Origin of the sequence: Coprococcus sp. OM04-5BH, from assembly GCF_003482105.1 — a bacterium.
In the GTDB taxonomy this organism is placed as follows: domain Bacteria; phylum Bacillota; class Clostridia; order Lachnospirales; family Lachnospiraceae; genus Coprococcus.
This window is the reverse complement of sequence record NZ_QULM01000002.1, coordinates 57,672-288,357: the sequence shown is the minus strand read 5'-3', so window position 1 is coordinate 288,357 and position 230,686 is coordinate 57,672. Positions and strand designations below refer to the sequence as shown.

General features: G+C 41.1%; 213 protein-coding genes, 2 tRNA genes, 1 pseudogene and 1 riboswitch (2 of these 217 only partly in view). Of the genes and pseudogenes, 189 read left to right on the top strand and 27 right to left on the bottom strand.

What is annotated here, in order from left to right; genetic code table 11:
* From buk to yihA, 7 genes are all read left to right on the top strand, one after another.
* Positions 1–925, top strand: partial view of a butyrate kinase gene (buk, locus tag DXB54_RS06815; RefSeq protein ID WP_118694661.1) — the 3' portion only. 143 nt of this gene lie to the left of the window's left edge; only the last 925 of its 1,068 coding nucleotides appear in the window; its start codon lies off the left edge, out of view; it ends in the stop codon at positions 923–925.
* Positions 926–1,054: 129 nt separating this feature from the next.
* Complete coding sequence (locus DXB54_RS06810; protein ID WP_021938994.1) at positions 1,055–1,258, top strand: alpha/beta-type small acid-soluble spore protein; 204 nt, start codon at positions 1,055–1,057, stop codon at positions 1,256–1,258.
* Between the two features lie 299 nt (positions 1,259–1,557).
* Positions 1,558–2,844, top strand: a complete 1,287-nt coding sequence (tig, locus tag DXB54_RS06805; protein WP_118694660.1) for a trigger factor — start codon at positions 1,558–1,560, stop codon at positions 2,842–2,844.
* Positions 2,845–2,885: 41 nt separating this feature from the next.
* Positions 2,886–3,467, top strand: coding sequence for an ATP-dependent Clp endopeptidase proteolytic subunit ClpP (gene clpP, locus DXB54_RS06800; protein WP_021938996.1), 582 nt, complete (start codon positions 2,886–2,888; stop codon positions 3,465–3,467).
* Positions 3,468–3,494: 27 nt separating this feature from the next.
* Positions 3,495–4,790, top strand: a complete 1,296-nt coding sequence (clpX, locus tag DXB54_RS06795) for an ATP-dependent Clp protease ATP-binding subunit ClpX (protein ID WP_118694659.1) — start codon at positions 3,495–3,497, stop codon at positions 4,788–4,790.
* 95 nt (positions 4,791–4,885) lie between these two features.
* Entirely contained in the window at positions 4,886–7,192 is a 2,307-nt protein-coding gene (gene lon, locus DXB54_RS06790) for an endopeptidase La (RefSeq protein WP_118694658.1), read from the top strand.
* Positions 7,193–7,303: 111 nt separating this feature from the next.
* A complete protein-coding gene (gene yihA / locus DXB54_RS06785; RefSeq protein ID WP_118694657.1) occupies positions 7,304–7,894 on the top strand; it encodes a ribosome biogenesis GTP-binding protein YihA/YsxC in 591 nt (196 codons plus the stop codon).
* 59 nt (positions 7,895–7,953) lie between these two features.
* Here yihA and DXB54_RS06780 read toward each other — a convergent pair whose 3' ends face one another.
* A complete protein-coding gene (locus DXB54_RS06780) occupies positions 7,954–8,475 on the bottom strand; it encodes a DUF4364 family protein (RefSeq protein WP_021939000.1) in 522 nt (173 codons plus the stop codon).
* A 221-nt stretch (positions 8,476–8,696) separates the two neighbouring features.
* Between DXB54_RS06780 and rho the strand changes: the two genes are divergently transcribed.
* From rho to DXB54_RS06710, 14 genes are all read left to right on the top strand, one after another.
* A complete protein-coding gene (gene rho / locus DXB54_RS06775) occupies positions 8,697–10,706 on the top strand; it encodes a transcription termination factor Rho (protein ID WP_118694656.1) in 2,010 nt (669 codons plus the stop codon).
* A 108-nt stretch (positions 10,707–10,814) separates the two neighbouring features.
* A complete protein-coding gene (gene rpmE / locus DXB54_RS06770; protein WP_021939002.1) occupies positions 10,815–11,024 on the top strand; it encodes a 50S ribosomal protein L31 in 210 nt (69 codons plus the stop codon).
* Between the two features lie 93 nt (positions 11,025–11,117).
* The gene (locus DXB54_RS06765; RefSeq protein ID WP_199708738.1) at positions 11,118–12,128 is read left to right on the top strand and encodes a DUF1385 domain-containing protein; all 1,011 of its coding nucleotides are present in this window, start codon (positions 11,118–11,120) and stop codon (positions 12,126–12,128) included.
* A gap of 8 nt (positions 12,129–12,136) precedes the next feature.
* A complete protein-coding gene (prmC, locus tag DXB54_RS06760) occupies positions 12,137–12,970 on the top strand; it encodes a peptide chain release factor N(5)-glutamine methyltransferase (RefSeq protein WP_118694655.1) in 834 nt (277 codons plus the stop codon).
* Positions 12,971–13,045: 75 nt separating this feature from the next.
* The gene (gene prfA, locus DXB54_RS06755) at positions 13,046–14,122 is read left to right on the top strand and encodes a peptide chain release factor 1 (RefSeq protein ID WP_118694654.1); all 1,077 of its coding nucleotides are present in this window, start codon (positions 13,046–13,048) and stop codon (positions 14,120–14,122) included.
* Between the two features lie 115 nt (positions 14,123–14,237).
* The gene (gene hisC / locus DXB54_RS06750) at positions 14,238–15,284 is read left to right on the top strand and encodes a histidinol-phosphate transaminase (protein ID WP_118694653.1); all 1,047 of its coding nucleotides are present in this window, start codon (positions 14,238–14,240) and stop codon (positions 15,282–15,284) included.
* Between the two features lie 325 nt (positions 15,285–15,609).
* Positions 15,610–16,533 carry a DUF5688 family protein gene (locus tag DXB54_RS06745; protein WP_118694652.1) on the top strand — a complete coding sequence of 308 codons (924 nt, stop codon included), beginning with the start codon at positions 15,610–15,612 and terminating at the stop codon, positions 16,531–16,533.
* 182 nt (positions 16,534–16,715) lie between these two features.
* On the top strand, positions 16,716–17,303 hold the full coding sequence (locus DXB54_RS06740; protein WP_118694651.1) for a TetR/AcrR family transcriptional regulator: 588 nt from the start codon (positions 16,716–16,718) through the stop codon (positions 17,301–17,303).
* Positions 17,304–17,357: 54 nt separating this feature from the next.
* Positions 17,358–17,750, top strand: coding sequence for a response regulator (locus DXB54_RS06735; protein ID WP_021939009.1), 393 nt, complete (start codon positions 17,358–17,360; stop codon positions 17,748–17,750).
* A 10-nt stretch (positions 17,751–17,760) separates the two neighbouring features.
* Entirely contained in the window at positions 17,761–19,077 is a 1,317-nt protein-coding gene (locus DXB54_RS06730) for a replication-associated recombination protein A (protein WP_118694728.1), read from the top strand.
* Positions 19,074–19,349 carry a hypothetical protein gene (locus DXB54_RS06725; RefSeq protein ID WP_147361017.1) on the top strand — a complete coding sequence of 92 codons (276 nt, stop codon included), beginning with the start codon at positions 19,074–19,076 and terminating at the stop codon, positions 19,347–19,349. Before DXB54_RS06730 ends, DXB54_RS06725 begins: the two co-directional genes overlap by 4 nt.
* A 169-nt stretch (positions 19,350–19,518) precedes the next feature.
* Positions 19,519–20,022 carry an SEC-C metal-binding domain-containing protein gene (locus DXB54_RS06720; RefSeq protein WP_118694650.1) on the top strand — a complete coding sequence of 168 codons (504 nt, stop codon included), beginning with the start codon at positions 19,519–19,521 and terminating at the stop codon, positions 20,020–20,022.
* A 196-nt stretch (positions 20,023–20,218) separates the two neighbouring features.
* Entirely contained in the window at positions 20,219–21,190 is a 972-nt protein-coding gene (locus tag DXB54_RS06715; protein ID WP_118694649.1) for a hypothetical protein, read from the top strand.
* A 281-nt stretch (positions 21,191–21,471) separates the two neighbouring features.
* Positions 21,472–23,469, top strand: coding sequence for an ATP-dependent helicase (locus tag DXB54_RS06710; protein WP_118694648.1), 1,998 nt, complete (start codon positions 21,472–21,474; stop codon positions 23,467–23,469).
* A 64-nt stretch (positions 23,470–23,533) separates the two neighbouring features.
* Here the strand turns inward: DXB54_RS06710 and DXB54_RS06705 are convergent, their stop codons facing one another.
* Positions 23,534–23,833, bottom strand: a complete 300-nt coding sequence (locus DXB54_RS06705) for a DUF1292 domain-containing protein (RefSeq protein ID WP_021939015.1) — start codon at positions 23,831–23,833, stop codon at positions 23,534–23,536.
* A 250-nt stretch (positions 23,834–24,083) separates the two neighbouring features.
* Between DXB54_RS06705 and glgA the strand changes: the two genes are divergently transcribed.
* The 15 genes from glgA to DXB54_RS06630 all read left to right on the top strand — a co-directional run bounded on the left by glgA (position 24,084) and on the right by DXB54_RS06630 (position 41,136).
* The gene (glgA, locus tag DXB54_RS06700) at positions 24,084–25,520 is read left to right on the top strand and encodes a glycogen synthase GlgA (RefSeq protein ID WP_118694647.1); all 1,437 of its coding nucleotides are present in this window, start codon (positions 24,084–24,086) and stop codon (positions 25,518–25,520) included.
* A 118-nt stretch (positions 25,521–25,638) separates the two neighbouring features.
* On the top strand, positions 25,639–27,381 hold the full coding sequence (locus DXB54_RS06695) for an Rqc2 family fibronectin-binding protein (protein ID WP_118694646.1): 1,743 nt from the start codon (positions 25,639–25,641) through the stop codon (positions 27,379–27,381).
* A 61-nt stretch (positions 27,382–27,442) separates the two neighbouring features.
* On the top strand, positions 27,443–28,321 hold the full coding sequence (locus DXB54_RS06690) for a YicC/YloC family endoribonuclease (RefSeq protein ID WP_021939019.1): 879 nt from the start codon (positions 27,443–27,445) through the stop codon (positions 28,319–28,321).
* A gap of 15 nt (positions 28,322–28,336) precedes the next feature.
* Positions 28,337–28,954 (top strand): guanylate kinase, encoded by a 618-nt coding sequence (gmk, locus tag DXB54_RS06685; RefSeq protein ID WP_021939020.1) that lies wholly within the window; start codon positions 28,337–28,339, stop codon positions 28,952–28,954.
* Positions 28,955–29,009: 55 nt separating this feature from the next.
* Positions 29,010–29,252 carry a DNA-directed RNA polymerase subunit omega gene (rpoZ, locus tag DXB54_RS06680; RefSeq protein ID WP_021939021.1) on the top strand — a complete coding sequence of 81 codons (243 nt, stop codon included), beginning with the start codon at positions 29,010–29,012 and terminating at the stop codon, positions 29,250–29,252.
* 160 nt (positions 29,253–29,412) lie between these two features.
* Positions 29,413–31,653, top strand: coding sequence for a replication restart helicase PriA (gene priA / locus DXB54_RS06675; protein WP_118694645.1), 2,241 nt, complete (start codon positions 29,413–29,415; stop codon positions 31,651–31,653).
* A gap of 145 nt (positions 31,654–31,798) precedes the next feature.
* A complete protein-coding gene (gene def, locus DXB54_RS06670) occupies positions 31,799–32,260 on the top strand; it encodes a peptide deformylase (protein ID WP_021939023.1) in 462 nt (153 codons plus the stop codon).
* 47 nt (positions 32,261–32,307) lie between these two features.
* Positions 32,308–33,252, top strand: a complete 945-nt coding sequence (gene fmt / locus DXB54_RS06665; protein WP_021939024.1) for a methionyl-tRNA formyltransferase — start codon at positions 32,308–32,310, stop codon at positions 33,250–33,252.
* A gap of 33 nt (positions 33,253–33,285) precedes the next feature.
* Complete coding sequence (rsmB, locus tag DXB54_RS06660; protein ID WP_118694644.1) at positions 33,286–34,632, top strand: 16S rRNA (cytosine(967)-C(5))-methyltransferase RsmB; 1,347 nt, start codon at positions 33,286–33,288, stop codon at positions 34,630–34,632.
* 121 nt (positions 34,633–34,753) lie between these two features.
* Positions 34,754–35,794, top strand: coding sequence for a 23S rRNA (adenine(2503)-C(2))-methyltransferase RlmN (rlmN, locus tag DXB54_RS06655; RefSeq protein ID WP_118694643.1), 1,041 nt, complete (start codon positions 34,754–34,756; stop codon positions 35,792–35,794).
* A gap of 75 nt (positions 35,795–35,869) precedes the next feature.
* A complete protein-coding gene (locus DXB54_RS06650) occupies positions 35,870–36,589 on the top strand; it encodes a Stp1/IreP family PP2C-type Ser/Thr phosphatase (RefSeq protein ID WP_118694642.1) in 720 nt (239 codons plus the stop codon).
* Positions 36,590–36,604: 15 nt separating this feature from the next.
* Positions 36,605–38,932 (top strand): Stk1 family PASTA domain-containing Ser/Thr kinase, encoded by a 2,328-nt coding sequence (pknB, locus tag DXB54_RS06645; RefSeq protein WP_118694641.1) that lies wholly within the window; start codon positions 36,605–36,607, stop codon positions 38,930–38,932.
* Between the two features lie 7 nt (positions 38,933–38,939).
* The gene (gene rsgA, locus DXB54_RS06640) at positions 38,940–39,818 is read left to right on the top strand and encodes a ribosome small subunit-dependent GTPase A (protein WP_118694640.1); all 879 of its coding nucleotides are present in this window, start codon (positions 38,940–38,942) and stop codon (positions 39,816–39,818) included.
* Between the two features lies 1 nt (position 39,819).
* On the top strand, positions 39,820–40,488 hold the full coding sequence (rpe, locus tag DXB54_RS06635) for a ribulose-phosphate 3-epimerase (protein WP_021939030.1): 669 nt from the start codon (positions 39,820–39,822) through the stop codon (positions 40,486–40,488).
* Positions 40,489–41,136, top strand: a complete 648-nt coding sequence (locus DXB54_RS06630; protein ID WP_118694639.1) for a thiamine diphosphokinase — start codon at positions 40,489–40,491, stop codon at positions 41,134–41,136.
* Positions 41,137–41,264: 128 nt separating this feature from the next.
* Here the strand turns inward: DXB54_RS06630 and DXB54_RS06625 are convergent, their stop codons facing one another.
* On the bottom strand, positions 41,265–43,280 hold the full coding sequence (locus DXB54_RS06625) for a Na/Pi cotransporter family protein (protein WP_243104769.1): 2,016 nt from the start codon (positions 43,278–43,280) through the stop codon (positions 41,265–41,267).
* A 192-nt stretch (positions 43,281–43,472) separates the two neighbouring features.
* Between DXB54_RS06625 and DXB54_RS06620 the strand changes: the two genes are divergently transcribed.
* From DXB54_RS06620 to DXB54_RS06560, 13 genes are all read left to right on the top strand, one after another.
* Complete coding sequence (locus DXB54_RS06620) at positions 43,473–44,924, top strand: sodium:solute symporter family transporter (RefSeq protein ID WP_118694638.1); 1,452 nt, start codon at positions 43,473–43,475, stop codon at positions 44,922–44,924.
* 75 nt (positions 44,925–44,999) lie between these two features.
* Positions 45,000–45,809, top strand: coding sequence for a Cof-type HAD-IIB family hydrolase (locus tag DXB54_RS06615; RefSeq protein ID WP_021939034.1), 810 nt, complete (start codon positions 45,000–45,002; stop codon positions 45,807–45,809).
* A 104-nt stretch (positions 45,810–45,913) separates the two neighbouring features.
* A complete protein-coding gene (locus tag DXB54_RS06610) occupies positions 45,914–47,368 on the top strand; it encodes an LCP family protein (protein ID WP_118694637.1) in 1,455 nt (484 codons plus the stop codon).
* Positions 47,369–47,636: 268 nt separating this feature from the next.
* Positions 47,637–48,332 carry a UMP kinase gene (gene pyrH / locus DXB54_RS06605; protein ID WP_334295014.1) on the top strand — a complete coding sequence of 232 codons (696 nt, stop codon included), beginning with the start codon at positions 47,637–47,639 and terminating at the stop codon, positions 48,330–48,332.
* 33 nt (positions 48,333–48,365) lie between these two features.
* Positions 48,366–48,911: a ribosome recycling factor gene (gene frr / locus DXB54_RS06600; protein WP_021939037.1), complete on the top strand. Its 546-nt coding sequence runs from the start codon at positions 48,366–48,368 to the stop codon at positions 48,909–48,911.
* Between the two features lie 11 nt (positions 48,912–48,922).
* Positions 48,923–49,651 (top strand): isoprenyl transferase, encoded by a 729-nt coding sequence (locus tag DXB54_RS06595; RefSeq protein ID WP_021939038.1) that lies wholly within the window; start codon positions 48,923–48,925, stop codon positions 49,649–49,651.
* 26 nt (positions 49,652–49,677) lie between these two features.
* Entirely contained in the window at positions 49,678–50,484 is an 807-nt protein-coding gene (locus DXB54_RS06590; protein ID WP_021939039.1) for a phosphatidate cytidylyltransferase, read from the top strand.
* A 94-nt stretch (positions 50,485–50,578) separates the two neighbouring features.
* Positions 50,579–51,724, top strand: a complete 1,146-nt coding sequence (locus tag DXB54_RS06585; protein WP_118694635.1) for a 1-deoxy-D-xylulose-5-phosphate reductoisomerase — start codon at positions 50,579–50,581, stop codon at positions 51,722–51,724.
* Entirely contained in the window at positions 51,725–52,819 is a 1,095-nt protein-coding gene (locus DXB54_RS06580) for a M50 family metallopeptidase (protein ID WP_021939041.1), read from the top strand.
* Between the two features lie 97 nt (positions 52,820–52,916).
* On the top strand, positions 52,917–53,978 hold the full coding sequence (gene ispG, locus DXB54_RS06575) for a flavodoxin-dependent (E)-4-hydroxy-3-methylbut-2-enyl-diphosphate synthase (protein ID WP_118694634.1): 1,062 nt from the start codon (positions 52,917–52,919) through the stop codon (positions 53,976–53,978).
* Complete coding sequence (locus tag DXB54_RS06570; RefSeq protein ID WP_118694633.1) at positions 53,975–58,495, top strand: PolC-type DNA polymerase III; 4,521 nt, start codon at positions 53,975–53,977, stop codon at positions 58,493–58,495. Before ispG ends, DXB54_RS06570 begins: the two co-directional genes overlap by 4 nt.
* Positions 58,496–58,804: 309 nt before the next feature.
* Positions 58,805–58,876 (top strand) — tRNA-Glu (locus DXB54_RS06565).
* Positions 58,877–59,044: 168 nt separating this feature from the next.
* Complete coding sequence (locus tag DXB54_RS06560) at positions 59,045–60,418, top strand: MATE family efflux transporter (RefSeq protein WP_118694632.1); 1,374 nt, start codon at positions 59,045–59,047, stop codon at positions 60,416–60,418.
* Here the strand turns inward: DXB54_RS06560 and DXB54_RS06555 are convergent.
* Positions 60,396–61,625, bottom strand: a complete 1,230-nt coding sequence (locus DXB54_RS06555; protein WP_118694631.1) for a peptidoglycan-binding domain-containing protein — start codon at positions 61,623–61,625, stop codon at positions 60,396–60,398. The genes DXB54_RS06560 and DXB54_RS06555 overlap by 23 nt on opposite strands.
* 150 nt (positions 61,626–61,775) lie before the next feature.
* Here DXB54_RS06555 and DXB54_RS06550 point away from each other — a divergent pair, with 150 nt between their 5' ends.
* The 19 genes from DXB54_RS06550 to DXB54_RS06460 all read left to right on the top strand — a co-directional run bounded on the left by DXB54_RS06550 (position 61,776) and on the right by DXB54_RS06460 (position 78,026).
* Entirely contained in the window at positions 61,776–62,411 is a 636-nt protein-coding gene (locus tag DXB54_RS06550) for a precorrin-2 dehydrogenase/sirohydrochlorin ferrochelatase family protein (RefSeq protein WP_118694630.1), read from the top strand.
* Positions 62,412–62,584: 173 nt separating this feature from the next.
* Entirely contained in the window at positions 62,585–63,067 is a 483-nt protein-coding gene (rimP, locus tag DXB54_RS06545) for a ribosome maturation factor RimP (RefSeq protein WP_118694629.1), read from the top strand.
* Between the two features lie 28 nt (positions 63,068–63,095).
* A complete protein-coding gene (gene nusA, locus DXB54_RS06540) occupies positions 63,096–64,268 on the top strand; it encodes a transcription termination factor NusA (protein ID WP_118694628.1) in 1,173 nt (390 codons plus the stop codon).
* Positions 64,269–64,330: 62 nt separating this feature from the next.
* Positions 64,331–64,600, top strand: a complete 270-nt coding sequence (gene rnpM / locus DXB54_RS06535; protein ID WP_021939049.1) for an RNase P modulator RnpM — start codon at positions 64,331–64,333, stop codon at positions 64,598–64,600.
* Positions 64,590–64,910: a L7Ae/L30e/S12e/Gadd45 family ribosomal protein gene (locus tag DXB54_RS06530; RefSeq protein ID WP_021939050.1), complete on the top strand. Its 321-nt coding sequence runs from the start codon at positions 64,590–64,592 to the stop codon at positions 64,908–64,910. The genes rnpM and DXB54_RS06530 overlap by 11 nt, the downstream gene beginning before the upstream one ends.
* Before the next feature lie 12 nt (positions 64,911–64,922).
* The gene (gene infB / locus DXB54_RS06525) at positions 64,923–67,970 is read left to right on the top strand and encodes a translation initiation factor IF-2 (protein ID WP_147361018.1); all 3,048 of its coding nucleotides are present in this window, start codon (positions 64,923–64,925) and stop codon (positions 67,968–67,970) included.
* A 1-nt stretch (position 67,971) separates the two neighbouring features.
* Positions 67,972–68,340 carry a 30S ribosome-binding factor RbfA gene (gene rbfA / locus DXB54_RS06520; RefSeq protein ID WP_118694626.1) on the top strand — a complete coding sequence of 123 codons (369 nt, stop codon included), beginning with the start codon at positions 67,972–67,974 and terminating at the stop codon, positions 68,338–68,340.
* Complete coding sequence (locus DXB54_RS06515; RefSeq protein WP_118694625.1) at positions 68,330–69,277, top strand: DHH family phosphoesterase; 948 nt, start codon at positions 68,330–68,332, stop codon at positions 69,275–69,277. The genes rbfA and DXB54_RS06515 overlap by 11 nt, the downstream gene beginning before the upstream one ends.
* Before the next feature lie 17 nt (positions 69,278–69,294).
* Positions 69,295–70,209 carry a tRNA pseudouridine(55) synthase TruB gene (truB, locus tag DXB54_RS06510; RefSeq protein WP_118694624.1) on the top strand — a complete coding sequence of 305 codons (915 nt, stop codon included), beginning with the start codon at positions 69,295–69,297 and terminating at the stop codon, positions 70,207–70,209.
* An 11-nt stretch (positions 70,210–70,220) separates the two neighbouring features.
* Positions 70,221–71,150 carry a bifunctional riboflavin kinase/FAD synthetase gene (locus DXB54_RS06505; RefSeq protein WP_243104767.1) on the top strand — a complete coding sequence of 310 codons (930 nt, stop codon included), beginning with the start codon at positions 70,221–70,223 and terminating at the stop codon, positions 71,148–71,150.
* Positions 71,151–71,201: 51 nt separating this feature from the next.
* Positions 71,202–71,558: a YlxM family DNA-binding protein gene (gene ylxM / locus DXB54_RS06500; RefSeq protein ID WP_118694622.1), complete on the top strand. Its 357-nt coding sequence runs from the start codon at positions 71,202–71,204 to the stop codon at positions 71,556–71,558.
* A gap of 11 nt (positions 71,559–71,569) precedes the next feature.
* On the top strand, positions 71,570–72,913 hold the full coding sequence (gene ffh, locus DXB54_RS06495) for a signal recognition particle protein (protein ID WP_021939058.1): 1,344 nt from the start codon (positions 71,570–71,572) through the stop codon (positions 72,911–72,913).
* 37 nt (positions 72,914–72,950) lie between these two features.
* Positions 72,951–73,196 carry a 30S ribosomal protein S16 gene (gene rpsP, locus DXB54_RS06490; RefSeq protein ID WP_021939059.1) on the top strand — a complete coding sequence of 82 codons (246 nt, stop codon included), beginning with the start codon at positions 72,951–72,953 and terminating at the stop codon, positions 73,194–73,196.
* A gap of 20 nt (positions 73,197–73,216) precedes the next feature.
* Positions 73,217–73,444: a KH domain-containing protein gene (locus tag DXB54_RS06485; protein ID WP_021939060.1), complete on the top strand. Its 228-nt coding sequence runs from the start codon at positions 73,217–73,219 to the stop codon at positions 73,442–73,444.
* 96 nt (positions 73,445–73,540) lie between these two features.
* Complete coding sequence (rimM, locus tag DXB54_RS06480; protein ID WP_021939061.1) at positions 73,541–74,047, top strand: ribosome maturation factor RimM; 507 nt, start codon at positions 73,541–73,543, stop codon at positions 74,045–74,047.
* A 13-nt stretch (positions 74,048–74,060) separates the two neighbouring features.
* Complete coding sequence (trmD, locus tag DXB54_RS06475) at positions 74,061–74,777, top strand: tRNA (guanosine(37)-N1)-methyltransferase TrmD (RefSeq protein WP_118694621.1); 717 nt, start codon at positions 74,061–74,063, stop codon at positions 74,775–74,777.
* Between the two features lie 166 nt (positions 74,778–74,943).
* Entirely contained in the window at positions 74,944–75,603 is a 660-nt protein-coding gene (locus DXB54_RS06470) for a hypothetical protein (protein WP_147361016.1), read from the top strand.
* Positions 75,604–75,757: 154 nt separating this feature from the next.
* Positions 75,758–76,492 (top strand): response regulator transcription factor, encoded by a 735-nt coding sequence (locus DXB54_RS06465; protein WP_118694619.1) that lies wholly within the window; start codon positions 75,758–75,760, stop codon positions 76,490–76,492.
* Positions 76,437–78,026, top strand: coding sequence for a HAMP domain-containing sensor histidine kinase (locus tag DXB54_RS06460; protein WP_118694618.1), 1,590 nt, complete (start codon positions 76,437–76,439; stop codon positions 78,024–78,026). Before DXB54_RS06465 ends, DXB54_RS06460 begins: the two co-directional genes overlap by 56 nt.
* Positions 78,027–78,116: 90 nt before the next feature.
* Here DXB54_RS06460 and DXB54_RS12315 read toward each other — a convergent pair whose 3' ends face one another.
* Positions 78,117–78,335 carry a helix-turn-helix domain-containing protein gene (locus DXB54_RS12315; protein ID WP_021939066.1) on the bottom strand — a complete coding sequence of 73 codons (219 nt, stop codon included), beginning with the start codon at positions 78,333–78,335 and terminating at the stop codon, positions 78,117–78,119.
* Between the two features lie 142 nt (positions 78,336–78,477).
* On the opposite strand from DXB54_RS12315, the gene DXB54_RS06450 reads away from it, so the two are divergent.
* From DXB54_RS06450 to hisF, 5 genes are all read left to right on the top strand, one after another.
* The gene (locus DXB54_RS06450; protein ID WP_021939067.1) at positions 78,478–79,383 is read left to right on the top strand and encodes a zinc ribbon domain-containing protein; all 906 of its coding nucleotides are present in this window, start codon (positions 78,478–78,480) and stop codon (positions 79,381–79,383) included.
* A 23-nt stretch (positions 79,384–79,406) separates the two neighbouring features.
* Complete coding sequence (locus DXB54_RS06445) at positions 79,407–79,895, top strand: zinc-ribbon domain-containing protein (RefSeq protein ID WP_021939068.1); 489 nt, start codon at positions 79,407–79,409, stop codon at positions 79,893–79,895.
* Positions 79,873–80,631: an Ltp family lipoprotein gene (locus DXB54_RS12070; protein WP_021939069.1), complete on the top strand. Its 759-nt coding sequence runs from the start codon at positions 79,873–79,875 to the stop codon at positions 80,629–80,631. The genes DXB54_RS06445 and DXB54_RS12070 overlap by 23 nt, the downstream gene beginning before the upstream one ends.
* A gap of 453 nt (positions 80,632–81,084) precedes the next feature.
* Positions 81,085–81,702: an imidazole glycerol phosphate synthase subunit HisH gene (gene hisH, locus DXB54_RS06435; protein WP_118694617.1), complete on the top strand. Its 618-nt coding sequence runs from the start codon at positions 81,085–81,087 to the stop codon at positions 81,700–81,702.
* Positions 81,702–82,463, top strand: coding sequence for an imidazole glycerol phosphate synthase subunit HisF (gene hisF / locus DXB54_RS06430; protein WP_021939071.1), 762 nt, complete (start codon positions 81,702–81,704; stop codon positions 82,461–82,463). The genes hisH and hisF overlap by 1 nt, the downstream gene beginning before the upstream one ends.
* Positions 82,464–82,527: 64 nt before the next feature.
* Here the strand turns inward: hisF and DXB54_RS06425 are convergent, their stop codons facing one another.
* Positions 82,528–86,745 (bottom strand): 2-hydroxyacyl-CoA dehydratase, encoded by a 4,218-nt coding sequence (locus DXB54_RS06425; protein ID WP_118694616.1) that lies wholly within the window; start codon positions 86,743–86,745, stop codon positions 82,528–82,530.
* A 154-nt stretch (positions 86,746–86,899) separates the two neighbouring features.
* Between DXB54_RS06425 and DXB54_RS06420 the strand changes: the two genes are divergently transcribed.
* From DXB54_RS06420 to DXB54_RS06395, 6 genes are all read left to right on the top strand, one after another.
* Positions 86,900–87,244 (top strand): LysM peptidoglycan-binding domain-containing protein, encoded by a 345-nt coding sequence (locus tag DXB54_RS06420; RefSeq protein WP_021939073.1) that lies wholly within the window; start codon positions 86,900–86,902, stop codon positions 87,242–87,244.
* Positions 87,245–87,370: 126 nt separating this feature from the next.
* Positions 87,371–88,210 (top strand): hypothetical protein, encoded by an 840-nt coding sequence (locus DXB54_RS06415; RefSeq protein WP_118694615.1) that lies wholly within the window; start codon positions 87,371–87,373, stop codon positions 88,208–88,210.
* A 17-nt stretch (positions 88,211–88,227) separates the two neighbouring features.
* A complete protein-coding gene (locus DXB54_RS06410; RefSeq protein ID WP_118694614.1) occupies positions 88,228–89,655 on the top strand; it encodes a hypothetical protein in 1,428 nt (475 codons plus the stop codon).
* Between the two features lie 27 nt (positions 89,656–89,682).
* Positions 89,683–90,048, top strand: a complete 366-nt coding sequence (locus tag DXB54_RS06405) for a hypothetical protein (RefSeq protein ID WP_021939076.1) — start codon at positions 89,683–89,685, stop codon at positions 90,046–90,048.
* Between the two features lie 3 nt (positions 90,049–90,051).
* Complete coding sequence (locus DXB54_RS06400) at positions 90,052–91,245, top strand: DUF2953 domain-containing protein (protein WP_118694613.1); 1,194 nt, start codon at positions 90,052–90,054, stop codon at positions 91,243–91,245.
* Positions 91,246–91,247: 2 nt separating this feature from the next.
* Positions 91,248–91,652: a GerW family sporulation protein gene (locus DXB54_RS06395; protein ID WP_021939078.1), complete on the top strand. Its 405-nt coding sequence runs from the start codon at positions 91,248–91,250 to the stop codon at positions 91,650–91,652.
* Positions 91,653–91,964: 312 nt separating this feature from the next.
* Here DXB54_RS06395 and rpmB read toward each other — a convergent pair whose 3' ends face one another.
* Positions 91,965–92,150 carry a 50S ribosomal protein L28 gene (gene rpmB, locus DXB54_RS06390; RefSeq protein ID WP_021939079.1) on the bottom strand — a complete coding sequence of 62 codons (186 nt, stop codon included), beginning with the start codon at positions 92,148–92,150 and terminating at the stop codon, positions 91,965–91,967.
* A 370-nt stretch (positions 92,151–92,520) separates the two neighbouring features.
* Here rpmB and DXB54_RS06385 point away from each other — a divergent pair, with 370 nt between their 5' ends.
* The 10 genes from DXB54_RS06385 (at position 92,521) to DXB54_RS06340 (ending at position 103,497) form a co-directional block, all read left to right on the top strand.
* Positions 92,521–92,880, top strand: a complete 360-nt coding sequence (locus DXB54_RS06385; protein ID WP_021939080.1) for an Asp23/Gls24 family envelope stress response protein — start codon at positions 92,521–92,523, stop codon at positions 92,878–92,880.
* Between the two features lie 41 nt (positions 92,881–92,921).
* Positions 92,922–94,577: a DAK2 domain-containing protein gene (locus DXB54_RS06380; RefSeq protein ID WP_118694612.1), complete on the top strand. Its 1,656-nt coding sequence runs from the start codon at positions 92,922–92,924 to the stop codon at positions 94,575–94,577.
* Between the two features lie 53 nt (positions 94,578–94,630).
* Positions 94,631–96,646 carry an ATP-dependent DNA helicase RecG gene (gene recG, locus DXB54_RS06375; protein ID WP_118694611.1) on the top strand — a complete coding sequence of 672 codons (2,016 nt, stop codon included), beginning with the start codon at positions 94,631–94,633 and terminating at the stop codon, positions 96,644–96,646.
* A gap of 16 nt (positions 96,647–96,662) precedes the next feature.
* Positions 96,663–97,616, top strand: a complete 954-nt coding sequence (locus DXB54_RS06370; protein WP_118694610.1) for an AAA family ATPase — start codon at positions 96,663–96,665, stop codon at positions 97,614–97,616.
* Positions 97,617–98,738 (top strand): DUF58 domain-containing protein, encoded by a 1,122-nt coding sequence (locus DXB54_RS06365; protein WP_118694609.1) that lies wholly within the window; start codon positions 97,617–97,619, stop codon positions 98,736–98,738.
* On the top strand, positions 98,728–99,957 hold the full coding sequence (locus DXB54_RS06360; RefSeq protein ID WP_021939084.1) for a hypothetical protein: 1,230 nt from the start codon (positions 98,728–98,730) through the stop codon (positions 99,955–99,957). Before DXB54_RS06365 ends, DXB54_RS06360 begins: the two co-directional genes overlap by 11 nt.
* Positions 99,958–100,045: 88 nt before the next feature.
* The gene (locus DXB54_RS06355; RefSeq protein ID WP_021939085.1) at positions 100,046–101,602 is read left to right on the top strand and encodes a cellulase family glycosylhydrolase; all 1,557 of its coding nucleotides are present in this window, start codon (positions 100,046–100,048) and stop codon (positions 101,600–101,602) included.
* Between the two features lie 111 nt (positions 101,603–101,713).
* On the top strand, positions 101,714–102,274 hold the full coding sequence (rsmD, locus tag DXB54_RS06350) for a 16S rRNA (guanine(966)-N(2))-methyltransferase RsmD (RefSeq protein ID WP_021939086.1): 561 nt from the start codon (positions 101,714–101,716) through the stop codon (positions 102,272–102,274).
* Positions 102,271–102,753: a pantetheine-phosphate adenylyltransferase gene (gene coaD, locus DXB54_RS06345; protein ID WP_021939087.1), complete on the top strand. Its 483-nt coding sequence runs from the start codon at positions 102,271–102,273 to the stop codon at positions 102,751–102,753. The genes rsmD and coaD overlap by 4 nt, the downstream gene beginning before the upstream one ends.
* A 36-nt stretch (positions 102,754–102,789) precedes the next feature.
* Entirely contained in the window at positions 102,790–103,497 is a 708-nt protein-coding gene (locus DXB54_RS06340) for a hypothetical protein (RefSeq protein ID WP_021939088.1), read from the top strand.
* Between the two features lie 16 nt (positions 103,498–103,513).
* Here DXB54_RS06340 and DXB54_RS06335 read toward each other — a convergent pair whose 3' ends face one another.
* Both DXB54_RS06335 and DXB54_RS06330 read right to left on the bottom strand, forming a co-directional pair.
* Positions 103,514–104,407 (bottom strand): hypothetical protein, encoded by an 894-nt coding sequence (locus DXB54_RS06335; protein WP_021939089.1) that lies wholly within the window; start codon positions 104,405–104,407, stop codon positions 103,514–103,516.
* A 59-nt stretch (positions 104,408–104,466) separates the two neighbouring features.
* Complete coding sequence (locus tag DXB54_RS06330; protein ID WP_021939090.1) at positions 104,467–105,747, bottom strand: tRNA(Met) cytidine acetate ligase; 1,281 nt, start codon at positions 105,745–105,747, stop codon at positions 104,467–104,469.
* Positions 105,748–105,946: 199 nt separating this feature from the next.
* Here DXB54_RS06330 and recA point away from each other — a divergent pair, with 199 nt between their 5' ends.
* From recA to DXB54_RS06295, 6 genes are all read left to right on the top strand, one after another.
* Positions 105,947–106,984, top strand: coding sequence for a recombinase RecA (recA, locus tag DXB54_RS06325; RefSeq protein WP_021939091.1), 1,038 nt, complete (start codon positions 105,947–105,949; stop codon positions 106,982–106,984).
* Positions 106,985–107,003: 19 nt separating this feature from the next.
* Positions 107,004–107,606, top strand: coding sequence for a regulatory protein RecX (locus tag DXB54_RS06320; RefSeq protein ID WP_021939092.1), 603 nt, complete (start codon positions 107,004–107,006; stop codon positions 107,604–107,606).
* A 125-nt stretch (positions 107,607–107,731) separates the two neighbouring features.
* Positions 107,732–109,276, top strand: coding sequence for a ribonuclease Y (gene rny, locus DXB54_RS06315; protein WP_021939093.1), 1,545 nt, complete (start codon positions 107,732–107,734; stop codon positions 109,274–109,276).
* Positions 109,277–109,380: 104 nt separating this feature from the next.
* The gene (locus DXB54_RS06310) at positions 109,381–109,929 is read left to right on the top strand and encodes an NUDIX hydrolase (protein ID WP_021939094.1); all 549 of its coding nucleotides are present in this window, start codon (positions 109,381–109,383) and stop codon (positions 109,927–109,929) included.
* An 813-nt stretch (positions 109,930–110,742) separates the two neighbouring features.
* The gene (gene xerD / locus DXB54_RS06300) at positions 110,743–111,621 is read left to right on the top strand and encodes a site-specific tyrosine recombinase XerD (protein ID WP_021939096.1); all 879 of its coding nucleotides are present in this window, start codon (positions 110,743–110,745) and stop codon (positions 111,619–111,621) included.
* A gap of 40 nt (positions 111,622–111,661) precedes the next feature.
* Entirely contained in the window at positions 111,662–112,519 is an 858-nt protein-coding gene (locus DXB54_RS06295) for a formate/nitrite transporter family protein (protein WP_021939097.1), read from the top strand.
* Positions 112,520–112,694: 175 nt separating this feature from the next.
* Here DXB54_RS06295 and aroC read toward each other — a convergent pair whose 3' ends face one another.
* Complete coding sequence (gene aroC / locus DXB54_RS06290) at positions 112,695–113,792, bottom strand: chorismate synthase (protein WP_118694724.1); 1,098 nt, start codon at positions 113,790–113,792, stop codon at positions 112,695–112,697.
* Positions 113,793–114,159: 367 nt separating this feature from the next.
* Here aroC and rpsO point away from each other — a divergent pair, with 367 nt between their 5' ends.
* The 18 genes from rpsO (at position 114,160) to DXB54_RS06200 (ending at position 138,181) form a co-directional block, all read left to right on the top strand.
* Entirely contained in the window at positions 114,160–114,426 is a 267-nt protein-coding gene (rpsO, locus tag DXB54_RS06285; RefSeq protein ID WP_021939099.1) for a 30S ribosomal protein S15, read from the top strand.
* Positions 114,427–114,659: 233 nt separating this feature from the next.
* Positions 114,660–116,777: a polyribonucleotide nucleotidyltransferase gene (locus DXB54_RS06280; protein ID WP_021939100.1), complete on the top strand. Its 2,118-nt coding sequence runs from the start codon at positions 114,660–114,662 to the stop codon at positions 116,775–116,777.
* A gap of 19 nt (positions 116,778–116,796) precedes the next feature.
* Positions 116,797–119,196, top strand: coding sequence for a GH36-type glycosyl hydrolase domain-containing protein (locus DXB54_RS06275; protein WP_118694607.1), 2,400 nt, complete (start codon positions 116,797–116,799; stop codon positions 119,194–119,196).
* A gap of 199 nt (positions 119,197–119,395) precedes the next feature.
* Entirely contained in the window at positions 119,396–120,010 is a 615-nt protein-coding gene (locus DXB54_RS06270; protein WP_118694606.1) for a ClpP family protease, read from the top strand.
* Positions 120,011–120,125: 115 nt separating this feature from the next.
* Positions 120,126–121,004, top strand: a complete 879-nt coding sequence (locus tag DXB54_RS06265; protein WP_118694605.1) for an undecaprenyl-diphosphate phosphatase — start codon at positions 120,126–120,128, stop codon at positions 121,002–121,004.
* Positions 121,005–121,033: 29 nt separating this feature from the next.
* Positions 121,034–123,886, top strand: coding sequence for an FtsK/SpoIIIE family DNA translocase (locus tag DXB54_RS06260; RefSeq protein WP_118694604.1), 2,853 nt, complete (start codon positions 121,034–121,036; stop codon positions 123,884–123,886).
* A gap of 101 nt (positions 123,887–123,987) precedes the next feature.
* Positions 123,988–125,658, top strand: a complete 1,671-nt coding sequence (locus tag DXB54_RS06255) for a formate--tetrahydrofolate ligase (protein ID WP_118694603.1) — start codon at positions 123,988–123,990, stop codon at positions 125,656–125,658.
* 39 nt (positions 125,659–125,697) lie between these two features.
* Positions 125,698–126,546: a bifunctional methylenetetrahydrofolate dehydrogenase/methenyltetrahydrofolate cyclohydrolase FolD gene (folD, locus tag DXB54_RS06250; protein WP_118694602.1), complete on the top strand. Its 849-nt coding sequence runs from the start codon at positions 125,698–125,700 to the stop codon at positions 126,544–126,546.
* 19 nt (positions 126,547–126,565) lie between these two features.
* Entirely contained in the window at positions 126,566–127,879 is a 1,314-nt protein-coding gene (gene rimO, locus DXB54_RS06245) for a 30S ribosomal protein S12 methylthiotransferase RimO (RefSeq protein ID WP_021939107.1), read from the top strand.
* Positions 127,876–128,406 (top strand): CDP-diacylglycerol--glycerol-3-phosphate 3-phosphatidyltransferase, encoded by a 531-nt coding sequence (gene pgsA / locus DXB54_RS06240; protein ID WP_118694601.1) that lies wholly within the window; start codon positions 127,876–127,878, stop codon positions 128,404–128,406. Before rimO ends, pgsA begins: the two co-directional genes overlap by 4 nt.
* Before the next feature lie 252 nt (positions 128,407–128,658).
* Entirely contained in the window at positions 128,659–130,074 is a 1,416-nt protein-coding gene (locus tag DXB54_RS06235; protein ID WP_021939109.1) for an acyl-CoA carboxylase subunit beta, read from the top strand.
* A 15-nt stretch (positions 130,075–130,089) separates the two neighbouring features.
* Entirely contained in the window at positions 130,090–131,013 is a 924-nt protein-coding gene (locus tag DXB54_RS06230) for an OadG family transporter subunit (RefSeq protein ID WP_118694600.1), read from the top strand.
* 18 nt (positions 131,014–131,031) lie between these two features.
* A complete protein-coding gene (locus tag DXB54_RS06225; RefSeq protein ID WP_118694599.1) occupies positions 131,032–131,409 on the top strand; it encodes a biotin/lipoyl-containing protein in 378 nt (125 codons plus the stop codon).
* Between the two features lie 38 nt (positions 131,410–131,447).
* A complete protein-coding gene (locus DXB54_RS06220; RefSeq protein WP_118694598.1) occupies positions 131,448–132,578 on the top strand; it encodes a sodium ion-translocating decarboxylase subunit beta in 1,131 nt (376 codons plus the stop codon).
* A gap of 88 nt (positions 132,579–132,666) precedes the next feature.
* Positions 132,667–134,073, top strand: a complete 1,407-nt coding sequence (locus DXB54_RS06215) for an oxaloacetate decarboxylase subunit alpha (protein WP_021939113.1) — start codon at positions 132,667–132,669, stop codon at positions 134,071–134,073.
* A gap of 101 nt (positions 134,074–134,174) precedes the next feature.
* A complete protein-coding gene (locus DXB54_RS06210) occupies positions 134,175–135,404 on the top strand; it encodes an NAD(P)/FAD-dependent oxidoreductase (RefSeq protein ID WP_118694597.1) in 1,230 nt (409 codons plus the stop codon).
* A gap of 22 nt (positions 135,405–135,426) precedes the next feature.
* Complete coding sequence (gene cmk / locus DXB54_RS06205; protein ID WP_118694596.1) at positions 135,427–136,086, top strand: (d)CMP kinase; 660 nt, start codon at positions 135,427–135,429, stop codon at positions 136,084–136,086.
* 166 nt (positions 136,087–136,252) lie between these two features.
* On the top strand, positions 136,253–138,181 hold the full coding sequence (locus DXB54_RS06200) for a bifunctional 4-hydroxy-3-methylbut-2-enyl diphosphate reductase/30S ribosomal protein S1 (protein ID WP_118694595.1): 1,929 nt from the start codon (positions 136,253–136,255) through the stop codon (positions 138,179–138,181).
* A 218-nt stretch (positions 138,182–138,399) separates the two neighbouring features.
* On the opposite strand, the gene DXB54_RS06195 is transcribed toward DXB54_RS06200, so the two are convergent.
* A complete protein-coding gene (locus DXB54_RS06195) occupies positions 138,400–139,551 on the bottom strand; it encodes a ribonuclease H-like domain-containing protein (RefSeq protein WP_118694594.1) in 1,152 nt (383 codons plus the stop codon).
* 101 nt (positions 139,552–139,652) lie between these two features.
* On the opposite strand from DXB54_RS06195, the gene ruvA reads away from it, so the two are divergent.
* The 9 genes from ruvA (at position 139,653) to DXB54_RS06150 (ending at position 148,795) form a co-directional block, all read left to right on the top strand.
* On the top strand, positions 139,653–140,255 hold the full coding sequence (gene ruvA, locus DXB54_RS06190) for a Holliday junction branch migration protein RuvA (protein WP_118694593.1): 603 nt from the start codon (positions 139,653–139,655) through the stop codon (positions 140,253–140,255).
* A 47-nt stretch (positions 140,256–140,302) separates the two neighbouring features.
* The gene (ruvB, locus tag DXB54_RS06185) at positions 140,303–141,298 is read left to right on the top strand and encodes a Holliday junction branch migration DNA helicase RuvB (protein ID WP_118694592.1); all 996 of its coding nucleotides are present in this window, start codon (positions 140,303–140,305) and stop codon (positions 141,296–141,298) included.
* 66 nt (positions 141,299–141,364) lie between these two features.
* Positions 141,365–141,766, top strand: a complete 402-nt coding sequence (locus DXB54_RS06180) for a cell division protein ZapA (RefSeq protein ID WP_021939120.1) — start codon at positions 141,365–141,367, stop codon at positions 141,764–141,766.
* Complete coding sequence (locus tag DXB54_RS06175) at positions 141,756–144,248, top strand: peptidase U32 family protein (RefSeq protein WP_118694591.1); 2,493 nt, start codon at positions 141,756–141,758, stop codon at positions 144,246–144,248. Before DXB54_RS06180 ends, DXB54_RS06175 begins: the two co-directional genes overlap by 11 nt.
* A 122-nt stretch (positions 144,249–144,370) precedes the next feature.
* Entirely contained in the window at positions 144,371–145,636 is a 1,266-nt protein-coding gene (locus DXB54_RS06170) for an FtsW/RodA/SpoVE family cell cycle protein (RefSeq protein ID WP_243104766.1), read from the top strand.
* Positions 145,596–147,071 (top strand): peptidoglycan D,D-transpeptidase FtsI family protein, encoded by a 1,476-nt coding sequence (locus tag DXB54_RS06165; protein ID WP_118694589.1) that lies wholly within the window; start codon positions 145,596–145,598, stop codon positions 147,069–147,071. Before DXB54_RS06170 ends, DXB54_RS06165 begins: the two co-directional genes overlap by 41 nt.
* A 70-nt stretch (positions 147,072–147,141) precedes the next feature.
* On the top strand, positions 147,142–147,594 hold the full coding sequence (locus DXB54_RS06160) for an NUDIX hydrolase (RefSeq protein ID WP_021939124.1): 453 nt from the start codon (positions 147,142–147,144) through the stop codon (positions 147,592–147,594).
* Positions 147,545–147,745 (top strand): hypothetical protein, encoded by a 201-nt coding sequence (locus tag DXB54_RS06155; RefSeq protein ID WP_118694588.1) that lies wholly within the window; start codon positions 147,545–147,547, stop codon positions 147,743–147,745. The genes DXB54_RS06160 and DXB54_RS06155 overlap by 50 nt, the downstream gene beginning before the upstream one ends.
* A gap of 72 nt (positions 147,746–147,817) precedes the next feature.
* Positions 147,818–148,795, top strand: coding sequence for a class B sortase (locus tag DXB54_RS06150; protein ID WP_243104765.1), 978 nt, complete (start codon positions 147,818–147,820; stop codon positions 148,793–148,795).
* A 106-nt stretch (positions 148,796–148,901) separates the two neighbouring features.
* Here the strand turns inward: DXB54_RS06150 and DXB54_RS06145 are convergent.
* A tRNA-Leu gene (locus DXB54_RS06145) sits at positions 148,902–148,985 on the bottom strand.
* A 78-nt stretch (positions 148,986–149,063) separates the two neighbouring features.
* Between DXB54_RS06145 and DXB54_RS06140 the strand changes: the two genes are divergently transcribed.
* A complete protein-coding gene (locus DXB54_RS06140) occupies positions 149,064–149,285 on the top strand; it encodes a hypothetical protein (protein WP_021939127.1) in 222 nt (73 codons plus the stop codon).
* Positions 149,286–149,292: 7 nt separating this feature from the next.
* Here the strand turns inward: DXB54_RS06140 and sigE are convergent, their stop codons facing one another.
* Positions 149,293–149,988 carry an RNA polymerase sporulation sigma factor SigE gene (gene sigE / locus DXB54_RS06135; protein ID WP_243104774.1) on the bottom strand — a complete coding sequence of 232 codons (696 nt, stop codon included), beginning with the start codon at positions 149,986–149,988 and terminating at the stop codon, positions 149,293–149,295.
* A gap of 120 nt (positions 149,989–150,108) precedes the next feature.
* On the bottom strand, positions 150,109–150,573 hold the full coding sequence (locus DXB54_RS06130) for a sigma-E processing peptidase SpoIIGA (protein WP_330426368.1): 465 nt from the start codon (positions 150,571–150,573) through the stop codon (positions 150,109–150,111).
* Between the two features lie 261 nt (positions 150,574–150,834).
* On the opposite strand from DXB54_RS06130, the gene DXB54_RS06125 reads away from it, so the two are divergent.
* Positions 150,835–152,436, top strand: a complete 1,602-nt coding sequence (locus DXB54_RS06125) for a S8 family peptidase (RefSeq protein WP_118694586.1) — start codon at positions 150,835–150,837, stop codon at positions 152,434–152,436.
* Positions 152,437–152,438: 2 nt separating this feature from the next.
* On the opposite strand, the gene DXB54_RS06120 is transcribed toward DXB54_RS06125, so the two are convergent.
* Positions 152,439–152,810, bottom strand: a complete 372-nt coding sequence (locus tag DXB54_RS06120) for a metal-dependent transcriptional regulator (protein WP_118694585.1) — start codon at positions 152,808–152,810, stop codon at positions 152,439–152,441.
* Between the two features lie 244 nt (positions 152,811–153,054).
* On the opposite strand from DXB54_RS06120, the gene DXB54_RS06115 reads away from it, so the two are divergent.
* The 65 genes and pseudogenes from DXB54_RS06115 to DXB54_RS05800 all read left to right on the top strand — a co-directional run bounded on the left by DXB54_RS06115 (position 153,055) and on the right by DXB54_RS05800 (position 219,192).
* Positions 153,055–153,270 carry a FeoA family protein gene (locus DXB54_RS06115; protein ID WP_021939132.1) on the top strand — a complete coding sequence of 72 codons (216 nt, stop codon included), beginning with the start codon at positions 153,055–153,057 and terminating at the stop codon, positions 153,268–153,270.
* A 17-nt stretch (positions 153,271–153,287) separates the two neighbouring features.
* Entirely contained in the window at positions 153,288–153,509 is a 222-nt protein-coding gene (locus DXB54_RS06110) for a FeoA family protein (protein WP_118694722.1), read from the top strand.
* 129 nt (positions 153,510–153,638) lie between these two features.
* On the top strand, positions 153,639–156,128 hold the full coding sequence (gene feoB, locus DXB54_RS06105) for a ferrous iron transporter B (protein ID WP_118694584.1): 2,490 nt from the start codon (positions 153,639–153,641) through the stop codon (positions 156,126–156,128).
* 31 nt (positions 156,129–156,159) lie between these two features.
* On the top strand, positions 156,160–156,315 hold the full coding sequence (locus DXB54_RS06100; protein ID WP_118694583.1) for a FeoB-associated Cys-rich membrane protein: 156 nt from the start codon (positions 156,160–156,162) through the stop codon (positions 156,313–156,315).
* A gap of 124 nt (positions 156,316–156,439) precedes the next feature.
* Positions 156,440–156,535: riboswitch (ZMP/ZTP riboswitch) on the top strand.
* A gap of 303 nt (positions 156,536–156,838) precedes the next feature.
* On the top strand, positions 156,839–157,552 hold the full coding sequence (locus tag DXB54_RS06095) for an IMP cyclohydrolase (protein ID WP_021939136.1): 714 nt from the start codon (positions 156,839–156,841) through the stop codon (positions 157,550–157,552).
* 88 nt (positions 157,553–157,640) lie between these two features.
* A complete protein-coding gene (locus DXB54_RS06090; RefSeq protein ID WP_118694582.1) occupies positions 157,641–158,819 on the top strand; it encodes a phosphoribosylaminoimidazolecarboxamide formyltransferase in 1,179 nt (392 codons plus the stop codon).
* A 128-nt stretch (positions 158,820–158,947) separates the two neighbouring features.
* Entirely contained in the window at positions 158,948–159,814 is an 867-nt protein-coding gene (locus DXB54_RS06085) for a tetratricopeptide repeat protein (protein WP_118694581.1), read from the top strand.
* Between the two features lie 5 nt (positions 159,815–159,819).
* Entirely contained in the window at positions 159,820–160,620 is an 801-nt protein-coding gene (locus tag DXB54_RS06080; protein ID WP_021939139.1) for a GTP pyrophosphokinase, read from the top strand.
* Between the two features lie 44 nt (positions 160,621–160,664).
* A complete protein-coding gene (locus DXB54_RS06075) occupies positions 160,665–162,053 on the top strand; it encodes an RsmF rRNA methyltransferase first C-terminal domain-containing protein (protein WP_118694580.1) in 1,389 nt (462 codons plus the stop codon).
* A 2-nt stretch (positions 162,054–162,055) separates the two neighbouring features.
* Positions 162,056–162,823, top strand: coding sequence for an SDR family NAD(P)-dependent oxidoreductase (locus DXB54_RS06070; RefSeq protein ID WP_021939141.1), 768 nt, complete (start codon positions 162,056–162,058; stop codon positions 162,821–162,823).
* Between the two features lie 14 nt (positions 162,824–162,837).
* On the top strand, positions 162,838–163,413 hold the full coding sequence (locus tag DXB54_RS06065; RefSeq protein ID WP_021939142.1) for a hypothetical protein: 576 nt from the start codon (positions 162,838–162,840) through the stop codon (positions 163,411–163,413).
* The gene (locus tag DXB54_RS06060; RefSeq protein ID WP_118694578.1) at positions 163,414–164,451 is read left to right on the top strand and encodes an RluA family pseudouridine synthase; all 1,038 of its coding nucleotides are present in this window, start codon (positions 163,414–163,416) and stop codon (positions 164,449–164,451) included. It begins immediately after the preceding gene.
* A complete protein-coding gene (locus DXB54_RS06055; RefSeq protein ID WP_021939144.1) occupies positions 164,451–164,981 on the top strand; it encodes a Holliday junction resolvase RecU in 531 nt (176 codons plus the stop codon). Before DXB54_RS06060 ends, DXB54_RS06055 begins: the two co-directional genes overlap by 1 nt.
* A gap of 123 nt (positions 164,982–165,104) precedes the next feature.
* Positions 165,105–166,331 carry an ATP phosphoribosyltransferase regulatory subunit gene (gene hisZ, locus DXB54_RS06050; RefSeq protein WP_021939145.1) on the top strand — a complete coding sequence of 409 codons (1,227 nt, stop codon included), beginning with the start codon at positions 165,105–165,107 and terminating at the stop codon, positions 166,329–166,331.
* A 34-nt stretch (positions 166,332–166,365) separates the two neighbouring features.
* On the top strand, positions 166,366–167,025 hold the full coding sequence (hisG, locus tag DXB54_RS06045; protein WP_021939146.1) for an ATP phosphoribosyltransferase: 660 nt from the start codon (positions 166,366–166,368) through the stop codon (positions 167,023–167,025).
* Positions 167,026–167,133: 108 nt separating this feature from the next.
* Positions 167,134–168,429 (top strand): histidinol dehydrogenase, encoded by a 1,296-nt coding sequence (hisD, locus tag DXB54_RS06040; RefSeq protein WP_118694577.1) that lies wholly within the window; start codon positions 167,134–167,136, stop codon positions 168,427–168,429.
* Positions 168,430–168,564: 135 nt separating this feature from the next.
* Positions 168,565–169,158 (top strand): imidazoleglycerol-phosphate dehydratase HisB, encoded by a 594-nt coding sequence (gene hisB / locus DXB54_RS06035; RefSeq protein ID WP_118694576.1) that lies wholly within the window; start codon positions 168,565–168,567, stop codon positions 169,156–169,158.
* 161 nt (positions 169,159–169,319) lie between these two features.
* Positions 169,320–170,582 (top strand): bifunctional phosphoribosyl-AMP cyclohydrolase/phosphoribosyl-ATP diphosphatase HisIE, encoded by a 1,263-nt coding sequence (gene hisIE / locus DXB54_RS06030; protein ID WP_118694575.1) that lies wholly within the window; start codon positions 169,320–169,322, stop codon positions 170,580–170,582.
* A 117-nt stretch (positions 170,583–170,699) separates the two neighbouring features.
* Positions 170,700–173,360 carry an alanine--tRNA ligase gene (alaS, locus tag DXB54_RS06025; RefSeq protein WP_118694574.1) on the top strand — a complete coding sequence of 887 codons (2,661 nt, stop codon included), beginning with the start codon at positions 170,700–170,702 and terminating at the stop codon, positions 173,358–173,360.
* A gap of 156 nt (positions 173,361–173,516) precedes the next feature.
* Positions 173,517–173,693 carry a 30S ribosomal protein S21 gene (gene rpsU, locus DXB54_RS06020; protein ID WP_021939151.1) on the top strand — a complete coding sequence of 59 codons (177 nt, stop codon included), beginning with the start codon at positions 173,517–173,519 and terminating at the stop codon, positions 173,691–173,693.
* Positions 173,694–173,930: 237 nt separating this feature from the next.
* Positions 173,931–174,197: a YabP/YqfC family sporulation protein gene (locus DXB54_RS06015; RefSeq protein WP_021939152.1), complete on the top strand. Its 267-nt coding sequence runs from the start codon at positions 173,931–173,933 to the stop codon at positions 174,195–174,197.
* 18 nt (positions 174,198–174,215) lie between these two features.
* Positions 174,216–175,475, top strand: a complete 1,260-nt coding sequence (locus DXB54_RS06010; RefSeq protein WP_118694572.1) for a sporulation protein YqfD — start codon at positions 174,216–174,218, stop codon at positions 175,473–175,475.
* 43 nt (positions 175,476–175,518) lie between these two features.
* Positions 175,519–176,565 (top strand): PhoH family protein, encoded by a 1,047-nt coding sequence (locus DXB54_RS06005; protein ID WP_243104764.1) that lies wholly within the window; start codon positions 175,519–175,521, stop codon positions 176,563–176,565.
* Positions 176,566–176,570: 5 nt separating this feature from the next.
* Positions 176,571–177,083, top strand: coding sequence for an rRNA maturation RNase YbeY (ybeY, locus tag DXB54_RS06000; protein ID WP_118694571.1), 513 nt, complete (start codon positions 176,571–176,573; stop codon positions 177,081–177,083).
* Complete coding sequence (locus tag DXB54_RS05995; RefSeq protein ID WP_021939156.1) at positions 177,070–178,158, top strand: DUF3048 domain-containing protein; 1,089 nt, start codon at positions 177,070–177,072, stop codon at positions 178,156–178,158. Before ybeY ends, DXB54_RS05995 begins: the two co-directional genes overlap by 14 nt.
* A 350-nt stretch (positions 178,159–178,508) precedes the next feature.
* Complete coding sequence (locus DXB54_RS05990) at positions 178,509–178,946, top strand: hypothetical protein (protein ID WP_118694570.1); 438 nt, start codon at positions 178,509–178,511, stop codon at positions 178,944–178,946.
* A gap of 127 nt (positions 178,947–179,073) precedes the next feature.
* Positions 179,074–180,345, top strand: a complete 1,272-nt coding sequence (locus DXB54_RS05985; protein ID WP_118694569.1) for an aminoacetone oxidase family FAD-binding enzyme — start codon at positions 179,074–179,076, stop codon at positions 180,343–180,345.
* Positions 180,297–181,949 (top strand): NAD(P)/FAD-dependent oxidoreductase, encoded by a 1,653-nt coding sequence (locus tag DXB54_RS05980; RefSeq protein ID WP_330426358.1) that lies wholly within the window; start codon positions 180,297–180,299, stop codon positions 181,947–181,949. Before DXB54_RS05985 ends, DXB54_RS05980 begins: the two co-directional genes overlap by 49 nt.
* Before the next feature lie 43 nt (positions 181,950–181,992).
* Positions 181,993–182,856, top strand: a complete 864-nt coding sequence (proB, locus tag DXB54_RS05975) for a glutamate 5-kinase (protein WP_118694720.1) — start codon at positions 181,993–181,995, stop codon at positions 182,854–182,856.
* A gap of 6 nt (positions 182,857–182,862) precedes the next feature.
* A complete protein-coding gene (locus DXB54_RS05970; protein WP_118694567.1) occupies positions 182,863–183,081 on the top strand; it encodes a DUF896 domain-containing protein in 219 nt (72 codons plus the stop codon).
* A 59-nt stretch (positions 183,082–183,140) separates the two neighbouring features.
* Entirely contained in the window at positions 183,141–183,701 is a 561-nt protein-coding gene (locus tag DXB54_RS05965; protein WP_118694566.1) for a 5-formyltetrahydrofolate cyclo-ligase, read from the top strand.
* 1 nt (position 183,702) lies between these two features.
* Positions 183,703–184,947 carry a glutamate-5-semialdehyde dehydrogenase gene (locus DXB54_RS05960; protein WP_118694565.1) on the top strand — a complete coding sequence of 415 codons (1,245 nt, stop codon included), beginning with the start codon at positions 183,703–183,705 and terminating at the stop codon, positions 184,945–184,947.
* Between the two features lie 69 nt (positions 184,948–185,016).
* Positions 185,017–186,015 carry a patatin-like phospholipase family protein gene (locus DXB54_RS05955; RefSeq protein WP_118694564.1) on the top strand — a complete coding sequence of 333 codons (999 nt, stop codon included), beginning with the start codon at positions 185,017–185,019 and terminating at the stop codon, positions 186,013–186,015.
* 35 nt (positions 186,016–186,050) lie between these two features.
* Positions 186,051–187,508, top strand: a complete 1,458-nt coding sequence (gene miaB, locus DXB54_RS05950; RefSeq protein WP_118694563.1) for a tRNA (N6-isopentenyl adenosine(37)-C2)-methylthiotransferase MiaB — start codon at positions 186,051–186,053, stop codon at positions 187,506–187,508.
* 32 nt (positions 187,509–187,540) lie between these two features.
* Complete coding sequence (gene mutS / locus DXB54_RS05945; protein WP_021939165.1) at positions 187,541–190,177, top strand: DNA mismatch repair protein MutS; 2,637 nt, start codon at positions 187,541–187,543, stop codon at positions 190,175–190,177.
* A complete protein-coding gene (gene mutL, locus DXB54_RS05940; protein ID WP_118694562.1) occupies positions 190,174–192,291 on the top strand; it encodes a DNA mismatch repair endonuclease MutL in 2,118 nt (705 codons plus the stop codon). Before mutS ends, mutL begins: the two co-directional genes overlap by 4 nt.
* 1 nt (position 192,292) lies before the next feature.
* Positions 192,293–193,243: a tRNA (adenosine(37)-N6)-dimethylallyltransferase MiaA gene (gene miaA, locus DXB54_RS05935; protein WP_021939167.1), complete on the top strand. Its 951-nt coding sequence runs from the start codon at positions 192,293–192,295 to the stop codon at positions 193,241–193,243.
* Positions 193,244–193,291: 48 nt separating this feature from the next.
* A complete protein-coding gene (locus DXB54_RS05930; protein WP_442872133.1) occupies positions 193,292–194,545 on the top strand; it encodes a methionine gamma-lyase family protein in 1,254 nt (417 codons plus the stop codon).
* Between the two features lie 61 nt (positions 194,546–194,606).
* On the top strand, positions 194,607–195,302 hold the full coding sequence (gene radC / locus DXB54_RS05925) for a RadC family protein (RefSeq protein ID WP_021939169.1): 696 nt from the start codon (positions 194,607–194,609) through the stop codon (positions 195,300–195,302).
* Positions 195,299–196,153 carry a rod shape-determining protein MreC gene (gene mreC, locus DXB54_RS05920; RefSeq protein WP_118694560.1) on the top strand — a complete coding sequence of 285 codons (855 nt, stop codon included), beginning with the start codon at positions 195,299–195,301 and terminating at the stop codon, positions 196,151–196,153. The genes radC and mreC overlap by 4 nt, the downstream gene beginning before the upstream one ends.
* Positions 196,154–196,181: 28 nt before the next feature.
* On the top strand, positions 196,182–196,688 hold the full coding sequence (gene mreD / locus DXB54_RS05915; RefSeq protein ID WP_021939171.1) for a rod shape-determining protein MreD: 507 nt from the start codon (positions 196,182–196,184) through the stop codon (positions 196,686–196,688).
* A 33-nt stretch (positions 196,689–196,721) separates the two neighbouring features.
* Complete coding sequence (locus DXB54_RS05910; RefSeq protein ID WP_021939172.1) at positions 196,722–199,562, top strand: penicillin-binding transpeptidase domain-containing protein; 2,841 nt, start codon at positions 196,722–196,724, stop codon at positions 199,560–199,562.
* Positions 199,563–199,638: 76 nt separating this feature from the next.
* Positions 199,639–200,301, top strand: coding sequence for a septum site-determining protein MinC (locus tag DXB54_RS05905; protein WP_118694559.1), 663 nt, complete (start codon positions 199,639–199,641; stop codon positions 200,299–200,301).
* 54 nt (positions 200,302–200,355) lie between these two features.
* Positions 200,356–201,150, top strand: coding sequence for a septum site-determining protein MinD (gene minD, locus DXB54_RS05900; RefSeq protein ID WP_118694558.1), 795 nt, complete (start codon positions 200,356–200,358; stop codon positions 201,148–201,150).
* Between the two features lie 2 nt (positions 201,151–201,152).
* Entirely contained in the window at positions 201,153–202,307 is a 1,155-nt protein-coding gene (locus tag DXB54_RS05895; RefSeq protein WP_243104763.1) for an FtsW/RodA/SpoVE family cell cycle protein, read from the top strand.
* A gap of 46 nt (positions 202,308–202,353) precedes the next feature.
* Positions 202,354–202,749: a methylglyoxal synthase gene (locus tag DXB54_RS05890; protein WP_021939176.1), complete on the top strand. Its 396-nt coding sequence runs from the start codon at positions 202,354–202,356 to the stop codon at positions 202,747–202,749.
* Between the two features lie 21 nt (positions 202,750–202,770).
* Positions 202,771–203,742 carry a D-alanyl-D-alanine carboxypeptidase family protein gene (locus DXB54_RS05885; RefSeq protein WP_118694557.1) on the top strand — a complete coding sequence of 324 codons (972 nt, stop codon included), beginning with the start codon at positions 202,771–202,773 and terminating at the stop codon, positions 203,740–203,742.
* Positions 203,743–203,766: 24 nt separating this feature from the next.
* Complete coding sequence (locus tag DXB54_RS05880) at positions 203,767–204,186, top strand: hypothetical protein (protein ID WP_021939178.1); 420 nt, start codon at positions 203,767–203,769, stop codon at positions 204,184–204,186.
* 47 nt (positions 204,187–204,233) lie between these two features.
* Positions 204,234–205,634, top strand: coding sequence for an HlyD family efflux transporter periplasmic adaptor subunit (locus DXB54_RS11875; protein WP_158578197.1), 1,401 nt, complete (start codon positions 204,234–204,236; stop codon positions 205,632–205,634).
* A gap of 45 nt (positions 205,635–205,679) precedes the next feature.
* On the top strand, positions 205,680–206,378 hold the full coding sequence (locus tag DXB54_RS05870; protein ID WP_021939180.1) for a YggS family pyridoxal phosphate-dependent enzyme: 699 nt from the start codon (positions 205,680–205,682) through the stop codon (positions 206,376–206,378).
* Between the two features lie 11 nt (positions 206,379–206,389).
* Entirely contained in the window at positions 206,390–207,007 is a 618-nt protein-coding gene (locus DXB54_RS05865) for a cell division protein SepF (protein ID WP_118694556.1), read from the top strand.
* A gap of 65 nt (positions 207,008–207,072) precedes the next feature.
* Positions 207,073–207,813: a DivIVA domain-containing protein gene (locus DXB54_RS05860; protein ID WP_118694555.1), complete on the top strand. Its 741-nt coding sequence runs from the start codon at positions 207,073–207,075 to the stop codon at positions 207,811–207,813.
* Between the two features lie 21 nt (positions 207,814–207,834).
* The gene (gene aroB, locus DXB54_RS05855) at positions 207,835–208,926 is read left to right on the top strand and encodes a 3-dehydroquinate synthase (RefSeq protein ID WP_118694554.1); all 1,092 of its coding nucleotides are present in this window, start codon (positions 207,835–207,837) and stop codon (positions 208,924–208,926) included.
* An 81-nt stretch (positions 208,927–209,007) separates the two neighbouring features.
* Complete coding sequence (lspA, locus tag DXB54_RS05850) at positions 209,008–209,577, top strand: signal peptidase II (RefSeq protein ID WP_243104762.1); 570 nt, start codon at positions 209,008–209,010, stop codon at positions 209,575–209,577.
* A 94-nt stretch (positions 209,578–209,671) separates the two neighbouring features.
* The gene (locus tag DXB54_RS05845; protein ID WP_118694553.1) at positions 209,672–210,598 is read left to right on the top strand and encodes an RluA family pseudouridine synthase; all 927 of its coding nucleotides are present in this window, start codon (positions 209,672–209,674) and stop codon (positions 210,596–210,598) included.
* A 319-nt stretch (positions 210,599–210,917) separates the two neighbouring features.
* Positions 210,918–211,532: a cytidylate kinase-like family protein gene (locus DXB54_RS05840; RefSeq protein ID WP_021939186.1), complete on the top strand. Its 615-nt coding sequence runs from the start codon at positions 210,918–210,920 to the stop codon at positions 211,530–211,532.
* 25 nt (positions 211,533–211,557) lie between these two features.
* The gene (locus DXB54_RS05835) at positions 211,558–211,995 is read left to right on the top strand and encodes a GatB/YqeY domain-containing protein (RefSeq protein WP_021939187.1); all 438 of its coding nucleotides are present in this window, start codon (positions 211,558–211,560) and stop codon (positions 211,993–211,995) included.
* Positions 211,996–212,199: 204 nt separating this feature from the next.
* Positions 212,200–212,607, top strand: a pseudogene (locus DXB54_RS05830) (DUF4143 domain-containing protein); the annotation flags it as partial.
* A gap of 38 nt (positions 212,608–212,645) precedes the next feature.
* Positions 212,646–213,197, top strand: a complete 552-nt coding sequence (locus DXB54_RS05825; protein ID WP_118694551.1) for a GNAT family N-acetyltransferase — start codon at positions 212,646–212,648, stop codon at positions 213,195–213,197.
* Positions 213,198–213,222: 25 nt separating this feature from the next.
* Positions 213,223–213,690 (top strand): hypothetical protein, encoded by a 468-nt coding sequence (locus tag DXB54_RS05820; RefSeq protein ID WP_118694550.1) that lies wholly within the window; start codon positions 213,223–213,225, stop codon positions 213,688–213,690.
* A 78-nt stretch (positions 213,691–213,768) separates the two neighbouring features.
* Entirely contained in the window at positions 213,769–213,945 is a 177-nt protein-coding gene (locus tag DXB54_RS11975; protein WP_199708736.1) for a DUF6019 family protein, read from the top strand.
* Between the two features lie 24 nt (positions 213,946–213,969).
* Positions 213,970–214,659: a response regulator transcription factor gene (locus tag DXB54_RS05815; protein WP_118531169.1), complete on the top strand. Its 690-nt coding sequence runs from the start codon at positions 213,970–213,972 to the stop codon at positions 214,657–214,659.
* A complete protein-coding gene (locus tag DXB54_RS05810) occupies positions 214,635–215,900 on the top strand; it encodes a sensor histidine kinase (protein WP_118694549.1) in 1,266 nt (421 codons plus the stop codon). The genes DXB54_RS05815 and DXB54_RS05810 overlap by 25 nt, the downstream gene beginning before the upstream one ends.
* Positions 215,901–216,076: 176 nt before the next feature.
* Entirely contained in the window at positions 216,077–216,751 is a 675-nt protein-coding gene (locus DXB54_RS05805; protein ID WP_006426335.1) for an ABC transporter ATP-binding protein, read from the top strand.
* The gene (locus tag DXB54_RS05800) at positions 216,748–219,192 is read left to right on the top strand and encodes an ABC transporter permease (protein WP_118694548.1); all 2,445 of its coding nucleotides are present in this window, start codon (positions 216,748–216,750) and stop codon (positions 219,190–219,192) included. The genes DXB54_RS05805 and DXB54_RS05800 overlap by 4 nt, the downstream gene beginning before the upstream one ends.
* A 266-nt stretch (positions 219,193–219,458) precedes the next feature.
* Here DXB54_RS05800 and DXB54_RS05795 read toward each other — a convergent pair whose 3' ends face one another.
* The 12 genes from DXB54_RS05795 to DXB54_RS05755 all read right to left on the bottom strand — a co-directional run.
* Positions 219,459–220,517 (bottom strand): tyrosine-type recombinase/integrase, encoded by a 1,059-nt coding sequence (locus tag DXB54_RS05795; RefSeq protein WP_021937728.1) that lies wholly within the window; start codon positions 220,515–220,517, stop codon positions 219,459–219,461.
* Between the two features lie 428 nt (positions 220,518–220,945).
* Positions 220,946–221,836, bottom strand: coding sequence for a hypothetical protein (locus tag DXB54_RS05790; RefSeq protein WP_118694547.1), 891 nt, complete (start codon positions 221,834–221,836; stop codon positions 220,946–220,948).
* Between the two features lie 346 nt (positions 221,837–222,182).
* Positions 222,183–223,055, bottom strand: a complete 873-nt coding sequence (locus DXB54_RS05785; RefSeq protein WP_118694546.1) for an AAA family ATPase — start codon at positions 223,053–223,055, stop codon at positions 222,183–222,185.
* Positions 223,052–223,183: a hypothetical protein gene (locus tag DXB54_RS12175; protein ID WP_279220716.1), complete on the bottom strand. Its 132-nt coding sequence runs from the start codon at positions 223,181–223,183 to the stop codon at positions 223,052–223,054. The genes DXB54_RS05785 and DXB54_RS12175 overlap by 4 nt, the downstream gene beginning before the upstream one ends.
* Before the next feature lie 11 nt (positions 223,184–223,194).
* The gene (locus DXB54_RS05780; protein WP_147361014.1) at positions 223,195–223,536 is read right to left on the bottom strand and encodes a hypothetical protein; all 342 of its coding nucleotides are present in this window, start codon (positions 223,534–223,536) and stop codon (positions 223,195–223,197) included.
* 104 nt (positions 223,537–223,640) lie between these two features.
* Positions 223,641–223,799: a hypothetical protein gene (locus tag DXB54_RS11870; protein WP_158578196.1), complete on the bottom strand. Its 159-nt coding sequence runs from the start codon at positions 223,797–223,799 to the stop codon at positions 223,641–223,643.
* 14 nt (positions 223,800–223,813) lie between these two features.
* On the bottom strand, positions 223,814–223,978 hold the full coding sequence (locus tag DXB54_RS11865) for a hypothetical protein (protein WP_158578195.1): 165 nt from the start codon (positions 223,976–223,978) through the stop codon (positions 223,814–223,816).
* 1 nt (position 223,979) lies between these two features.
* Entirely contained in the window at positions 223,980–225,533 is a 1,554-nt protein-coding gene (locus DXB54_RS05775; protein ID WP_118694544.1) for a hypothetical protein, read from the bottom strand.
* Positions 225,534–225,802: 269 nt separating this feature from the next.
* The gene (locus DXB54_RS11860; protein WP_158578194.1) at positions 225,803–225,967 is read right to left on the bottom strand and encodes a hypothetical protein; all 165 of its coding nucleotides are present in this window, start codon (positions 225,965–225,967) and stop codon (positions 225,803–225,805) included.
* Positions 225,968–226,009: 42 nt separating this feature from the next.
* On the bottom strand, positions 226,010–226,273 hold the full coding sequence (locus tag DXB54_RS05770; RefSeq protein WP_118694543.1) for a hypothetical protein: 264 nt from the start codon (positions 226,271–226,273) through the stop codon (positions 226,010–226,012).
* Positions 226,274–227,002: 729 nt separating this feature from the next.
* Positions 227,003–227,788, bottom strand: coding sequence for a sortase domain-containing protein (locus DXB54_RS05760; protein ID WP_158578192.1), 786 nt, complete (start codon positions 227,786–227,788; stop codon positions 227,003–227,005).
* A protein-coding gene (locus tag DXB54_RS05755; RefSeq protein ID WP_118694540.1) for a prealbumin-like fold domain-containing protein crosses the window boundary here: on the bottom strand, positions 227,775–230,686 show its 3' portion. It continues 1,732 nt past the right edge of the window; the window shows 2,912 of its 4,644 coding nt (coding positions 1,733–4,644); its start codon lies off the right edge, out of view; the stop codon is at positions 227,775–227,777. Before DXB54_RS05755 ends, DXB54_RS05760 begins: the two co-directional genes overlap by 14 nt.

The following is a 230,686-nucleotide window of genomic DNA, read 5'->3' as shown; positions in this document are numbered from 1 at the left end:
GGATTTCAGAAAGAAGGTTATTCTTGACATTCTTGCCGAGAAGAACTTTGACATACATACACTTGACGTATGCGTAGGTCGTGGCGGTATGCTTAAGCCTATCCCTGGCGGAACATATCCTGTAAGCGACGAGCTTTTAGAGGATTTAAAGATCGGTAAGCAGGGACAGCATGCTTCAAATTTAGGTGGTGTGCTTGCCCGTGAGATAGGTGATGAGATAGGTGTTCCATCATATATAGTAGATCCTGTTGTTGTTGATGAGTTAATGCCGTCATCAAGACTCTCCGGTGTTCCTGAGCTTCCGAGAAGAAGTGTATTCCATGCACTTAATCAGAAGGCTGTAGCTAAGAGATACGCTAGGGAGACAGGCAAGAAGTATGAGGATCTCAATCTTATTGTATGTCATATGGGTGGCGGTGTATCGGTCGGTGCCCATGATCATGGACGTATTGTAGATGTAAATAATGCCCTTGATGGTGAGGGCGCATTCTCACCTGAGAGAGCCGGTGGTGTTCCATCAGGCGATCTTGTTAAACTTTGTTTCTCAGGAGAGTACACACAGCAGGAAGTTATGAAGAAGCTTGTTGGTAAGGGCGGATTTAACGCATATATCGGAAGCAATGATGCAAGAGATCTTGAGAAGATGGTAAATGAAGGTGATGAGCATGCAAAGCTTGTTCAGGATGCGTTCTACCAGCAGGTTGCCAAGGATATAGGAGCAATGTCAACTGTATTAAGAGGTAAGGTAGACCAGATCATCCTTACAGGTGGTATTGCATATTCTGAACATACATGTAACGAGCTTAAGAAGAGGGCAGGCTTCATTGCAGACTTCACGGTATATCCTGGTGAGGATGAACTTCTTGCCCTTGCACAGGGTGCACTCAGAGTCATGAATGGTGAAGAGAAGCCGATGAAGTATTAATCCTTTGATTTTTAACTGGGTGATATCTGCGGTTGTGATTGTAAAAATTTGGCATCATAGTATTTGTGCATCTGCCAATAATATTATCAAGACATAAGTCTTAATAATATTTTTATGGAGGTCATTACAATGGCAAACACAAAGAATTCTGGTTCAGTACCAGAGGCAAAGAACGCTATGAACAAGTTTAAGATGGAGGTTGCCAAGGAGATTGGTGTAAACCTTAAGGAAGGTTATAACGGTGACTTAACATCGGCTGAGAGCGGATCAATCGGTGGCGAGATGGTTCGTCAGATGATTAAGAAGCAGGAGCAGCAGATGTCAGGCAGATAGTTATAAAATACTATTAGCTTTTGTCAATATGACAGGATCGGATGACAGTTTATGTATCTGTCATCCGATTTTTGCGTTGGTTAATCTGAATACCGGATAAAGTTTATACATATTTTATATGGAGTGGGGACATAAAACACAAAAGTTGAGGCGTTTAGGCTAGACATAATTGTTGGAGATATGGTATAATCGAGTGATTGATGCGGTTATATAGCCGTATATAAATACAAGAATATAAAAAATGAAGGCATAAAATATATAGAGAGCTTCATTTGTGATTTTAAGGAGGAAATAATAAGATGAGTTTATCAGTAGAAAAGCTTGAGCATAGTATGGCTAAACTTACTATTGAAGTACCAGCAGAAGAGTTTGAGAAGGCGTTGACAGAGGCTTACAAGAAGCAGAAGGGTAAGTTTAATGTGCCTGGTTTCCGTAAGGGAAAGGTTCCACAGTCATTTATCGAGAAGATGTACGGTCCTGAAGTATTTTACGAAGAGGCTGCAAATCATGTAATCAATGAGTTCTATCCAAAGGAAACAGCCGATATTGATATAGAGATCGCATCAAGACCTACTATTGATGTAACACAGATTGAAAAGGGAAAGAATTTTATATTTACAGCAGAGGTTGCAGTTAAGCCTGAGGTTACTCTTGGCGAGTACAAGGGTGTAGAGGTTCCTGCAGTAGCTGTTGAAGTAACAGACGATGATGTTATGGCTGAGATATTAAATGAGCAGAAGAAGAATGCCAGCAAGAAGAGCGTAACAGACAGAGCAGCACAGATGGATGATGAGATTACACTTGATTTCGAAGGATTTGTAGACGGCGAAGCTTTCGAGGGTGGTAAGGCTGAGAACTATAAGCTTGTACTTGGCTCACATTCATTTATCGACACATTTGAGGATCAGTTAGTAGGTAAGAATATCGGTGAGGAGTGCGAAGTAAACGTAACATTCCCTGAGGATTACCAGGCTAAGGATCTTGCAGGAAAGCCTGCAGTATTCAAGTGCAAGATCAACGATATATTCGAGAACGAGCTCCCTGCACTTGATGATGAGTTCGCTTCAGAGGTTTCAGGCTGTGATACACTTGATGCATACAAGGAAGAGGTAAAGCAGTCACTTCTTTCAAGAAAGCAGAAGGATGCAAGAAACCAGAAGGAAGAAGCAGTTATAACAAAGATTATCGAGAATGCAACAATGGATGTTGCTGATGCAATGATCTATGATATGCAGGAGAGAATGAAGGACGAGTTCGCACAGAGCCTTAAGTATCAGGGAATCGAGCTTTCACAGTACCTTCAGATCTGCAACGTAACTGAGGATGCTCTTATGGAGAGGATTAAGCCGGACGCTGAGAGAAGAATTAAGTCACGTCTTGTTCTTGAGGCTGTTGCAGCAGCAGAGGATATTCAGGTATCAGAGGAAGAGACAGATGAGGAGCTTACAAAGATGGCAGCACAGTATCAGATGAAGCTTGAGGATATCAAGGGATTCATGGGTGATGCAGAGCGCGCAAGCATTAACAAGGATATAGCAGTTAAGAAGGCTATCGACCTCGTTGTTGACGCTGCAAAGGAAGTCTAATAAAGCAGACGTGCTTTGTATAGTTGAAAGGAAGATGTTAAATGAGTTTAGTTCCATATGTCATTGAACAGACCAGCAGAGGTGAGCGTTCATATGATATTTATTCAAGATTACTTAAAGACAGAATTATATTCCTGGGCGAAGAAGTAAATGATGTGACAGCAAGTTTGATTATTGCACAGCTTTTGTTTTTGGAGTCAGAGGATCCTGGAAAGGATATTTCACTGTATATTAACAGTCCGGGAGGATCTGTTACAGCAGGTCTTGGAATATACGACACAATGCAGTATATAAAGTGTGATGTGTCAACAATCTGCTGCGGTATGGCGGCAAGCATGGGCGCGTTCCTTCTTGCGGGTGGTGCAAAGGGAAAGAGATATGCCCTTCCTAATTCCGAGATCATGATCCACCAGCCGCTTGGCGGTGCGCAGGGACAGGCAACAGAGATTGAGATTGCCGCAAAGCACATTCTGCGCACTAAGGAAAAGTTAAATAAGATGTTAAGCGAGAACACAGGAAAGCCATATGATGTTATTGCTGCTGATACAGAGAGAGACAACTGGATGTCTGCTGCTGAGGCATGTGAGTATGGCCTTATAGATAGTGTTATAGCTAATAGGTAATATTTAATAATCTAAAGGGGTATGGTAATGGCAGGTCGTAGTGACGAAAAGAAGCCTTTGAGATGTTCGTTTTGTAACAGACCACAGGAGCAGGTCCATAAGCTTATTGCAGGACCTAATGCATATATTTGCGATGAGTGTATCCGTATATGTAACGAGATAGTTGAAGAGGAGATGGAGGACACACATCTTTCGGATGATGTAAATCTCCTTAAACCAAAAGAGATAAAGAACTTCCTGGATCAGTACGTTATTGGACAGGAGGAGGCCAAGAAGGTCTTGGCTGTAGCAGTATATAACCATTATAAGAGAGTGTTTGGCGAGAAGGATTTTGATGTTGAGCTTCAAAAGAGCAACATCCTTATGGTAGGACCTACAGGTTCAGGTAAGACATATCTTGCCCAGACACTTGCGAAACTGCTTAATGTACCATTTGCAATAGCAGACGCAACAGCACTTACCGAAGCCGGTTATGTAGGCGAGGACGTTGAGAACATCCTTCTTAAGCTTATCCAGGCGGCGGATTATGACGTTGAGCGTGCAGAGCATGGTATCATCTATATTGATGAGATAGACAAGATCACTAAGAAGAGTGAGAACGTATCCATAACCAGGGATGTATCCGGTGAAGGAGTGCAGCAGGCGTTACTCAAGATTATTGAGGGTACAGTTGCGTCAGTTCCGCCTCAAGGGGGAAGAAAACATCCACATCAGGAGTTTATACAGATTGATACTTCTAACATTTTGTTTATATGTGGCGGAGCGTTTGATGGACTTGATAAGATCATCGAGAATCGTGTAGGCAAGAAATCCATGGGATTTAATGCCGATGTCATATCTCAGACAGAACAGGATATAGATACGCTGCTTAAGCAGGTTACACCACAGGATTTCGTTAAGTTTGGTCTTATTCCGGAGTTTGTGGGAAGAGTGCCTGTAGCGGTAACACTTGATCTGCTTGATGAGGAGGCACTTATAAGGATTCTTAAGGAGCCTAAGAGTGCTATCTGCAAGCAGTATAAGAAGTTGTTCAAGATGGATAATGTAGATCTGACCTTTGAGGATGATGCGTTGCGGGCTATTGCCAGAGAGGCAATGGAGAGAAAAACCGGTGCCCGTGGTTTAAGATCAATCATAGAGAAAGCAACTCTTGATCTTATGTATGAGATTCCATCAGAGGAGAATATAGTATCATGTGTCATAACCAAGGATGTTATTGAGAATGGAGCGGCACCTATAGTGACTTACTCAGACGATGCCTTAGATCAGCCGGTGCCTCTCAAGAAAAAGCATACCGAGAAGAAGTCTGACGAGACAGCATGATAGACAGATAGTTAAAAGCAAGGGCTGGGGTATTTTATATTCCCAGCCTTTAGTATAATATTATAATATTTTTGATTACTAAGGAGATAGGAAATTTGGATAAAGTAGTATGGAATATGCCGGTGATAATTCTTCACAATATTGTCATTATGCCTGATTCAAATTCTAATATAGATGTGGTAACTCCGGAATCCTGCAAAGCTGTGGAAAAAGCCATGGCTATGGACAACATAGTATTTCTTCTGAGTGTTGATTCCATGGATGAGCTGGATAAGGGAGACATAAAGAGGATCGGAGTGGTTGCCAAGATCAAGCAGATGCTCAAAATGCCGGATAAGACAATGCGCATCCTTCTTGAGACAACCTCAAGGGGTAATGTTGAACTGCTGAATAAGGATGATGATGCATATAACGGAGACGTGGAGCTGCTTGCGGATGAAGAGCCTGGCAGGGACGACAAGGAAGCAGAGGCTCTTAAGAGAATGCTTGAGAATAAAGTTAAGCAGGCCTATTCAAATGGTCTTGGGACAAATAAGATCATGTATGCACAGATTGTTAAGACAGTGGTATTATCTAAGATGTGCAACCGTGTGGCTGAGTTTGTACCCCTTCCGGTTGATAAGAAGAGAATTCTCATAGCCATGGATGATGTTAAGGAGAGAGCTGAGATTCTCATAGGCTATATTGATGATGAGCTGGAGATCCTTACCATTAGAAATGAGATACAGGAAAAGCTCAAGGAATGTGTAAATAAACATCAAAGAGAGTATGTTCTTAGGGAACAGCTTAAAGTCATCAAGAAGGAGCTGGGAGAGGATGACACGGACGAGATAGCGGACGAATATGATAAAGAGCTATCTGGGCTTGGAGCTCCGGAGGAAGTGACTGACAAGATTAAGAAGGAGATAGGACGTTTTAAGTCACTGCCATCCATGGCACCTGAGAGTGGTGTCCTGTCCAATTATATAGAGACACTTCTTGATTATCCGTGGAATAAAAGTTCACAGGAGAACGGAGATCTGAATAAAGCCATAAAGATACTTGAACGTGATCATTATGGTCTTGATGACGTCAAAGAGAGGATAATAGATTATCTTGCAGTCCGTATCCTTAACAAAAAGGGAAATATGCCGATCATCTGTCTGGTGGGTCCTCCGGGAACCGGTAAGACTTCCATAGCAAGATCCATTGCGGAAGCTACAGGCAAGGAATATATAAGATTGTCACTGGGCGGAGTAAGAGATGAGGCAGAGATCAGAGGCCACAGAAAGACCTATGTGGGAGCTATGCCGGGCAGGATAGTCCAATCCATAGCCAGAACGAAAACCAATAACCCGCTGGTATTACTGGATGAGATAGACAAGGTAAGCAGCGACTACAAGGGTGATGTGTCATCAGCGCTTCTTGAGGTCCTTGACAGTGAACAGAACAATAAGTTCATGGATCATTATTTCGAGGTGCCTGTGGACCTGAGTCAGGTGTTATTTATAGCCACAGCAAATGATGCTTCAACAATACCGGGCCCACTCCTTGACAGAATGGAGATTATAGAAATCTCGGGGTATACTGAAAATGAGAAGTACAATATTGCGAAGTTGTATCTTGTAAAGAAATGCATAGAGAGAAACGGACTTACCAAAAATCAGTTAAAAATCAATTCTGATGCCATAAGATATATTATCAGAAATTATACAAGAGAGGCCGGAGTGAGAAGCCTTGAGCGTAATATAGACAGGATATGCAGAAAGGCATGCCGTGAGATATTGTGCGATGAAGAAGGTTGTGTAAAGATAACTAAGAAGAATGTAAGTGCATATCTGGGAACAGAGAAATACGCGGAAGAAAAACAGCGTCTTAACAATAAGATAGGGGCTGTCAGAGGTCTGGCGTGGACGTCCGTGGGAGGCGTTACCCTTGATATAGAGGTAAATGTATTCCCGGGAAACGGACAACTTGAGCTTACAGGAAAGATGGGGGACGTTATGAAAGAGTCTGCTGTGGCGGGCTTAAGTTATGTGCGTTCTCTTAAGGAGTGTGAAAAGCTTGGAAATGATTTCTTTGAAACCCATGATATACATATCCATATTCCTGAGGGGGCTGTACCTAAGGATGGACCTTCAGCAGGTATAACCATGGCAACAGCACTGTATTCAGCTATATTTAAGAAGACTGTAAAGGGTAATCTTGCCATGACCGGAGAGATAACCATAAGAGGTGATGTGCTTCCTATCGGCGGCTTAAAGGAGAAAATGCTTGCTGCCAAGCTTATAGGGATAACAAATCTTATCATACCTGCAGGAAATAAGAGAGATCTTAACGATATAGCTTCAGATATAAAGGATGGATTAAATATAGTATTTGCGTCAGATATGTCGCAGGTGCTCGATAATGCGATAGTGTAGTATGAATAAGAGTGAAGCGAAGCAATAATTCAAAAGGTTATGAGTATATAATGATACAATAGTGTAGGAATTATATAATTGTACAGATGATTAAGAATTGAGAGGAAAACTATGGTTATAAAAAATGTGGAACTGGAAACAGTATGTGGTATTACCAGTAAGCTTCCGGATAATATTCTGCCGGAGATTGCATTTGCAGGAAAATCCAATGTGGGAAAGTCTTCCCTTATAAATGGATTGTTAAACCGAAAGTCTCTGGCAAGGACATCCTCACAGCCTGGCAAGACACAGACAATTAATTTCTATAATGTAAATAAACAGTTATATTTTGTTGATCTTCCGGGGTATGGTTATGCTGCTGTATCTCAGGAAATAAGAGCAAAATGGGGTAAGATGATAGAGAGATATCTCAACACCTCAAAGGTCATAAAGAAGGTGTTTCTTCTGATAGACATAAGACATGAGCCTTCGGAAAATGACTGTATCATGTATAACTGGATTGTGGAAAACGGATATGAGCCGGTGATAATTGCCACCAAGCTTGACAAGATAAAGAGAAGCCAGGTGCAGAAGCACATAAAGATGATAAAGCAGAAGATACGCCCTGTAGAGGGTACGACCATTATACCATTTTCTTCTCAAAGCAAGCAGGGAAGAGAAGAAATATGGCAGTTGATCGAAGATACGATCGCTACATCATAGGAGCTGACAGGGAAAACCATGACTATATTGCAATGATAGATCGGAAATATGGATGCTTTTTATAAGATGAGCAATTCGTTGACTATGTAATCATATACATCAGTACTTTTGCCACGCCAGTTATCGCAGATGGCAACAGCCTGGGATTTAAGGGGAACACACAGTTTAAGGTCTAACAGGGTCTCGTTTCGATCCTTAATGATACATGAAACTGTGTATTCCTTATTTTCATTTAAGGAATAATCTGAATAAATCTCTGCTTCGTTCTTAAGATTGATCTTCTGGTTTTCAAAGTATTCGAGGATATCCTCTTTTATATCGTGAGGAATCCTGTTCTCAAATAAACTGAGAGCTTCCTCTCCCTTGTCAGTTATTTTGTAATGAGATGAACTTCTTATTGTGGATACACTTACATAGCTACTGTCAATAAGGTCGTTTATGGACTCCTGAAGAGTGAAATAGTTGGTATATTTCTTGGTCAGGACAAATTCAGAAATCTGGGAATTTGTAAGGGGAAAGTCCACTCTGTCAAGCATATACAGTATTATTAATTTATATAAGACCATTGAATCGACGCTCATGTTATCCCTCCAGTAAAACATATATTTCGACAGGCGATACAATGACCATAATAACACTTGGAGTATGTAAAATCAATTATTAATATGCCTTTACAAATTAAATGTTTGTGGTATACTGGGTCTATCTTAGTTTCTAAATTTCAAATGTTACCCATGAAAAACTGTAATAGAGTATGAGAAATGTATATAAGATATAATGATATTTAAGAAAGAGGAAGCTTATGGATTTTAACAATGCATCCCTTGCTGAGTTGCGTCAGTATGTTAAGGCAAACGGCATAAAGGGCACTTCTGCAATGAAAAAGAAGGAGCTGGCAGAGTATCTCATTGAGAGAGAACAAAACAATGGGGATATCAAGTCCGCAACATCAGAGAAAACCAATAATAATCAAAAGAAAAAAGTTGGAAAAATAAGAAAAGAAAAAAATACGATTGAGAAAAATATGGAAATATCAGAAGCGTCAGAAGAGAAAAATATTGCTGGCGGCTATGTTGACGAGAGCTTCCGGACCGGAAGTGAACAGAATGTGACTTACAATGATATGACTTCCGTTACAGACAAGGGCGAGGCTTCCGATGGAACATTACATATAGATGTAGAGTCAGGAGATGGAAGATACAGACAGGATAACGGACGAAGACTTAGAAACACTGTGAGAAATTATCGTGGAAGGGTCGATAACCGTGGCGATAACCGATACGATAATCATGTGGAAGCAAGACGAGACGTATATAGAGCGGATCATAAGAATGATCCAAGAACCGATTACAGACAGGACAGGCGTACTGATTCAAGGAATGATAACCGGTACGATAACCGGAATGACAACCGGTACGATAACCGGAATGATAACCGGTACGATAACCGGAATGACAACCGGTACGATAACCGGAATGACAACCGGTACGATAACCGCTATGACAACAGGGCAGAGAGCCGTGTTGAGATAAAGTATGACAACCGCACGGATAGCCGTTGTGAGAACAGACAGGACAACCGTTATGATGGCAGAGCTGATAATCGTACAGACAGCCGGTATGACAATTCCGATATACAGCCACCTACTCCTGAGAATAATGAGGCACTGTACAACGAACTTGACAGTGGTAAGACGGCAAACGGTATACTCGAGGTTATGCCTGAGGGCTTTGGCTTTATAAGAAGTGCGAATTATATGCCGGGGGATCAGGACATATATGTATCTCCTGCCCAGATCAGGAGGCTTGGACTTAAGACAGGAGATATTATATCTGGAAGTATCAGAGTTAAGACCCAGGGAGAGAAATTCTCAGCCCTTTTATATGTTAATTCTGTAAATGATCTGTCGCCTGAGACTATAGCGGGAAGAAAAAGCTTTGAAGATCTTACACCTATATTCCCTAATGAACGTATTGTATTAGATGGAAATAATTCGCCGGTACCGATAAGGATGATTGATCTTCTTGCACCTATAGGTAAGGGACAGAGAGGAATGATCGTTTCTCCGCCTAAGACAGGTAAGACAACCCTTATTAAACAGATTGCAAAATGTATAAGCACAAAATATACAGATATGCATCTTCTCGTGCTTCTCATAGATGAGAGACCGGAAGAGGTTACGGATATCAGGGAATCCATAGAGGGACCTAATGTTGAAGTTATATACTCTACATTCGATGAACTGCCTGAACATCATAAGAGAGTGTCAGAAATGGTTATAGAGAGAGCGAAGCGACTGGTGGAACAGAAGAAGGATGTAGTCATACTCCTTGACAGCATCACAAGACTTGCCAGAGCCTACAATCTGACGGTACAGCCTAGTGGACGTACTCTTTCAGGCGGACTTGATCCGGCAGCTCTTCATATGCCTAAGAAGTTCTTCGGCGCAGCAAGGAATATGAGAGAGGGCGGAAGCCTTACAATACTCGCCACAGCCTTGGTTGAGACAGGAAGTAAGATGGATGACGTTGTATTCGAGGAGTTTAAGGGTACAGGTAATATGGAGCTTGTCCTTGATAGGAAACTGTCGGAAAAGAGGATATTCCCTGCCATTGATATAGCCAGATCGGGTACCAGAAGAGATGACCTTCTTCTTTCGAAAAAAGAGCAGGAGATCGTTACTGCCATACATAAGGCTTTACTTGGAAATAAATCCGAGGATGTGCTTGAGGACGTGCTTAAGCTTTTTGTCCGTACAAAGAATAACGAAGAATTTATGTACTATGTTGAGAAGAGTCTTTTGAGACATTAATATTGTACAATAAATTATGCGTAATAATAAAAAAAACGCTTGCTTTAATATTTTAGCTATGCTATACTGTGAAAGCTGTGTTTAATGGAGAAATGTGAGGTGAAAGAAATGAAAGAAGGAATACATCCAGATTATTATCAGGCAAAGGTTATTTGCAACTGTGGAAATGAGTTTGTTACAGGTTCAACAAAGCAGGAAATTCATGTTGAAATATGCTCAAAGTGTCATTCATTCTACACAGGTCAGCAGAAGGCTGCAAAAGCTCGTGGAAGAATTGATATGTTTAACCGTAAGTACGGCGTTACACAGGCTAACTAATAAAAAGTATGACAGGTTGAGTTTTACAAAAACTCAACCTGTTTTTTTACTTTAAAGGGAAGTCATTGACAGCTTTAAAGGAGAAACGGATCATTGAAGAGAGTAAGGATTGGCGGTCAGGCGGTAATTGAAGGTGTCATGATGAAAAATCGTGACAAATATGCGGTTGCGGTCAGAAAGCCGGATAATGATATAGAGATAAAGGTCAGCGAATACAGAGCATTTGGAGACAGATATCCGTTATTTAAGCTTCCTATAATAAGAGGCGTTGTTAATTTCATAGAATCCCTTGTGATAGGTGTTTCGACCCTTACATATTCTGCGTCATTTTTTGACGACGAGGAGCCGGAGAAAAAGACAGATACGGGTAAAAAGAACAAGGACGCTAAGAAGTTGGATGTTGATGATAAGGCTTCGTCAGGAAAGACGGAGAACATTGCTGATAAAGATAAAAAAGAAAAGAAGGATTCCGACAATTTGTGGGTATTTCTTTCTGTGGCAGTGTCAGTGGTATTTGCAGTGGCATTATTTATGATGCTGCCGGCATTTATTGTGGAGCTTATATCCAAGGTTGTCTCCAACCATGTGGCACTTTCATTGATAGAAGGGGTGATACGGCTTGCGATATTCCTGGGATATGTGGCAATCATTTCACTGATGAAGGATATCCAGAGGGTATTCATGTACCATGGAGCGGAGCATAAGAGTATCAACTGCCTTGAGGCAGGAGATCCCCTTACCCCGGAGAATGTGAAGAAGCATTCAAGATATCACAAGAGATGTGGAACCAGCTTCCTTTTTATGGTGATGATAATAAGTATTATTGTGTTTATGTTTATAAAGGCAAAGACCATGTGGTTCCGTATGCTGCTCAGACTGCTGCTGGTGCCTGTGGTTGCGGGAGTTTCCTACGAGTTTATAATGCTTACGGGCAAGAGTGACTCTAAGCTTGCATATTATCTGAGCGTTCCGGGTATGTGGGTACAGAGACTTACCACCAGGGAGCCGGATCTTGAGATGTGCGAGGTCGCCATTAAATCGGTGGAAGCAGTGCTTGACTGGAGAGCCTATGAGGAAGCAATGCATAAGGGAGAGCTTGAATAGGTGGAAGTATGACGGTCAGAGAGATAATTGAAAATGCCGAACATAAGATGGCAGAGGCGGGCATAGAGGAATCGTATTATGATTCCAGGGCTTTGTGGGAATATGCTACAGGGCAGGACAGGATTGCCATGCTTCTTAATATGAACGAACAGGTGGATGACGGTATATACAGCAGATATATGAACTTCGTGCATAGACGGTGTGACAGGACTCCTTTGCAGTATATTACAGGTATACAGAATTTTATGGGGCTTGATTTTTTGACTGCACCGGGGGTTCTTATACCAAGGTATGATACGGAAACTGTTGTAAGCTCCGCTATAGATATAATAAAGAAGAAGAAATATACATCGGTGCTTGATATGTGCTGTGGCTCCGGCTGCATAGGACTGACCATAGGACATGAATGTAATATTAACAGGCTGGTGCTTGGGGATATATCAGGGCAGGCAGTTTCCCTGACAGAGAAGAATGCTGACAGGCTTGATATAGTCTGTAATATTGTTGAGACGGATATGTTTTCTGGGATAGATGGCAGATTTGACCTGATCATTTCCAACCCTCCGTACATTAGAAGTGATGTTATACCTACACTTATGCCAGAGGTTAAGGATCATGAGCCGAAGCTTGCTCTTGACGGAAGTGCTGATGGACTGGTATTCTACAGGAGGATTTCTGCTGATGCGGCAGATTATCTTAATGCCGGCGGTTATCTTGTGTACGAGATTGGAAATGACCAGGGAGATGAAGTTTCTGCTATAATGAGGAAAAATGGTTTCAGTGATGTAACAGTTTTAAAGGATCTCAATAACAACGACAGGGCTGTTACGGGACACCTGTAGCTGTGGTGCAAAAGCATCGGTAATACAGTAATATTGATATTAAATAAATTTTGTGTTCGATAGATGGAGGACAATATGTTTGAGAAATTAGAGGACCTGGTAGACAGGATAGACACCATAAATAACATGCTTACAGACCCGGATGTTGTGTCTGACCAGAACAAGTTCAGAAAGCTTATGAAGGAGCAGAGCGACCTTACTCCTATAGTTGAGAAGTATAAGGAGTACAAGGACACAAAGCAGACTATAGACGACAGTCTCCAGATGCTTGAGGAGGAAAGTGACGAAGAACTCAGAGAGATGGCGAAAGAAGAGCTTAATGATGCCAAGAGCCGTCTTGAGATTATTGAGGGAGAGCTTAAGATACTTCTTCTTCCAAAGGATCCTAACGATTCCAAGAATGTAGTAGTGGAGATCCGTGCCGGTGCCGGTGGTGATGAGGCTGCTTTATTTGCATATGAAGTATTTCGTATGTATCAGAAGTACGTTGAGAAGTTCAGATGGAAGGTTGAACTGGTATCTGTGAATGAAAATGGTATCGGAGGCTTCAAGGAAGCGGTATTTATGATAAATGGTGAGGGTGCGTACTCAAAGATGAAGTACGAAAGCGGTGTTCATCGTGTTCAGCGTATTCCAAAGACCGAGTCGGGCGGAAGGATACATACATCTACCATCACTGTTGCGGTTATGCCTGAGGCAGAAGATGTGGATGTTGAGATAAATGAGAATGATATCAGAATAGATGTAATGAGAGCTTCGGGAAATGGTGGACAGTGTGTCAATACCACAGACTCAGCAGTACGTCTTACACATATTCCGACAGGAATAGTTATATATAGCCAGACAGAGAAGTCACAGCTTCAGAATAAGGCAAAGGCATTTGCACTTCTTCGTTCAAAGCTCTATGACCTGGAGCTTCAGAAGCAGCACGACGCTGAGGCTGCAGAGAGAAAGAGCCAGGTAGGTACAGGTGACAGATCTGAGAAGATCAGAACCTATAACTTCCCTGAGGGAAGAGTTACAGACCACAGAATCAAGCTTACACTGTATAAGCTTGACCAGATAATGAACGGTGATCTTGATGAGATCATTGACAGTCTTATTGCAGCAGACCAGGCTGCAAAGCTTTCTAACATGCAGGATGAAGAATAAATATAAAAACATGTATGTATATTATGCCGTAAAATACTGAAATTTTCGTATTTTTAACAAAAATAGTACATTGTGTATAAAATTATACAATTATACGCAGGGAGGATGAATAAACATGGAAGCATGGAGAGACAATATCCGCAAGGTTGTACCATATACACCGGGGGAACAGCCTAAGGATTTAGACGTAATAAAGCTAAATACAAATGAAAATCCTTACGGACCATCAAAGAAGGTGGAGAGCGTGGTCTCAGACCCGGACAGCCTCAGGCTTTATCCGGATCCTGCTGCCAGTGATCTAGTTACTGCCATTGCAGAGTACCACGGAGTAGACCCTGCCCAGGTATTTGTAGGAGTAGGCTCAGATGATGTGCTTGCCATGTCCTTCATGACATTTTTCAATTCAAATAAGCCGATACTTTTCCCGGATATAACATATTCATTTTATGATGTGTGGGCAGATCTGTTCAGAATACCTTATGAGACACCTGCTCTTACAAAGGACTTCAGGATAGATCCGGCTGATTATAGGAGACCAAACGGTGGAATAGTGTTCCCTAATCCTAATGCCCCTACCGGAATATGCGAAAGCGTTGAATTTGTTGAGGATATAGTAAAGGACAATCCGGACTCCATCGTAATAATTGATGAGGCATATATTGATTTTGGCGGGGAGACTGTACTTCCTCTTATTGATAAGTATGATAATCTTGTGGTCACAAGGACATTTTCAAAGTCCAGAGCAATGGCTGGTCTCAGAATAGGCTATGCCATAAGCAACAAGACACTTATCAAGGCACTTAATGATGTGAAGTATTCATTTAATTCGTATACAATGAACCGTCCATCCATAATGCTTGGAATTGAGTCCATAAAGGATGATGAATATTTCAAAGAGACTATCGGCAAGATTATTAACACAAGAGAAAGATTTGTTAATGAGATAGAGAAGCTTGGCTTCACATGCCCGAAGTCTTCAGCCAATTTTGTATTCGCAACCCACAAGTCAATTCCTGCAAAGGAGATATTCGACGAGGCGAGAAAAAATAATATCTATTTCAGATATTTTAACAAGCCAAGAATAGACAATTACTTAAGGATCAGCATTGGAACTGATGATGAAATGGATAAGTGCATTGAGTTTTTAAAGAGCCTTGTATAGCGTTGCCGGAAATCTTGTATGATCCTATGAAGATTATGATGTGACTTTCTGTATGAGTATTACAAATTGTATATATAAAGAGTAAAAAACCTGGAAACAACCTGAATTGCATTAAGTAATGTGATGGAAAATGGCTGTTTCCGGGATTTTTTTTTGACGTTAACTATGTGGTGCGCAGATGACTTTCACATAGTCATCCGGGCTATTGACTATTTGCATGAATACTAATATCATGCAGATGAAATTGATTTCAAAAAGGATTCCCGGGAGTCCGGTCAAATGAATATATGGAAAGGAGTATGCAATAATTATTGTAAATGATCGGATGGAGTTTGACATATTTGTAGAGAAGGTAAGAACACTGGTAGAAAAAATTGCGAAGGAAAGAAATATGGAGGTAAGGGTAAATGCTGAGACTGTAGTTAAAAATAACGGGTGTAGATTAAAGTGCCTGAGTATTTTTGCTCGTGGGAGTAATGTGAGTCCCAGTGTGTATATGGAAAGATATTACGAACAGTATAATAACGGCAGGATGCTGCAGGATATAGTAGAGGAGATTGTGGATAGTTACGGAGACAGAAGGGAGCAGGGCAGACTGGATATAAGTAAATTCACGGATTATGATAGTGTGAGGGATTTTATTATAATGATGCTGGTGAACAGGGAACTTAACAGCGAGATGCTTACGAATGCGCCCTATATACCATTTGAGGACCTTGCCATAGTTTTTCGCTGGCTGGCTGTGAAATCTCCTGAGAGCATAGGTACATCCCTTGTGACAAACAGGGATATAAGAAGGTGGGGTGTCAATGTCAGGGAGCTTTATGATATTGCATCGGAGAATACCAGGAGACTGTTTCCTGAACATGTGGAAAATCTGGTATCTCTACTTATGAGACAGTATGGGATTGACGTTAAGAAAGATGGAATGGCAGAAAATAATCCGGAAAAGGATCCGGAAAAAGACATGTATATAATCACAAACTCCTATTATACGAATGGGGCTGCGGCTATGTTATATCCCGGAGTACTGGCTAGGTGTGCAGATATGTTGGATGGTGATATTTATATCATTCCATCAAGTATACACGAGGTGCTGTTTGTTAAAGCGGGCAATGAAGTTGATGCAAAAGATATAATAGAGTGTATAATTCTTGCAAATAAAAATATTGTGAAGAAGTCAGAGAAGCTTTCGGATAACCTCTACATATACAGGAGGAGAGAAGATAAAGTAGAGATATTAAAATAACCATGATTCGGAAAACAAATATAGAATTTATACAAAAAAAATTCTGATAGTATACAAAAGATACAAAAAAATTGCAATTATGTAAACTAAAAGCAGGTTTGTACATTGACAAAAAAAGTCTCATGAAATACAATTAACTAGATATGTATTAGAACAACACAGGTGCGTTAGGGGGATTGGTTTTGGCAGATAATTATATTTCAAGAAGAGATAAAATAATAGCATCTGCAATAGATCTTATAGGAGATGCGGGGCTTCATGCGCTGTCTACCAAGAATCTTGCCCTTAGGGAGAATGTATCAGAGACTCTGGTATACAAGTATTTTGGTGGGATAGATGAGGTTCTTGTGGAGGTTGTGAAGCAATATGTGGCGTTTGATGATAATATTCAGAAAACGGCGCTGAAGATAGACGGAACCTATATGGACAAGATTAATTATTATGCAGACATTTATGCTACGTACTATGATAATTATCTTGGAATGGGGGCAATAATCCTTCATTATGAAGAGCTGCTTCACAGACCTGAGACCAGGGATATTATTTCAGAATGTATGATAAAGAGAAATAGTTTTGTCAATAAGCTTTGGTCCGGAGCATTGGCGAATAAGGAATTGAGACCTTTGTTCACGCCGGAACAGCTTACATTTATATTTAACGGAATGTTTACTGAGGGTATCCTTCAGAGAAGAACGGAATATTCAAGAAAAAGCTTTAAAGTAACCATAAAGGAAATGCTTGAGAATATACAGAAAAGTCTTAAGTATTAGCATAAGCCATGAAGTGATTATCAGAATCGTATATTACAGGAGGTTAGTAGAATTATGAGAATATTGATCGCAGAGGATGATTTAGCAAATGCAAAGTTTTTGTCAAAATATCTGGGAAAGTTTGGAGAGGTAGTTGTAACAAAGGATGGTATTGAGGCAGTTGATGCATTTGTCAATGCTTTGGAGTACGGAGAACCTTTCGAATTGTGCTGTTTGGACATAATGATGCCTAAGATTGACGGATACAAGGCTCTTTCATCCATAAGAAGCGCAGAGCGTAAGCATGGAGTATCAAGAATGTTAAGGACAAAGGTTATAATGACCAGTGCCCTTGATGAGGCAAGCTTCGACAGCTCTGTAGCCAGTGACGATTATGACGACTATATCTGCAAGCCTATTGATATAATGAAATTTAACGAAATACTTAAGAATCTGGACATAATATAAGATGGAAGATATGGATTTATTCAGTTATATGAGAGAGAACAGCCATGATGACGATTCTCCTCTTGCCAAGAGACTGAGACCAGAGACCCTGGACGAGGTGGTGGGGCAGGAGCACATCATAGGAAAAGACAAGCTTTTGTATCGCGCAATCAAAGCGGATAAGATAAGCTCTCTTATATTCTACGGACCTCCGGGAACAGGTAAGACGACACTTGCCATGGTCATAGCCCACGGTACAAAGGCTGAGTTTAAGCAGATAAATGCCACTACAGCCGGTAAGAAGGATATGGAGGCTATAATAAATGAAGCCAAGGACGACAGGGGCATGTATGGTAAGAAGACCATATTATTTGTTGACGAGATCCACAGATTTAATAAAAGCCAGCAGGATTATCTGTTACCCTTCGTTGAGGATGGTACGGTTATCCTTATTGGAGCAACCACAGAGAACCCTTATTTTGAAGTAAATGGGGCTCTTTTATCAAGGTCTAATATTTTTGAGCTTAAGCCCCTGTCAAAGGATAACATAAAGCAGCTTGTACTTAAGGCGGTATATGATCCAAAGGGTATGCAGGCATTTAACGCATGTATAGATGATGAGGCGGCGGAGTTCTTAAGCGATATGGCAGGGGGAGACGCCAGAAGTGCTCTTAATGCCGTGGAGCTTGGAATATTGTCAACGGAGAGGTCTGAGGATGGCAAGATCCATATAACTCTTCCTGTGGCAGAGGAATGTATACAGAAAAGAGCCATAAGATATGACAAAGACGGAGATAATCACTACGATATCATATCGGCATTTATAAAGAGCATGCGTGGCTCGGATCCGGACGCGGCAGTATTTTATCTTGCCAAAATGTTGTATGGCGGCGAGAGTGTCACATTTATAGCAAGAAGGATAATGATATGTGCCAGCGAGGACGTGGGAAATGCAGACCCTAATGCAATAGTAGTTGCTACGGCATGTGCTCAGGCGGTTGAGAGAGTGGGTATGCCGGAGGCACAGATAATACTTGCCCATGCGGCCATATATGTTGCCTGTGCACCGAAGAGTAATTCCGTGGTGAATGCGATATTTGCAGCGGCAGACATCGTTAAGAACCGGGAGACGGGAGAGGTTCCTCCTTATCTCAAAGATGCTCATTATGGTGGGGCGAAGAAGCTTGGACATTCAGGATATAAATATGCACATGATTATCCTAATCACTATGTTAAGCAGCAGTACCTTCCTGATAAGGTGGCCGATGAAAGGTTCTATGAACCGTCAGACAACGGATATGAGAAGGATATCAAGAAGTATTTTGAATTTATAAAGAAGGAGCAGTGATTATGAAGAGAGTACTGGCATGGATAGCCATAGTGGTCATGTGTGCGGTTGTGGTAATTACATGCATTACCGGCGTTACGGGAAGTAAGTACTTCTTCGGTATGCTGTTCATGTGCATGATAGTGCCCGTGCTTCTGTGGGCGATGATGTTTTTCGCTGGACTCTTTAAGAGGCGTGGCGAGGAGCTGGCGGAGGAGCAGAAGAAGGATACCATTCACGGGACAGAGGATGAGATCAAAGAGAATGCTGCATCTGACGAAAAGAAAGATTAGATCAGGAAAAATGATATGTCTGATAAAATAGAAACCGAATCAAGGAAAATGATGTGTCTGACGAAACAGAAGACCGGATAAGAGAAAAATGTTGAAATGTCAGAAATAATTTGATATACTCTAAAAAGTTTGTAAAATTAATACTAAATTTTGAGATGAGGTAGAAAAAATGAGCTTATTAACAGAATGGCGTGATTATGCATACGGCTTAGACGACAGAACACCTGAAGGAAAAGAGTTCTGGCTTAATTATTTCCAGGCAGAGAAGGGTATATATGAGAAGATTCTTGCAACACCTGGAGCAGATCCTGTAAAGGGTATTGTTAAGGAACTTGCAGAGAAGTATGGTGTAAGCCTCCAGACTATGGTTGGTTTCCTTGATGGAATTGATGACAGTCTTTTTACTTCAAACAATCTTGATGATATTACAGAGGACTCAGAGGTTACTCTTGACATTGACTACGAGAAGCTTTACATGAACATGGTTGGTTGTAATGCTGAGTGGTTATATACACTTCCAATGTGGGATGCTATCTTTACAAAGGAGAAGAGAGACCAGCTCTACAAGCAGGAGAAGACAAGTCATACGGTAGTAAAGCCACCTAAGGTTGGAAGAAATGATCCATGTCCTTGCGGAAGTGGCAAGAAGTATAAGAAGTGCTGTGGCAGATAATATCGGCTGGTATCGGTTAAATGGTATATCTGTCTAATAAACAGAAAATTGATTGGTGAAAGTATACAAAATACATTGTATGCTTTTGACAGAGCAAAAAGCGCAGACGGGTGTTGACTGTCTGCGTTTTTAGGTTGTATAATCAAAGACGGAAATTATTGTTTTGTTCCAAGAGTATTTCGGGAGGTCAACAAATATGAAGAAAAGAACTATTTCAAAGCTCATAGCAGGCGCGGCTATGGCTGCTGCATTATTTATCGGTTCAGCAGGAACTGCTGTGGCTACTGTTTCAGCAGCAGAGGACGCAGGACAGGCAACAACAGTTGAGACAACAGATGACAGCACATCAGTAAAGGCGAATTACCATAATACGATCAAACTTGTATCATTAAATGGTTCAAGCAAGGTTGCCAATTCCAACGTGGAAGTTGGTCAGGATATGGTATTTATGTTTGATCTGAGAGCATACGGCAAGTTTTATCTTGAGAAGTACACTATCCAGATCATTGATTCAAAGGGGAAAGTTTGCGCAAACTACTCAAACTACTTCAGCTCAAGCAACTCGATCACACATCTTAAGTACACAGTACAGACTGATAAAGCAGATGTAGGAAGATATTTCGTAAGATATAAAGCATCAGGAATATCAGGACAGACTACCATCGGCTTTAATATGGTTCCGGGTAAGAACTGGGAGATGACCAAGGGAACAAATGATGGTGTTTTAGGCTGGTGGCTCGTTGATGGCAATGGATACATAAGATCAGACTACACAGGTATGTGGAAGTACAACGGCAGCTACTACTACATCAAGGCCGGAAAAATGCAGTCAGGATACACAGGCTTATGCAAGAACTCATCAGGTGTATGGTATTACGTTAAGAACGGTAAGATGGATACATCTTATGTAGGACTTGTTAAGAATGGCGGCTCATGGTTCTATGTTAAGTCAGGTAAGATGCAGTCAACATACACAGGACTTGTTAAGCACAGTGGCTCATGGTTCTATGTTAAGTCAGGTAAGATGCAGTCAAGCTACACAGGACTTGTTAAGTACAGTGGTTCATGGTACTACATCAAGGCCGGTAAGTGGCAGTCAGGCTACACAGGAACAATTAAGTACAACGGAAGGAATTACAAGATCGTAAATGGTAGGGTTAGATTTTAATCGCCTTGACATATCGGTCATACAAAACATATAAAATGATCATTAAGGGTACCGGTAATGTTCTGGTACCCTTTTTATTGTAACGATGTCCGTGGACATCGTTACGCTGCAGCAACCCTTGCCGTAGGAAGCACCAAGTGTCGAAGACACATTTAGAATGGTGCTGACGACTTGCCGCCGAGTGTAAACGAGGGGGCGTTACCTATAATATGAGGGGGGCAATACCAAACAGGCAATTTCTAATGGTTGCTGCTCTAATTTATTATGGTAGAGGAGAATGTATGTCGCAGTTCAGCGAAGAACAGAAGAAAGCAATAGAACATAAAGATGGACCGCTTATGGTGCTTGCAGGTCCCGGCTCAGGAAAGACAACGGTCATTACCTACAGGGTAAAGACTCTAATTGAAGTCTATGGGGTTAGACCGGAGAATATACTTGTTATAACTTATACTAAAGCTGCAGCAACAGAAATGCAGCAGCGTTTTAATCATATAACCGGAAATACATACAGGACTATATTCGGAACTTTTCATTCTGTGTTTTTCTGGATATTGAAGAATGCCTATGGCTATACCACACAGAATATAATTGATGAGTCATCCAAGTATACAATGCTTCGGGAGAGAATCCATGAAAGAGAGCTGGGGTATGATCCTTCTGATGAATTTTTAAGGAATATCATATCAGAGATAAGCTATGTTAAGAGTGAAATGCTTGATATAGGGGCATACAGCTCAGCGAATATGAAGCCTGAGGATTTCAGGGCGATTTTTAGTGACTATCAGAAACTTCTTACAGATAACGGAAAGATTGATTTTGATGATATGCTGGTATATGCTTATGAGCTTTTTTGTGCCAGAAAGGATATACTTAAAAGCTGGCAGAGGATGTTTAAGTATATCCTGGTGGATGAGTTTCAGGATATCAACAGCATCCAGTATAAGATATTGTGTATGCTCGCTGCACCGGATAATAACTTATTTGTGGTAGGGGACGATGATCAGTCGGTATATAGCTTCAGAGGGGCAAGCCCGGATATAATGCTTGGATTTCCTGATGACTTTAAGGATTCCGGTATTGTCAGGCTTTCTGTGAACTACAGATGCAGCAAATGTATAACTGAGGCGGCAGGAAGACTTATTGCAAATAATAAAAACAGGTATGAAAAGAACATAGTATCAGCTTATGAGGGAGACGGTTTAAAAAGGATAAAGATAAAAACCGTCAAGGACGTCAGGGAACAGAATGATACCATAATAGATGATATAAGACGGCTGACCCAGGCAGGTATCCCTTATGGCAACATGGCTGTAATATCAAGGACCAACACAGAGGTTCACAGTCTGGCAACAAAGCTTATGCTGTATAACATTCCGTTTAAGATGAAGGAAAGTATGCCGGATATATACAATCATTTTATTGCTGATAATATAATGGCGTATGTGAAGATTGCCATGGGAGATAACAGCAGGAGAAATTATCTTAAGATAATAAACAGACCTAACAGATACATAAGCAGGGACAGACTGTCGGATGACACAATAGATCTGTCGGGGCTTATGAATGAATACAGTGGTAATTACAGAATAGTCCGGAATTTAGTAGTGCTTGAGAATGATCTTAAGCGTATAAAAGATATGTCCCCATGGGCAGGTATTAACTATATACGTCGTGGAGTGGGATACAATGAGTATATAAGAGAGTATTGCCGGTACAGGGACATAGAGACTCAGGAATTTGAGGATATAATGGATGAGATCCAGGACATGGCAAAGGGCTTTGGAAGCTACGACGAGTGGTTTGATTTCATAGAAGAATATAAAAATGAACTTACAGAGATCAATAGAAGCAGAAATGACCAGCCTGATGCCATAACCATAGCTACCATGCACGGCTCCAAGGGGCTGGAATTTGATCATGTATTTATCATTGATGCAGTTGAGGATATAACACCCCATAAGAAATCCAAGGATCCCGGACAGCTTGAGGAAGAACGTAGGATGTTCTACGTAGCTGTCACCAGAGCCAGGTATGGACTTAATATTTATGTGCCCCGGTATATAAGAGGCAGAAAAGCGGAAGAGTCCCGGTTTGTGGATGAAATGATATGCCCGGGGGCTGATCTTAAGGTGGGGGTCAGGGTTTCCCATAAGAAATACGGAGTGGGGATTATAACATTTGCAGATGATCAGAATGTGATTGTGGCCTTTGACAGCGGAGAGTCAAAGAAATTAAATAAGGAATATATAGCAAAAAACAGGCTCATTACCATCCTGTAAAGGTGGCAGTGAGCCTGTTTGCTCATCAGTTTTTTAAATTGATACGGCTTTGATGATAGTGAAATCAGTCCATGTCGTTAAATTCCATCTCGTCAAGAAGCTCGTCAAAGGCGTCGGCAGCCTTCTCGAATTCATCGTCATCCTCTATGGACAGCAGCTCGTAATCGTCGCCGTTTTCCACATAACGGTAGATGAGTGCCTCGTCACTTTCATATCCTTCAGGAGGATTGGTTGGGAGGAGGGCGATATAATCGTTTCCTGCTGCAGGGAATACTGCAAGTATCTCACATTCAAGCTCTGAACCGTCATCTAAATACAGAGTCATTAATTCGATTTCTTCATCCTGGTCTTTATTCTGTGCCATTAAAATTCTCCTTATCTGTTACAAATATTGATATGATACATATCATGGGATAAATATACATTAAATCCTGTCCGGAATCAAGAATATAGCCACTAAAAACAGTTAAACATTATTTGGGGTTTTATTGAAATAATCATTGGATTATGGTATAGTGAATATGTCTGTGAGATAACAGACATATGTTCATTTATGCAGGATAAAATTACCGCCAAGGCAATTTTGCGTGCTGAATCGTGGGAGGGTATTATTTATGAAAAAGGTAGCTTATATTGCTTCAGAATGTGTTCCTTTTATTAAGACAGGTGGACTTGCGGACGTTGTGGGAACACTGCCTAAGATTTTTGATAAAAATGAGTATGACGTAAGAGTCATCATTCCTAATTATCTCTGTATACCAAACAAGTACAGAGAGAAGATGCAGTATCTTACAAGCTTTTACATGGACATCGGTTACAAGAATGAGTATGTGGGTGTAATGTATCTTGAGTACGAGGGTGTTAAGGTATATTTTATTGACAACGAATATTACTTTAACGGCTTTACTCCTTACGGAGATGTTAAGTGGGATATAGAGAAGTTCTGTTACTTCTCAAAGGCAGCATTGTGTATACTGCCGACTATCGGCTTCCAGCCTGATATTGTACACTGCCATGACTGGCAGGCAGGACTTGTGCCGGTATATCTTAAGACATTATTTGCAGGGAATCCATTCTACAGCGGAATGAAATCGGTTATGACCATACATAATCTCCAGTTCCAGGGAAAATGGGATATAGAGACCATACAAGGATATTCGGGACTTCCTGATTATGTATTTACCCCTGACAAGCTTGAGATAAGCAAGGACGCATCAATGCTCAAGGGCGGTCTTGTTTATGCTGATAAGATCACAACAGTCAGCAATACCTATGCCAAGGAGATACAGACACCTTATTACGGTGAGGGTCTTGACGGACTTCTGTCAGCAAGATGGCAGTCTCTGTGGGGCATTGTAAACGGTATTGATTACGATGTATGGAATCCTGAGACAGATCCTCAGGTATATAAGAACTATAATATCCATAATTTCAGAGAGCTTAAGAAGATAAACAAGCTTGAACTCCAGAAGGAATGTGGACTTCCTCAGGATGAGAACCAGTTTGTTATCGGAATCATCTCACGTCTTACAGACCAGAAAGGACTTGATCTTGTGGACAGGATAATGAACGATATCTGCTGTGATGGTGTACAGTTCATAGTACTCGGAACCGGCGACAGAAGATATGAGGATATGTTCAGATACTATCAGGGAATACATCCTGCAAAGGTTTCAGCCAATATCTACTATTCAGATGAGAGATCACACAAGATGTATGCAGGCTGTGATGTAATGCTTGTTCCATCAAGATTTGAGCCATGCGGACTTACACAGCTTATGGCACTGAGATATGGAACTGTTCCTGTAGTGCGTGAGACAGGTGGTCTTGCCGATACAGTATTCCCATATAACGAGTATGAGAATAAAGGTACAGGCTTCTCATTTGCAAATTATGACGCATATGAATTGCTTGGAGCGATCAATTACGCAAAGGAAGTATATTACAATCATAAGGATAACTGGTATGGTATCATTGAGCGTGGCATGAGCATGGATTACTCGTGGTACAGTTCAGCCAAGATCTACAATGATCTGTATAATTCTTTATAAGAGTTTGAATATAAATTAAGAAGGATATATTGGGCAGGGATATTAGTTTCTGCCCAATATTTTTGAGCATATCGGTGGCTTAGATTCCCGGAAACTGTGCTGTTATAGGAGGTGCAAGATGGCATTCGACGGAGTTGTAATTTCAAATATAGTCTATGATCTGAGGGAGAAGCTTACAGGTGGCAGGATATACAAAATATATCAGCCTGAGAATGATGAGCTTAATATAGTTATAAAGAATAACAAGGATAGCTACAGGCTTATGCTGTCGGCGGACGCCAGCCTGCCTCTTATCTATATACTGGGACTGTCAAAGGAAAATCCCATGTCGGCGCCGAATTTCTGTATGCTTTTGAGAAAGCACATAGGTAACGGCAGGATAATAGATGTGATGCAGCCGGGATTTGAGAGGATTGTCGAATTTACCATAGAACATCTTGACGAGATGGGCGATGTGTGCAGGAAGAAGCTTATCATAGAGATAATGGGTAAGCACAGCAATATAATATTTACAGATCATAAGGGAATGATAATTGACAGTATAAAGCATGTGTCACATCTTGTAAGCTCGGTCAGGGAGGTTCTGCCGGGAAGACGGTATGAGTATCCGCCTGACGGAGGAAAGATAAACCCGATGGAGCTTGACAGAGGACTCTTTGACAGCACTGTAATGACGAAGACCGCAGATGCGTGCAAGGCGATATATACATCACTGACCGGTTTCAGTCCGGTTGTTGCAAATGAAATATGCTACAGGGCAGACATAGACCCAAGAACCTCAGTGGCAGAGCTTGGTGAGGGGGCAGACAGGTTATATAAGTGCACAATGGATATTGTGGATCAGATAAAGAGGTGTGACTATGATCCTGTGATAGTTTTTGATGGCTATAAGCCTGTGGAGTTCTCGTCGGTAATGCTTACCATGTACAGTGACAAGCAGATAGAGCACAGAAACAGCATATCAGAGCTTCTTGATGAGTACTATTACAGGAAAGCCCTTGTTACCAGAATGAGACAGAAGTCCACGGACTTAAGAAGGATAGTCCAGACAGCAATAGAGCGTACCAGCAGAAAGTATGACCTGCAGATGAAGCAGCTTAAGGACACGGAGAACAGGGAGAAATACAAGGTGTACGGTGAGCTGATCAATACCTATGGATATAGTGTGAAGCAGGGAGAGAAGAGCTTTAAGGCGCTTAATTACTATACAAATGAGGAGATCATCATACCCCTTGACAGCCAGATACCGGTTATGGATAATGCCAAGAGATATTTTGCCAAGTACAATAAGCAGAAGAGAACCTGCGAGGCTCTCACAAAGCTCACGGTTGAAACAAGGGAAGAGTTGGAGCACCTGCAGTCGGTACAGGCATTTCTTGATATGGCAGTTGATGAGGCTGCACTGGCAGAGGTTAAAGAAGAGCTTACCATGTGCGGATATATCAGAGGACATTACGGAAGCAAAAACAACAAAAAGAAGGTTAAGAGCAAGCCTTATCACTATGTTTCTTCCGATGGCTTCCATATGTATGTGGGAAAGAACAATCTCCAGAATGATGAGCTTACTTTTAAATTCGCAAATGGTAAGGATATGTGGTTCCATGCCAAGAAAATGCCCGGCTCCCATGTTATAGTGAAGCTTATGGAAGCGGATGAGCTGCCGGATCAGACCTACGAGGAGGCGGCAAGGCTTGCGGCCTATTATTCCTCAGGAAGGACGAACCCTAAGGTGGAGATCGACTACACCGAGAGGAAGAACCTTAAGAAGCCTGCGGGGGCCAAGCCGGGCTTCGTAATATACCACACAAATTATTCCATGGTTGCCGAGCCGGATATCTCAGGTATACAGGAATTGACTTGATATTTTCCGGGATAGGGATTATAATAATATATCTGAAAAATCATATATTGGAGAACAAAAGATGATAAAAAGTATGACCGGTTTTGGTCGAAGTGAAATAGTGGAAAACGACAGAAAATTTGCCGTTGAGATAAAGTCAGTAAATCACAGATTCTGTGATATGAGTATAAAGCTTCCAAAGAAGATCAGTTTTCTTGAGACCAACATAAGAACTTATCTTAAGAAATATGTGGAGCGTGGAAAGGTGGATGTCTTCATTACATATGAGGATTATTCATCAGACAATGCCAATATCAGATATAACGATGATGTTGCCAGAGTGTACATGAATTATTTCAAGAGAATGTCCGAGGAGTTTGAGATCCCTATGGATATCAAGCTTACAGATCTTGGAAATTATCCTGAGATATTTACCATTGAGGAAGAGAACGTTGATCCTGACGAGCTGTGGAAGCAGCTTGTGGTTCCTCTTGATGAGGCATGCAGGAGATTTGTGGAGTCAAGGGAGAAGGAAGGCGAGAACCTTAAGAAGGATCTCGTGGATAAGCTTGATTCCATGAAGAGGAACGTGGAACGTATAGAAGAGATATCACCAAAGCTGGTGGCTGATTACCGGGAGAAGCTTACGGAAAAGGTAAGAGAGCTTCTTGGCACAGCCAGTGTGGATGAGTCAAGGATAGCCACAGAGGTGGTCATATATGCTGACAAGATATGTGTGGATGAGGAGATAGTAAGACTTATAAGCCATATCGACAGTACAAAGGATATTCTTCTTGCAGGCGGCAGTGTGGGCAGAAAGTTAGACTTCATTGCCCAGGAGATGAACAGAGAATCAAATACCATATTGTCAAAGGTTAATTCTCTGGAGATATCGGATATCGCCATTTCTCTAAAGACGAATATTGAGAAGGTAAGAGAACAGATACAGAATTTAGAGTAAGGGACTGGTACAGATATGAAGAACAAGGGATCATTAATAGTTATTTCGGGCTTCTCCGGTGTTGGAAAGGGAACAGTTGTTAAGAGACTTATATCCCAATACGGATATGATCTTTCCATATCAGCCACAACGCGTTCACCAAGAGAGGGTGAGGAGAACGGAAGAGAATATTTCTTTATGAGCAGGTCGGAATTTGAAAATCTCATAGATTACGGCGGATTCATAGAGTGGACTCAGTATGTTGAGAATTACTACGGTACACCTAAGAAATATGTTGAGCAGAGTCTTAACGAGGGGAAGAACATAATCCTTGAGATAGAGGTTATGGGTGCCATGAAGATAAAGGAGCAGTACCCTGACGCACTGCTCATATTCATAGCTGCACCAAGTATAAGCAGCCTTAAGGCAAGACTTGCCGGCCGAGGTACAGAGAATGAAGCAACTATAGTGAAGAGACTTAAGAAAGCCACAGAGGAAGCTTCCGACATGGATAAGTACGACTATATAGTTGTAAATGATGATCTCGACAAGTGTGTTGAGGTGGTAAATTCCGTTATTGTAAGCTACGGCTGCAGACAGGCAAACAATGTTGACTTTATTAACGGAATTAGAGATGAACTGAATTGCATATAATTGCAAATTATGTTATAAAAGAAACAATGATTGAAAATCGGAAAGGGGATATATTATGATACATCCATCATATACTGATTTAATGGCAGTAGTAAATTCAGAGGTAGAGCCGGGTGAACATCCTGTAGTAAACAGCAGATATTCAATAGTACTTGCTACAGCAAAGAGAGCCCGTGAGATAATTGCCGGCGAGGAGCCGCTTGTTAAGTCAGACAGTAACAAGCCTTTGTCAATAGCAGTTGATGAGCTCTATAAAGGTAAGATTAAGATTGTCGGAGATGACGAAGACGAGGAATAATTAATTCATATAGAGGCTGTGTAGGATTCGCAGCCTCTTAGTTTTTATTTATTGTAATGATGTCTGTGACATCGTTACGTCGCAGCAACCCCATTGCCACAGGCAATTTCCAATGGTTGCTGCTCGATATCGGGATTTATATTTTCGGATTTTATACTATATGGAAAGATTGTATGCAGATGTGATCATAGACATTTCCCATGAAGCTATAGACAGAAGCTTCCAGTATATAATACCTGAGAGCCTTATGGACAGGGTTGTCATAGGCAGTCAGGTGATAATCCCCTTCGGCAGGGGAAATACCAGAAGAAAGGGATATGTCATAGGGATCGGTGATAAAACTGAATATGATACAGAGCGTCTTAAGTCTATCCTTGAGGTTGATGATAAGGCTGTGGAGATTGACAGCCAGCTTATAAGGCTTGCAGGCTTTATAAAGGAACGGTATGGTTCCACCATGATAAATGCACTGAAGACAGTTATGCCGGTAAAGAACAAGGTGAAACCTGTGGTGAAGAAGTATATCTGTATAAATTTGGACGATAACGGGATAGAAAAAGCGGCCTACAGATATACGAAGAAAAATGCCGTGGCAAGATTAAGACTTTTGTATACTCTAAAGGAGATTAATACCATCACCATGGAGTATGCCACATCAGTTCTCAATATATCCTCTTCAACTCTTAAGGGTATGGCGGATGAGGGCGTGATAAATATTGTCAGTGAACAGCAGTATAGGGATGTGACTGCCGGAATGACAAGGGATATACCGGAGCTTATACTTAACGAAGAACAGCAGACTATAGTTGATGAGTTTGACCGGGATATTGATCAGGGGGTGAACAGGACATATCTGCTTCACGGAGTTACAGGAAGTGGTAAGACCCAGGTGTATGTCCAGGCAATAAGAAAGGTTATAGAACAGGGAAGACAGGCAATAGTCCTCATACCGGAGATATCTCTTACATATCAGATAGTTGGATATTTTGCCAGGTATTTTGGAGACCGGGTGACGGTTATCAATTCAAGATTGTCTGCCGGGGAGAAATACGATCAGTTTAAGAGAGCCGAGAGAGGCGAGGTTGATGTGGTGATCGGACCGCGGTCGGCGTTATTTGCTCCTTTTAAAAGGCTGGGATTGATAATAATAGACGAGGAACATGAGAACAGCTACAAGAGTGACTATCCTCCAAAGTACCATGCAAGGGAGGTTGCCATAGAGCGTGCCGGAATGTGCGGATGCCCTGTGATACTTGGATCTGCGACACCATCGGTTGAAAGCTACAGAAAAGCTGTGTCGGGAGATTACAGGCTTTGGACCATGACAAGGAGAGCAAGGAACAATCCTATGCCGGAATGTCATATCGTGGATCTAAGGGATGAGCTGAGACGGGGCAACAGATCCATAATCAGCGGCGAGCTTTTAAATGCCATAGCAGACAGGCTTGAGAAGCATGAACAGATCATGTTATTTATGAACAAAAGGGGATATAATAGTTTTGTGTCCTGCAGAAGCTGCGGTGAGCCTGTGAAATGTCCCCACTGTGACGTATCCCTTACAAGGCATTACGACAACAGACTGACCTGCCACTATTGTGGATATACCACCAATATGCCTGACAGATGTCCGGGGTGTAAGTCAAAGCTTATAGGCGGTTACGGAACGGGTACGGAGAAGATCGAGGAAGAGATTAAGAAGTTATTCCCATCTGCCTCGGTGCTTAGGATGGACAGGGACACAACCTCCGGGAAGAATTCCCATCAGGAGATAATAAAGAAATTCGCAGACAGGGAAGCAGATATCCTTATCGGAACCCAGATGATAGTCAAGGGACATGACTTTGAAAATGTCACTCTGGTGGGCATAATACTTGCGGATCTGACCTTATTTGACAGTGATTACAGGGCGGCAGAGAGGACCTTTGACCTTCTTGTGCAGGCAGCAGGCAGAGCCGGCAGGGGAGACAAGCCGGGAGATGTGATCATACAGACCTATAAGCCGGATAATTATGCCATAGTAAATGCGGCGAAGCAGGATTATGAAAGCTTCTATCATAATGAAGAGGCATACAGGAGCCTTCTCAGATATCCGCCGGTGTGGAATATGCTGGTTATCATCATGGTGTCAGATAACGAGAAGCGGCTTGAAGAGGAAGCCGGAGTCATAGTGGATATAGTGAATGGCAATCGGAATGAGGACAGCAGGATGATCCTTATAGGACCGGCTGTTCCTGTAATATCCAAGATAAGAGATATGCACAGACGTGTTATATATATAAAGGACTGCGACTACAATGAGCTTATACACTTCAAGGACGCAGTTGAGGAATATGTGAATACAAGGGATAATGGATACGGAGTGAACATACAGTTTGACTTCAACCCTATGAATTTGTATTAAACAGACGAGAACGGATGTAAAAGATCAAATATATGAAATTAAATATATGAGATCAAATACAAGAACTCACATATTGGAAGTCACATATAAAAACAAATAAAGGTAAATATAAGAAATCACATATTAAAAAGGGAGAAGCGAGAAAATGGCAATAAGAAATATAAGATATGACGGAGATGAAATATTAAGGAAGGTATGCAAGCCTGTTAAGGAGATGAATGAGAGAACTCTTACACTTATTGACGATATGTTTGATACAATGTATGAGGCCAACGGCGTAGGCCTCGCAGCACCACAGGTTGGCGTATTAAAGAGAATCGTTGTTATAGATATAGGAAATGATGAGCCGTTATGTCTTATTAATCCTGTTATAGTTGAAACGGAAGGAGAACAGACCGGTGATGAGGGATGCCTCAGTCTTCCGGGCAAGATCGGTACTGTAACAAGACCTATGAAGGTTGTATGTAAGGCTTTCAATGAGAACATGGAGGAGATAACCATAACCGGTGAGGGACTCCTTGCAAGAGCTATATGTCACGAGACAGATCATCTTGACGGAATTCTTTATAAGGACAAGACTGTAGACGGAATATTTGATGTTGAATAGAAATATCTGAAAATATCAAATTATAGTTCAAGATAGGGGGAATTTGTATGAATATAGTATATATGGGTACACCTGAATTTGCAGTAAATGCACTGGATGCCATAGTGGCTGACGGACATAACGTGATGGCATGCTTTACGCAGCCGGACAAGCCAAAGGGCAGAGGCAAGAACCTGGCAAAATCGCCGGTTAAGATTGCCTGTGAAAGGTATGACATACAGGTCTATCAGCCTGTTAAGCTCAGGGAACCTGAGAATATTGAGATAATAAGGGAGCTTGCTCCTGACTGCATAGTTGTCGCAGCCTACGGACAGATACTTCCTGAGAGCATACTGAATATACCAAAGTACGGATGTATCAATATCCATGCGTCACTGCTTCCAAAATACAGAGGAGCTGCACCTATAGAGTGGTCCATCATAGACGGATGCGACAGGACGGGAGTCACCACCATGTATATGTCAAAGGGACTTGACAAGGGGGACATGATCCTTAAGTCAGAAGTGGAGATCAGCGACAGCGAAACAGGAGAAGAATTAAGAGGCAGGCTTGCAGTTGTTGGGGCAGAGCTTATAGTAAAAACCCTTCATCAGCTTGAAGACGGAACAGCCGTAAGGATACCTCAGAATGACGAGGAGTCAAGCTATGCAAGTATGTTAAATAAAGAGATGGGAAGGCTTGATTTCACCATGTCTGCACATAAGATAAACTGCCTTATAAGGGGTTTGCAGCCGTGGCCTTGCGTCTACACAAGGGTCGCCGGTAAGGGGGTTAAGATATACGAGGCAGAGGTCTGTGATACAGATGAAAGCCTTGGAGCTGATGTGGTGCCCGGCATGATAACAGCTGTTACCAAGAAGAGCTTCACTATCGCCTGTGGCGAGGGTACACTTAAGATAAAGAGACTCCAGCCTGAAGGCAAGAAGGTTATGGATGCAGCAGCATTTCTTGCGGGTAACAAGTTAAATCCCGGAGATATGGCAGGAGAATAAGACATATTTTGATGTTTGTGAGGAAATAAGATAATGGAGAAAAATCCCAGAGAGATAGCACTGGATATACTGCTTGACATAGAGAAAAATAAAATATTTTCAAATACTGCATTAAACACAGGACTCAGGTCAAATCAGTTTATGAGTAAGCAGGAGAGGGCATTTATCACAAGGCTTGTGGAAGGAGTTGTGGAGACCAGGATAAGACTTGACTATATAATCAATTCATTTTCCAATACGAAGGTGAACAAATGCAAGCCACTTATCAGGTGTATATTGAGAATGGGAACATACCAGATATTTTATATGGAGAAGGTTCCTGACGAGGCAGCCTGCAATGAATGTGTCAAGCTGGCAGAAAAAAGAGGCTTCCGTAATCTCAAGGGCTTTGTAAATGGCGTCTTAAGGAACATAAGCAGAAACAAGGACAATATAAAATATCCAGACAAAGCAAACGAACACAGAAAATATATATCCGTAATGTATTCTGTACCGGAAGAGGTAATAGATATACTGGAAGAGGACTACAGCCCTGAGGATGTGGAAAGCATAGTTGGTGCGGCATTTGCAGACAGGAGCACCACCATAAGGGTGAATAGGGACAGGATATCTGTGGATGAGTTCAAAAAGGAGCTTGAAAGTAATGGAATATCCGTCAGAAGGGGAAATTACACAGACAATACACTTCTGATAGATGACTATGATTATATAAGAAAGGTCCCGGGATTTCATCAGGGGTACTTTAATGTTACGGATGAAAGCTCGGTCATGGCAGTTGACTGTGCCGGTATAAATAAGGGAGATCTGGTGCTTGATATGTGTGCGGCACCGGGCGGAAAGACCATGTATGCGGCAGAGCTTACAGGTCCTACAGGAACGGTGGTCTCAAGAGATGTGTCAGATAACAAGGTGGAGCTCATTGAAGAGAACATAGAGAGACTTGGATATGAGAATGTTAAACCCCAGGTATTTGACGCCTGTGTCTATGACGAGACCATGGAAGGCAAGGCAGATGTTGTGCTGTGTGACGTGCCATGCTCAGGTCTTGGCATAATGGGAAGAAAGAACGACATTAAATACAATATAGATAAGGCGGGGGTTATCAGTCTTTCCGGGCTTTCAAAGCAGATCCTTTCAAATGCCTGCAGGTATGTGAAGCCCGGAGGAACATTGCTGTTTTCCACATGTACCATTACCGGACTTGAAAATGAAGATACGGTAAAGTGGATCCGGGAGAACACGGATCTGGTGCCTGAAACGCTTGCGGATCATCTGCCGGAGAGCCTTAAGGACAGAGGAAACAGGGGATATATGACATTGTTGCAGGGAAAGGATAGCTGTGACGGATTTTTCATGGCAAGATTTGTCAGGAAACGATAGGCGTAAATTAAAAAAATAGCAAGAAATAGGCAGCAAGAAACAAACAGATAGAATTGCCTCAGAAGATTGATAGAAATATCAGTTGAAAACAGGATTTAATGAAGATTAAGGTGGAAGTGTAATGAAAGATATAAAGTCAATGACTCTTTCAGAGCTGACAGACTACATAAAGGAACAGAAGGAGCCGGCATTCCGTGCAGCTCAGATATATAAGTGGATACATCAGGATATGGTGGAGCACCCTTCGCAGATGACTAATGTACCTAAGAAGCTTATACAGAAGATAGAGGAAATGGGATTTACAGAGCTTACAGTGGTCACAAGACTTGTCTCAAAACAGGATGGCACCAACAAGTTCTTATTTAGGTTACAGGATGGAAATGTCATAGAGAGTGTGTTTATGAAGTATAAGCATGGTAATTCTGTGTGTATATCCTCCCAGGTGGGATGTCGTATGGGCTGCAGGTTCTGTGCGTCAACATTGTCGGGACTGGTGAGAAATCTTACTGTGTCGGAAATGCTTGAGCAGATATATAGCATGGAGAGGATTACAGGGGAGAAGGTCTCCAATGTGGTTGTAATGGGAACAGGAGAACCTCTTGACAACTTTGACAATCTTGTGGATTTTATTACCATACTTACATCTAAGGAAGGAAGAAATCTCAGCCAGAGAAATATCACAGTATCAAGCTGCGGTCTTGTTCCTGAGATAAAGAAGCTGGCTGATCTTAAGCTTTCCATAACATTTGCCCTGTCCTTACACGGAACTACGGGGGAAGAGAGAAGGAAGCTTATGCCTATAGCCAATAAGTACAGTATAGATGAGGTTATAGACGCCTGCAGGTATTACTTCGACCGGACAGGAAGAAGAGTTACATTTGAGTATGCTCTTGTGAAGGATGAAAATGACAGCGTAGCACATGCAAAGAGGCTGGCAGATCTTATAAGGGGCATGAACTGTCATGTGAACCTTATTCCGGTAAATCCCATAAAAGAACGTGATTATGCCCGCTCAGAGGCTGATTCCATTGAAAAGTTCAAATACACACTTGAAAAAAATAAAATAAATGTTACTATAAGAAGGAGTATGGGCAGCGATATAGACGCAGCTTGTGGACAGCTCCGCAGGAAGTATGAGTCTGATGCGGCAGCAGGAAAATAGAGTTGCCACAGTTATATCTGCCCCATGTGTATACAGGGAGCGGCGAGACTGATGGTAAAGGAATGGAGGCTTTGTATGAAATCCGCCGGACTTACAGACGTTGGCATGAAGAGACAGCAGAATCAGGATTATCTGTTTTATTCTGATGACAAGGTGGGAGCTCTTCCTAATCTGTACATTGTTGCAGATGGCATGGGAGGACATAATGCAGGAGATATTGCTTCCAAGACGGCTGTTGAGAGCACAATAGAATACATAAAGGACAGTGGTCTGAAGAATCCGGTTACTATTCTGAGGAGAGCTATAATATATGCTAATGCGCAGGTGCTCAAGCTTGCCAGAGGAAACAGGGCATACAGTGGAATGGGTACTACATTTGTTGCCGCAGTTGTGGACGAGGATACATTATATGTAGCCAATATCGGTGACAGCAGACTGTATACCATAAAGGATGACATAGAGCAGGTGACAATGGATCACTCACTGGTTGAGGAATTGATCCGGTCAGGAAGGCTTGACAGGAACAAAGGAAGAAATCATCCGGAGAAGAATATAATAACTAAGGCACTTGGAATTGACGAAGAGGTGGAGCCTGATTTCTTTGAGGTCAGACTGAAGCCGGGAGATAAGATTCTTATGTGCTCGGACGGATTATCCAATATGATCGAGGATGACGAGATAAAGGACATAGTTGATAACAGCGAAGATATAAGTAAGGCATGCAGTGTGCTGATAGATCAGGCAAATTATTATGGTGGCAGGGATAATATATCTGTCATTATTGCCGTTAGATAAGTGTGAGGTGTGGACATGTTAAATGCAGGAATGATACTCAGCAATCGATATGAAATAATTGAACTGGTAGGTTCTGGCGGTATGTCAGAGGTGTATAAGGCAAAGTGCCATGTGCTTAACAGATATGTTGCCATAAAGGTACTTAAGCCTGAATTCAGCCAGGATGTTAATTTTGTAACAAAGTTCAGGATTGAAGCCCAGTCGGCAGCAGGGCTTTCACATCCTAATATTGTGAATGTATATGATGTAGGTGAGGATAACGGTATTTATTATATTGTTATGGAGCTGGTTGAAGGAATAACCCTTAAGGAATACATAGAGAAAAAGGGAAGACTTATGCCGGACGAGGCTATAAAGTTTGCTATAGAGATCGCCCAGGGACTCCAGGCTGCTCATGAACATCACACAATACACAGAGATATAAAACCACAGAATATAATAGTCGCCAAGAACGGAGCCATAAAGGTTACAGACTTTGGAATAGCGAGGGCAGCCTCAAGCAATACCATGACATCCAATGCTATGGGAAGCGTACATTATATATCACCTGAGCAGGCAAGAGGCGGTTACAGTGATGAGAGAAGTGATATTTATTCCCTCGGTATAACCCTTTTTGAAATGCTTACAGGTCATGTGCCGTTTGAGGGAGACAATAATGTATCAATAGCATTACAGCATATCCAGGGAGAGATACCTTCACCAAGAAGCTATTATGAGGATATCCCTACAAGCCTGGAGAAGATAATAGCAAAGGCCACACAGAAGAAGCCTGAGAGGAGATATCTTACAGCAAGTGCATTTATTGCAGACCTTAAGAGAGTTCAGGAGAATCCTAATATAGATTGCGTCGTAGTACCACCTGTTGTACCAAGCTCGCCAACTGTCCAGATGACCAAGGAAGAGCTTGAGGCTATAAAGAATGGCAGGGTAATGGGTGAAGAGGATGCAGTTGACGGTCAGGCGGCACCTGCAGATGATCAGTATGGCTATGATTATGATGACGATTATGGTGACAATGCAGTAAACGATACCGGTGATACATATGGGACAAATGGAAGATCTGCACGTTCATCAAGACCTCAGGCAACTGTACCGGAGGTGGCACCGTCAAAGTTTGATGAGCTTTTTGATGATGATTACGATGATTATGATGACGGATACGATGATGATGACAGCCGGGCAGGTGTCACATCAGCCAGAAACGTCGGGGCATCCTCAAGAGGTACAGCCAGAACCGGCATCCCTGATGATGAGGTGGATCCGGGGCTTAAGAAGGTTATAGTTATTGCTGCGGTTGCTGCGGCACTTATAGTCATAATACTTATAGTTGTCCTTATAGGAGAGATTGCAGGCTGGAACCTGTTTTCCAGCAGCAAGGATAAGGATAAGAATGATGTGCTTATAACATCGGAGGCAACAAGTGAAGATGAGCTTCTTGTTATGGATGATGTTGTAGGTCTCTATAAGAATGCGGCAGAGGAAACTCTTAAGAAGATTGGTTTCACTAACATAAAGTTTGAAGAAGTATCAGATGACGATCCTGATAAGGTGGGTTATGTACTCAGACAGAGTGTTAATAAGGGTGAGAAGATACCTAAGGACGAAGAGATAATCCTTTATATTTCAAAGGGACCGGAGGATGTAAAGGTTCCTTACGTAGTTGGTATGGATAAGGATGAAGCAGAGAAAACTCTTACTAAGGCAGGCTTTAAGGTGACAAAGGCATATGAGTTTGATGACAAGGTAGAGAAGGATCAGGTTATATCCACAGATCCTGAAGCCGGTACAAAGGCTGCCAGCGGATCCACCATAAAGATTGTTATAAGCAATGGTGCTGAGGAGACTCTTACAACAGTTCCTAAACTTGTAGGAAAGTCTGAGACAGAAGCAACATCACTTCTCTCAAGTGCCAAGTTATACGGAAGCCCATCATATGAGTTCAGTGATACTGTTCCGGCAGGACAGGTTATAAGCCAGGGTACTCCGGCAGGTTCAGAGATCGCAGAGGGCACAACCATCACTTACGTTGTAAGTAAAGGTAAGGAGTCAAGCACATACAAGGTTACATTCTCAGGAAGTATATCCAACAATGTATATGACTTTGATACACTCGGAACAGTAAGTGTGACAATAACATACACTGTTGATGGTAATACCCACACACTGTATTCAGGAGCTGCAACAGACAGTTCATTCCCACTTAGCATCGACAGTGCAGCACCTATCACAGGACTTACAAGCAATTCAGGTACATTTGGCGTAACTATTGTTGATTCAAGTAATAATGACGTAACAGCAATGTTTAACACAAGCGGACTCGTTGCGTCCTTCAGTGAAGAATAGGATGGCTATGCAGGGAAAGATAATAAAAGGAATAGGCGGCTTCTACTATGTATTCTGTGAAGACGGAACAGAGTATGAATGTAAGGCTAAGGGAATATTCCGGAACAAAAAGATTAAGCCTCTTGTAGGCGATAATGTAAATATAGAGATCCTTGACAGAACAAAAAATCTAGGCAATATTATTGAGATATTGCCTAGATTTAATTCTTTAATAAGACCGGCAGTTGCCAATGTGGATCAGACCATAATAATTTTTTCGGGAGCTTATCCTGAGCCTAACTTTAATCTTCTGGACAGGTTTCTGGTGAACATGGAGATGGCGGGAGTTGAGACCGTAATATGCTTTAATAAGACTGATCTTAATGAGTTTGAGATCTATAGAGATAAATGTCAATCCTATGAGAAGTCGGGATACAAAATCATGTATATAAGTGCTAAGAATGGTGACGGTCTTGATGAACTCCACAGCCTTATTAAGAATAAGACCACGGTATTCGCCGGTCCTTCCGGAGTAGGCAAGTCCTCAACCCTTAATACCATCAAGCCGGAGGCAGAGGTGAAGACCGGAGAATTAAGCGAGAAGATACAGAGGGGAAAGCACACCACCAGACATTCTGAGCTTATACACATTGAGGATGAAACCTATATCATGGATACGCCGGGATTCAGCTCTCTGTACATTGAAGGTATAGAAGAAGGGGAGCTTAAGGAGTATTTCCCGGATATAGCAGAGTATACAGGAGCCTGCAGGTTCAATATGTGCAATCATATAAGCGAGCCGGACTGCAGGGTTAAGGAAGCCGTTGAGGACGGCAGGGTAAGCAGGATAAGATACGATAATTATGTTGCACTGTACAATGAATTAAAAGAAAAGAGGAAATGGTAGTATGATGATTTTATCACCTTCACTGTTGTCAGTTGATTTCGGACACATAGCAGACGGAATAGAAATGATAGATAAGGCAGGAGCACAGTATGTCCATCTTGATGTTATGGATGGAGCATTTGTTCCTAACATATCCTTTGGAGCACCTGTCATAAAGGGTATAAGAAATACAACAGACAGAGTATTTGATGTGCATTTGATGATAGAAGAGCCGGCAAGATATCTCAATGACTTCAAGGATGCCGGAGCAGATATAGTTACTGTTCATGCAGAGAGCTGCCGCCATCTTCACAGTACCATAATGCAGATCAAGGCTCTTGGCATGAAAGCCGGTGTGGCTCTTAATCCGGCAACACCTGTTTCTGTGCTTGATTATATACTTCAGGACATTGATATGGTGCTGGTTATGAGTGTTAATCCGGGCTTTGGCGGCCAGTCATTTATTCCGTCATCCCTTGACAAGATAAGAGAGGTTAAGAAGCTTATTGATGACAGAGAACTTAATGTGGATATAGAGGTTGACGGCGGTGTGAAGCTTGAGAACTTAAAGGAGGTTCTTGCTGCCGGTGCCAATGTCATTGTTGCGGGATCTGCTATATTCAAGGGAGATATCACAAAGAATGTGGAGGATTTTCTTGAAGTATTTAAGGACTGTGAGGTTGAAGGATAATTGAGCAGTGTACTTATAGTTACAGGCGGTACGGTTGATCATGTAATACTTGAGAGGCTGTATAAGGAGAAATGTCCTGATGAGGTTATTGCTGCAGACAGAGGTCTGTGTGCCTGTGATACCTGTGGTATAATGCCGGATATAGTGGTGGGAGATTTTGATTCTGCAGATGACACAATGGTAAAGAGCTACAGAGGACGTACAGAGTTTGTGGATCTTGATACACATAAGGATTTCACAGATACACATAAGGCTCTTGCCTATGCCCTTGAAAAGGGATATGCCCCCATATATCTAGTTGGAGCCACAGGCACCAGGATGGATCATACCATGGCCAATATGGGACTTTTAAAGCAATGTGCTGACAGGGGTACAGAAGCCTTTATAATAGACGGACACTGCAGGATAAGGATGATATCCGGGGATGCAGTCTATAAGGTGGCAAAGGACAATGAGTATCCTTTCATATCCCTGATTCCTTATGGCGGTGAAGCAGTAGTAAGAAGCCTTAAGGGCTTTGAATATTACGGGGAGAGTATTGTTTTCAAGCCCGGGGACAGCCTTGGAGTAAGTAACAGTATTGTTAAAGAAAATGGTATTATAGACCTTGAGAGTGGATACCTTCTTGTTATGGAGAGCCACGACTGATATTAAAGACATTATAGACATTGTTAAAGAAGCCGGAGCACGATTCGTGTTCCGGCTTCTTTGTTATATTCAAAATATTATATTTTTTTGATCTTCCTCTATTGATCATGGGGAGATTAAATATATCATCATTTCTTCTTATTCTTTGACTTCTGCTTGTCTGATTTCTTTTTGTTCTTCACCTCTGAGGCAAGCTTACGCACCGGAGTATCTTTACGGTCAGATGTCTTTTTGCGATCGGAAGAATCTTTATGTTCAGAACCTTCTTTGCTGTCAGATGAAGACTTGTGGTCTGGGATATCCTCTGCAACAGCCTTTCTCTCAATAGTATCATTGCTGAATTTGTTCTCATATCTCGATGTGATAGGAGAAGAGTACAGTGATACATAGTAGCAGTACAGAGCCTTGTATTCCTCTGAGGTCTTGTAACCTACAGTGTATATATGACCATGCATTTCATCGATATTTTCCGAGCTGATCTTCTTGGCAATGTGAAGACCGATATTCGAACAGTGGCTTCCGATACGGTCAAGACCTGTAAGGATATCCACGAGGGCGAAGCCACCGGCTATTCCGCACTCTCCGGTCTGGAGACGGATTACATGGTGCTCCTTGATGATCTCCTTAACCTCGCTTATGGTCTGGGCGAGAGGCTCAATTCTTGCTATGGCAGTAAGATCATCATCCTTGAAGGCGTTGAATGTAGTGGTGATGATGTTCTCGGTTGCGGCAAGGATTGTGAAGAGCTCTTCAGATCCATCCTCAGAGAAGGTTATCTTCTGTTCTTCGATACTCTTGGCTGTCACCATAAGGTTCTCGCAGTAATCACCGATACGTTCAAGGTCACTTACACTGTTTAACAGCTCTGATGCCTGCCGTCTGTCATGCTTTGTCAGGTTCTTGGAGGTGACCTTCAACAGATATTCGTTTAAGGCACTTTCACATCTATCTATAAATTCCTCATTTTCCAGGAGAATATCAGCCTGCTTCTGATCGTACTTCTTAATGAGATCACAACCTATATGGAAGTTCTCTGATACAGCGTCCATCATGGAGTGCATAACATTCTTACACTGGGTTATAGCAACGTTAGGAGTGGTAAGAAGCATAGGATCAAGACTTCTGAGCTCCTTGTCGATTTTTGATTCCTCATCATCACCAATGAGCTTTCCTGTAATGTCAGCCATCTTACTGGTTAACGGAAGAAGCATCAAGCTTGTAAGGAAGTTAAATAGAAAATGCACATTCGCAATTCCGCCACGATTTATGACATTATCCATAAACGGCATTTTGATAAATAGCTGGAGACCATATATCACTATAGTAAAGAATACGGCACCGAAGAGGTTGAATAAAAGGTAAGACAGTGATACACGCTTTGCCTTTTTGTTGGCACCGATACTTCCAAGGATAATGGTCATACATTTTCCGATATTCTGACCTATGATGATAGGAATAGCTGTTCCATAGGTTACCACTCCGGTTGAAGATATTGCCTGGAGTATGCCGACAGAAGCTGATGAGCTCTGGATTATGGCAGTGAGCACAAGACCGATCAATATACCAAGTAATGGGTTGTTAAAGGATGTGAACAGCTCCTGGAATTTTTCTGATTCTTTAAGTGGCGCGAATACACCCTCCATGGTGGTCATACCGAAGAACAGTACACCAAGACCTACCAGGATACCGGCAATGTCTTTGTTTCTTTTCTTTTTGGAGAAGAGTATTATAAATGCTCCTATACATATGAGCATCGGTGCAAATGATGAGGGCTTAAATAACTTTATAAATACGTTGTTCTCACCAAGATCACCAAGTCGTAAGATCTGTGCAGTTGCGGTACTACCTATATTTGCTCCGAACACGACGGGTATAGCCTGACCAAGTTTCATGATCCCGGCATTTACGAAGCCTATGAGCATTATGGTTGTTGCTGCGGAGCTCTGTATGATGGCTGTCACTCCGGTTCCCAGACCAAAGCCCTTTATTGCACCGGTCGCTTTGTTTTTTCCTGTTGTTAATTTCTCAAGTACTTTCTGGAGACTGCCTCCTGCAAGGTTCTTAAGTGAGGCTCCCATAAGGTTCATTCCGTACAGGAAGAGACCTACACCACCCAGCAGTGTTAAAATAGAAAAGATATCCAAGTGTAAAATCCTCCTAAAAAAATGTAAAAAATTGGTCAAATAACTACTAGATTATATCACATTAATAATTGTTAATCTATCAATAAGTAATAAAAATATATTTTATGGAATGTGGTACAAATTTGTGATATATTATGTACGAATCTATGGTTAAATTACAGAAAATAAATTTCAGTGTTGAGGTGTCGGAGTATGTATGATATCAAGCATAATGGAATATTGAACAGACGCAGCAGACATATAGGGGGAGTGGTAACGGCGGCAGGGCTTTCCGCAAATGATATGATACTGTGGTCCTTTATAGTTCTTCCCATAAGCATAATAACTTACGGAGCGGGACAGTGCTTCGTGGCGGTGGGACTGTTTGTGGGAAATGTATTTAACTGGCTGTTCCTTGCCAGAAGGATAAAGGCTTATCAGGAATTATCCAAGAAAGAAATATATAATGCTTCGGATTTCATGAGTGTCAGATACGGAGCCAGGGGACTCAACTATATACTTGCGATCTCCTGGATGATAATACTTATGTTCATCCTGTATCTTGTGCTGACCTATGTGGCGAAGATCATAGGGGGACACACCAACAAGGACAGTATCATATATATATTCATCATACTGGTGGCTCTTGTTGCCATAATAAGTGTTGCGGACGGTAAGTTCTTCCTTATAGGTAAGGCGGTAACATACATCACAATACTTGGGATAGTTATAGCACTTATAGTGCTTATATTCGTTCATTTTTCACCTACAGGTATATTGGATATATATAGGAAGTGTAATCTTCCGGGAGGCACCAGGACATATCTTGACATTATGTATCATGACGGAAAGGCGATTCAGGTAACAGATATAATCTCCATGGTGTCCGCCGCACTTGGAAGCATAGGATTTCCGTTTTTCTTTGGTGGCATATTAAGGTGCCGGGACAGTAAGGAAGTGGACAAGAGCAGGGTACTTGGCATGCTTATATCAGGAATATCGGTTATTACGGTGAGCTTTTTTGCACTGCTTTCAATAGTTACTTTTTACCCGGTAAAGGCAAAGAGTATAAAAAATTCCTATGAGGTGTTTAATAAAGCCATAAATGCCCTGTCGGCAGATTATAAATATGGTGTGCTGATAAAGGATATAAGCATAGGAGTATATCTTCTGGCACTTATATTCTTTGCGGGCTCACTGCTTTTAATGATAGCGGAGCTGCTTCGTGGCATAATCCCAAGCGTAAGGATAGGAAGGATTCACGTACACCGGGTGTATGTGGACATACTTATCATATCCATAGTGGTAAGTATCGTGCTTTTGATGTATCTCTATTCGGATCTTGACGCCATAAGCATAATAGTCAGGGACTGGGATGTGTGCGGAGGCGTATTTGCAGCACCGCTTATATGTGGCATATTGTATGACAAGTCCACCAAAACAGGCATATATTCGGGATTTTTTGCCGGGGCGCTGACTTATGGGCTGATTTCATATATACCGGTTGTTACAGGACTTACTATTCCCTATGTGTCAGATATAAATGAAGGTGTGTTTGCATTTGCAGTTAACATGATAGTTATTCTTGTGGTGAGCAGATTTACAAAGAAGCCGGACTCCAAGCAGCTGAGACTGTTGGAACAGGTAAAGATAAGCCAGAGATAATAGTTGGCAAAATAATCAGTGCCGAATCCTAAAACAACATAAGAAAGAGAAAACAAGAAAAGAGAAAGGTAAAATATGATGGAGAGAAAAATACTTGCACTTGATATTGACGGAACACTTACTAACAGTAATAAGGAAGTGACACCTCTTACTCTTAAGAAGATAAAGGAGATACAGGGGCTGGGACATATTGTTGCCATAGCTTCGGGGCGTCCTCTTCCGGGGATAAGGAAGATAGCGGATACCCTGGAACTTGAGAAGTATGGTGGGTATGTTCTTGCCTTTAATGGGGGAAGGATAGTCAATTACAAGACCGGTGAGGTAGTATATCAGGCACAGGTACCCCATAATGTGATCATGGATATCTATGACTATATAAAGGACAAGGACGCCAGCTATGTGACATATGAGAATGACACGGTAATAACGGGCACAGGGATAAATGAATATACAGAATTTGAGGCGAGACTTAATTTTATGCCGTTAAAAAAGGTAGACAACTTTAAAAAATATGTTGATTTTCCTGTGAATAAATGCCTTATAGGTGCTCAGGATGAGACTGCTGCGGTTATAGAAAAGGAGCTTAATGAGAAGTTCGGTGACAGGGTGACGATATTCAGATCCGAACCGTTTTTCGTTGAGATAATGCCTAAGGATGTACACAAGGCAACCTCTCTTGAGAAGCTTTTAGGTATACTTAAGATGGACAGAAAGGATCTCATAGCCTGCGGTGACGGTTATAATGATCTAACAATGATAGAATATGCCGGCGTGGGAGTTGCCATGGCCAACGCCCAGCAGGTGGTAAAGGATCATGCAGATTATATAACCAGGTCAAATGAAGAAGACGGTATCGCTGATGTAATTGACAAATTCATACTTTGACATCTGGTTTTATGAAAAAAACTAATAATTTAATTGAATTTACAATTCTTATGATGTAGAATACAGTTTGTTAATCACAGACATATACTTTTAGGAGAAAAAATATGGCAAGCGACAACAATAGAGAAAGAAGACAGGGGAGCACAGGCTCCGCTTCCAATAGAGACAGAAACAGAAATTCTTCCGGCAGGACTGGTGGACAGAGTAAGAACGGCGGTTCTCAGAATAGAAACAGCCAGAGTAGAAACGGCAGTCCGCAGAACAGAAACAGCCGGAACAGAAGTAATGGCGGTTCAGGAAAACAGGGAGCTTCAAGAAGCGGCAGTCAGCCGGCAAGACGCACTGCCCCATCAGGAAAGCCTAAGCAGAATATGGACGCAAGAAGCAGACGTTCATATAATGAGGATTACTCAGGAAAGACAGGTATAGTCGTGGAAGAACCGAAGCAGAAGAAGCACAAAAACCTTCCGTGGGTCATTGCTCTTGTGCTTGAGTTGGTACTTGTGCTTGTACTTGTGGGAGCATTTGCGTATGAGTGGGCTGATTCAAGGCTGGACAGAATTAAGAAGGTGGATCTTAACGAGACAAAGACTAATGAGGATATGAAGGAAGAGACAGTACAGAAGATGACGGGAACCCAGACCTTTGTGCTGTACGGACTGGATACCAGAGACCTTGATCTTGACAAGAGCTCGTCAAGATCAGACTGCATGATAATCTGTGTTATAAACAATGATACCAAGAAGGTTAAGCTTGTGTCAGTATACAGAGACACAATCCTTGATATGGGAGATGATACCCACGGCTTCCAGAAGGCAGCCCATGCATATGCCTATGGTGGTGTGCAGCAGTCCATAAATATGCTTAATACGAACCTGGATCTGAACATTCAGGATTTTGTAACAGTCAATTTCACAGCCCTTGAGAAGGCAATAGACGCCATGGGCGGACTTGATATAGAGGTTAAGGAAAGTGAGCTTAAGAAGCTCAATGACAGTATAAGAGAGCAGATGTACTATGATCCATCCATGAACTCTTCTCTTATAGACCAGACAGGTCTCATTCATATGGATGGTGTACAGGCTACTGCCTGGGCAAGAGTAAGAGCCACAGACCAGGGTGATATCACAAGAACCTGGAGACAGAGAACCGTTATCTCGAAGATGATCGAAAAGGCAAAGCAGTCAGATCTTGACACACTCCTTGCCACCATAGATTCAGTTGTTGATTATGTCAGCACAAGCCTTTCAAAGGATGAGATAATGAGTCTTGCCAAGAACTTTATAACAGAGGGCTATGAGCTTGATGTTACGACAGGTTTCCCATTCACATGGAACACCATGAATCATGACACTCTCGGAAGCATACTTATTCCGTGTGACCTTGAGACGAATGTTAAAATGCTTCACAAGTTCCTGTATGGAAATGATACCTATGAGGCGTCTGACACAGTTAAGAACACAAGTCAGGAAATTGTCAATATGACAGGTTTCACCAATACTCTGGATATTGATACCTTCCGTATCGAGGATGACCCGGATTCCATTGCCAATAAATAGCACGGCACAAAACATATCAGCCGACAGATATTATGGAATAGGTTCTATTGGCAGATATGTACCATGGCATAGATATCACGATGAATATAAACCGCACTGACAGAAGCAGGAATTGTTCCGTCAGTGCGGTATTTTTATTTATTTACTTATTTTCAACAGTATACAATTATGCTATAATGAGTCAGAATATGGTTATAAGAAATAAAAAATATGTAAGATAAATCCGAAGGGATGTGTCCCCAGGAAGAAAGAGGATGAAGTAATGAAGATGGATAAGGTTTTATTAAAGCTCAGTGGAGAGGCCCTTGCCGGCGACAAGAAGCATGGCTTTGATGAGAAGACCGTTGCCGATGTGTCCAGACAGGTTAAGCAGGTATTGGACAAGGGTATAAAGGTGTGTGTAGTTATCGGTGGGGGTAACTTCTGGAGAGGAAGGACCTCAGAGAATATGGACAGAGTAAAGGCTGATTCTATAGGAATGTTAGCAACAGTCATGAACTGTATATATGCAGCAGACAGCTTTAGGAACCAGGGAATAAAGACTCACATAATGACACCGTTTATATGCGGCAACATGACAGAGTTGTTTAACAAGGATAAGGCTATAGAGTATATGGACGCCGGAGAAGTTGTATTCTTCGCAGGAGGTATCGGACATCCTTACTTCTCAACAGATATGGCTACTGTCCTCATGGCTGTTGAGGTAGGCGTGGATGTTATCCTGTCAGCCAAGGCTATAGACGGTGTATATGACAGTGATCCTAAGGTTAATCCTAATGCCATAAAGTATGACTCAATGCAGATGAGCGATATCGTAGACAAGAAGCTTGGAGTTGTTGATCTGGCGTCTGCGGTACTTGCCATGGAGAACAAAATGCCTATGATGCTCTTCGGACTGAATGGGGAGGACAGTATCGTAAAGGCTGTAACCGGCGGATTTACAGGAACCTATGTGAACGTATAATATCAATAATAAATATATTTGGAGGAAGAATAAATGCTTACACAGTTTGAAGACAAAATGACAAAGACCCTGGAGAATCTTGAGAGTGAATACACATCAATAAGAGCAGGACGTGCCAATCCTAACATTCTTAATAAGATCAAGGTTGAGTATTACGGTGTGCCTACACCTATGCAGCAGCTTGCGAATATAACAGTTCCTGAGGCAAGAACACTTATGATCGCACCATGGGAGCCATCACTTGTTAAGGCTATCGAGAAAGCCATACTTAATTCTGATCTTGGAATCACTCCAAACAACGATGGTAAGAATATTATTCTTAACTTCCCTGAGCTTACAGAGGACAGAAGAAAGGAACTTGTTAAGGACATCAAGAAGAAGGGTGAGCAGGCTAAGGTCGCCATCAGAAATATCAGACGTGACGCAAATGACGGATTCAAGAAACAGCTTAAGGCAAATGAGATCTCAGAGGATGAGCAGAAGGATAATGAAGATAAGATCCAGAAGCTTACAGACAAGTATGTAGGTCTTATTGACAAGGCAGTGGAAGCAAAGTCAAATGAAATCATGACTGTATAGTAAAGGGAATTATGGAAAAAACTATAAATGGTGAAGTGCTCAATATACCTGAGCATGTAGCGGTAATAATGGATGGAAACGGCAGATGGGCGAAGAAACGTCTTATGCCAAGGACATATGGACACTCAGTCGGAGCAAAGGCTATTGAGGCAGCCTGTGAGAACTGTGATGAGATAGGCATAAAGTATCTTACAGTGTATGCTTTTTCCACAGAAAACTGGAAGCGCTCCGTGGAAGAGGTTTCTACCATAATGAATATCTTCAGAAAGTACCTGGTGGACAGTATAGAGCGTTCCAACAGGAACAACATGCGCGTCAGAATCATAGGAAAGAGAGAAGGGCTTCCTGAGGATATAGTAAAGAAGATAGAAGATCTGGAGAAAGCAACGGCAGGCAACACCGGATTACAGTTTACGGTGGCTATCAATTACGGCGGCAGGGATGAACTGGTAAGAGCGGCAAAGAATATTGCAAAGGATTACAAGGATGGTATCATCACAGAGGCTGATATAACCGAAGACCTTATGTCACGGTATCTCGACACCAGGGAGATAACAGATCCCGATCTGCTTATCAGAACCAGCGGAGAGCTCAGAACCTCGAATTTTCTTCCATGGCAGATTGCATATTCCGAATTTTATTTTACTGACTGTATGTGGCCGGACTTTGATATGAATGAGCTGGTTAAGGCGGTCAGATATTACACAGGACGTGACAGGAGATATGGTGGCGTCAAGTAAGAGATGAAGAAAAAGAGGTTTCTAATATGTTTATAACAAGAACTATCAGCGGATTTATTTTGGTGGTCATAGTAGCCCTTGCATTTTATCTGGGACCGTTGGCAACCAATATACTTATGTGCTTTGTGTCACTGGTGGGTGTCATGGAGCTGCTACGTGTATATAAGCTGAATAAGAGAGTTATAGGATGGATAAATTATATATTTACTATCGGATATTATGCTTTATTGTACTTTATGGATGACAGGTTCACATTGCCTTTGATAGTGCTTTATGTACTTATCATCATGGCGCTGTTTGTTCTCACATATCCAAAGTATACAGACAAGGAGATACTGGAGGGCTTCCTTCCTTTCTTCTATGTTGCCATGATGCTTTCGTTTGTATACAGGATAAGAGGACTTGAACATGGGGGAATACTTGTCATACTTATATTTGTAAGCTCTTGGGGCAATGACACCTGTGCATATCTGGTGGGAAGAGCCATAGGAAAGCATAAGATGTCCCCTAAGCTCAGTCCTAAGAAGAGCGTTGAGGGGCTTATAGGCGGTATAGTGGGAGCTGCGCTTCTTGGTGCATTATTCGGATTTTTATTTAACAGATATGTTGATACTCTTGCCATGGCACCTGTGATATTCGCTGTTATAGGTGGTATCGGTGCATTGCCTGCTGTTGTAGGTGATCTGGCAGCGTCAGCTATCAAGAGAAATAACGATATTAAGGATTACGGAAAGCTTATACCGGGACATGGTGGTGTGATGGACAGGTTTGACAGTATAATATTTACTGCACCTATCGTCTATTACCTGCTTATATTTATGTTCGTAAAATAAATATCATGAGTATGGTGAAACCGGGCTCCAATGTAAAGCAGTGTTTGTCACAACACTGCTTTCTTTAGTAGGTGTTCAATGAAAGGATAGAGTTATGAGGAATGTAGCAATAATCGGATCCACAGGTTCCATAGGAACCCAGACTCTTGAGATAGCAAGAGATAACAGAGATATAAATATTTGTGCTTTATCAGCAGGAAGTAACATAGATTTATTAGAGAAGCAGACAAGAGAATTCAAGCCGGAGCTTATATGCATAGGTACATATGAGCTGGCAGAGGAGCTTAAGCTAAGACTCAAGGACGTTGACGTCAGGATAACCTATGGAATGGACGGACTGATAGAGGTGGCATGTATAGAAAGCTCAGACATACTGGTTACTGCAATAGTCGGAATGATAGGTATAAAGCCTACTGTTGCCGCCATAAACGCAGGTAAGGATATAGCCCTGGCAAATAAGGAGACATTGGTTACGGCGGGACATATCATCATGTCCCTGGCAAAGGAGAAGCATGTGTCCATACTTCCCGTTGACAGTGAACACTCAGCCATATTCCAGGCTCTTCAGGGAAATACCCACGGAGATATTGCAAAGATACATCTTACAGCATCGGGAGGTCCCTTCAGAGGAAGAACCAGAGAGGAGCTTAAGCATGTTACAGTTGGCGATGCATTAAAGCACCCGAACTGGTCCATGGGAAAGAAGATAACCATTGACTCTGCTTCCATGGTGAACAAAGGCCTTGAGGTTATAGAAGCAAGATGGCTGTTTGACGTGAACCCTGATGATATCAATGTGGTAGTGCAGCCCCAGAGCATAATACACTCAATGGTGGAGTACAGGGACGGAGCAGTTATAGCACAGCTTGGAACTGCGGATATGCGTCTTCCTATACAGTATGCGCTGTTTTATCCTGAGAGAAGATATCTTAGGGGAGACAGGTTGGACTTTAGTAAACTGTCAGAGATAAAGCTTGAGAAGCCGGACATGGATACATTTCTTGGACTGAAATATGCTTACGAGGCCATAAAGACCGGAGGACTTATGCCTACAGTATTAAACGCTGCAAATGAAAAAGCAGTAGCCCTGTTCTTACAGGAGAAGATACAGTTTCTTGATATATATACACTTATAAGAGAATCCATGGATAACTGTGTGAACATGGAAAATCCACAATTAGGTGATATATTTGATATGGAACAGTGGGTTTATAATTTTATAGAAAGCAGGTGCAGGTAGTTGAATATTATTTTGATAATACTTGTCTTCGGCGTTATCATATTCTTCCATGAAATGGGACATTTTGCTGTGGCGAAGCTCAATCATATAACCGTAAGAGAGTTCTCCATGGGATTCGGACCTAAGCTTTTTTCTTTTAAGAAGAAGGAGACACAGTATACCTTAAGGCTTATTCCATTAGGCGGATACTGTATGATGCTCAGCGAGGATGAAGAGGAAAATGAAAGGGATGAGAATTCCTTCGACAAGAAATCTGTATGGGCAAGGATGGCAACCATACTGGCAGGTCCTTTTATGAACTTTGTCATTGCGTTTTTATTCTCAATGGTGATAATCCATTTCTGCGGAAGCGATCCGGCAGAGATCGGTGGAGTATACGACAGCAGCAACATACAGGAATATACCCAGGATGGTACAGATCCCTTTAATGGCACATATCCGGCGGCAGACGCAGGTATACAGGCAGGGGATACAGTACTTAAGATCAACGGAAGCACCATAAAGAATTTCAGGGAGCTTCAGATATATCTTGAGATATATAATTCCAGTGACCCCATAGAGCTTACCCTTGAAAGGGAAGACGGAACAGTCTACGATACAACGGTTTACCCGGCAGAGGTAGGAGGATCCTATAAGATAGGAATAATGAGTATCGGCAGAGTACTTCCCGAAAGCTTTGGAGAGCTCTGCAGATATTCCCTTTATGAAACAAGATACTGGGTTAAGGCAACCTTCTTAAGCCTTAAGCTTATATTTACAAGACAGGTAAGCTCAGATGAGATATCAGGACCTATAGGCGTGGCTTCCAGCATGAACCAGACCTTTAATGAGGCGGCAAAGAGCAGTACCATTGACCTTATCCTTAACTGGATGAATTATATAGTACTTCTTTCGGCGAACCTTGGTGTCATGAATCTTCTGCCTATTCCGGGGCTTGACGGAGGAAGATTCCTCTTTCTGCTCATAGAGGCAGTAACAAGAAAGAAGGTCCCTAAGGACAAGGAAAACCTTGTTACGATGATAGGATTCGTGCTTGTTATGCTTTTGATGGTGGTTATATTATTTAACGATATCAAGAACGTATTTTTCGGTTGATCGCAGTGATGAACCATAGTTGTTATTTTTTATTTGTTTGCGGTGAAAAACATAGTTGTTATGATCGATCACAGTATGGATATAAGAGGAAGATAGTATGTACAGAGATAATACAAAGGTAATAAAGATCGGTGACAGGGTAATAGGCGGAGGAAATCCCATATTGATCCAGTCCATGACGAATACAAAGACCGGTGACGTAGAAGCCACTGTGGCTCAGATACTTGAGCTTGAGAAGGCAGGCTGTGACATAATCAGATGTACTGTAAATGACGAGGCTGCCGCCAGGGCTATCCCAGAGATAAAGAAAAGGATCCACATTCCTTTTGTGGCAGATATACATTTTGATTACAGACTTGCCATCATGGCTATAATGAACGGTGCAGATAAGATAAGGATAAATCCCGGAAACATAGGAGGAAGGGAGAAGCTTACCAAGGTGGTGGAAGTGGCGAAGCAGTATAATGTGCCTATCCGTGTAGGGGTCAATTCCGGTTCCCTTGAGAAGGATCTTCTTGAGAAGTACGGTGGTGTTACCGCTGAGGCAATAGTTGAAAGTGCCCTTGACAAGGTTCATATGATAGAGGACTGCGGATATGACAATATCGTCATCAGCATAAAGTCATCTGATGTAATGATGTGTGTCAAGGCTCACGAGCTTATAGCAGATAAAACAGTATACCCTCTTCATGTGGGCATTACAGAGGCGGGAACAGTTACTCTTGGCAATATCAAGTCATCAGTAGGTCTTGGTATAATCCTTAATGAAGGAATAGGAGATACCATAAGGGTTTCCCTCACAGGAGATCCCGTAAATGAAATATTTACCGCCAAGACCATACTTAAGACCCTGGGACTAAAAAAGGGCGGCGTTGAGCTGGTGTCCTGTCCTACCTGTGGACGTACGGAGATAGACCTTATAACCCTTGCAGATAAGGTCGAGAAGCTTATACAGGATTATGACGATCTTGACATAAAGGTTGCGGTTATGGGCTGCATAGTAAACGGCCCCGGAGAAGCGAGAGAGGCAGACCTGGGTATTGCCGGAGGTAAGGGCTGTGCCGTTCTTATAAAGAAGGGCGCGATCGTTAAGAAAGTAGACGAAAAAGATATCCTTCAGGTGTTGAAGGAAGAGCTTGATGAAATGCGTGGTGAATGATATTGGATAATAAACAGGCTTTCTTTGTGGTTTTTCCGGAGTTTTCCATGTCGGAGGAACTAAATGAGCTGTTCAGAGATACATATATATTAAAAATTACGAATATTACTGCTGACAAGAAGCTTGTTATTGACCTTAACTCGTCACACCTTATAAGCAGGCAGAAGATCGATCTGGCTGCGGAAAATCTGAAGAAATATATATTCGGCACCAGGAAATACGAGGTTATCATAAGGGATCACTATACACTGTCGAAGCAGTATACTCTGGCTGCCCTTATAGAGCTTTATAAGCCAAGTCTGGTATACGAGATCAGAAAGACCAGTCACATAATATCCAGAATGATAGAAAAGTCTGAGCTGTATGCGGATGAGAATGTCCTTACATTGGCGGTGGAGGATTCCAGACTTGCCAAGATACAGGCGGAAAATCTAAAAAATTATCTGGTTGATACATTTCTTGACAGGTTCAATATGGAGATAAAGGTAGGCTTTGATTACACAGAGGTTGACAAGGAAGCCTTAAGAAGGGCAAATGAGCAGAAAATGCAGCTTGAGGTAGAGGCAATCCTTAACAACATAGGCGAGACACCGGAGGTGAAGATCGACGGCAAGGTTGTAAGTAAGGATAAAGCAGGGGACGGTGAAGACACAACCTTCAGGGCAAAGAAGACTGAGGAGCAGCCTAAGAAGCCGGAGCCTGTCCAGGCAAGGAAGAAGAACAGATCCATGGATCCGGACTGCTTCTACGGACGTGAATGTGAGGGTGAGCTGGTGGGCATAGCCTCTATTATAGAGGGCATGGGTGAGATCTGTATCCATGGCCAGCTTATAAATCTTGAAACCAAGGAGCTGAGAAACGGCAAGATCATATTTGCAGGGTATATAACTGACTTTAACGATACCATAGGCTTTAAGATATTCTCATCGGCAGATGACGCACCGATATACTCGGATGAACTTAAGGTAGGAAGCTTCTATAGAGTTAAGGGAGTACCTTTATACGATATGTATGCCAAGGAGGTAAGTATATCCTCTGTTAAGGGAATAAAGCATATTCCTGATTTCAGGGAGGTGAGAAAGGATACCTCTATTGAGAAGCGTGTGGAGCTTCATCTGCACACGGTTATGAGCGAGATGGACAGTGTTGTGGATATACAGAAGGTTGTCAAGCTGGCAAATGACTGGGGACACAGGGCTGTAGCCATAACTGACCATGGTGTTGTACAGGCGTTCCCTGTAGCCAATCACACCGGGGGCTTAAGGGATGACTTCAAGATCATATACGGTCTTGAGGGATATTTTGTTGATGACCTTAAGGATCTCATTACAGATTCAAGGAACCAGCCAATAGATTCGGAATTTGTAATATTTGATATTGAGACCACAGGCTTAAGTGTAAAGCATAATAAGATCATAGAGATAGGTGCCGTTAAGGTGAAGGATGGAGAGGTAATAGACAGATTTTCCGAGTTTATCAATCCTGAGGTACCTATTCCATACAATATAGAGCAGCTTACATCCATAAATGACAGTATGGTAATGGACGCTCCTACTGTGAATGTTATACTGCCGAAATTTATTGAGTTCTGCGGAGACGATATAGTGGTAGCCCACAATGCTTCATTTGATACGGGCTTTATAAAAAAGAATGCCAAGGATATGGGATTAAGCTTCACCAACACCATAATGGATACCATGACCCTGAGCCATATACTTATACCGGAGCTTGGAAAATACACTCTGGACAGATTGTGTAAGCATTTCAATGTCAAGAACAATCACCATCACAGAGCCATAGATGATGCAGAGGCAACATCACTTATATTCTTTAAGTTGATGGATATGGTTAAGGAGCATGATGTACAGACCCTTGATCAGTTAAATGAGATTGCGGCGGTTTCGCCGGATACCATAAAGAAGGGAAGAACTTACCACGGTATCATACTTGCCAAGAATGAGATTGGAAGGATAAACCTGTACAGACTCGTATCAGAGTCCCATATCAATTATTTTGCAAGAAGACCAAGAATCCCTATGAGTATGATCAATAAATATCGTGAGGGACTTATCCTGGGTTCTGCCTGTGTAGACGGAGAACTGTATCAGGCAATATTAAATGATGCCAGTGATGAGGAGATTGCCAGGATAGTGAAGTTCTTCGATTACCTTGAGATACAGCCATTGGGAAATAATGAGTTCCTTACCAGAAAGAAGGAAAATCCATGTACCTGGGAGGATCTTAAGGACCATAACAGAAAGATCGTCAAGCTTGGTGAGATATACGGCAAGCCGGTGGTGGCAACCTGTGATGTACATTTCCTCAATCCTGAGGACAGCATATACAGAGCCATAATCATGTCAAGCAAGGGCTTTGATGATGCAAGACAGCAGCCACCCCTTTATTTCAGGACCACTGAGGAAATGCTGGCTGAGTTCGAATATCTGGGAAGCGATAAGGCGAAGGAGGTTGTTATAACCAATACTAACATGATCGCCGATATGATAGAGAAGATAGAGCCGGTAAGACCTGATAAGGCACCGCCTATAATCGACAAGTCCGATGAGACCCTAACGGAGATATGCTATACGAAGGCTCATCAGATATATGGTCCGGATCTTCCGCCGGTGGTAGAGGAGAGACTCCAGAGAGAGCTTAACTCCATCATATCAAACGGATTTGCGGTTATGTACATAATAGCCCAGAAGCTGGTGTGGGATTCCAATGACCACGGATATCTGGTAGGCTCAAGAGGTTCCGTAGGATCATCATTTGTAGCTACAATGTCAGGTATCACAGAGGTTAATCCATTGTCAGCCCACTATATATGTCCGAAGTGCCACTACGTTGATTTTGATTCGGATCTGGTTAAATCCTATGTGGGATTTTCAGGCTGTGATATGCCGGATATGGATTGCCCTAATTGTCATATTCCGCTTGTGAAAGAGGGACATGACATACCGTTTGAGACCTTCTTAGGTTTCAAGGGAGACAAGGAGCCGGATATTGACCTTAATTTCTCCGGTGAGTATCAGTCCTGTGCCCATCATTATACAGAGGTGCTGTTCGGAAAGGGGAAGGCGTTCAGAGCGGGAACCATAGGTTCTGTTGCGGAGAAGACCGCCTACGGATATGTATACAATTACTTTAAGGATGAGATAAAGGACAAGTTAAGGGCGGAAGCCATGAGCAGCGGCATGAGCCCTAAGGAGACAGAGAAGTATGTGGAAGAGCATGCGGTTGTCACCAAGAGAAACTGCGAGATAGAAAGACTTGCAAAGGGCTGTACCGGGGTCAAGAGAACAACGGGACAGCACCCGGGAGGTATGATAGTTCTTCCGAGACATGAGGAGATATATACATTTACCCCTATACAGAAGCCTGCAAATGACATGACTACGGATATAATCACATCCCATTTCGAATATCATTCTATAGACCACAATCTATTAAAGCTTGATATTCTCGGACATGATGATCCTACCATGATAAGACGTCTTGAGGATCTCACGGGACTTGACGCCAAGAAGATCAAACTTGATGATGCAGCTGTAATGAGCCTGTTCCACGGAACAGAGGCACTGGGGATCACTCCGGAGGATATAAACGGTATTCCGTTAGGAAGTCTTGGTATACCTGAGTTTGGTACAGAATTCGCAATGCAGATGCTTATTGACGCCAATCCGCAGAATTTCTCGGATCTGGTGCGTATATCAGGTCTTTCGCACGGTACTGATGTATGGCTTGGTAATGCCCAGGTACTGATCCAGGAGGGCAAATGTGTGCTTTCATCTGCCATATGTTGTCGAGATGATATCATGATATATCTTATAAGCATGGGACTGGACAAAGGAAAGGCATTCACAATCATGGAGAGTGTTCGAAAGGGTAAAGGTCTTAAACAGGAATGGATAGATGATATGCTTGCCCATAACGTGCCTGACTGGTATATATGGTCCTGTAAGAAGATAAAGTATATGTTCCCTAAGGCACATGCGGTTGCTTACGTTATGATGGCATGGCGTATAGCCTGGTTTAAGGTAAATAAGCCTAAGGAATATTATACTGCATTCTTCAGTATCAGAGCGTCAGCCTTCTCCTACGAGATGATGTGCTTTGGTAAGGAAAGAGTTCTCTTCCATATAAATGAGATATCAAAGATAGACAAGAATAAGCGTTCAGCCAAGGATGATGATAAACTTAGAGACTTAAAGATAGTCCTTGAGATGTACGCAAGAGGTATAGAATTTGCTCCTATTGATATATATAAGGCGGAGGATGACAGATTTATCATAACCGATGACGGTAAGATCATGGCTTCCCTGGCATCCATAGAAGGTCTTGGTGGCAAGGCTGCCAAGCAGATAAGAGACGCTGCAAGACAGGGAGAGTTTATATCAAAGGAAGATCTTATGAGTAAGGCGAAGATAGGAAAGAGTGCCGTGGAGAAGATGACGGAGCTGGGAATCCTTGCAGATATGCCGGATACCAACCAGCTTACATTTGATTTTATCTGAGATTGTATCAGAATCAGATGCGATATAGTTTGATATGGGCTGGTCCTGCAGGGATGGTTTTGTGCTGAAGGCTTGATATAAGTATGTTAAGTGTGCTTTGGTGCGGTTGAAAAAAATTTTTTACTGCGCCGGGGTACACCTGTACATATAAAAGTAACCGAAATATAGCAGAAGGTATGTTTCTTGGAGAGCAGAAAGATCAGGAAAAAACAGCTCCCAAAAACATAAAATAAAAAAATTACGAAAAAATAAAAAAAGTGCTTGCATTTTGTTTTGACATGTGGTAAATTAAACAAGTCGCGAGGACATGGTTCGTTGGTCAAGCGGTTAAGACGTCGCCCTCTCACGGCGAAAACAGGGGTTCGATTCCCCTACGAACTGCTAAAAGGTCGGATAATATTATCCGACCTTTTTCTTATGTAATAAGGAAAGTGCCATATGCAAACATGTCGCATTTGGCGACTACTAATCAGCGGATAAAACTTGCAAAGCATGTTTTATTTCTGCTTGATGAGTTTAATTTGGTTGGATAGTAAGAAGGATAAGATTATGAGTAAGAAATATGAACTTGATATGTGTAACGGCCCCATCCTTTCCAAGCTGTTAAGGTTTACCGTGCCGCTTATGTTCTCCAGTATATTGCAGCTCCTGTTTAATGCTGCCGATATAGTTGTAGTGGGAAATTGGTGCGGAGATAATGCGCTGGCTGCCGTTGGCTCCAATACAGCCCTTATAAATCTGCTGGTTAATTTCTTTGTGGGACTGTCTGTAGGTGCAAATGTAGTATGTGCCCATAATATAGGCTCAAAGAACGATGAAAATGTAAGCAGGACAGTTCACACAGCTATGGCATTAAGTATTGTCAGCGGAATCATAATAACAGCTATAGGCTGTATATTTACAAGGCAGATACTTGAGTGGATGAGCACACCGGAGAAGGTGCTGCCCCTTGCCGCCACATATCTGAGAATCTATTTCGTGGGAATGACCAGTACCATGATATATAACTTTGGAAGTGCAATACTTAGAGCAGTGGGGGACACCAAAAGACCTCTTTACTTTCTTCTGGCTGCCGGTGTCATAAATGTACTGCTGAACCTTTTATTTGTAATATGCTTTGATCTTGGAGTGGCAGGTGTTGCATATGCCACCATAATATCCCAGACCATATCTGCGGTACTTATTGTGATATGTCTTGTAAGGTCTGAGGGATCCATAAGATTAAAGATAAAGGCTATAGGTATAAACTGGAATATATTCTCTAAGATACTTAAGGTGGGACTTCCCGCCAGCTTTCAGGGGGTTATATTCTCAATTTCAAATGTAATAATCCAGTCCTCAGTCAATTCATTTGGAGAGACAGTGCTGGCAGGAAGCTCTGCCGCAGCCAATATAGAGGGCTTTGTATATATGTCCATGAATGCCTTCCATCAGGCAACGGTGTCATTTACAGGGCAGAATATGGGAGCTGCTAAGTTTGACAGGATAAGAAAGATACTTATAACAGCGGAGATCTGTGTTACTGTTACAGGAATTATTATGGGAAATGCAGCTTATCTGCTTGGCGATAAATTATTGTACATATACACTGACAGTAGTGCTGTGGCAGCTGCCGGAATGGACAGACTGGGAGTCATATCGAGAACTTATGCACTGTGCGGAATGATGGATGTGCTGGTGGGATCCTTAAGAGGCATGGGATACGCCATACTTCCAACCATAGTTTCCCTTGTGGGAATATGCGGCGTAAGACTTCTGTGGATATTCACCTTCTTCAGGCAGCCACAATTCCACACAGTGATTTCTCTGTACTTAACATATACTGTAAGCTGGATAATTGTAATAATAGCTCTCGCCATTTGTTATATATGTGCCATGAGGCATGTCAGAAAGAAATATGCTAGAAGGTCTCTGCAATCTTAGTGACGCCCACATATACCTGTGAGACTTTGTACCAGGTGGCGTAATCGGTTATTCCTGTTACAGGAAGGTCGAATATGCGCTGGAAGGAGCTTACGGCATTCTCTGTGGCAGGACCATATATGCCGTCGGCAGTAAGAGCGGGCAGAGCCGGATAATTCTGTCGTATCCTTATAAGCTGACGTTGCAGCTCAGTGACCTTTTCACCTCTTGAACCGTTGCTTAAGGGAGAACCGGGATAGGAATAAGGTATTCCCGATATCTGCTCTGTGCTGTTTATATAGATCTCATTGCCGTAGTAGTATCTGAGGATTTCTATGGCACTTAAGCCCCGGACAGCCAGATCCCTTGAACCCCACTGGGACATCCAGTTAGGACAGTTCACCCTCTTGCCGTCGCAGTACTGGGTGAAGAGGGGTTGCTTTACGTTTGGCTTTGAGAGGTAATTTGAAAATATAGAATCCACAATATTTGATATATTGGTATAGATGGTCTTGCCGTATATCCATTTCTGGTCATAGGCGGTGTTGCTGGTTATGGTGAAATCATAGCCGCGGCTTCTGTACCACTCAGTATATACCCTGTTTAAGGTAAATGACATTATGGCAAGGATATTTGCAGTTATGGCAGCCTCCGGCCAGGTGGAGTAGATCTCGTTTGAAGCAACATTCTTAATATAGGTTTTATAGGGAACATAATAATTTTGGGCAGTATTGTCTGTAGGTGCACCATCATGGACCACAATGGTCTCGGGAATGACTACACGGCTCAATACGATCTCTCCGGTCTCACTTATATCCTTTACTTCATTTTCAGCAATCTTTGGTGGATACTGCTTCCAGAGAGTATGGGCGTCGATGACCACAGGGGCGGGAGTATCGGTTCCGTCCGAGGGGATCATGGGAACCTGTTGGATAGCCTTCACATTGGAAAACATCTGTACTCCTGATATAATAAAGGTTACATATCCATCCGCGGTGACTTCCAGATTATAGAGAGAGTAGGGCTGTTTATCTGATGGAGCTTCACTTAAGCTCTTGTCCGGGGTTGGAATATCAGATACCTCGGCAACACCATTTTCATCGGTGGTGGTTTCAAATAAAAGATTATCAGTGCCTGATACGTCATATATCTTTATGATGGCATCTGACACCGGGACGTAGAGGGTCTGGTCTAAAAGCTCAATCCTTAATGTTGAAGATTCATTCATATAATATTCACCAATATGTATTATCTATGTATTATATGTTATAATGAAGAATATGATACCGAAGAATGTGCAGGGCTTATATGAAAAACTGACATTTTAACGGTACAGACGCTTAATATAAACGAAAAATAACTGCAGGAGGAATTTATAATGCCTTTTTTTCCCATGTTTGTAAATATTGAAGACGAGAAGATAATAGTCCTTGGCGGCGGCAATACTGCCCTTAAAAAGGTATATTCCCTTATTAACTTCGGATGCAGGATAGCGGTCATTGCCCCAAGGGTATGTGATGAGCTTAAGGCCATCAGGGGAATAAGTGTTCATGAGATGAACCTTACACTGGATGTACTTGATAATGCCTATATGGTTGTGGCAGCCACTAACAGACCGGAGGTAAATGACAAGATAGGAAGGTACTGCCTTGATAGGAACATACCTGTAAATGTGGCGGATAATCCGGCATTGAGCAGCTTTCTCTTTCCGGGAGTCATATACAGGGACGAGCTGGTTCTGGGCATAACCACCGGAGGCTGCAGTCCAAGTGTGTCCAAGGAGGTAAAAAAGCTGGTGGAGCGTGCTATCCCACAGGAGTTCGGCCCCCTCACAAGAAAGATGGCGTACATGAAAGAACAGGCAGACTACTACATCAGTGATCGTACCTTAAGAGAGATGGCACTGGATGATATGGTGAAGAGTGCGGTGGAGAACAGATATGTCCTTGATGATAAGCATGCAAATAAGATTCTTGAACGTTATATAAAAGAGGATAAGAGAAGAAAGAGATAAGAAGGGATATAAAAGCAGAAAATGCCCAAAAAAAGGGCAAATATCCGTAAAATAAGGAAATAACTGAAAAAACTGTCTTGCAATTATATTTTTAAGTGCTATAATGTTTCGTGACAGTTGAATAAGATACTATTAAAGAGTGAACCGTCGGTTCACTCTTTTCATTATATTATATAGTTAAGAAAGGTGGTTTTACTACGAAGAAGGCAGATATTGAAGCTAAGACCTGTGAGCTTGTTACACCGATCATCGAGAAGAATAATCTGGAGCTTGTTGACGTTGAGTACGTCAAGGAGGGAAGTGATTATTATCTGAGGATCTATGCTGACAAGGAAGGCGGAATAACAATAGGAGACTGTGAGATCGTCAACAGAGCCATGAGCGATATCCTTGATGTAGAGGATTACATTGATGATGCATATATACTTGAGGTAAGTTCTCCGGGACTTACAAGACCTTTAAAAAAGGAAAAGGATTTCGCCAGAAGCATTGGTAAGCTGGTGGAGGTCAAGACATTTGTCAAAATTAATGGTTTTAAAGAATTTGAAGGTATTCTTACAGCATATGATGAAGAGAGTATAACCATAACCATTGATGACGAAGATATAGTTATTGCAAGAAAAGATATATCTATGATCAGATTAGCATTTGTATAATTTACATATTAAACAGGAGGAAAGAAAAGTGTCAGAAATTATTGAAGCTTTAAATCAATTGGAAAAGGAGAAAAATGTCAGCAAGGAGAGTCTGTTGGACGCTATTGAAAGATCCCTTAAGGTAGCATGCAAGAAGGACTTTGGTGCTGATGAGAATATTGATGTTGTTATGGATAGGGAAACAGGAGAGTTTCATGTCTATGCCAAGAAAGAGGTTGTAGCGGATGTAGAGGACTTCGCAACCCAGATTTCCATTGAGCAGGCTAAGCTTATAGATCCTTCTTATGATCTTGGTGATGTAGTTACCAAGGAGATAACAACAAAGGCATTCGGAAGAATAGCTGCCCAGAGAGCAAGAAATGTAATCGTACAGGCCATCAACGAGGGAGAGAGAGATGCCATATATGACCACTTCCAGACAAAGGAGAAGGACATAGTAACAGGTATTGTACAGAGATATATTGGTAATAACATAAATGTAAGCCTTGATGATAAGACTGAGGCAATATTAAAGGATACTGAGATGGTTCCCGGTGAGACTTACGAGAGAGGTGACAGGATCAAGTTATATGTAACAGAGGTAAGAAAGAGCTCAAGAGGACCTAAGATATCAGTTTCAAGAACTCATCCTGATCTTGTTAAGAGACTGTTTGAGAAGGAAGTTTCAGAGCTTGCGGATGGAACAGTTGTTATTAAGAATTCATGCCGTGAGGCAGGTTCAAGATCAAAGATCGCCGTATGGTCAAAGGATCCTAATGTTGATCCTGTAGGAGCATGTGTAGGTGTGAACGGAAGCAGAGTAAACAATGTAGTTGAAGACTTAAATGGTGAGAAGATCGACATCATCTGTTGGGACGAGAATCCTGCAATATTTATAAAGAATGCATTAAGCCCATCAGAGGTTATATCTGTAGATGTTGATCTTGAGGAGAAGAGTGCATTTGTAGTTGTTCCTGATTTCCAGCTTTCACTGGCCATAGGTAAAAAGGGACAGAATGCAAGACTTGCAGCCAAGCTTACAGGCTATAAGATAGATATAAAGAGTGAGTCACAGGCAGAGGAGATGGGATATTTCTCAGATGATGATAATGATGAGAGATACGACGAAGAGACTGCTTCTGACAATGAAGATGCTTATGAAGAGACAGAGCCGGTTTATGATGACGCTGTTTCAGAGGAGACTGCTTCTGAAGAGGAGTAGGACAGATCTGAGATACTCATAAGCTGTGATTGACTGTATATGTTAAAGAAGGAAGTGATCGTATGGCAAAAAAAATACCTCTCAGGCAATGTCTTGGATGTGGCGAAATGGCTCCGAAGAACCTGCTTATCAGGATTGTGAAGGATAATAAGGACAACTTCACCATAGACGCTACAGGAAGACTGAACGGAAGAGGCGCATATATTTGCAGAAAAGCTGACTGCCTTAAGAAGGCTATCAGGAATAATGGTCTTTCGAGATCCTTTAAAATGGCAATTCCTGAAGAAGTATATGACAAATTGAATAAGGAGTTGATAGAGCTTGAAGGATAGAGTTTATTCGCTGCTTTCTCTGTGTGCCAAGGCGGGAAGACTCACCAGCGGGAATTTCAGTGTAGAGAGTGCAGTGAAGGACAACAAGGCATATATAGTTATCGTAGCTAAGGATGCTTCAAAAAATACAAAGAAACTATTTGATCAGAAATGTAATTATTATAATATCCCATACTACGAATATGGCGATAAAGACAGTCTGGGCAGGTTTATCGGTAAGGAGATGAGAACCTCAGTGGCAGTCCTTGACAAGGGATTTGCAGATCAGATCATCAATTACATTAGCATAAATGAGAATATGGAGGCGTAACTTTTGGCAAAAATGAGAGTACATGAACTGGCTAAGGAATTAAATATTTCAAATAACGATATAAAAGAAACCCTTGCAAGAAGAGGAATAAACGTGAAAAGTCATATGTCAGCAGTAGATGATGATATGATTGCATATGTTAAGAAGTTCTATGGAAAGTCTGATCCTGCACCAAAGCAGGAGACAGCACCAAAGGCAGAGACTGATAAAAAGACGGAAGTGAAGGACAACAGGGTAGTGAAGGATACAAAAGAGACAGTAAAGCCTGCCAGGGATACAAAGGAAGCAGAGAAGCCACGTTTTAACAATAAGGCTGATGGACATACAAAGTTTGTAAGTGATGATAAGGCAAGAAGCATGGACAGACAGAAGTCAGGAGAAAGAGTAAGATTTGTGAATAATGACAGATCAAACGGTGACAGACCAAGATATAACAATGACAGATCAAACGGTGACAGATCAAACGGCGACAGACCAAGATATAATAACGGTGACAGGTCAAACGGCGACAGACCAAGATATAATAACGGTGACAGACCGAACGGCGACAGACCAAGATATAATAACGGTGACAGACCAAACGGCGACAGACCAAGATATAATAATGGTGACAGACCAAACGGTGACAGGCCAAGATATAACAATGACAGATCAAATGGTGACAGACCGAACGGTGACAGACCAAGATATAATAACGGTGACAGACCAAACGGCGACAGACCAAGATATAATAATGGTGACAGACCAAACGGTGACAGTCCAAGATATAACAATGACAGATCAAATGGTGACAGACCGAACGGTGACAGACCAAGATATAATAACGGTGACAGACCAAACGGCGACAGACCAAGATATAATAATAACGGTGACAGACCAAACGGCGACAGACCAAGATATAACAATGGTGACAGACCAAACGGTGACAGAAGATATAATAACGGTGACGGCAGTGACAGGAACAGGTTCGGAGGTTCAAGAGACAATCGTTTCTCCAACAACAATTACGGAAGAAACGGTGGCATGAGTCCTGCCTTCGGCAAGGATGATGACGATCAGCCAACACCACAGAGAAGAAAGTTTAAGGGCAATGACAGAAAGGATTTCGATGCCAAGGAGGTTCCGGGCAGAGATCTTAAGAGCCAGAACAGAGATAACTATAACAGAGATAAGAATAAGCCTAGAAAGGGCAACAGAAAGAGCGAGCTTGAGGTGGAGGCTGATATCAGCAGACTTGCCAAGAATGTAAAGAATAAGCCTGTTAAGCATGAACCTGTTAAGGAACCGGTGGAGGCTGAGGATACCATCAGATCCATCACACTTCCTGAGGTGGTTACCATCAAGGAGCTGGCGGATGCACTTAAAACTCCTGTAAATGCTCTTATAAAGAAGCTGTTTCTTGCAGGAAAGATGGTTAATGTTAATTCTGAGCTTGATTTCGACTCAGCTTCAGAGATCGCTCTTGAGTATAACTGTATAGCAGAGGAAGAAGAGAAGGTTGACGTTATCGAGGAGCTTCTTAAGGAGGACGAGGAAGACGAGAAGGATATGGTTCCAAGACCACCTGTTGTATGTGTTATGGGTCATGTAGATCATGGTAAGACATCACTTCTTGACGCCATCAGAGAGACAAATGTTACAAGGAGTGAGGCAGGCGGAATCACCCAGGCTATCGGTGCTTCGGTAGTTAATATCAACGGACAGACCATCACCTTCCTTGATACACCGGGACATGAAGCCTTCACTGCCATGAGAATGAGAGGTGCCCAGAGTACTGATATAGCAATCCTTGTGGTAGCTGCCGATGACGGTGTAATGCCACAGACAGTAGAGGCTATAAACCATGCAAAGGCTGCCGGTATCGAGATAATCGTTGCCATCAACAAGATAGATAAGGAAAGTGCCAATATCGAGAGAGTAAAACAGGAGCTTACAGAGTATGAGCTTATCCCTGAGGACTGGGGCGGATCAACAATATTCTGTCCTGTATCAGCACATACTAAGGAAGGTATCGACAATCTCCTTGAGATGATCCTTCTTACAGCAGAGGTTCTTGAGCTTAAGGCTAACCCTGACAGAAAGGCAAGAGGTATTGTTATCGAGGCTGAGCTGGACAAGGGAAGAGGTCCTGTTGCCACAATGCTCGTACAGAAGGGTACACTTCATGTAGGTGATTACCTTGCAGTAGGTTCATCCCATGGTAAGGTACGTGCCATGATCAACTCAGTAGGTGAGAGAGTTACAAAGGCAACTCCATCAACACCTGTACAGATACTTGGACTTGATACAGTTCCTGAGGCAGGCGAGATATTCATGGCAGTTGACAACGAGAAGGAAGCAAGACAGATATCTGAGACGTATATATCACAGGGAAGAGTTAAGATGCTTGCGGATACAAAGGCAAGAATGTCTCTTGATGATCTCTACAGCCAGATACAGGCAGGAAACATCAAGGAACTCAATATCATCATCAAGGCTGATGTACAGGGTTCTGTTGAGGCAGTTAAGCAGAGTCTTCTTAAGCTTTCAAATGAAGAAGTTGCAGTTAAGTGTATACATGCAGGTGTAGGTGCCATAAATGAGTCCGATATAATTCTTGCGTCAGCTTCAAATGCCATCGTTATAGGATTTAACGTAAGACCTGATGCCAGAGCCAAGGATATGGCTGAGACTGAGGGTGTTGATGTAAGACTCTACAGAGTAATCTACAATGCTATAGAGGATATTGAGTCTGCAATGAAGGGTATGCTGGATCCTGTATATGAGGAGAAGGTAATAGGTCATGCAGAGGTAAGACAGACATATAAGGCTTCAAATGTAGGTATCATCGCCGGTTCATATGTCCTTGACGGAAATATTACAAGAAATGCCAGTGTAAGGATAACCAGAGAAGGAAACCTTATATTTGAAGGAAAGATCGCGTCCCTTAAGAGATTTAAGGATGATGTAAAGGAAGTAAAGGCAGGCTTCGAGTGCGGTATCGTACTGGAGAACTTTAACGATATTGCAGAAGAAGACCAGATTGAAGCATATATTATGGTTGAGGTGCCAAGAAAGTAGAATGAGAAAGAACAGCGTTAAAAATAACAGGATAAATGAGCAGGTTATGAGAGAACTCAGCAGGATCATAAGCCGTGAGATCAAGGATCCAAGGATCAATCCTATGACATCAGTGGTGGATGTTGAGGTTACTCCTGACCTGAAGTATTGTAAGGCATATATCAGTGTACTTGGTAATGCCGATTCGGTGAAGAGCACATATGAAGGTCTGATATCGGCAACATCCTATATCAGACGTGAGCTGGCTCATTCAGTTAATCTGAGAAATACACCGGAGATAACATTTATTATGGATCAGTCAATAGAATATGGCGTAACAATGTCTAAGAAGATTGATGATGTTAATAAGGATATAGAGAATGAAGAATGATTTTCTTAGGGAGATAGAAGAAGCAGGGACAATAGCTATACTTGGACATATAAATCCTGACGGAGACTGTATCGGTTCAACCCTTGGATTGTATAATTATATCATTGCAAATTATGACAAGAAGGTTCAGGTATATCTAGAGTCACTGCCACACAATTTCAGATTTTTAAACGGTGCTGACAAGGTAAGGTTTCAGCCAGATGACAGCCATTACGATCTGTGTATCGTATGTGACTGTGGCAGTCTTGACAGGACAGGCATGTTCCAGAAGTATTATGATGAGTCACCAAGAACCATGTGCGTGGATCATCATATTTCAAATGCCGGATTTGCTGATGTGTGCTATGTGGATGACGAGGCATGTTCAGCTTCAGAGGCTCTTTACAAGCTTATGGAGCCGGACAAGATCAATTATTATGGGGCTGAGTGCCTGTATCTGGGTATCGTTCATGATACAGGTGTGTTTAAGCACAGCAACACCACAAAGCATGCCATGACAGTAGCAGGAGATCTTATAGAGAAGGGGGCAAGACCATATTATGTCATTGATGAAACCTTCTATAAGAAGACATTTGCCCAGAATAAGCTGTTAGGAGTTGCCCTTGGCAATGCAATACAGTATGCAGACGGAAAGATAACACTTTCGGTTCTGTCAAAGGAAGACTTTAAAAAGACAGGAACAACAAAGGCTGATACGGATGGTATAGTAGACCAGTTAAGGATCACCGAGGGCACAGAAACAGCAGTGTTTATGTACCAGCTTGATGACGGATATAAGGTCAGTCTCCGTTCAAACAGCATAGTGGACGTAAGCCGTATAGCCGTGTCCCATGGAGGCGGCGGACATATCAGAGCCGCGGGATTTTCCATGATGGGAGATATCCGGGAGATAGTTTCACTGATCGTATCTGAGATATGTATGCAGCTTGGTGTTTAATTTTAAATGGTGAAAAAATGATAGATGGATTTATTAATGTTTATAAGGAACAGGGTTTCACTTCATTAGATGTGGTTGCCAAGCTCCGGGGAATACTTAAACAGAAAAAAATCGGTCATACAGGCACACTGGATCCAATGGCTGAAGGTGTGCTTTTAGTATGTCTGGGCAGGGCGACAAAGCTCAGTGAAATGCTCACTGACAAGGATAAGAAATACAGGTGTACAATGAAGCTTGGGATACGTTCTGATACAGAGGACATAACAGGGAGCCTTACATATAGTGACGAGCCTGTTCCCGATGAAGCGGAGATAAGGAGTGCCGTAAAGTTCTATGAGGGAGAGTATGATCAGATACCGCCCATGTATTCGGCGATCAAGGTCAACGGCAAGAAGCTTTATGAGCTGGCAAGAAACGGACAGGTCATAGAGAGGCAGCCAAGGCGTGTGCATATATATTCCATTGATAACATAAAGGTGGATGGAACTGAGGTAATGTTTGATGTACACTGCTCCAAGGGAACATATATCAGGAGCCTGTGCAGGGATATAGGAGACAAGCTTGGATGTGGAGCCGTTATGGAGGCCTTAGTAAGAACCTCCGTAAGAGAATTTGATATAAAAGACAGCGTTACCCTTGGAGAGATAGAGTGCCTAAGGGACAGGGGAGAGCTTGACTCCCATGTGTACGGACTGGATTATTTCTTAAATGAGTATGCTTCTCTTACAGTGAACAGTAAAGGACAGCGTTTCCTGGCAAATGGCAATAAGCTGTCACCTGATATGTTCACGGATATAGTGGCTGCCCGGAACGGATTAGAGATTTCCGGCAGTATTGTAAGGATATATGATGGCTCAGGAGAATTTACAGCATTATATACCGCTGATACTGAACAGGAGTGTTACAGAGCCTACAAAATGTTTTTGACATAGAGGATAAGAGATTGAAGATTATAAGTGAAAAAGGTGGATTCAGACTGAAAGATACAGCCGTTGCACTGGGAAAGTTCGATGGTATACACAGGGGGCATAAGCTTTTGATAGATGAGATACTGTCACATACCGGTGAAGGTGTAAGCAGTGTTGTGTTCACATTTGACATGAGAGAAAATAAAATATTCGATATATCATCCTTAAGGAACATTTATACAAAGGAAGAAAAAAGAGAGGTTTTAAACTCTATGGGGGTGGACTATCTCATAGAATATCCCTTTGATGATGAATTCGCTGATATGGAGCCTGAGGATTTCGTGAAGGATGTACTGGTTGACAGGCTTGCACCGAGATATCTGGTGGTTGGTGAGGACTTTCATTTTGGAAGAAATCGTCTTGGAGATGTGGACATGCTTAATGCCATGGGCAGTGAGTATGGCTTTAAGGTCATAAGCATAAGTAAGGCGGCTGACCACGGAGACGTTATAAGTGCCACAAGGATAAGGGAAGAGATAAAGCTTGGAAATGTAGATACAGCTGCGGATTATCTGGGACATCCTTATTTTATAAGGGGTGAGGTGGTCCACGGCAGGGAGCTTGGAAGAACCATAGGTATACCTACAGCCAATCTGCTTCCTGAAGCAGGAAAGCTTTATCCTGAAACCGGAGTTTATGCTGTGAAGGTTGAGCTGCAGGATCACAGCTCATATACAGGTATCACCAATATCGGCAGCAATCCCACAGTGAATTCTGGTGGTAATGTAACCATAGAGACCAATATATTTGAGTTTTACAGGATGATATATGGGGAAGAGATCCATGTTTATTTCCTTGAGAGAGTGAGAGGCGAGGTGAAATTCTCCTCACTTGAGGCACTTAGGGAGCAGATGGACAAAGATATACAGTATGTAAAGGAAAAGTACTTGACAGATACGGAATAAAGGTGTATCATCACTTTCGGTAAAGGAAAAATACTTTACAGGTGGTATGCTATGGAGAAGATAGTACGACAGTCAATGCTGTATGACTTCTATGGTGAATTATTGAACGAACATCAGAAGAGTGTGTATGAGGATGTGGTCAACAATGACCTGTCATATTCGGAGATAGCCAAGATCAATAATATCAGCAGACAGGGCGTGTATGACATAATAAAGAGATGTGATAAGATCCTGGAGGAATACGAAGATAAGCTTCATCTTGTTGAGAAGTTTTCTGTTGCATCTGCAAGACTTACAGAGGTTATGGCTTGTATTGATGAGCTGAAAGAGATGAACACAGATGAGAGACTGGATTCAAAGATAGAAGAGATAGTTAAATTATCAGGTAGTATCATAGATGAGTTTTAAGAGGAGTAAGCATGGCTTTTGACAGTTTAAGTGAGAAACTACAAAATGTATTTAAAAAGCTCAGAAGCAAAGGTGTACTGACCGAGAATGATGTTAAGGAAGCCATGAAGGAAGTAAAAAGAGCTTTGCTTGAGGCGGACGTTAACTTCAAGGTAGTCAAGTCCTTTGTGAAGACTGTAAGTGAACGTGCAGTTGGTGAGGAGGTTCTTAAGGGACTGAATCCCGGTCACATGGTAATAAAGATCGTAAAGGAAGAGATGGATGCTCTTATGGGCTCTGAGGTTACAGAGCTTAAGCTTAAGCCTTCCAACGAGATTACTGTGATCATGATGTGCGGCCTTCAGGGTGCAGGTAAGACAACAACCGTTGCCAAGCTGGCAGGCCAGTATAAGAACAAGGGCAAGAAGCCATTGTTGGTTGCCTGTGACGTGTACAGACCGGCTGCTATCAAACAGCTCCAGGTCAATGGTGAGAAGGTTGGAGTTCCTGTGTTCTCCATGGGAGATGGCAACAAGCCCCTGGATATTGCCAAGGCAGCCATAGCTCATGCAGCCAAGAATGGTAACAATCTTGTGTTCCTTGATACAGCGGGACGTCTTCATGTGGATGAAGATATGATGGCTGAGTTACAGGGGATAAAAGAGAATATAGATATAACATATACAATACTTACAGTTGACTCCATGACGGGTCAGGACGCTGTAAATGTTGCATTGTCGTTTAATGAAAAGATTGGTATTGACGGTGTCATCCTTACTAAGTTAGACGGTGATACCAGAGGTGGTGCAGCCCTTTCCATAAAAGCTGTAACCGGTAAGCCTATCCTGTACTGTGGTATGGGTGAGAAGCTTACAGACCTTGAACCGTTTTATCCGGACAGAATGGCCAGCAGGATCCTTGGGATGGGAGATGTTGAGTCTCTTATCGAGAAGGCTCAGGCGGCTATTGATGAGGATAAAGCAAGAGAGATGGAACAAAAGTTCCGTAAAGCAACCTTTGATTTCAATGATTTTCTTGATCAGATGGCTCAGCTCGAGAATATGGGCGGTATACAGGATCTGCTGGCTATGATGCCGGGGATGGCCAGCCAGATGAAGAATGTTGAAATAGATGAAAACGCCGCGAAGATGCCTAAGGCTATCATTCAGTCAATGACACCTAGAGAGAGAGCTCTTCAGGATCCTATCAATCCTTCAAGAAAGAAGAGGATCGCAGATGGTGCAGGTGTTGCCATTGCCGATGTGAACAGATTTCTGAAGCAGTTTGAGCAGTCCAAGAAGATGATGAAGCAGATGTCGGGAATGATGGGTGGCAAGAAGCGTGGAGGTTTTAAATTGCCTTTTGGCTTAAGATAACATTATTTTAATTTATTTTTTAGGAGGAACATTAAAAATGGCAGTAAAGATCAGATTAAGAAGAATGGGTTATAAGAAGCATCCTTTTTACAGAGTAGTAGTAGCAGATTCAAGATCACCAAGAGATGGTAGATTTATCGAGGAGATCGGAACATATGATCCTAACCAGGAGCCAAGTGTAGTAAAGATTGATGAGGAAGCTGCTAAGAAGTGGTTACAGACTGGTGCTCAGCCAACAGATACAGTAGCTAAGTTACTTAAGCAGGCAGGTATTGAAAAATAAATTTGCTTGGGAGGTATAACGTGAAAGATTTAGTAGAAATCATTGCAAAATCCCTGGTAGATCATCCTGATCAGATCACAGTAACTGAAACCTGTGATGATGATGTAATAAAAGTTGAGCTTAACGTTGCACCTGAAGATATGGGCAAGGTTATAGGAAAGCAAGGAAGAATTGCAAAGTCCATCCGTACAGTTGTTAAAGCAGCAGCTTCAAAGGGTGACAAGAAGGTTATTGTAGACATAAAATAATTTATTTGGTTGTCTCTTTTAACATGGATAACGATAATACAGAGGGAGAGCTTTTGCTCTCCCTTTAATAATATTATGCAACAAAAAGAGGTATGAATGGATAATAGATTAAGAGTTGGTGTGATAACAACAACACACGGCATAAAGGGTGAGGTTAAAGTATTCCCCACAACAGATGATGTGAACAGGTTTAAAGAGCTTAAGGGATGTTTTCTTGTGAAGGATGGCAGGGAGATCCCTGTTACCTGTGAGTCCTGTAAATTCTTTAAGAATATGGTCATATTAAAGTTTAAGGAATTTGACAATATAAACCAGGTTGAGGGTTATAGGAATTACGATATACTGGTTGACAGGGAGAACGCCGTGGAGCTTTCCGAGGATGAATTTTTCCTGTGCGATATTATGGACGCAGATGTATATGACCAGGATAACCGTCAGGTGGGAAAGCTTACGGATATACTTGAGACCCCTGCTTCACATATACTTGTTATAAAGGACAAGCATGGTAAAGAACTGCTGGTGCCATTAGTCAGGGAATGGGTGACTGAGGTAGATACAGACAATAAGATAGTAAGGATCGTCAGACATGCTGATGTTCCATAAAAGAGGTAACAGGATGAATTTTCATATTATGACTTTATTTCCTGAGATGGTAATGGATGGGCTTAATACCAGCATAACAGGAAGAGCCTGCAAGCAGGGACTTATAAATATAGAAGCAGTGAATATACGTGATTTCACAGATGAGAAGCATGGACATGTGGATGATTATCCCTATGGCGGTGGTGCCGGCATGGTCATGCAGCCAATGCCCATATACAAGTGTTACAATCATATTGTAGAGAAGATAGGCAATCCGGATAAAAAGCCGAAGGTTGTATATATGACCCCACAAGGCAGAACATTCAACCAGGAGATCGCAAAGGAATACTCCACAGAAGATGACCTCATTATATTATGCGGACATTACGAGGGCGTGGACGAGAGAATACTGGAGATGATCGTGGACGATAATATCTCCATAGGAGATTTTGTTCTGACAGGCGGGGAGCTTCCTGCCATGGTAGTGGTGGACGCCATATCAAGACTGGTTCCCGGAGTACTTAATAATGACGTGAGTGCCCAGACGGAATCCTTTGAGGATGGACTTCTTGAATACCCACAGTATACAAGACCTGTGGAATTTATGGGGAAGCGGGTTCCTGATGTGCTTTTGTCCGGCCATCATAAGAATATAGAAGCATACAGACTGGAGGAGGCCGTAAAACGTACAAAAGAACGACGCCCGGACATGTATGAGAAATATATTGAAACCAAAGAAAAGAGATCATAAGAGAATACTTAGAGCCGGAATTATACAAATATTTACAGAAAAATCTCTGTAAATATCATTAAGAGATATTACTTCATTGATAAAAGTGGTATAATATATCTGCTGTATTTAAATGATACAGCGGAATAATATCATACTTAAGATAATGACTGGAGGACAGGTGCAGATGAAGAAGAAATTATTAAGGGGAATCATAGTAGCAGTAATGGGAGTCATGTTATGTGCATGTGGTAACAATGGTTCGAATACAACCACGGAGGCAGAGGCGTCACCTGTGGTAAGTGATTTCGTAGAATTTATGAATACGGAGCTTCCGCCTGTAGTAGCCAAGGAAACAGAGGCGATGGCAGCCTATAACAAATATTTCACCGGAGAAACAGTGGATACGGCAGCATTGCTTAAGGAGATGAATAATACGGTCATACCGGATTATAATGAATTTCTCTCAGACCTTGAGGCTATCACAGTTGAGACTGATGAAGTAAAGAAGATATATGACGCTTACAGCGAGGCTATGAAGCTTCAGTATGACGGACTGTGCAAGATGGAGCAGGCACTCAGAAACAGTGATACAGATATGCAGACAGAAGCAGTAGGACTGTTTAATGATGCAAGGAACAAGTATTCAACATATCAGATACTGGTTAAAGAGCTTGCGGATAAATATGGTATAAAGTTAAACGGTGAGTTCGCCGATGTTGCAACCAACAGTGTGAATTCATCTGATGCTTCCACAGAGGCATCATCAGATGAGGCGACATCAGAAGAAACAACATCGGAGGAGATAACATCAGAGGAAACTACAGATACATCTTCTCAGGAATAGGAATGAAATAATTAAGAACCGATACAGTGGTTTAGGTCATGTGTACCGGTTCTTTTTGGATACAAAATAAACATTGACTTGAGAAAATTCACAGTTATTACATAATTTGCTGGTATCTTTAATATCAGTTGGAATAATTTGTATGGAGGATGTTATGGACAAGTTAAAGATATTAGTGGTTGATGATGAAAGCAGAATGAGAAAGCTTGTTAAGGATTTCCTTGTTAAGGCAGGATATGAGATTCTTGAGGCGGGAGACGGCGAACAGGCTATAGATATATTCATGGCGAACAAGGATATTGCATTGATACTTCTTGATGTCATGATGCCTAAGATGGACGGATTTGAAACCTGTAAGGAGATAAGAAAGTACTCGGATGTCCCTATAATAATGCTTACGGCAAAGTCTGATGAAAGAGATGAGCTGGCAGGCTTCGGACTGGGTGTTGACGAGTACATTACCAAGCCATTCAGCCCCAAGATCCTTGTGGCAAGAGTTGAGGCTGTGCTCCGCAGAAGCGGTGATGTAAGTCAGGAGAGTATTCTTGAGGTTGGAGATATAAAGATGGATCTGTCTGCACATATAGTCCAGATAAAGGGCAATAATATAGATCTGAGCTTCAAGGAATTTGAGCTTCTTAATTACTTTATAGTAAACAAGGGAGTGGCACTTTCCCGAGAGAAGATACTTAACAATGTATGGAACTATGATTATTATGGTGATGCCAGAACCATAGATACCCATGTCAAGAAGTTACGTAGCAAGCTTGGAGAGTGCGGAGATTATATAAAGACCATATGGGGAATGGGATATAAGTTCGAGGTGAGTGAGGATGAAGGCAGCAAAAACGAAGAAGCCAAGAAGAGCGAAGAGATCAACCAGGATTAAGTATTCTATCAGGATCAAGATATCCCTTTGCCTTACAGCTATCCTTACTGTCATAATCCTTATGTCTGCATTGTTATCAGTGGTTTTTATTAAGAGATACTTTTATTCCCAGACGAAAAACCAGATGATCAGCACATATGAATCATATGACAGGAAATTCTCCAAATCTGATAATATTGATTTCAGAACATTTAATGATAACACTGTAAATGACGCAGGGGCGTATGTGTATATCCTGGATGTATCCCACATGCTCATATACACAACAGTAAATAAGGAAAATAAGGTCTATGATAAGCTTACTGAGCTGGCAGGGGTTCTTCTGTACAATGAAGATGACATGCCTGACAATATAAAGGTTGAGGACAAGACCATATATTCACACTATAGCATACAGCTCAGTACTGATACTGACAGCGGATATAAGTATTTTGATCTTATGGGTTATCTGTCAGATGGCAGCCCTATAATAGTAAGGGTTCCGGCGGCAAGGGTAAATAATACCATAAAGACCATAACAATGTTTTTCTGTTACGTGCTTATTGTGGTAGCGGCAATAGGATGTATACTTATGTATTTCTTCAGTAATGTATTTGCCATACCTATAAAGCGTCTTACAGCCGTTGCCAAGAAGATGACCGACATGGATTTTGACGCCAGGATAGAAAATCCATCTAATGATGAGATAGGCGAGCTGGCTATATGTATGAATGAGCTGGCTGACCGGCTGAGCACCACCTTAAATGAGCTGCAGGAGGCTAACAGTAAGCTCCAGACTGATATTGAAGAAAAGATTGCCATAGATGACATGAGAAAGGAATTCCTGTCTCATGTATCCCATGAGCTCAAGACCCCTATAGCACTGGTTCTTGGCTATGCCGAGGGACTGAAGGATAATATAAATGATGATGAAGAAAGCAGGAATTTCTATTGTGAAGTAATAATGGATGAAGCTGAGAAGATGAACAAGCTTGTGAAGCAATTACTGGAACTTAACGAGATAGAATTCGGACAGAACCGGGTCACAAGGGAGGATTTCCTTATAAATGACCTTATTAAGAATGTAATAGCTTCGTCATCCATATTGGTCGAACAGAAAAAGGCGGTGGTCGTGGATGAGGTTCCGGCGGACATAAATGTATATGCTGATGAGTTCATGATCGAGCAGGTATTTACCAATTATCTTACAAATGCCATACATTATTGCAATGAAGAAGGAAATGTAAGGATATACTCAGAGACCAGATACTATGATGAAAATGATAAGGAATACGGAAGAGTAGTTGATGGCAAGCTCATAAGGGGTAATCTGAGGATATTCGTATATGACCAGGGACCTCAGATACCGGATGAAGATATAGATAAGGTCTTCATAAAATTCTACAAGGTAGATAAAGCAAGGACAAGGGAATATGGAGGCTCCGGAATAGGACTATCCATAGTTGCAGCCACAATGGATGCCCATGGAAAGGCATATGGCGTATATAATACAGATGATGGTGTAGTGTTCTACTTTGATCTGGATATAATTTAATTAAGAATAAAGAAGATATTTTTATAAAAGACATTGAATTAGACAAGTCGAAAAAGACTTTAATCAATTTAATGTCTTTTTTATTTGACATTACAAGACCTGATCTGTATCGGATGGAATGTATCTAACTATATCGCAGATGTCACATTTAAGAATTCTACACAAATCGTTTAGAGTCTTGGTTGATACATCCATATTATGTTTTAATCTGTGGAGAGTGCTGTGTGACATATGATATTTGTTTGTAAGTGTATACCAGTTCTCGCTTGACTTTTCAAGAGTATTCCAGAATGGGGAATAATCGATCATCACAGTACCTCCATTTCTAATAGTTTATGAAATAAGTGTACTGTGTATACTTTTACTTGAATATCTTCGTTATAACGAATATAATAATATCGTGTAGTTTTAGAACTATAAAATAAAAACCCAAAGAAGAGAGGTACAAAATATGGCTATGATTAAGTGTCCAGAATGTGGACAAGAGATTTCAGACAAAGCAAAAAAATGTGTACATTGTGGAAAGATATTGATTGAAGAGAAGCCGGCTACTAAAGTATGTAGCGACTGTGGAAAGGAAAATTCGATTGATGCTACAGAATGTGTACATTGTGGATGTCCATTTGAGGAAGAAACTACTGTGGAGACACCAGTACAAACAACAATAGCAGAAAAACCAAAGAAAAATCTGAAAAAGATTATAATTCCTGTTGTTGCAGCAGTTGTTGTAATTGTTGTAGGTTTGATTATTTATAATGTTAAAGTGGTTAAGCCTAAGAATACATATAATGAGGCTATGACACTTTTGGAAAAAGGTAAATATGAAGAAGCTGATAAGATGTTAGATTCTATTGGTGGATATAAGGATGTGGATACAATTCGGGAACAGTTGAAATACGAATCCTATGCATATTCAACTATAAACGATTTGAAGAGTTATCTTAAAAATCCAGATTCTTTTCAACCATATGATATAACATTTTATGCTTCAATGGGTGGAGAAAAAGATTCAGAAAATACAGAACAATCAGATAATACGGAAGAAGAAGTATCTGACAAACACCCAGCTTGTATTATACATTATGGTGCGCAAAATGGATTTGGTGGCAATACTACAGGATATGTGTTAGGATATTATAATACAGACGATAAGGTATATAAGATTTTGGGAACATGTAATTCATTAGATGAAGATGATTATGATTCTGACGATGAAGACGATATGTATAAACTGTTAATTTGTGAGTTGATAAATCTGTATGTAGATGGCAATGATAAAGTTGGAGATGTTGATTTGCCACGCTTAAAAACAGTCCTTAAAAATGATGCTTATTCAACGATCAAGATTATCGAATAGATAATGATAGATGGGGGGATTTTATGAAATGTCCTGAATGTGGAACTGAGGTGGCTGATAATGTAAATGTATGTCCAAGTTGTGGATATGAAGTTGTTCAATCTGAAACTGAAGCAGTAGAAGATAACACAAATACAACAGCGACAGTGCCGGTATATAAGAATAAAAAATATATTGGAATTACCCTTTGCGTGGTAGCGTGTATCATGCTGATTGTTGCCTTTACTAGAATTAACAATGATACATATTCTTTCTATAAACAGCACTATGAAGAGTGTATGGAAGGATATGCAGAAAATAGTGCGAATGCAAGAAATTCTGGATCATGGTTTAGTGGTACATATAGATATATTGCATCTGAATATGAGGATATGGCAAAAGACGATAATAAGAAAATATGGGAATATCGCATACAAGCTATTGTATTATGTTTAGGTGGCATTGCCTGTGGAGTTATAGGTTGCAAGTTTATCAAAGTGGAGAAAGCGAATGGCATTAGTAAAGTGTCCTGAATGTGGTAGAGAAAATGTATCAAGTACAGCTAAGTCTTGCCCTGGATGTGGCTATAATATAAAAGCATATTATGAAGCAGAACAGCAGAAAGAATTTGTTTCAAATACTGCTGCACCGGCAAATAAAATCAATGTAAAAGCTATTATCGGTGTGGCTGTAGCGAGTATTCTAATATTCTGCATATATCACTTTTCTACCAGATGTGCATTTGATGGTTGTACAGAAAAGAGAACAGAAAATAGCAAATATTGTGTGTATCATTCCTTAGCATACTCATATGATTCAAATTATGACTATGTGCCAAAGACAGGTAATGCTGGAGCAAAAGCAAAAGCGGAATCATATCTTAATAGTTCTGCATTTTCCTATACCGGATTGATACATCAATTAGAATATGAAGGATTTTCTACATCTGAAGCAACGTATGGTGCGGATAATTGTGGTGCTAATTGGAAAGAACAGGCATTGAAAAAGGCTAAGTCATATTTGAATAGCTCTGCATTCTCATATAGTGGATTACAACATCAACTTGAATATGAAGGGTTCACAGAAGATGAAGCTCAATATGGAGTAGATAATTGTAATGCAGATTGGAACGATCAAGCGTATAAAAAAGCAAAGTCTTATTTAAATTCTTCTCCAGATATGGGAAAAGATAGACTGCTCCACCAGTTGCAGCATGAAGGATTTAGCTATGAACAGGCAGTATATGGGGTTGATCAAGCTGGTTTGTAGTATAGTTTTACAGCACCCCGGGTATATGCTATTATTCTTTGTGAAAATAAGTGATTTTGAGGGCAAATTGACTTTGTAAGTGCGTAGCTGATTAAGTTTACCTATGATGTGTTTTGAAGCGAAATTGGTGCGATTTTGATTGATTTTCTCTAAAGATATGATAGTTTTTCTTGTGAGAGGGTGAAAACAAAAGATGGGCTGATTATTATGATTATTTGGTGGAACTTATTATATATAAATCAAGATTATTGGAAAAAAGAATATTAAATCAATAAAGAGTGTGGTGATATATGTTGGTTTGAAATCCCAACATATGGAGAATAGAACATAATAAGATCAAGGTTTGCTGAAATTAAGGAAATAGACAGCGTATCCCAAGTATGCTATAATGCAATGCGGAATGTATTAAAAAATCCATAGCCGAAAAGGCTTAATTTGAAAGGATTTGAGACTATGATATCAATAATCGATTATGATGCCGGTAATATTAAAAGCGTTGAAAAGGCAATAAAGTACCTTGGGGAAGAGGCTGTGATCACCAGAGACAGAGATGTTATCCTTGCCAGTGATAAGGTTATCCTTCCGGGGGTTGGCTGTTTCAAGGATGCCATGGACAAGATCAGGGAATATGGTCTTGATAAGGTTATATATGATGTGGTGGACGCTGATAAGCCATTCTTAGGCATATGCCTGGGACTTCAGCTTTTGTTTAAATCCAGTGAAGAGAGCCCGGGGGCTACGGGGCTTGGAATACTTGATGGCGAGATACTCCGTATACCTGATAAGGAGGGTCTCAAGATCCCGCAGATCGGATGGAACACTCTGGATATAAACAGAGAAAAGAGGATATTTAAAGGACTTCCGGATAATCCATATGTATATTTTGTTCATTCCTATTATCTTAAGGCTGCAAATGAAGAGGATGTGGCTGCTTCCACTGAGTATTCGGTACATATCCATGCAGCAGTAGAGCACGGAAATGTGTTTGCATGCCAGTTCCATCCTGAGAAGAGTTCAGAGGTTGGATTAAAGATACTGAAGAATTTCATAGAAATGGAGGACAACAGATAATGCATACTAAAAGGATCATTCCATGTCTTGATGTAAAAAACGGAAGAGTAGTAAAAGGTATAAATTTTGTGAATCTTGTGGATGCAGGAGATCCGGTCCAGGTCGGTATGGCTTATGATAAGGCAGGGGCTGATGAGCTTGTATTTCTTGATATCACAGCATCCTCAGACCAGAGGAATATTGTGGTGGATATGGTAAGGCGTGTTGCAGAGAACATATTTATTCCATTTACCGTTGGCGGCGGCATAAGAACAGTTGATGATTTCAAGGCGATATTAAGGGAGGGAGCAGATAAGATATCTGTGAACTCCGCGGCTATAGATAATCCATATCTTATTTCAGAGGCTGCCGACAAGTTCGGAAGCCAGTGTGTGGTTCTTGCCATAGACGCCAAGAGACGTGAAGACGGAAGCGGCTGGAATATATATAAGCATGGCGGAAGGATAGACTGCGGTATAGACGCTGTTGAGTGGGCTATGAAGGCTGCCGGGCTTGGTGCCGGAGAGATACTCCTTACCAGCATGGATTGTGACGGCACAAAGGCAGGCTATGATATTGAGCTTACAAGAACCATATCAGAAAATGTAAATGTCCCGGTTATCGCGTCCGGCGGTGCAGGAACAAAGGAGCATTTCTATGAGGCACTTACAGAGGGTAAAGCAGAAGCCGCCCTTGCAGCTTCATTGTTCCATTACAAGGAACTGGAAATATCCGAAGTGAAAGAATATCTTAAGTCAAAAAATGTACCGGTAAGGTTATAAATAAAAAAGCATGTAAATGTGAATTTTCATTCACATTTACATGCTTTTATTATTATTTTTTTTGCTACTTTATCTTCTTATTAGCTGCTGCCAACATAAGCTTGATCCTGTTGATCTGGTTTACTTCAGAAGCTCCCGGATCGTAGTCTACGGCAACAATGTTGGCGTCAGGATATGCCTCTCTTAATTTCTTTATAACACCCTTTCCTACAATGTGATTAGGCAGACATGCAAATGGCTGTGCACATACAATATTTGAAGCACCGCTGTTTATAAGCTCTATCATTTCGCCTGTAAGGAACCATCCCTCACCGGTCTGGTTTCCTATGGATACGATAGGTCTTGCATATTCGGCAAGCTTACTTATATGTGTAGGTGGCTCAAATCGTTTGCTGGCAGCCAGGGCGTCCTTGGCAGGCTTTCTGAAACGCTCAAGGAGAGCTATTCCTGCATTGCCCACGATGGCACTCTTCTTTGTCTTACCTAAGAACTCGAACTTGTAGTTGTTGTTGTAGAAGCAGTACATGAAGAAGTCAAGCAGGTCAGGCATTACAGCCTCGGCACCCTCAGCCTCTAAGAGGTCTACAAGGTGATTGTTGGCTGATGGAAGGAACTTAACAAGGATCTCACCTACGATACCTACCCTTGGCTTCTTGATATCAAGAAGTGGGAGATTGTCGAAGTCCTTAACTATTCCCTGACAGTTCTTCTTAAATCTTGCAGTGCTTCCTGTTTCTCTTAATGTATCTATGCAGATCTTCTTCCATTTCTCATGTAAAGCATTTGCAGAACCCTTTTCCTTCTCATATGGTCTTGTCTTATAGAGGCATCTCATAAAGAGATCACCATATATGATAGCCTGCATGGCTCTCTTAAGTACCTTGTAGGAGATCTGGAAGCCTGAGTTCTTCTCAAAGCCCTGGGCGGAGAGGGCGATAACAGGTATCTGTCCGTAACCTGCCTTTGACAGTGCTCGTCTTATGAAGCCTACATAGTTTGTGGCACGACATCCACCGCCTGTCTGGCTCATGATAACCGCAAGCTTATTCACGTCATATTTGCCGGAAGTTATTGCCTGCATCATCTGGCCAACTACGATAAGAGAAGGATAACATGCGTCGTTATTTACATATTTAAGTCCTGTATCAATGGTCTCCTTGGTTGCGTCAGGAAGGATCTTCACATGGATTCCCATACACTCAAAAGCAGGTGCCAGCATATCGAAGTGGATAGGAGACATCTGTGGTGCAAGGACGGTATAATCCTTCATCATATCCTTGGTGAACTCTATTCTGTTTATGGCACTTGATGACGGACATGTCTTATAATGCTGTTCCTTTCTTGAATTTACTGCACTTATAAGAGATCTTATTCTTATTCTGGCGGCACCGAGATTACTTACTTCATCGATCTTAAGGACAGTATATATCTTTCCTGATTTTGTCAGGATGTCATTTACACAGTCTGTTGTTACGGCATCAAGACCACATCCAAATGAATTAAGCTGTATAAGTTCAAGATTGTCACAGGTCTTCACGTAGCTTGCAGCCTTATAGAGTCTTGAGTGGTACATCCATTGGTCGGATACTATAAGAGGACGCTCAACTGTTCCCAGATGGGCTATTGAATCCTCTGTGAGGACTGCGATCTTGTATGAGTTGATAAGCTCAGGCAGACCGTGATTTATCTCAGGGTCAATATGATATGGTCTTCCTGCAAGGACGATACCAAGGATATCATTGTTGTTTATGTATCTGAGGGTTTCCTCACCCTTTTCCCTGATGTCTGCTTTGACTTTTTCTGCTTCCGCATAGGCAGCCTTAACAGCCTCTTTTATTTCGTGTTCGGTAACATCATAGTGCTTCTTCATCTCCCTGTAGAGTCTTGCCACGAGAGCAGCTTCGTTATCCAGAGCCACAAATGGTCTTATGAAGAGGATAGAGTCATCCTTTAATTCCTCCATATTATTCTTGATGTTCTCTGCATAGGATGTAACGATAGGGCAGTTATAGTGGTTATTTGCCCCGGTAGTCTCGTTCATTTCATAAGGTACACAAGGATAGAAGATCTGCTTAAGCCCGTTCTTGATAAGCCACATAACGTGACCGTGGGATATCTTGGCAGGATAACACTCGGACTCTGATGGTATTGATTCTATACCGAGACTGTATATATCCCTTGATGACTTAGGTGAAAGTACTACCGAGAATCCGAGCTTTGTAAGGAATGTGAACCAGAATGGGTAGTTCTCATACATGTTGAGTACTCGTGGTACACCGATCCTTCCTCTTGTGGCTTCTTCCTCTGTAAGAGGGGTGTAATCGAACATCTTCTTTAATTTGTATTCAAAAAGGTTAGGTATATTGTCAGCGTTCTTCTTGTGACCTACACCTTTTTCACATCTGTTTCCTGTTATGAAACGTCTGCCGTTATTGAATTTATTTATGGTGAGAAGGCAGCTGTTTGTACAGCCCTTACATCTTGTCATTGAAGTTTCGTATGTAAGGCTGCTGATCTCATCAATGGACAGCATAGATGTCTTGCTGCCTTCTTTATATTTGTTCATGGCAATAAGGGCTGCACCGAAGGCCCCCATTATACCTGAGATATCAGGACGTACGGCACTTCTTCCGGATACGATCTCGAAGCTCTTAAGGACGGCGTCGTTGTAGAATGTACCACCCTGTACAACGATGTGCTCGCCGAGATCCTTAGGATCAGTAAGCTTTATAACCTTGAGAAGGGCATTCTTAATAACTGAATATGCAAGACCTGCAGAGATATCAGCTACAGAGGCACCTTCCTTCTGTGCCTGTTTAACCTTTGAGTTCATGAATACGGTACATCTTGAACCAAGATCTATAGGATTTTTTGCTGAGATGGCTATCTTTGCGAAATCGGCGATCTCGTAGTTCAAGGACTTTGCAAATGTCTCTATGAAGGAACCACATCCTGATGAACATGCCTCATTTAACATTACGCTGTCTACCACCTTGTTCTTTATCTTGATACACTTCATGTCCTGACCACCGATATCAAGGATACAGTCAACCTCAGGATCAAAGAATGCAGCGGCAGTGTAGTGGGCGATGGTCTCAACCTCACCGTGATCAAGGGACAGAGCCTGCTTGATAAGGGCTTCGCCGTAACCTGTTGAGCAGGAGCCTGCTATGTATGCACCCTCCGGAAGGAGAGAGTAGATTTCCTTTATGGATCTTATGGTGGTATTGAGAGGACTTCCGTTATTACTGCTGTAGAAGTCGTACAGAAGATCGCCGGTATTGCTTACCAGAGCAACCTTGGTGGTTGTTGAACCGGCGTCAATACCTATGAAGCATGGTCCCTTGTACTCTGCAAGATTTCCTCTCTTTACAGAATGTCTGTTGTGTTCTTTCTTAAATTCCTCGTATTCCTCATCACTGTTAAACAGTGGAGCGAGACGGTCAACACCTGATGAAAGCTTAAGCTCACCGCTTAATTTCTCTGACAGGCCATTCAGTGAAACATATATATCTTCCTTTGAGTTAAGTCCGGCACCTACAGCTGCGAAGAGATGTGAGTGACCGGGATCTATGATCTCGTCATCCTTAAGCTCAAGAGTTCTTATGAAGGCTGCCTTAAGCTGGTCAAGGAAGTGGAGAGGTCCACCCAGGAATGCAACATTTCCACGGATAGGCTTACCACAGGCAAGACCTGATATGGTCTGGTTTACCACAGCCTGGAATATGGAGGCAGCAAGGTTTGGCTTGGTCGCACCCTCATTGATAAGCGGTTGTATATCTGTCTTGGCAAATACACCACATCTTGCAGCAATAGGATATATGGTGTCATAATCCTTTGCATATTCATTTAATCCTGAGGCGTCGGTCTGAAGGAGAGTAGCCATCTGATCGATAAATGAGCCTGTTCCTCCGGCACATACACCATTCATACGCTGTTCGATACCATTTGTGAAATATATGATCTTGGCGTCCTCACCGCCCAGCTCTATAGCCACGTCTGTCTTAGGGGCGTAGTCCTGGAGTGCTTCAGATACACATACAACCTCCTGGGTAAATGGGATATTTATAAGAGTTGCCAGAGCCAGTCCGCCTGAACCTGTGATAGAAGGAGTTACCTCTATATTGCCAAGGCTCTCAGCTGCTTCGTCAACCAAATCCTTTAATGTTTCCTTAATATTGGCAAAATGTCTTTTGTAATCAGAAAATACAATATTGTGCTGTTCATCCAATACTGCTATTTTTACTGTTGTTGAGCCAATATCAATACCTAACTTGTACATTCTATAAAACCTTCCATTCTTAAAAAACTTTAAAATTTGTCTGATTATGTCTTAAGTCACCTTATTATAGTAAATAGAGAAGTAAAAAACAACATTTTTATAAAAGTTTAACTATTGCCAGTATTTGACATATCATAACAAAAAGGGCTTTTTTATGAAAGAACAGAAAAAATGCGATGGGTTGATTCATGTTGTTAAAAAGGGGGATACTCTTTACAAGATATCTAAAATGCACAATGTGAAGGTGGGAGATATCATCTCTGCAAATCCCTATGTGAATATCTATAATCTCACCATAGGAGATGAGCTGTGCATACCGGTCATTGACATAGTATGTGTAACAGATTATGAAACTGTGGAGGGTGATACGGTAGGAACACTGTGTAGCAGGTTCGGACTTACTTTAAATGAGCTTTTTGACCACAATGACAAGCTTTATGATATGGAGATAAAACCGGGAACTGTGCTTGATATCTCCGGCGGTACATGTGAAAAATAATAAAGTTAGAAAAACTTCATTATTATTTTATTGTAAAGAAGAGTAGGTTGTAATATAATTTTGAGAAAATGGATGTGGCTGCCCGGAAATATCCGGGCGCCCACCTGGAAAAGGAAGATCTTATATATGAAAATTTTATCTAAGCTTGAGAGAAAAGTTGGAAGATATTCAGTGAAGAACCTTACCGCTTATATGATAGCAGCTATGGTCATAGGTTACGTGATGAGCTATCTTGCACCGCAGGTTCTGTTTAATCTTATGCTCATTCCGTCACTGGTTATGAGAGGACAGGTCTGGAGACTTATTACCTGGGTCATTACCCCTCAGGGTGGACAACCTCTGGTATTTATCATTATGCTGTTCTTCTATTACAGCATAGGTAATCTTCTGGAACGCACCATTGGCACGTTCCTGTACAATGTATATATATTTGGCGGAGTCCTTGTTACTACCATAGGAACCATGCTGGTGCATATATTCTGCAACTATGTGCTTAATGTACCTAATGCCGGCAATGCTGACTGCATAGTTTCTACCTATTATATTCTGCTTTCAATATTCCTGGCTGTGGCTGTATGCTACCCGGATATGACAGTGCTCTATGCATTTATAATCCCACTTAAGATGAAGTGGCTTTCAGTGCTTTACCTGATATTTGTAGCTTATTCGTTTGCAGGGGAAAGCTTCTACGGAAGGGTCAACATAGTTCTGTCACTGCTTAACTTTGTTGTATTCTATCTGAGCACCAAGAACTTCCGGAGGTTCTCGCCGAAGCAGATGAAGCGTAAAAGGGATTATACCAAGCAGGTAAAGGTTAAGAATGCGGAAAATGTTGGGCATAAATGTGCAGTTTGTGGTATAACAGATAAGGATGCTCCGGATATGCAGTTCAGATACTGCAGTAAGTGTAAGGGTAACAGAGAGTATTGCCAGAACCATTTATTTACCCATACACATATACAATAAATTGTGAGGGACGAGAGATGTACAACGAAGAGAAAAAGATAATTACAGATATAGGAAGAAAGAAGAATTTAGAGGAAAATCTGCCAAAGTATGTTTCCTGCATGAAGAGTGCAGACTATGAATATGCGGTGTCCAAGTTTGCTCTTAACTTCTTTACTGTCAAGGAAATGCTTGAGGACAAGAAGGAAAAGATCGAACCGGAGATCGTAAGCTTTATAATGGGTATCAACAAGCTGGTGAATACCTATGTGGCTGGAAAGTGCGGCGAGGTTGATCCTAAGGATATGCTTCTTGTGAGCGATATGCGTAACAAAGTCACTGCCAGAATGAAGGTGCTTACAGCTTATACGGATGCTTTTGAGCTGTATGAATATATCCTTAACAGAAAGGAATTTGGATTTGAGGAGAATGTCACCGAAGAGGTGGAGAAGATGTTTTCTGAATATGACGTGGACGCTTTCTCTCAGGAGATATATAATTTTATATTTGCGGATAAGGATAAGATGGCTGTTAATTCCAAGATACAGTCACTGATCGGACAGTTACCTTTAAGAATGACCAAGAATAAGTTCTACGATATAATTGGACAGACTCTTTCCATATATAATGGATCGGAGATAGGAAGTCTTAATGAATTCTGTGATATGGTATGTGATACGGTGCTTATAAATAAGCCGGAGGGCTTTGAGGAGTTCTACCCTGAGCTTTTTAAGGCATACACAGAGCTTAAGGAATATGATTACACAGACTTGTCCCTTGAGGATTACAGAAGACTTGCCGCAGTTCTTGACAGTGCTGCCACCTATATCAATGATACGGTGTCTGATTACATGATGCTCATTGAGCTTATAAATGATACGTATACAATGCTCCTTGTAAATGACGCAAGGGATTCTATTGGCGATGATTACAAAAAAGCTATTGATGTCATTGCTTCTATAGCAGCCTCAGTTGAGAAGGACACTGCCATGGATGATGATACATATGAGCTTTTGTCAGGGCTTGTTGGCCTTCAGGAGCAGGCGGGAGAGCATAAGATGTTGCCTGAGGCTTCTTTTTATGATATTGTAACAGGGAACAGTGTTCAGATAGAGCAGTGCGGACTTGGTTCTGATTTTAAGGATCTTGAAGCAATCAATAAGCTTCTGTCAGGAAGTTTATTTGCTGATATAGATAATGTATCAGGATACAATACAATGCCTGCCGACACAGAGACTATCGTGGCATTTAAGGACAAGCTCTGTGAGGGATTTGCAGGTCTTTTTGAAGAGAACAAGATGATAGTCAACAGGGCTATCATGGCAAAGGCACTGTCTAATATACCGGTTTTCTTTAACACCACTGAGGAGATAAAGGAATATATTGAACATTCTCTTGCCCATTGCAGCAACAGGGGTGAGCAGATTGCCTGTTATTCAGTGATAAGGGGAATAATGGAAGATTAATGACGGTGCGTTAGTAGGAGATGCGTAATGGTTATAGATAAACATTTGTACGTCGGCAGGATGCCGGGTATCAATGTGATCAAGACAATTAAAAATATACAGAAGTTTAAGCTGTGTCCGGGAGTGGTGCTCATCACCCTGCCGTTATCGGGAGAAGGACTTCTTGAGGTGTATCACCAGCCGGAGCTTACCCAGCCCCATTATAAGCAGAGAAGCAATGATATACATATCGTCGGGATCGCAAGCTCGAAGATCCAGGCATACTCACTGGTGAGAGCTATAATAGATGATGTGTATACTGCTACAGGGGGTTTTGATTGTGTATCTTATTTTAGGAACTATGAAAAGCTGAAACTGGGCAAGACAGACAGAAAAGACGAAACAGAGGGGTAGATAATGTTACATATTACATTGCTGATATTGAAGATCCTGTTATTTACAGTGCTTATTCTTCTTGGACTGGCTATAGTTCTTCTGTTACTTCTTCTACTGGTGCCTTTCAGATATAAGGTATACGCAGACAAGCATGAGAAGTTTGTGGCGAAGCTTAAGGTGTCATATATGGGATTTGTTCTGTGCCTGAAAGCGGATTACAATGAAGATGGCTTGTATTACAGGCTTAAGACCTTCGGCGGAACGCTTATGGACAACAGACATAAGATGACTCCGGAGGAGGCTCGTGAGGCTGAGAAGCGTAAGCAGGAAAAGGAAGCTAAGAAACAGGCCAAGAAGGATCTTAAGGAAACAAAGAAAAAAGAAAAACAGGAAATAAAGGAAATAAGAAAGCAGGCAAAGCTTGCAAGAAAGAATGGCATGTCTGTTCAGAATCCTGAAACCGGCGAAGCAGAGGTAAAAGCAGATAAGCCTGAGGCAGCTTCTGATGTGAAGAAGCAGGATGTGGCTTGGAGCAGTGAAGCTTCTTCCGATAAGGAAAAAATTCTTCATGAGAATATTTTCGGCAAGGGAGAAAATTCAGATACAGATAATGTTTCTGACAAGGAAACTGCTTACGGTGAAGAGAATATCACTGGCAGAGAAAAAACATCCAATGAAGATGACAGCCTTAAGGCAGACGCTATCAGATTTATAAAGAATGACGCTGATCTCTATGATATTGCATGCGGCATAAAGAAGCTCATAGGTGGTTTCATAGATAAGGTAGCAGGTAAGATATACAGGATAATAGCAAACGGTATTGAGAAGTTCAGATCCCTTAAGGACATGAAGGATTCTTATATGGGATTTATAAGAAAGGAAAATACCAGACTGGCACTTACGGTTGTGAAGTTCAATCTCATAAGCCTTCTTAAGACCATAGGACCTAAGAAGCTTACAGGTGAGCTGGTGTACGGAACAGGAGATCCGGCAACCACCGGTGAACACCTGGGACTGATGAGTGTGGCGTATCCGTTGTATTATGACAAGATAGATGTGACACCGGATTTCTCAAAGAAGATTCTTGAAGGAAATCTGTATGCCAAGGGACGTATAAGATTAGGAAAAATACTTGTTGTAGCAGTGAGGGTTATGTTTAATAAGAACTGCAGAGCTGCTTTAAGTGACTTTAAACGTATTTCAGGGAGGAAATAGTAATGGCAAATATTAATATTGAGAACACAATGAAAACACTTTTCAGTGGAATGGATGGATTTGTTTCATCAAAGTCTGTTGTCGGAGATCCTATTAAGGTTGGAGATACAATAATCATACCGCTCCTTGATGTTAATTTCGGAATGGCAGCGGGAGCATTTAACAAGGAGAAGGGAAGCAATGCTGCAGGCGGTATCGGAGCTAAGCTGTCACCTTCAGCAGTTCTCGTTATATCTGAGGGCAAGACCAGACTTGTAAATATCAAGAATCAGGATGCTGTTACAAAGGCTATGGATATGGCTCCTGAGATCGTAGATAAGATCTGTGCACTTTTTAAGAAGAACAAGAGTGAGGAAGAAATCGAAGTGGAACAGGTTGTCAAGGATGTTTCCAAAAAAGAAGAATAATAACCGCACTTAAATAAAACCACTGTCATATACTTTTAATATACTGTATAGGGCGGTGGTTTTTATTTTGTCAAAAATAATCGGTTTCGCTTTGTTCTGTGTTGCAGTAGGGATGTTGATAGCCTATCTTGTTGAAGGCTTTATAGAATTTCTGGTAATAACCATCTTATTACTTTTATCATATATATTCTTCTGCAGAAGATAGAAGCGTATAGTACTTATGGGATAACTGCAGCGTAACGATGTCCCAGACGTCATTACAATAAAAAAAGACTGAGTCATCAGTCTTTTTTTTCTCGTCTTTATTCAGAATTAAGCACGTTCTACCTTGCCTGCTCTTAAGCACTTTGTGCAAACGTAAATTCTCTTTGGTGTTCCGTCAACAATCGCCTTAACTGACTTTACGTTTGACTTCCACATTCTGTTTGATCTTCTATGAGAATGGCTCACCTTAATTCCAAAATGAGCAGCCTTATCACAAACTGAGCATTTTGCCATGATAGCACCTCCTTAATTAGTTATCCGTTTGTTCACAACAGAACTCATTCTAACAGATAATGTCAGCATATGCAAGCATAAATTTAAAAAGTTTTTATTTATTTTTTCCTATGGTGTGATATAATAAAGCATAATGCGTTTTAATGCGTCTGTTACGATGCATTTACAGTTATGTAATGATGACTATGACATCGATACGTTGCAGCAACCCTTGTCGGAGGAAGCACCAAGTGTCGAAGACACATTTAGAATGGCGCTGACTAAATGCTACCCAGTGTAAACGAGGTGGCGTTACACATAATATGAGGTGACGATACCAAACAGACAATTTCAATGGTTGCTGCTCGATGTTTTGAAATTGGAGGCTTTTATGAAAGAATATATTGATGGTGATATCGGGACCGTAAGTCTTGATGAGAATGTGGTAGCGCAGGTGGCAGGGCTTACTGCTCTTGATTGTTTCGGAATAGTCGGAATGGGAATAGTCAGTCTTAAGGATGGTCTCGTAAAACAGTTGAAGAGAGACAATATCAGTAAGGGTGTCAGCGTTAAGTTTGATGAGAACGGTGATATAGTTATAGATTTTCATATAGTTGTTGCTTATGGTGTCAGTATCAAGGCAGTTACAGATAACCTTATGCAGTCTGTTAAGTATAAGGTGGAAGATTTTACTTCTCTTAAGGTCAGCCAGATAAATGTATATGTGGAAGACGTTAAGGTATTGGATTAGTTGGAGGATAGTTAGCAGTGAATAATACGATTAACGCAGCAATGCTTAAGAAAGCATTTGTTGCCGGTGCATTAAATCTTGATAAGAATAAGGAATACATTAATGAACTGAATGTCTTTCCGGTTCCTGACGGAGATACCGGAACTAATATGACCCTTACCATACTTTCAGCCAAGAGAGAGGTTGAGGCAGTGTCAGATTCTGATATGCCTGGCATAGCAAGAGCCATGTCTACAGGATCATTAAGAGGTGCCAGAGGTAATTCGGGTGTTATATTATCCCAGCTGCTTCGTGGCTTCAGCAAGAAGATAGCTGACGAGAAGGAACTGGATGTCCATGTGATAGCTGATGCATTCCAGAAGGCAGTTGAGACTGCATACAAGGCGGTTATGAAGCCTAAGGAGGGAACTATCCTTACCGTTGCCAAGGGCGTTGCAACCAAGGCAAGAGAGTGCGCCGATGCTGATGTGTCCCTTGAGCAGTTCTGTGAAGATGTTATTGCCCATGGTAATGAGGTCCTTGACAGGACTCCCGAGATGCTTCCTGTACTTAAGGAGGCGGGTGTTGTGGATTCCGGTGGAAAGGGACTTATGGTTGTCCTTCAGGGAGCCGTTGATGCCCTTACAGGAAAGGTTGTTGTGGATGAGACCATGACTGCACCGGTGGTTAAGAAGACTGTGACAGGAGCGTCAAGCAACGATATATCCACAGCAGATATTAAATTCGGATATTGTACAGAGTTTATAATAAATCTTGAGAAGCCCTTTGACGAGGATGAGGAGGATAAGCTTAAAGCTTACCTTGAGTCTATTGGTGATTCAATAGTATGTGTTGCCTTTGATGGTATCGTTAAGATACATGTTCATACAAATCATCCTGGTCAGGCATTTGAGAAGGGTCTTACCTACGGATACCTCTCTAATATGAAGGTCGATAATATGAGGCTTGAGCATAATGAGAGACTTATGACCTCAGCGGACAAGGAAGAAGCAGAGAAACAGGAAGAGATTAGACGTAAGAAGCAGGAGAAGCCTTCCAAGGAATGTGGTTTCATAGCCGTATCAATGGGTGATGGTCTCAAGGATCTCTTTGTGGAGCTTGGGGTTGATTATGTTATAGAAGGTGGTCAGACCATGAACCCAAGTACTGAGGATATGCTCAATGCCATTGACAAGGTTAATGCAAAGAATGTATTTATCTTTCCTAATAATAAGAATGTTGTGCTTGCTGCCAACCAGGCTGCCGATCTCTGTGAGGACAAGAATGTCATAGTAATGGCTACCGCCAATGCTCCACAGGGCATAAGTGCGATGATAGCTTATGATTCGACCATCAGTCTTGAGGACAATAAGACGAATATGCTTGAGGCTATCGAGAATGTCAAGAGCGGACAGGTGACATATGCAGTAAGGGATACAAGCATAGACGGCAAGACTATAAAGCAGGGAGACATAATGGGTCTTTCCGACAAGGGACTTCTTGCAGTGGGAAGTGATATTGCGGATGTGGCATTTGATGTTATTTCAGAGTGCTATGACGAGGACAAGGAGATAATCAGTATATATTACGGCAGTGATGTAACGAAAGAGGATGCAGAGAAATTGTCAGAGAGAGTATCGGAAGAGTTTCCTGACTGTGATGTATCACTTTATTTCGGAGGCCAGCCTATATACTATTATATAGTATCAGTTGAGTAATACCGGTGTTGCTGCCGGATTGTCACTGATGGTTTATAACAGGGAGAACAGAGATGGTAATTGGTGATAGTGTTACAGCAGTAAAGGGTGTTGGAGAGAAGACCGCAGAGTCTTTTTCAAGGCTTGGGATTTTTACTGTGGAAGACCTTGTTAATTACTATCCAAGATCATATGTTAATTACAGCAGCCCTAAGGACATAGCTGACGTTTCATGCGGAGCAAGAGAGGCGGTATTTGCAGTTATAAATTCAAGGGTTGAGGTTAAGAAGGTGCGCAATATGACATTGTGCTCCGTTTATGCCAAAGATTTTACAGGGACAATTAAACTTACATGGTTTAATTGTCCTTTTCTGCGTAATTTTTTTCATATTGGTGAGAGCTATGTATTCGTGGGGGATGTGACCAGGAAGAATGGCATGCTTACGATGACCCAGCCTGAATACTATGTGAAGAATAAATATATGGAGCTGCTGTCTGTGTGGCAGCCGGTATATTCCTGTGTCAAGGGCGTGACCAGCAAGACCATACAGAAGGCTGTAAAAAACAGTGAGGCAGTGATAAAGCGTATGAAGGATTTCCTGCCGGAGGATATCAGAAAGAGAAATCATCTGATGAGTATGAGTGACGCTCTTATGAACATACATTATCCGGCAAATGAGGAGTCTCTGGTTGCGGCCATAAAGCGTATTGCCTTTAACGAGTTTATTGGTTTTCTCTACAATATGGACAGGAACAAAGAGAGCAACTCTGTAAATGAAAATCATTATGTGGTAAATAAGGATGTTCAGGTGGCAGAATTTATAGAGTCACTTCCCTATAAGCTCACCGGGGGACAGAAAAATGCGGTGGATGATGTGCTTTCAGACATGGCGTCAGACAGGATCATGAACAGGCTCATAGAGGGTGATGTAGGGTCGGGAAAGACAATAGTTGCAGCCATAGCATTATATGCCATGGCATTGTCGGGAAGACAGGGAGTCCTCATGGCACCTACGGAGGTGCTGGCAACCCAGCATTATAACGACCTTGTTAAGTTATTTGAACCTTATGATATAAAAGTTGTCCTGTTGTGCGGTTCTATGACGGCAAAGGAAAAAAGGCTTGTGTGCAGCGATATAAGTGAACACAGGGCAGACATAATAATAGGAACCCATGCCCTGATCCAGGAGAAGGTTACATATGATGAGCTGGGGCTTGTTATAACAGATGAGCAGCACAGATTTGGAGTGAGACAAAGAGAAAACCTGGCACTTAAGGGCTATAATCCCCATGTTATGGTCATGAGTGCCACACCGATACCCAGAACCCTTGCCATAATAATGTATGGTGATCTGGACATTTCGGTGATAAATGAGCTTCCTGCAGGAAGGATACCTATAAAGAACTGCGTGGTTGATTACAACTACAGGGAGACTGCCCACAAGTTTATCGGAAGTGAGGTGAAGAAGGGCCATCAGGCCTATATCGTGTGTCCTATGGTGAACCAGAATGAGGATATGGACGACGTGGCAAATGTAATTGATTACGCCGATGACCTGAAGAAATATTATGGAAATGAAGTGTCAGTAGCTTATCTACACGGAAAGATGTCCGGTGAGGAGAAGAGGCAGATACTTCAGGATTTCTATGATGGAACCATAGACGTACTGGTATCCACCACGGTTATAGAGGTTGGTATAAATAATCCTAATGCCACAGTCATGATGGTGGAGAATTCCGAGCGTTTCGGTCTTGCCGCCCTTCATCAGCTCAGAGGCCGCGTGGGAAGGGGCAGTAACCAGTCCTACTGTATATTCTTAAGTGGAAGCAAGAAGGAAGAGATAATGGACAGGCTTAACGTACTGGCAGAGTCCAATGATGGCTTCTACATTGCAAATGAAGATCTTAAGCGCAGAGGTCCCGGGGATTTCTTCGGAATAAGGCAGAGTGGTGAGTTTATGTTTAAGGTGGGTGATATCTATAACCACGCAGATATGCTTAGACTTGCCCAGGATGTATACCGGGAATATAAAGATAAACTGGATGTTGGCAGGATGGGAAATGCTATGACTGCCCAGACTGTATTATGATGTATTGGGAGAAGATATGGAGATCAAAGAAATTGCATCAAAGATAAAGCTTATAAAGGATAATATAAGTCGTGTAATAGTGGGTAAGGACAAAGCTATTGAGCTTATGCTGGTGTCTCTTCTTGCTGACGGACATGTGTTGCTTGAGGACAGACCGGGAACAGGAAAGACCACCATGGCAAGATGCCTTGCGGAAAGTATATCTGGTGTATTCAAGCGTGTTCAGTTTACCCCTGACCTGCTGCCGTCGGATATAACCGGAATTAATATATTTAATAGAAGCACCTCTGAGTTTGAGTTTGTGCCGGGACCGGTATTTGCCAATATATTGCTGGCTGATGAGATAAACCGTGCCACTCCGAGAACCCAGTCGGCACTTCTTGAGGCAATGGGTGAGAGGCAGGTAAGTACAGACGGAGTTACCAGAGCTTTGACAGAGCCTTTTTTTGTTATTGCAACAGAAAACTCCATTGAAAATGCAGGCACATATCCGCTTCCTGAGGCAGAGCTTGACAGATTCTCCATGAAGATAAGCATGGAGGACACAGACAGTAATGAGGAGCTTGCCATAATAAACAGATTTATCGCAGGAGAAAAGGAGATAAAGATAGAAAGTGTTGTGGATATTTCTGATATTATGGAAATGAAGAAAAGCATCAAGGGTGTATTTGTCCATGAATGTGTAAAGAAATATATAGTTGACATAATTATGGGAACCAGGAAAAATCCTCATATTTCATGTGGCGCCAGCTCCAGAGGAACGCTGATGTTAGCCGGGTGCAGTCAGGCATATGCTGCCATGAGGGGGCGTGGATATGTTGAACCGGATGATGTGAGAGCTGTTGCACCTTATGTGCTGGGACACAGGATCATAGCCGTCAATTCCATGGGAGATACGAGAAATTCCTACAGACTGATTGAGAATATTGTAGGGGAGATACAGGTTCCTGTTGAAAGTTGGGAAAGATAAATGGTACTTGTTGTTTCGGCTGTTATATGTATATGTATATATTATGCTCAGCAAAAAATATTTAAAAAGAACTGGGACAGGCGGCTGGATGTTGACGTTTCCTTTTCGGTTCCCCATATGGAGATCGGTGAGAAGGCATACATATCAGAACGGATAAATAATGCCAAGGTGCTACCGCTTACAGTACTTCATGTTAAATTCGCCGTGTCCAGATATCTTGAGTTCTGTGACAGGGTGAATACTGATGTTACGGATATGAATTACAGGAATGACGGATTTTCTGTAATGAGCAATGAAAAGATAACCAGAAATATAGATTTTGTTGCAAGAAAACGTGGATTTTATTCCATAAGCTCTGTAAGCATTATTGCCAGGGATTATTTTATGGTGAAGCAGTATGCCAGATATCTTAAGCTTGATGCCGGTGTGTATGTATTCCCTTTGGCGTATCCATATGACAGGATAGAGGACAGCATGAATGATATCCTTGGGGAGATAGAGGTCAGGAGACGGCTTATGCCCGACCCATTTGCCTATGCAGGTATAAGGGAGTATGTGTACGGAGACAGCATGAGAAGTATCAACTGGAAGGCATCCGCCATGAATGACAGGCTTATGGTGAACAAGCATAACAGTGTGTGCAGCGGAGTCGTAAGGATACTTCTTAATCTGGAGCCTCATTCCATGATCAGGCCGGAGAAGCTTCAGGAGGTAAGCATAAGTCTGGTGAGGACTGTGGCTGAAAGCCTGGTTGGCAGGAAACAGGATATTGAATTTTATTCAAATGGCAGGGATATCCTTGAAACTAAGGAGAATTGTATGTTTAAGGGCAACGGATCCGAGGCTCTTAAATCTGTAAATAAATGCCTGGCCAGGATAAACGGCAACAGCGGTATTCAGGATTTTTATGAGGTGCTGGACAGGGAAGTGAGAAATGTGGATCCTGATATATATTATGTGGTGATTTCCCCTTATTATAAGGCTGATCTGTTACAGAAGCTTGATCATATGTGGGCAAATGGCGTAGGTATAAGTATGCTGGTGCCATATTATGATATAAACGGCTTTGAGTCTGTTCGGGGATATATGAAGGGAGTGGAGATAGGGTATAATGAAACATAAGCTGTATGCAGGCAGAAGGATACTTGCATGTATATATGATGTTCTGTATTCTGTTCTACTGTACTTTTTCTTCTGTGTCATATGTGTGAAACAGGAACCGAGGACATGGGATATGGTATATATTGCAGGGATATTTGCTTTGTCCTGGGTTATCAGGGAAATGGTACCTTACTATTTCCTTATGGAAGCACTGCATTTGATTCTTGTTGTCCCCTTGTTTTTTCCGGTATTCACAGTTGGATACAGGATATTTTTCGGACTGCTCATATTTCACAATGCAGGTGAGTCAGTCATATACAACAGACGCGGAATGAACCTGAAGAAGGTGGATGATGTGCCATGGGTCATGTTCTTAACCTGTCTCATCATATACATATACGGAGTATATGTGGGAAGCGGTCTTTTAAAGAATGTGGCATTTGCGTTCCTGCTGGTGCTGCTTCTTTGTTATCTTCTTAGCATGTATGCGGAAGGAATAGATAAGTATATCGGTTGTACCGCTGATACAGAAATGATACCATTCAGAAACATAATAAGGATAAATTCCGGCTTTGTTATCACCTTTCTTTTGATATTTTCCCTGTGCTTCTTTGTATCCAGGGTTGATATGGTTGAGAGGATCTTTAACAGGATGCTTGATATGATAGTTACCGTGGTGAAGTACATAGGCGCTGCCATATATCTGGCATATCATTTCCTGTACAGCTTCGTGTCGTATACGGGACAGGCGTCTTCGGGAGCTGATACGGTGCAAAACGAAAGAAGCCGGCAGGCGTCGGGGTATGTGGGAGAAAACTTTGATGTGCTGTTATACTTCGTAATGACCGTGCTTGCACTGTATTTAATGTACAGACTGATCAGGTGGATGTTAAAAAGGGTAATGGCAAGACGTGTCCGGACTGACATAGTAGAAAAGGCTGATATGAGTGTGGACTATGATGTGGAGAAAAAGAATGTGTTCCAAAGGATAAAGGAGCAGTTAAGCCTTGAGGAGAGGTTCAGAAAGATCTACAGATATGCGGTTATGAACTACAGGTATGATATAACACTTAAGGCTCAGATGACCACCAGGGACATAGATACTGCCATAGAGCAGACCACAGATGAAGATTTCAGTCATGTGTCAGATGTGTACCGCAGGGTAAGGTACGGAAGAGGACGAGCCGGTGTAAAGGAAATGTCGGAGTTAAACAGAGCCATAAGAAAAATAAAGCGTTAAGTGATATAGAGCATGACAAATATTGTATAAAAACTTGCTATGTAGCCGAAGACAAATTTTAAATAGGCTGAAGTTCAAGGAGGAGAGAATGATGAAGGATAAGAAAAGTAAGATAATGCTTGGGGTGATAATCGGACTTGTACTTGTTATAGGGGTACTTACAGCGGTTATTATTTCATTATCAGGAAAAAAGGATGACAAAACAGGTAATGACGATACGGTTCCTTATGTATCTACAGAGGCAGCTACGGAAAGCGCAAAGGATGAGGGGGAAGATACTTCATCAGAGGAGAGCACGGAAGCGGCTTCGAAGGATGTGGAGATGTTGTATTATGCCAGCATTTCGGACAATTCTTCATGGCAGGAAAACGGTAAGAACGCCGCAACCAAGAATGTGATCATTTACAATAAGGACAAGAAGGATGTTACTGGCTGGAAGATCGAGCTGGTATTTGCATCGGAGCCTGAGCTTGCGGATATATGGGGCGGCAAGGCAGAGGTAAACGGCGATACCATTACAGTAGTGGGATATGATTATACTGCTGAACTTAAGGCAGGTGGAAATGTTAATTTTGGCTTCAATGTGAAGGCTGATGATGTTACAGTGAAGGACTACAGGCTGTATATAAATGGCGAGTTATATACAGGTACAGAGAAGAAAGAGACCGAAACTGAGGAAGCGGAGGCAGAGGCTGAAAGTAAAAAGAAGCCCGAACCGGAGAGTGGCACACCTGTTGAAAATCATGGAAAGCTCAGCGTAAAGGGCACTGATCTTGTGGACAAAAACGGCGATAAGTACCAGCTTAAGGGATTAAGTACTCATGGAATGACATGGTTCCCACAGTATGTAAGTGAAGAAACATTCAAAACCTTAAGGGACGACTGGGGGGCAAATCTCATCCGACTTGCCATGTATACCGATACAGGCGACTCCTATGGTTATTGCAGCGGAGGAGACAAGGCTGAGATAAAGAAGCTTCTTGATGACGGAGTTGGCTATGCATCAGATCTTGGTATGTATGTGATAATCGACTGGCACATATTAAATGACAATAATCCTAATAATCATATTGAGGACGCTAAGGATTTCTTTAATACGGTTTCAAAGGAATACGCAGAGTATGACAACGTGCTTTACGAGATATGTAATGAACCTAACGGCGGAACCACATGGACCGATGTTAAGAGCTATGCGGAGACTATAATACCGGTTATAAGGGCAAATGACAAGGATGCCATCATCATAGTTGGCACACCTACCTGGTCACAGGATGTGGATATTGCGTCAGAGAATCCTGTAACAGGATATGACAATATAATGTATGCTGCCCACTTCTATGCGGCAACTCACAAGCAGGAGCTGAGGGATAAGATAAGCAAGGCTATAGACAACGGTCTTCCTGTATTTATAAGTGAGTTCAGTATATGTGATGCATCGGGAAACGGAGCCATAGATTATAATGAGGCTGATGCCTGGTTTGAATTTATCGATAAATATAATTTGAGCTATGCATCCTGGAGCCTGTCTAACAAGGCGGAGACTGCTTCCCTGTTCTCATCGTCTTCAACGACGGTATCAGATTTCAGTGAATCGGACATATCCGACACAGGAAAATATATAAGAGATAAAATACTTGGTAATTAGTTATGTAAATTAATGGTTGACAAAATCCAACATTTATATAAAATATACATTGTGTTTGGCTTGGAATTTGGTCAGACATAGCAGAGTATAAGGGTAGAATAAGACAGACATATGAGAGTGATATCAGGAACAGCAAGAAGTTTAAAATTAGAAACTATTGATTCGCTGGATACAAGACCCACAACAGACAGGATAAAGGAAACCTTGTTTAACATGATAAATGTACTTATGCCTGGATGTAGGTTCCTTGATCTTTTTGCAGGAAGCGGAGCCATAGGTATTGAGGCTCTGAGCCGTGGTGCAGCCGGTGCTTGTTTTGTTGAAAACAGCAGAAAGGCAGTGGCGTGTATAGAGAGAAATCTTGAATTTACCAATCTTGGCGAGAATGCTGTTGTGTACAAGAGAGACGCGGTGGGAGTGATCGATCTTCTTGAAAGCAAGGGACTTGTGTTTGATGTTATCTTCATGGATCCGCCTTATGGTAAGTTACTTGAGAAGAGAGTTCTGTTGAGGCTGTCAGCTTCCGGTATCGTTGACGTTGATACGGTTGTGATCGTAGAGTCTGATATTGATACAGAGTTTGATTATTTGTATGATGCTGGTTTTGAGGTGTACAAATCAAAAGTGTACAAGACAAACAAGCATACATTTATCCGCAGGAGACTGATATGAGCAGAGCAATATATCCGGGAAGCTTCGACCCGGTTACTTTAGGACATCTGGATATTATAAAGCGTTCGGCAGATATATTTGACGAGGTGATAGTGGGGGTTTTGAACAATACTCAAAAAACGCCGTTGTTTTCCGTGACTGAACGTGTTAATATGTTGAATGAGGCTGTGGCGGGTATCCCGAATGTTACAGTAAAAAATTTTGACGGACTATTGATAGATTTTGCAAGAGACAATGATATTAATGTTCTGGTGAGGGGACTTCGTGCCGTTACAGACTTTGAATATGAGCTCCAGATAGCCCAGAGCAACAGAAAGGTTGCTCCGGATATTGACACAGTATTTCTTACAACAAGCATTGAGTATGCGTATCTGAGTTCAAGTATAGTAAAGGAATATGCCAGATACGGTGTTTGCGTTGATGGTTTTGTTCCTGAGTGTGTTTTGCAGAAGCTTAAAGAGAAATATACAATAGAGTAGCAGTGTGTACAGTTAATTATTAGGAGGATAAGAAAAATGGGTAAGAAGAGCATTGAAGATATGATTGGTGAGATTGAGATATTTATTGAGAACTGTAAATTCCAGCCATTATCTTCCAGCAAGATCGTTGTTCCAAAGGAAGATCTGCTCCAGATGTTGGATGAATTAAAGATGAAGCTCCCTGGGGAGATAGATAGATGTAAGAAGATCATGAGAAACAAGGAAGCTATCCTTGCTGATGCCAGAACTCGTGCTGATTCTGTTGTTACAGAGTCTATCGCTCAGGCTAACAAGCTTGTTGAGCAGAGCCAGATAGTTGAGCTTGCCAACATTCGTGCGAATGAGATCGTTGAGACAGCAAGGGCACAGGCTGACCAGATCATGTCAGAGGCGAATGCCCAGGCTAACGAAGTAAGACTTGGTTCAATGTATTACTCAAAGGATCAGGTTGTGGGTATACAGAATTTCCTTGCTGCTACTCTTGAGGCAGAAAAGGCAAATTATGAGAACCTTATTGCGTCACTTCAGTCAGAGCTTGATACAGTTACAGGAAATGTTGCAGAGCTTAACACAAGCATTGCATCTATGAATGGTGATACAAAGCTTGTGCCTGAGGAGGATGAGAGTGCCGCAACAGCTGCTCCTGAGGAGAAGTTTAATGTGTACGGCGATGCAGGTTACTCGGATGATGTTGATTTTGATGAGGATGATGAAGATTACGATGAGGATTTCCTTGACGAGTAATCAGATCGACGAGTGATTATATCATGGTAAGCAACAGGTGCAGTGCGACTGACGCTATGGCACATGTTATTTTAGATGTTGTATAGAATAATAAAGACAGTCCGGATTTTCTTAGGAAATGTCCTGCCTGGAGGATGGCACATACTCCTCCGAAGGATGTTAAGAAGATGATCAGGGCTGTTTTTATTTTGTCTGCAATTATAAGGCCTTCAAGAAGGAGACTTCCCTTTGTGATCTCAAGCATAGGAAGTACAAAGTTTACATAACTATTACTGTGACTTATATATTCTATGATATTAGACAGTATGGAGAAAATGATTATGTATATGCCGATCATGGTTATTGCCTTTATTGATGACATAAGAGGATCCTCAGGTGATTTCCTGCAGGGAATCACTGCTTCATTTTTTTGCATGTGGGAGATAGTGGCAGCAGATTCGTTTGTTCTTTCATTATGTGTCTGATGGAGCACCAGGTATGCGAGACAGAATAACAACTCCGGCGCATACAGACATATAAGCATGTGGGGCAGGCTTGCTCCCAGAGGACTTATAATGGGATATATGTATCCAAATAAAAACATGGGACTTATGTTGTTGCACAGGGGCATAAGGGCATATACTGTTTTTTTGTCGGTCTGATGACTTCCTAACAGGTTACAGCAGGTCAATGCTCCTGTTGGGAAGCCGCAGAACAATCCTGTTATGAGCATTGTTAAGATGGATCTTTTTTGGGATATGTTTTTTAAGGACAGATAGGATGTGTAAAGGGACGTAAGCAGAAGGAAGGGCAGTATCACAGGAAGAGCAGAGTCATACCATACCAGCAGACCTTCACGACATCCTTCAATAATGACTTTGTTGTTTATACAGGAAAATAAAACACATATGATAAATATAACTGAGATCATGATGATGGATACTCTTTTTTATTTATTATATGTGCTTTTTGCCTGTTATATTATTCGTGTTAATATATTGGTATATTTGCAGTGAAATCGTTCGGAAGTATCTCTCCGAACTTGTTGTAGATCATATTGTTGTATATATTTGTAGCCATCAGGTCATATTTCATCTGAAGGGAGCCTATGATTTCAGGGGCGGTATCCGCCATTTTGGTGATGACAGGAACAGTGGCCTTGCTTTTGATTTCCTTTAACATAGCTCCTGAGTCTTTTCTGAAGGACAGGAGCCTTGCATATCTTATATAGCCGTCTGCCTTTTCTCTTTGAAATTCCTCACCGGTAACTCCGAATATATAGTGAACAAGAGCCCTGCATACTCTGGTGTAAGTATAGTTCCTGGTCTTAAGGGCTCCGGCAACATTACTTATAGTGTCGTTTACCGGCAGCTTTTTCAGACGGTTTTCAATCTCTGTGGACATGTCATATATTTCTGTACCTGTATATTTGCCGTTCGGATTTATGTTGCCATATTTTTTGCCATTCGGGTTGCCATTCGGATCTGCTGTATTTGAAAACAATCTTTTGTGCTGCAGCAATTGTGACATGTCATCGTGATATACCGGCAGCCTTCTGTTGAAGTTGTCTGCAATAAAACTATAGACAGCCTCCGGCACATTGCCCTTGATATTGCTGTAGCTTCCGGAGTCATATATTGCCCGGTTAATGGCGCTGGCGGAGGACACGGCAGGATTAAGCTCTGTGCTGTTGTAATCGGAATATTTTCTTGTTATTATCACCGGCTTGATATGGGAGCCGGTTTTCTTAAGGGCTGTACAGTATTCTATGGCAAGAATGTTGTTAGGTTTGTTTATTATAGCCGCACAGGTATCACCAAATACCTCCGACAGGGCAGCTGCTCTGGCTGAGGCGAAGGAATGACCGCTCTTTAACAGGCTTTTAAGGCGTAGGCTGTATTCCTCAGGTTCTTCTGTCATCAGTTGGGATATCTCATCAAAAAGCTCCGGCGCGTTGTCCTCGGCTCCGAAGGCTACATAGTCCACTGCACCAAGGCTGTTGAGCAATGATATTCCTGCTGCTGCAAATTCCCCTGCACCGGATACTGCGTATATGAAGGGAAGCTCGAACACAGCGTCAAGCCCACAGGATACGGCGAGAAAGGCACGGCTGTACTTGTCGCAGAAGGCAGGAAGTCCTCTCTGGAGAAAATTTCCGCTCATTACGGACAGGGCATGGTCTGCACCGGTAAGCTCTTTGGCTCTGTTTAAATGCAGCATATGACCGTTGTGGAAGGGATTGTATTCTGCGATTATACCTACTGTGGACATTTGGTTCCTCCGTTTTCTAAATAATTTATGATCAGTTTATTATATATTAATTATATCCTGTTGTAAAATGTAGTATAATCAAAAAGCGTTATGATCTGGATTTTTTATTATTTACAGTTGAAAAAGTATTGACAAAGTAACCGTAGTTGTATAATATGTAGTTAAATCGAACAGATGTTCATAGGAGGAGAATTGTATTATGGCAGTAAATAATGAAGAGAGAATAAAGGCACTTGACGCCGCACTGGCACATATAGAGAAGCAGTATGGTAAGGGATCGGTTATGAAGCTTGGGGATTCAGCTTCCAACATGAATATTGAGGTTATTCCTACCGGATCTTTAAGTCTTGATATAGCACTTGGACTTGGCGGTATCCCAAGAGGAAGGATAATCGAGATCTTCGGACCTGAGTCATCAGGTAAGACAACTGTTGCCCTTCATGTGGTTGCAGAGATACAGAAGCGTGGCGGAATTGCAGGATTTATTGATGCAGAGCATGCCCTTGATCCTACATATGCCAAGAATATAGGCGTTGATATCGACAATTTGTATATTTCACAGCCTGATTGCGGAGAGCAGGCACTTGAGATAACAGAGACAATGGTAAGATCGGGAGCTGTTGATGTGGTGATCGTTGACTCGGTTGCAGCCCTTGTTCCAAAGGCAGAGATAGATGGTGAGATGGGAGATTCCCATATGGGTCTCCATGCAAGACTTATGTCACAGGCATTAAGAAAGCTTACAGCTGTTGTCAGCAAAACAAACTGTGTGGTTATCTTCATCAACCAGTTAAGAGAGAAGGTTGGTGTAGTGTTCGGTAATCCTGAGGTTACCACCGGTGGACGTGCGTTAAAGTTTTACGCTTCCGTAAGAATGGATGTAAGAAGAATAGATACACTTCGCGTAAGCGGCGAGATAGTTGGTAACAGAACAAGAGTTAAGGTTGTTAAGAATAAGGTGGCTCCACCATTTAAGGAGGCTGAGTTTGATATTATGTTCGGTAAAGGTATATCAAAGACGGGAGATATACTTGATCTGGCAGTAGAACATAATATCGTGAACAAGGCAGGCGCATGGTATGCATATAAGGGTGATAAGATAGGCCAGGGACGTGAGAATGCAAAGCTGTACCTTTCTGAGCATGAGGATGTATGCAATGAGATAGAGGCACTTGTACTGGAGAAGGTTGGTATAGGTAATACTGATTCTAAGCAGGAAGAGAATAAAGAGGAATAAAGAGGACTAAATTTTATCCATGCAGGTTACTGAATTAAAGAAGCTTTCAGAGGGCAAGTATGTTCTGTACACAGACTATGAGCCTTATTCCGTGGTATATACTTCGGATATAAGGCGGCTTAAGCTGATTGTGGGAGAGGAAGTGGATACTGCCGTTCTGGATAACTTCAGGAAAGAATACCTTTATAAGAGAGCCATGAACAGAGCTGTTGGATGTATAAAATGCGCCGACAAGTGTGAGGCAGAACTGAGAAAGAAGCTGAAAGAGTATTATTGCGACCAGGATATAATCGATGCCACCATGAATAAATTAAAGGAATACGGTTATATTGATGACCTTAGGTATAGCAGAGCATATATTAGGAGCCGCATTAATAAAAAGGGCATTAATGTCATAAGCTATGAGCTTATAGCAAAGGGAGTACCGGGAGATATCATAGATGAGGCCATATCCCAGTCAGATATTCCGGATGAGAAAGGAACCATTATGAGGGTGCTTGAAAGACGGTATGATGTTCATGACTGTCTTGAAAAAAGGGACAGGATCATTGCTTTTTTTCTGCGAAAAGGTTTTAAGTACAGAGATATAAAATTATGCATAGATGAGTATACAGGTGTGTAATTCCTTTGCTTATTTGGTTAAAGTATACATAAAAGATTAGATTTTACTTGACATAATTCACAAAAAATAATAAAATATCAATGTTGTATTCTTGTACAATGAAAACTAAATAAGGAGGTGCTCCTGTGGGATATTATATAATCGAAGGCGTTATTGCCCTTGTCCTTATTGTTGTTGCCTGGTTTGTTGCCATAGCATATCGTAAGAATATTGCAGAGGCTAAGATCGGTACAGCAGAAGAGCAGGCTAAGGAGATTATAAATGAAGCTCAGAAGACCGCCGAAGCTAAGAAGCGTGAAGCAATGCTTGAAGCCAAAGAAGATGCTCTCAAGACACGTAATGAACTTGAAAAAGAAGTAAAGGACAGACGTGGCGAGTTATCCCGTATGGAAAAGAGAATACTTGCCAGGGAAGAGAACATCGACCGTAAGGCAGAGGCTGTTGAAAAGAAAGAAAACAGTCTTGCGCAGAAGGAAAACGCTATTGAGAAGCAGAAGGCAAAGATCGATGAGCTACAGGCAAAGAAACTACAGGAACTTGAAAGAATTTCAGGATTAACCTCTGAACAGGCAAAAGAATACTTATTAAAGACTGTTGAAGATGAAGTAAAGCATGAAACAGCAGTTATGGTCAAGGAATTAGAAACCAGAGCAAAAGAGGAAGCTAACAAAAAGGCGAGAGATTATGTTGTCACTGCCATTCAGAAATGTGCAGTTGATCATGTATCCGAGACAACTATCTCATTAGTACAGTTGCCTAACGATGAAATGAAGGGTAGAATTATCGGTCGTGAGGGAAGGAATATCCGTACTCTTGAGACAATGACAGGTGTAGATCTTATAATTGACGATACACCGGAAGCAGTAATTTTATCAAGCTTTGATCCGGTAAGACGTGAAGTGGCAAGAATTGCCCTTGAAAAGCTTATTGTGGATGGAAGAATTCATCCTGCCAGAATTGAAGAGATGGTAGAAAAAGCGCAGAAGGAAGTTGAAACTATGATGCGTGAAGAGGGTGAAGCAGCTGTATTAGATGTGGGTATTCATGGTCTCCATCCAGAATTGGTGAGACTTCTTGGTAAGATGAAATTTAGAACAAGCTATGGTCAGAATGCTTTAAAACATTCTGTAGAAGTAGCACATCTTTGTGGTTTATTGGCCGGCGAAATAGGTGTTGATGTTAAGGTTGCCAAGCGTGCAGGACTTCTCCATGATATTGGTAAGTCCATCGACCATGAGATTGAGGGATCACATGTACAGATAGGTGCAGATCTTTGTAGAAAATACAAGGAGTCAGCTATTGTTGTTAATGCGGTTGAGGCTCATCATGGTGACGTTGAACCTGAATCTCTTATTGCATGTCTTGTTCAGGCTGCAGATACGATTTCTGCTGCAAGACCGGGCGCAAGAAGAGAGACACTTGAGACTTATACAACAAGACTTAAGAAGTTAGAAGACATTGCTAACTCTCATAAGGGTGTTGATAAGACATTTGCCATTCAGGCAGGTAGAGAAATTCGTGTAATGGTAGTTCCTGAGCACGTTAGTGATTCTGATATGGTATTACTGGCAAGAGATATTGCGAAGCAGATTGAGGCTGAGCTTGAGTATCCTGGTCAGATTAAAGTTAATATTATTAGAGAGTCTCGCGTAACTGATTACGCAAAATAAATAAGAGGGTGCAGACAAATTTGTCTGCACCTTTTTCGTTATGTAATGATGTCTATGCCATCCAGTAGGAGGAGCATATCCGATTGTAAGGATGAGGTGCGACTATGGAATGTAATAAATATAAAAGAATAAAAAAGGAGCTTGCCTACAAGGCACATATATTTGACGTATATAACGACTATCTTGTGCTTCCGGATGGCAGAGAAGTGGTATATGACCTGATAGATCATGTGGACGGAGCCTGTATACTTCCGATCACAGATGACGGCAGGGTATATCTTGTGAAGCAGTACAGGAACACCCTGGACAGGCTTACATATGAGGTGCCGGCAGGCTGCATGGAGCCCGGCGAGAGCCCTGAGGAGTGTGCTGTGCGTGAGACAAGGGAGGAAACAGGCCTTGTTCCTGGAAAGAGGATATTCATAACAAAGACTATTCTTGCTGTTGGTACCAGTAATGAGCAGACATATATTTATCTTGGTACAAAGCTTGAGAAAACAGACCGCCATATGGATGAGAATGAATTTATTGATGTATGTCTTTTTGATATGGAACAGGTTGATCGCATGATAAGAAGAGGGGAGATCGTTGATTCAAAAACCCTGATCGCTATATATGCTTATAGGGCAATCAGGGAAGATGGTAAAAGGTGATCCATAAAACAGCAGAGTAAATAAAAAGGATAGACATAAAAGAATGATTTTAAGAGAATTACTTCTAAAGAATAACTCATATAATTTCGGAAAGATAATAAAATAATATATAGCCTGAAATATGTATATATGGTTTCAGACAGCAGAACAATTGTGGAGTGGCTTATGAACAGGACTTGTTTCTATGTTATGTATTATCTGGGACTTTTATCTGGGTCTTTTCTTGTGTGCGGTAACACTGTGATCACAACGATATACAATAATGCATTTCAAAATATGAAAACAGCCCAGATATTGTTGGTGATAAATCTTGTGATGGTACTTATGTTTTTCTTTTTGAGCTTTGTTCCGCTTAAGTATTCGGTGCAGATTGTGACCGTTGTATTTACATTTTCAACGGCATGCATTGTCACGGGACGGTTCGATGACAGGATACTGTTCTATCAGATAAGGGCGCTTGCCCCATATGTGTTGTCGGCAGTTCTGTATTATGTTTCAATTCTGTTACTGCTGATTGATCAGCCGATTAACAAAAATTATAGTAAACCACTTTTTTTACAGGCTAAAAGCAGGCGGATGGCACTTTTTATTACATTTATGTTAACAAATCTTGTCACTCAATTAAAAATTTTGAAATTTTTTTGAAATTATTTTTGACAATATCTAGTATACATAAATTATATTGATACATTATTTGGTACATTTTACCAAAAAACTCGAAAAAGTTGTAATACAGGGCAAAAAATTATGTTTGATTTTATTGTAAATTGTATTTATAATGTTAACTAGTCAACATAACAAGGGGAAGAACAAGTGGAACAATTAATAGATCAATATGTGATTTTCTTGAAAGATACGAAGAAGTCCAGAGCTAATACGGTGGCTTCATATAAGAGAGATTTGATGAAGTTTAATCACTATTTTATGGAAACCGGAATAACGGATATCAAGGATATTAATGAGACGAAGGTCAATTCGTATGTGCTGTATATTGAGAAACAGGGGATGTCAGCGGCAACCGTGTCGAGGAACGTGGCATCGATCAAGTCATTCTATAATTTCCTCATTAAGGAAGGAATTGTAGACAGCAATCCTTGTGATACGGTTAAGACACCTAAGATCGAGAAGAAGGCACCTGACGTATTGACAGTTGAAGAGGTTACAAAGCTCCTTGAGCAGCCGGGAGACAGGACGCCAAAAGAGATAAGGGACAGGGCAATGCTTGAACTGCTCTATGCTACAGGTATAAGAGTTACTGAGCTTGTTACTCTTAAGAAGGCGGATGTGAACTTAAGTCTTGGTTACATAGAGTGTCACGATGCCAACAAGTCCAGAATAATACCTATTGAGGATGCTGCCCAGAATGCAGTGGGCAGATATTTAAACGAAGTGCATGATGAGATGTGCAAGGATAGTGATTATCTGTTTTCTAACTGCAAGGGTGCACCTATGACAAGGCAGGGCTTCTGGAAGATAATTAAATATTATGCCAACAAGGCTGGAATTGAGAAGGATATTACCCCACATATGATCAGGCACTCATTTGCATCACATCTTGTAAATAACGGTGCGGATCTGAAGGCTGTGCAGGAAATGCTCGGACATGCAGATATATCTACAACTCAGATATATCTGAACAGCAAGCAGAGCAGGCTTAAGGAAGAGTACAGAAAGGCCCATCCAAGAGCTTAATAAATGAAATACATAAAAGACACAGGAGATAATATCAAAAATGGAAATGAATTTTTTTAACCCTACCCAGATTGTTGAAAACAACATTAAGACCGGAGTGACAAAAGCCAATCTGAATGTGATCAAGATGATGATAATGGGATTTTTCGCAGGCTTATTTATTGCTATCGGCGCAGAAGGTTCTAACCTTGCCATACATACGGTAAGCAATGTGGGGCTTTCAAGAACCCTGGCGGGAGCAGTGTTCCCGGTGGGACTTATGCTGGTGATAATAATCGGAGGTGAGTTATTTACAGGCAACTGTATGATCATTATGGCAGTTGTGGATGGTAAGGCAAGGCTTACAGGAATGTTAAAAAACTGGATCCTTGTATACTTAAGCAACTTCCTTGGTGCGTTATTTGCAGCCTATGCGGTATTTGCATCAGGACAGTTCGATTATTCAGATGGTGGGCTTGGAGCTTTCACAATAAAGGTTGCCATGGGTAAGACAGGGCTTAGCTTTGATAAGGCATTTTTCTCAGGAATAATGTGTAATATCCTTGTATGTCTTGCAGTTCTTATGTGTTCTGCGTCAAAGGATATCATCGGTAAGATATTTGCAGCATTTTTTCCAATCATGGTCTTCGTAATATCAGGATTTGAGCACTGCGTTGCCAATATGTACTATATTCCGGCGGGGATGATTGCAGCTACAAATGACAAATACGTGGACAAGGCATGCGAGCTGTACGGATATACAGCAGATCAGATACATTCGCAGCTTAATGTGTATGGATTTGGAGTTAAGAATCTTATACCTGTTACGCTTGGTAACATCGTAGGAGGTTGTGTGGTAGTTTCTCTCGGGCTTTACGCTATATGGAAGATAGGAAAAAGTAAAGAGGAGATTAAATAAACCGGATATCATTATCAGGGGACATGAACACTTATCCAGTATAAGTTTCATTGTATAAATATTATGTGAAAAAACCTCAGGACTCATATGTCCTGAGGTTTTTTGAATCTTTTTTTGTATTTGATCATGATTTTTTTGATCAAAATTATTTTATGATGGTTTTCATAATTTGATATTATGAATAGAAATCTATGATCTTGTCAAGCCTTGAACTCATATTATCAAATAATAGATCAAGAACGGTTATGGCAGCCATGGACTCAACCACAACTACTGCACGAGGTCCGATTATAGGATCGTGTCTGCCTTTTATGGATACTTCAATATTCTCGCCACTTTTATTTATAGTATGCTGGGTGGATGCAATGGATGGGGTGGGCTTGAAGTGAGCCTTTATGACGATGTCACTTCCATCGCTCATTCCGCCGAGGATTCCTCCGGCATGGTTGCTCTGCTTGGACACTTTGCCATCCTTCATGGAGAAGTTGTCGTTGTTGTAGCTTCCCTGATTTTCCGATACCATACAGCCATCCCCAATTTCAATGGCTTTTACTGCACCTATTGACATTATTGCCTTGGCAAGGTTGGCATCAAGCTTGTCAAATACCGGTTCACCTATTCCGGCAGGCATGCCTTTTATGATGCACTGGACAGAGGAGCCTATGGAATCATTTGCAGCCATGATGTCGGACAGAAGAGCAGAGGCTCTTTCGTAGCTGTCCTTATCGGGCATATAAAGCTCGTTCTGCATTATGTATTCTCTGTTGAAGTTCTCAGGAGACACTTGGACATCGCCGATAGATGATACATAGGTGGTTATCTCTATGCCTAACTGTTTAAGTATCTTGGCTGCGATAGCCCCGGCTGCCACACGTCCTATGGTCTCTCTTCCTGATGAACGTCCACCGCCTCTGTAGTCTCTGAAGCCGTATTTCTCATCAAAGGTGTAATCTGCATGTCCGGGTCTGTAGTAGGTTGCTATGTCACCATAGTCCGATGAACGCTGGGATGTATTGTGGACTATCATGGAAATAGGGGTGCCGGTTGTCCTGCCCTCGAATATTCCGGATAATATCTCTACTTTATCCGATTCTTTTCTTGGAGTTGAAAACTGGGAAAATCCCGGCTTTCTACGATCAAGATATATCTGTATATCATTCTCATCAAGTGTGAGACCTGCGGGACATCCGTCAACTACCACCCCAAGGGCTTTGCCGTGGGATTCTCCCCAGGTTGTTATGGAAAATTTATTACCTATTGTTGATCCTGCCATATTATATACCATTTTCACAGGCCTGTTATATTCCGTGATCTGAGGCCCGATGCATGATCACGGCGTATGTGACTTATCAAAATAACAATATCTCGTAAACGGTGCTTTATATTCCCTGTGTGATGAGCCCTGCATGATGAACACTGTGTGATGTACATGTTATAATGGAGTCTATACTGTGTTTTGAGTTACCGTAACATTATAACTGACATGAATATAGCTTTCAACAAAAAATAAGCAAAAAAGACTTTACTTTGCGGGTTTTTTATGATACCTTAATCAAGGTCAGCCAATGCTTAGTTACAGGATACTCCAACCTGTTGCTCAGTTTTGGCCGTGTATTATAATATTTAGGAGGTTTGTTACAATGATAACAAAGGAACAGAAGCAGGCAATCGTAGAAAAGTATGGTAAGGATGCACAGGACACAGGTTCAACTGAGGTACAGATCGCACTTCTTACAGCAAGAATCAATGACTTAAACGGTCACTTCAAGGCTAATCCTAAGGATCATCACTCAAATCGTGGTCTTCTTAAGATGGTTGGTCAGAGAAGAAACCTTCTTGCATACCTTAAGAGCAAGGACATCAATCGTTACAGAACATTAATTGAGAGCCTTGGTTTAAGAAAGTAATTTCTATAGCGGCAAAAAAGATACGCTCCATCGGTAGTAATACCGGTGGAGTTTTTATTATGGCAAAATTATTTTATATACTGTTGTCTTTTTGGCGGCTCTATGATAAAATTTAAAAGATTGTGATAAGACATATCGAGACTTCTATAAAGATTATCGGTTTACGGTAGTTTTTGTAGTTGTTTCGACGTCTTTCACAATACAATTATAATTCGGATAGGAGAAAAAATAATATGAGCAAAGAGTTTAAGAGATACTCTATGGAACTTGCAGGAAGAACACTTACAGTTGATATCGGCAGGGTAGCGGCACAGGCAAATGGTGCAGCATTTATGCACTACGGAGACACAACAGTACTTTCAACAATAACAGCGTCAGAGAAGCCAAGAGACGGTATTGATTTCTTCCCGCTCAGCGTTGAATACGAAGAGAAGATGTATGCTGTAGGAAAGATTCCGGGAGGATTTAATAAGAGAGAGGGCAAGGCTTCAGAGAATGCTGTCCTTACATCAAGAGTTATAGACAGACCTATGAGACCTCTGTTCCCTAAGGATTACAGAAATGATGTTACACTTAACAATATGGTAATGTCAGTTGATCCTGAGTGCAGACCTGAGCTCGTAGCAATGCTTGGTTCAGCTATTGCAACATGTATTTCAGATGTTCCTTTCTGCGGACCATGTGCAATGACACAGGTAGGTCTTGTAGACGGTGAGTTTATCATCAACCCATCACAGAAACAGTGGGCAGAGGGAGATCTTAAGCTTACAGTTGCTTCAACAAGCGAGAAGGTTATCATGATTGAGGCAGGAGCTAATATAGTTCCTGAGGCTAAGATGATCGAGGCTATTTACCTTGCTCATGATGTAAATCAGACCATCATTGAGTTCATTAACAAGATCGTTGCTGAGATTGGTAAGCCAAAGCATTCATATGAGAGCTGTGCAATTCCTGAGGAATTATTTGCGGCAATGAAAGAGATCGTTACACCTGCTGAGATGGAGGTTGCTGTATTCACAGACGAGAAGCAGGTAAGAGAAGAGAATATAAGACAGATCAGAGATAAGTTTGAGGAAGCATTTGCAGATAATGAAGAGTGGCTTGCACTTGTTCCTGAAGCACTTTACCAGTATCAGAAGAAGACTGTAAGAAAGATGATCTTAAAGGATCACAAGAGACCAGACGGACGTGCCATCGACCAGATCAGACCGCTTGCAGCCGAGGTAGATATCGTGCCTAGAGTACATGGCTCAGCAATGTTCACAAGAGGACAGACACAGATCTGTAACGTATGTACACTTGCCCCACTTTCAGAGATCCAGAAGATCGACGGACTTGATGAGAATGTTACATCAAAGAGATATATGCACCATTACAACTTCCCTTCATATTCAGTAGGTGAGACAAAGGTTTCAAGAGGTCCCGGACGTCGTGAGATCGGACATGGTGCCCTTGCTGAGAGAGCTCTTCTTCCTGTACTTCCATCACCTGAGGAGTTCCCATATGCAATAAGAACAGTATCTGAGACATTTGAGTCAAATGGTTCAACATCAATGGCATCAACATGTTCATCATGTATGTCACTTATGGCTGCCGGTGTTCCTATCAAGAGCATGGTTGCAGGTATCTCATGCGGTCTTGTTACAGGTGATACAGATGATGATTACATCGTGCTTACAGATATCCAGGGACTTGAGGACTTCTTCGGCGATATGGACTTCAAGGTAACAGGTACAACAGAGGGTATCACAGCTATTCAGATGGATATTAAGATACATGGCCTTACAAGACCTATAGTTGAGGAGGCTATCAGAAGAACAAGAGAGGCAAGACTCTTCATCATGGATACATGTATGAAGCCTGCTATTTCTGAACCAAGACCAAACGTAAATGAGTACGCACCTAAGATCGTACAGATCAAGATCGATCCTGATAAGATCGGTGAGGTTATCGGACAGAGAGGTAAGACTATCAACACTATCATTGAGGAGACAGGCGTTAAGATTGATATCGATGATGAGGGAAGAGTATCAATCTGTGGTGTTGATCAGGACGGCATGGACAAGGCCATCAATATGATCAAGATGATAGTTGAGCCACTTGAAGTAGGAAAGAACTACGCAGGTAAGGTAGTTAAGGTTATAGAGTGCGGTGCCATCGTATCACTTGCACCTAACAAGGATGGACTCATCCATATTTCAAAGCTTTCAGACAAGCATGTAAATAAGGTTGAGGATGTTGTAAATGTAGGCGATGACGTAACTGTTAAGGTCATCAAGATCGATGAGAGAGCCGGAAGGATAAGCCTTAGTCTTAAGGATGTAAAGGAAGGCACAGGTTCAGCAGAATAATAAATAAGGGGGTAAGCTAATGAGATTTGGCTATTTTGATGAAGCAAATAAGGAGTACATCATAGACAGACCTGATACTCCCGCACCATGGGCGAACTATCTCGGTTCTCCTGAGTATGGTGCTATCATATCAAATAATGCGGGTGGTTACAGCTTCGAGAAATCAGGAGCAAACGGCAGGATCATAAGATATATATTTAATAACTTTGACCAGCCGGGAAGATATGTTTATTTAAGAGATGACGAGTCAAAGGATTACTGGTCTGCTTCATGGCAGCCTGTAGGCAAGGATCTTGAGACATACAAGAGCGAGTGCCATCATGGTACTGCCTACACTAACATCAAAGCTGAGTATTCAGGAATCAATTCAGAGGTGCTTTATTATGTGCCTCTGGATAAGACTTATGAAGTATGGAAGGTAAAGGTGACAAATGCTTCCGATGTTAAGAGGAGGCTTACAGTCACCGGCTTCTGTGAGTTCACAAATGACAACAATTATGAGCAGGATCAGGTAAACCTTCAGTACACACTGTTTATAACAAGAACATTCTTTGAGAACAACAAGATAATGCAGTTCATAAATGAAAACTGTGTTGACAGCCCTGTAAATGGAAATTCTGCAGTTCAGAGATTTTTGGGTCTTGCAGGTGCACCTGTTGATACATATTGTGGTGACAAGGAGGAGTTCCTTGGAAGATATCACACATATGCGGATCCTGTAGGTATTATAAACGGAGACTGCGGCAACAAGCTTAATTACAACGGTAACGGTTGTGGTGCATTAAGCACAAAGCTTGAGCTTGAGCCGGGCGAGACTAAGGAATTTGCATTTGTTCTTGGAATGAAGAATGGAAAGGCTGCAGACGAGATACTTTCCCGCTATGAGGACAGTGTAAAGACTTGTGCGGATGAGCTTAAAGAGCTTAAGACATACTGGCATGGCAAGTTAAATAACTTCCAGGTGCATACACCTAGTGATTCATTTAACAATATGATAAATACATGGAATTCATATCAGTGCTTCATGACATTTATATGGTCAAGAGCAGCTTCCTTCTCATACTGTGGTCTGAGAAACGGATATGGATACAGAGATACAGTTCAGGATATTCAGGGTGTTATTCATCTTGATCCTGAAATGGCATTGGAGAAGATCAGATTTATGCTTTCAGCCCAGGTTGACAATGGCGGAGGACTTCCGCTGGTTAAGTTCAACCACAATGCAGGACATGAGGATACTCCGGATGATCCTTCATATGTACAGGCAACAGGTCATCCTGCTTACAGAGCAGACGATGCACTGTGGCTGTTCCCAACTGTATACAAGTATATTGCCGAGACGGGAAACGTTGATTTCATCGACGAAGTTATATTATTCGCAAATGGCGGCGAGGGAACTGTATACGAGCACTTAAAGAGAGCTATTGACTTCTCAATGAACAGACTTGGAGACAATAACATGCCGGCAGGTCTTCATGCAGACTGGAATGACTGCTTAAGACTTGGAAAGCGCGGAGAGTCAACATTCGTTGCCATGCAGCTTTATTATGCCATGACTGTTATCAAGAAGTTCGCAGAGCAGAAGAATGATGAAGAGTATATTAAGTATATAGATAAGATCCAGTCAGATCTTTATAACACTATCCAGGAGAAGTGCTGGGAGGATGACAGATATATCCGTGGTTATAAGGAAGGCGGAATGGTCATCGGTTCAAAGCATGATCCTGAGGCGAGCATGTGGCTCAATCCACAGAGCTGGGCTGTTATAAGCGGTCTTGCAAGCAAGGAACAGGCAGAGACAGCTCTTGAGACTGTACATAAGGAGCTTAACACAGAATATGGTGTAAGACTTATGTATCCACCTTACAGGAAGCATGCCTTTGACGGGGCACTTATGATACTGTTCAATGCAGGTACTAAGGAGAATGCAGGTATATTCTCACAGCCACAGGGATGGATAATCCTTGCCGAGGCTCTTATGGGACATGGAAACAGAGCCTTTGAGTACTTTAATGAAACATCACCTGCTTCCATGAACGACAGGGCAGAGATAAGAAAGCTTGAGCCATATTGCCATGGACAGTTTACTGAGTCTGTGGGAAGCCCTTACGAGGGAAGAGCTCATGTTCACTGGCTTACAGGAACAGCTTCCACATGTATGGTGGGCTGCGTTGAAGGTATCCTTGGTATGAGACCTGATTTTGGCGGCTTACAGATAGCACCTTCTGTTCCTTCTGATTGGAAGGAGTTTACTATCGAGAAGAATTTCCGCGGAAGGAAGCTTAACATTAAGGTATTAAATCCAGACGGACACGAAAGCGGCTGTACATCAATGGTTGTAAATGGCAAGGCATATGATGGAAATTATATTCCTGCAGCAGACCTTCAGGATGTAAATGAGATAGTATACACAATGTAATAGTATTTTATTTCAATATAAGGACATATTAAAAAGAGAGGCTTATGCCTCTCTTTTTGTTATGGCAATGAGTCAAGTGCAACATGCTTGCATGGTTGCATTTGACGATTGCTAATCAGCGGATAAAACTCGCAAAGCGTGCTTTATTGCTGTTATGTAATGATGTCATGTTATCGTTGCCGAAGAAGGAGTAGAAAACATGGATAAAGGGATAGCCGTTATAAATATATTTGGGGAGGTAGAGGGACACAATTCCTTGCCCGGAGGTGCGAAAACCACAAAATATGAGGAGATAATACCATGGTGTGCCGGAATAGAGTTGAATGATGATATAAAAGGGGTTCTTGTACTTATAAATACCACAGGAGGAGATGTGGAGTCGGGGCTTTCCATAGCAGAGGCTCTGGCGTCCGTAAGCAAGCCGGTGGTGACAGTGGTGCTTGGAGGAGGCCACTCCATAGGGGTGCCCTTGGCGGTGGCAGGAGATTATTCCTTCATAGTAAAATCAGCCACCATGATAGTCCATCCCATAAGAGTTGCAGGGGTGACGCTTGGAGCCAGACAGAACTTTTACTACATTGAGAAAATGCAGGATCGTATAATAGATTTTATAGTGTCTCATTCCGATATAACGGAAAATCAGGTAAAGGCTCTTATGTTTAATACAAAGGAGCTTTCAAAGGATATAGGTTCGGTGCTGGTGGGAGCCCAGGCGGTCAAATGTGGCATAATAAAATCAGAAGGCGGGTTGTCTGATGCAGTTAATAAATTGTATGACTTGATAAAAAATGAAAATGATAGTAGAATATCGTAGGGTATCTATTGTATCGATTTTTACAGGGAAACTTGGCATGCAGCATCAGACATTTAGCTAAGATGGATTTTTGATGGGCTGATGTTCCAAAAAAATGGGAGATAAAAGATAAAATATGAATTTACTACAGGCTATAATAATGGGAATAATCCAGGGTGCAACGGAATTTCTCCCGGTGAGCAGTTCGGGACATCTTGCCATATTCAGAAACATATTCCATATGAATACTGACACAGGGATACTGTTTGATATACTTCTTCATCTTGGAACCCTGGTGGCTATAATCATAATATACAGAAGAGACATAGGCGAGCTTCTCATAGAGGGCTTTACCATACTTGGACTGGTATTTGTGAATATCGGAAGATTTATCAATAATCTTTATAAGACCAAGAAGAAAAAGAAATATGTGAAGATCGCTACAACACCATACAGAAGATTTGTCATACTTGTATTATTTTCAACCTTTGTTACTATGTGCATAGCACTTCCTTTTGAACATTTTATAGGAAATGCAGGAAATACACTGCTGATACCGGGAATATGTCTTGTGGTAACATCAGCGGTGTTATACATAGCAGATAATTTAAGGGTTGGAAATAAAAATGCTTCCACTGCAACCTATAAGGACTCAGTTATGGTGGGACTGGCTCAGGGAGCTGCAACTCTGCCCGGACTGTCACGTTCAGGAAGTACTATTGCGGCAGGGCTTGCCTGTGGTTTTACAAGGGAATTTGCAGTGAAGTATTCTTTTATAATGTCTATTCCTGCAATACTTGGAGCCTGTATCCTGGAGCTTCCGGATCTTGCCGGTGCCAAGCTGTCAGGCGGGAAGATATTTAACTACATAGTAGGAATGATAGTTGCCGGAGTGGTTGGATTCGTGTGCATAAAATTTATGCTCCGGATTGTTAAAACTAATAAATTTAAGGGATTTTCAATATATTGTCTGTGTGCCGGACTGATCTCCATAGTGTGCTACATGGTTTTATAAGATGTATTGAAGTGTGAGGATGGTTTAAGATGGCTACAAATACTAAGAAGACCACCGGACGTAACTCCGGTGCTTCCAAAAGCAAAAAAAATACTAAAAGCACCGCAAAGGGCAGGAAAAATACATCTGCCAGGGGAAGGCAGGTGAGAAATGAACAGGAGCAGGCAGTAAGGCTTGAGGTTATACTTATCTGCGTTCTTGCATTTGCAGTATTTCTCTTTATAGCAAATTTCGGCAAATGCGGTACCTTTGGAAATGCAATTTCGGGATTTTTCTTCGGTCTTATAGGTTCGGTGGAATATTTCTTCCCTGTCTATATGTTCTTTTCAGCAGCGTTCCTTGTGTCAAATCGTTTTGACAGAAGGATATTAAAGAAGATAATTTATGTTGGCGTTCTGCTCTGTATGTTCTCAATGCTCTGTCAGATGTTATCTGCCAGTGATTTTGAATCCGTAAAGAACATATACATGGATGGATATAAGAACCATAAGGGCGGAGGGTTGATAGCCGGTCTGGTATTCTTCCTTTTAAGGACTGTTATCGGTATACCTGGAACCATCATTGTCATGGTTGTGGTAACAGCTATCATGTTCATGCTGTTGTGTGAGATATCCATCGAAGGAATGGCAAGGGATATTAAGAACAGCATATCAGTGCATTTCTCCGATGAAAAGAAGAGTGAAAGAAGCACCCAGAGAAAGAAACGCAGAAGAGAACAGATAGATGAGTTCGGACTTTTAGATGATGATATGGATGATTTTGAGGAAACAGGCAGAAACAAAGGACCGAGAGTTGATATGAATAATATCAATGTGTTCGATTCAACCCGAAAAACTCCTTCCAGGAAGGGTAAGACAGATAGTCCTCACGATGTCCATGAGGTAAAGGACAAGCCAAGGGATTTCTTTGATATAGATCCTGATGATAACGGTATCGAGCGTATCAACATGCATGACGAGACTGAACAGGACAGGGCGGAAGCACCTAAGCCAAGAAATCGCAGAACAAAGGCGGGAACAGTATCAAAGACAGCGGAAGCTGCACAGAAAATTGCTTCAGGAACAGGAAATCTTTATCCGGGCATTTCAGGAGCCGGTGTTAAAGGTGCTGCCGGTGCAGGAGTATTGCAGCCTAATACTTCAGGCGTGGGCATTGGTATGTCTAAACCTAAGACTACAGATTTTGGCACAGCAGGTAAGGCAACCATAGATATGGGAGAAGATGTACTGGCTGGTGCGGTAAACGGCAATCTTCATCCTGAGACCATCAGTGATTACAGTCCGGAGCATGACTCGGCATTTGAGTCAGTTACTGGTGGCAGTGGAGCTGACGCAGCTAAGGCTTCAAAGCCGGCTGTCAGGAAAAATGAGAGCACGGCTCCACAGAAGAGTTACACCGAGGGTGGCAGATATACTCTGCCGGACGCGTCACTTCTTACAAAGGCTGAGAAGCAGAACAATACCAACAGGGACGCTTATGTAAGGGAGACAGCCATTAAACTCAAAAACACTCTTGAAAACTTTGGTGTAAATGTAACCATAACGAATTACAGCTGCGGTCCGGCAGTAACAAGATTTGAAATGCAGCCGGAGCAGGGAGTCAAGGTCAGCAAGATACTTAATCTTGCCGATGATATCAAGCTTAATCTTGCTGCTGCCGATATAAGGATAGAAGCTCCTATACCGGGAAAGGCTGCTATAGGAATAGAGGTTCCTAACAAGGAGATATCCGTTGTTACATTCAGGGAATTAGTTGAGTCAGAGAACTTTAAGAAGGCGAAATCCAAGATATCATTTGCAGTGGGAATGGATATAAGCGGACAGGTTATCACCACAGATATTGCCAAAATGCCACATCTTCTCATTGCAGGCTCCACAGGCTCAGGTAAGTCTGTATGTATAAATACACTTATAATGAGTATTCTCTTTAAGGCAAGGCCGGAGGAGGTCAAGCTTATAATGGTAGATCCTAAGATGGTTGAGCTCACCTGTTATAACGGAATACCACATCTTCTTATACCGGTTGTGACAGATCCTAAGAAAGCTGCCGGAGCTCTTAACTGGGCAGTTGAGGAGATGACAAGGCGATATCAGTTATTTGCAGATACAGGAGTGAGAAATCTCACAGGCTATAATGAGAAGGTTGCCGACGCACTGGCATCCGGAGGTGTTGATCCTGAGAAGCTCACGAAGCTTCCGCAGATCGTTGTTATCGTAGATGAGCTGGCTGACCTTATGATGGTTGCCCACGGTGAGGTGGAGGATGCCATAGTAAGACTTTCACAGCTTGCCAGAGCGGCGGGAATACACCTTGTAATAGCTACCCAGAGACCATCTGTAGATGTAATCACCGGTCTTATAAAGGCTAATGTTCCGTCAAGAATAGCATTTGCAGTGTCATCAGGTGTGGATTCAAGAACCATCCTTGACATGAATGGTGCCGAGAAGCTTCTTGGTAAGGGAGATATGCTGTTTTACCCTACAGGCTTCCCTAAGCCTGTGCGAGTCCAGGGTGCCTTCATATCAGATGATGAGGTGGCAAGAGTTGTGGATTACCTTAAGAAGTCCAATGGCGTGGGTACATACGATGAATCCGTATCAAATTCCATTGCCAGCGGTTCAGATGGATCGTTAAACGGCGCAGGTTCCGGTGGAAATGACAGGGATGAGTACTTCATTGAAGCAGGGAAGTTCATAATAGACAAAGAAAAAGCTTCTATAGGAATGTTACAGAGGGCATTTAAGATCGGCTTTAACAGGGCTGCAAGGATAATGGATCAGCTTGCGGACGCAGGAGTTGTGGGTCCTGAAGAGGGCACAAAGGCAAGGAAGATATTAATGTCTGAGGAACAATTTGAACAGTACATAGATGAGTATTATTAAAATACATTAATAAGGACTGTTACTAAAAAAACAGATTACAGAAGATGTTATTTAGAAATATTAAATATACATATATAAAAAACGACAAAGGAGACAAATGTATGTTAAACGATATCGAAATCGCTCAGCAGGCTCACATGGCAAATATTAAGGATGTGGCTGCGTCAATAGGAATTGCCGAGGACGACATAGAAATGTATGGAAAGTACAAGGCAAAGCTTTCAAGTGAACTTATTAAGAAGGTTTCAGACAATGATGATGGAAAGCTTATACTTGTAACAGCCATCAACCCGACCCCTGCAGGAGAGGGCAAGACAACAGTTACAGTTGGTCTAGGTGAGGCCATGGCAAAGCTTGGAAAGAAGTCTCTCATAGCATTAAGAGAACCATCCCTAGGACCTTGTTTCGGCATTAAGGGTGGAGCAGCCGGCGGCGGATATGCCCAGGTTGTACCTATGGAGGATCTTAACCTTCATTTCACAGGTGATTTTCATGCCATAACATCAGCAAATAATCTCCTTGCAGCAATGATGGACAACCATATACATCAGGGAAACGAGCTTAGGATAGACGTGAATCGTATAGTGTTCAAGAGATGTATGGACATGAACGACAGATCACTCCGCCATACAATAGTAGGTCTCGGAAAGCGTGTGGATGGTGTGCCTCGTGAAGACGGCTTCGTTATAACAGTTGCCTCAGAAATAATGGCCATCCTCTGTCTTGCAAAGGACTTTAGGGATCTTCAGGACAGACTTGGCAGGATAATAGTTGCATACAATTACGACAATGAGCCTGTAACTGCCGCTGACTTAAAGGCAGTTGGAGCAATGTCAGCACTTCTTAAGGACGCCATCAAGCCAAACCTTATCCAGACCCTTGAGAATACACCTGCAATAGTACATGGTGGCCCATTTGCAAATATAGCCCATGGCTGTAACAGTGTAATGGCAACAAAGACAGCCTTAAAGCTTGCTGACTATGTTATTACAGAGGCAGGCTTCGGTGCAGATCTGGGAGCTGAGAAGTTCTTCGATATCAAGTGCCGTATGAACGGACTCAAGCCGGACGCAGTAGTTCTTGTGGCTACAGTCAAAGCTCTCAAGTATAACGGTGGGGTTCCTAAGACAGAGCTTACAGCAGAAAATCTTGAGGCGTTAAAGAAGGGTATCGTAAACCTTGAGAAGCATATTGAAAATCTCCAGAAGTACGGCGTGCCTGTTGTTGTAACATTAAACAGATTTATCACAGATACAGACGCAGAGCTTGACTTCGTTAAAGAATTCTGTACTGCAAGAGGATGTGATTTTGCCCTTGCAAATGTATGGGAGAAGGGTGGCGAAGGTGGAATAGAGCTGGCAAATGCAGTCCTCAACACCTTAGAGACAAAGAAAAGCAACTTCAAGGTTCTCTATGAGGATGATCTTTCTATAAAGGACAAGATCAGTACAATAGCTACAGAGATATATGGTGCTGACAATGTAACCTACAGCCCTGAGGCTTCAAGAGCCATCAAGAAAATAGAGGAAATGGGATTCGGTAATTTCCCTGTATGTATGGCAAAGAACCAGTATTCGCTGTCAGATGATCCTAACAAGCTTGGAAGACCAACAGGCTTTGATATAAATATCCGTGAGGTTTATGTAAGTGCAGGCGCAGGCTTCGTAGTTGCCATAACAGGAACTATAATGACCATGCCTGGACTTCCAAAGAATCCTGCTGCATTTAATATCAGCGTGACAGATGACGGGGTTATAAAAGGTCTGTTCTAGTACCCGGCAGAAAATAATGACAGAATAGAGGATGATATAATGGCACAGATAATAGACGGAAAGGTGATCTCGAAACAGATCAAGGATGAGGTTAAGGAAAAGGTAAGTGCTTATAAGGCACAGGGCATAGAGATAAGCCTTGCAGTTGTGCTTGTGGGAAATGATCCCGCCAGCACAGTGTATGTAGGAAATAAGAAGAAGGCATGTGAATATACAGGGATTAATTCTGTATCATATGAGTTGCCCGAGGATACAACTGAGGCAGAGCTTCTTGAACTTATAGACAAGCTTAATAACGATGACAAGATAAATGGCATACTGGTGCAGCTTCCACTTCCTAAACATATTGATGAGGATAAGGTCATCAAGGCTATATCTCCACTAAAGGACGTGGATGGCTTCCATCCTATGAGCGTAGGAGCTTTAAGCATTGGGCAGCCGGGCTTCGTTTCATGTACGCCGGCGGGCATAATCGAGCTTATCAAGAGATCGGGAGCAGATATAGAGGGCAAGGAATGTGTGGTTATAGGCAGAAGCAATATTGTTGGAAAGCCAATGGCACTTCTTCTGTTGAGAGAAAACGGCACAGTAACCATATGCCATTCAAGGACAAAGAACCTTAAGGAAGTATGCAAGAGAGCAGATATCCTTGTGGTTGCTATCGGAAGACCAAAGATGATCGACAAGTCATATGTTAAGGACGGAGCGGTTGTTATTGATGTGGGAATACACAGAGGTGCCGATAATAAGCTGTGCGGAGACGTAGATTTTGCTTCCGTTGAGCCTGTGGCAGGTGCCATCACTCCGGTTCCCGGCGGTGTAGGACCTATGACCATTGCCATGCTCATGAACAATTGTGTCAATTCAGTTGCTATACAGAAAAAATAATTATAAGGTGATGTAAAATATGAAAATATTAATGGTTTCACTTGGCTGCGACAAAAATCTATGCGATAGCGAGGCCATGCTTGGAAAGCTTCACAGTGCAGGTCATGAGATAACAAATGATGAGCAGGAAGCAGAGGTTGTGGTCATAAATACCTGTGCATTTATAAAGGACGCAAAGCAGGAAAGTATCAATACCATTATCGAGATGGCTGAGCTTAAGAAGACAGCTAATCTTAAGAAGCTTATAGTTGCAGGCTGTCTGTCCCAGAGATATCAGGACGAGATCTTGGAGGAGCTTCCGGAGATAGATGTCATCTTGGGTTCCACCAATTTTGACAAGATACTTGAGGCTGTCGGAACCGATGATACCAAGATCATAGACAGTATAAATTATATGCCGGATACAGATAACGACAGGATTGTTACAACCCTTGCAGGCATGGCGTATCTCAAGATCGCTGAGGGATGCGGTAAGATGTGTACCTACTGCGTTATTCCGTATATCAGGGGTAAGTACAGAAGTGTACCTATGGAGAAGCTGCTGTCCCAGGCAGAGATGCTGGCAAGAGACGGCGTCAGGGAGCTTATACTAGTTGCCCAGGAGACTACATTATACGGCACGGATATCTATGGAAAGAAAAAACTTCCGGAGCTGCTCCGTAAGCTTTGTGAGATAGACGGCATAGAGTGGATAAGACTTATGTATTGTTATCCTGAAGAAATAACAGAAGAACTTATTGATGTTATGGCAGATTGTGATAAAATATGTAAATACATTGATATACCTATCCAACATTCAGAGGACAAGATATTAAAGCGTATGGGAAGAAGAACCACCAGAAAAGAACTGGTGGATCTTATAACAGCTTTAAGAAGCAGGATACCGGATATCGCCATACGGACAACACTGATCACCGGATTTCCGGGAGAGACTGAAGAAGAGCATGAGAGCGTGTGCGAATTTATAAATGATATGGAGTTTGACAGGCTTGGAGTGTTCACATATTCCCCTGAGGAGGGAACTCCGGCGGCAGCTTTTGAGGATCAGGTTCCTGAGGATATTGCCGAAGGCTGGCGTGATGAGATCATGGAGCTTCAGCAGGAGATATCCTACGACAGGAATCAGAGCTTTGTGGGAAAGCGACTTAAGGTTCTCATTGAGGGATATCTTGATGATGGAGATGTCTACATAGGACGCTCATACAGGGACGCACCTTCTGTTGACGGCATGATATTTGTCCATGCCGATCATGAACTGATCTCGGGAGCCTTTGTGGATGTGGATATTACCGAGGCAAATGAATATGACCTGATAGGAGATGTTGCGGAATGAATCTACCAAATAAACTGACAATATTAAGAGTTATAATGATACCGTTCTTCCTTGTATTTCTGTACATGGAAGCTTCCTGGACAAAATGGGTGGCACTTGGAATATTTATCGTGGCTGCCATCACAGATACATTAGACGGACAGATCGCCAGACGCTGCCATCTTGTAACAAACTTTGGAAAGTTCATGGATCCTCTGGCAGACAAGCTGCTGGTGTGTTCGGCACTTATTGCTTTTACGGATCTTCACAGGATGCCGGGTTGGATCGTTATAGTTATAATCGCAAGGGAATTTATCATAAGCGGCTTCAGACTTATTGCTGCCGAGAAGGGAGTAGTAATAGCAGCCGGATGGTGGGGAAAGATAAAGACAACTGTCCAGATGATAATGGTATGCTTCCTTATAGCAAACCTTTCATCACAGTTTATATATTACCTTGAGCAGGTGCTCATATATGCGTCACTTGCACTTACCATCATCTCTCTTCTTGATTATCTTATTAAGAACAGGGATGTGCTTAAGGGCTGATGTCCGAAAAATATCTGTAATTAGTTTATAATTAAAAAAATAAGGGGCGGGGTAAAATATAAGATGTATTTATCTCGCTCCTTTTTACTGCCTTGTATATGGTGATAATATTGTGTACAAATTATAAAAAATGCCGTAAAGGTGTTTTTTTACTTGAAATATGTTGTCAAAGGCATTACAATTATACTCGGCAGAAATTGGATTTTCCATAATACGGAATATCCTAAAAATATATCAAACGGAGGGCTAAAAATGAGCAACAAACCAAGCTTGTCAGCAAGTGATAGAATTAATGCATTACTTGATGACTCAAGTTTTGTTGAAGTTGGTGCATATGTAACAGCAAGAAACACTGACTTTAACATCCAGGACAAGGAAACTCCTAAAGATGGTGTTATTACCGGATACGGAGTAATCAATGGCAATTTAGTATATGTGTACAGCCAGGACGCTAAGGTTTTAGGCGGATCAATAGGCGAAATGCACGCGAGAAAGATTGCTAAGATTTATGACATGGCTATGAAGATGGGAGCACCGGTTATCGGTCTCGTCGATTGTGCCGGCTTAAGATTACAGGAGGCAACAGATGCACTTAACGCATTTGGCGAGGTATATCTCAAGCAGTCATTAGCATCGGGAGTAATACCACAGATCACTGCTATTTTTGGAACATGTGGCGGTGGAGCTGCTCTTATTCCTACACTTACAGATTTTACATTCATGACAAAGGAAGGTGCAAAGCTTTTTGTAAACAGTCCTAATGCGTTAGAAGAGAACAATGTTGTTAAACTTGACACTTCAACAGCAGAGTATGTAAGTGAGAATACAGCTAATGTTGATGGTGTATTTGAGACAGAGGAAGAGGTTCTCGGAACTATCAGAAGTCTTGTTGAAATGCTTCCATCATGTAACACAGATACAGACAAGCAGGAGAACTGCACAGATAACATTAACAGGATCATTCCTAACCTTGAAGGTTTCAAGAATGACGCAAAGGCAGTTCTTATGAACATTTCAGACAACTCATTTATCCTTGAGCTTAAGAAGGATTTCGCTCAGGATATCGTTACAGCATTTATCAAGCTTAACGGATATGCTGTAGGATGTGTTGTAAACCAGAAGGATGTTATCACAACCGACGGCGCATACAAGGCTGCAGATTTTGTTAATTTCTGTGACGCTTTTGATATCCCTGTACTTACACTTGTTAATGTTACAGGCTTTGCTGCTACTATTGATGAGGAGCATACAATTTCAAGAGCACTTGCAAAGCTTACAAACGCTTATGCAGACGCAACAACACCAAAGGTTACTGTTATCCTTGACAAGGCTTATGGTACAGCTTACACAGTTATGAATTCAAAGGCTATCGGTGCTGATCTTGTATATGCATGGCCTGACGCAGTTATCGGAACAATGGATCCTGAGATGGCTGTTAAGATCATGTATGAGGATGAGATCTCAGCCGCTGCTGATAAGATGGCATTCATCAAGGAGAAGAAGGCTGAATACACAGAGGCTCTTTCAGGAGCTGTTTCAGCAGCAAGCAGAGGCTATGTTGATGATGTTATCGAACCGGATGCAACAAGAAAGAGAGTTATTGCTGCATTTGAAATGCTTTATTCAAAGGATGAAATGAGACCATATAAGAAGCATAGTACAATATAAAGGAGTGACAACTTAATGAAGAAAAGATTATTCTTAATAATTTCTATGTTAGCTGTTGCCTTTACATTGGCAGGATGTTCTTCAAACGACAAGAAGGTTGCCTTTGACTATGATAATGACACCATTGCCGCATATGCGAATACACTGGCAAACGGATATATCAAGTTGTCAGAAGACGAAGCAGTTGTAGAAAACTGGGAAGCAAACGGCACAGATGCAGTATATATATCAGGTCAGGGACAGCAGGTAAGTATTTCTCAGTCAGATGTTGACGCTGTAAAGGTGTTCAGCAGTATGGAGAAGGACTACGGTAAGTTTGAAAGCCTTGACTCAACATATGAGATCGAAGAGGTAAAGGATACCGTAATCGTAACACTTACAGCAAAATGTGAAAAAGAAACAGCTGAAGTAAAAGTTACTTTTGTAGATGATACTGCAAGATTTAACTATTTATGCGAGTTCTATCAGATGGACGCAGACAGCCTTATTGCACAGGGCGTATATCCATATAAGCCATCAGAATTCGAGACAGGCAAAGTTCAGACTCTCGGCGAGAAGATGAAGGATGCCGGCACTAATACAATAATAGGTATGGGTATAGTATTCGTTGTACTTATATTTATTTCATTTGTTATTTCTCTGTTAAAGTATGTTCCTATGTTATTAGACAAAGAGACAAGGGAAAAGAGAAAGGCAGAAAAGGCTAAGGTGGCTGCCGGCGCAGCCGGCACAGACGAAGCAGCAGAAGAGCAGAAGCCTTCAAATGCTGTCGTTGATATTGTTAACACAGAGACAGGAGCAAGCGTTATGGATGATTCACAGCTTGTTGCAGTTATCTCAGCCGCAGTTGCAGCATATGAGAGTGGTAACAATTCCCAGGTGACATACCCAAGTAATGATAAGCTGGTTGCAAGACCGATCAGACGAGTAAGAAGATAATATAGGAGGATATCGATTATGAAGAATTATAGAATTACAGTTAATGGAACAGCATATGATGTTGCAGTTGAAGAATTAGCAGCAGGCGCAGCACCTGCACCAGTAGCACAGGTTGCAGCACCTGTAGCAGCACCGGCTCCAGCAGCAGCTCCTGCACCAGCAGCTAAGAGCACAGGCGCAGGTTCAATAAAGGTTGCTTCACCAATGCCTGGTAAGATCCTTGATGTTAAGACAAAGGTTGGCGACGCAGTAAAGAAGGGTCAGGTATTACTTATACTTGAGGCTATGAAGATGGAAAACGAAGTTGTTGCTCCGGAAGACGGTACAGTTGCAAGCGTTGATGTTGCAGTTGGCGCAATGGTTGAGGCAGGAGATACATTAGCATCTCTCAACTAATTTGGTACGTCGAATAATTTATAGGAGGAAACAACTAAATGGGCAGTAGTATACTTGACGTTTTGTCAAATTTAGCTAATCAGACCGGATTTGCAAATCTTGACTGGAAAAACTACATCATGATTCTTGTAGCTTTTGTTTTCATGTATCTTGCAATTGGAAAAGGTTTCGAACCATTACTTCTGGTACCAATCTCATTTGGTATGTTTTTGGTCAATATGTTCCCGGACATAATGGCAGAAGGTGGTTTATTACATTATTTCTATTTACTTGATGAGTGGAGTATTCTTCCATCACTTATTTTCATGGGTGTTGGTGCCATGACAGACTTTGGTCCGCTTATCGCAAATCCAAAGAGCTTCCTGCTGGGTGCAGCAGCTCAGTTTGGTATCTATGCAGCATACTTCCTTGCATTCCTTATGGGATTCAACGGAAAGGAAGCAGCAGCAATCTCAATAATCGGTGGTGCCGATGGTCCTACATCTATCTACCTTGCAGGTAAGCTTGGTATGGGTGGAACACTTTTAGGCCCTATAGCAGTTGCAGCATATTCATATATGTCACTTGTTCCTGTTATCCAGCCACCTATCATGAAGGCTCTTACAACAAAGAAGGAAAGACTTGTTAAGATGCCTCAGCTTCGTCCTGTAACAAAGCTTGAGAAGATTCTCTTCCCAATCATCGTTACACTGGTAGTTGTATTAATTCTCCCAACAACAGCACCACTTGTTGGTATGCTTATGTTAGGTAACCTCTTCAGAGAGTGTGGAGTTGTTAAGCAGCTTACAGAGACAGCTTCAAATGCCATGATGTACATCGTAGTTATCCTTCTCGGCACATCAGTTGGTGCATCTACAAGTGCTGAAGCATTCCTTCAGGTTAGTACACTTAAGATCTTTCTTTTAGGTCTTGTGGCATTTGCGTTCGGTACAGCAGCCGGTGTATTGTTTGGTAAGTTAATGTGTTGGGCTACAAAGGGTAAGGTTAATCCACTTATCGGTTCAGCCGGAGTTTCAGCAGTTCCAATGGCGGCCAGAGTTTCACAGAAGGTTGGAGCACAGTATGATCCAACAAACTTCCTTCTCATGAATGCCATGGGTCCAAACGTAGCAGGTGTTATTGGTACAGCCGTTGCAGCAGGTACATTCCTTGCTATATTCGGAATTTAATTTTAAAATAAAATTCAGCAGAACGATATAATATATCGGAAAATCTATATAATGTTTAGTAGACAGAAGATTTACAGGAGGTCATGAAATGGCAGATAAGAAACCGGTAAAGATTACCGAAACAGTATTGCGTGATGCGCATCAGTCACTTATAGCTACTCGTATGACAACTGAGCAGATGCTTCCTATCATCGACAAGATGGATAAGGTTGGATATCATTCAGTAGAGTGCTGGGGTGGCGCTACATTTGATGCTTCACTTAGATTCCTTAAGGAAGATCCATGGGACAGACTCAGAAAGTTAAGAGATGGTTTCAAGAATACAAAGCTTCAGATGTTATTCAGAGGTCAGAATATTCTTGGTTACCGTCATTATGCCGATGATGTTGTTGAGTATTTCGTTCAGAAGTCAATAGCAAATGGTATTGATATTATCAGAATATTTGACTGTCTTAACGATTTAAGAAACCTTCAGACAGCAGTTAAGGCATGTAACAAGGAAAAGGGACATGCACAGGTTGCGCTTGCTTATACTTTAGGTGATGCATATACACTTGATTACTGGAAGGATATGGCAAAGAGAATTGAAGATATGGGTGCAGATTCAATCTGTATCAAGGATATGGCAGGTCTTCTTGTTCCATATAAGGCAACAGAGCTTGTTGAGGCTCTCAAGGATGGTTCAAAGCTTCCGATCCAGCTTCATACACACTACACATCAGGTGTTGCTTCAATGACATATCTTAAGGCAGTTGAAGCAGGATGTGATATTATCGACACAGCAATTTCACCACTTGCCCTTGGCACAAGCCAGCCGGCTACAGAGGTTATGGCTAAAACATTTGAGGGTACAGAGTATGATCCTGGCTTTGATCAGAATCTCCTTGCTGAGATCGCTGATTACTTCAGACCAATGAGAGAAGAGTGGTTAAAGAGCGGACTTCTCAATCCAAAGGTTCTTGGTGTTAATGTTAAGACACTTTTATATCAGGTACCTGGTGGTATGCTTTCAAACCTTGTTTCACAGCTTAAGGAAATGAACGCAGAGGATAAGTTCAATGAGGTTCTTGAAGAGGTTCCAAGAGTTCGTAAGGACTATGGTGAGCCACCACTTGTTACACCTTCAAGCCAGATCGTTGGTACACAGGCAGTTCTCAATGTTGTTACAGGTGAGAGATATAAGATGTGTACAAAGGAGTCAAAGGCTCTTGTTGGCGGCGAGTATGGTCAGTCAGTTAAGCCTGTTGATCCTGAGGTTAAGAAGAAGGTTATCGGCGACAAGGAGCCTATCACATGTCGTCCGGCCGATCTCTTAGACAACGAGCTTGATAAGATCGAGAAGGAAATGATCCAGTACAAGAAGCAGGATGAGGATGTATTAACATATGCATTATTCCCACAGGTTGCTCTTGAGTACTTTAAGCTCAGAGACGCACAGGATACAAAGGTTGACGCTACATTAGTAGACAATGACAGCAAGGCATATCCTGTATAATATTTAATAAATTAGGAAAATGATTTTCTGGTAAGAGGCGGGAGATTTCCGCCTCTTATTTGATATAGTAACTAAGCAGGTGCGACATAAAGGAATATATAATGGGAACAATAGTTGTAGTAGGCGGCGGTGCTGCAGGAATGATGGCAGCCATAACGGCTGCCGGTAATAATAAAGTTATACTTGTTGAGAGAAATGACAGGCTGGGAAAGAAGCTGTTTATTACAGGTAAGGGCAGATGTAATCTTACAAATGCCTGTGATATAGACAGGCTTTTCAATGCTATTACCACTAATCCTAAGTTTATGTACAGCTCCATATATACATTTGACAATGAGGCGGTCATAGACTTCTTCAATAAGGCGGGACTTGTTACAAAGGTGGAACGGGGAGACAGAGTATTTCCTGCCAGCGATCATTCCTCTGATGTTATAGGTGTGTTAAAGACCCTCATAAACAGAAACAGGAACATAGAGGTCATGCTTAATACAAGGGTACAGGATATAGTTGTAAAGGACGGATGTGTTACAGGAGTTAAGACCGGTACCGGAGAGATTAAATGTGACGCAGTTATCCTGGCTACCGGAGGAAAGTCCTATCCTCTTACAGGCTCCACAGGAGACGGGTATAACATGGCAGAAAAATTCGGTCATACCATAAAGGATATTATGCCTTCATTGGTTCCTTACAACATAAAAGAGGCCTTCTGCAAGGAGCTTATGGGATTATCCCTTAAAAATGTAAGCTTCTGCATAAGATCAGGAAAGAAGACCGTCTTTAATGAACAGGGAGAAATGTTGTTTACCCATTTTGGAATAAGCGGACCGTTGGTTATCAAGTCGTCAGCTTATATACATCGTTATCTGGACAAGGAACTATCCATGTACATTGATCTGAAGCCGGCTCTTGACAGAGAGGCACTGGATCAGAGGATCGTGAGGGATTTCAAGAAGAACATAAATAAAGAGTTTAAAAATTCCCTGGGAGAACTGCTCCCTGTTAAGCTGATACCTGTTATAATAGAAATTACAGCTATAGATCCCTATAAACAGGTTAATTCCGTTACCAGAGAGGAGCGGGAAAGGCTTGTGGATACAATAAAACACATGGAACTCACCTTTGATGGTTTAAGAGGCTTAGATGAGGCAATAATAACAAAGGGTGGAATAAATACAAAGGAAATAAATCCTGCCACAATGGAGTCAAAGCTTGTGAGAAGACTGTATTTTGCAGGTGAGATCATAGATGTGGACGCCCTTACTGGAGGCTTTAATCTTCAAGTGGCGTGGTCCACGGGAAGACTAGCGGGAATGTGTGCCGCAGAGGAATAATATCACGGAGGAAAAGGATAATATGAACATAGCTATAGACGGGCCTGCCGGTGCAGGAAAGAGTACTATTGCCAAGCTTGTGGCAAAGGAACTGGGATTCATATATGTTGATACCGGAGCAATGTACAGAGCCATTGCACTGTATTTTATAAACAATAAGGTAGATATAGCTGATATGGAGCAGGTTGAGACTGCACTTTCAGCCATAAAGATCGAGATAAAGTACCGGGATGGTAAGCAGCAGGTAATACTAAATGATGAGAATGTTACCGGAAGATTGAGAGAGGAAGCCGTTGGAAATATGGCGTCCAAATCATCTGCCATATCGGTTGTGAGAGAAAAGCTTTTATCCTTACAGCGTGATCTTGCCGTTGCAAATAACGTGGTAATGGACGGCAGGGATATAGGAACAAATATACTTCCAAGTGCGGAGCTTAAGATATATCTGACTGCTTCATCTGCTGTCAGAGCCAAGAGACGTTATGACGAGCTGGTTGCAGCCGGCAAATCTGCCGATCTTTCACAGATCGAAGCAGATATAATCACTAGGGATGAGCAGGATATGAGCAGAAAGACAGCACCTCTTAAGCAGGCAGAGGACGCAGTGTATCTTGACAGCTCAGCCATGGACATAGATACGGTGACAGGAACCATCATAGGATATGCCCGTGAGAGAATATGATCAATGATAGATCATATGAATTAACTGAGGAGTAATATACTGTATTAATTGAAGGGGTTACCGGTAATATACCGTATGGATTAAATGGTTGACCGGTAATACATTACTTAAATTAAATGAGTGACAGAAAATAAATATCAAGTTTGATTTGGGGAGAAGTACAAGCATGGAAATAATACTTGCCAAGTCTGCGGGCTTCTGCTTTGGCGTTCAGAGGGCAGTCGATATGGCTTATGAGCAGGCGGGACACAGAGAGGTATATACATTCGGTCCTATAATCCATAATGAGGAGGTTATTGAGGACCTTAAGAGCAAGGGCGTCAATATAATAGAAGACCTGGATGAATTAGAGGGGAAGTCGGACTGCACGGTTGTGATCCGTTCCCACGGTGTAGAAAAAAAGGTATACGATGATCTCAATTCAAGGGGTATACATGTGGTGGACGCCACCTGTCCATTTGTGAAGAAGATCCACAATATTGTGAAAAATGATTCCGAAGCAGGCCGTGTTATCATTATTGTGGGAGATCCAAACCACCAGGAGGTTAAGGGGATAGTAGGCTGGTGCAGCGGTGAGGTACACGTTGTAGACAGCGAGGAAGGTATAATTTCCCTGATAGATGCATTGTCGGATGAGAACCATGAGATCAGCGTTGTAAGCCAGACCACTTTTAATTTGAATAAATTTAATAATATTGTTGATATTATTAGAAATAAATTGTATAATGTTAATGTTTATGAGACTATCTGTAACGCTACAGCTGTCAGGCAGAAAGAAGCGAAGGAGATTGCTTCAAGGGTTGATGCCATGATAGTTATAGGCGGCAGGAACAGCTCTAATACTCAGAAGCTATATGACATAAGCAAAAAAGAATGTGAGAATACTTACTATATACAGACACTCGTTGATTTGGATTTGACTACTTTTGAATCCGTTAGTAGGGTAGGTATTACAGCGGGGGCATCTACCCCAAATTATATTATTAAGGAGGTTCATAGTAGCATGGCAGAGTTAAGTTTTGAACAGATGTTAGAGAATGATGAGAGCAAGGTATCTATCAGACAGGGAGAGCTTGTTGATGGAACAGTAATCGATGTTAAGCCTGATGAGATCGTGGTTGATATCAAGTATAAGTCAGATGGTATCATCACAAAGAGTGAGTACACAAACGCTCCTAATGTTGATCTTACAGAACTTGTACACGTTGGTGACCCTATCACTGTAAAGGTTATTAAGACAAATGACGGAGAAGGACAGGTTGCTCTTTCATATAAGCAGGTTGCTGCAGAGAAGGTTAATGAGAAGCTTGAAGAAGCTTTCAATAACGGTGAAGTTCTCAAGGGTAAGGTAATTCAGGTTGTTAAGGGCGGCTTAAACGTAAATGTTGAGGAGTCAAGAGTATTCATACCTGCAAGCCTTGTATCAGATGTATATGAGAAGAACCTTGACAAGTATCTTGATCAGGAGATCGAGTTCGTATTAACAGAGTTCAACCCTAAGAAGAGAAGAATAATCGGTAACAGAAAGAAGCTTGTTGTTGAGCAGAAGGCTGAGGCAGCTAAGGAATTATTCGCAAGAATCGAAGTTGGCATGGTTGTTGAAGGAACAGTTAAGAATGTTACAGACTTCGGTGCATTCATTGATTTAGGCGGAGCAGACGGACTTCTTCATATCTCAGAGATGTCATGGGGAAGAGTTGAGAGCCCTAAGAAGGTATTCAAGGTTGGCGACAAGGTTAAGGCATTCATCAAGGCTATTGATGGTGAGAAGATTGCTCTCAGCTTAAAGTTTGATGAGACAAACCCATGGGTTAATGCAGAAGAGAAGTATGCAATCGGCAATGTTGTTAAGGGAAGAATTGCAAGAATGACAGATTTTGGCGCATTCGTTGAACTTGAGCCAGGGGTTGACGCATTACTTCATGTATCACAGATTTCATATGAGCATGTTGCTAAGCCTGAGGATGTATTCAAGATCGGTGATGAGATCGAGGCTAAGATTGTTGACTTCAAGCCTGAAGATAAGAAGATCAGCTTATCAATCAAGGCTTTACAGGAGCCACCAGTTGAGGAAGAGGCACCTGTAGAGGAGTAATCAGATAATATATTAAATGATACATATGATATCATGGTGATCGCAGTTGCAGGATGTGTCTGCGTGAGTTAATGATTTGTATGATATTAAGTGAAAAAAACAGCGTAGACAAGTTCTACGCTGTTTTTGTTGTGACGAGTTATTGTGACGAGTCAAATGCAGCATGTTTACATGATTTCATTTAACGACTGATGAGCTGCCAATCGATGTTTAAGCGGTTATGCTTTATATTTTTCATTAAGTCGTTCCTTTATGTACAGACTCTTATCCTGAGGGGCGGCTTTTTCAAATCCCTCAATATCCATAAAGGTCTGCTTATCATCAAGGTTGTACCTGTATTCGTAGCCAAGCCTTGTCTTTGCCTGGGTGAGGAAAAAGCCCTGCTTTACTGTATAGGCGTTTTCCTTTGTGGCCTTCTCTATGAATTCCGGTTCCACATAGCGTGCCAGGGATTTGTGTATGACCTTATTCTCAAGGGGCATATAGTAGTAGTTTTTATAATCCCTGAAATAATATTTCATTGTGTCTGATACAGGCTTAAACCGCAATGTCATGGTGTTCTTGTAGAGATTTACGAACATGTCTCCATTTGAATAGGTGACACGGGTAGGTATGTAGGCAGTGCTGCAGGTTACTGTCAGATTTCCGTCATTATCTATAGAGGCGGATGTGATAGTGTAATTTCCCGAAAATGTGTAGTTAAGGGCTGCCATATCTGTTATGGACATAAGCCCCAGGATGTCATCGTGATTATGTTTCAGAAGATCATCAAGATCAGCATTGTCCTTTGTCTTAAGGTATTTCTTATATACGCCTATGAGCTTTCCGCCGGAACAAAAGTCGTTACGATGGATGCCACAGAGCTCTTCAATATCTGACTGGTGACAGCTGTTAAGATGAAGCTTAGCCTTATACTTCCTTATAAGAACAAAAAGATCAATGCTTGTCATAGACTCGAATATATCGGCAAGATCGTGCTTTTTTAACCTTTCCCTTACATAGGGAATATCAAAGGTATTGCCGTTATAGGTAAGTGTATGGGAGAAGTGCTCTGAGATATCTGCGAAGTAAATGAGCATTTCCTTTTCGGATACGGGCGTGCCGTCGTCATTAAACAGCAGCGTGATCTCCGCGTTTCCTGAATTGTCTGTAATTCCGTAGCCTATCATGTATATGTAGGAATTTTTTGCGGAAAGCCCGGTGGTTTCTATATCAAAGAAAATAGTTTTGCCTGTATCTATCCCATATTCCTCACAGTGGAGTGTATTCAGTTTTTCTCTGTAGGTATATATCTTCAAGTTCCGTTCCTCCCGACTACATTTGCAATATCCCATATAATCATAGCAACAGTTTATTAAAAAAGCAAACATATATTCCCATTTGATAATTTGTGTGGTATAATCCGTGTGGGTAATTGACTAAATATAATTTTGATATGGGATATATATCCATATATATTGAAGAGGTAAATATGTTTTCATATATAAAGGGCGATCTAGTCGAGAAAAATGACGGAAGCATTGTTGTGGAATGTGGAGGAATAGGCTATATGCTGTTCATATCTGAACAGTTTGCCATGAGACTTCCTGCCATAGGAGCGGCAGTTAAGGTATATACTTATATATATATACGTGAGGATGAGCTGAGCCTTTACGGATTTGCAGATAATTCTGAGCTTGAGACCTTCAAGCTTCTTATATCCATAAACGGGATCGGCCCCAAGGCGGCACTTTCAGTGCTTTCTGCAATGTCTGTATCAGAGCTGCAATTTGCAGTGGTAACAGATGATGTGAAGAGTATTACAAAGGCAAATGGTGTTGGAACCAAGGGTGCCCAGAGGATCATAATGGAGCTTAAGGACAAGATGAAGATGGAAGATCTTATATCCGGTGCCTATGATAGACAGGTTACTGAGGCGGCTCCGTCAAGCAGTGTCACAAATGAGGTAATACTGGCACTGACTTCTCTTGGATACAGTGGCTCAGAGGCTGCCGCAGCCATAAAGAAGGTAAAGGATGTTGACGACATGTCAACAGAGCAGCTTTTAAGTGCGGCTTTAAAGAAGATAATGTAACATCAGGGATTAGTTGCCGGTGTTCATGGGAATGAGGAATGTTTTAAATGAACAGGATCATATCTACGGAAGCAGATATAGAAGAAATAAATAGCGAACAAAGTCTCAGACCGAGATTCCTTAAGGAATACATTGGTCAGAGCAAGGTTAAGAACAATCTCCGTATCTTTATCGATGCGGCGAAGAAGAGGAATGAACCTTTAGATCACCTTCTTCTGTACGGACCACCGGGACTTGGTAAGACCACCCTTGCCTCAATAGTTGCAAATGAAATGGACGTCAACATCAAGATCACATCAGGTCCTGCCATTGAGAAGCCGGGAGAACTGGCGGCGATCCTTAATAACCTCTCTGAAAATGATGTTTTGTTCATAGACGAGATACACCGTTTAAACAGTCAGGTTGAAGAGGTTCTGTATCCTGCGATGGAGGATTATGCCATTGATGTTGTTATTGGTAAGGGGGCAGGAGCCAGATCCATAAGACTTGAGCTGCCAAGGTTTACTCTTATTGGTGCTACCACCAGGGCAGGAATGCTGACAGCACCTTTAAGAGACAGATTCGGGATGGTAGACAGGTTGGAGTTCTACACACCGGAGGAGCTTAAGGATATAGTTATCCGTTCGGCTCAGGTGCTTAATGTGGATATTACTGAGGATGGTGCCTATGAGATAGCCAGAAGATCAAGAGGCACTCCGAGACTTGCCAACAGGCTGTTAAAGCGTTGCAGGGATTTCGCCCAGGTGTGCCACAACGGAGTTATAAACAAGGATACTGCCCAGACGGCACTTGACCGCCTTGAAGTTGATTCCATGGGACTAGATCATGTGGACAGAAATATATTATTTACAATGATAAATAAATTCTCAGGAGGTCCTGTGGGACTGGATACCCTTTCAGCAGCCATAGGTGAGGATCCGGGAACTGTGGAGGATGTATATGAGCCGTATCTTATAAAAAACGGATTCATAAATCGTACTCCAAGGGGAAGAATAGTTACAGATGTATGCTACAGGCACTTCGGGCTTGAACCATATAAGTAATAATAGGAAATACAGTAGAAGAGATAACAGCATAAAAGGCTGATAAAAAGACAAGGAGAAGAGAAAATGGCACAGAAACATGATATACCGGTTGTAATAAATAATAAAGTCTTCACATTAAGTGGTATGGAAAGTGAAGAGTATCTTCAGAATGTGGCAACATATATAAACTCAAAGATCGCAGAATGTCAGACATCAGAGAGCTACAAGCGTTCAAGTGCAGAGTATCAGAATATTCTTCTTGCATTAAATATCGCTGATGATTATTTCAAAGCAAAAATGCAGGTTAATCAAATGCTTTCAGATGACGATGACAAGGACAAGCAGATATATGACCTTCGTCATGACGTTATAGAGTATCAGATCAAGTGTGAGGCTGCCCAGAAGATGGCAGATGAATACAAGGAAAAGATAAGTGAACTTCAGAGACAGATAATCAAGTTGGAAGCGGAGAATAATGTTAAATAAACCAGAGATACTTGCACCGGCAGGAAGCATGGAGGCATTACATGCCGCTGTCAATGCCGGAGCAGACGCAGTGTACCTGGGAGGAAGTCTGTTCAGTGCCAGAGCATTTGCGTCTAATTTTGACACAACTGAATTATTAAAAGCCATAGATTACTGCCATATCCATAATATTAAATTATATATGGCAGTTAATACGTTATTAAAGAATACGGAGATCTCAGGGTTGTATGACTATATTCTTCCATTCTACAGAGAGGGAGTGGACGGAATAATCGTACAGGATATGGGCGTTGCCGGTGTCCTTGGCAGGTGCTTTCCTGACCTTCCTTTACACGGAAGCACCCAGCTCAGTGTGTCTTCGGAGTATGGGGCAACGCTGCTTAAGGATATGGGATTTACGAGATTTGTCCCGTCAAGAGAGCTGTCCTTAAGGGAGATAAAGGACATAAGATCGGCGGTTGATATAGAGATAGAGACTTTCGTTCACGGTGCCATGTGCTTCGCCTATTCCGGCAAATGCCTGTTCAGCAGCTTTGCAGGGGGAAGAAGCGGAAACAGGGGACGCTGTGCGGGACCTTGCCGTAAGCAGTATTCTGTTGAAGGAGAAAAAGCTGATTATGCCTTAAGCATGAAAGATATGTGTACTCTGTCCATATTGCCGGAGCTTATTGATACAGGCATAGATTCCTTTAAGATAGAAGGAAGGATGAAGAAGCCTGAGTATGTTGCAGCAACGGCAAATGCCTACAGGAACATCCGAGACCTGTACTTAAGCGGAAATCTTCATAATAAGGATATTGAAATGGAGAATTACAGGCTTCTTGACATATATAATCGTGGCGGTTTCATATCCGGATATTATCATATGCATAATGGCAATGAAATGCTGAGTCTTGACAGACCTAACCATACAGGTGTTGAGGTGGGAACTGTTGTCGGAGTAAATGCTCCGGAAGTTGACATAACTCTTAAGGCTGATGTAAATAAGGGAGACGTTCTGGAGATCAGGACACCTTCCGGTAATATAGAGCTTACCTTGAATGTTACCGGTGCAGCCGGGAAGAATATAAGCATAAAGGGCAAGGAGCTTAAGCATATAAAAAGGGGCCAGAGAGTATTCAGAACCAGAAATAATGTGCTTATAGATCAGATAAACAAAGAACTCATAAATAGTGATAAGACTGTCAGTGCAGGATGTTACTTCTACGGAGAAGTGGGAGCACCCTTTACAGTTAATCTTTCTATTCCTGAGTATGATATATATGTGGATGTTACAGGAGATATTGTTCAGCCTGCAAATAACAAACCGGTTACTGCCGGACAGCTTAAGGAAAGACTTGGTAAAACAGGAAATACCGGATTTGTATTTAAGGATATAGAGGGTTATGTACCGGACAATGCATTTCTGCCGGTGAGCGTCATAAATGACGTGAGACGAAGGGGCATAGAGCTTCTTGAAAAGGAGCTTGTGAAACGCTTTATGAGAGAGCAGGTACCGGAGCAGATGGATGACCGTGCAGAACAGGAAGAAACCAGACTTGCTGATATCAAACAAGAAAAAATCAGACTGGCTCACATGGAACAGGAAAATAATGGACAGCATGATATTAAGTTGAAAAAAAATGAATTGGCAGACGAAAAGAGATATGTCTATGTGAGAACCTTAGAGCAGCTAAAGTCTGTGGCTGCCATGGCTTTCAATGGAGTGATATTTGTTGACCATGGTATAGTTCCGTTGGCAGTCAGGGTTATGAATGGGCTATCCGAGAAAGAATTGTCTGAGAACGGATTGCCTGAGGATGAGCCGGCTGAGAATAAACCGGAGCTTGGAATTGCACTGCCTGAGGTCTTAAGGCAGGATAAGCTTAAGGCTATGGAGGAGCTTGACAGATATATGGACAGCTTCGCATATGTCCTTGTAAGAAATATGGATGAAATCCTATATGTAAAGAAACATTATCTTAATAAAAAAATAATTCTTGATTCATCCATATACTGCTATAATAATGAAGCGGTAGACTATTACAGGATAGTGATGCCTGAATTTATGATAGTCAGTTCGGCAGAGCTTACCTTATCTGAACTTAACGGGATAAATGCTCCTGTCATATATAAGGAATATGGTCATGACAAGCTGATGATCACTGCCCAGTGCATGAACAAATGCCACCGTGGCAGGGAATGCTTTAAGGAAAAGCTCATCCCTTTAAGAGACGAGCTCGGAAATGTTTTTTATGCAGTAAATCACTGCGATTACTGCTATAATATAATTTACAACGGAAGACCTGCATATATTGCCGACCTGCTTTTGGAGAAGACTCCGGGTAATCAGGCAGGAGAGCTGGCAGAGTTTACCATTGAGGATGGAAGAGAGACATTGAGGCTCTGTAATGCCCTTGGATTTACCGGGGAGGGCCCGGATCAGGAATTTTTCCGTGATCTGAAATATACTAGAGGACATTTTGTCAGAGGAATTGATTAATGGTTAGAATTATTTCGGAAGTAGCAAAATATTTAATAATATTTTTCATGGTATTGTATACGGTGAAGTGTTTTACAGTGTTAAAGCCATGCAGCCCTGCTAAGAAGAGAAGGGCATTGAATGTGCAGATATTTTACGTTTTTATAATTCACTTTCTCTGTTATCTTACACTTTATCTGAATTATAAAAAGAAAGAAATAGCCATATTTTATGTGGCACAGATGATAGTTGCCATAGTATACATGGTTTCATACCACGGCATATACAAGAACTCGTCACGACTTATAACTAACAATATGACCTTCCTGTTGCTTATAGGTTTTGTTATGCTTACGAGGATTGATTTTTCTCTTGCCAAGAGACAGTTTATCTTCGCAACAATAGCCCTTGTAGTGACCGCCTTTATACCTAAGGTGGTTGTAAATGTTAAACGTCTTAAGTATCTGAACGTGTTCTATGCAATATTTGGTATAGGGCTTCTTGCCACTGTATTTGTACCGGGACTTGGTATATCCAAGTACGGTGCCAGAAACTGGATAGGTATAGGTGATTTCTCCTTCCAGCCAATGGAGCTTGTTAAGATAATATTTGTATTTTTTGTTGCCAGCTCCCTTGAGAAATCCTGTGGCTTTAAGGACATGGTGAAGACTACAGTTGTGGCATTTATGTTTGTCCTTGTGCTTGTAGCTGAAAAGGATCTTGGTGGTGCGGTCATATTCTGCATGATCTACCTTATGATGTTATATGTGGCAACCCAGAGGTTGTCTATACTGATATGCGGCGGAGGCTTCGGTGCCCTGGCGGCAACCGGCGGCTACCTGCTGTTTAAGGACAAGCTGGGTCACGTTACCACAAGAATAAATGCATGGCTGGATCCGTTTAAATACATAAATGACAGCGGATATCAGGTGGCAACCTCATTATTTGCCATAGGCTCAGGTGGCTTTGTGGGAACCGGGCTTTGCCAGGGAGCACCTAATGCAGTCATAGTCGTGGAGTCAGACTTTATATTTGCAGCTATATGTGAGGAGTTAGGTGTAATATTCGCATTGTGCCTTCTTCTTATGTATCTCAGTATATTTATATACTTTATAAATATCTCCATGAAGATAAGAGATCCGTTCTATAAGAATGTGGCATTTGGATTTACTGTATGTTTCATTTTTCAGATATTCTTAAATGTAGGCGGTGTTATAAAATTCATACCATCTACCGGTGTGACACTTCCTCTGGTAAGCTATGGTGTCAGCTCTATTGTAAGTACCCTTATAATATTTGGAATTATACAGGGAATATGTGTTATGGAACATGGCGGCGAAGAAAATTCTAGTGAAGAAAGTGAGAATTATGAGCAGAAAGAATACTACCAGGACTTCTCGGGTGAGTAGAGAAGAGATAGAAAAAAAGAATAATGACAAGAGAAATGTTCCTGTACTTGTTATCACTTATATTGTGGTAATACTCTTTGTGTCCATGATGGCATATCTGGTTAAGTATGTTGCAGTTGATTCGGAGACAACCATTGCTAACCCTTATAATACCAGGCAGAACTTATATGCCAAGAAGGTTATAAAGGGCTCCATAATTTCAAGCGATGGTGTAGTTCTTGCAGAGACTAAGACAGATGATAATGGTAATGAATACAGATATTACCCATATGCCAACAAGTTCGTCCATGCTGTGGGATACGACAGCAACGGACAGGCAGGATTGGAGATGGATTCCACTTATTATCTTCTTACCTCCAATGAGAATATTGTAAAGCAGATATACCACGCCCTTAAGAATGAGAAAAACAAGGGAAATAATGTGGTGTCAACTCTTAATTACGACCTACAGACAACAGCCTATGACGCTCTTGGCTACAATGATGGTGCTGTTGTTGTTATAGAGCCGGATACCGGCAAGATCCTTGCCATGGTATCAAAGCCTGATTATGATCCTAACGATATTGAGAATGTCATTGCAGACAGCCAGACCACAGGTGGCTCATACCTTGTAAACAGGGTTACCCAGGGGCTTTATCCTCCGGGATCTACATTTAAGGTGCTTACGGCACTGGAGTATACCAGGGAAAATCCTGATTATGAGAATTATTCATATGAATGTACCGGCGAGGGTACATTTGCAGGAGTACCTATCCACTGTTACCACTATAAAGTTCATGGTACGGTAGACCTTAAGGATTCACTGGCATATTCATGTAATACGTCATTTTCAAATATTGGAATAACGATAGACATGGGCAAGTTCAGGACTCTGTGCGAAGATTTCCTCTTTAACAAGTCCCTGCCATACAGCGGATACTATAACAAGTCGGTCTTTGAGCTTGATGGCAAGAGTGATAAGTCATTGGCACCTCAGACTGCCATAGGACAGGGAAATACCCTTATAACACCTCTTCACAACGCCCTTATCATGAGTACCATTGCAAATGGCGGAGTTATGATGAAGCCGTACATGATAGACAGGATAGAGAATTGTGACGGAGCGGTAGTGAAGACCTTTAAGCCGGATTCCTACGGTAAGATAATATCCCCTACAGAAGCGTCAAGGATGATCGGGCTTTTGAGCGGAGTGTCAGAGTATGGTACTGCGGCTGACTATTTCTACGGCTCATCCTACAAGATAATAGGAAAGACCGGTACTGCCGAGTTTAATGCAAATAATGATTCACACTCATGGTTTGTGGGATTTGCAGATAAGGATGATCCTGACATAGTGGTATGTGTTATTGTGGAAAATGCCAGCAATACCGGAGCTTCTGCGTCATATATCGCCAGACAGATATTTGACTGCTATTACAACAATGTGGCTGACTAGGATTGCCAACCAGGTAAGTATATGTTATACTTATCCCAATTAGGTCACACCAGAAAACGGAGGTTTTGCGATGATAGAGGCAACAAGCTGTGGAGGTGTGGTAATCTTCAGGGGAAAAGTATTATTACTTTACAAAAACTACAAAAACAAATATGAAGGATGGGTTCTCCCCAAAGGTACAGTTGAAAAAGGTGAAGAACATAATGAAACTGCACTTAGAGAAGTAAAAGAGGAGACAGGTGTAAGCGCATCTATTATTAAGTATGTAGGTAAGAGCAATTATACGTTTAATACTGCTTTTGATGTAGTAAATAAGGATGTACACTGGTTTCTCATGATGGCTGACAGCTATTACAGCAAGCCTCAGAGAGAGGAATATTTTGTGGACTCCGGATACTATAAATATCATGAAGCCTACCACCTTCTGAAATTTCCAAATGAAAAACAGATTCTCGAGCAGGCATACTCAGAGTATGTGGAACTTAAGAAAGCTGGTTTGTGGGGAAATAAGAAGTATTATTGAGATCAATAAGATCGTGAGAGATCCTAAGAGAGGGCTTCTGCATTCATTTGCAGAGGCCTTTTTCTTTAAGTTATATAATGATGTCTATGACATCGTTATGCTGCAGCAGCCCCTTGCCGGAGGAAGCACCAAGTGTCGAAGACACATTTAGAATGGTGATGCCAAACAGGCAATTTCAATTGTTGCTGCTCGATGAAAAAATATTGTAAAGAAGACACCGAACATGGAGAAAACAAATAATAATAAAGATAAAAATAAAAATGTGACTGACTTTGAATGCAGAAACATGATAGATAAAAACGAAAACCATCATGAAAGCCGTGTGACCGGTAATGAGGATAAGGCTGCAAAAGGCAGTAAGAAGCGTCAGATAGTGCTTGATATCCTTATTGTGGTATTTACACTGATCGCAGTTTCTGCAGGTGCATATATTATAAACTATTACTATACGAGCAGGAAGACTGAGGCAAGGTTTGATGATCTCAGGAATATGATAGTTGAGGTTCAGGATGACCGGGTTGGAAATATAGAAGCGGGAGATAGTTCAAATGCAGAAAATGTTAGTGATAACACAAAAAGAACAGATCTTGTTGATATAGACGGAAGAGATGTGCTCATAAAGTATCAGAAGCTTTATAAAGCGAATACGGACTTTATGGGCTGGCTTAAGATAGATGGAACTGATATAGATTATCCGGTAATGTACACCCCTGACGAAAGGGAGTATTATCTTCATAAGAATTTTGACAGGGAGTACAGCTATGCGGGATGTCTCTTCATAGATAATCTCTGCATACCTACAGGTGATGATATATCGGATAATATCATCATATATGGACATAATATGAAGAGCGGCACCATGTTCCATCAACTGACCTTGTACAGGTATGAAAGCTTCTACCGGGATCATAAATACTTAAGTTTTGATACCCTTGAGGACACCGGAACCTATGAGGTCATAGCAGCCTTTAAAACCCAGGTATATGAGAAGGGAGACACGGAACATTATCACTATTACGATTTCCACAACGCCGCGGACGAAGAGGAGTTTAATGAATTTATACAGTATATCAGATCCTGCTGTACATATGATTTTGACTCAACTGCAAATTATGGAGACAAGCTCATAACCCTTTCCACCTGTTCATACCATGTGAACGACGGAAGATATGTGGTTGTGGCGAAAAAGATAAGTAATTAATTGCATATTACATTTAACTCGTTGCCTTAACAAAAAAACCTTGCACATCTGCAAGGTTGTAAAATTAATTTATTATCAACTGCCATGACGACACGGCTGTATATAATGCCGGCGGCGGGACTTGAACCCGCACGACGTTGCCGCCAACAGATTTTGAGTCTGCCTCGTCTGCCAATTCCGACACGCCGGCTTAGTTTTGAAACCTTTGTTATATTAACATAAGACTGGATAAGGTGTCAACATTGAAAATCAACAGAGAGGAGTATATATGTTAAACAGAAAAACAAAAAAGAAGCTTGATTCACTCATAAATGAAATGAATGTAAATCTTGAGAATAATTATAAGGATCTTGCCCACGATGCCCTTAAGGAGTTAGACAGGCAGGTGACGGAGATGGCGGCAAGCGGTGAACTCAAGGGAAAGTATTATGAAAGATACAGAAATCTTGTAGATGATACCAAGAGAAGGCTTGCCAACTATCACCACTAAAAAAGTATCAGGATAATTTAATTATTTCTTTCTTAAGCTTTTTGATGATCTTCTTTTCCAGGCGGGAAATGTAGGACTGTGATATTCCCAACATATCCGCAACTTCCTTCTGGGTTTTTTCTATGCCATTTATTGTGTGGATACCGTATCGCAGCTCGATTATAGTTCTTTCTCTTTCACATAATTTTGAAACAGCTATTTCAAGAAGATTCTTATCCATTTCCGTCTCGAGATTTTTGTAGACAACATCATCGTCGGTACCAAGGATGTCAGACAGAAGGAGTTCATTTCCGTCCCAGTCCACATTTAAAGGTTCATCTATGGATATTTCCAGTCTGGTCTTGTTATTGCGTCTGAGATACATAAGGATCTCATTTTCAATACACCTGGAGGCATAGGTGGCAAGCTTTATGTTCTTGTCATATTTGAAGGTGTTTATTGCCTTTATAAGTCCGATGGTTCCTATGGATATGAGATCCTCGGTACCAACGCCGGTATTGTCGAATTTTTTTGCTATGTATACTACCAGACGCAGGTTACGCTCAATAAGAGTCTTCCTTGCGTCTATGCTGTTATTATTAAGAAGATCTATCACCACGGTACTTTCTTCCTTCTGGGACAGTGGCGCAGGAAGGATCTCGGAACCGCCTATGTAATGTATTTCATTTTCCTCAGTGTTTCTGCCTCCCCGTATATTTTTCATAACAGAGTATCTGAAATCCTCGGTTTTAATTGTATTTATCATTTCTAGCACCTCTTTTTATTGGCACGGTTTGCGCCCTTTTTGTGTTATTTTACGCTTTCTTTATAAAACGTCAGCCGGTCAGTACAGGCTGAAACTGTTATGCAACAGCACAGAGTAGCTTTTTTGTTCATTTCCGAAAGCTACCATACTCATGCCGATCAAAGGCTTTGCCTTTATGAGCTTTGACCCGAGAAAGAAAAAGTCGCAATCAAATGCCGGCATTACATTATCCTTTCTGGAAATGGTTGAATAGCTTATCATGTGTATCCTGTTCTGGAAATTATCAAGATCTTTTATTTCCCCGGTAGAGCCGTTGAAATAAAAACTCAATATACTGCCATATGTTTTGCTATAAAGTTTTTTAATGATATCCGGAGCAGCAACTACTATTGGTTTACCTGTGACTCTGTCATAAAGATTATTCCCTGTATCAAGAAAACCTCTGGTGACAACAGCTTTATCCCTGAATCCGATCAACAGTTCAATAATGTTCTCCATATAAATACCTGCTTTCTTTATTGCAAAGAGAATTATATTTAATATGCCGTGAATAATTGGTCAGTTTATGTACTTTGAAAAAAATGAATTTCGATAATGTTAGACAAATGGAATTGTGCATAGTGGATAACTCCTGGATATTATGACAAAAATCGTTGTTTTACTTCTGAAAATGTGTATAAATATGTGGATAATGTGGAAAAGTTGTAAAATTGAATATATTCGCTAATATATTCATACAACTTACGACATATTTGCAAATAATTAGAACATATATATATATACATTAAGAATACGGAGAGAAATATGGACAACAAGTTGGATCCGGAATTATACATAGATATCAATAACGAAGATGGAACCGAAGAGGTTGTTTTGTTTGTCAAGTATGTGGGTGATATAGATGATATGGTTCCGGGGATTTGCAACAGGCTGATAAAATTATTAAATAACTATGCCGTTATGTACATATACAGGGACAGGGTGATGGAATGTAGCGGAGATTCCCGGATAATATATATGGAAGCAAACAGACCCGTGCAGCTTGGGAGAATGTCGGAGAGCAGAACGGACATATCACGGACACCTGCTTATTATGGAGCAGCCTTAAGGGGAGAGGGAGTGAAGGTTGCATTTATAGATTCAGGCATTGATTATGGACATGAACAATTCCTTACGGATGGCATTACAAGGGTTGAGGTTCTATGGGACCAGAGTGCAATTTACGATCAGAACAGGATAAATGAATACGGTATCGGGGCAGTTTATGAATTGGATGAGCTCCAGACTTCTTTAGATAATTACGAATATTTGTTAAGAGATCGGTCGGGGCATGGAACGGAGGTTGCCGGAATATGCTGCGGTAATACCACAGGGAGACTTAATCGGGCAGGTATATGGGCGGTTAAGCTTAATACCAGAAACGGTGAGTCAAATATCATAGATCTTATAATGGGAATTGACTTCTGTATGCGGAGAGCACTGGAGGAAATGGTTCCTCTGGTCATAAATTTAAGCTATGGAAATAATTACGGAGCTCACAACGGAAAATCCATGGCTGAGGAATATATAGACAGCGTTTCAGGACTTACAACAGTAACTATAATAGGCGGGAGCGGAAATTATGCCCTGTCAGGACTTCATACATCGGGAGATGTGGGTATGTCTGAAGATGAATTTATAGATATTGCAGTATATAATTACAGCAGAAGCTTTAATGTGTCTATATGGTATAATCCCGTTGATATCTTTGATGTGGGTGTTATGTCTCCGGGAGGAAGCATTGTAATGAATATGACAGAGTATCAGAGAAGTACAAGGGCATACTACGGAGATACAGTCATTGACGGCATAATGTTTGAACCTACACCGGTAAATACCCTAAAGGAAATATATATAGGCTTTAACAGCAATACTTATATATATGAGGGAGTGTGGCGGATAGTCTTGATTCCAAGACAGTCTGTGGCAGGGAGCTACAATGCATATCTTCCGATAAGCAGTGATGTGAGATTTTCATATCCCGTCACAGCGTCTACCCTCACCATACCGGGAACAGGAAACAGGATAATAACAGTTGGCGCCTATGACAGCACGCTTATGGATATTGCCGGATTTTCAGGCAGGGGCTACACAACAGATAACAGGGTTAAGCCGGATATTGCTGCACCGGGAGTGGATATATACACAGCATACCCCGGTAACAGGTATGTATATGCTTCGGGAACATCTATGGCAGTGCCCTATGTAAGCGGTATAGCCGGAAGCCTTATGGAGTGGGGGATTGTAAATAATAATGACAGATTTATGTATGGAGAAAAAGTAAAAGCTGCCCTCACCGAAACGGCAGAGCAGCTTGATATTTTTAAAAATTATCCAAATATATATGTAGGTTACGGGATCTTATAATATTATCTTAACCCGTTTATATGGTCCTTAAGGGCATTAAAGGTCTGATCGCTTAATACATGCTCAAGCTTGCATGCATCATCGGATGCAACCTGTGGATCTACACCAAGAGTAACAAGCCATGTAGATATGACATCATGCCTTTCATATATCTTTCTTGCAATCCTCATGCCGGATTCCGTAAGCTCAATATATCCTCTGTCGGATACGGTGATGTATTCCTGGTTCTTAAGGTTCTTCATGGCAACGCTTATACTTGACTTCTTATATCCTAATTCCTCCGCGATATCTACAGAACGTACCACCGGAAGCTTTTCGCTCAGTCTTAATATTGTCTCGAGATAATTCTCTACTGATTCGTTGGTTATTAACATACATGCCTCTTTCTGTGCTATGCACAAATAAATAATATTGATAAATTTATCAATACACCCAATATACAGGGTTTATTATAGCATACTGTTAAAAAGTCTTCAAATCTTTATTTTCACACGGAAAGGGCATAACGTTATTGATAATTAATTATCAACAAACACGAAAAAAGTTATCAAAATATTATTGACTTCTAATAAATGTTAGACTATACTAACCACGAGAAAAAAATAAGGAGCGTGACTTATGATGCCTTTATCAATGGCTAAAAGCGGTGAAGTAAATGTAATACAAAAAGTTGGCGGAAAAGAAGAAACGAGACTATTCCTTGAGAAGCTAGGTTTTGTTGTTGGAAGCCCGGTTACAGTTATATCTGTGATAGCAGGTAACTTAATAGTAAATATTAAGGATTCTCGTGTTGCCATAGGAAAAGAAATGGCAAATAAGATCATGGTTTCATAATGATGAATGGAGGAAAGATAATGACTTTAAGGGATGTTTCTGTTGGTCAGACAGTAAAGGTTGTCAAGCTGTCCGGTGAAGGACCTGTCAGAAGAAGAATCATGGACATGGGTATCACTAAAGGCGTAGAGATCTATGTACGTAAGGTGGCACCTCTCGGCGATCCTGTAGAGGTTACCGTAAGAGGATATGAGTTATCAATACGTAAGGCTGATGCTGAGATCATAGAGGTTCAGTAATCGCTTATTTTTTTGTTCATGCGTTAGTAAACTCTAACAGGTGATAGAAGAGACTAATGTAACATATATATTACCAGATAACAGGTCTCTTCAAAGTAAGATAAACATATATAGGAAAGAAGGTAAACAATGTCAGTAAAGATTGCACTTGCAGGAAATCCTAACTGCGGTAAAACAACATTATTCAATGCTTTAACTGGCGCTAACCAGTACGTAGGTAACTGGCCAGGTGTTACAGTTGAGAAGAAGGAAGGTAAGCTTAAGGGCAATAAAGATGTAACCATCACAGATCTTCCGGGTATCTACTCACTTTCTCCATATACTCTTGAGGAAGTAGTTGCAAGAAATTATCTTATTCAGGAATATCCTGATGCCATCATCAACATAATTGATGGTACAAATATAGAGAGAAACCTTTACCTTTCAACACAGCTTATTGAGTTAGGGATCCCGGTTGTAATGGCTGTCAACATGATGGATCTTGTTAAGAAGAACGGTGACTCCATCAACATCAAAAACCTTAAGGAATCTCTTGGATGTGAGGTTGTTGAGATCTCAGCTCTTAAGGGAACAGGTATCAATGAGGTTAAGGAAAAGGCTGTAGCTGCTGCAAAGGCAAAGGCTGCAAACAAGATCGTTCACAAGTTTGATGACAAGGTTGAGACTGCCATCGACAGCGTATCAGCTAAGTTAGATATAGAAGAGAACAAGAAGAGATTCTTCGCTATCAAGCTCATTGAGAAGGATAGCAAGATCATCGAGCAGATGAAGAATGTTCCTGATTGCTCAGCAGAGATCAAACAGCTTGAGGATGAGTTTGACGACGATACAGAGAGTATCATTACAAACGAAAGATACTCATATATTACATCAATAATCGATAAATGCCTTAAGAAGGCTTCAAATGGTCAGAAGCTTACAGTTTCAGATAAGATAGACAAGGTTGTTACAAACCGTATCCTTGCTCTCCCGATATTCGTACTTGTAATGTGGTTAGTTTATTACATAGCAATGTCAACAGTAGGTGCATGGTGCACAGACTGGACAAATGATAACCTCTTCGGTGATGGTTTCCATCTTTTCGGAATCGGAAGCTCAGATTATGAAGAATCCAGCGGAGACTATGACGCAGCCATTAATGCCCTTGACGCTTATGGTGTTCTTGTAACAGATGATGAAGACGCTGTTGATGTAGACGCAACAAAGGCAGCCATCGAAGCAAATACTAACACAGAAGCAAGTGTTAAGTACGAGATGGAAGATGAGGAAACTCTTGATACATACGATATTGACGTATACTATTCAGAGATTCCATCAGGAGCTGATAAAGAAACAACTAACGCAATGACATATGAAGATGCAGTTAGGTACTTAAACGATACAGAGATGGCTGAGATCGATCCTGCTGATTACGGCGTGTTCGTTCCATCTATACCTGATCTTATTTCAGCAGGTCTTGACAAGCTTAACTGTGCTGACTGGCTCCATGGTCTTATAATCGACGGTATTGTAGCCGGTGTCGGTGCCGTACTTGGTTTCGTTCCTCAGATGCTTGTATTGTTCATCTTACTTGCAATCCTTGAGTACTGTGGTTACATGGCACGTATCGCTTTCATCATGGACCGTGTATTCAGAAAGTTCGGACTTTCAGGTAAGTCCTTCATACCTATGCTCGTAGGTACAGGTTGTGGTGTTCCAGGTATCATGGCTTCACGTACAATAGAAAACGAAAAAGATCGTCGTATGACAATCATTACAACAACATTTATCCCTTGCGGTGCTAAGGTTCCGTTCATAGCCATGATCGCAGGTGCTATATTCGGTGGCTCATCATTAGTTGCTACAAGCGCATACTTCATTGGTATCGCAGCAATCATCTGTTCAGGTATCATGCTTAAGAAGACAAAAATGTTTGCCGGAGATCCGTCACCATTCGTTATGGAGCTTCCTCCATACCACATTCCTACAATAGGTTCTGTATTAAGAAGTATGTGGGAGCGTGGCTGGTCATTTATTAAAAAAGCTGGTACAATTATTACACTTTCAACTATCGCTGTATGGTTCACAACATACTTCGGTGTTGTAGACGGAACATTCCGTATGCTTGAAGAAAGCGAGATCGATTACAGTATCCTTGCAACAATCGGTAAGGGTATCGCATGGATATTCGTTCCTCAGGGATTTGGTAACTGGCAGGCAACTGTTGCTTCTATCACAGGTCTTGTTGCTAAGGAGAATATCGTTGGTACAATGGGTATCCTCTACGGTGGCGGTGACGGCACTGTATATCAGGCACTTGCCGGTGCGTTCACAACCGCAAGCGGATTTGCATTCCTTGTATTCAACCTTCTCTGTGCACCATGTTTCGCAGCTATGGGTGCCATTAAGAGAGAGATGAACAGCGCAAAGTGGTTCTGGTTCGCAATCGGATACCAGTGTGGTTTTGCTTACCTTGTTTCGCTTGTTGTATTCAGAATCGCAGGTCTCTTCACAGGTGCCTGCACATTCGGAATCTGGTCAGTAGTAGCAATCCTTCTGATCGTCTTATTCTTCTTCTTACTGTTCCGTCCGGATCCAAACAAGAAGGTTAAGACAAGCAGTGAATTTCTTAACGCATAATCTATAGAGTTTTATAAAGGAGTGGTGACTCATGTCAGAGTATATAGGTACAATAATCGTGGCAGCTATAGTCCTTCTTATAGTATTCTTCATAGTGAGGGGAATGGTGAAGGATAGAAAAAAGGGCAGACACATATGTGGTGGCGACTGTTCCAAGTGTCATGGTGGGTGCAGTCACAGTCTCTAAATATCCAATTGTGTGATTTAATAACAAAAGGAGTGCGTCATTTTAACAGATGGCGTACTCCTTTTATGCAATGAAGAAAGAAATTATCCTTGCAATAATTTTCAATATATTATATTATGAAACCAGTTCGGTACACGACTGGCGGAGACAGTCTCAGGGCTGATAGGATATACCTATAGGGAGTGTGCCATAACAAGAGCCGACCGCCTGGGCAGACAAATATTTTTATGTGCGTATTTGTGTGCTCAGACCGTTGGCTTTTTTTGTATTGTAATGATGTCCTTGACATCGTTACGCTGCAGCAACCCTTGCCGTAGGAAGCACCAAGTGTCGAAGACACATTTAGAATGGTGCTGACGAAATGCCGCCGAATGAATATGAGGTGGCGATACCAAACAGGCAATTTCTAATGGTTGCTGCTCCACTTTTTGTAATGATGTCCGTAACATCGTTTTTAAAGCCCATGATGATCACAAGTACAAGATTAACTTATCATATACCAATCCAAGGAGGCAGAAAGATTATGGAAATGTTATCACTGGCAAAGGAGCTTAGCTCAAATGCGTATCCGGGAAGAGGAATCGTTATCGGAAAGACCAAGGACGGAAAGAAAGCAGTAACAGCTTACTTCATTATGGGAAGAAGCAGCAACAGCAGAAACAGAGTGTTTGTAACAGAGGGAGAGGGTATCAGAACAGAGGCATTTGATCCTTCAAAGCTTGAGGATCCAAGTCTTATCATCTACGCACCTGTAAGAGTTCTTGGCAACAAGACAATAGTTACAAACGGTGATCAGACAGATACGATTTATGAGGGAATGGACAAGCAGCTTACCTTTGAGCAGTCCCTAAGATCAAGAGAGTTTGAGCCGGACGGACCAAATTACACTCCTAGAATATCAGGTGTTATGCATATTGAAAACGGAACATACAACTATGCAATGTCTATCTTAAAGAGCAATAACGGAAATCCTGAAGCTTGTAACAGATATACATTTGCCTATGAAAATCCTGTGGCAGGTGAGGGACATTTCATCCATACATACATGCATGATGGAAATCCACTTCCAAGCTTCGAGGGTGAACCTAAGCTGGTGGAGATCGACGGAGATATCGACCAGTTCACAGACATGGTATGGAACAACCTTAACCAGGACAACAAGGTTTCACTTTTTGTAAGATTTATTGATATCGAAACCGGCGAGTACGAGACAAAGATCGTAAACAAGAACAAGTAAAGATTAATAACAGACAAAAAGTATAAATAAAAAATACAAATATAGTGACAGGTGGCATATAAAAAGCCATAAGTAAAGGAGAAAAGACATGAACGAAATTCAGTTAAAATACGGATGCAACCCTAATCAGAAGCCATCAAGAATATACATGGCTGACGGAAGCGATCTTCCTGTAACAGTATTAAACGGCAAGCCCGGATATATCAATTTCCTTGACGCATTTAACGGCTGGCAGCTTGTTAAGGAGCTTAAGGCAGCTACAGGGCTTCCTGCAGCAACATCCTTCAAGCATGTATCACCGGCAGGTGCGGCAGTAGGACTTCCACTTACAGACACTCTTGCCAAGATATACTGGGTTGATGATCTTGGTGAGCTTTCACCACTGGCATGTGCCTATGCAAGGGCAAGAGGTGCTGACAGAATGTCATCATTTGGAGATTTTATTGCACTTTCAGATGTGTGCGACGCAGATACAGCAAGACTTATTAAGAGAGAAGTATCAGACGGTGTTATCGCTCCGGGCTACACAGATGAGGCTATGGAGCTTCTCATGGCTAAGAAGAAGGGAAACTACAACATCATCCAGATAGATGAGAACTATGTTCCTGCAGAGATTGAGACAAAGCAGGTTTACGGTGTGAGCTTCGAGCAGGGAAGAAACGAGCTTGATATCAACGGAGATCTTCTTTCAAATATCGTTACAGAGAACAAGGATATTCCTGAGGAGGCACTTATTGACCTTAAGATATCACTTATAACCCTTAAGTATACACAGTCAAATTCAGTATGCTATGTAAAGGGTGGACAGGCAATCGGTATCGGTGCAGGTCAGCAGAGCAGGATCCACTGTACAAGGCTTGCAGGACAGAAGGCTGACAACTGGTATCTCAGACAGTCACCACAGGTTCTTTCTCTCCAGTTTGTTGATGGTCTCGGAAGAGCCAACAGGGATAATGCCATAGATGTATATATAGGTGATGAGTATGAGGACGTGCTCCGTGAGGGCGAGTGGCAGAACATCTTCAAGGTTAAGCCACCGGTATTCACAAGGGAGGAGAAGAAGGCATGGCTTGCGGGGAATACTGATGTAACTCTTGGTTCAGACGCATTCTTCCCATTCTCAGATAACATCGAGAGAGCCCACAAGAGTGGTGTTAAGTATATTGCACAGCCGGGCGGATCTGTAAGAGATGATCTTGTGATCGAATGTGCGAATAAATACAACATGGCAATGGTATTTACAGGAATAAGATTATTCCACCACTAATCATTACTAATCGTTTATAACAATACTTTTAAAACAAATAAATCTATGATATAATTTTATCCAAATGGTTTGCCGGAGATTTATCCGACAGACTGTTTGGATATTATTTTATTTAAGGAGATCACCTCATGTCCAGAAGAAGACGATATGACAGATACAGAAGAAGACGTAAAAAGAACAGATACGATATAAAGAAGATAGTATTATTTGCAGTGCTGGTCATAGCTGCCATAGGACTTCTTATAATACTGGGTTCACAGATACTTTCTCACAAGGATGAGTACTATAAACAGGGAACAGAATATTACAACAAGGGAGACTATGCCACAGCCTTGGAGTATTTCAATGACGCTCTGGACGAGAAGCAGTTATTCTCCAAGAAGACAGATATGAACATACACATGTATATTGCAGATATATGTCTCCAGCAGCAGAGATATACCGACGCCGTTGACGAATACAAAAGGGTTGAGCTGTATAAGAAGGCGGATAAGGAACAGACTGAGATACTTAAGAACATGTCCCAGGCACTTAGCGACTTCAACAAGGGCAATTACGCAGGAACTGTTGACCTCTTCATGAAAGCTGCCAAGGCAGGATATACCACCATGTATGTGTATGCCGGAACCTGTTATGCAGAGACAGAGCAGTACGACAAAATGCTTGAATGTTATGATAAATACATAGCTGAGTATGGATATAATTCATACCTGTATACCCAGCTTGCCGCATACTATCTTAAGACAGGAGATCTTGATCAGGCATACGGATATATACAGACAGGTCTTACCAGTGACAAGACTTACAATTTAAATCTCAGATTGCTTGAGATAGCATATTATGAGGCCATGAGCAATTATGATGAAGCCTTCGGGCTTGTGTCAGATCTGCTTACCCAGTACCCGGACAATGAGCAGGCACAGAAGGAATATGATTTTCTTTACACCAGAGCCAGTCACGACAAGGGAAATACTGATGTTACAGAAGGAGAGTAGTAATCATGGAAATACAGCTTTGGCGTGAGATACTTGCGCCATATTCACAGGCAGTCGACGAGCTGCTGATTAAATTCAATCACATAATAGCTGACTATAAGAATGCCAGCATGTATTCACCTATAGAAGCAGTTACCGGAAGAGTAAAGACCATATCCAGTATCCTTGACAAGCTCCAGAAGAAGAACATCCCTATGGATCAGATTGTTGAGGAAATGGACGACATTGCAGGTATCCGTATAATGTGCCAGTTCGTGGAGGATATCTACAAGGTGGTGGAGATCATAAGATCCAGAGAGGACATGGAGGTCCGCGAGGAGAAGGATTATATATCAAACTTCAAAGCAAGCGGCTACAGAAGCTACCACATGATAATCAATTACAAGGTCAATACCATTCATGGAAACAAGACCATACAGGCAGAGATACAGATAAGGACACTTGCCATGAATTTCTGGGCAACTATCGAACATTCACTGCAGTACAAATACAAAAAGAATATTCCTGATCATGTCAGGGGCAAACTCTTAAATGCAGCCAATGCCACGGTAGCCCTTGACCATGAGATGAGCCAGGTAAGAGATGAGATAATAGACGCCCAGAACTCCTTTAACATTAAGGCAAATATTGTAGCGGATATTTTAAATGATATACAGAACCTTTATAAGGTAGGAAATCAGAGAGAGATAGCCAAGATACAGGATGAGTTCTATCAGATTTATGAGAAGGATGATCTGGAGCTTCTCACGAACTTCTCAAAGCAGCTTGATATCATGGCAGAGGAATACAAGGCACAGAGCATTTAAGAACAGCAGGATAACATTTGCCCCAAGGAGATAATACAGAGATAATGATATTACCTGAAAGCTTTAAAGACAGAATAAAAGAACAGTTAAAAGATGAATACGAGGATTATATAGGCTGCCTGGATAAGGGCATGAACCATGGTATAAGGGTAAATACGGCTAAGATATCCGTAGAGGATTTTCTTAAGATATCTCCCTTTGAATTAGAGAGTATCCCATGGACAGACAACGGTTTCTATTATGATGACAAGAAGTATGTTCCGTCAAAGCACCCTTATTACTATGCCGGACTTTATTACATCCAGGAACCAAGTGCCATGACTCCGGCAAGTGTTCTTGATATTAAGCCGGGAGATACCGTTCTTGACATATGTGCAGCTCCGGGAGGAAAGTCCACAGAACTGGCGGCGAAGCTTGGTAATACAGGAGTTCTCATATCAAATGATATAAGTAATTCAAGAGCCAAGGCTCTTCTTAAGAACCTTGAATTATTCGGAACAGGAAATATGTCTGTTGTAAGCGAACCTCCTAATAAGCTGTCTGAAAGGTTCTGCAATACCTTCGACAAGATCCTGGTGGATGCTCCCTGCTCCGGTGAGGGAATGTTCAGAAAATCCCAGTCCATGGTGACAGCCTGGGAGAACAACGGTGTGGAGCTTTTTGCAGGGCTTCAGAGAGGCATATTAAATGAGGTTGTGAAGATGTTAAAGCCGGGAGGAACCATGCTTTATTCCACATGTACATTTTCCCCTATGGAAAACGAACAGTCGGTGGAATATCTGTTGGGGCTTGATCCGAGCTTAAGACTTATAGATGTGCCAAAGGTTGATGGCTTTGATGACGGACACCCGGAATGGGGCAATACAGGAAATAAGGAGCTTACAAAATGTGCCAGACTGTGGCCTCATAAGATCAGAGGTGAAGGACATTTCGTGGCCCTCATAAAAAAGGAGACTGATCCTGATATGTGCCATGGTGATGCCTCCGGTGAGTATGCTTTTAAGCCTTACAGAATGGACACGGTAACAGAAGAGTTCTTCAGTAAGATAAAATCAGACAGATTTGATACAGGAAGGATAGAGGAGAAATCCGGAAGGTTATTCTATATATGTGAGGATATGCCGGATGTTAAGGGCTTAAGGCTCTTAAGGAACGGACTCTTCTTAGGAGAGATAAAGAAGAACAGATTTGAACCGAGCCAGTCCCTTGCAATGTTCCTAAGGGCTGATGAATTTGACAATGTATACAGCATGACTGCTGATGATAACAGGGTTATAAAATATCTTAAAGGTGAAACAATAGAAGCAGAGGATGATAATACTCTAAGAAACGGTTACACTCTGGTCTGTGTAGACGGATATCCTTTGGGATGGGCTAAGAATAATAAGGGAACCTTGAAGAATAAATACTTAACAGGATGGAGGATGATGTAGATATGAAAAAGATAGCAGTGATAACAGGCGCTTCCTCAGGACTTGGAAGAGAATTTGCATTACAGATTGCCAGACATTACAAGACTGTTCAGGAGATATGGATCATAGCCAGAAGAACAGACAGACTTGACAATCTTAAAAAGGAGATAAAGGAAATAAGCGATAAGACCGTAAGAGTACTTACTCTTGATCTCAGTAAGCAGAGTGATATTGATTTCTACAAGAAGCTTCTTGAAAGACAGCACGCAGGCATAAGAGTTCTTGTTAATGCAGCAGGCTTCGGAGTTATGGGACATGTGGACAAGATAAGTTATGAGGACTCTGTTGATATGGTAGACCTTAACTGCCGTGCCTTAATTGCAATGACCCATATCTCACTGCCATATATGACATATCCGTCAAATATCATAAACATGGCTTCATCGGCAGCATTTATGCCGCAGCCTTCATTTGCAGTGTATGCAGCAACAAAGTCACTGGTATTAAGCTTCTCAAGGGCCTTAAATCAGGAAATGGCAGGAAAGGGAGTAACGGTTACAGCGGTATGCCCGGGACCTGTAGATACGGAATTCTTCGACAGGGCGCAGGTGTACGCCCAGATGATACCTGTTAAGAAGTATTTTCTTGTTAAACCTGAAGACGTAGTAAGAAAAGCCCTTACAGACGCATATCACGGTAAGGAAATGTCGGTATACGGCGTAGCCATGAATGCTTTCAGAGGTCTTACATCAGTTATACCTACATCAGTCATACTCAAGTTTTTTAACTAGACAAGGAGCTTTTAATGGACAGAGGACAATACGGATATCTTAAAAGACATAAGAAGAAAGTCATCATAAGCATAATAAGCACCGGTATCATAATAGTTGCCGGTGTTGCTTTGTCCCTTTTTCTTTTTGGCACAACAAAGACAGTAATGATCATAGTACCGATACTTACGGCTCTTCCATTTTCAAAGCAGGTGGTTGCCCTTATCCTCTGTGGTAAGTTCCACTGGCTTACAGAGGAGGAGTATAAAAGGACTGAGACTGAGATTCCTGAGGATATAAGGAGAGATCTTTTATATGACGTGAGTATCAGCAGATATGAGGGAATGATATATTTTCCTGTTGTGCTTGTAAGGGATGGCAGGATGATATTCTACTATAACGGCAGCTTTAATTCGAAGATAAAGGATAAGAACGAATTAAAGAAAGCTATAGACAAGGTGTTTGAACAGACACCTAAGCCTTATCTTGCGGTTGTAACCACAGACCTTGAGGATTTTATCAAAAAGGCATGTGGTGTCAGGAACGTTCATGAGGACTTCGTCAATAAGGACGGACGAGTAAAGAAGAAAATACTGGAGCTTGGATTATAAATGCAGGAAATAATCGTATCGGCAAATGAAGCAGGCAAGCGTTTAAGCAAGCTGCTTTCCACATATCTTAATACAGCCCCCGACAGCTTTATCTACAAAATGCTCAGAAAAAAGAATATAAAATTAAACGGAGGAAAGGCTGACGGTAGGGAAATCCTTAAGGACGGAGACGTTGTTAAGATCTTCTTAAGTGATGAAACCATCAGCAAATTCAGAAAAAACGCCGGATATGAGAGTCCGGCAGTATCAGATACAGACAGGCGTAAAGACTCCGGCAATGCTCCATCAGCCGAAGTATATGGCGGCAGGGACAGGAAGATCAAATTTGATGTTGTATATAAGGATGACAACATCCTTATTGCCTACAAGCCTGCAGGGGTGCTGTCCCAGAAGGCAGACAATGGCGACTACTCCATAAACGAGGCTATCATAGATTTTCTTCTGGATAACAATATCATAACTTTAAAAAGTCTTGAAACCTTTAAGCCCTCTGTGTGCAACAGGCTTGACAGGAATACCGAAGGGCTTATAACCGCCGGCATATCCCTTATGGGAAGCAGGTGCCTTTCAGAGATAATAAAGGATAGGACTCTTCATAAATTTTACTACACCATAGTATCGGGAAAAATCGGAAAAACAATAGATAGCAGTGCATATATAACCAAAGACAGGAAAAACAACACGGCTGTAGTTTCCCGTGATAAGACTCCGGGAAGTGAGTACATACATTCAATATTTACCCCGGTGGCATGTAACAGAAGCTATACTCTGGTGAAGGTGGAGCTTATAACAGGTAAGTCCCATCAGATAAGAGCCCAGCTTAAACACCTTGGATATTCTCTTATAGGTGACAGAAAATATGGTGACAAAAGGGTAAACAGATATTTCGCTGACAGATACGGACTAAAAAATCAGCTTCTCATATGTGGCGAGTATGTGTTCGGAGATATTAAAAATGAACTGTCATACATGTCCGGCAAAACCATCAAGGCAGATTTTCCGGATCATTATAACAGGATCTGTAAGGATTTATTCTAATGGCAACTTGGAATTCCAGAGGCTTACGAGGTTCTACCTTGGAGGAGCTTATTAATTATACAAATGAATACTATAAGGAAAAGGGACTTGCTCTTGTGCAGAAAATCCCCACACCCATAACCCCCATAAAGATAGATAAGGAAAGCAGCCAGATAACTCTGGCGTACTTCGAGAAGGATTCCACAGTGGATTATATTGGGGTGTGTCAGGGAGTTCCCATTTGCTTTGACGCAAAGGAATGCAGCAAGGATGTGTTCTCATTGCAGAATATCCATGATCACCAGCTTGAATTTATGGAAAACTTTGAGAAACAGGAGGGGATTGCGTTCCTCATAATATTATTTACCCACAGGAATGAGTTCTATTATATGAGATACAGTGAGATCAAGGGCTATGTGGACAGGGTAAAAGACGGACATGCTAAGAACTTCAGGTATGATGAGCTTTCAAAGGACTGGTTCATCAAGGGAAAGAACGGAGCCATGGTCCATTATCTTGAATGTTTAAGCCGAGATTTATTATCAAGATAATACTATTGACAAAATTAGTTTTGTCTAATATAATTTACACGTTTTATTGAAGTATCAAATTATCACTTTAATTTGTTAAAGTAAAGCTTCTAAACATGATCAAAAATCAGGAGGACTATTGAAATGCAGGACAAACTATTACAGACACCGGACGGCGTAAGGGACACATATGGTACAGAGTGTGAGAAAAAAAGAAATCTTCTTGCTAAACTCCACCATGTACTTAAGCTGTACAGTTATCATGATATAGAAACCCCTACATTTGAATTTTTCGATATATTTAACAGAGACAAGGGCTCTGTTCCTTCAAATGAAATGTACAAGTTCTTTGACAGGGATAACAATACCCTTGTGCTTAGACCGGATATAACTCCGAGTATCGCAAGATGTGTGGCAAAGTATTATGCGGATGAGGATTTTCCTGTGAGATTGTGTTATACAGGAAATACATACATCAACACCCTTAAGCTCCAGGGTAAGCTGAAGGAGACCACCCAGATAGGTGCGGAGCTTATAAATGATGATTCAACTGCTGCAGACGCTGAGATCATATCAACAGTTATCGACTGCTTTAAGGAGATCGGCATAAAGGATTTTCAGATCGAGATAGGTTCCATGGATTACTTCGTGGGATTGGTAAAAGAGTCGGGCATAAGCGAAGAGACGGCAGTAAGGATCAAGGAATATATAAATATCAAGAATTTCTTCGGACTTTCAGAGTACCTTAAGGAATTAAATGTGCCGGATAACATTAAGGAAGCATTCCTTGCCTTTGATTCACTGTTTGGCGGTGAAGAAATGATAGACAGAGCCATATCTTATGTGGCAAATGATATGTCTGTACAGGCGTGTGAAAGGTTAAGACGTATATACAAGGCTCTTAGTTATTATGGTTATGAGACAAATATCGGCTTTGACCTGTCCATGTTAGACGGATACAATTACTATACAGGGATCATCTTCCGGGGCTACACCTACGGTACAGGTGACGCCATAGTAACAGGTGGAAGATACAACAATCTTCTTAAGCAGTTTGGCAAGGACGCACCTTCCATAGGTTTTGCCTTTAAGGTTGACGAGCTTATGAACGCCATGAACAGACAGGACATAGAGATACCGGTTGAACGTACCGACTCCATTGTTCTTTATGAAATAGAAAACCAAGAGGCAGCTATTGCATTTGCCATGAAGAAGCGTGCAGATGGAAGATCTGTGGAGCTTATAAGAAAGTCGACCAGAAAGTCTCTGGAGGAATATGTGGAGTACGGCAGACGGGAGAATTTTGAAAGCCTTATTTTCGTAGAGGAAAACAACAGAACACAGGTTTTTGACCTGTCACAAAATAACTGATGTTAGATAATAAAGAAGAATAAGAGGAATATATATGAGATATTTAACATTTGCATTGGCTAAGGGAAGACTTGCCAAGAAAACATTATCACTTTTGGAGCAGATAGGTATAACCTGTGATGAGATGAAGGATCCGGATACAAGAAAGCTTATATTTGTAAATGAGGAATTGAAGCTTAAATTTTTCCTTTCAAAGGCAACAGATGTACCTACATATGTGGAGTATGGTGCAGCGGATATAGGAGTTGTGGGAAAGGATACCATCCTTGAAGAGGGAAGAAATCTCTACGAGGTTATGGATCTGGGCTTTGGCAAATGCAGAATGTGCGTGTGCGGTCCTGAGTCAGCAAGAGAGCTTTTAAAGAAAAATGAAATCATAAGGGTTGCCAGCAAATACCCTGTCATAGCAAAGGATTACTTTAATAACAGGAAAAACCAGACGGTAGAGATCATCAAGCTTAACGGCTCCGTGGAGCTTGCACCTATTGTGGGACTGTCAGAGGTTATCGTTGATATTGTGGAGACAGGAAGCACCTTAAAGGAGAACGGGCTTACTGTTCTTGAAGAAATATGTCCGCTTTCAGCAAGAATGGTAGTAAATCAGGTAAGTCTTAAGCTTGAAAACCAGAGGATAAGAAAGCTTCTTGCAGACCTTAACAATCTGATACAGAGCAACGAACAAAAAATAAATTAATAGAGACAGATGTAAAAAAAGGCACGTCAGCCCTTTGCCGGAGGAAGCACCTGGTGTCGAAGACACATATTATTAAATGGGTTGATGTACAGGATCGGAGGAACAAAAATGAGAATAGTAAAATTAAACAATGATACAAAGAAGGATCTGTTAAACAGCCTTTTAAAGAGAAGCCCTAACAACTATGGCGATTATGCAGCAACTGTACAGGCTATAGTTGATGATGTGAGAGATAACGGCAACAAGGCTCTGTTCTCATACACCAAGAAATTTGACAAGGCAGATATAGATGAAAGCAATATCCTTGTTACAAAGGAAGAGATTGATTACGCATATACACAGGTTGATCCTGCACTCCTTGATGTTATCAGAAAGGCAAAAGAGAATATCAGGGTATATCACGAGAAGCAGAAGCAGTACAGCTGGTTTGATACAGATGAAAGCGGAATACTGTTAGGCCAGAAGGTAAGTGCCCTTGAGTCTGTTGGTGTATATGTTCCCGGAGGAAAGGCAGTATATCCTTCATCAGTTCTCATGAACATCATGCCTGCAAAGGTTGCGGGAGTTAAGAATATATACATGACTACTCCATGTGACAGTGAAGGAAAGGTATATCCTACAACTCTTGTAGCTGCAAATGAAGCAGGTGCCACCAAGATCTTCAAGGCAGGCGGTGCCCAGGCAATAGCAGCACTGGCATATGGTACAGAGTCGATTCCTAAGGTTGATAAGATCGTAGGTCCCGGAAATATATTCGTTGCCCTTGCCAAGAGAGCCGTATACGGACATGTAAGCATTGACTCCATAGCAGGCCCGTCAGAGGTAATGGTACTTGCGGATGAAACTGCCAATCCAAGATATGTGGCCGCGGATCTTCTGTCACAGGCTGAGCATGACGAGATGGCGTCAGCAATCCTTGTTACCACATCAAGTAAGCTGGCAGATGAGGTTTCCATATGGGTTGACAAGTTTATTGATTCCCTGTCCCGTAAGGAGATCATGAGAAAGTCAATAGATACTTACGGATACATCCTTCTTGCAGACAATCTTAAAGACGCCATTGACGCAGTAAACGATATTGCTTCCGAGCACTTAGAGATAGTGACAACCAATCCGTTTGAGGTTATGACTAAGATAAAGAATGCGGGAGCCATATTTATCGGTGAATATTCATCAGAGCCTCTTGGAGATTACTTCGCAGGTCCTAACCATGTACTTCCTACAAACGGAACAGCTAAGTTCTTCTCACCGCTTTCAGTAGATGATTTCATCAAAAAGTCTTCAATAATCTACTACTCAAAGGAAGCTCTTGAGGCAGTACATGAGGATATCGAGACATTTGCCAAGTCTGAGAAGCTTACTGCCCATGCCAACTCTATTGCAGTAAGATTTGACGGTAAATAAGGTTATTTTTGTGGCAAAAATCAAAGTAAGTAAAGAATTATTTGATATATATTGATTACTTTGCTATAATTATGTGCGGTTATACAGATTGTATAACCGCACTTTTAAATAAAAAATATTAAGGAGATAAGGATAATGGCTGACAGAGCAGTGAAATGTACCAGAAAGACCAGCGAAACAGACATCAGTCTTGAACTGAACCTGGACGGAAGCGGTAATTCAAAGATAAACACAGGTATTGGATTTTTTGATCATATGCTTACCAGTTTTGCAAAACACGGATTCTTTGATCTTAATCTGACTGTAAAGGGTGATCTCTATGTGGACTGCCATCATACAATAGAAGATACGGGTATCGTGCTTGGCAAGGCCATCAAGGGTGCCCTGGGAGATAAGAAGTCAATTAAGCGTTTCGGTAATTTCTTTCTTCCTATGGATGAAACATTGGTCATGTGTGCCATAGATCTGTCCGGCAGACCTTATCTTGTATACGATCTTAATCTCTCCACTGAGAAAGTGGGATATTTTGATACGCAGATGGTTAAGGAGTTCTTCTATGCGGTATCCTATGCTGCTGAGATGAATATTAACCTTAAACAATTTTCAGGAGAGAACGACCATCATATTATAGAAGCGGCATTTAAGGCATTTGCCAAGGCTCTTGATGAGGCAACCTCAATAGACGAGAGACTTAAGGGAAAGCTGCTTTCAACAAAGGGTTCGTTATAACATTAAAGAGGAAGCACCATTAAGATTTAAATGAAAGATTTTAATGGGCTGATGTTCTGTGATTGTGTCAAGTTTTATATGAAAACTTGACATGTAGCGTCAGCCCTTTGCCGAAGGCAAATTTTAATGGGCTGATGTTCAATAATCTGAGGAGTGATAATATGAACAACGTAAAGGTTATCCCATGTCTTGATCTTAATGATCCGGTGGGCATGGCAAAATACTACAATGACGCAGGTGCGGACGAGGTTGCTTTCTTCGACAGTAAGGCAACAAAAGAAGGAAGAGAGGCGGATATATCCACCATAAGAGATATCTGCAAGAATATAGATATTCCACTTCTTGCCTGCGGCGGAATTAAAACTATAGATGATGTGAAGCGGGTTCTCTATGCGGGAGCCTCAAAGGTGTGTATAAAATCGGCAGCTCTGAACAATCCTGCACTTGTAACAGAGGCGGCGGACAGCTTCGGTTCAGGAAGGATAATCGTCACCATAGATCTTACAGAGTGCGATGATCCTGTGGCTTATGCCAAGAAATTAAAGAGCCTTGGAGCCGGAGAACTACTGCTTCTCCATAATAATGAGGTGCCGGATTATGTGAATATAGTTAAGGAGATACGTGAACTGGTTGGCCTTCCTGTTATAGTGTCCTCTTATTCCACAGAGGGCAGTGAGGTAGCTTCTCTTCTTGATGAAACAGAAGCGGAGTCAGTATCATTGTATAATCTGTCAAGGATGGATATAATGCAGATAAAGCAGGAGTGCAGGAAAGAAAATATTCCTGTTACTGTATTTGAGTCAACAATTTCATTTGACGAGTTTAAGTTAAATTCAGACGGACTTATACCATGCATCGTCCAGGAGTACAAGACCGGTGAGGTTCTTATGCTGGCATACATGAATAAGGAGTCCTTTAACAGGACCATCGAGACCGGTAAGATGTGCTATTTCAGCAGAAGCAGACAGGAACTGTGGACCAAGGGAGAGACATCGGGACATTTCCAATATGTTAAGTCTCTGGATCTTGACTGTGACAAGGATACTATACTTGCCAGAGTATCACAGATTGGTGCAGCCTGCCATACCGGAAGCCATAACTGCTTCTTTACAAATCTTGTTAAAAAGCAGTATGATGATACAAACCCTCTTAAGGTATTCGAGGATGAGTACGAGTATATTGAGGATAAACAGAAAAATCCTGAGAGAGGTTCATATGTGAACTATCTTCTGGACAAGGGTACGGACAAGATCTTAAAGAAGCTTGGTGAGGCTGTGACCGAGGTGCTTGTGGCAGCCAAGAACTCTGATACAGAGGAAACAAAATATGAAATATCTGATCTCCTTTATCACCTTATGGTGCTCATGGTTGAACAGGGCATCACCTGGGATGATATAACCAAGGAGTTATCAGATAGAAGATAAAAAGGAAAATCAAAAATCAAATGGACGGTTGTTCATAGGAAAGTGTCAACTGACACATGAAAAAAGGAAAGCACGCCATCACTTTATGAGCCGTGCCAATAGTTGGAGGAAAATGTAATGAAATATTACGGCGTAAATGAATTAAGAAAAATGTTTTTGGAGTTTTTTGAGAGCAAGGGACATCTTAAGATGAACAGCTTTTCACTTATTCCACATAATGACAACAGCTTACTTCTCATCAATTCAGGTATGGCACCACTTAAGCCATACTTCACCGGGCAGGAGATACCACCAAGAAGACGTGTTACCACATGCCAGAAGTGTATCAGAACAGGTGATATCGAGAATGTAGGTAAGACAGCAAGACATGGTACATTCTTTGAAATGCTGGGTAATTTCTCATTTGGCGATTATTTCAAGACCGAGGCTATACACTGGACATGGGAGTTCCTTACAGACGTTGTGGGACTTGATCCTGACAGACTGTATCCATCAGTATATCAGGACGATGATGAAGCTTTCGATATCTGGAACAAACAGATAGGCATAGATTCATCAAGGATATTCAGATTTGGCAAGGAAGACAACTTCTGGGAGCATGGTGCAGGTCCTTGTGGTCCATGTTCAGAGGTTTACTACGACAGAGGCGAGAAGTACGGATGTGGCAAGCCCGGATGTACCGTAGGCTGTGACTGTGACAGATACATGGAGGTATGGAACAATGTATTTACACAGTTCAACAATGACGGACACAATAACTATACAGAGCTTGAGCAGAAGAATATAGATACAGGTATGGGTCTTGAGAGACTGGCAGTAGTTGTACAGGATGTAGATTCCATATTTGACGTTGATACTATCAAGGCATTAAGAGATAAGGTATGTGATATGGCTCATGTGACATATCTTGAGGATCCCAAGAAGGATGTCTCCATCCGTCTTATTACAGATCACATCAGATCCGTTACATTCATGACATCTGACGGTATTGTACCTTCAAACGAGGGAAGAGGCTATGTATTAAGGAGACTCTTAAGACGTGCTGCAAGACACGGAAGACTTCTGGGAATAGAGGGTCAGTTCCTTACAGAACTGGCAAATACAGTTATTGAGGTTTCGCAGGACGCATATCCTGAACTTGGAGAGAAGAAGGAATATATCTTCAACAAGATCAAAAAGGAAGAGGAAAGCTTCAATAAGACTATAGATACAGGTCTTGCTATCCTCAAGAAATATACAGAGGAGCTTAAGGCTGCCGGCAAGACAGTTCTTAATGGTGAGGATGCTTTCAAACTCTATGACACATATGGATTCCCTCTTGACCTCACAAAGGAGATCATTGAGGATGACGGTTTCACAGTAGACGAAGAGAAGTTCACAGAGTGCATGAACATCCAGCGTGAGACTGCAAGAAAAGCACGTAAGGTTTCGACATATATGGGTGCTGACGCTACCATATATGAGGAGCTTCCGGTAGATATGACTTCAACATTTACAGGCTATGACAAGCTTGAGGATGATTCGAAGATCGATGCACTTACAACAGATATCACAGAAGGTGACAAGAAGAAATCTGCTATAGTTGATACAATATCTGAGGGTATGCAGGCTTCTGTTATCCTTTCTGAAACTCCGTTTTATGCTACCATGGGTGGTCAGATCGGAGATACAGGTATAATAAAGACAGAAAACGGTACATTTGTAGTTCAGGATACAGTTAAGGTTGTAGGCGGTAAGATCGCCCATATAGGATATGTTGAGTCAGGCGAGCTCAATGTAGGTGATCCTGCGCACCTTTTGGTTGACGCAGAAAGAAGAGCTCTTATATGTAACAACCACTCAGCAACACACCTTCTCCAGAAGGCACTCAAGATGGTTCTCGGAGATCACGTTGAGCAGGCAGGCTCTCTTGTTGAGCCGGGAAGACTTCGTTTCGACTTCTCTCATGATCAGGCTATGACAAAGGAAGAAATAGCTGAGGTTGAGGACATTGTAAATAATGAGATTGAAGCAGCAATAGATGTAGAGACCAATATCATGACTCTTGATGAGGCTAAAAAGACAGGGGCGATGGCTCTCTTCGGCGAGAAGTACGGAGACTCAGTAAGAGTTGTATCCATAGGTAACTTCTCAAGGGAACTCTGTGGTGGTACTCATGTTAAGAACACATCAGATATCGGAACCTTCAAGATTGTATCAGAAGCCGGTGTCGCTGCAGGAACAAGAAGAATAGAAGCACTTACATCAAAAGGAGCCATAGATTACTACAAGAAAGCTGAGAGCGACCTTATTGCCGCAGCAAAGGCAGCCAAGACAGACATGTCAGGTGTTGCAGCAAGGATAGACCAGCTTCTCCAGGAGATAAAGACCTTAAATGCTGAGAACAAGAAGCTTAAGGACAAGATGGCAAAGGATTCTGTAGGTGACGTTATGAGCAACGTGGTTGAGCATAACGGAGTTAAGATTCTTCCTGTTAATATTCCTGGTACAGATATGAACTCACTGAGAAATCTTGGTGACGAGTTCAAATCAAAGCTTGGATGTTCGGTTATCGTTCTGGCTTCAGAGCTTGATGGCAAGGTAAATCTTATTGCCATGGCAACAGATGACGCTGTTAAGGCAGGTGCCCATGCAGGCAATATCATCAAGCAGATCGCAGCTATCGTAGGCGGCGGCGGTGGTGGACGTCCAAACATGGCACAGGCAGGCGGTAAGAAGCCTGAGGGCATTAACGAGGCCTTAGCCAAGGCTGTAGAGGTGGTAAAAGAACAGCTTTAAGCCACGGATTATCGACATTTCATATAATTTACTACATTTTAATAAATTTTTGTTGACGAATGGATAAATTATGCTATAATACAACATGTGCTTAAAAAACCCAAACAGTTGTTTTTTTGTTGCACAATATACAACTGGAGGGAGGTCAGGTGAGAGATGTCAAACGTAATAGTTAAAGAAAACGAAACATTAGATAGCGCTCTTCGCAGATTCAAGAGAAACTGTGCGAAGGCAGGTATCCAGCAGGAGATACGTAAGAGAGAGCATTACGAGAAACCTTCTGTAAAGCGTAAAAAGAAATCAGAGGCAGCTAGAAAGCGTAAGTATAAATAAGACGTATAAATATGTGAAATGATTTTTTTACAAAAGCAGGTGTCATATGGCACCTGTTTTTTGTTATGGCAACGAGTCAAGTGCAACATGCTTGCATGATTGCATTTGACGACTGCTGATCAGCGGATAAAACTAGCAAAGCGTGTTTTATCGTTGATTTATTGCTTTTTCGTTCTTATTTTCCCGGTCATGGAATATATTTAAAAGAAAAAGTCTGGAATGTTCTGTGTATCATATATGCTTAAATTAAAATGGTTAAATGAATACATCGGTATCCCGGAGGATGTGTTCACGGCTAATTCAAGAGTTACTGTTCTTTCATATCGGTTCATATCCATAGAAAATTTCAAGAAGATAATTTGTGTTTCAGAAGATAACATAAGAATAAAATGCAAGAAATATATCGTAAACATAACAGGAAGAAAGCTTATGCTGCAGAATTTCACAGATTATGAAATAAGAATCACAGGTTTTATCAGCAGCATATCCTATGAAATGATATAAAGACTTCAGGGAGTTAGTATGTGGGATTATCTAAATATGATTTTTCGGGGATATGTGACTGTAAGCATTGACAGTAAAATCAGTGTGAGGTTTTTCAATATATGCAGATTAAAAAGGGTGAAGATATCAGGTATTGAGAGTATGACCGACAGTGATGAAGTGAGCTTTCGCACAAGTATAAAAAATAAAGAAATGCTTGTAAAAATAGCAGAGAAAACCGGCACTGACATAAAGCTGGAGGAATGTGGTCTTAACTGCATATGTCGCAGGATAAGAAACAAGCTTGTGATCCTGGGGGTATTTTTGTCTGTATGTACAATATTATACATACAGAATCTGTTTATATGGAGGATAGAAATAACAGGTCTTGACACCACAGGAGACTATGCTTACACCAATGAGGAGATTTCAGACTATCTGGCCACCTGTAACATCAGAACCGGAATGTTAAAAAAGGATGTGGAAAAAGAACACATAGAAAGCCTCATAAAGGAAAAATATCCAAAGGTAATATGGATAAGTGTATACACAAAAGGTACCTGTCTGTATCTTGATATGGAGGTTGCCAGGGTATACAATAATTATGGCGGTGCTTCGGCAAATATCTCCGATGTGGAGAAAAATTTCATGGAGTACTGTAACATAGTGGCAGACAGGGACTGTATCATAAAATCCATAATCACTTCAAACGGAACTCCGGTGGTTTCCGCAGGAGATGAGGTGAGTGCCGGAGATATACTTATATCAGGATCCGTATCCATAAATGATGATAGCGGTGATACTATCCGGACAAAACAAGTAAAAGCGTCCGGAGTCATATATGTCTACTGTGACGTTGATTATGACAGAACATATTCCTACAGCTACTACAGTAAGGAACCTTCCGGGGAAACAGGGCAATATAAAAGTATCGTTGTAGGAAGACTCCGCCTTGATATGGGCGGGGAACCATCAGGTAAAAGCTTTGAGAAGCGGCAGGAGCAGACCCAGGTATGCTTCTTTAATAAAATGTATCTCCCCATATATATAATCAACAATAACTACAGCGGATACAACTTAAAGGAGGCAAAATATACAGAAGAGGAGCTACGGATTATAGCTGACAGTGACCTGAATTATTATATTGACACTTTGCAAGAAAAAGGGGTGCAAATAGTAGAAAAAAATGTTAAAATAATAACTGTCGGCGAAACATTAAAAGCCAGTGGAACCATAAGGGTTGTAACACAGGCGGGGGTACCTGCGGAGCTTCATGAGGTGCCGGCGACAGAACAGTAGATCATGCCGTATGGCAGTATCAGCTTAGGAGAAGGAAAGAAAATTGGAAAGTATTTCAAAATCTATTACTGTTGCAACAGATCATGTTCAGAATGTATTCGGACAGTTTGATGCAAATGCCAAGAAAATCGAAAAAGCATTTTCAGTCACCATGATATTCAGGGATGACAAGTTAAAGATATCAGGTGAGGAGACATCTGTAGACAAGGCCATCAGAGTAATGAGCGAGTTGATAGAGCTTTCTGAGAGAGGTAATATAATAGACGCCCAGAAGGTTGATTATTCCATATCAATGGCTACAGGTACAGTGAACAACACTACGGAAAAGCTGGTGGATCTGGACAGGGATATAATATGTCACACTGTTCAGGGAAAACCTGTAAAGCCTAAAACCCATGGTCAGAAGAGCTATGTTAATGCCATAGACAAGTCCATGATAGTATTCGGTGTTGGACCTGCCGGAACCGGTAAAACCTATATTGCCATGGCGAAGGCCATAACTGCATTTAAGAATGGCGAGGTATCAAGGATAATAATGACCAGACCTGCCATAGAGGCCGGTGAGAAGCTGGGATTTCTTCCCGGAGATCTTCAAAGCAAGGTTGATCCATACTTAAGGCCTCTCTATGATGCCCTTTATGAGATCATGGGAGCAGAAAGCTTCATGAAGAATATGGAAAAGGGACTTATAGAGGTTGCCCCACTTGCATACATGCGAGGAAGAACACTGGACAATGCATATATTGTTTTAGATGAGGCACAGAATACAACGCCTGCCCAGATGAAGATGTTTCTTACAAGAATAGGCTTTGGTTCAAAGGCTATAATAACCGGAGATCTTTCCCAGAAGGATCTTCCCTTTGATTCCAAGTCAGGTCTTGAGGTTGCTCTGGATGTGCTTAAGAACGTGGACGAGATCAGTGTGTGCAGGCTTACAAGCCTTGATGTTGTAAGACATCCTCTGGTACAGAAGATCGTAAATGCATATGAAGCCTATGAATCTAAGAATGCAGCCAGAGAGAAGAAGCAGGCGGAAAGAAAGAGCAGCAAGCCAAGGAAAAATCACGCTGACGAAAGAAGTAAGAGGTAGTATATATGTCTTATTTTATAGAAAATGAATATGGTGATATTGAAATTTCTGACTATGAAAAGGTCATTAATGACATTATTGACGGGGCACTGGATTTCATAGAATGTCCCTACGAATGTGAGGTGAATGTCCTGCTTACGGACAATGCCTCAATACACGAAATAAATAACCAGCAAAGGAATATCGACAGACCTACAGATGTACTGTCATTTCCTTTGATTGATTATAAAACTCCTGGAGATTTCAGTATTGTAGAATCTGCCGTTTCGGATTATTTCAATCCGGAATCAGGAGAATTACTCCTTGGGGATATAGTTATATCCATAGACAAGGTTTACGAGCAGGCAAGAGAATACAATCATTCTGTTCACCGGGAACTTGCATTTCTTGTGGCACATAGCATGCTTCATTTGTTTGGCTATGACCATATGGAGGATGAGGAACGGATTCTTATGGAGAAGCTTCAGAAAAAAATTCTTACAATGAAAGGATACACAAGAGACTATGAAAAAATTTAAGCTTGGTTGTGTGATCGCAGCAGCAGCTATGGTATTCAGCATGGCAGCATGTGGAAACAAGGAAGAAAAAACAACAACTACGACGGAGCCTACTGTTGAGATTACGGAGGCAGAATTTCCAGATACATCGGAGGCAGTTACAGAGGTACAGCACGAAGGCTACTACAATGATCTTACCGGTGAGTGGAATACCGAAAGGACAACTCCTTATGGCAGACCTATAAGCGTAATGATCAACAACATCATTGACGCAATGCCACAGAGCGACGTATCCAAGGCAGATATAGTATATGAATGTGTTGTTGAGGGTGGCATCACACGACTTCTGGCAATCTTTAACGACTATGACAACATAGAGAAGTTAGGTTCTATCAGAAGCTGTCGTCACTATTATGTAACTATTGCCAATGAATTTGATTCCATATATCTTCACTATGGACAGTCTCCACAGGGACAGGATATGATCGACAGCACAGGCATAAATGACCTCAGTGGATTAAGTGCAGAGGGAAGTACAGTATATTACCGTTCTTCAGACCGCTCAGCACCACATAATGTTTATACAACTACTGATATGATAAAAGCAGGTATTGAATATAAGGGATATTCCACAGAACATCCTTCTGATTTCAAAAGCGTATTCAAGTTCAATGATGAGGTTGTGACACCTGAGGGTGGCGAGACAGCCAACAAGATCACAACTGCATTTGACAGCAGCAGAACACCTTGGTTTGAATATCACTCCGATGATGGTCTTTACTACAGATTCCAGTATGGTGAAGAGCATATTGATGACGTGACAGGTGAGCAGCTTAAGTACGAGAATGTCCTTATACAGTTTGCTGAATACTCAACTATCGATGATTACGGAAGACAGGATATTGCCCTTGTGGGTAAGGGTGACGGATATTACGCTTCAAACGGTGTTATTGTACCTGTAACATGGGAGAAGACAAGTCTTAATTCACAGACCAAGTACTACACAGCTGATGGGGAAGAGTTAAAGCTTAACCCTGGAAAGACATGGGTTACCGTATTTGAGAAGAACGACAAGTCAAATGTTACTTACGAGTAAGATTAAAATAAAACAAATATTGCAATGCATTGAAATGGTTAAATCCATGATCTGATCAATATTATATTTATGTTTTTGCATACAAAAAAAGGAGCCGAGGCTCCTTTTTTGTTTTGTATATATTTTAAGAGGGAGGTTGACATCGAATATGGGGAGTAGGATTTTCTATATCCGATGTCACAAATATGAAAATTGTATCAGCCCTTTTAAGGACTGAAAATAAATGAATATATTTAATATTCATGTTGATAATATAATATATATTTGTGAATTTTCTTTGTCCTTATTGTGATAAAAATATGTTTTTTGAAAAGGTTTTCAAAACATCCGGATACAAAGAGGGGATTTGTGTGGTGAGAAAGCTGATACTTATAGGTGCCGTAATTACATTAATGTTCACAGTAATAGGATTTGTCCTTAAATTTTTCATACCCGGAGTAAGCGGCACTGACGTATGTGAGATCCATAAGGTAAGTGATATGGACGTCACTCCTTATATGAGGATGAGCATTGCAGATGACGAAGGCAGGGAGGCTACGGGAATCATAGGTAATGACATGAAGAATATCACAACTGTTCTTAACGATGATAATGTAAATGCTGTGGATGGGTATTATCTTATGGAACTTGATGGCGCTGCCGTCATACTTACAGGAGATAAAAACCTGTATATGTATACTGACATACAGGTGACCGCTTTCCCTTTAAATGACAGGGTGAGGATACACTATGGTATGCATTTCAATTCCTTAAACGAATTATTTTCATTTCTTGAATCATATGAGTGAAAATGTTAAAATCTAACCTGTGAAGTCAGAAACTTTATTTTAAAACCAGAGATTTTATCTGTCAGGTTATGGAGGTTTTGCATGAAAGATGCACGCCGGAACGTGACGGTAGGATCAGGGAGAACATATGATATATAATGCGATCATAGCAGGTGGCGGGGCCTCCGGAATAGTGGCTGCCATTAAGGCTGCAGAGAAAATAAAACAGAATACATCAGGGAAACAGTCAAATGAGGCTCCCGGTGTTCTCATAATAGATAAGAACAAGAAGCTTGGCAGGAAATTATATGCCACAGGTAACGGAAGATGTAACATATCAAACGCACACTTTGACATATCCTGCTATAACAGCAGTCAGGAATTTTTTCCTTATGAAATTATAAACAATGATAGCTACAGGCGGGTAAATGATTTCTTCTTTGAGCTTGGAGTTCCATCGACTGACACCAACGGATATTTCTACCCCATGTCCCTGCAGGCTTCCACAGTGGTATGGAGCCTTTCAGACAGGATAAAAAGCCTCGGTATTGAAGTTAGGCTTAAGGAAGAGGTCACAGGTATAACCGGTATAAAAAATGTTTCAATTGATGGAGAAAATCTCTTTAAGGTAACAACAGACAAGGGCACCTATCAGTGCAGAAATCTTATTATAAGTACCGGAGGCTCTTCCTACGAAAGTCTCGGTGGAAGTGATACAGGCTATAAGCTTCTTGAGACTACAGGCCACAGGATGGTCCCTGTGTATCCGGCATTATGTAAGTTAAAGTGCAGCCGGAACATATCGGGAATGAACGGCCTGCGTACTGCTGCCGAAGCAAGGCTTACAGTTGATGACATAGAATACGGACACGAACAGGGTGAGCTTCAGATAAGCGGTGAATATCTGTCAGGAATAATGATATTTAACCTGAGTTCCCAGGCAGTAAGGTGTCTTCATGAAGGACACAGGGTGAAGATATATATATCCCTGGTTCCCGAGCTTACAGAAGAAGAGATAAAAAAAATCATAATAAATTCCAAATCTGCAAATGGTGACAGAACCGTATTTGCATGTCTTAACGGCATGTTAAATGAAAGAGCAGTACAATATGTCATGGACATTGCAGGTGTAGAAAACAGACCTGTGAAAAATATTACTGATAAAGAAGCGGCAGACCTTGCCCACACCATTAAAAATCTGGAATTTGATATTACCGGTCATGGAGATTACAGTGAGGCACAGGTTGTAAGCGGTGGTGCAGATACATCATATTTCAGTCCCGTAACAATGGAGTCAAAGCTTTTAGATGGTCTCTTTGTAACAGGTGAGGCTCTTGACGTGGACGGAATATGCGGAGGCTACAATATAACATGGGCAGTAATAACCGGAATGGCAGCCGGAGAAGGAATACATATATGATAAGGATAAACAATATAAAACTTAAACCCGGATATACCAATAGAGACCTTGAGGCTGAGATAAAGAGACAGCTTAAGCTTAAGACCGTACCTGAGTACAGGATATCCAAGCTGTCCATTGATGATAGAAAGATAAATGATGTTAAGATCATCATCTCCTGCGACATCCTTAATGTCAATGAAAAAAGTATATTAAAACGAGTAAGCAATAAAAATATTATGTTAACTACACCTGTTGAATATATCCCACAGGTAACAGGAGAAAGTGTCATCAAGGCTCCTCCGGTGGTGGTGGGAATGGGACCCGCAGGATTATTTGCAGCGTTAATGCTGGCTAGGCTGGGATTTAATCCTATAGTGTTTGAACGTGGAATGGATGTGGACAGCAGGACAAAATGTGTTAATGATTTCTGGAATGGCGACACCCCCCTTAACCCTGAATCAAATGTGCTGTTTGGTGAAGGCGGGGCAGGCACATTTTCTGACGGCAAGCTAAACTCAGTAATAAAGGATAAGTCAGGAAGAAGAACCTTTGTTTTAAAGACATTTGCAGAGTATGGAGCAGATCCGGAGATACTTGTATCAAATAAGCCCCATATAGGCACGGATGTTCTTGCTAAGGTAGTCAAGAACATCCGTCAGGATATCATAAGGCTTGGCGGGCAGGTGAATTTTTCATCAAAGCTTACGGATTTTACTTTAAAGGAAGATGGGACACTTAACTTATCCATACTTAAGGACGAACAGATAACAACCTACAACACGGAAGTGCTTATCCTTGCCATAGGCCACAGTGCCAGGGACACCTTCAAACTTCTGTATGACAAGGGACTTAAGGTGGAACAGAAGGCATTTGCCATGGGAGTCAGGATCGAACATAAAAGGGAGTTCATTAACCGGGGGAAGTATGGCGATAAGCCGGAGTATGAGAAGCTTCTGCCTACCGCAGATTACAAGTTCGCTCATAGCTGTGATAACGGAAGATCCGTGTATTCCTTCTGCATGTGTCCCGGAGGTTATGTTGTAAATTCCTCATCGGAGTCCGGAAGATTATGTGTAAACGGCATGAGCTACAGTGACAGAATGGCAGACAATTCAAACAGTGCCGTGGTAGTAAATGTCACTCCCGAGGATTTCGGCTCAGATCATCCTCTGGCAGGTATGTACATGCAGGAGCATTACGAGGAGATGGCATACAAGGCAGGAAACGGAGATATTCCGGTAACTACTTTTAAGGGCTTTAAAACAGATGAAAAAATATCTCATCTTGGGAATATAAAGCCCTGTATCAAGGGAAAATACCGCCTGGCAAGCCTTAAAGACTGTTTGCCTAAGTATATAAAGAATGCTATAATAGAAGGAGTTTTGGCCTTCGACAGATATATGCCGGGCTATGCCTGTGATGACGCAGTGATAAGCGGGATCGAGGCAAGAACCTCATCGCCTGTAAGGATAACCAGAAATGAGGAAATGACATCATATCACGGACTGATTTACCCCTGTGGTGAAGGTGCCGGATATGCCGGTGGCATAACCTCTGCGGCAGTGGACGGAATAAAGGCAGCGGAGGCTGTAATATCAAGATATAAGAATACACATGAATAAAAATAAAAACACACAAGACAGGAAAGTGACAGGATTATATATAATGGATAAAGAAAAATATTTCAAAAATAAAAACAGGATAGTTATAAAGATCGGTTCCTCATCCCTTATACATGAAGAGACCGGCGGTCTTGACTATGATAAGCTTGAGAAGCTTGTAAGGATAATATGCGATCTGAAAAATCAGGGCAAAGAGGTAGTCCTTGTTTCATCAGGTGCCATAGGCGTGGGAGTCAAGGCTCTCGGATTACTTAGAAAGCCTAAGACCGTGTCCTTAAAGCAGGCATGTGCCGCAGTAGGCCAGGGACAGCTTATGATGATCTACCAGAAGCTCTTCTTTGAATATCATAAGACAGCAGCACAGGTTCTTCTCACATTTGACGTGGTGTCCTCAGATGAGAGACGTCACAATGCCATAAACACATTTAACGAGCTGCTGCAGCTTGATGTGGTTCCTGTTGTAAATGAAAATGATACAGTGGGAATAGATGAGCTTGATGACAGCGTTACCTTTGGAGATAATGATACATTGTCAGCCATAGTTGCGTCAATGATACATGCAGACCTGCTTATAATCCTTACAGATATAGACGGTCTCTATACAGACGATCCTCATACCCATGCAGACGCAAAACTTATCCATGTGGTAGAGGAAATAGACGATAACATTAAGTCCATGGCGAAGGGAGCCATGAGCAGCTACGGCACCGGTGGCATGTCCACCAAGATTGCCGCTGCAAGGATAGCCACCAACTCAAACACCGATATGGCCATCGTGTCGGGAGCGGATTTAAATAATATAAACAGGCTCTTACACGGCGAGGACATAGGCACATTGTTCATGTCTCATAAGGAAAAGGACTTCAATGTGGAGAAATTTATATTAAGCAAGGAATATCTGGAGTAGAAAAGTATGGATGATAAGAAAATAGCCAGAATAAATGAACTGTATCACAAGTCAAAGACCACGGGACTTACGGTGGCTGAAAAGGAAGAGCAGAAGGCTCTCAGGCAGGAGTATGTGTGGGCAATAAAGAATGACCTGAGAAACACTCTTAACAACATAAGCATTAAGGAAAAGGATGGCAGTATCACAGATCTGAGCAAATTTGACAAGACAAAGAAAGTTTGATTTTAATTAAAACAACGATAGTTTGATTTCAATCAGTACAAAGAGAGTTTAATTTTAATATGGATAAAGATCAGGCAAGAAATACTATCAAAGAAAAAAGAAGAGCATTGACCAATGAATATATAGGCTTACACTCGGCACTTATATTCAACAATCTGAGAGATTTCGGTGTGTTTGATGACATAAGCCGGATATTTACCTATGTCAGTGCATATAAAGAGGTAGATACCATAAACATCATAAAATTCTGCCTTGACCAGGGCATAAAGGTATGCGCCCCAAGAGTTCGGGGTAAGGAAATGGATTTCGTGGGGATCACGGATTTCTCCCAGTTGAAGCCCGGAAGCTTTAATATCCCGGAGCCTGTATCTGATGATATAGTGGTGCCGGAGCAATCAGATGTAATGCTGGTGCCGGGGATAGTATTTGACAGGAAACTTAACCGCGTAGGCTTCGGCGGCGGTTATTACGACCGTTATTTTATGGAGCACCATGATCTTAAGACCATTGGTCTCGCCTATGACTTTCAGGTGATAGACCACATAGACACAGAAGAATTTGATATTAGAGTATCTGCTTTATGCACAGAGACGCAGATCATAACCGGAGGTGGAGCATAACATGTATTTAGAGAATATCGGAGCAAGAGCCAAGAAAGCTTCAAGGATAATGGCAAGACTTGGTCAGGCGGAAAAAAACAACGCACTTCTTAAGGTGGCAGAGGATCTTCTTGCCCACAAGTCAGAGATAATCAGTGCAAATGAGATTGACGTGGAAAATGGAAGAAAAAACCACATGCCGGAGGCACTTGTAGACAGACTTATGCTTACAGATTCCAGATTTGACGGCATAGTAGAGGGATTAAGGCAGGTGGCAGACCTTGAAGATCCTATAGGTGAGGTCATTGATATGAAGAAGAGACCTAACGGACTTCTTATTGGCAAGAAGCGGGTTCCTATGGGAGTTATCGGAATAATCTATGAATCAAGACCTAATGTTACCGTTGACGCATTTGCCCTTACCTTTAAGACCGGCAATGCGGTAATACTTCGTGGCGGAAGTGACTGTATCAATTCAAATATCGCCCTTGTAAATGTAATAAGGGAGTCCCTTGCGTCAAGTGGTATTACAGAGGACGCCATAATCCTTATAGAAAATACCGACCGTGCCATTGTAAATGAACTTCTTAAGCTTAACAAATATGTTGACCTGCTCATACCGAGAGGCGGTGCGGGACTTATAAAAAATGTGGTTGAGAACGCAACTGTTCCTGTAATTGAAACAGGTACAGGCAATTGCCACATTTACATCGACAAATACGCAGATCTTAACAAGGCGATACCTATAATCCACAATGCAAAGCTTCAGCGTTTAGGTGTATGTAACGCCTGTGAGTCACTGGTTATCCACAAGGACATTGCCGATCTTGCAATTCCTCTTATCGTTGCAGATCTTAAGGAAAATGACTGTGAGATACGTGGAGATAAGGCCGCAATGGCAATAGACAGTTACATAAAGGAAGCCACAGAAGATGATTTCAAGACAGAGTATCTTGCCAAGATCATATCAGCCAAGATCGTTGACAGTTTTGATGAAGCCGTGGAGCATATAAACAACTGCAGTACAGGTCACTCCGAGGCTATAATCACAGAGGATTACAACAGTGCCCAGAGATTTCTTGATGAGATTGATTCTGCCTGTGTATATGTCAATGCGTCAACACGTTTTACAGATGGATTTATGTTCGGATTCGGAGCCGAGATAGGCATAAGCACACAGAAGCTTCATGCAAGGGGACCTATGGGACTTTTAGCTCTCACATCCACGAAATATATAATATATGGCAATGGCCAGATCAGAGAATAGCAGCAACACGTAGTCTGTCAACAAGCTTATGGCACCAGAAGTATATGGTGCCATTTTGAGGTGGTAAATATGGATAATAACGAGCTTCAGGCAAAATTAAGGGAACTGGATGAGAAGGTAAAGGCGTCCATGTGCGGTATGGAGCACAGTAAGAGTACTGCTGTCGTACCGGAAGGAGACTTCGCCGTATGCTTCGGCGGTGGTGGCGGAAAGGGTGCCTATGAAGCAGGTGTTATAAAGGCACTTGCCAAGTATGATATGTTTAAACGCATAAAGGCTGTATCGGGAGCCTCCATAGGTGCATTAAATTCCATGCTCTATAACATGCAGGATCCTGAGCTTCCTGAGAAGGTGTGGAAGGATATAAAATTCGAAACAGTATTTGAAGCAGATCCATCCCTTATGTTTAACGGCAAGCCGGGATTTTTTAACCGGAAGGGGCTTGTGGATATCCTAAACAGATATATTGATTTGGACAAATTCTATGCAGGAAATATCAGCACATACATAAACACCACAGTAATATCTGATGGGGCAAAGAAAGAGAATTATTATAAGCTTAACGATCTTCCTAAGGATGAGATCATAGATCTTTTATGTGCAGCTTCAGCCCTTCCGTTTCTCTACGAATCGGTAACCTATGAAAACCAGGAAATGGTTGACGGAGGTCTTTCAAACAATATCCCTGTGGAGGTATTATACCACAATGGCTACAGACATATCATCGTGGTGGGCTGCGGCAGGAAGAACGCCAAGGATTTATCCGGCTATAAGGACGCAGACTTCATAGAGATATACCCGAGTGTGTATCTGGGAGACCTTATTGATGGTACATTGAATTACTCCAAAAAAGACATACTCTTCCGGATAGAACTTGGCTACAGGGACGCCTTAAGGGCACTTAAATTATATTTCACTGATGACCCATGCTACAAGGAGCAGCTTCCTTTGCTTGAGCAGAATGACTTAAATGAAATAAAGGCGAAGTTCCGCTACATGGATATAAGCGACCGGGTTTCAGACAACATGAAGAACCTCACAGACATGATAAGCAAATACGATAAGTAAATATCTCGCAAAAACAAAAAGGATAATTAACAGATATGACCAGTAAGGAAATTATAAACAATTTAGATAAGATTGACATAACGGAGCCGGTTCCTGCGAATGAGCCGGAAAGACAGTATTACTTCATAAAAAAGGCCAAAGAGATCTATAAGCTTAAAAGGGAAGAGGCAGGAAGAGACCTTACCTGTACCATAAAGACCTTTGGCTGTCAGATGAATGTAAGAGACTCAGAGAAGCTTGCAGGAATACTTGAGACCATAGGCTATAAAAGATCCGACAGCGAGGAAGCAGATTTTGTAATATACAACACCTGTACCGTGAGAGAGAATGCCAACCGTAAGGTATATGGACATCTGGGTATCATGAAGCATGAGAAGGAGTCAAATCCCCACATGATGATAGCCCTGTGCGGATGTATGATGCAGGAGCCCCAGGTGGTACAGACCATCAGCGAAAAGTACAAATTCGTTGATATAGTGTTTGGAACCCATAATGTATATAAGCTTGCGGAATTATACTGCAACAGCTTTCATGCAAAGGGCACAGTCATCGATATATGGAAGGACACCAACCTTATTGTGGAGGATCTTCCCACCACAAGGGACAGCAGTTTTAAGTCCGGTGTAAATATCATGTTCGGCTGTAATAATTTCTGTACCTACTGTATCGTTCCTTATGTAAGGGGAAGAGAACGCAGCAGGGAGCCTGAGGATATCATAAACGAGATCAAAAGACTTGCAGATGACGGAGTTGTGGAGATCATGCTCCTGGGTCAGAATGTTAATTCCTACGGCAAGGGACTTAAGGAGAATATAACATTTGCACAATTACTTAAGAGGGTTACTGAGATAGACAAGATAAAAAGAGTCCGATTCATGACATCCCATCCTAAGGATCTGTCAGATGAGCTTATAGAGGTTATGGCTTCTTCGGACAAAGTGTGCAGACATCTTCATCTTCCTGTACAGTCAGGATCAAGCCGTATATTAAAGCAGATGAACCGAAGCTATACAAGGGAGCAGTACCTTACCCTTGTGGATAAGATCAGAAACAGGATACCTGATATAGCACTTACCACCGACATTATCGTAGGCTTCCCGGGAGAGACCGAAGAGGACTTTAATGATACCATGGATATGGTAGAGCAGGTCAGATATGACGCAGCATTTACATTTATCTATTCAAAGAGGACCGGAACCCCGGCAGCTGCCATGACAGATACAAATGACAAGGCTGTGATAAATGAAAGATACCAGAGACTTATAAAGAGGGTACAGGAGATAAGTGCCGAGAAGATAAAAGGACTTACCGGACAGGTTCTTCCTGTGTTGGTTGAGGGAAAGAGCGAGGAAAACGGAAGCCTTCTTACAGGAAGACTTTCAAACAATACCCTTGTACATTTTGTGGGATGTGAATCCCTTATAGGAAAGATAATAGATGTGAAGCTTGTGGAGAGCAAGGGCTTTTATTACATGGGCGAAGCTGTTATCTAAGCGTATAAACTTCAGAAGAGAGGATATAAATAATGGCAGCATTAACACCAATGATGCAACAATATGTGGAGGTGAAAGAGAAATATAAGGACTGTATACTTTTCTACAGGATAGGTGATTTCTATGAAATGTTCTTTGAGGATGCCATAACCGCTTCAAAGGTACTTGAGATAACCCTTACCGGAAAGGATTGCGGTCAGGAGGAAAGGGCACCTATGTGTGGCGTTCCTTACCATGCCTGTGATGTTTATCTCAATAAGCTTATTGAAAATGGATTTAAGGTGGCTATCTGTGAACAGGTGGAGGATCCGAAGCTTGCCAAGGGACTTGTTAAGCGTGATGTTATCCGTGTCGTCACACCGGGTACAAATATGTCCCAGGCTATCCTTGATGAGAATACCAACAACTATCTCATGAGCATATATCTGTCAAAGGATATGTCGGGAGTATCGGTAGTTGACATAACTACAGGCGAATTTAAGACCTGCCGTATCTCATCCATAGCAAAGCTTGCTGATGAGATAAACAAATATTCTCCGTCAGAGATAATCGGCAATGATGATTTCCTTAATGCCCCATTAGACTTTGAGTATATGAAGGATCGTCAGAAGATAGCCATATCGAAGACGCCGGAGCACTATTTCAACCAGAGTATCTGCGAGGATGTTATCTCAAGACAGCTCGGCACCAACAATATGGCAGGTCTCGGACTTTCTGACATGCCTGAATCCATATATTCCACAGGAGCCTTACTCCAGTATCTCCATGAAACCCAGAAAAATTCCCTGGAGCATATAAACAAGCTGGAGATATATTCCATAGATGATTACATGATAATCGACAGCTCCACCAGAAGAAATCTGGAGCTTACAGAAACCTTAAGGGACAAGAACAAAAAAGGCTCACTTTTATGGGTACTTGACAAGACAAAGACAGCCATGGGTGCCCGTCTCTTAAAAAATTACATAGAGCAGCCTCTTATTATGGAGGATGAGATCAATAACAGACTTGACGCCATAGAGGCATTTAACAATGATGTCATAACCCGTGACGAGATCAGGGAATACTTAAATCCAATATACGACATGGAGAGACTTATGACCCGTATCTCCTTAAGAACAGCCAATCCAAGGGATCTTATCGCCTTTAAGTCATCCTTGAAGCTGCTTCCTTTCATAAAGAGACTTGTGGCAGCCTTTGATACCACATTGTTCAAGAAGATGTATGAGGATCTTGATGAACTGACTGACCTCTATGAGCTTCTTGAGTCATCAATCAACGAGGAACCTCCAATTCTTATAAGAGAGGGCGGCATATTCAAAGATGGATATCTTAACGATATAGATGTTCTTAAAAATGCCAAGACCGACGGAAAGACATGGCTTGCGGACCTTGAAGCAAGAGAGCGGGAAAAGACCGGTATCAAAAACCTTAAGGTAAAGTACAACAAGGTATTCGGATATTATTTTGAGGTTACCAACTCCTTTAAGTCTCTTGTGCCGGAGTACTTTATAAGAAAGCAGACCCTGGCAAATGCCGAGAGATATACCTCCAAGGAGCTTGACGAGCTGGCAGGAACCATCATAGGCTCCGAGGACAAGCTTACAGCTCTTGAGTATCAAGAGTATGTGAAGCTTAGGGACAGGCTGGCAGGAGAGCTTGTAAGAGTCCAGAAGACAGCCCATTGTATAGCAGTCCTTGACGTTATGGCATCTCTGTCATATGTGGCAGTTGCCAACAATTACATACGTCCGGAGATATCCACCGACGGAGTTATCGACATTAAGGACGGAAGACATCCTGTAGTTGAGAAGATGACCGCCAATGACATGTTCATTGCAAATGACACCTATCTCAACAACCTTGAAAGCAGGATATCAATAATCACAGGCCCTAACATGGCAGGAAAATCCACCTACATGAGGCAGACAGCACTTATCGTGCTTATGGCACAGATAGGATCATTTGTCCCTGCAAGCCATGCCCATATAGGCATATGCGACAGGATATTTACAAGAGTAGGTGCCTCAGACGATCTGGCCTCCGGTCAGAGTACCTTCATGGTGGAGATGAGCGAGGTGGCAAACATCTTAAGAAACGCCACTAAGAACAGTCTCCTTATCCTTGATGAGATAGGCCGCGGAACCAGTACCTATGACGGATTAAGTATTGCCTGGGCAGTTGTTGAGTACATAAGCAACAGTGAGCTTTTAGGTGCAAAGACCTTATTTGCCACCCATTACCACGAGCTTACAGAGCTTGAGGGCAAGCTTTCTTCTGTGAACAACTACTGTATCGCCGTCAAGGAGGATGGAGATGACATAGTATTCTTAAGGAAGATAATCAAGGGCGGTGCTGACAGAAGCTATGGTATACAGGTTGCCAAGCTGGCAGGAGTTCCGGATATTGTAATAAAGCGTGCAAATGAGATCTGCAACACCCTTATTGACGCAGATATTAATACAAAGATAAAAGATATAAAGGTCAGAAATGATTTTTCTGACAGTAAGAGTAAGAAAAACAATAAAGCAGACGGACAGATGTCATTATTTGCAGATTTTAACGAAAGTGCAATAATACAGGAGATAAAAACCGCAGATCTGGGCAACATGACACCTATGAAGGCTCTGCTTTATCTCAATGAATTACAGGAAAGGCTAAATAAATGATAAATGTTCTTGACCAGATAACCATTGACAAGATCGCAGCCGGCGAGGTAATAGAAAGACCCAGCTCCGTTGTAAAGGAATTAGTTGAAAATTCCATTGACTCGGGAGCCACCGCCATAACCATAGAGATAAAGGACGGCGGAATGTCATTTATCAGGATAACTGACAATGGATCGGGAATAAACAGGGATGAGGTAAGAACCGCCTTCTTAAGGCATGCCACAAGTAAGCTCATAAAGGTGGAAGATCTTCTTGAGCTGTCATCTCTGGGATTTCGAGGTGAAGCATTGTCTTCTATTGCCTCTGTTGGACAGGTGGAGCTTATAACAAAAGAAAAGGACAGCGTGTGCGGAATAAGATACCAGATACACGGCGGCAAGGAAGTTTCCTATGAGGAGATCGGCTGTCCCGATGGTACCACCATCATAGTCAGAAATCTGTTCTATAACACCCCTGCCAGAAAGAAGTTCATGAAGAGTCCCACCACAGAGATGTCATACATATATGACCTTATCTGTCGTATAAGTATGTCCCATCCCGAGATTTCTTTTAAGTTCACTGCAAATAATACCAATAAGCTCTTCACCTCAGGAAACGGAAAGCTTAAGGACATTATATATCACATATACGGAAGAGACATTACCTCAAACCTTATTGATGTAAACAGGAAATTCAACACCCTTGAGATATCAGGTTATATTGCAAAGCCTGCGGTATCCAGAGGGAACCGTTCCTTTGAGGATTATTATGTGAATAACAGGTATGTTAAAAATCCTGTTATAACCAAGGCTATAGAAGACGCCTTCAGGACTTTTGTAATGATACACAAGTTTCCATTCACAGTATTAAACTTCAAGATAGATCCGGCACAGATAGATGTGAACATCCACCCGGCAAAGAGGGAAATGAAGTTCATGAACGAGTCGGACATATACAATTATACCTACGACACCATAAGGGAAGCACTGCTTCACAGAGAGCTTATACCGGAGGTGACACCGGGCAAACAGAAGCCTGCTGAGACCTTAAATCACAGAAATACAGGTTCTGCACCGGAGCCTTTCGAGAAGCAGCGCCGTGAGCAGATAGGCATAAAGCCTGCTGCCGTAAAGGAAGCGGAAAGACCTTACAACATAAAACCTATAATAAAACCTGAGAACAATCCATATGCAAGGATACTTAACCGAGTACCGGATCAACCACAGAATATACCAAACAATCCGGTATCACAGCAGGCACAGACCCAGCAGGCAACACAGCAATCGCAGTCGCAGCCGGTTAATGAAAGCACACCAGCAACATCGGCATTATCAGCAGATCAGGAGAGTATTACAGATAAAGATAATTCTGTAAATGTGAGCCGTATCACAAGTGAGATCACTGTGACCAATACACAGGCGGGTGAAGGCACTGCAACGCAGACCAAAACAACCACCCCTGCAGAGGTTGCAGCCCCTCAGCCACAGGTTCCTGAAAAAGAGAAAAAATACAGCCAGCTTGATATGTTCGGCACAAAAATGCTGTCTGAGGAGGCAAGACCTAAGCACAGACTTATCGGTCAGGTGTTCAAGACCTTCTGGCTTATTGAATATGATAAGAAATTATTTATCATGGATCAGCATGCAGCCCACGAAAAGGTAAAGTTCGAGGAGCTAATGAACAATTACAGGAATAAGAAGGCCATCCCTCAGTATCTTATGCCACCGGCAATAGTTACTCTTACAGCAGACGAGATCACCTTCTTAAACGATAATATGGAATTCTTCGAAAACCTTGGATATACCATTGAGAGCTTCGGAGGAAGAGAGTACAAGCTTTCATCAGTTCCAGCCAACCTGTTCGGCATAGACGGCAGAGAGCTGTTCCTGGAGTTCATCGGTGAATTAAGTGAGAATAACAAAAATTCTACAATAACAGCTTTTATCGCAAAGCTGTCAACAATGGCATGTAAAGCAGCCATAAAGGGAAATACTGAAATCTCCTTCAAGGAAGCCGACGTGCTTATAGACCAGCTTCTTAAGCTTGAAAATCCATACACCTGTCCTCACGGAAGACCTACACTTATCTCCATGACAGAAGCAGAGCTTGAGAAGAAATTCAAGAGGATCGTGTAATATGAGTGAAAAAAAACCTTTGATCATACTTACAGGGCCTACCGCAGTGGGTAAGACAGACCTTTCCCTTTTACTTGCAAAAAAAGTAAACGGAGAGATAATTTCTGCGGACTCCATGCAGGTATACAAAAAAATGGATATAGGAACAGCAAAGATCATGCCGGAGGAAATGGATGGAGTAAGACATCATCTTATAGATATCCTTGACCCCTCTGAGGATTTTAACGTTGTGCTATTTAAGAAATATGCCCTTGCTGCCATGGATGAGATATATTCAAGAAATCATATTCCAATCATTACAGGCGGCACAGGCTTTTATATCCAGGCACTGTTATATGACATTAATTTCGATGAAAATGACGGAGACATGTCCTACAGACATGAGCTTGAAGAACTGGCTTCCGCTTACGGGGTATCAAAGCTCCATGATATGCTTAAGGCTGTCGATCCGGATTCTGCTGCCGCCATCCACGAAAATAACGTAAAGCGTGTGATACGTGCCCTGGAGTTTTATAAAAAGACGGGAAAGCAGATATCAAAGCACAATGAAGAGGAGCGGGCAAGAACCTCCCCTTACAATTTCGCATATTTTGTTCTTAATAACAGCAGAGATGTGCTCTATAACAGGATAGACAGACGTGTGGATATCATGCTGGAAAATGGTCTGGTGGATGAGGTTAAAGCACTCATGGATCAGGGCTACACAAGAGATATGGTTTCCATGCAGGGACTTGGCTATAAGGAGATCATAGATTACCTGTCCGGTGATATCAGCTATGATGAAGCAGTGTACATCTTAAAGAGGGACACCAGACATTTTGCCAAAAGACAGATCACCTGGTTTAAGCGGGAGAGAGATGTTATATGGGTAAATAAAAATGAATTTGCCGATGACAATGCTATACTTTCATATATGGATGATGTATTATTGACACGGCAGATCATAAGATAAAAAGGAAGATTTATAATGAATAAAGAATTATTTGATTTTTATACAAGTATGAATATTGACAAAAAAGTACTTGAATATTGTGATAGCATAGAAGAAAGGCTGACGAAACGCTTCAGGGATATTGATAAGGTGTGTGAGATCAACCAGATCAAGGTCATAAAGGCAATGCAGGATAACAGACTTAACGAGGCTCATTTTGCAGGATCAACAGGCTACGGCTACACTGATGAGGGACGGGATGCCCTGGAGGCAATATATGCTGACGTGTTCCATACAGAGGACGCACTGGTACGTTCCCAGATTGTGTGCGGAACCCATGCCCTTGCCACTGCACTGTTTGGCAACTTAAGACCGGGAGATGAAATCCTTGCACCGGCAGGCAAGCCCTACGATACCTTAGACAGCATCATCGGAATAACTCCTGCCAGAGGTTCCCTTGCAGAGTACGGAGTTAGCTACAGACAGGTTGACCTTCTTCCTGACGGAAGCTTCGACTACGACAATATCAGAAAAGCCATAAATGGCAAGACAAAGCTTGTGGAGATACAGCGTTCAAAGGGTTATGCCGTGAGACCTACCTTCTCCTGCGAGAAAATCGGTGAGCTTATTTCATTTGTGAAGAGTATCAATCCTGACATTATCTGCATGGTAGACAACTGCTACGGCGAATTTGTCCAGACGGTAGAGCCTTCTGACTTCGGTGCAGACATGGTGGTGGGCTCCCTTATTAAAAATCCGGGAGGCGGTCTTGCTCCTATAGGTGGATATATCTGCGGGAAGAAGGAGTATGTGGAGAATGCTTCATACAGGCTTACAACTCCGGGACTTGGTAAGGAGGTAGGTGCTTCCCTTAACAACACAAGGGCATTTGCCCAGGGATTGTTCTTGTCACCTTCTGTCACTGCAAATGCATTAAAGGGTGCTATATTTGCTGCAAACTGCTATGAGGGGCTTGGCTTTAAGTCTGTTCCAAACAGCACAGAGCCACGTTATGACATAATCCAGGCTGTGGAGCTTGGAAACGAGGAGAGAGTGTGTGCCTTCTGCGAGGGCATACAGGCAGCAGCCCCGGTGGACAGCTATGTAACTCCGGTTCCATGGGACATGCCGGGATATGATTCACCGGTAATTATGGCAGCAGGAGCATTTGTCTCAGGCTCGTCCATCGAGTTAAGTGCCGATGCGCCTATAAGAGAGCCTTATGCCGTCTACTTCCAGGGCGGTCTTACTTACCAGCATGCAAAATATGGAATAATTGTGTCTTTACAAAAAATGGTAGAAAAAAACCTTATTGTATGGTAAATTAATTCTTTGAAATATCCGTTATACCCCTGCCTGGAGAAGACGTGCGGAAAGGTATCATATGGATAAATTAACAATTCATGACATGTGTTCAGAGGAGAGACCTTACGAGAAGTGCCGAAATCATGGCGTGGAAACTCTCTCTGACGCAGAGCTGCTTGCCATCTTTTTAAGAACGGGCTGCAGGGAACACAATGTGGTGCAGTTATGCGAACGGCTTCTTAATGCCCATCCTGTACACAAGGGGATAGCAGGTCTTAATTACCTGGATTATAACCTTCTTGTAGCTATACCTGGGATAGGTCCTGTTAAGGCTGTCCAGATAATGTGCATTGCGGAGCTGTCAAAGAGAATGAGCAGAGCCAATCTCAAGCCTTTTATGATATTTGACTCACCGGCAACCATTGCCGATTATTTTATGGAGAGTACCAGGTATCTTGAGAAGGAGTATGTGTATCTGCTTTTATTTGACAGTAAACACAGACTGATAAAGGAAATAACACTTTCCGAGGGGACGGTGAACCAGTCACTGGTATCCTCAAGGGATGTGTATATCGAAGCCTTGAAATATAAGGCTGTATATATTGTTTTATTACATAATCATCCATCAGGAGATCCGGAGCCAAGTGCTGCCGATCTGGAGGTGACAGACAGAATAGAGCAGGCAGGCTGTCTGCTTGAAATTAAGCTGTCCGACCATATAATCCTTGGGAACAGATGTTATGTAAGTTTAGCTGAACGGGGATATATTAAATGAGACGTAGAAAAAAGCCAATAGATGTGCCACCGAAATATATACTTCTGGCACTTACGATTTTATGTGTTATACTGATGGTTGTTTCGCTGTTTTTTGACGGACTTTCATCCTCCCTTAAGGGAATTACAGGTGCTATAATCACACCTATGCAAAAGGGTGTCAACAGCATAGGAACCTATGTTGAGAAGAAGGTTGACGCTTTCAGAAATTATGAGGATGTAGTGGCTGAGAACAACGACCTTAAGGAGCAGCTCCAGTCATACCAGTCAGAGATAAAACAGTATCAGCAGGATTCCTACGAATTAAACCGTCTTAAAAACCTGTATGAGCTTGACTCAAAATATCCTGATTACAAAAAGACTGTCGCCAGGGTCATAGCCAAGGATTCAGGCAACTGGTTTGATGTATTCTATATAGACAAGGGAACTGATGACGGAGTAGTTGTAGGCTGCAACGTATTATTTGGAAATGGTCTCTGCGGTATCGTAACAGATGCGGGGACAGACTATGCACAGATAAGAGCCATCATCGATGACACTTCAAATGTAAATGCCATGGTACTTCCGGCTGAGGCTATATGTGATGTATCAGGAAGCCTTACAAATTACGAGGACGGCTATCTTATTGCAGAGAATATAGACAAGGACGCTGAGATAGAAGAGGGTGACGAGGTTGTGACCTCATATGTGTCAAGCAAGTATCTTGCAGGATTCACCATTGGATATATCTCAAAGATAGAGTATGACTCCAACAATCTCACAAAGAGAGCTTATATAATCCCTGCCACAGACTTCTCCAATATTGAAGAGGTTCTGGTTGTATTGCAGACTAAAAAGAATGTTACCGATTAATAAATTTGCTGATTAGAAGGTGTATCTATTGAAGAGAATAATTGTTCTTGGAATATTGATAATTATATGTTTCGTCCTGCAGACATCCCTTCTTCCTTTAATAGAAATAGCCAATATAAATCCGAACCTGCTGCTTATATTGACGGTATCCTTCGGACTTATGCGCGGAAGAATGGAAGGAATGTTTGTAGGCTTTTTCTGCGGTTTTTTATATGATATCTACTTCGGTTTTATTATCGGGCCTTATATGCTCATCTATATGCTGATAGGCTACTGTAACGGTTTCTTTCACAGGCTGTATCAGGTTGATGACATACTCCTTCCGGTAATAATAATGATATTTGACGATTTCCTGTTTAATTTCTCCACTTATCTTATTTTCTTCCTTATGAGGAACAGGCTGGATTTTGTTAAATATCTTAAACATATCGTTATACCCGATATGTTTTATACCGCTATACTTACTGTCGTTGTATTTAAGTTTTTTGTATTTGTCAACAAAACTCTTAAAAAATTTGAAAAAGGCATGGAGTAATTCAGACTTCATCATTACAGGATGGTGTGGACTATGATCAGAGAAATTCTTATTTATATAAAAGAAAGCATATTTGAACACGTTAAGCACAGATTGTTCTTCGTAAGCTTGCTGTTTATCGTGTTATTTTCTGTTCTTGTGCTGAGACTCTTTAATCTTCAGATCAAGAACGGAAAGAAGTACCAGAATAACTTCACCTACAAGTCGGTAAAGACCGTAACGGTGGAGCCCTCAAGGGGAAATATTTATGACTGTAACGGAAAGCTTATTGCCTACAATGAGTCATCCTACGCTGTTTCCTATGTAAGTGACACAGACCTTACAAGTATCGCCAAGAAGATGGACATGACAGTGAACCAGTTAAGAAACCAGATAGTATATAAAACTATCCTGATACTTGAACAAAACGGAGACTCTCTGTCCGTTGATCTTCCTATCAAGCTCAACGATGACGGCAGCCTTTGCTTCACCATATCGGGAACAACTCTTAACACATTCCTTATGAACGTATATGGTGCAAGCTCCGTTGATTCCCTAACCGACGCCCAGAAGAATTCAACTGCAAAGGATGTATATGATTACATGCGCAGCTCAAAATTATTTGACGTAGATGATGTATATTCTCCTGAGTATGTACTAAAGATTCTGGCAGTAAGATATGAGATATGGCTGAACAGGTATCAACAATACATGTCCGTTGACATCGCCACAGATGTAAGCAAGGAAACCTATGCTGCAATACTCGAAAGCAAGGACGAGCTCTACGGAATGAATGTGAACATTGAATCTCACAGAGTATACAATGACTCCGTTTATTTTGCTCATATAATAGGATATATAGGAAATATCTCGTCAGAGGAAATGGATGAGTATAATAAGAATCTTGATGACAAGAATAAGTACGACATGAGTGATGTGGTAGGAAAAATGGGAATAGAAAAGCAGTTTGAATCCCAACTCAGAGGAACCACTGGGTCCCAGAAGATGTACGTGGACAACATGGGAAAGATTCTTGAGGTTATCGATTCTACTGATGCAGTAGCGGGCAATGACATATATCTTACCATTGACTCGGACCTTCAGAAATACTGCTATAATGCCCTGGAACAGGAGATCTCGAGTATCCTGCTTTCACATCTGAGAAATGAAACATTTGCAGTAAGTGATGATGACATAACCATCATGGATGTATATGCGGCACTGTTTGACAATAACATAATAAGCATTGATAATCTATCTGCTGCTGACGCCAGTGAACTGGAGAGGAGTGTATACCAGTCTTTTAGCACTGCCAAAGCAAATATCCTTAACCAGCTTGACAGTATCCTCAAGGTGAATCATACTCCTGTAAACGGTCTTACAGATGAGTACAAGGATTACATGGAATATATATTCGTAATGTTAAAAAACAAGGGAATATATGACAACACCATAATTCCATCTACAGACAGAACATATATAAACTATGCAGATGAGCTTATATCAGCCTATGATTATCTCAAGTACTGTATAAGCAAGGGTGCCATAGATATCTCCAGTATATCCACCAGCAGTAACTATTACGATACAGATGAGATATATGATGTTCTTGCAGACTATATTCTGGAAGAATTTAAGGATGATACTGATTTCGACAAACTAATATTCAAATACATGTTATTATCTGGTCAGATTACAGGAGCCGATGTAATCGATCTGCTGTATGACCAGGGTATACTGACAGAAAATGGCGATACAGATTACGCTAATTTCAAGAGCGGTCTTGTGGGAAGCTATGATTTTATGTACAACAAGATCAAAAATCTTGAGATTACACCTGCCATGCTTGCACTGGATCCATGTTCAGGATCAATAGTTGTGACCGATCCTGCAACCGGTGAGATCAGAGCTATGGTAAGTTATCCAAGCTATGACAATAACCTGCTTACCAACACCATAGATCCTGATTACTATGCAAAGGTTACAAATGACAAGACAACACCTATGTACAACAGAGCAACCATGCAGAAAACGGCTCCCGGTTCCACCTTTAAGATAATCACCTCTGTCGCAGCTCTTGAAGAAAATCTTGTGACAGCAGATGAGACAATACATGCAACAGGTATATTCGAGAAAACAGAGGATCCCGCCAAGTGTTGGATATATCCTATGGCTCACGGAGATATAGCCATGGCCAGAGCTATAGAGGAATCCTGTAACTATTATTTCTATGAAATGGGCTACAGAATGGGAACCTCAGACACAGGAACCTTCAAAAATACCACCGGTATCAAGATAATACAGAAGTATGCTGAAATGTTCGGTCTTAACACTACATCAGGGATTGAACTTCCTGAAAGTGATCCCCATATTTCAGATTCTGATGCTATACGTTCAGCCATCGGACAGGGTAACCACAACTATACCGCAACCCAGATCGCAAGGTATGTAACTGCCGTTGCAAATGAAGGTACGGTATACAACTTAAGCCTTGTATCTGAAATAAAGAATAATGAAGGGAACTCTGTATATAAAGATGAGCACACAGTATATAACCAGATAGATATTCCGGCCTCTGACTGGAAAACAATAAAACAGGGTATGAGACAGGTTGTATCTGTCCATACAGATAAGGATGCACTTATTAACAAGATAAATGTTGAGGTTGCCGGTAAGACCGGTACTGCACAGGAGGACAAAACAAGACCAAACCACGCCCTGTTTATATCCTTCGCACCATACAGCAATCCTAAGGTATGCGTTACAGCTGTAATACCTAACGGATACTCATCAGGTAATGCAGAGGAGCTTGCCGCCATGGTCTATGCTTATATGTATGATCCTGACGCCCTTGAAAACATGACTGTTACCGGTGACAACCAGATGTCTGACTAATAAGTCCAATACCACAAGGCTACTTACGATAAGCTTTCTTAAGGAAAGAAAGAATATTTTATAGGAGCAGATACCAGTGGATAATCCAGTAAAAATAAAAGCTGATGCCAATGGACTTATAGTACAGCTACCTGGAGAAATGGATTTTCTCCGGATATACAGACTTACCGTTAAACGCTTTACCATGTCAGCGGAACTTTTTTCAAAATGTGGAAACATAAGTATCAGGTTTATCGGAGCGGACCTTAATGAACTTCAAAAAACCTGGCTTATTGATTCGTTAAATTCATTAGATTGTATAAATACACACTTTATACAATACAAATTAAAAAAAGAGCCTGTACCGGTAGAGAGCAAGCTTCCGGAGATAAGGAAGGATACAGCACCTTCGGCTTTATTTGTAACAGAAAGAAAAGATGTCCTTTACTTTCATGGAAATATGTCGGAGGGAGATGTGCTTGAAACCCACAAATCCGTTGTGCTCATAGGAAATGTTGAAGCCGGTGCAAGAGTTACAACCCTGAAAAACATAATTATTGTTGGGGAGCTTAAGGGGCTTGCCATAGCAGGTCTCGACAGAAAAAGAGACAGGTATATCGCAGCCTTAAGTATGAGACCTGAGATAGTCCAGATTGGAAGGTACAGAAGATACGGGGACGGCCGTTACGATCCCTGGGACAGAGCCGCCGTTGCGGTACTTAAAAACGATAAAATATTCTTTAGAGCATTATACACCTGATAAGATCATTAAGGATTGAAAGTATGACTAATGTATTTGAAAGGGTGAAATAATATGTGTGAAGTAATAGTTGTAACCTCCGGAAAGGGCGGTGTAGGAAAGACCACCACCACGGCAAATATGGGAACCGGTCTTGCCATGCTGCGAAACAAAGTTCTGCTTATTGATACAGATATAGGGCTTAGAAATCTGGATGTAGTAATGGGGCTTGAGAATAGAGTTGTATACAACCTGGTGGATGTCATTGAAGGAAACTGCCGTTATAAGCAAGCTTTAATAAAGGACAGATACATACCCGATCTTTTTTTACTGCCCTGTGCCCAGACCAAGGATAAGACAAGCATTATGCCCGAACAGCTTGTAAAATTTGTTGACAATCTGAGAAACGAATTTGACTATATAATCCTTGACTGCCCTGCGGGTATAGAGCAGGGGTTTAAGAATGCCATTGCGCCCGCAGACAGAGCCATAGTGGTAACGACCCCATCAGTATCTGCAATAAGAGATGCAGACCGTGTGGTAGGATTGCTTGAGGCATATGAGATATCCCGTATAGACCTGGTGGTGAACAGAGTACATTTCGATATGATAGAGCACGGAGACATGATGACCGTTGATGATGTAGCCTCCATACTTGCTTTAAACCTTATCGGAGTACTGCCTGATGATGACCAGATCGTCATATCCACCAATACCGGAGAGCCTATTGTAGGTCAGTCCAATTTCTCAGGTATAGAATTTATGAATATAGCAAAAAGGATAATGGGAGAGTCCATAGCATTTGATGATTATTATCTTGCCTCAAGGCGTAACCCGTTTTTCAGATTATTTCGAAGGAAGAATGCATAACAATGAAATTTATACATAACAGAAGAGAAGAAAAATATATGGAAGACAGAAAATACATGCTTAAGAATTATAATTTCAAGCTGCTTTTTCTTGTAATGGCTGCCATAGCCCTCGGCACCCTTACCATATTAAGTGTAGATATTACATACATGACCAAACAGCTTATAGGTGTGGGACTGTGTATAACAGCACTTATAGTTGTCTCCCTTATTGATTATAACTTTATATGCAAATACTATATGATCCTCTATGGTATCAACCTGGTACTGCTCATACTTGTTAAGCTCATAGGCTTTGGTGCAGATACATCCTACGGTGCCAGCAGATGGATATATATCGGAGGTCTGACCCTGCAGCCATCAGAGTTCTCAAAGATCATCATGATAGTCTGTGTTGCAGTGTTCCTGGACAAACATCATGACGAGCTAAACACCTTTAAATGCCTTATGAAGCTTGCGGCATTTATTGCAGTTCCTGCAGCCCTGATATTTATTGAACCAGACCTTTCAACCACATTATGTCTTCTGTTTACACTGTTTATAGTTATATTTGTAGGAGGCTTAAGCCTTAAGCTTATTGGTATCATGGTACTGATATTAGTTCCTTCACTGGCAGGATTTTTATGGTATATTCAGCAGGATAACCTGCCTCAGTTTCTTAACGACTACATGATAAACCGTATCCTCGGGCATCTGTACGGAAGTGAATATGGTTCATCCACAGATCAGCAGGATAACTCGGTAATGGCCATAGGTTCTGGACAGCTTACCGGCAAAGGCTTCAACAATACCGATGCCGCCACTGTTAAGGATACAAATCTTATTTCAGAGCAGCAGACTGACTTCATATTCTCTGCCATAGGAGAAGAGGTTGGTTTCGTGGGAAGTGTTATTATTATTGCAATTTTATTGCTTATAGTGTTACAATGTATAAGGGTTGCTAGGCGTGCCAGCAATCAGAAAGGAATGTACATTGCAACAGGTATAGCATCACTGCTTGCCTTCCAGACATTTATAAATATCGGTGTTGCGACCGCATTACTTCCAAATACCGGTATACCGCTTCCGTTTATCAGCTACGGACTCAGTTCATTGCTTAGTATCTGTATAGGAATCGGGCTGGTAATGAATGTTAATCTACAGAAAAAAAATTATTGATATACAGCAGATTGCTTGATGATACACAGAGAATGAGGAGGTACCTATGAATATTGGTTTAATTGCCCATGATGCCAAGAAAAAACTTATGCAGAACTTTTGTATAGCATATAAAGGTATTCTTAGCAAAAATGAATTGTATGCCACAGGAACAACAGGACGTCTTATAGAGGAGGTTACAAACCTTACCGTCCATAAATATATAGCGGGTCATCTTGGGGGTGAGAAACAGCTCGGTGCCCAGATAGAGAACAATGACATTGATATGGTCATATTCTTAAGGGATCCCCTTCATCCGAAGATGCATGAGCCTGACATAAATAATATCTTCACATTATGTGATACACATAATATCCCCCTTGCCACCAACCTTGCCACTGCAGAGCTTCTTATCCTTGCTCTGGACAGAGGTGATCTTGACTGGCGTGAGTTTTATAAATAATATACCCGGAGAGAACTTGTTATGAAGAATACATCCAAGATAATTACAATATTTTTAGCTGCCGTTTTATGCTTCAGCGGATGTGCCGCACCTGATTATTCTGCTTCAAAGCAGCTTAAGGTGTCTGTCCAGAATGACATGCCTACCTCAGACATCACCATGATGTCCGATAAGTATGCAGTGGTGAAGTATGATTCAGAATTAAATGACAGCAAATACAGCGATACATATTCTACATTACTTATAAATGACACCACCAATACTCCGGAGGTTGTTAAGGATGTCCATAAGCTTATCTACCCTGCCAGCATGACCAAGCTCATGACTGGACTTCTTGTTATAGAGAGCATTGAAGCAGGAACCTTATCTCTTGATGAGGAGGTGACACTTGACCGTACCGTAACCTTCGATGACTGGGGTGCTGTTGCCAGTCCCCTTACCGTGGGCTGCAAGACAACCGTCAAGGATCTTCTCTACGGACTTCTTATATCATCCTACAATGACTGTGCCGTAATCTTAAGCGAGCTTGTAAGCGGAAGTGAATCGGCATTTGTTGAGGCAATGAATACCAGGGCAAAGGAGCTCGGTGCCACCAACACCCACTACAAAAATCCACACGGTCTCCATGATGATGGGCACTACACAACCGCCTATGATCTTTATCTTATATTTAAGGAATTTACATCCCACGATCTTGCATATGTAATTGACTCCACATCATCCTATACCTTCCAGTATAAGGATCCTTCAGGAAACAGTTGCAGCGAGGAGCTTGAGCCTACAAACGGATTTATGACAGGAGAATATCAGCTTCCTTCAGGTTTCTCCATAGGTTCATGGAAATCAGGAACCACCATGCAGGCAGGTCACTGTCTTATCGTGGAATTTGTAAATAACTCTACAGGAGACAAGTTTTTCGCAGTATGCGCCGGAAATGTTGATCGAGATGCACTGTACGGACATATTACTGACTTAATTAAAACATCAAAATAAAAAAGCACTTACGAGGAGGACACTATGTTAGAAATTATTACTGGTGACAAGGGAAAAGGAAAAACAAAGGTTCTTATTGAGAAGGTAAACAATGATGTAAAGGTTGTTGCAGGTTCTGTAGTATTTATTGACAACAACAATAAGCATTTATACGAACTATCCAATCGTGTAAATATGATCAACTGTTCAAACTATAACATTGAAGCTCTTGATATGTTTATTGGATTTATTCTTGGAATAATATCCCAGGATAAGAATATTGAGAAGATCTATATTGATAATTTCACAACTATCGTATATTCAGATAAGACAACTGTGGAAGAAGCTCTTGACAAAGTTAAGGCAATCTCAGACAAATATGAGATTGAATTTGTTATATGCTTTGCCACGGATGTTTCTACAATTCCCGAGAAGTATACAGAAAATATCATTGCAGCTCTGTAATATATGATTTGCGTAATTTTTTAAAATTTTTTAAATGGGAGAGTATTATGGGTGTCCCTATAAAAAGAAAGAAACGTAAAAAGAAACCTATACAGATAGGCTTTGGCTTTTACCTCTTTTCGATCATGTTCGTGTACATGCTGATTCGCATTATAATGTCCGTTAATAATGTGGACACAGGTGTATTTCAGGTTGAAGAGAGCTCTTATGATACTGATTTCAAGAAGACCGGCATTATATTGAGAAATGAAAAACTAAAAACCAGTACAAGCTCAGGTTATGTATGCTATTACATCAGAAACGGTGAGAAGGTATCCAAGAACTCCAATGTGTACTCCATAGATGAGACAGGTTCCATGCATGATGCCCTCTATGAAGCCCAGAACGGAGACGGCTATTCCCTTTCGGAAACCGAGAAGAAGGATATAACCGATCAGATTACCATGTTTAAGGCAGGTTTTTCTGAATCCAACTTCTCTGATGTGTATGACTTTAAAAATAACCTGGACAATAAGGTGCTTGAAATATATGAGGATATGGCTCTTGCCCAGTTGTCAAGTGATAATTCATTTGACAGTACTTTTGCTGCGGTAAAATCCGATATAAGCGGTATTGTTACATATTTTGAGGATGGATTTGAGGACACTACCGTAAATGATCTCACCTCAGAGAGCTTTGATAAGACAGTCTATGAAAAGAAATCCCTTAAGACCGGTGAGATAATCGGTGTAGGTGAACCTGTATATAAGATCATCGACGGTGAGGACTGGCAGATTGTTGTAGAGCTTACCGATGATGAGTATACCAAGATTGAATCCTATGAGAATGATACCTTAAGATTTACAATAGATGATTCGGCGAAGAAATACAGAGCTTCCTATGATCTCGTGTCAAATGATAACGGCAAATTTGTAGTACTTAATATGACAAGGTATCTGGCACAGTATGTATCTGACAGGTACGTTAACGTAAGCTTTTCGTTCAGTGAAACAAAGGGGCTTAAGATTCCTAACTCATCAATACTTACCAAGCAGGTATATATGATTCCTAAGAGCTATCTTACGGCAGGCAAGGGAGATACTGATGAAATATACTTCAACCAGAAGGTTATGACAGACACAGGTGAGATAACCAGTAAGCTTATCTCCCCTACCATATATTATACAGATGACGACTACTGCTATGTGAATCCTGACGATATGGATACGGATGCAGTCCTTATAGAAAATGACACCAATGATACGTTTGCAGTCACTACATGTCAGAGATATGACATGCCCGGTGTATACTGCGTAACCCAGGGAACAGCGTCATTCAGAAGGATAGTAGTTACTGTAAACGGTGATGATTACTCCATAATAGAGGAGGGTACCGCCCATGGAATAGCAGCCTACGACAGGATCGTCCTTGATTATAAGACAGTAGTTGAAAATCAGGTAATATATTGATGACTCTGTACAGGAAAAATCAACAATCCCAAAGGAGATGATAAAATGTTAAAGGACAATATTGCTGTTGTCAGAAAGAACATAGAACTTGCCTGTGAAAGGGCAGGAAGAAATCCTGAAGAGGTAACTCTTATTGCAGTAAGTAAGACAAAACCATTATCCGACATCGAAGAGGTTATCGCCACCACGGATACCCGTGATTTCGGAGAAAACAAGGTCCAGGAAATGGTTGACAAATATGAGAAGGTATCAACGCCTGTAAACTGGCACCTTATAGGACACCTTCAGACAAACAAGGTTAAATACATAGTTGACAAGGCATGTCTCATCCACTCTGTAGATTCCTTTAATCTGGCAAAGACCATTGAAAAGGAAGCAGTCAAAAGAAATGTAACAGCCAACATACTTATTGAAGTAAATGTTGCTGAGGAAGAGACCAAGTTTGGTGTAAGATGTGAAGAAGTCCTTCCGCTTATTGAGCAGATAAAGGATCTGCCTCATGTAAAGGTAAAGGGACTTATGACTATTGCCCCATTTGTGGAAAACCCTGAGGATAATCGTGTTTATTTTAGAACATTAAGGGATTTATCCCTTGACATAGCCTCTAAAAACATTGATAATATCGATATGAGTGTCTTATCAATGGGTATGACAAATGATTATGTTGTTGCGGTGGAGGAAGGTGCAACGCTTGTTAGAGTTGGAACCGGCATATTCGGCGCAAGAAACTATAACTTATCATAAAGGAGATAACAATGGCAAAGCATAGTAAGAAGAGTTTTCTGGATTTCTTTAAGTTAAATGATACAGAAGACGAGTATGATGATGACTTATTTGACGAAGATGAAGAATACGATGATGATGATGACCTTGACGAGGACTATGACGATGATGACGACTTCGAGGAAGAGGAAGAAGTAAAGCCAGCAAAGACATATACATCAAAGCCTGCTTCATCACTTACATCTGCATTTAGGAAGACACAGGCAAAGCCTGAGAGACCACAGTCTGCACCAACAGTTTCACGTAATAATGTTGTCTCAATAAATAATAGACGAAATGTAAATTCAATACATACAGTTAAGGTTGTAAAGCCTGAGGAATTTGATGACGCACAGGATGTTGTAGTACATCTTAAGGAGGATATGACCATCGTCCTTAATGTTGAGGGTCTTGAGGTTAATACAGCCCAGAGAATCATTGATTTCGTTGCCGGAGCCTGCTACGCAGTTGACGGAACACTTCAGGCTATCTCAGGAAGTATATTTATCGCAGCACCAAACAACATTGATGTTTCAGGTGATATTAGAGATGAAATATTAAATGAAGCTTCTGCTTCACTTAATGCTCCATCTGTAGGTGGTTACTACTAAGATTGGTTTATACTTATAATATATAAGACATGGGGGAGTCATGTATACCAGGAGGAGGAATAAAAATGCTTACACCTGTAGATTTACAACAGAAAAAATTTAAGCAGGGTATGGGTTATGCAAGGAAGGATGTTGATTCTTTCTTTGATATTGTAGTACACAGCTACACGGATTTATATAAGTCTAACGCAGAACTTACAAATCAGGTAAAAACTCTTACAGATACATTGGTTCATTACAGAACAACAGAATCCAAGCTTCAAAAGTCTCTTATGCTGGCAGAAAAAAATGCTGAGGAATCAGCGAAGAATGCCAGTGACAAAGCAAGGCTTATTGAAAATGATGCAAAGCTAAAAGCCAACAGCATTGTTCATGAGGCCAAGGAGGAGCTTGACAGAATTGAGGGAAGCATTGAATCCATTAAACAGCAGTACAGAGATTATGCTGCCTCGTTTAAGAATATGATGGATGCCCACTTACGTTTCCTGGCAGAAAATCCTATCAATGAGGAGCTTGGTGTGGATTTCTCCGATGTAATGAAATATAGTAACGAATATGCCGGTGCATCTTACGGAACGCCTGACAGTTCTAAAGGGATGAGTTCAGAAGATAAATTTGCTGCTTTCTCTGGTGATCCACAAGGTCGTGAAGAATCTTCATTAGGCGGCGGCAGTGGTTCTGCCATGGGAGATTCCACACTTGGCGGAATGAGTAGCGGAAGTGTTACCAGTGACTCTTCTGTATACACCAAGAACCTTGGTGGTGGATCATTTGTAGATCCATTCAAATTCACGAATAATGATTAATAAAATATAAAGGAGTATGTCATGTTAGATAAGTTGACGGTCCACATGGACAAAAAACCTATATATGATATAGTCTTTGCAGATGATTTTAATTCCCTGCCTGAGCTTTTAGCCGGACAGGGAATTGCTGATAAAAGGGTATGTATTGTTACAGAAACCACTGTAGCGCCTCTTTACCTTGATATAGTGAAGGAGCAGTTAAAGGGAAAATGCAAAGAACTTATATCCATAATATTCAAAGCAGGAGAGGAAAACAAAAATCTTGATACTGTCAAATATATTTATGAGGAACTTATCAAGGCTCATTTTGACCGAAAGGATATGCTTGTTGCTCTGGGTGGCGGTGTTACCGGAGACATAACCGGATTTGCCGCTGCAACCTATTTAAGGGGTATAGATTTCATTCAGATTCCTACCACTCTGTTGTCACAGGTAGACAGCAGTATCGGCGGTAAGACAGGCGTTGACTTTGATTCATACAAAAATATGGTTGGAGCATTCCATATGCCTAAGCTTGTATATATAAATATTTCCACCATCAGGACTCTGGACAATACCCAGTTCATATCGGGCATGGGGGAGATTATCAAGCACGGTCTCATAAAGGATGAAGAGTACTTTAACTGGATGATAGCCAATGCCGAAGCCATCAAGGAACGCGTTCCCGACAAGCTTCTTCATATGATAAAGGTAAGCTGTAACATAAAGCGGATGGTAGTTGAAACGGATCCTACCGAGAAAGGAGAGAGAGCACTTCTTAATTTCGGTCACACCCTGGGACATGCCATTGAGAAATACATGAATTTCACCATGAGTCACGGTGCCTGTGTAGGTATCGGATGTATTCTTGCAGCGTATATTTCTTATAAGAAGAACTGTATTGATATGAATCAGTACCATTCAATAGTTGAGGCGTTTAAGACATTTGGATTTGACCTTCTTCCGGCTGATATTGATGTAAACGAAATTGTAAGATATACCAAGAATGATAAAAAAATGGTAGGTGACAGCATAAAATTCATACTGCTGCACAGCATAGGTAATGCATACATAGACATGAATGTGTCAGAGTCTGACATGATCGCAGCTCTTAATGAATCTGTATCAAAGTAACAAATATTATGAAAAACAATGCTTTAAAGGCGACATTTTTTAAAATGCTTTTTAAGTGCTGTTTTATGAGGATACCGGACTATGAAGAATACTAAAAAAATTGTCAATGGAGTTATGGCATTTATCTCCATGATCCTGCTGATTTTTCTTGATCAGGCAGTGAAGATATATATTGATTCAAATTTTAAGGTTGGCGAAACAACACCTGTAATAAAGAACGTGTTCCACATCACATATGTTGTAAATGAAGGAGCAGCCTGGAGCAGCTTCTCAGGAAAGACGGTAATGCTGTTATCCGTAACTGCCGTGATCCTGGTAGCAGTGATCATGGCATACGTTGTGTTCCTTAAGAAAGACATATTCAAGCCATTAAGAGTACTTATGGTATTTCTTGCATCAGGAGCCATCGGCAATATGATAGACAGATTTACAAAGGGATATGTTGTTGATATGTTTGATTTCAAGCTGATACATTTCCCTGTATTTAATGTGGCTGACATATATGTTACCTGCAGTGTTATCATCGGAATGATACTTATACTGTTTAAATATAATGATGATGACTTCGCAGCCTTAAGAAAAAACGGCGATGTGGATAAAGACGATAATGCAGAAAAAAAAAGCAAGGTCAATGACAACACAGATAAATAATATCAGTTTTTATGAATACCGGCCAGCGTAAATATGTATTGAACAAACACTGTACGGTATAAATTCAGATCAAGATAGAATAAGGATAAAATATATGGAATATTATAATCTTGAGGCAGACGCTTCCTGGAGCGATAAAAGGGCCGATAAAGCCATTTCGGATTATTTTGAGGAGTATTCCAGGTCATTTGTCAGGAAGCTCTTTGACGACCGTCTGATCACCTGTAACGGCAGGGTCATAAAACCAAGTGCCAAGGTAAGTCTTGGAGATCTTATAAACATAACGGTTCCGGACGTGGAACAGACAGATATAATTCCGGAAGACATCCCTCTTGATATAGTGTATGAGGATGACGATATAATCATAGTGAATAAACCTAAGGGCATGGTAGTTCACCCGGCACCGGGACATGCTACCGGAACCCTTGTAAATGCTCTTATGTACCATTTCGGCAAGGAAGGGCTGTCATCCATCAACGGCGAGTTCAGACCGGGCATAGTCCACAGGATCGACATGAATACCACCGGTATACTTGTGGTCTGCAAGAATGACAAGGCTCATAAATCCCTTTCTGAGCAACTTAAGGTTCATTCCATCACCAGAAAGTATTATGCCATTGTGTGCAATAATATAAGTGAAGACGAGGGCACTGTGAACCTGCCTATAGGACGACATCCTAAGGATCGTAAGAAAATGGCGATAAATTACAAAAACGGAAGAGACGCCGTAACTCATTACAAGGTTCTTGAAAGACTTGGCAATAATAAGTATGCCTTTATAGAATGTCAGCTTGAAACAGGACGTACCCACCAGATAAGGGTGCATATGGCGTCAATACACCATCCTATACTTGGTGATGATGTATATGGGCCTGCCAACTGTCCATTCAAGCTTACAGGTCAGACCCTACATGCCGGTGTTCTTGGATTTATACATCCTACAACCGGAGAGTATGTGGAATTTAAGTCAGAGCTTCCGGAGTATTTTAACAAACTCCTTGTCAATCTCAGGGGATTCTAGATAACCGGTTATCAGATGGATATTCATATAATGATATTAATAATGAGCAAACGGACAATAAGTGTGTTAAATTTTTTATCGTAGATATAGATAGTAAGCATAAAGCAAGAGAATGTTGGATATTTTGTAAATATTTAACAATGTTTTATGTTTACTATTTTTTGTTGAAATGTTATAATTTATCTATAGTTTTTATTATATTTTATACATAATATATAATAAAAATCACTTCACACCATTGTGGTTATTGTATTCATGACACAGATATGGGGTAAAGCAAATTCAAGCGGTCTGATGTACCAAAAAGGAGGTAGTTATCATGAGCAATACTAAGATCATTACAATAGGAAGACAATTCGGAAGCGGTGGTAAGGAGATAGGAGAAGAGATATCCAAGAGACTTGGTGTACCTTTCTATGACAAGGAGCTTCTTAAGGAAGCAGCCAAGGCAAGCGGAATATGTGAGGAGTTATTTGACAGCTTTGACGAGAAGCCTACAAACAGCTTTCTTTATTCCCTGGTGATGGATCCATATTCTCTCGGATTTAATTCAAATGGGGAGCTGCCTATAAACCACAAAGTTTTCCTTGCAGCCTTTGATACCATTAAAAAGCTTGCAAACGACAATGGTTCATGTGTATTTGTAGGTCGTTGTGCAGATTATGCTTTAAAGGATACTCCGAATGTACTTAATGTATTTATATATTCAGATATCGAAAACAGAGTAAAGAGGATCTCAGAAAAATATAATTTAACTGAGGCAAAGGCAAAAGATCTCATTAAAAAGGAAGACAAATCAAGAGCTTCGTATTATAATTATTATACATCAAAACGCTGGGGCGAGATGAAGGGCTATGACCTCTGTATCAACACCAGTGCATTTGGTAAGGAACGTACAGTTCAGATGATCTGTGACGCTGCTAAAATCCAATAAATTATATTCGAGGAGACGATAGAAAATGAAACTTAAAGAATTACAGGACGCAATGATCGCTGCCATGAAGGCAAAGGATAAATTCAGAAAGGACTCCATTGCAGATCTTGTCTCTGCCGTTAAGAAAAAGGGTATAGACGCAGGCTGCCGTGATGATATTCCTGATGAAATGGCAAATGAAGCCATCTTAAAGGAGATCAAGTCAGTAAGAGAGCAGATTGATACATGCCCTGCTGATCGTACAGAGCTTCTTGAGGAGTACAGGAAACGTTATGATATCATGAGTGAATTTGCCCCTAAAATGCTTTCAGCAGAGGAGGTTTCCGCAATTCTACAGGAGAAATTCTCAGATGTACTTGCCACCAAGAACAAAGGTCAGATCATGAAGGCTGTTATGCCTGAGTTAAAGGGCAAGGCTGACGGCAAGGTTATCAACCAGGTGGTTGCTGAGCTTACTAAGTAATATATAGATGACACTAGAGAATATAGCTGTGAAACAATAGAGATTACAGACTTAAGAGCAAAAAAGCGATTGGTCTTATGATAAGACTGATCGCTTTTTTTAATCCAAAACATATAATTCTGAAGAAAAGCACAAAAACCAATAAAATAATTTTGAAGAAAGGTACATATTTTAAAATTAAAACATTGAAGAAAATCACATTTTTCTGATACGGGCTTATTTATTACACTATTGTTTATTGATCGCCCAGTAACGGAAAATGATATATATGCTAAGCTGCTTTCTGATAAATTACCTGCCAATTTGGGTTATTTATATGAGAATCTTGTGGCGCAGATGATTGCTTCATCTGGTAGAGAATTGTTCTATCATACATGGGAAAAGAATAAAAGTACTCATTATTATGAGGTGGATTTTCTAGTATCAGAAGGAAGCAAAATAAATGCATTTGAGATTAAGTCTTCCGGAACAGGAAAACATGAGTCAATAACAGAATTTTCCAAAAAATTTTCTCAAAATGTAAATAAGATATATTTAATATCACAAAAAGACGTAGGAAAAGAGGAAAACTTATTGTTAAAGCCTTTTTATTTCACGCCATTTCTAATTTAATACTGACGCTGACATGAGAAGTTACGGAGGTAGGGATAATGTTAAAAACCGAGAGATTACTATTAAGAAAATGGCAGGAATCTGATGCAGATAGCCTGTTTGAATATGCGAAGAACCCGGAGATCGGACCGATTGCAGGATGGCCGCCACATAAATCCATAGAAGAAAGTCTGCATGTGATAAAGAATGTATTTAATGGTGCGGAAAGTTATGCCATCTGTGAAAAAGAGAATGGAAAAGCGATCGGGGCCATCGAACTGATGTTGAACGGGCATACAGATATGACAGACCGAGATGATGAGTGTGAGTTGGGCTATTGGTTGGGACAGCCGTACTGGGGCAGAGGCTATGTACCGGAGGCTGTCAGAGAGATCCTTCGCCACGGCTTTGAGGATCTTGGAATGCATACCATATGGTGCGGCTATTATGATGGCAATCAAAAATCGAAACGAGTTCAGGAAAAAGTTGGATTTGTTTATCATCACACATGTGAAGATGTTCCGGTGCCGCTACTCAATGAAACGAGAGTGGGACATACAAATATAATGACAAAAGAGCAGTGGGAGAAAGTAAAACACTCTAAATACTAATAATTGTAAGGAAAGCTGAGAGAAAATGGATGGACAAAAATACAAAAATAAGGTATTAAAGAGGACATTTAAAAGATGTATGATTGCGGTTATTATAATAGCTATCTCCGGAATCATTGCCGGACTTTTTTATAGATGGCTTTTTTTAGTTGCTCTCTTTGCCTTTATTCCTATCATCTATTTGGTCAATCGAGTTTTCATAATCATAAAATGGAATCTGGTCGAGGGAATCATTGAGGATGTAACTTTAACTAATGATTATGACCAGCCCTACACAGAAGCTCATATTATATTCAAAACAAAAGATAATATTGAACACGAGTGTCTCCTCACCATAGGGCATTATGGAGATTGCGAAGAAGGAATAGAACCGGAGTTAGACAATATGCTCCAAAGTGACAAAGAATTATTTATAAAGAAGAAAATCCCGGTTTTTTATTCCCCAAAAGATGTTAATAGATGTATGGTATATTTCGAGGATTCTAAGACATAATGGTGATTGGTGATTGGTGTTTTATGTTATTATAATAATAAGACAAATACATAAATCGGTATTGACAGAGGTAATGAAATGTTTGAAGAATTAGGAATTAGTTTTGGCACAGCACTAATCGTCTTACTTGCATTATATTTTATAATTAAGTGGGCGGTCAAAAATGGAATAAAAGAAGCCTATAGGGATATTACAGGGAAAGTCACTACCGAGGATATTGAAGCAGAACATATATGTAACGAAGAGGAAAAATAGTTAGTAAAGAGAGGTGCATATGCTATGCCAGGTATACTCGTGGTTGAAGATGATGAAAATTTAAATCGTGGAATTACATTCTCACTGAAAAAATCCGGATATGAGGTTTTTTCCGCAGAATCAGTGAAAAAAGCGAAAAGAATTGCAAGTGATAATAATGTGGATGTTACCATTTGTGATGTGAATCTTCCGGATGGGAATGGACTGGAATTTGTAAGGTGGATGAGAAGCAATTATAATACATACATTATTTGCCTTACAGCACTAGATCAGGAGATGGATCAGGTTATGGGATATGAAGCAGGGGCAGATGATTATATTACAAAGCCCTTTAGTCTTTCGGTACTTCTTTTGAAAATAGAAGCACATTTCCGCCGCAGACAGGAGAAAACGGAAGCCGGAAAGATGATTTCGGGAGATATCGTATTTATCGCAGGAGAAATGAAAGTCCTGATAAAGAGTCGTGAAATCAGTCTGACAAAAACGGAGTTGAAAATGCTGACTTTTTTTCTTCAGAATCCGAAACAGATTCTTTCAAAAACACAAATATTGGAAAATGTGTTTGATCTGGAAGGGGATTTTGTGGATGAAAATACAATCGCTGTCAATATCAGAAGACTCCGTGAGAAAATTGAAGACAATCCGGCTGCACCGGTCTATATAAAGAATATCAGAGGTCTTGGGTATATATGGAATCAGGAGGTAAGGCAGTGACAAAGAGATATCACAGGAAACTCACATCAGTCTTGTCGTTGGTATTGCCGGTCATATTAGTGTTTGCAATATTAAATTGCTTTACCACGTATGTGTTTTATGAAGATTATAAATATAAAATGAATCTTATGACAGAGATTGCTGCAAAGGAAGAATTTTCCGGGCTGGATGCTGTTTCGGAATTGCTTAAGGATAAAGACATTGAAACTAACGAACAGGGAAGGCGATTATTGGAGCAATATGGATACTGGGGGAATAAAGGGAATGCATTTTATTCGCAATTCCGGCATCAGGTTATGGTGACTGGTGCTGTAAGCACTGTGATATGCGTGCTTCTTTTGACTTTTTTACTTTATTGGAAGAAAAAAGAAGATGCGTGTCATCAGAAAATTTTAGACCAGTTGGAAGAAATTCTGATCAGATTCCGTGAAAATAAATTTGATGATTTACTGAAAACGGAAAATCATGCAGAACTGGAAAAATTGAATGACCAGCTTGAAGCAATCGGACATCATATTCAGTTGATAAAGGAAGAAGCAAGGGCAGAAAAGGAGAACACGAAAGAAATGGTTTCTGATATTTCTCACCAGTTAAAGACACCGGTTGCAGCTTTGGATACATGTTTTAGTGTGCTGATGCAGAATGACTTAAGTGCCACAGAACAGGAGGAGTTTCGTATCCGTTGTCGGAGTGCTCTGGATGGACTGGAGACATTATTGCAGTCGCTTCTTGAAATATCCAAGATGGAAACTGGACTGATTCAGATTAATAAGAAAAAACTTCCGCTTATGGATACTGTCATATCTGCTGTGAACCGTATTTATCCTAAAGCGGATGAGAAAGAAATTGAATTCGTTTTTGACTATGAAAAAGAGCTGGAAACATGCACGATTATGCAGGATAAAAGGTGGCTTGGTGAAGCTGTGATCAACGTTCTGGATAATGCGGTCAAGTACAGTCCGTGTGGTTCAAAAATATTTATCCGGTTACAAAAAAGAAACTATCTTGTAAGAATGGAAATTGAGGATCAGGGAATTGGTATTCCGCAGAATGAATATCACAAAATTTTTCAACGATTTTACAGAGGAAGTTCCAAGGAGGTCATGGAAAAGAGTGGTACAGGAATCGGACTTTTTCTATCGAGAGAAATTATCGAAAAACACGGAGGTACGATCATGGTAACCTCCGGCAAAAAGAAAAAAGGAAGCACATTTGTGATCCAATTACCATATATTGGTTAAATTTTAGTGAGCAGGAATCTTACAATTCTGTAAGACTTCTGCTCGTTTTTTGAAAATGAAATGAAAGATTGTCCTGATACAATTTGGATGTAGGTTGAAAAATGACCCAATATATAAACAGGCAAAGAAAGCGTGCTGAAAAAGTACGCTTTACAGAATTGAAAAGGAGGCAACACATGAGTGTGATATTAGAAACCAAGCAGCTTTGTAAGTTTTATGGTGCAGGTGAGAATCAGGTCAAAGCGGTCAATCAGGTGGACATTCAGATTGAGCAGGGAGAATTTGTCGCAATTGTTGGAAAGTCAGGTTCCGGTAAAAGTACATTACTTCATATGCTTGGAGGGCTAGACACCCCGACAAAAGGCAGTGTTACTTTAGCAGGGAAAGATTTATACAGGATGAAGGAAGATGCCCTTGCTGTTTTCCGCAGAAGAAAAATCGGATTTGTTTTTCAGGCATTTAATCTGGTTTCATCTGTTAATGTCTGGGAAAATATTGTACTGCCACTGGGGCTGGATGGAAGAAAAGTGGATGAAGCGTATGTAAATGATATTATTGCAACTCTGGGGATTGAAAACCGGATTTATAATCTACCAAATCAGTTATCCGGAGGACAGCAGCAGAGAGTAGCAATTGCAAGAGCACTGGTGAACCGTCCGGAAATTATATTTGCAGATGAGCCGACAGGAAATCTTGATTCTAAGACCAGTGATGAGGTAATCGCCCTGCTTAAGATGACAGCAAAAAAATATGGACAGACAATTGTAATGATTACCCATGATGACGAAATTGCACAGGTCGCTGATCGTATTCTGGTAATTGAGGATGGACAGGTGGTGGATTTTAGATGAAGACAATAAGCAGGATTGCATATAGCAATGACAAAAAGAACAAGACAAGAAGTATACTGATTATGATGTCCATATGTCTGACTACGATGCTGCTTGTGATTATCAGTACTGTGGGAAATGGAATGATCCGTTTACAGAAAAGTCAGGCGGCAGGCTCATATGGAAGCAATTATGGTTTGTTTGTCGCAGCAGACGGATCGCAGTTAAAAGAAGTAAACCGCCGTGCGGAAATAGATGCTACAGGCACTATGTGCACCGAAGGTATCATAAAAGGCAACGAAAACGGTGGGTTTGTCTGCATGGATGAGACTGCAAGAAAAATGCTTCCCTATAATAAGGAATATGAGTTAAAGGAAGGAAAGTATCCGGTGGGAACGCAGGAAATTGCCGCAGGAAGAGCATTTTTTAGTGAAATGGGATATGATGATGTAAAGGTCGGAGATACGGTTACACTGGATTACCGCGCAGGGATGCAGTCAGAATATAAGCCGGAAGAATTTGTTGTCAGCGGAATCCTATATGATCGGGATGCGTATACCATTGAGGCATCTTATGTTGCTTTCGGGTCACAGGAGTTTTATGATGAGCACGTCGCAGAGAATGACAGACAGTATAATATTTATTTTACTTTAAATGATTCTGCAAATGTATCTATGAATAATATTGATTCGGTTATAAAGCAGATTGCAGCAGCTTGTGGGATCGAAGAAAAAAACGTTATAGTCAATGATCTCTATTTGCAATGGGTCTTGCAGCCGAGCTATGAAACGATTGCGGTATGCGGGGTTTTGATTCTTGCAATTGTACTTTTCTCTGTTGTGGTTATTTATAATATTTTTCAGGTAGGTATTGCCAACAAGATACAGGAGTATGGAAAAATCAAGGCTCTGGGAGCGACAAAAAAGCAGATGAAACAACTGATCTTCAGAGAGGGCATTTTTTTGACATTTTTTTCAATACCAGTTGGATTGCTTTTTGGCTTTCTGATTGCAAAATGCGGTTTTAGCTGGCTGGTAGAACAGGGGAACCTTGTATCAACCGGAACTGGCTCTATGGGAGTTCAAAATCAGCAGGTTTCTCTGTTTTCCCTGCCTGTTATGCTTCTCTGTATTTTCGTATCATTTCTTACCGTTACTTTGGCACTGCGTAAACCAATGAAAATTGTTTCACGGATTTCGCCTATCGAAGCAACACGGTATTTAGAAAATGCAGAAACACAAAAAAAAGGAAAACGAAATGGCAGAAAAAATGTCACCGTGTTTTCTATGGCAATGGCAAATGTAACGGGTAATCCCAAAAGAACTATTGGTACTATCCTCACAATGGGTTTTTCTTGCGTATTGTTTGTGATTATCTCTAATTATGTGGGAAATATTGACACGGAGCATGAAGCACGTCTTTCCGTTAATCATGGACAATTTGAACTGCAGCTTGACTATTCTGCTGAGTATGATGAAAGATATCCGGAGAATAATCTGGATACGATTCTGACGGATGATCCATTGAATGATTCGCTGATTGAAGAAATCAAAAGCATTCCGGGAGTAACAGATGTCATGACGAGAGAGATTGTCTCTGTAAATCTGAACGGAACAAGATTTCCGGCTACTATTGTGAGTAAAAAGGATTTTGATTTTATGCGCCAAGAAGGGGATATTGGCTCTATGGACTATGATCAGGCGGTAAAGAATGGTGATATTTTCTTTGGCTGGTCAACGTGGATGGAACAAGATGGATATGCTCCGGGGGAATCCATTGCATTTGACTTTGAAAATGGAAGTGGAATCTATACCTATCAGGGAAAGATTGCAGGATCTTTTGTAAGTGCGGACACTTATCTTGTCATTCCGGAAGGTGTATATCGTTCCATGAATCCGAGCGGAACAGCCTATGGCTATCTGTGGGTGGACTGTGATAAAAAAGATGTGGCATCTGTAGAACAAAGTCTGAATACTTTGATTTCTAATACTTCGCATATAAAAATGGATACTTATCATGCGCAGTTACAATCTGTCGAATTTGCAAGCAGCATGATGAAGCTTGGCTGTTATCTGTTTATGGCTATTGTAGGACTCATCGGGTTTATGAATATGGCGAATACCATGATCATGAATATTACGACAAAAAAGCAGGAATATGGTATATTACAGGCTGTGGGTATGACAAATAAGCAATTAAATTTATGCCTGCAGTTACAGGGACTGATGTTTACGGTTGGTACCATATGTATAGCTTTGATTATTGGTCTGCCACTCGGCTATGCACTTTTTTCCTATGCAAAACATATTGGAATATTTGGAATGAATATCTATCATGTTCCAATCGTACCAATTTTTAGTATGATTTTTTTGGTCGGTCTGTTGCAAATTGTACTTTCCTGCGTTTTAAGCAGTAATCTGAAAAAAGAAACGCTGGTAGAAAGAATAAGGTATCAGGGATAGCAAGTAATATCTAATGAACTAGGTCTTAACGAAGAGGAGAAATAGATAATTTCCAGTTTATCGGGCTGACGAGATACAGAAAACAGAATAAGAATAATCAACAGGCAGGTGGTCTTGTAACGAGACTGCCTGCCAACTTTTATGCCTGCAAGTGCCATTGCTCAAGGGATGTTCAAATGAACCCTCCTTTGAACAACACCCACTGGGATGAATATGGTTAAATTGTATCAAGTTCAGTATTCCAACGAGTACTTGATCTTGTGACATTAGTTGTGATCAAATTTTTCTCTGAGCTGTACCTTGTCCTTGGCATACCTGCGTCGCTCCTCATCAATATCCGCATAATGCTTCTTGGTGGTGTTTACATCACTGTGTCCCAACACATCTGCCACAAGATATATGTCGCCGGTTTCCTTGTATAATTCAGTGCCATAGGTACTCCTTAATTTATGGGGTGTAATATGCTTCATAGGGGTTACACCTGCTGAATATTTTTTTACAAGATTTTCAACGGATCTTACAGATATACGTCTTAACTGGCTTGAAAGAAAAAATGCATTTTCATGACCGGAAAGGGCAGTAATATGCTTTCTTTCATCAAGATAATCAAGCAAAGCTTCAGCAACTTCATCACTGAAATAAACAAATGACTCATAGCCACCTTTTCTGACAATTTTTATACGGCTGTTATTGAAGTCTATGTCATTTATATCAATTCCAACGCACTCAGACACACGGATCCCGGTACCAAGCATAAGAGTAAGCAGGGCGAGATCCCTTTTCTGGGTCTTTTTATGATATAATTGCTGCCTTTCAGATAATTTATTTCCATATTCGACTGCGTCCAGAAATTCAGCAACTTCATTGGTATCCATACGGATGATGGCCTTTTTATGTATCTTAGGCATATCAACCTTTTCAGCAGGATTTGCCGTTACCTTGTCATTCTTATACAAATACGCATAAAATGTCCTTAAGGCTGATAATTTCCTTTTAATGGCACGTTCGCCGTTTGTGTATACACGTCCGTTTTTCTTATAATATTTCAAATATTCCAGGTATTCCTCAATGTCCTCAGCCTGGAGATTAGACAGGTCCTCAAGGGATATTTCGCTTAAACCACGATCCTTAAAATAAGGATTAGAAGTGACCAGAAACTCATAAAAGGATTTCAGATCACGGCAATAGCCCACACGGGTTCTTGAAGCCGTAGTAGGTTCGATACCTCTGATAAATATTTTAACGTATGGTGGCAGCTCAGCAAGTATCTGCCGTATGAGCAAAATATTGTTGTCATTTACCTGGTCGCTGTATGATCTGGCCATTGTTTATACCTCCAAAATAATTATTCTATAATCTATATCATACATCAATATTATAAATTATGATCTGACTTTTGTAATGTAATTTATCTGCTTAAACAATTATAAATTGATTGTTTTGTAATTGCAGGTGGCTTTTTCTATTTTTGACAAATCCTTTATTTTCAAGGCTTTCAGCCACTTTCGGGGCTTGAAAATACCATTTACTCATATAGTATCAGCTCTGTCCACAGTTTGCAACATATTTTTTCGTAAAACCTGAGTTTTACGAAGAGTTTTGTTTACAACCAAAATATAACATATCACTTCCAACATTGTCAACACTGCCAACATTTTTTTATGGCTGCACTTCCAACTCTATCGTAAAACTTCAGTTTTTCAATTAATTTTTTCACTTTTATTGGAGAAATCTACACACGAATAATTCCAGACTAATCAAATGTCAGATTTTCACTATCATGAAATTCAGTTGCCCCCATATCCGGACTAGGGTCAATATATCCCTTTTCAAGTTGATTAAGCTTGTCTATTAAATTGTATATAGCTTGAAAATCATATTCATACTGATGATCGTCAAAAACAGCGTCTTTAAGTTTGTTTCTCAATACACGTCCCAAACGATTAAAATACACCGTCTTTTCATGTGGATCTAAACGATTAAGCAGGTCAACAAGAACAAGCTGCGTATCATTAAGATCTAATGTAAGACGTTGTTGCTGCCGTTTTATATAGACTTGTGGTAATGTTGGATAATCATATCCGTCAAATGTCAATTCAAGCCTTGTTACTGTTTCATTAAGTTTAGACTCTTTAGTCTTATCATAAAGCTTAACGAAGCCACCAGAGTTTCTTACTCCCAAATACTGAGTCACTCCCCCTCTTCCATTTATGTACTGATAGTTTCTCTTATCCTTGACTAGATACATGTTGTCCCGGAGCTCCGGAAAGTCAATAGCCAAATCCCAACGTACGAGTTCAAAGACGTTAGTAAAGTAATTAGCTCCATAAAGAATATCGTCACCTAACACGGTTAAAAAACCGTTTAGAACATAATAATCATCCTCAGATATAAATTTATTTGGATTAAATTCAATAAAGCCTTTTCGCATACCTTCCGCAGTATCGTCATGAAACCAATGTTCAATGACCAAAACACTACCTGACAAGGTTTTGACTGTATAGTGATACTGATACTTAAAAAGAACATATTTTCGAATACTGTCTACATTGAACAATACCCCATCATTCCGCTTTATATAATTAACTAAACAATTACCGGAGCTGTCTTTACTAAATTCAAATTTAAGTCTTACCATATCCACCGAGTAGGTTTCTCCAGTTCTACTTTTACAACTCAAAGATGAATAAAACATATTTTCACACCTTTTTCTTTTTCCCAAATGTATTAAAATACATATTTCACCCCCTATTAGACATAGGGGTGAAATTTCAACGTAACAGCCTTGTTATTAATCGAAGCAAATTGTTAAATAACGAAACTATATTATTAAATAGTCTAAGTAGTTTCATGCCATACCTCCATACATGCCGGGGCAGGCTGTCAAGGGACGCGCAAACGCGCTTTTCCCCTATGACAGCCTTGCTCCCTTGGCATGTCATTTATAGTTACGCAGTCCCAAGTATGGGACTGCCACACGCAGCCATTTATTAACGACCTTTTCTACGCCCTCTAAATCTACGTTTAAGACGAACCACAGACAGATCAGACGTTGCCAACTGCTGGTTTTGTATTACAACCTCATCCGGCAATAAGTCGAGCTTTAACAGGTCTTCCACTTTCTCCCCGGTGTCATAAGCAAAGTAATCTTTATTAAAAATAAACTTATACTCAGTGTGCAGCGGTTTAATCATTTCCAAGTTAGAACAATTCTCATATTCGAATGGGTCATATTCAACACACTTGAGGATACGCCAAGTTTTATTAACACATACAAGTCGGCTTGTGATCTGCCGGAGCATTACATCAATGAACCGGAAACGCTGTGAAGTTCCAAGGATATACACCTTATTTTTTCGGCACTGCAAAAGTTCCTTAAGAAGTTCAGTACTGATATTGTCTTTATAGTTCCTGGAGTTCCAGAGAGCCCCGATCTCATCGAAGAAAAATATAGTGACATCCGTTTTTTCCTGTTCAATGTTAAGCATCTGTTTACTGGTTTTAAACTTAATATATGGTATGTCCTTAATGTCAACATTAGAAATAATATGTATATGCTGCGGGACAAACTTCTTTTCTTCATCATCCCATACAGGAAGTCCATTATACTTCTTGTAGATCGCACGTATAACCATAGTTCCATCTAATGTTTTACCAGAGCCAAACACTTTATTTTTGTAAGCACTAATAACATCAACACGCCCATAATAGGGGCACACATTATATTTCTTGTATTTAATGTACTCGTACACGTCCATAGCTCCCCATAATATGAACCTATACAGGTTCTTAACGAAGAAGGGGATAAAAGGAATACAAGCGTACAAAATGATAAATACAATAATTAAAATCAGTACAATCATAAGCGAAGCCCTCTAATAGCTCCGAGTATACAACTAAGTCCCAGGAGCAAAAATAAGAATACAAACATCCGGGCAAGCATTAAATATAAGTCACCCTCTGCATATATGTACATTACTAATTCGTCCATTCCATTACCTCCTACATTTTTTGGCTTGTTAGTATCCTATAAGCCGTCCTAAATACCCCCCAAGCTATCAAACATACAAAACATGCTAGAATAGCCACAAGGACCTTGTATACGTCTATAAGCTGTATATCGAGTTGATCAGTAGGTGTACCCACTCCATCCGTCGGAGTGGCAAAAGTTACAACTTTGTAATCATCCGGAAAGTTTTTTTCTTCTTCAGTTGTAATCTCAGTTCCGGTATCTTCTGTACTTACATCCGGAGCAGCTTCTACACGTGTAGCATTAAAACTTATCGGCATCAGGATCAGTAAGAATATCATTAAGTTCCTGAGTACTTTTCTTTTTATATTCATCAAATAAACGCTCCTCCTTCTTAAATTCCAATACATACTTGTATTCATTAATCAACTGGATAGACCCAACAACAAATGTCGCAAACATCAAAAAGCCCCACATGTTAATCACCTTCTTCTTCCTGGTTAAGTTCTTCCAGCTTCTCACGTTTACGCTGCTTAATTTTAGTAATTAACCTGATACACAACTTGGTAAACGCTGACATTAACCATTCAATTAACAGCCCAACAAACAACAATAAAAAAAATATTTTCCACTTCATAAAAAATCACTCCTCTAATCTGTAAGCCATAATTCATAACTCAAATAACCAACAACACCACAAAAACACTCAGCAAGAATAACTTGCCAAAGAGTAAACCGAAAATCTAGGAATACAAATTCATAATTCATATATCCTAAGATCATACCGAATAAATACCGAAAAAATTCTATTGCCATATCAAGACCCCCTAAAAATTCTTATCATTGAGACTATACCAGCACTGGATAATAAACCAATTATCATAGTCCAATATTCGGACGGCATGAACCCCATCCCGGCTTTTACCATCTGCATAACTCCGTCATCCGGTTCAGGTGTCGAAGGATCATCAATCAGACCGAACAGCGATTTTATATTCTTCCACACGTTCGACATACTAAAATCATCATCATCAATATCAAGTTTAGGATCACTGGAAGAGCTGCCGTTATTTTGCGTATTCTGATTATTAATGTTTATATTAATACCTTGCCCACTTCCATCACCTGAGCCGTTGCCACTGCCGCCACCATTACCTGATCCATCTTCTGTTCCCTCTGCAGGATCTACTTCTTCTCCGCCTTGAGAGCTGCCATCATAGTTTAAAAGATCAAACGATAAACAACGAACATCATCAGAGCGACGACCTATAGAAAGACCAGATCCTTTACAATACAAATAATAAGTGACATATAAACGACATGATGTAACCTCTATATCATAGGCACTACTACCAGCAATAAACGATGATACAATACGTATAACTTCACCAAATTCTTTATTATAAACATCTTTTAACGACGGAAAATTTCCATATACACTTAAAGTACCATTTAAAGAATTAAATGTTTCAATGTAGCCATCTCTAAAATCATTTAATGGAATACTTCCAGTAGTAGCAAATTTATATCCGCCCATAATAACTTCACCATTTTTATTTTTTCCAACAAGTTTAATAAGTGGAATATATGAAACAAAATAATCCCCAGGATGCGACAACATGCCAGAAGCACTATAAGTTCTATTAATAATTAAATTGTATGATTTTTCATCATACCCGCCAGTAAGTGTCCCTTTAAAACTATCCCACCCAAAAGAAGAACCATCATTTCCATCCGGATTATTATAATTAACAGCTCCTACAGGATTACCAGTTTTAAGATAATTATTAAGTGCATCCTCATCATTAAAACGAGGCAAATTAGTGGCAGTGATAGATGAATCTTTAGAAAACGTTCCCATGGTAACTACATGATTATAATTAGCGTCCCTGTGTTCATTCAAGTTGTCTTTATTCCAATCAGTATCACCATATTCATCATGCCTTCTCCATTTACGCCAAGTCATAAATTTCTTATTTGATTTCAAAAAATAACGCTTATAACCAGAACTTTCTTTTTTTGAAAAAAGCCCAATGTTAGTACCTTTTTCACAAGCGACATACAACCAGGCATATAATGTATATTCTTCACAAGGAGAAGTTGATAATACATAGTAAAAATCAACATTACCAGTACCCCACTGATCTACAGCCGCTTGATACAATCCACTATCATTAACATCTACACCACCAACAAATTTTACAACATCATCCAAAGACTTAAGCGAGCCATCACTATACCCGGTATCCTTAAAGCCATCATCAGAAAAAGAATTATCACTTGAAGCATAACAAACCGAGCCAAACATCATAACCACAATCAATATTAAAGATATTAATAATGGCATTTTATTTTTTTGTATTGATTTCACAACAAACCTCCTCTATAATTATTTTCAAAAAAGAAAGGAAACGCAACATGGATAAAATAACAACAATACTAGACAGCACATTAATTAGTTCATCTAGTTCAATTACACAACTAATCTTTTACATCTTGGCAATAGTAATCGTATATCTCATTTTTTATAAACCAATTAAAAAACTAATTAATACAATCATCAATTACTTAAACCGCCACTAATTGTTAAAAAAAGAAGGTTCTCCCAACCTTCTTTTTTTGTGTACGCCCTTGCTTTCACTATCGGGCAACTCTGATAAGCTTTCTCAGAGACTTACAACCAACGGCAAGCACAGGAACAGCCATGAATAACATCATATACGGATTGCCTGCGATCGTTGTTAAAACAGTGTCCATAACAGAACCAAGATTTCCAAGAGCTGTTGTAACTGCTGTAAATTCCATAACATACACCCCCTTTATTAAGTATTTTTATATAAGCAAGTATTACTTCTTTGGCTCACCCTTTGGCGGATCAGCCGTAACACTTGTACATTTCAACTTTTTATCAGCAAAATCAAAACCCATACTATAAGTTTTAAACATATCCGCCTTAACAAGAGGATTTTCACCGCCAGCAGTTAAAGTAATAACTGTCCTACCATCAGATAAACCAACCTCAAAGTAACTACCATCAAGCGTTCCATCTTTTTTCTTAATCTCTTTTTCATTTTTTGAAACAATCATAAAATTACCATGTAAACATTCCATTTTTCATACCTCCAATTAATCGCACTTACGATAAACACAATCTCTAAACTCTGACATGTCTTTCAGACTTTCAACCATTCCAATTAAATCAGTTGACGTTACAAGACCAATTAAATCAAGTAGTACTATCCGTCCACTCTTACGTTCCTCTTCTCCATCATAACAAAAGAGAACAGCACCGGAGTTCTGACGCAGGTCAAAAGGAATTAATGCAGGCTTATCAATTACTATAAAATTAAAAAAGTCCATATTACCTTTACAACTAAAATAACAAATGCCATATTTTCACATATAAAGCCCTCCAACTAATTATTAAATTGTAAACAAAACTTTAAGGGGAGATAAAACCCGAATAGGTTTTCACTGAATAAAAAAAATAGCGGCTATACCCTTTGCCGCTAAAAAATACAAAAATTAATAGCGAAAAACTGCACCTGAGTTTTGCGAATAAATATGTTGAAGCAATAAATATAACAAATCACTATCAACACTTTCCACATCCACTACTGTTTCGGATTTCATATTCAAATTGTTAGGGACATCTGATGAATATTGTTATTTATGTTGAGATTGTTTGTAGAAATTGTGCAAATAAAAATGCATAAATCACCGGGTATACATGAATATACGGGATCTATGCATTTTTTATTGCTTTATAACTATATGAGCCTTTGAAGAATTATTTAAAACCATATTATATTTATGTTTTTATTATTTGGACTACATTAATTATTTATTTTTCCTGCCTGCACATAGTTTTATATAGGGTTTGTTTGCTGCCTTAGATTTGTCACAGGTATAGATTATTATTGAGTCTGTTGTTTCAGATGTGTTCCTGTCAATGCTCATTTCCTGAGTTTTAGATATGGCCTCAACATAATATGTATGATATTCTCCGGATTTATAAATAAGAATTTCATCCCCATAACTTAGGGAATTAAGTCGGTTTAAAGAATACCCGAAGGTTCTTGACTGGTGTCCGAATATGTAATAATTTCCGTTACCATATTCATTTTTACTATATCCGGTTATGAGAAAAAATCTGTCCAGGTACTCAGATCTTTTTGAACCATTAAATACAGGCATTTCAAGATCTATCTTTTTTATCATAAGAATTGAGTCGATATCTTCTATATTTATGCCGGTATGATCAGTACCACCTGTTTCATTTTCATCGGATAATGAAGTACCTGGAGAATTACCCATATTATATACATAAGCACCAGCAGCATTACCTGCACAAATATCATTACCAATACCGGTATTATCATCCACTGTGGTTCTACTACTGCCCTCTTTCAGGTCTCTCCCACCGAAGTTTACGCTATTAGGGCTATTTTTTTCTGTATCTTTATCACATTCTGACATATACATATCGCATAGTTCACTGTTTAGATCATTGTATCTTTTTATCCTGATCAAATTATAGATTGTCACTGCTCCTATGATAAGAAATATCGTTCCTATTATAAAACATGCAACGTGCAGATGGTTTTCAGCATTATTTTTCTTCATTTTTTCTGACCACATTTTTCTTTCTGCTTATGACGAACACATAGAGCATAAACATAATTATGATAAATATTGAACCGAGACTTGCCGTAATATACCAGATCTCATTTACACCAAGCTTAACCTTCCTGTCATTCTTCATATTGTAATAGGCGGTTGTATTGTCGTTATCGATGGTGAACTCCTGTCTGGTTTCATCTTTTATATAGCCTTCCGGAGATTTTGTCTCCACCATATAATAGTCTCCATTAGGAATATTTGCCTCGGCATATCCTTTATCATCCGTTATCAGTGTAAGAACCTTCTTGTCATTTTCCTTGTTATATACGGTAAATTCCGCACCTTTAAGATAAGTATCCCCCTGAGCGTCAAGCTTGTTTATACATAATTTACCGCCGGAGCTGTAATTCATGATATCATTGCCATTATTCAGTACAAAAATTCCGTCTGAGTTTCCATCATAGTTGACCTGATATTTATATGTATCAAGGACATAGCCATCCAATGTCTTGACTTCTTTCACATAATAACTGCCCACCGGAAGTTTTCCTGAATATATTCCCTTTCCTTTATCATCCGTGGTTATGAAACCAAGGCATGACTCTTTAGGGATTTCTTTGCCTGAGATATTTATTTCATTTTCGTTATACACTGCAAATACTGCACCCTTTAATGGCATCTTATCCCCGGATTCGCCAATTATCTTCTTTTCAAGACTTATATTTATGGTTCTGTACTCATTGTATATATCCGCTGTCTGGCTTAAATCTACGCACTCTTCATATAATGAGACAGGTATTTCCCTGTCATTTGCAATATATCCATCAGGAGCAGCTAATTCCTTTATATAGTACTCGCCGTATGGCAGATAGTCGCTGTTGCATGTGCCATCGTCTCCGCTGGTTATCTCGCATATTTTATTATGTTCACTGTCAAAAATACCAAATACCGCACCACCTAAAGGTAATTTTGATGTTATAAGCCTGTAATATTCACCCTCATTTCCTTTTTCTTTTTTGAAATCTGTAAATAAATCTCCGGTTTTATTAAGTGTTATCCTTCCACATCTAACATCCACCATATTTACTATAATGCTACCATCTGAATATTCAATTTGTCCGGAAGTGATTGTTTCCTGTGTCTTATCATTTCCTATATTTATTACTATATCCTCACTTTTCATGTAACCATCCGGTGCTTTTATCTCTTTTAGTATATATGTTCCCTCAGGAAGCCCGGATATTTCCGTTTTCTCTGTACCGGTAATTATCTCCAGGTGATCATCTTTCAGACTAACATTACTAAGTTCTTCATAGTTAGTATACATAAATATTTTACGGTTAACATCATTGGTATTTTCAGAATCTTTTATGTTATCATCATTTTTTGTATTATCATCCCCTTTTACATTATCGGCATCTTTTATATCCTCACTATTGTCCGCATACGGATATAATCCCAGCACTGCATTTTCCACCGGCTCACCTGCATCATCAATCTTTCTGATATCCAATTTGTACCTGACATTGTAAATATGTATCTCGGGCTCAGCCCCATTTTGCTCAACACCCCCATCCCCGGGACTCACTTCATCTCCTGTGAGATCAACTGATCCAGTGCTCACCTCGTCCACATAATCTTCCTTATCTTGATCATATATGCCGATTTCCGTTTTTCTATCAACTACTCTCACACGGATAAGCATCTTCTCTTCAAGCAGGGCGTACCCCTCCGGGGCTTCCAGTTCCTCAAGATAATATACTCCCGGCTCCATATTGCCGTTTATATTGATATAACCCTTTTCATCAGTGGAGAAATAATCAAAACCTGTAGCACTGTCTGTAACAGCTTCTTCTGTCTCCTTGTTTATCAACCTTATCCTGCAGGAATTGGCTTCTATAGGTATTAATGTATCTCCATCATATTTAACAATATTGAATCTTACCTTAAGTTTCTCATCATTAAGACTTAGCTTATATTCGTATTGTCCTTCCTCGCATGCCTCCGGAAAGCTTATATTTACAGGTTCTATCGCTTTAATATACTCGAAGCCGCTGCTGTTTAACGGTACATCATATTCCACAAGAACATAATTGCCGTAAGGGATTATAATATCAGTCTCCAGATGCCCTTTTTCATCTGTATAAATTATAGTCTCCTTCCCTTTAAGAACTACGGCAGCGTCAAGAAATCTGTCCCAGTCCTCCTTTGCAAATGCCCCATAGTCAGGACATTCGTCTTCATTTACCGGTATACCACTCTTTTTATTCCCGTTTTCATTATTTTCATGGGCTATATTTTCAGGCTCTGAATCTGCCTTTATATACGCCTCAATCTTGTCCCTGTCAAATAGCATAAATCCTGCATCCGCCAAAGGCAATTTCTCACCATTTGCTCCATCAACAGTCTTGTCCAGAGATATCTTATATTTCTTAGCCTTATCATATACATCTACCTGGTTGTCTGATTCATTTACCTCAGTAACTACTACGCCATAATCCGCCGCATTTTCCACAGTAATATCAGAGACTATATTTCCCTGTTCATCGTACTCCAGTGGCTTTATGGCACTGTCAGAGGCATTGTAAAGTCCTTCCGGGGCAGTTTCTTCTACTATGTAATATTTTCCCGGTGATATGCCCGTAAGTTCGGCGTAGCCCATTTCATTTGTCTCAGGAAATGTTGACACATAGGCACGTTCCTTTATATTGCCGGTTCCGATCTTGATATCTGTTGCTGCATAGAGCTTGTACACAGCTCCCTCCACATTATCGTACTCAATATAGGTATCTGCCACATGCTTGCTAAGTCCAAGCCCTCCGGATTTCTTTATATCACTGGTCTTTCTTGTGTCTATCTTCAGGGCATTTTTCACGCTGCTCCCACCGGCAGTTATGACCA

What these genes read in the sequence shown, in the direction of transcription:
- proB (WP_118694720.1), top strand. Translation starts at nt 181,993, where the DNA reads ATGGATAAAGAAAAATATTTCAAAAATAAAAACAGGATAGTTATAAAG.
- DXB54_RS06445 (WP_021939068.1), top strand. Translation starts at nt 79,407, where the DNA reads ATGAAATGTCCTGAATGTGGAACTGAGGTGGCTGATAATGTAAATGTA.
- DXB54_RS06425 (WP_118694616.1), bottom strand. Translation starts at nt 86,745, where the DNA reads ATGTACAAGTTAGGTATTGATATTGGCTCAACAACAGTAAAAATAGCA.
- rbfA (WP_118694626.1), top strand. Translation starts at nt 67,972, where the DNA reads ATGAGAAAGAACAGCGTTAAAAATAACAGGATAAATGAGCAGGTTATG.
- DXB54_RS06585 (WP_118694635.1), top strand. Translation starts at nt 50,579, where the DNA reads ATGAGGAATGTAGCAATAATCGGATCCACAGGTTCCATAGGAACCCAG.
- DXB54_RS06720 (WP_118694650.1), top strand. Translation starts at nt 19,519, where the DNA reads ATGAGCTTATTAACAGAATGGCGTGATTATGCATACGGCTTAGACGAC.
- trmD (WP_118694621.1), top strand. Translation starts at nt 74,061, where the DNA reads ATGAATTTTCATATTATGACTTTATTTCCTGAGATGGTAATGGATGGG.
- miaB (WP_118694563.1), top strand. Translation starts at nt 186,051, where the DNA reads ATGACCAGTAAGGAAATTATAAACAATTTAGATAAGATTGACATAACG.
- DXB54_RS06370 (WP_118694610.1), top strand. Translation starts at nt 96,663, where the DNA reads ATGGAGATCAAAGAAATTGCATCAAAGATAAAGCTTATAAAGGATAAT.
- DXB54_RS06320 (WP_021939092.1), top strand. Translation starts at nt 107,004, where the DNA reads ATGCAGGTTACTGAATTAAAGAAGCTTTCAGAGGGCAAGTATGTTCTG.
- hisIE (WP_118694575.1), top strand. Translation starts at nt 169,320, where the DNA reads ATGAACAACGTAAAGGTTATCCCATGTCTTGATCTTAATGATCCGGTG.
- DXB54_RS06255 (WP_118694603.1), top strand. Translation starts at nt 123,988, where the DNA reads ATGTTAAACGATATCGAAATCGCTCAGCAGGCTCACATGGCAAATATT.
- DXB54_RS06420 (WP_021939073.1), top strand. Translation starts at nt 86,900, where the DNA reads ATGAAAGAACAGAAAAAATGCGATGGGTTGATTCATGTTGTTAAAAAG.
- sigE (WP_243104774.1), bottom strand. Translation starts at nt 149,988, where the DNA reads ATGAAAAATATACGGGGAGGCAGAAACACTGAGGAAAATGAAATACAT.
- rpsP (WP_021939059.1), top strand. Translation starts at nt 72,951, where the DNA reads ATGGCAGTAAAGATCAGATTAAGAAGAATGGGTTATAAGAAGCATCCT.
- DXB54_RS06125 (WP_118694586.1), top strand. Translation starts at nt 150,835, where the DNA reads ATGGACAACAAGTTGGATCCGGAATTATACATAGATATCAATAACGAA.
- coaD (WP_021939087.1), top strand. Translation starts at nt 102,271, where the DNA reads ATGAGCAGAGCAATATATCCGGGAAGCTTCGACCCGGTTACTTTAGGA.
- pgsA (WP_118694601.1), top strand. Translation starts at nt 127,876, where the DNA reads ATGAATCTACCAAATAAACTGACAATATTAAGAGTTATAATGATACCG.
- DXB54_RS06085 (WP_118694581.1), top strand. Translation starts at nt 158,948, where the DNA reads ATGTCCAGAAGAAGACGATATGACAGATACAGAAGAAGACGTAAAAAG.
- radC (WP_021939169.1), top strand. Translation starts at nt 194,607, where the DNA reads ATGGATAAATTAACAATTCATGACATGTGTTCAGAGGAGAGACCTTAC.
- DXB54_RS06615 (WP_021939034.1), top strand. Translation starts at nt 45,000, where the DNA reads ATGATGGAGAGAAAAATACTTGCACTTGATATTGACGGAACACTTACT.
- DXB54_RS06465 (WP_118694619.1), top strand. Translation starts at nt 75,758, where the DNA reads ATGGACAAGTTAAAGATATTAGTGGTTGATGATGAAAGCAGAATGAGA.
- DXB54_RS12315 (WP_021939066.1), bottom strand. Translation starts at nt 78,335, where the DNA reads ATGATCGATTATTCCCCATTCTGGAATACTCTTGAAAAGTCAAGCGAG.
- alaS (WP_118694574.1), top strand. Translation starts at nt 170,700, where the DNA reads ATGAAATATTACGGCGTAAATGAATTAAGAAAAATGTTTTTGGAGTTT.
- DXB54_RS06155 (WP_118694588.1), top strand. Translation starts at nt 147,545, where the DNA reads ATGTGGAACTTAAGAAAGCTGGTTTGTGGGGAAATAAGAAGTATTATT.
- DXB54_RS06095 (WP_021939136.1), top strand. Translation starts at nt 156,839, where the DNA reads ATGGAAATGTTATCACTGGCAAAGGAGCTTAGCTCAAATGCGTATCCG.
- DXB54_RS06080 (WP_021939139.1), top strand. Translation starts at nt 159,820, where the DNA reads ATGGAAATACAGCTTTGGCGTGAGATACTTGCGCCATATTCACAGGCA.
- DXB54_RS11975 (WP_199708736.1), top strand. Translation starts at nt 213,769, where the DNA reads ATGTTTGAAGAATTAGGAATTAGTTTTGGCACAGCACTAATCGTCTTA.
- DXB54_RS06690 (WP_021939019.1), top strand. Translation starts at nt 27,443, where the DNA reads ATGATAAAAAGTATGACCGGTTTTGGTCGAAGTGAAATAGTGGAAAAC.
- lspA (WP_243104762.1), top strand. Translation starts at nt 209,008, where the DNA reads ATGAAGAATACTAAAAAAATTGTCAATGGAGTTATGGCATTTATCTCC.
- DXB54_RS06400 (WP_118694613.1), top strand. Translation starts at nt 90,052, where the DNA reads ATGTTACATATTACATTGCTGATATTGAAGATCCTGTTATTTACAGTG.
- DXB54_RS06780 (WP_021939000.1), bottom strand. Translation starts at nt 8,475, where the DNA reads ATGAGCGTCGATTCAATGGTCTTATATAAATTAATAATACTGTATATG.
- DXB54_RS06365 (WP_118694609.1), top strand. Translation starts at nt 97,617, where the DNA reads ATGGTACTTGTTGTTTCGGCTGTTATATGTATATGTATATATTATGCT.
- DXB54_RS06380 (WP_118694612.1), top strand. Translation starts at nt 92,922, where the DNA reads ATGCTTAAGAAAGCATTTGTTGCCGGTGCATTAAATCTTGATAAGAAT.
- ylxM (WP_118694622.1), top strand. Translation starts at nt 71,202, where the DNA reads ATGGAGAAGATAGTACGACAGTCAATGCTGTATGACTTCTATGGTGAA.
- DXB54_RS06515 (WP_118694625.1), top strand. Translation starts at nt 68,330, where the DNA reads ATGAAGAATGATTTTCTTAGGGAGATAGAAGAAGCAGGGACAATAGCT.
- pyrH (WP_334295014.1), top strand. Translation starts at nt 47,637, where the DNA reads ATGGATAAGGTTTTATTAAAGCTCAGTGGAGAGGCCCTTGCCGGCGAC.
- DXB54_RS05930 (WP_442872133.1), top strand. Translation starts at nt 193,292, where the DNA reads ATGAATATTGACAAAAAAGTACTTGAATATTGTGATAGCATAGAAGAA.
- DXB54_RS05910 (WP_021939172.1), top strand. Translation starts at nt 196,722, where the DNA reads ATGATCAGAGAAATTCTTATTTATATAAAAGAAAGCATATTTGAACAC.
- DXB54_RS05770 (WP_118694543.1), bottom strand. Translation starts at nt 226,273, where the DNA reads ATGGAATGTTTACATGGTAATTTTATGATTGTTTCAAAAAATGAAAAA.
- DXB54_RS06310 (WP_021939094.1), top strand. Translation starts at nt 109,381, where the DNA reads ATGGAATGTAATAAATATAAAAGAATAAAAAAGGAGCTTGCCTACAAG.
- DXB54_RS06550 (WP_118694630.1), top strand. Translation starts at nt 61,776, where the DNA reads ATGCCTTTTTTTCCCATGTTTGTAAATATTGAAGACGAGAAGATAATA.
- DXB54_RS06590 (WP_021939039.1), top strand. Translation starts at nt 49,678, where the DNA reads ATGTTTATAACAAGAACTATCAGCGGATTTATTTTGGTGGTCATAGTA.
- DXB54_RS06340 (WP_021939088.1), top strand. Translation starts at nt 102,790, where the DNA reads ATGGGTAAGAAGAGCATTGAAGATATGATTGGTGAGATTGAGATATTT.
- DXB54_RS06415 (WP_118694615.1), top strand. Translation starts at nt 87,371, where the DNA reads ATGAAAATTTTATCTAAGCTTGAGAGAAAAGTTGGAAGATATTCAGTG.
- DXB54_RS05870 (WP_021939180.1), top strand. Translation starts at nt 205,680, where the DNA reads ATGTTAAAGGACAATATTGCTGTTGTCAGAAAGAACATAGAACTTGCC.
- DXB54_RS06060 (WP_118694578.1), top strand. Translation starts at nt 163,414, where the DNA reads ATGCAGGAAATAATCGTATCGGCAAATGAAGCAGGCAAGCGTTTAAGC.
- DXB54_RS06595 (WP_021939038.1), top strand. Translation starts at nt 48,923, where the DNA reads ATGGAAAAAACTATAAATGGTGAAGTGCTCAATATACCTGAGCATGTA.
- DXB54_RS06460 (WP_118694618.1), top strand. Translation starts at nt 76,437, where the DNA reads ATGAAGGCAGCAAAAACGAAGAAGCCAAGAAGAGCGAAGAGATCAACC.
- DXB54_RS06395 (WP_021939078.1), top strand. Translation starts at nt 91,248, where the DNA reads ATGGCAAATATTAATATTGAGAACACAATGAAAACACTTTTCAGTGGA.
- DXB54_RS05895 (WP_243104763.1), top strand. Translation starts at nt 201,153, where the DNA reads ATGAAATTTATACATAACAGAAGAGAAGAAAAATATATGGAAGACAGA.
- DXB54_RS05885 (WP_118694557.1), top strand. Translation starts at nt 202,771, where the DNA reads ATGAAGAATACATCCAAGATAATTACAATATTTTTAGCTGCCGTTTTA.
- rimM (WP_021939061.1), top strand. Translation starts at nt 73,541, where the DNA reads ATGGATAATAGATTAAGAGTTGGTGTGATAACAACAACACACGGCATA.
- truB (WP_118694624.1), top strand. Translation starts at nt 69,295, where the DNA reads ATGATAGATGGATTTATTAATGTTTATAAGGAACAGGGTTTCACTTCA.
- rpsU (WP_021939151.1), top strand. Translation starts at nt 173,517, where the DNA reads ATGTCAAACGTAATAGTTAAAGAAAACGAAACATTAGATAGCGCTCTT.
- hisF (WP_021939071.1), top strand. Translation starts at nt 81,702, where the DNA reads ATGCATACTAAAAGGATCATTCCATGTCTTGATGTAAAAAACGGAAGA.
- DXB54_RS06735 (WP_021939009.1), top strand. Translation starts at nt 17,358, where the DNA reads ATGAGAATATTGATCGCAGAGGATGATTTAGCAAATGCAAAGTTTTTG.
- DXB54_RS06195 (WP_118694594.1), bottom strand. Translation starts at nt 139,551, where the DNA reads ATGTTTGCTTTTTTAATAAACTGTTGCTATGATTATATGGGATATTGC.
- DXB54_RS06070 (WP_021939141.1), top strand. Translation starts at nt 162,056, where the DNA reads ATGAAAAAGATAGCAGTGATAACAGGCGCTTCCTCAGGACTTGGAAGA.
- DXB54_RS05810 (WP_118694549.1), top strand. Translation starts at nt 214,635, where the DNA reads ATGGAATCAGGAGGTAAGGCAGTGACAAAGAGATATCACAGGAAACTC.
- glgA (WP_118694647.1), top strand. Translation starts at nt 24,084, where the DNA reads ATGAAAAAGGTAGCTTATATTGCTTCAGAATGTGTTCCTTTTATTAAG.
- rnpM (WP_021939049.1), top strand. Translation starts at nt 64,331, where the DNA reads ATGGCAAAAAAAATACCTCTCAGGCAATGTCTTGGATGTGGCGAAATG.
- folD (WP_118694602.1), top strand. Translation starts at nt 125,698, where the DNA reads ATGGCACAGATAATAGACGGAAAGGTGATCTCGAAACAGATCAAGGAT.
- DXB54_RS06560 (WP_118694632.1), top strand. Translation starts at nt 59,045, where the DNA reads ATGAGTAAGAAATATGAACTTGATATGTGTAACGGCCCCATCCTTTCC.
- pknB (WP_118694641.1), top strand. Translation starts at nt 36,605, where the DNA reads ATGTTAAATGCAGGAATGATACTCAGCAATCGATATGAAATAATTGAA.
- DXB54_RS05805 (WP_006426335.1), top strand. Translation starts at nt 216,077, where the DNA reads ATGAGTGTGATATTAGAAACCAAGCAGCTTTGTAAGTTTTATGGTGCA.
- DXB54_RS06555 (WP_118694631.1), bottom strand. Translation starts at nt 61,625, where the DNA reads ATGAATGAATCTTCAACATTAAGGATTGAGCTTTTAGACCAGACCCTC.
- DXB54_RS06065 (WP_021939142.1), top strand. Translation starts at nt 162,838, where the DNA reads ATGGACAGAGGACAATACGGATATCTTAAAAGACATAAGAAGAAAGTC.
- DXB54_RS06265 (WP_118694605.1), top strand. Translation starts at nt 120,126, where the DNA reads ATGAATTTACTACAGGCTATAATAATGGGAATAATCCAGGGTGCAACG.
- ruvB (WP_118694592.1), top strand. Translation starts at nt 140,303, where the DNA reads ATGAACAGGATCATATCTACGGAAGCAGATATAGAAGAAATAAATAGC.
- DXB54_RS06225 (WP_118694599.1), top strand. Translation starts at nt 131,032, where the DNA reads ATGAAGAATTATAGAATTACAGTTAATGGAACAGCATATGATGTTGCA.
- aroC (WP_118694724.1), bottom strand. Translation starts at nt 113,792, where the DNA reads ATGGCAGGATCAACAATAGGTAATAAATTTTCCATAACAACCTGGGGA.
- DXB54_RS06610 (WP_118694637.1), top strand. Translation starts at nt 45,914, where the DNA reads ATGGCAAGCGACAACAATAGAGAAAGAAGACAGGGGAGCACAGGCTCC.
- DXB54_RS05985 (WP_118694569.1), top strand. Translation starts at nt 179,074, where the DNA reads ATGATATATAATGCGATCATAGCAGGTGGCGGGGCCTCCGGAATAGTG.
- frr (WP_021939037.1), top strand. Translation starts at nt 48,366, where the DNA reads ATGCTTACACAGTTTGAAGACAAAATGACAAAGACCCTGGAGAATCTT.
- DXB54_RS06210 (WP_118694597.1), top strand. Translation starts at nt 134,175, where the DNA reads ATGGGAACAATAGTTGTAGTAGGCGGCGGTGCTGCAGGAATGATGGCA.
- rpsO (WP_021939099.1), top strand. Translation starts at nt 114,160, where the DNA reads ATGATAACAAAGGAACAGAAGCAGGCAATCGTAGAAAAGTATGGTAAG.
- DXB54_RS05890 (WP_021939176.1), top strand. Translation starts at nt 202,354, where the DNA reads ATGAATATTGGTTTAATTGCCCATGATGCCAAGAAAAAACTTATGCAG.
- ispG (WP_118694634.1), top strand. Translation starts at nt 52,917, where the DNA reads ATGTACAGAGATAATACAAAGGTAATAAAGATCGGTGACAGGGTAATA.
- rsmD (WP_021939086.1), top strand. Translation starts at nt 101,714, where the DNA reads ATGAGAGTGATATCAGGAACAGCAAGAAGTTTAAAATTAGAAACTATT.
- DXB54_RS05845 (WP_118694553.1), top strand. Translation starts at nt 209,672, where the DNA reads ATGGAATATTATAATCTTGAGGCAGACGCTTCCTGGAGCGATAAAAGG.
- DXB54_RS05995 (WP_021939156.1), top strand. Translation starts at nt 177,070, where the DNA reads ATGAAAAAATTTAAGCTTGGTTGTGTGATCGCAGCAGCAGCTATGGTA.
- DXB54_RS11865 (WP_158578195.1), bottom strand. Translation starts at nt 223,978, where the DNA reads ATGGCAATAGAATTTTTTCGGTATTTATTCGGTATGATCTTAGGATAT.
- feoB (WP_118694584.1), top strand. Translation starts at nt 153,639, where the DNA reads ATGTCAGTAAAGATTGCACTTGCAGGAAATCCTAACTGCGGTAAAACA.
- DXB54_RS05840 (WP_021939186.1), top strand. Translation starts at nt 210,918, where the DNA reads ATGAGCAATACTAAGATCATTACAATAGGAAGACAATTCGGAAGCGGT.
- clpX (WP_118694659.1), top strand. Translation starts at nt 3,495, where the DNA reads ATGGCAGGTCGTAGTGACGAAAAGAAGCCTTTGAGATGTTCGTTTTGT.
- def (WP_021939023.1), top strand. Translation starts at nt 31,799, where the DNA reads ATGGCAATAAGAAATATAAGATATGACGGAGATGAAATATTAAGGAAG.
- mutS (WP_021939165.1), top strand. Translation starts at nt 187,541, where the DNA reads ATGGCAGCATTAACACCAATGATGCAACAATATGTGGAGGTGAAAGAG.
- rpmE (WP_021939002.1), top strand. Translation starts at nt 10,815, where the DNA reads ATGAAAGAAGGAATACATCCAGATTATTATCAGGCAAAGGTTATTTGC.
- hisC (WP_118694653.1), top strand. Translation starts at nt 14,238, where the DNA reads ATGGAAGCATGGAGAGACAATATCCGCAAGGTTGTACCATATACACCG.
- DXB54_RS06705 (WP_021939015.1), bottom strand. Translation starts at nt 23,833, where the DNA reads ATGGCACAGAATAAAGACCAGGATGAAGAAATCGAATTAATGACTCTG.
- DXB54_RS05880 (WP_021939178.1), top strand. Translation starts at nt 203,767, where the DNA reads ATGTTAGAAATTATTACTGGTGACAAGGGAAAAGGAAAAACAAAGGTT.
- DXB54_RS06275 (WP_118694607.1), top strand. Translation starts at nt 116,797, where the DNA reads ATGAGATTTGGCTATTTTGATGAAGCAAATAAGGAGTACATCATAGAC.
- DXB54_RS05800 (WP_118694548.1), top strand. Translation starts at nt 216,748, where the DNA reads ATGAAGACAATAAGCAGGATTGCATATAGCAATGACAAAAAGAACAAG.
- ffh (WP_021939058.1), top strand. Translation starts at nt 71,570, where the DNA reads ATGGCTTTTGACAGTTTAAGTGAGAAACTACAAAATGTATTTAAAAAG.
- DXB54_RS05795 (WP_021937728.1), bottom strand. Translation starts at nt 220,517, where the DNA reads ATGGCCAGATCATACAGCGACCAGGTAAATGACAACAATATTTTGCTC.
- DXB54_RS05815 (WP_118531169.1), top strand. Translation starts at nt 213,970, where the DNA reads ATGCCAGGTATACTCGTGGTTGAAGATGATGAAAATTTAAATCGTGGA.
- rimO (WP_021939107.1), top strand. Translation starts at nt 126,566, where the DNA reads ATGAAAATATTAATGGTTTCACTTGGCTGCGACAAAAATCTATGCGAT.
- mutL (WP_118694562.1), top strand. Translation starts at nt 190,174, where the DNA reads ATGATAAATGTTCTTGACCAGATAACCATTGACAAGATCGCAGCCGGC.
- rlmN (WP_118694643.1), top strand. Translation starts at nt 34,754, where the DNA reads ATGAAAGATATAAAGTCAATGACTCTTTCAGAGCTGACAGACTACATA.
- DXB54_RS06360 (WP_021939084.1), top strand. Translation starts at nt 98,728, where the DNA reads ATGAAACATAAGCTGTATGCAGGCAGAAGGATACTTGCATGTATATAT.
- DXB54_RS06220 (WP_118694598.1), top strand. Translation starts at nt 131,448, where the DNA reads ATGGGCAGTAGTATACTTGACGTTTTGTCAAATTTAGCTAATCAGACC.
- miaA (WP_021939167.1), top strand. Translation starts at nt 192,293, where the DNA reads ATGAGTGAAAAAAAACCTTTGATCATACTTACAGGGCCTACCGCAGTG.
- DXB54_RS06055 (WP_021939144.1), top strand. Translation starts at nt 164,451, where the DNA reads ATGGCAACTTGGAATTCCAGAGGCTTACGAGGTTCTACCTTGGAGGAG.
- DXB54_RS06150 (WP_243104765.1), top strand. Translation starts at nt 147,818, where the DNA reads ATGGAGAAAACAAATAATAATAAAGATAAAAATAAAAATGTGACTGAC.
- DXB54_RS05825 (WP_118694551.1), top strand. Translation starts at nt 212,646, where the DNA reads ATGTTAAAAACCGAGAGATTACTATTAAGAAAATGGCAGGAATCTGAT.
- aroB (WP_118694554.1), top strand. Translation starts at nt 207,835, where the DNA reads ATGTTAGATAAGTTGACGGTCCACATGGACAAAAAACCTATATATGAT.
- yihA (WP_118694657.1), top strand. Translation starts at nt 7,304, where the DNA reads ATGGTTATAAAAAATGTGGAACTGGAAACAGTATGTGGTATTACCAGT.
- DXB54_RS06470 (WP_147361016.1), top strand. Translation starts at nt 74,944, where the DNA reads ATGAAGAAGAAATTATTAAGGGGAATCATAGTAGCAGTAATGGGAGTC.
- DXB54_RS06385 (WP_021939080.1), top strand. Translation starts at nt 92,521, where the DNA reads ATGAAAGAATATATTGATGGTGATATCGGGACCGTAAGTCTTGATGAG.
- DXB54_RS05960 (WP_118694565.1), top strand. Translation starts at nt 183,703, where the DNA reads ATGTATTTAGAGAATATCGGAGCAAGAGCCAAGAAAGCTTCAAGGATA.
- DXB54_RS06075 (WP_118694580.1), top strand. Translation starts at nt 160,665, where the DNA reads ATGATATTACCTGAAAGCTTTAAAGACAGAATAAAAGAACAGTTAAAA.
- DXB54_RS06175 (WP_118694591.1), top strand. Translation starts at nt 141,756, where the DNA reads ATGTTAAATAAACCAGAGATACTTGCACCGGCAGGAAGCATGGAGGCA.
- DXB54_RS06165 (WP_118694589.1), top strand. Translation starts at nt 145,596, where the DNA reads ATGAGCAGAAAGAATACTACCAGGACTTCTCGGGTGAGTAGAGAAGAG.
- infB (WP_147361018.1), top strand. Translation starts at nt 64,923, where the DNA reads ATGAGAGTACATGAACTGGCTAAGGAATTAAATATTTCAAATAACGAT.
- DXB54_RS06295 (WP_021939097.1), top strand. Translation starts at nt 111,662, where the DNA reads ATGGAAATGAATTTTTTTAACCCTACCCAGATTGTTGAAAACAACATT.
- DXB54_RS12070 (WP_021939069.1), top strand. Translation starts at nt 79,873, where the DNA reads ATGGCATTAGTAAAGTGTCCTGAATGTGGTAGAGAAAATGTATCAAGT.
- DXB54_RS06710 (WP_118694648.1), top strand. Translation starts at nt 21,472, where the DNA reads ATGTCGCAGTTCAGCGAAGAACAGAAGAAAGCAATAGAACATAAAGAT.
- cmk (WP_118694596.1), top strand. Translation starts at nt 135,427, where the DNA reads ATGAACATAGCTATAGACGGGCCTGCCGGTGCAGGAAAGAGTACTATT.
- DXB54_RS05965 (WP_118694566.1), top strand. Translation starts at nt 183,141, where the DNA reads ATGGATAAAGATCAGGCAAGAAATACTATCAAAGAAAAAAGAAGAGCA.
- DXB54_RS06200 (WP_118694595.1), top strand. Translation starts at nt 136,253, where the DNA reads ATGGAAATAATACTTGCCAAGTCTGCGGGCTTCTGCTTTGGCGTTCAG.
- DXB54_RS05835 (WP_021939187.1), top strand. Translation starts at nt 211,558, where the DNA reads ATGAAACTTAAAGAATTACAGGACGCAATGATCGCTGCCATGAAGGCA.
- rsgA (WP_118694640.1), top strand. Translation starts at nt 38,940, where the DNA reads ATGCAGGGAAAGATAATAAAAGGAATAGGCGGCTTCTACTATGTATTC.
- DXB54_RS06215 (WP_021939113.1), top strand. Translation starts at nt 132,667, where the DNA reads ATGGCAGATAAGAAACCGGTAAAGATTACCGAAACAGTATTGCGTGAT.
- DXB54_RS11875 (WP_158578197.1), top strand. Translation starts at nt 204,234, where the DNA reads ATGGGTGTCCCTATAAAAAGAAAGAAACGTAAAAAGAAACCTATACAG.
- DXB54_RS05955 (WP_118694564.1), top strand. Translation starts at nt 185,017, where the DNA reads ATGGATAATAACGAGCTTCAGGCAAAATTAAGGGAACTGGATGAGAAG.
- DXB54_RS05860 (WP_118694555.1), top strand. Translation starts at nt 207,073, where the DNA reads ATGCTTACACCTGTAGATTTACAACAGAAAAAATTTAAGCAGGGTATG.
- DXB54_RS06160 (WP_021939124.1), top strand. Translation starts at nt 147,142, where the DNA reads ATGATAGAGGCAACAAGCTGTGGAGGTGTGGTAATCTTCAGGGGAAAA.
- DXB54_RS05760 (WP_158578192.1), bottom strand. Translation starts at nt 227,788, where the DNA reads ATGAAGAAAAATAATGCTGAAAACCATCTGCACGTTGCATGTTTTATA.
- hisD (WP_118694577.1), top strand. Translation starts at nt 167,134, where the DNA reads ATGAGAATAGTAAAATTAAACAATGATACAAAGAAGGATCTGTTAAAC.
- prfA (WP_118694654.1), top strand. Translation starts at nt 13,046, where the DNA reads ATGTTTGAGAAATTAGAGGACCTGGTAGACAGGATAGACACCATAAAT.
- DXB54_RS06695 (WP_118694646.1), top strand. Translation starts at nt 25,639, where the DNA reads ATGGCATTCGACGGAGTTGTAATTTCAAATATAGTCTATGATCTGAGG.
- DXB54_RS05980 (WP_330426358.1), top strand. Translation starts at nt 180,297, where the DNA reads ATGGGCAGTAATAACCGGAATGGCAGCCGGAGAAGGAATACATATATG.
- DXB54_RS06715 (WP_118694649.1), top strand. Translation starts at nt 20,219, where the DNA reads ATGAAGAAAAGAACTATTTCAAAGCTCATAGCAGGCGCGGCTATGGCT.
- DXB54_RS06730 (WP_118694728.1), top strand. Translation starts at nt 17,761, where the DNA reads ATGGATTTATTCAGTTATATGAGAGAGAACAGCCATGATGACGATTCT.
- DXB54_RS06140 (WP_021939127.1), top strand. Translation starts at nt 149,064, where the DNA reads ATGTTAAACAGAAAAACAAAAAAGAAGCTTGATTCACTCATAAATGAA.
- DXB54_RS06120 (WP_118694585.1), bottom strand. Translation starts at nt 152,810, where the DNA reads ATGTTAATAACCAACGAATCAGTAGAGAATTATCTCGAGACAATATTA.
- DXB54_RS06100 (WP_118694583.1), top strand. Translation starts at nt 156,160, where the DNA reads ATGTCAGAGTATATAGGTACAATAATCGTGGCAGCTATAGTCCTTCTT.
- hisZ (WP_021939145.1), top strand. Translation starts at nt 165,105, where the DNA reads ATGCAGGACAAACTATTACAGACACCGGACGGCGTAAGGGACACATAT.
- DXB54_RS11870 (WP_158578196.1), bottom strand. Translation starts at nt 223,799, where the DNA reads ATGAAGTGGAAAATATTTTTTTTATTGTTGTTTGTTGGGCTGTTAATT.
- DXB54_RS06270 (WP_118694606.1), top strand. Translation starts at nt 119,396, where the DNA reads ATGGATAAAGGGATAGCCGTTATAAATATATTTGGGGAGGTAGAGGGA.
- recG (WP_118694611.1), top strand. Translation starts at nt 94,631, where the DNA reads ATGGTAATTGGTGATAGTGTTACAGCAGTAAAGGGTGTTGGAGAGAAG.
- DXB54_RS06355 (WP_021939085.1), top strand. Translation starts at nt 100,046, where the DNA reads ATGATGAAGGATAAGAAAAGTAAGATAATGCTTGGGGTGATAATCGGA.
- DXB54_RS06180 (WP_021939120.1), top strand. Translation starts at nt 141,365, where the DNA reads ATGGCACAGAAACATGATATACCGGTTGTAATAAATAATAAAGTCTTC.
- DXB54_RS06745 (WP_118694652.1), top strand. Translation starts at nt 15,610, where the DNA reads ATGGAGTTTGACATATTTGTAGAGAAGGTAAGAACACTGGTAGAAAAA.
- rho (WP_118694656.1), top strand. Translation starts at nt 8,697, where the DNA reads ATGGATTTTAACAATGCATCCCTTGCTGAGTTGCGTCAGTATGTTAAG.
- prmC (WP_118694655.1), top strand. Translation starts at nt 12,137, where the DNA reads ATGACGGTCAGAGAGATAATTGAAAATGCCGAACATAAGATGGCAGAG.
- DXB54_RS05820 (WP_118694550.1), top strand. Translation starts at nt 213,223, where the DNA reads ATGGATGGACAAAAATACAAAAATAAGGTATTAAAGAGGACATTTAAA.
- DXB54_RS06330 (WP_021939090.1), bottom strand. Translation starts at nt 105,747, where the DNA reads ATGTCCACAGTAGGTATAATCGCAGAATACAATCCCTTCCACAACGGT.
- rsmB (WP_118694644.1), top strand. Translation starts at nt 33,286, where the DNA reads ATGGAGAAAAATCCCAGAGAGATAGCACTGGATATACTGCTTGACATA.
- DXB54_RS05970 (WP_118694567.1), top strand. Translation starts at nt 182,863, where the DNA reads ATGGATGATAAGAAAATAGCCAGAATAAATGAACTGTATCACAAGTCA.
- DXB54_RS06280 (WP_021939100.1), top strand. Translation starts at nt 114,660, where the DNA reads ATGAGCAAAGAGTTTAAGAGATACTCTATGGAACTTGCAGGAAGAACA.
- ruvA (WP_118694593.1), top strand. Translation starts at nt 139,653, where the DNA reads ATGTTTTCATATATAAAGGGCGATCTAGTCGAGAAAAATGACGGAAGC.
- recA (WP_021939091.1), top strand. Translation starts at nt 105,947, where the DNA reads ATGGCAGTAAATAATGAAGAGAGAATAAAGGCACTTGACGCCGCACTG.
- DXB54_RS11860 (WP_158578194.1), bottom strand. Translation starts at nt 225,967, where the DNA reads ATGGAATTTACAGCAGTTACAACAGCTCTTGGAAATCTTGGTTCTGTT.
- rpe (WP_021939030.1), top strand. Translation starts at nt 39,820, where the DNA reads ATGATGATTTTATCACCTTCACTGTTGTCAGTTGATTTCGGACACATA.
- DXB54_RS06015 (WP_021939152.1), top strand. Translation starts at nt 173,931, where the DNA reads ATGCTTAAATTAAAATGGTTAAATGAATACATCGGTATCCCGGAGGAT.
- priA (WP_118694645.1), top strand. Translation starts at nt 29,413, where the DNA reads ATGGAAAGATTGTATGCAGATGTGATCATAGACATTTCCCATGAAGCT.
- hisH (WP_118694617.1), top strand. Translation starts at nt 81,085, where the DNA reads ATGATATCAATAATCGATTATGATGCCGGTAATATTAAAAGCGTTGAA.
- rpmB (WP_021939079.1), bottom strand. Translation starts at nt 92,150, where the DNA reads ATGGCAAAATGCTCAGTTTGTGATAAGGCTGCTCATTTTGGAATTAAG.
- DXB54_RS05865 (WP_118694556.1), top strand. Translation starts at nt 206,390, where the DNA reads ATGGCAAAGCATAGTAAGAAGAGTTTTCTGGATTTCTTTAAGTTAAAT.
- DXB54_RS06650 (WP_118694642.1), top strand. Translation starts at nt 35,870, where the DNA reads ATGAAATCCGCCGGACTTACAGACGTTGGCATGAAGAGACAGCAGAAT.
- DXB54_RS06010 (WP_118694572.1), top strand. Translation starts at nt 174,216, where the DNA reads ATGTGGGATTATCTAAATATGATTTTTCGGGGATATGTGACTGTAAGC.
- DXB54_RS06115 (WP_021939132.1), top strand. Translation starts at nt 153,055, where the DNA reads ATGATGCCTTTATCAATGGCTAAAAGCGGTGAAGTAAATGTAATACAA.
- mreC (WP_118694560.1), top strand. Translation starts at nt 195,299, where the DNA reads ATGAGACGTAGAAAAAAGCCAATAGATGTGCCACCGAAATATATACTT.
- DXB54_RS05785 (WP_118694546.1), bottom strand. Translation starts at nt 223,055, where the DNA reads ATGATTGTACTGATTTTAATTATTGTATTTATCATTTTGTACGCTTGT.
- DXB54_RS06230 (WP_118694600.1), top strand. Translation starts at nt 130,090, where the DNA reads ATGAAGAAAAGATTATTCTTAATAATTTCTATGTTAGCTGTTGCCTTT.
- hisB (WP_118694576.1), top strand. Translation starts at nt 168,565, where the DNA reads ATGGCTGACAGAGCAGTGAAATGTACCAGAAAGACCAGCGAAACAGAC.
- DXB54_RS06405 (WP_021939076.1), top strand. Translation starts at nt 89,683, where the DNA reads ATGGTTATAGATAAACATTTGTACGTCGGCAGGATGCCGGGTATCAAT.
- DXB54_RS06235 (WP_021939109.1), top strand. Translation starts at nt 128,659, where the DNA reads ATGAGCAACAAACCAAGCTTGTCAGCAAGTGATAGAATTAATGCATTA.
- DXB54_RS06620 (WP_118694638.1), top strand. Translation starts at nt 43,473, where the DNA reads ATGTATGATATCAAGCATAATGGAATATTGAACAGACGCAGCAGACAT.
- hisG (WP_021939146.1), top strand. Translation starts at nt 166,366, where the DNA reads ATGAGATATTTAACATTTGCATTGGCTAAGGGAAGACTTGCCAAGAAA.
- DXB54_RS06410 (WP_118694614.1), top strand. Translation starts at nt 88,228, where the DNA reads ATGTACAACGAAGAGAAAAAGATAATTACAGATATAGGAAGAAAGAAG.
- DXB54_RS06090 (WP_118694582.1), top strand. Translation starts at nt 157,641, where the DNA reads ATGAACGAAATTCAGTTAAAATACGGATGCAACCCTAATCAGAAGCCA.
- DXB54_RS12175 (WP_279220716.1), bottom strand. Translation starts at nt 223,183, where the DNA reads ATGGACGAATTAGTAATGTACATATATGCAGAGGGTGACTTATATTTA.
- clpP (WP_021938996.1), top strand. Translation starts at nt 2,886, where the DNA reads ATGAGTTTAGTTCCATATGTCATTGAACAGACCAGCAGAGGTGAGCGT.
- DXB54_RS06335 (WP_021939089.1), bottom strand. Translation starts at nt 104,407, where the DNA reads ATGATCTCAGTTATATTTATCATATGTGTTTTATTTTCCTGTATAAAC.
- tig (WP_118694660.1), top strand. Translation starts at nt 1,558, where the DNA reads ATGAGTTTATCAGTAGAAAAGCTTGAGCATAGTATGGCTAAACTTACT.
- ybeY (WP_118694571.1), top strand. Translation starts at nt 176,571, where the DNA reads ATGTCTTATTTTATAGAAAATGAATATGGTGATATTGAAATTTCTGAC.
- DXB54_RS06450 (WP_021939067.1), top strand. Translation starts at nt 78,478, where the DNA reads ATGGCTATGATTAAGTGTCCAGAATGTGGACAAGAGATTTCAGACAAA.
- DXB54_RS06570 (WP_118694633.1), top strand. Translation starts at nt 53,975, where the DNA reads ATGATATTGGATAATAAACAGGCTTTCTTTGTGGTTTTTCCGGAGTTT.
- DXB54_RS05780 (WP_147361014.1), bottom strand. Translation starts at nt 223,536, where the DNA reads ATGAATATAAAAAGAAAAGTACTCAGGAACTTAATGATATTCTTACTG.
- minD (WP_118694558.1), top strand. Translation starts at nt 200,356, where the DNA reads ATGTGTGAAGTAATAGTTGTAACCTCCGGAAAGGGCGGTGTAGGAAAG.
- DXB54_RS06810 (WP_021938994.1), top strand. Translation starts at nt 1,055, where the DNA reads ATGGCAAACACAAAGAATTCTGGTTCAGTACCAGAGGCAAAGAACGCT.
- rpoZ (WP_021939021.1), top strand. Translation starts at nt 29,010, where the DNA reads ATGATACATCCATCATATACTGATTTAATGGCAGTAGTAAATTCAGAG.
- DXB54_RS06260 (WP_118694604.1), top strand. Translation starts at nt 121,034, where the DNA reads ATGGCTACAAATACTAAGAAGACCACCGGACGTAACTCCGGTGCTTCC.
- gmk (WP_021939020.1), top strand. Translation starts at nt 28,337, where the DNA reads ATGAAGAACAAGGGATCATTAATAGTTATTTCGGGCTTCTCCGGTGTT.
- fmt (WP_021939024.1), top strand. Translation starts at nt 32,308, where the DNA reads ATGAATATAGTATATATGGGTACACCTGAATTTGCAGTAAATGCACTG.